The sequence below is a fragment of the Pseudomonas sp. St290 genome (genome assembly GCF_018325805.1).
Lineage (GTDB): Bacteria > Pseudomonadota > Gammaproteobacteria > Pseudomonadales > Pseudomonadaceae > Aquipseudomonas > Aquipseudomonas bijieensis.
Window position 1 is genome coordinate 4,192,042 of sequence record NZ_AP014703.1, and the last position, 229,503, is coordinate 4,421,544.

Below are 229,503 nucleotides of genomic sequence, written 5' to 3' on the forward strand. Positions count from 1 at the left end.
ACTGCACTTAAACCAACTTTGTGCACAAAACCTATCCCTGCATAAATTCAAAGTCAAGCGGATAATCAGCCTTTGCACTAAACTCTGTTTTGCGCATAAAATCCGTTTGGTGCAAATTTCAGGACGACCCCGACCATGATTCCCTCCCCCAGCATTCCGCTGATCGATGTCGCGTTGACGAAGATGAAAAAAGCGATTGTCTGTTGTGAGCTGGCCCCTGGCGAAAAGCTCAAGGTCGCGGAGCTGTCTAAGACCTACGGACTCAGCAGCTCGCCGATTCGCGAAGCCCTCAATCGACTGACCCAGGATGGCGTGGTCGAAGCCAGCGATAACAAGGGCTTCAGGGTCGCCCCCATTTCCGTCACTGATTTTCGCGACATCACGCGCATGCGCTGTCTGCTGGAGTGCGAGGCGTTGGCCGATGCTATCGAGCATGGCGACGATGCCTGGGAGGCCAATGTGCTGGGGGCCTTTCACCGCCTGAATCTGGTGGAGAAAAAACTCGGAAGCGGTGTGCTGGTGCTCGATGATGAATGGTCGACCCGGCACAAGGCCTTTCACTTCGCCCTGTTCGCGGCGTGCCCATCACCGTTGTTGTTGAAGATGATCGACTCGCTGTTTGATCGGGCCGAACGCTACCGGCGCTTTTCCGCCCAGCAGCGGGTCACCCAGAGGCACAAGGGCAACGAGCATCAGAAGTTGATGGAGGCGGCCCTGACTCGCGACAGCGAGAAAGCCGTGACTTTATTGCGCAATCACATTCAGGAAACCCTGGGCCGGATCGTCGAAGCCATAGAGCGCCGACAAGCCACGCTCCAATAAGCCTTGCGACACATAAAAAGCCCTTCGCCTGGCACTGTTTTCGTGGACCGTGCCAAGCGAAGGACGTGTTGCCTGTCAGGCTTTAAGCCTGTGCGAACCTGATCGTCTTATCGCAAACGCCGCCCTGGGCCGGTGTGGGTTTCTGCGGCGGCTTGCACCACAGCGCAAGCTCCATGCCCTCGAGCAACTCCATCGCCCAAGCCACCGTGACCGCTGCGCCATACACGTAGTGATCAGGCCGCACGATCACCACATTGCACCCTCGTTGTTCCAGCCATTGTGCCAACAGCCCATCGACTTCCTGATACTCATCGCCAGCGCGGGCGCCTGATTGCTCAGGGTTGACCAACCGCACAACATGAATAGGCAGGCCTTTAAGCGACTGACTGCTGCGCAGGCATCTCAACAACGCACTGGCATCGAACCCAGGGGCGATGACCACACGAAATGCCTGGCCGGTAAACTCATCGAGCAAAGCCTGCTTGCCTGCATGGTTGATCACCATTGGTTGGGGAAACAGCTCTCCGGCCGGCGAGACTTGCGCGATAAACCCCTGGGACAGACCGGGTATCAGCGATTGCCGGATGGTTCCGCCCGGGTTCTCCTTCATATGCTCGATCAGCCGTGCGTCCCGCTTCGCGGCTCTTTCGCTGTCGCGCTCGCAGATCACACCGCCGAATTCCTTGGCCGCCAGGGTGGTCTGGCGTACATGAGGGATACGCTCGAGCTGATACGTCTCCAGGAAATCCGGAGCGGCCAACCCTTCTTTCACCAGCGCGATTTTCCAGACCAGGTTCAAGGCATCGCGAATCCCCTGGCACATACCTTGTGCCAGAAATGGCGGCGTCATATGAGCCGCATCCCCGAGGAAGAACACCCGGTCGGCTTTCCATTGCTCCAGGATCAACGCGTGGAATCGGTACGCCGAGGCTCGCCACAACTGGTAATCATCCTCGGGCAACCAGCGGGCAATCAGCTTCTTGATCATTTCAGGCTGAGAGATTTCCGACGGCTGCTCGTCCGGATTGATCATGAACTCCCAGCGACGATGTCGCCCGGGGCCGACGACAAAGGTGCACGGCCTGGCCAATTCGCAGAACTGTACATTGGTCTTCGGCAGATGCTCCCCTGCCCCTTCGTTCAGGATCACGTCGACCACCAGCCACGGCTCGTCGAATGCCAGGTCGTCCATCTTCAACCCCAGGCGGGTGCGGATCGGGCTGGTGCCACCATCGCACGCCAACACATGGGCCGCCGTGACCACGCGTTCGGTCCCGTCCTTCGCCTGGATGCGCACATCCACCTGGGACTCGGCGGAGTCGACCGACAGCACCTCGGAACCCAGCTCAACGGTGACCGACTTGAAGCCGGCAATTTTTTCGCGCAGTGCGCGTTCCACCGGTGGCTGGGAAAACACATAGTTAGGCGCCCAACCCAGTGGAAAAGGCGGCTGGGCCGCGTCAATACGCTTGATCAACTGTGAACCGGTCGTGCGGTATTCCGAGGGGCGGTACGGCATGACATGTTCGGCAATGTTGTCAGCCAGGCCGATATTACCGAAAACGCGCATCACTTCATGGTCAAAGCCCATGGCCCGAGGGTTGGCATAGACCGTTTCGGACTTCTCCACCACCAGGGCATTGAGCCCCCACAGACCGGCGAGATTGGCGCACAAGGCGCCCACCGGTCCCATTCCAACAATGATGACATCGTAGTCCATCGTCTACTCCGCTTCTTGTAGTTGTCGATTGCGAGTGCTGGTTGATGCCGATAGGTACTCCTGCTCATCAACCAGGCTTCATCTGTACCGGGCGGAACGGATTGCTGACCTGCTCCCGGAACGATCAGGCGATTCGGACCCGCTGCTCCTCAATTCTCGCGCGAATGGAATCCATCCATTGCTCGCGCGTCTGGAACCCTGGACGGCGCCTACACATCGCCTCGGTCTGGGCCAGAATGACCTCGGTCGGCAGCTCGAGATCCAGCGGCTCCTTGCACGGCTGAGCGGTATAGAACGGTGTATCGACATACATTTCGACGGGGTTGCCTTCAGGGTCCTTGAAGTAAATCGACCAGGCATTCCCGTGATCCACTTGGCCAATGCCTTCAATGCCGCTTATTTTGGCGAATTGGTAGTAGGCCTTCAGGTCATCCAGCGAATTGAGCAGGAACGACAGTTGATTGATCGGGTTGAATGGCAGGTCAACAGGCTTGCCGTCAAAGAGCACGACCTGATGATGCAGCTCCGGATTCTGCGTCATGAAGAACAGGCGATGCCCGGTCGAGGCCACGCCTTTATCGCTGACGATGAAACCCAGGACGCGGCAGTAAAAGTCGACCATCCGATCCAGGTCTGAGCAGAACACGCCGGAATGGGTGAAATTGATAGTGGGTAACGCGGGCATGTGGAACCTCCAGTTTTTATGATTGTGTAGAGGACAACGCTCAGGCTTCGTCAATGACGCCGTTCGATAGGGTCCCGATTTCAGTAATGACCACTTCGAACACATCGCCGGGTTTCAGGAAAATCGGCGGTTTGCGCTTGAAGCCGATCCCGCTCGGCGTGCCGGTTGCCAGGATGTCGCCCGGGTTCCATGGCAGCGCCTTGGACACGTAGGAGATCAAATGCGGAATGTCGAAAGCCAATTCCGAGAGGCTGCCTTCCTGCAGTTGCTCACCGTTGAGAACGCCCCGCACCACCAGCGTACGGTAATCGGAAATTTCCGATGCTGGAATGATCCAGGGGCCCAGTGCACCCGTTTTCCTGAACGTCTTGCCCATGCCGTACTGGTGCGTATGGAACTGCCAATCCCGCACGCTGGCATCGTTGAAGCAGGTGTAGCCCGCCACATGGTCCATGGCATCGGCCGGATCGATGTGCGCGCCACCTTTACCAATGACTACCGCCAGTTCAGCTTCGAAGTCGAATTGCTCTGACACTTTTGGCCTGACCAGTGGTTCGCCGTGGGGCAATAGCGTTTCGGCAAATCGCTGGAAGATCACCGGAAACTCCCCGACTTTCCTGCCGGCCTCCTCAGCATGAGCCACATAGTTGATACCCACGCAGATCACCTTGCCAGGATTGGGTATGACGGCCTCCAGTTGAACACTGGAAAACGAGTAATCGGGTTGAACGGTCTCGACGATCTTGCGCGCCTCCTGTACCAGCAGTCGATTGGCCAGAAAGGAGGCGAGATCCGGAACCTGCGCAAAACGATGGGTCAGCTCGACCACACCCTCACCTGACACAGCGCCAAAATGGGCCTTCCCTTCTTTGCGGTACGAAATCAGCTTCATGTTTCTCTCCTATTTTTATGCACAAAAACTAATTTCTTGCACCATACATCATTAAATGCATAATGCAAAAGGTCGCGAAAAAAAATAACGAGCCCCGTGAGGCTCCTGGTTCTGGAGGCAAGCATGTCGCTGGTGATGGTTCGTAAGATCAAACTGGACGTCGAAGAAATATTCCACGAGGGAGGCCCGCGTGCTTCAGCCCCGCTGCGCATTGCGGTCGCCACCGCCGTGGTCGCCAACCCCTACGCCGGCAGGTATGAAGAAGACCTGCTGCCGTTCATGCAGGAACTCAGGGGATTAGGCGCGCAACTGTCGGAGCAATTGATCCATGCACTGGGCGGTGCCGCGCAGGTGCAGGCTTATGGCAAGGGCGCGATCGTCGGTGAAGACGGCGAACTGGAACACGGCGCGGTCTGGCACGAAGCCGGTGGCTGGGCCATGCGTGAAGCACTGGGCAACCCCAAGGCGATCGTTCCAGCGAGCAAGACTATCGGTGGCCCTGGTTGCCGGGTGATGATTCCGCTGGGGCATATCCAGGCAGCTTATGTGCGCAGTCATTTTGGTGTCGCGGAGATGACGGTATGGGACGGCCCCCGTCGCAGCGAAATCGCTTTCGGCCTGGCCATGGCTACAGGCGGCAGGATCCATTCGCGACTGGGCGGTCTGGCGGTCGCCGACGTGAGAGGTGAAGACGGGTTACGTTGATGCCGAGGTTTTGAAGTGTCGCTCCACGGATTACGCACTACGACAAAAATAATATGAGTATCGGAGAACATAATGACTGCAAAAACGATGCGCGCCGCACGCCTGTATGAAGGTGGCAAACCCATGGTCATCGAGCAGTTGCCCGTACCGGGAATTCGTCCAACTGAAGTGCTCGTCAAGATCAAGGCATGCGGGATCGTCCCCAATCTCCACAATATCCTGACAAATTGGGTCAAGTGGTTCCCGCAAAATCCCCTGCCAAAACTGCCGGCGACTTTCGGCCTCGACCCCACGGGCGTCGTCGAGGCAGTAGGCGAACAGGTCTACGACTTCAAGGTTGGTGACCGGGTCTACGTCAATCCGGGCCGCCACTGTGGTTCCTGCCGAGCCTGTCGTGCGGGCAATACCATTGCCTGCACGGCCTACACCTTCAATGGCTATTTCGGCTTCACGCCAAAAAGCCCGCGCATGTTCGAAGACTATCCCTACGGTGGCCTTTGCGAGTACATCCCTGCGCCGCAATACAGCCTGGTGAAACTGCCCGAGAACCTCAGTTTCGAGACTGCCGCGCGACTGGGCTACCTGGGTACCGCCTACAAGGCAATGCTCAAGGCCAATGTCGGGCCTGGCACCACCCTGCTGATCAATGGCATCAGCGGCACGCTCGGCGTGGGCGCCGTAGCGCTGGCGCTAGCGATGGGCGTTCGCAAGATCCTCGGCACGGCTCGAAACCAGGAACTCTTCCAGCGGGTAAAAGACCTCGCCGCACCAGGCCGGATTGAAATTCACACGTTGGGCACGATCCCCACCCATGAATGGGTCAATGAAGTTACCCACGGTGAAGGCGTCGATGTGGTTATCGATGCCCTGGGCCCAGGGGCACCACACGAGACCTTGACCCAAGCCCTCAAGTCCATCCACCGCGGCGGGCATCTGGTCAATATCGGCGCTATTGCAGGCGAGGTCCCCATCGATCTGCACTGGATCATGGACAACGACATCCAGATCAGCGGTTCGGCCTGGTTCACCACAGGACAAGGACAAGCCATGGCGGACATGGTGGAGTCCGGGGCGCTGGATCTTTCCTTCTTCGAAAACACGGCCTTTAGCCTGGAAGACGTCAACGGCGCAATCACCGGCATTGAAAATCGTCACGGCGGCTTCAGTAACTACGTCATCTGCCCCTGACATCAACCAGATAGGCTCAACACAAGGGCGGGCACGCTGATGCCCGCCACTGAATTCAGGGAATGCCATGAAAATTAGAAGAGTCGTCACCGGCCTCGATACCATGGGCCAATCCGTATTCATCAGTGATGATACTGCGCCGCGGTCCTGTTCCTTTGACTCCATTCCCGGCCACGCCATGGCGCACTTGTGGTCCACCGCAGCGCAGCCCCAAATCCTGAACGCGCAGCAAGACCCTACGCTTGAGCACCCGTCCTTGGTACCTGGCCCAGGGGAAACCTGCCTGGCGATCTATGACCTCCCTCCAGATACCGTGATGCACAACCCGACCGATGTCGGACAGATGGTAGAAGAACTCGGCAGCGCCCTACCCGGCCTATTCGACTGCTTCGAGCCGGAGCATCCAGGCATGCATACGACGCCTACCATCGACTACGGCATCCTGCTTCAGGGCGAGCTCTGGTTGGAGCTGGACAATGGCGAGCAGAAACGGATCCAGCCTGGTGATGTCGTCATCCAACAAGGAACCCGTCACGCCTGGCGTAACAAAAGCGATCAGGTCGCCCGTGCACTGTTTGTGATGGTCGGTGTGAAACGCGACTAATCAACATTTTTTCCCAAACGCTGAATCTAGGATGTCTACATGACCCTGCGTCACATTGCAGTGATTGGTGCCGGCACGATGGGCAGTGGAATTACCCAAACCTGTGCGGTAGCCGGCCACACGTTATTGCTCATCGATATCAATGAGCAGGCGCTCGATCGAGGCCTGCAAATCTTGCATAAAAACCTGGATCGGCAAGTTGAAAAAGGGACACTTAGTCACGAGCAAGCCACTGAGGCCCTGCAACGTATCCAAACCTCGATTCACTACACCGGCCTGAATGAAATGGACCTGGTGATCGAAGCGGCAACAGAAGACTTGGCACTCAAACGCAAGATTCTGCAGCAGATTGACGTCCATGCTCGCCTGGATTGCCTGATCGCCAGTAACACGTCGTCGCTTTCGATTACAGAACTGGCGGCGAGCATCAAGCACCCGGAACGCTTCATGGGGATTCACTTCTTCAACCCGGTGCCCATCATGGGCCTGGTGGAGTTGATCCGTGGCTTACAGACCAGCGACGCGACCTGCTCCACCGCCCAGGCACTGGTCGAACAGTTGGGCAAGACCGCAATCCACACGCAGAACCGCCCGGGCTTCATCGTCAACCGAATCCTCATTCCAATGATCAATGAAGCGATCTTCGTCCTTCAGGAAAATGGCGATGCCCAAGCAATCGACGCCAGCATGCGCCTGGGCTGCAACCAACCGATCGGGCCGCTCGCATTGGCCGATCTGATTGGCCTGGATACCGTGCTGGGAATCCTGGACAACCTGCAAACAGGTTTTGGCGACCCGAAATACCGACCTGCCCCGCTGCTCAAAGAGATGGTCGCCGCGGGCTTGCTAGGCAAAAAATCAGGACGTGGTTTTCATGTCTACACCTGAAGCTCGCAGCGGGTATGACACGATCCGTGAACGGGCCCTGGAGCTTTTTGTCAGCAAGGGGTTTGGACAGGTCAGCATGCGCGAACTGGCACGTCACGTGGGTATCGCCCCCGGCTCGCTATACAACCATTTCCCCAGCAAACAAGCCCTGCTGTTCGACCTGATCGAAGAGTTCTACGAAGAACTCCACCTGTTGGTTCAGCAACCTGTACAGCGACGACGAACAGCAGCCCCCCGCCCACTGTCGAAGCTGATCGTCGACCACCTGCGCCTGCACCGCGAGCGGCCTCTGCACTTTCGGCTGGCGTTACAGGGTTTTGCCTATCTTGACACCGCTCAGAAGCAACGCATCATCCTCAAACGCGTCAGATATGAGCGCGCGTTTCTGCACGCGGTGTTCAGCGATGCGTTCAGTGCGCATGAAATAGGTACGGCAGCGGGGCATGTCATCACACGGTTTCTCAATTGCCTGCCGGGTTGGCTTGAGGAGCGCCCATTGACTGATGAGGCTTATACCCACTTGGTCGAGCGGTTGATAAGGGGGGCTGTGCAGGAGTGTTCGGCACAATAGCCTGTTCATTGTCAGCATGCGCGAGGTCGACATCTACTGGCAGTGCGGCATTAGGCTCAAGCCGGACTGGAAACAGCCAGTTTGAGCCCAAACGCGACAAAAACACCGCCCGTGAGCCGATCAAGTGCCTTCAGGGCCGCTGGGCGCTTCAGGAAATTGCTCAGCGACACCGTAGCCGCTACCAGGATGCCGAACCAGGCCAGCGTCAACAGTACGTGTAACGCCGCAAGGAAGAATGAATAGCTGGCAACGCTCGAAAATTAGCCACTAGAAGTTTGGTCAAACGTTCTGTGTGGCCCGTCAGCCGAGCAGCGGGCAGCGCTTGAGCCATCTCACCACGGGTTGCACCAGGCTCGACAGCCTCAGCAGGCACGCTCGGATTTGAATTAGTTACGCCCGGCCATGACTCCACCGTCGACGTCCCAGACTGCACCTGTGACCCAACTGGCCTTTTCGGACAACAGGAAGGCGACCACCTCCGCCACCTCCTCAGGGGTACCCACCCGTCCGATTGGGTGAAAACTGTTGAAGCCCTGCAGCGCGGAATGAACCTCGGCTTTAGGAATGAACCCTTCGTAGATAGGGGTCTGCACCACCGCAGGCGAGACGGCATTGACGCGGATATGCTTGGACGCAAGCTCCATCGCCAAGTGCTGAGTCAGCGAATGCAAGCCAGCTTTCGCCATCGAATAGGCGGAAGACGGGGTTGCGGCTATGGCCTGCTTGCCCCACATGGAACCGATATTGACGACGGCGCCGGGGTTCCCCTTGGCGACGAGGTTGGCGGCGACTTTTTGCGTGATGAAGAAGGTGGCCCTGTTCAGTTGCATGTACTGATCGTAGTCGGCGTCTTGATGCTCCAGAAAAGGCTTGGGGAAAAATACCCCCGCCGCGTTCACCAGAAGATCGACGTCAGCGTGATGCTGATCAATTTCCTGCAGCAGCGTCGCCAGGTCTTGGACATCGGTCAGATTGGCTGTCAGCGCGCTCACTTGGCCAAATGCTGCCAGCACCTGACGAGCCTGCTCGGTTTTCTGCGCACGGCTACCCACGATAACGACACTACCGCCTTGCTGTAATACCAATCGAGCGGTTTCCAAGCCCATACCACTGGTGCCACCGACGACCAATAATTTCTTTCCAGCAAATTGATTGCTCATTTGAATACTCCAGATATTGATTGAGACTGGCTAGAAAACCGAGAACCGGCTTTCAGCCTTTAAATGCGATTTTTAACCGTGTAATGCACGATGCGCTGCTTAGGTACGAGCGAATTATTGGCCTCTATCAATAGCGGAACAAACGAGATAAAGTGTCAACACGATAAAGAAAAAGTTTACTGTTATGGCAGCACCCGTTCATCTCAATGCCCTGAAGGCTTTTGAAGCCAGCGCCCGGCACCAAAGCTTTTCTGCGGCGGCTAAGGAGTTGAACGTCACCCCAGCAGCGGTGGGCCAACTGGTCCGCACTCTTGAGCAGTGGTTAGGCACCCCCCTGTTTCATCGAGGCTCCAGCGGAAAGACACGGTTGGTCACCACGCAAGCGGCGGAGCGTGCGCTTCCCGACATTCAGGCCGGTTTCGAGCGCCTTGCGCTGGGGCTGGAACGGATGAGGGAGACATCGCCCAGCGGGGTTCTGACAGTCACGGTCAGCCCCGCCTTTGCTGCCAAATGGTTATTGCCACGCATCGAGCGCTTCCACGCCGCTTGTCCAGATACTGACGTACGACTTGATACACAGCTCAAAGCGGTAGATTTCTTGACCCAAAGAATCGATATCGGCGTGAGGTATGGTGCCGGCCACTGGCCTGGCCTGATCGCAGAAAAACTCATGGACGAGGACATCTATCCTGTTTGCTCGCCTCAGTTGATAGACACACCGGACCGGTTGAAGAACTTGGCCGAACTGGCGAATGAAACCCTGATTCATGATCTTTCAATGGACGGGCAAGCCGGATTTACAACTTGGGCAACCTGGTTGGAATCGGTTGGCATGAAAGACGTGTCGACACAGCGAGGGATGAAGATCAACAACAGCGCAGCGGTGCTTCAAGCGGCAGTCGATGGACAAGGGGTCGCACTCGCGCGCAGCGTCATGGCCCGAGATGATCTGGCAGCCGGCAGGTTGATCCGCTTGTTTGCGGACATTCAATTTGTCTCTCCATTGGCCTACCACGTGGTCTATCGCTCGGAATGTGCAAGCCTGCCGAGATTGAAAGCTTTTCGAGACTGGTTGTTTGAGGAGGCTCGCACCTGATCCAAGGTCGTTGGAGACGCCCCGTCCCAATCGACACTGTTTTTTCATACAGCCTGGGTCGAAAGCTGTCTGTAAAGATGATGCACAAAAAGGCCACTCATCTGAGTGGCCTTTTTTTGAATCTTGGAGCGGGAAACGAGACTCACCTCTGGTTCTGCGCAACATCGATGGGAATATCGAGAATGAACGTCGCGCCCTGCCCGGCCCCGTCGCTACGCACGGTCAAGCTGCCACCCATTTCCTGCGCGGCCAGCGCGCAGCTGTGCAGGCCGAAACCGTGGCCGTCTTTGCGCGTCGTGAAGCCATGGGAAAAGATACGCGCCAGGTGCTCTGGCGCAATCCCATTGCCGTTGTCGGCCACCGTGATACGCAATGCTGGCCCGTCGACGAGAGAGGCACTGAACGTGATGCTGGGGCTGCGATCGATCACGCCGTCCAACGCCTGCTTGGCATTGTTGATCAGGTTCACCAGAATCAGCAGCATCCGATGCCGGTCCAGCGCCAGCAGGGGCAAGTCGGCAATGTCCTTGACCACCGTCACCTCCTGGCGCGCCAGTAATCCAGCACTCATGCGCAAGGCATCGTCGATTAACTCCGGGACCGGCACTGTCTCGACAATACTGACAGCAACGGCATAGGACTGCTGGGCAGCGACAATGGTTTTGATGTGGTCAATGCCCTTGGTGAGTTGCTCGAGTTCTTCGATGATGCTCAGTTGCTCTGCGCTCACCACCTCCGCCAGCTTGAGCAGATAGCCGGGCAGCATCTTTCCTTTGTGGTCTGTGGTGAGAAAATCGGCCAGGTCATGGATGTGTTCGTTCATCAGTTGAGCCACCTTGCCCAACCCCTGGGCTTTGGAGGTGCGCATCTGGCTGCTGACCAGTTCTGCCGATACGTTCACGCTGTTGAGAACGTTGCCGACGTTGTGCAGCACAGTCGTGGCGATTTCGGCCATGCCCGCCTGACGGGATTTTGCATGCAGCTCGGTTTGCACCTGGCTCATGCGTAGCGCCGCGCGAACGCGGGCCTTGAGTTCCAGCGGCGAGAAGGGTTTGGCGATATAGTCATCGGCGCCACTCTCCAGCCCGGAAACACAGGCCTCGCTGCCGCCTCGGGCGGTCAACAAGATCACGGGTAAATGGGCGAAACCGGCGCTGGCTTTGATTCTGGCTGTCAGGCCAAAGCCGTCGAGCCGCGGCATCATCACATCCGAGAGGACGACATCGATGGGGCGACGCTGCAGGAGTGCCCAGGCCTGCTCTCCATCAACTGCGGTGGCGACGATGTAGTCGTTGTGCAAAAGTTCGCGCAGGTAGCTCAGCATTTCCGGGCTGTCGTCTACCACCAGCACTCTGGATTGCGCGGCGTGTTCCGGGGGCTGCCCGTCTGCGCTGTCCATCGAAGCTCGGTCGTTGCCACTGCCATGGCGGCCGTCATCGAAACGCAGGTGGCGCTGCTCGGTCGTGCTCGTTGCGTTCGCAGACGATCGCTCGTGCATAGCGCTGGCTTCGGTCGACACGGTGTCTTGCTCAGCCCCCAGCGGAAGTCGAACAAAGAAGCACGAACCCCGTCCGAGCTCGCTGTTGACGCCGACTTCGCCCCCCATCAGTTTGACCAGATCCTTGACCAGGGCGAGACCGATGCCTGTGCCGCTGTAGTGGCGCGTGGCGGAATTATCGATCTGGGAAAAACGCTGGAACAACAGCGGCAGTTTGTCTGGGGCAATGCCAATCCCGGAGTCTTGCACCGCGAGTTCAAATCGCTCGCCATCAAGCGCAGTGACGGCCAGGTGCACAGTGCCGCCAGCGGGGGTGAACTTGATGGCATTGCTCACCAGGTTGAGGAGAATCTTCTCGAAGTGTCGGGGGTCCAGGAACACCGTGCCAAGCGCGGGATCGATGCTGCAGGTCAAGGTGCAGCCTTTGCCCTCGGCCACCATGGCGGCATCCTCGGCCAGCACACCCACCACCCTGCTCAAGTCCATTGGCGTTGGACACAACTCAAACTTGCCCGCTTCGGCCTTGGAGAAATCGAGGATGTCGTTCACCCGGTTCATCAAGCGCAGTGCGTTGCGTTGGGCGCGGTCGATTTGCACATGCCAGTCTGCCGGTGGTGTGGTCGCCGCCGAGAGCTGCTCCAGGGGTGCAAGAATGAGGGTCAGGGGGGTGCGCAGTTCGTGGCTGACCGTGGCAACGAAATCGCTCTTTGCCTGGTTAGCCGTATCGGCCTGGTTGCGCGCCTGAATAAGCTCGACGGCCTGCGCCTCCAGCACCTCGGTCTGATGGTGCAGCGTGTCGGTCCGTTCGGCGACCATTCTTTCCAAAGAGGCCTGGACTTGCTGTCGCTCGGCTTCGGCCTCGGCTTCCAGCACCCGGATGCGCAGGGCATTCTCCTGGAACACCCGTACCGCACGGGTCATGATCCCAATCTCGTCGCCGCGTCCGGCGCTGGCGACTTCGGCGTTCAGGTCGCCGGCCGCAAGCCGGCGCATAACCGAGGCCAGGGCCACGATGGGCTGCGCGACAAACCGCGACGTGCTCCAGGCGATGGCGCCAGCCAGCAGGATGGCGACGGTACCCGCGATCACCGTCGCAAGCATGCCGCGATCATTGTGAACCAAGGCCTCGGAGCGCGCTTCACCCGCGAAGCGCGCCACCAACAGGCCGGCGCTGCGTGCCTCGTTGCGAACCTGATCGCGCGCGCCACTCAAGGCGTTGCTCGCCTGATGGAACCTGGCGAATGCCGCCCGGTAGCCGGCAATCTGATCGTAGACCGTCAGGGGCGTAGCCTTGGTTTGCAGCCCTACGGACGAAGGGAGAACCCGAGAGAGACGGGAGAGCTCGTCCAGGATGGTGCCGACAGAGCTGGCGACCTCGGCCGACGGTGACAGGCGAAACGACAAGGTCTGCGCCTCCAAAGTGGCAACGCGCTCGGCGAAACGCTTGGACAGCGCGGCTGCATTTTGCAGCAAACCGGTGGCGGCCTGAATGTCGTTTGCGTCATGGGCAACGTGCTCGCCCACTTCATCCAACATCGCCTCGAGGCGCCCGGCCGCATCCCCGACGGCGGCGAGATGCCGCAAAGCCTCACCGCCCCGGAGCTTGGGCGCCTCGCCAAGGTGCTCGACCGCCAGGCTGGCAGCAGCGACCGCCGTCGCCAATTGCTCCAGGGTCTCCACCTCCTGCGGCGCCCCCATCAACTCGCGCAATTGCTCGACCACGGGCGGCAGTGCCGCGCTGGCGTTCCGCGCCGCGGTGGCGGCCGCCCCATCACCGCTCACCAGCATCTTGGCCACATTGGCGGTGATGATCCTTTCGCTGTTGCGCAGGATATCCAGGATGCGGTGGGCGCTTTCGATGTTGCTTACTCGCGCCTTGTGGTCGGCGGCGCGGGAATCAATCTCCTTCAGCCCGTCAGCGATGCCCTGTTCGACGAGGATCGTCGCCTCTCGCATCCGGCCGTAGTGGGCTGTCATGTTCTCCGTTTCGCCATCCATGGTCAGGGTCGCCGCCCGCAAGGCGGCGATCGCCGCGGCGAGCCTCTGCAGACTGCCCTTGAGCGATTGCGCCTCTGCCACTGGAATGGCGGTGAGGCCGACGATAGCCGTCGCCACCATGCCTTCGGCCTGGGACAGGCTTTCCTGGTCGCGGGTGGCGATGAAGTTTTCCACCCGCCCGGTGGCCCCATTGACCGAGGCCAGAATTTCCGCGGAATGGCTGGCGGAATCCACCGCACGTACCATGCCTCGCAGGCCGTAGAGGTTTACGAGCGATACCGCCAGCATCAGGAACACCAGCGCGGCGACCGCCAGACCAATTTTGACGGCAATGGGCCTGTCCCTGACTGGCTTGAATGTCAACATCGCACCTCGCCTCCTCACTCCCCGCCCGCCGCTACTGCTTCGTAACCTCCGGCAAAGGCGCCGGCGGCGCGGTTTTGTTGATGACCGCGTCGATCATCGCCGCCACGGAAGCCTGGCTGTAGAAAGGATTGGCGGCGCCGCCCACCGGCATCGTTGCGAGCCAGGCGTCCAGGTCTTTCCCATCGATACGTACCAGCGGCACCTCGACGAACTTCGGCACTTGCTTGCCCGCCAGGATCTGCTGGGCCACCCAGAAACCCACCTGGGAGACGCTCGGTGAGGCGGAAACCGAGACGGTCTCGTAGCCATTGGCATCGCGCTCCTGTTTCCACAGGGCGAGTTCGTCCTGACGGTTCCCCATCACGATGATCGGTAAAGGGCGTCCCGCCGCCTTGAACGCCATGGCCGCGCCATAACCGTCGCCCCCTTGAGTAGCGACCGCATCGATGGTGGGCAGCGACGGCAGCGCCAGCGCCACCTCCTTGCGTGCCACGGAAGCCGTCCAGTTGCCGTACACGGTCTTGGCGAATTTCAGGCCCGGATAGTCGCTGGCGGCCTTGCGAATGCCGTCGCTGATGTTTTGATCGGTGGCATCGCCGGCAATGCCACGGATTTCCAGCAGCGTTCCCTTGCCCTTGAGGCGCTCGGCGATATAGTCCACTTCCACGCGGCCCATGGCAGACCAGTTGTAGTCCACGGTATAGACACAGCTTTCGGTGACCAGGCTGGCCATGACGACCACCACGATGCCGGCGTTGCAAGCATCGCGGATCACCCCGTTGAGGGCCGTGTCGGACGCGGCCAGGACGACGATGGCGTTCACGCCCTTGACGATCATCTCCTGGATATGGGCCGCTTGTTCCGACGCCGAGTTATTCGCGCTGACCACCGGGGCCTCCCGGATCAAGCCATCCTTTTGCGCCTGGGCCGCAATCTCCTGCCAGTTGCGCACCATCACCTTGCGAAAATCGCTGCCCGCGTAGGAGTTGCTGAAGGCAATGCTATAGCTTGCGGTAGGGCCGCTGGCGATACCGTCGGCAGCTTGGGCTGGATGGGCGGCAACCATCGCCAACCCGGTCACGCAGCCGGCGACGTGCCACAGGATTTTGCGGATCGGTTCAGTGTTCATGCGGTTCTCCATCACGCTTGGGATTGACGCTCGGCTCATCGACGTCTTTGCTCATCGGATAGCCAAGGACATTGTTGATACGGTGGAAACGATCGAGCCCAAGAAACATCACCGCCCATTGTTCGTCGGGGCGACTGGACAGGAAAATCGACGGAGTGAAACGGTCGCCGGGCAAGGCGCCATGAGGCAGTTCGGTCAGTGAGTCGTATTTGATCCGCTGGGAAATTCTCAGTGGCGCCTGCGCGCCTGCCTCATTTCCGAGCTCAATGCAGAGCGTTTGGTGCGTCGCATTCCGTGCCATTTGCCATTTCCAAGTCAAGGCATCGACCATCTGGAGGTTGTCCAGAGCAATGAAGGGCATATTCAGGTTACGGGTCTGCTCATACGGCCATTGCGATAGTAGAACCGGGCATAAAGAAATGAAGACATACGGACTCCTTTCCTTGGTGGCTGACGATTGAAACCAATGCACTACCTGCTGTGGCCATCAGCATAGTCTCAACGTGCCCGCTTCGCGCGCGGCCATGGAGGATTTCAGTCAACTGAACGACCGACAAGGCCATTGCGGCTATGATGCTCTATCATGAGCTAGCGCTCATGTTACGCATTTCTGATGACTCGCCGAGACGCCCTGTACATGAGAGATCTGCCGCCAACCGCCACACTGCGTGCCTTTGAAGTCGCCACCCGGCACGCGACCTTTACCTCTGCCGCGAATGAGCTGCATGTCACTCAAAGCGCGGTCAGTCACCAGCTCAAGCATCTCGAAGAGCTCTGGGGATTGCAGTTGTTCGAACGTGGCAAGTCGTTGAGCCTCACCGCAGCGGGGGCTACGCTGGCGCCCATCGTGCGGGAATTCTTCATGAGCCTGGAGGCGACCCTGGCCGATCTTCGAGAGCAGAAAGGCAGAGTCCGACTCGAAGTCAGCACCACGTACTCCTTCGCGCTGAAATGGCTGCTGCCACGCTTGCCGAGCCTCTCCCGGCAACATCCCGAGCTACTGGTCTCACTGGACACCACGGACAAGATCATCCATTTCTCCAGCGCCCAGGCCGATGTCGCGATCCGGCTCGGCAAGGGCAGTTACCCAGGCCTGTATTCAGAGTTTCTGTTCGGCGAGCAGGTGTTTCCGGTGGCAAGTCCCGATCTGCTGCAGCGATTCGGGACACCGCGCAGCCCTGCCGAACTGCTGCATTACCCACTGCTGACCCGTGATGGCGCCGAGCTGGTGCCGAAATGGGAGGCCTGGTTTGAAAAAGTCGGGCTGGAGTTTTTGCCGCTCAAGGAAAGCGTCCGGTTTGGGGACACCAACATGACGGTCGAGGCTGCCCTGCTCGGCCAGGGTGTCGCCCTGGTACGCAGCGGGCATGTTGAAACCGAAATCAGCGACGGTCGCCTGGTGAGGCTCTTCGATGTGTCGTTCCCCTCCCCCCTTGCCTACTACTTCGTCTGCCCGAAAGGCAGCGAATCGCAGCCGCACATCGTCAGCTTTCGCCAATGGTTGACCAGCGAGGCGCTGAAAGTCCAACGAGCTTACGGATAATGCATGAGGATTCACTCATGAAACGATGAGGAGACTTCGCTGTAGTCCGGGCAGCCGGGCTGCATAAAATGGCGCATGCCTATCCATATCACCTTGCTGGTTCTTTTCGCCGCGCTCCTGCATGCCAGTTGGAATGCGCTACTGCGTGGCGGCACCGATCGACTGTGGTCGATGACGATCATGTGCATCGCCATCGCTATCGCCAGTATTGTCGCCGCGGTGTTCATGGAGCCACCGGCAGTTGCCAGTTGGGGCTATGGGTTGCTTTCGGCGTTGCTGCATGTCGGCTACAACCTGTTCCTGGTGCGCAGCTACCGGGTCGGCGACCTGGGACAGACCTATCCGGTTTCGCGTGGATCGTCACCCGTCTTGATCACCCTGGGCGCCGCGGCCTTTGCCGGGGAAAGCATTGCTCCCGGTGCGCTACTGGGTATCGCGCTGGTATCAGGCGCAATCATTTCGTTGGCCTTCAGGGGACGCAACCTGTCGGTGCCCAGCCTGCCCTATGCCCTGGGAACCGGCTGCTTCATCGCCGCCTACAGCGTCACCGACGGCATTGGCACCAGACTCTCCGGCGCGCCACTGGCCTATACGGTGTGGATGTGCGCCTTGTGGGGCGCGTTGATGCCAGCGGTGTACATCGGCCTGCGCGACGCCCGCAGCTTATTCTCTTTCCGGCCCGGCACATTGACCGCCGTGGTCGGTGGATTGGTCTCCTTGCTGGCCTATGGAATCGTCATCTATGCCATGAACGAAGCCCCCTTGGGCGCGGTATCGGCATTGCGCGAAACCAGCGTGCTGTTCGCCGCGTTGATTGGCTACGCGTTCCTCGGCGAGACACTCACCACTCGCCGAGTCGTGGCGTGCGCAGTGATCGTCAGCGGCACTCTCTTGATTGGCTGATACACCCGCTTTCTCACCGTTACAGGAGGTACCCTCGATGAATAACGTCTCCCAGGCACCGTTGATTCTGATCACTGGTGGCGGTCGCGGAGTGGGCGCCGCCACCGCACGGCTCGCCGCAGCCCAAGGCTATGACGTCGCGATCAGCTACATTGCCCATGAGTCCTCCGCGCTGGCGGTGGCGGCGGATGTGGAGGCGTTGGGCCGTCGGGCGCTGGTCATGCGGGCCGACAGTGCGGACCCCGGACAGGTCGCCGATCTGTTCGCGGCCATCGACCGCTCATTTGGCCGTATCGACGTACTGGTCAATAACGCCGGGGTACTGGCCGTGCAGTCGCGCCTGGAAGACCTCGGCTTCGAACGCATGCAGCGCATCTTCGCGGTCAACTCCATCGGTCCGATGCTCTGTGCCCAACAGGCGGTGAAACGCATGTCCTACCGGCACAACGGTCCGGGCGGGGTGGTGATCAATGTCTCTTCGGCGTCGGCGCGCCTCGGCAGCCCCAACGAATATATCGACTACGCGGCGTCCAAAGGAGCCCTGGAGACGTTCACCATCGGCCTGGCCAAAGAGGTGGCCCGCGAAGGAATACGCGTCAACGGTATTCGCCCCGGTCACATCTACACCGAAATGCATGCCAGCGGCGGTGAACCGGGGCGTGTCGACCGTATCAAGGACACAATCCCCATGGGCCGGGGTGGCCAGCCGGAGGAAGTGGCCCAGGCCATTCTATGGCTGGCCAGCGCGCAGGCATCATTCGTTACCGGGACATTCCTCGACGTGACCGGGGGCAAATGAGTCGGCGGGCTGGATCAGTGTGCTAGCTCCCCCTGCAAAGAAGAGGTTTAAGCTAGGCGCAAGCATCAAACGCCCCAGAGTCACAACCGAGCAACTAAAACAGCCGGTTGTGATGGGAAAAAGCCAATTACCGTAACCTGCACCGCAATCGAATAGTTGATACAAGGACGCTGATCCGTGCACCTGAACCGTTGGAGCTTTACCCTATTGGCATGCCTGCTGTCTCAGTCGGGTATGGCCAACACGCTGCAGATTGATCCTCGTGGTGAAAGCCTTTACCAACAGGCCATTCCATTCCTGCAACAAGCGGATAGCAAGCTTGAGGCGGTCACTGCTGAGACACCGACGACAAGCGCAGAGGAAAAGAAGCGCTCCTTGGCCCTGGCGGAAGAAGGAGGAATGCTACTCAAGCCGGCATTTGCTCTGCTTGAACAAGCCGCAGCCCTTGATCATCCCATAGCCCAGTATCGCCTCGGACTCATCTACGTGATGTTATCTCCGAGCGAAGTGATTACAGAGAAGGCATGTCCCTTGTTCGAACGAAGCCTTGCTCAAGGCTTCGCTCCACCGGCCCTTCAAATTGCATACTGGTGCCTGGCGTTCACTGACACGCCTCAGTACGAAACGACATTGCTGGCCTTGGAGACCAGCATGCCACTGTACGAAAAATACTTTCCGCAGCCTGTTGTCAGGCTTGAGTGCAGACCTGAGGAACCTGTTGGCTTCGCCATGCAGTGGGGCGGCAGCCGTGATTACCAGGCGGAAATCTACCGACTGCTGGGTGAAAAGAATCGCGCGAAACGGTCGGAGTACTACCAGAAGGCGCTGGATATCAATGACTGCTACAGGGTCAAACGGCGCATGGCTCGACCTTTATCGTCGGGGGCTCACCCCCCATCGATAACCAGCACATCACCTTCATGACACTTGGCAACAAGGCCAGGGATCGCAGAAGGCGGAAACAGGCATATAGCGGAGAACAGTCCCATGACCTCGAACCTTGCAACCCTCTATAGCGACTACATTGCCTGCCTGAATGCACAGGACTGGGAAAACCTGGGGCATTTCGTGCACCTGGATGTGGTTCATAACGCGAGACGGTTAGGCCTGCACGGCTATCGAAGCATGTTGGAAGCGAACTACCGGGATATTCCTGACTTGCGCTTTGAAATCGAGTTTGTGCTGATCGAGCCACCAAAATTGGCGGCTCGCCTGGCATTCAATTGCACGCCGACGGGGGAGTTCCTGGGCCTTGCCGTCAATGGGGCACGGATCTCCTTCGCGGAAAACGTCTTCTACGCGTTCGAGGACGGCAGGATCCGCGAGGTCTGGTCGGTCATCGACAAGGACGCGATCGAAGCTCAACTCCAATTTCAAGCAGCGCTCAAAACAGCGCATCCAACACCCGGTAATAGCTGATCCCGGCAGCAATACACACTGACCGAGATCGACGACATCATCGAGCAGATCGAGATCACGCGGCGCAGGGGTTACGCCATAAACAAGGAAGAGCTGTTCCTGGGCGACATGTCCATTGCCGCGCCAATCATAGGCAGCCAGGGTTTGCCGGTGGCGGCAGTGCATGTAGTCGTGCCCAGCAGTCGCTGGACCATGGAGGAAGCCGAACGCAAGCTGGCGCCCGCGGTTATCGAATGCGCGCGGGCGATTCGCTCGTCAATACGAACCCTGTAGCCGATCTACTTTTGCGACAGCCTGAATGCGGGCATGCGGGTCGTGATCGGCATCGTTAAGGGCATCGGCTTTTCGGGGATGCTCATGGGGCACGCCGCGATCACAATTATCGTGGGGCGCTTTGGCCTGGAGTCGCTGATGTACTTCCCGCTCATTCTGCTGGGCCTGCTGGCGGTGTTCGGCCCGATGCTGGTTCGCACGGGTACGCCAAAGACCCAACCGCTGACGCAGAAACTGCCGGCTCTTTGAATCCGCATGTGTGAACTGGCTATTGGCAATGCGGCATTCGGCTCAAGCAGGATTGGAAACAGCGAGTTTGAGCCCAAACGCGACAAAAACACCGACCGAGAGCCGATCAAGTGCCTTCAGGGCCGCCGGCCGCTTCAGGAAACTGCTCAACGGCACCGTAGCCGCTACCAGGATGCCGAACCAGGCCAGTGTCAACAGCACGTGTAACGCCGCGAGGAAGAAGGAGTAGCTGGCAACGCTCGAACCACTCGGGACGAACTGGGGGAGAAAAGTGACGTAGAAGACACCTATTTTGGGGTTCAGCAGGTTAGTCAATAAACCGCGGATAAAGGCGTCACGTGCAGTGACAGCCATGTTCTCGTTCCCCTGCCCTTGCAGAGTTGTCCTAGGTCGCAGCAGCAGTTTGATACCCAACCAAACGAGATAAGCTGCGCCGACAATTTTCAGCACTAGGTAAGCCCACTCCGAAGCTTGCAACAGGGCGCCGAGCCCCAGTGACACCGCCGCTCCCCACACCAGGCACCCGAGCGCAATACCGATAGAGGCCATCAACGCCGAGCGTCGACCACCGGTCGCTGTAGCGCGAAGAACCATGGCAGTGTCCACGCCGGGGGTAACAGTGAGCACTGACGCAGCAGCGATGAAGGCTAGCAGCAGGGGTAAGTCGCTCATTTGGGTTTCCATGGCAGTAGGCCGCTCGTACGGCTACCCACTCTAATTAGCCACTTGAAGTTTGGTCAAACGTTCTGTGTAGCCCGTCGGCCAAGGACCTGTGGCACCGAAACCTGCGAACGCGAACGCCGGCAACAGCCCGAGTCTGGGCAATAAGGCGCTAACGAGTTCGCGTTGACGAGCAAGACTGTTCTCCAAAAATCAAATGCATTTGTGGGCGATGGTGATCACCACCGTCGACGTCCTAGGCAAAAGATCAGGACATGGTTTTCTTGTCTACCCCTGAAGCTCCCAGCGGGTTCAAACTCCACCTGTTTGCGCGGATGTTGAGTGGCCTTGACATGTCCGATCGTGGAAACAGCCGTGGCGCACTCAACAGCAGGTTTCGATCTCGACCTCGCAACCTCCGAGGCCAGGTCTCTTGCGCCTTAAGACTAAAACCTGTGTGGTCTCACACTCTCCACTCCGCTATGAGGCTCAAGCCAATTCGGCTAAAGATGCCGGATTGAAGCCTTTCAGATCTGCGTAATCGCCACTTTCCACTTTGGCGACCCAATCCTTGTCACTCAACAGGACACGCCCTACAGCGATCAGATCAAACTCTTCGCGCTCCATACGCTCGACGAGGCGGTCCAAGCTTGCAGGGGCTGAGCCCTTGCCGGCGAAGGCGTTAGTGACATCGTTATCCAGCCCAACCGAACCGACGCTAATGGTTGTGGCTCCAGTGACTTTTTTCGCCCAGCCCGCGCAGCTCAGCCCGTTCTCACCATCAATTTCGGGAAACTCAGGATCCCAGAAGCGTCGCTGCGAGCAATGCAGAACATCGACACCCGCCTCAACCAATGGCAGCAGCCAGTCTTCCATCAGTGCTGGGGTCTGGGCGAGACGCACACCAAAGTCCTGCTGCTTCCATTGACTGACGCGCATGATGATAGGGAATTCGGGCCCGACCGCATGACGAACTGCAGACACGATCTCGGCGGCGAAGCGGGAGCGCTCTTTGATCGTTGGTCCGCCATAACGATCAGTACGCCGATTGGTGCCGGCCCAGAAGAACTGATCGATCAAATAACCATGAGCCCCATGGATCTCGACCGTATCGAAACCCAGCCGCTTGGCATCCGCCGCTGCCCTGGCAAAAGCAGCGACTGTGTCTGCAATATCCTCTTCGCTCATCGCCACGCCGCGCGGCTCGTTTGGCGAATCGAGGCCAGATGGGCTTTCAACCGGTGCATCAGGCTCCCAGCCGCTGACATCACGCACTGCGCCGGTGTGCCAGAGTTGCGGCCCCATACGGCCCCCAGCATTGTGAACAGAATCGATCACGTTCTTCCATCCAGCTAACGCTGCTTCACCGTGGAAAAAAGGAATGCCAGAACCGTTACGTGAAGCGGGACGATCGATGACGGTCCCTTCTGACAAAATCAACCCGACCCGCCCCTCAGCCCGCCGCCGGTAGTATGCGGCGCTCCCTTCACCGGGGATGCCCTGCGGCGAAAATTGTCTGGTCATCGGCGACATGACAATCCGGTTTTTCAGTTCAAGCGACCGGATCGAAAAAGGACGAAATAGTATGCTGGTATCAGGGTTTGACATGGGGTGGACTCCGTTTGCTTTTGGAAGCCATATAAGTATATTTTGTAAATCAAATGTCAATTAGGCACCTAGAGTCGCCTAGGTATATATGAGGAAACTTCGATGCTGGAATTAAAGCCGCAATGTTTCTCGTCGGAATGCCCAAGCCGGGCGCTGTTCGACCAGATCGCAGATAAGTGGTCAATGATGGTATTGGCGGTGCTTGATGATGGCCCGCACCGCTTTAATGCCATCAAACGCCGCCTGGAGGGCGTCACTCAGAAGGCACTGACACAGTGCCTGCGGCGGCTGGAGCGAAATGGCCTCGTCTCGCGTAAGGTCATCTCATTCTCGCCTGTGGCAGTGCAGTATGAGATCACCCCACTTGGTCAAACTCTGCAGCAGCCATTTCGCGAATTGCATAAATGGACGCTCGACAAATTGCCTGAGGTTGAAGCGGCCCGGTTGAAGTTTGACGAGGCCGCAGAGGTAAACCTGACGGTGTGATTCTCTTGGTTGACTCGCCGATGCTGTCATGCCCGTCTGCAGTTAAAAATTGCAGCAACTAGATATAACTTGGCGAGATCTAGCTCCACGGGGGGACAGCGCTTACCCACGAGCTACAGCTTATAATTCAATGTCATCAGTGCATTACGCGGCGCCCCATAACTGACAGTGTCGAAATCTCCTTTCTGCGTTGCATATTTTTTATCGAACACATTATTAACATTGATTGATACATCCATGTTCCTGGTCAGTTCATAACGCGCCATCAGTGACGTCAACGCATAGGGATCTTGTTCCGCCACCCTTGTGCTGGTACTGCTGCTTAAGAAGCGGCTTTGCCATTTGACGCCTGCGCCCAGCGTTAGCTTATCCAACACTCCAGGTAATTTATACGTAGTGAACATCTGAGCGGTAGTGCGTGGAACCTGTGCATTAAGCCTGGCGCCGCTGCCATCTTTGGCTGTGAAAGCGGCGAAGCCGGCATAGATGTTCCAATTGGAAGAAACTTCACCCTGCATGTCAAACTCGATCCCGCGGGACTTGGTGCCATCAACACCTTTGTAAGCCTGAGCACCGCCTGGCGTAAGAAGATTGCCATCTACTTGTGCAGCATTGTCCAATTCGGTGTCAAACAATGCGACAGACGCATTTAGGCGCCCCTCCAGGTATTCAGCCTTGAGGCCAATCTCTTTCGTCTTACCTTCAGTAGGCGTGAGGACGTTGCCATTGCTATCTCGGAACGATGTTTGCGGGTTATATATGCCGGTATAGCTGATGTATACGGAATACGTGCTATTAATGTCGTATATCAAACCTGCATAAGGCGTAAACTCATTGCTTTTCTTATAATTGAACGGTGCTCCGCCTGCGGTCTCGTCAATCTCGTACCGGCTGAACCGCCCGCCGACAATCAGCTTCAATGGATCGGCCAGAGAGAATCTTGCAGTGCTGTAGAAGCCGCGCTGTTTAACCTCGGTATTCGTCGGCATGGACGTCATTGCATCAAAGTCGGGTTTGGGGAAATGACTATTCCAATCGTAGATATTGCCGGGGGTGAAGCCCAGAATAAAAGGACTGACATCGTCTCTATTCGAGGTATATCGGGAGCTCATGCCGCCCACTACCAGGTCATGTTGGCGCCCCATTAAATCAAACGGACCGCTCGCCATTACATCGAAGGTGTTTTGACGGCTTTTCCCTTCGCCAGCCAATGCACTCGGATAAGTGCCATTGGGGAAGGTGCCCAATCCAGTATCCTGATCGGGTGTACCGAAACCTCCCATTAACTGGGAGTCATACTTAGTACGATACTGGTTTACGACACCCTGGATCTTCCAACCGTTATCAAACCTTTGTTCAAGTTCGGCAAAAACAGTTTGCCGAGTACTGTCCCAACGGTTCCAGTCCGCGGCCATGGATTTGGAACGCGACCATTGTGCCTCTGAGCCATTGCTGAACCATAGAGGAACACCGCCCCAAGTAGGTCGTTTAGGGGAACTGTTCTGATAGTCGTACCCTATATCCAAGGTGGTGTCTTCGGTGAGCTCTGCTTCAATGATCCCGTAGAACGCTTGCTTTTGTGTTTGATAACCATCGATGTAGGAGTGACCATCGTTATTGACTCCCACCATACGTGCTCGGACACGACCGTCTGTTGTCAGCGGCACGGAAATATCCCCCATCTCCCGAAAATTGTCCCATGACCCCGCACTGATAGAGGTTGAGGCCGAAAACTCTGGTGTTGGTCTTTTGCGCACCAGGTTGACCGCAGCAGACGGATTGCCCGTGCCAGTGAGAAGTCCGTTCGCTCCGCGCACAATTTCGACCCGGTCGTAAAATGCGGTTTCCAGGTCACTGATACCACTGCCGTTTATGACGTCGCCGATGACGGCCGGTATGCCGTCATACTGGATGTTGTCGATCAGAAAGCCTCGGGAATAAAAACTCGTGCGCTGGCTATCAGATTGGTAAGACGAGATGCCGGTCGTGTTCTCCAGCACCCCCTGGACTGAATCCAGTTTTTGATCGTCCATGCGCTGACGCGTTACCACGGAAATTGATTGCGGCGTCTCCCGCAGCGTCAACGGTAAGCGAGTTGCGGCCGTGGTCTGGCCGGTGGTGTAAAGCCCAGTCCCTTCCGTCGTGGTGGCATCGGGTGTTCCTGTCGCGCTTATCGTCACCGATGGGAGGATCATCGTGCCCTGAGACGGTGTGCTCTCGTCAGCTTCAGTAATGTCCTGCGCCATCACACAACTCGAACTACCTAAAAACACAAGCAGCGCTGCAGCAACTGGTTTTTTCACCAGACGCTGAGGCACGCAGTGGCGCCTCCCACCGCAGTAAGTCAACGAAATCCACATCAGCCATTCCTTATCAATAAAAAACAGACAGCGGCCGACCGTCGAGAGACGAATTTGAGGGAAGGCCGAGAACTCACCCGGAACCAGACCGGAGAACGGAAGTGACAAATCAATCTCAGATGAAACTGATTAGCATTCGTTGTCGCGCAATCTAGCAACAAGCAGTCATTGCCAGATATCGAGGTATGGCCAGATTATTTTCCAGTTCAGCCAATGTTCGCGATGGGTCGTTTTCTGGCCGGAATTGAGCGTAACCGCCGTCAACTTTGACTTTGATTAGGAATGAGGGAGGTATGTTTGCGGTATCGTTCTACGATGCCTTGGGAGGGGCGGATCGCAATACAGCACCAGAAACGATAGGGCCGATTAGCCGCCATTCACGTCATCAAGGAAACAGGATCGACGCCACGTGCGAGGAGTCACCAGCGATGGGAGCACTGGCTGAGCGGGCGGAAAGATACTGCACAGGCGGTTTGCCTACGGTTTTGCGGAACATCGTGATAAAGCCGCTGGGTCCCTCATAACCGAGCTCCAATGCAACCGTTTGAACGCTCTCTCCTTTGGCCATGCGCTGCAGTGACAGAATCACATGCAACTGCCGACGCCAACGCCCAAAACTCATCCCTATTTCCTGCAGTAACAGCCGACTCATGCTGCGCTCACTCATACCGATGCGAGTGGCCCAATCGTGCACCGAAACCTTAACCGCAGGGTCGGCCAAGAGCATTTCGGCGAGCCTGCGCAGACGCGTGTCGCGAGGCATCGGTAAATGAAGGTCCTGCACGGGGGCCGCCGACAATTCATCCAACAACGTTGCGATCAAGCGTTCTTCGCGCGCGCCAGTGACTGCGTTTCCCGAGAAGCTTGCCGTCTTCAGCAACAACTCACGCAGCAGCGGCGATACGCCAATCGTGCAGCAACCTCGCGGGAGATCCGGGGCGGCATCAGGTTCAACAAACAGGCAATAACATTCCGTTTCTCCGGAGCCACGTGCCGCATGTGACAAACCACCGGGTATCCAGACGGCGCATTGCGGTGGAACGATCCAGACGCCATCTTCTATTTCACAATTGAGGACACCGCGCACGGAGTAAAGCAGTTGCGCCTTACGATGTTGATGACTGGCCTGCTCCCAGTCCTTGCTGACCATCGAAGCGCTGAGTGCAACGACGGGCCGCGAAATGCTGTCGACGTCCCACTGGGTAAACATGTCTTTGTTAGCAGTGTTCGCCATAGCAGGTGTATGCCTTTCGCTAAGCCAAGGAAAAAAAAATCTGGCTGATTCGAACAATATTGTGGCCAGACTGTGCAATTACGCCGACCCGCTTACAGGGTATCCTGAAACTGCGAGACATCACAGAGGTTTGGCAACTCGTCGAAGGACTATAGAAATGCGTATAGATGCCACCCAATTTCCATTCGTTTGGCTGCAAAAGACCACACTGGGCGATAACCAAGAAAAATCACTTGCTGAGTTCGAAGCCCTGATTGCCCGCAATGAACCCTTCGTCCTCCTAAGCAGCGAAGGTCTGGATAAGGAGCAACCGGAACACTCACCAGACGAAATGAAACAAATGGCTCTGTGGATGAAGCGCCATAAAAGTGAGCTCAAGAAGTATGTCAAAGCCTCGATTCATATCGAATCAAATCTCACCAAACGTTTAGTGGGCAAAGCGTTCGCAGTCGTGTATGAAAAGTTTTGGGGCTACCCCATGCTCATCACAGCTACTGAAGATGAGGCCTTGGCGCTGGCCCAGAGATTATTGGAACCAGCGCTCATGAAAACCGGAGAGTTTTAGAACAGTGGCGGCGTACCCGAGCGCCGCCTGCTGATCAAGAAGTGCGATCGAAAAACGCTTTATAGCAGCGAGATGGGGTAATTAATAAAGATTCGGTTCTCATCAAACTCATTGGTACTGAAATCCCTGCGAATACTCGAATTTCGCCATCTAACGCTGAGATTTTTCAGCGCGCCGGACTGCACCACATAGGCCAGTTCCGATTCTCGGCCCCATTCTTTGCCATCGGTAATCGAACCTGTATGGACATTATCACCGCTGATATATCGGTTCATTAATGTCAGGCCCGGCACGCCGACGGCAGCAAAGTTGAAGTCATGGCGCAGTTGCCAGGATTTTTCCTTGGCGTTGTCATAGCTGGAGTTGTAACTGTCGTTGGCCAGGGTGCCGCCACTGGTGCCGTTGACGCGCATCCAGGCGTCATCACCGCCGACTTTCTGCAGGCCGACGTAGAACGTGTTGCCACCGTATTTGGCCGAGAGCATGGCGAACGCGGTCTTGTTGTCCAGGTCGCCGGCCAGCGCGCTGCCGTTTTCCTTGCCGGTGAAGTAGCCGAGGTTGGCACCCAGGGTCCAGTCGCCGATGGGTTGGCTGTGGGTCAGGTTGAAATACTGCTGCTGGTAGATGTCGGACAGTTCCGCATACCAGACGCCAACCTGAGTGCGCTTGTCGTTGAAGGCATATTCGCCGCCGCCGAAGTTGAAGCGGTCGGACGTGAAGGCGCCGCGGCCGTTCATCGACATGTCTTCCATGCTCGCGTCGTTGCGCGGGCTGTTGGCGTGGAATTGACCGCCGTACAGCGTCAGGCCGTTGATCTCGGTGGAGGTCACCTGGCCACCGCGGAAGGTTTGCGGCAGGGAGCGGCCATCGTCGGAGCGCAGGATTGGCAGCACCGGCATCCATTCACCGACCTTCAGCTCGGTCTTCGACACCTTGGCCTTGAGGGCGACGCCGAGGCGACCGAAATCGTCGGCCGGACGACCGTCATCATGCACGGGCAGCAATTGTGTGCCCGCAGTGCCGCGGCCGCCGTCGAGCTTGACCGAGTACGTGCCCAGCACATCCACACCAAAACCGACCACGCCCTGGGTGAAACCGGACTTGGCGTCGAGAATGAAGTTCTGGGTCCATTCCTCGGCTTTACCTTGGGCAGCGTTCGGGTTGGTGAAGTTACGATTGATGTAAGCATTGCGCAAATTGAGGGTGGCCTTGGCGCCATCGACAAAACCGCTATTCTGATCGGCTTGAACAGCCGCTGACGAACCCGCGCAGACCGCAAGAGTTAGACGGATCAGAGAGTGATGTGCAGGCACGCCGCGGGAAATAACAGGGTAGCGCATGATAATTTCTCACAATGAATTATTATTGTTTTTGTTGCGATTTTTAGCTCTTCATTCAACCTATGCACAGGCCGCTCGAAGAACTACTTCCGAGCCACTGCTGGGAACACTATCTGTCTTGTACTAGCCCTTTATTGAGTAACTTGATAATGGGTTGATATTCACCTCAAACAAAATCCGAGCGTGCGCAGACGCGAGCCGAACTCAATGCCTGTAATGACACGCTCGTGGGAAACTGCCTGAGAATTACGACTGAAAGTTAAAACGTACTCGAGCGCTCGGCGATCAACCCGCACTTCCCGGCGTTTTGCAACGTGTGTATTCCAATTGATAAAGCGTGGTTTCCGGCCCCACTGATTGCCCTTCCAACAGCCGTTGCAACTCCGCCACAAAAGACTCGCCGGCGACACGAACATAGTCGGGCGCACAACCTTCGATCATGACGATCCAGGCCGGTATTTGCGTCCCCTCGGCGCGGGCCTTTTTCTCTGCGGTTTCAACCTTGCTCACGGCTTCATCAGCCACACACAAGTGCACGCCGGTAATTCCCTGTTTATCTGCGAGGGGAGGAAGTACGCGTTGGCGCAATGCGTCTGATACCGATTTATGTTGCCCTTCGACAACATCGAAACGGACCGTTAACAAATACGCGCCCTGCCCCACACCGCTGGTGTAAGTGACCTCGCAAATGGATCGCGCGACGTTGCGATAGGACTTCACCGACTGTTGGGTCCACGCCGTCGGACTGTTGAGACGCGATAGATAATCCTGCCCGCCCAGCACCTGCACCGTATCCGCCTCATAGAGGTTGAAGTAGGTAGGCCCTGCATCCAAAGCGATGTATCGACGCCCCCGCAAAAAACCCGGAATCCCGGCCCGCTCAGGCATGTGTTCACGGTTATGCCACTCATAGAACTCGTCCCGCGCTTCGGGCAAAAGATCGTGCCAGATCGCGACTACTCCTGTTCCTGCAAAGCTCATAGCGTTTTCCTCTAGCGATAGTCAGTCAACGTTGGGATGGCGACCGGCGACCCACGCAGCGCCCATTTCAGCAACGTAAGGAACCACGGTCTGAAATTGCTCACCCAGCCCTTGGCCGCCGACACGCATGGTGTCACCCGCCTTGAGAAATACCGGTGGTTTCTGCCCGAGCCCTACACCGGGTGGCGTACCGGTAATGATGACGTCACCCGGCATTAGCGGCATGAAGCGACTGAGGTACGCGACAATATGTGCAACGCTGAAAATCATCGTACGGGTATTGCCGGTCTGGAGACGTTTGCCATTCACATCGAGCCAGAGGTCAAGTGCCTGCGGATCGGCAATTTCGTCACGGGTGACCAACCAAGGTCCCAGAGGTGCGAAAGAAAAGCCGCTTTTCCCCTTGGTCCACTGGCCTTCGTACTCAAGCTGATAAGCCCGCTCGGAAACATCATTGGCCAGGCAATAACCGGCGATGTGTTCCAAAGCCCGCGACTCATCGATCTGCCAGGCGGGCGTACCGATGACGATGGCCAGCTCGACTTCCCAATCAAGCTTCTGGGCACCCGTCGGTAAAATCACCGGGTCGTTGGGTCCGCTGATGGATGCGGTGTGCTTGTTGAATACCACCGGTTGGCTCGGGATAGGCGTATCCGTTTCAGCTGCGTGATCGGAGTAGTTCAGACCGATGCAAATCAGGTTCGGTACGTTGCCTACGCATGGACCAAGACGTGTGCCAGGCGCCACCACCGGCAGCTTTTCAACGTCAACAGCACGCAGTTTTTCAAGCACTGTGGGGCTCAGGGCCGACGCATCGATGTCATCGACAATGCCCGAAAGGTCTCGAACGATCCCTTGCGAATCCAAAACTCCCGGCTGTTCCTGCCCCGGTAAACCAAAACGAACTAAGCGCATTTGTTACTCCTCCAGCGTTGAGAAATGGACAGACAATGAGCCTGCTTCGCCGAACCGAACATGCAGTGGCTGATTGACGGGCACATCGAGAACACCTGCATAGGACCCGGTGATAACCACCTGCCCTGCTTGCAGCCCTATCCCTTGTGTAGACAGAAAATTGGCCAGCCATACGATCGGCAACAGCGGATCCCCGTCCGGATGGCGGCCCTTGATATTCACAAGCTCTGCCGTTGCATCGCTCAGGGTGATATCCAGTTCAGAGGGCATGCTGGCAGCGTTCGACAGCGTGATTGGCGCCCCAAGTACCAGGCCGTGATTGAATAGACCATCGGCGAGCAGTTGCTCGAACGGCAATGAGTGTGGATCGGTGTAACGGCAGTCGATCACTTCCAGTGCCAAGTGCACGTCACTGATCGCAGCAGCAATCTCTCCAGCTGTATAAGGCTCGGCACGAGCCGGCAAATCATGGGCCAGGACGCACGCCAGTTCAGGCTCGATGCGCGCCTTATCGGCGTCGGCGGCCAGTGAGTAGCGTTCGCCTTTTACAATGCTGTCGCTGTAGATCGGGGCCACGATCCACTTGCCAGCCGGGGGTAATGCACACTTCCATCCCCCGACGGTTTTTCCAGCCAATGGCCCTACGTGCTGCTGAATGGCAAAACCTTGTGCCAGGCTGCCTGGCAGGTTCGGGCCTGGCAAGGATGCCAGCCGGACACCCTCCAGCCGTGCACGGACCAAAGCGGCAGCCGCGACTTCCAGCCCTGCCCCCGCCTCGGTCCATGCAGGTGCGAGCTGGCTCATACGCTCTCCGAATGCACGTTGCTCTGGCGCGGCCAAACCGTACCCAGCTTGTTGGCTGCATCTTCCAGCAGAGCATGCAATTCGTCATAACGTTCAGGCTGCATGCGCAAGACCGGGCCGGCGATACTCATCGTACCGACCACAGCGCCAGACGGAACCAGCTTGACCGGTACGGCAATCGCCCAGACACCCGCCTCGGCTTCTTCAATGACCAAGCCATACCCGCGCTTGCGGGTCAGCGCCAGTTCGGCCAACAAGCCTTCGATGCTGTTGATCGCTTTCGGTCCCTGCCCCATCCCGGCGTCAGCTTTCCCCAATCCGCTACGCAACGCATGCTCAATGGCCAGTTCATCGGGCATTGATGCCAACCAGGCTTTGCCATTGGCGGTGGCGTAGAGATTGATCGGTTTATCCATGGCCGGCGAATACATGAGCCCCGGCGCGGCGCCTTGGGCCGAAGACAGCCAGGACAAGGTGCCCTCGTTGACCACCGTCAGCCGCACCAACTCCTGGCACTGAACAGCCACTTGCTCAAGGATCGGCTGGACCAACTCAGGCAAACCAATTCCATGCAAATAGCGCTGCCCCAACAGCGCTAGCTTCAGCGTCAAGCGGTACTGCGAGGTGGCTTCATCCTGCTCTGCCCATCCTTGCTCGACCAACTGAGCAAGCACTCGATGAGCGGGCCCCTTTTCCAAGCCCAACTCAGCGGCGATATCGGACATCCGCATCCAGCGAGCTTCACGTGCCAGCAGCTCGATAGCCTCCAGGCAGCGGTCAACAGCACCTTTAACGACTCTCATATTTTTCTCGACTTATCTTTGACAATGAGGTGAATGTGAGCAACATTGTTCGTACTGGAACGACGTTCCAATAGTATGCAGGCGCCATCCGATAAGTCAAACCCGCTTGTATCTGGCTGGCCTTATCGAGACAGGGTGGGACCCGCAGGCGTCTCCAGGAAGCAGGGACGCCCGACCGATATGAAACGGGTTCGGCTCTTTTCATCAATAGAAGTGGGCCTGCGTATGTCCAATCTTTTGCGGAAGAACACCCAATGCATCTCCCCCTCCCGCCTTACCTACAGCAGTCCGCGGGCAGCAAGATTGTGCATCATTGCTCGCAAGCCGAAAGTCCAGGGCGCAGCCTCATGGCTGTAGGTGACTGCGTTGCGCAATGTACCCAGCAACGGGCTCCCGATGCTGACCTCATCACCCTGCTTATGCGTAAAGCCGCTTCCCGGCGCCTCACGATCCTGGGTAGGCGCAAACAATGTCCCGAGAAACAGCATGAAGCCATCAGGGTATTGGTGATCGCCGCCGATCGTCTGGGCCACGAGATCCAACGGGTCACGGCTGATCAGCGCCATGGAGCTGCTGCCTTTAAGGATGAAGCCGTCGTCGCCCTGAACCCGCAGATCCACGACGCAATTGCGCACGTCATCGAGCGTAAACGCTTCATCGAACAGACGAATAAATGGGCCGATCGCACAGGACGCATTGTTGTCCTTGGCCTTGCTCAACAGCAGTGCACTGCGGCCTTCGAAATCACGCAAGTTGACGTCATTGCCCAAGGTGACGCCATGCACTTGGCCTCGACTGTTCACCGCCAGCACAATTTCCGGTTCCGGGTTGTTCCATTCAGACTTGTGATGAATGCCGATTTCACTGCCGCTGCCCACTGCGGCCAGAACCGGTGCCTTAGTGAAGATCTCCGCGTCCGGGCCGATACCGACCTCCAGGTATTGCGACCACATGCCTTGCTTGATCAGCACCGCCTTGAGGCTCATCGCTTCTGGCGAGCCCGGCTTGATTGCCCGCAAGTTATCGCCGATTACCTCTTGCACCAAGCGGCGAACACTTTCCGCTTTGGCGGCATCGCCTCGGGCCTGCTCCTCGATGACCCGCTCGATCATGCTGGAGGCGAACGTTACCCCGGCCGCCTTGATGACTTGCAGATCTGCTGGGGGCAACAGCGATGCCTTGCCGGGATCGGCATGGCTGCCAGTGTTTCCAAGCAACGCCTCGACAGTCCCGATATACCTGCCAGACGCCTGACGAACCGCCAACAACGGCGAGGTGTGTTCCAGCAGTTCGCTTATTGTCGAAAAGGTTTCAGAAAGATCAAACACACCATCCTCGCGCAGCACTACCGGCGAGGGTCCTGCAATCGCACCCGGGATCCAGGCACGGCCGATCAGTGTTCCGGCCAAGCCATCCACTGGCAGGGTGTTTTCGCGCGTCAGTTTCAAGTTCGCCATAGAGCTTCCAGATCAGTCAGCCATCAGAGCCGCAAAGCTAATGGACCGCCCGTGCGAATCCCAATGAAAGAATCTCACTAATCAATGCTGTTTCGTTATCGACAGACAAGGCCTTATCCAATGGAAAACGATCAAATTACTTTTGGCAGTGTCACCCGATGGCTGAAGATCAAACATTTGGTACTGGTCAATAGCTTGGCCAAGACCCGCAATATGCACACGACCGCAGAACACATGAATGTTACGCAACCGGCCATCAGTAAATTGCTTCGCGATCTGGAAGTACTCTTGGGTTTCCCACTGTTCGAGCGCCAGACGCGCAACCTGGTGCTGACTGAACTAGGGGAGTTCGTGGCTCGTTATGCGCGTATTACCCTGGAAGACACCGAATCGTTCGTCGACCAAGTCAACAAGCTGCGAAGAGGCGGGCATGGTCATTTGAAAATCGGCACCATTTTCGCCGCGACATCAGTGGTGTTGCCTGAAGCCATCGCCAGCATAAAGCGGGAGCGCCCTCTGCTTTCTATCGAGGTGATCGAACAAACCAGCAACCATCTGCTGGAAATGCTCGAACAAAAAAAACTCGATTTGATCATCGCCCGCTTCACGGATGAGGATTGTCAGCCTTTCGAATTTACGCCGCTGGGGCCTGAACCCTTTTGTCTCGTCGCGAACAGCGCACATCCGCTGTGCCAACTTGAAGTGGTGCCCACTGAAGCACTCAGCGAATGGCCATGGGTCATGTATCCCTTCAATACGCCGATCCGACAACGCATGGAGCGTGCTTTCACGAAGTTCAAGATCGTTCCGCCCACCAACACGGTGGAGACAATTTCCATGCAAACCTTCCTGCAGTTGCTGCAGTCTGGACCAATGCTCGCCATGCTCCCCGAGTCCATGGTCCAGTCGCACCTGCAAAATGGCCAACTGCAAATCCTCGACACCCCCTTCAAAGTTGAATCTCAGGATTACGGGGTTATCACTCGCAAGGATGAACCCCTGTCAGAGCCGACGCGGACGTTTATTGCGACCTTATTGGAATTCGCCAGACAGCGGCAGACAGCGACAGAGAAGAAACACCGCAGCCATCCCAGACAAAGCCGATGAGGCAAAGTTATCGAGCAATCGAAAGCTCTCATTAGGCAGCCATTTCCATGAATCCTATAGTGCCGGCACAAAAGTGCGGCGCTACCAGCGACCGCGCACTACCCAGCAGCCCGTGAGGATGCGATGGAACTGATCATGAAAACCGGCGCAGCAGCTGTGCTGCGCTTGAACCCGCTGGACGATGTGCTTATCGCACGCCGACCGCTGCTTGCTGGCGAATTTCTTGAGCAAGAAGGCGTGACTGTCCGGCAAGCGATTGTACCGGGTCATAAAGTAGCCTCCCGGCGTATCGAAGCCGGTCAACCGGTGAGGCGCTATGGGCAAATCATTGGTTTTGCGGTTGTCGACATAGCAGCAGGCGAGCATATCCATGTGCACAATCTGGCCATGGGGGAATTCACTCGAGACTATGCCTTCAGCGTCGATGCGAAACCCAACGCCAAACCGAGTGAAGCCCCGTCGTTCATGGGTATCGTGCGCCCGGATGGACGCGTCGCGACACGCAACTACATCGGCATTCTCACGTCAGTGAATTGCTCTGCCACAGTCGCCCGGGCCATCGCAGACCATTTTCGTCGGGACATCAATCCGGCTGCACTGCAAGCGTATCCAAACGTCGACGGTGTTGTTGCTCTCACGCATTCCGCCGGCTGCGCCGTTGATCCCGCGGGCGACGGTTTGAGCATGTTGCGCCGGACATTGGCCGGGTATGCGACCCACGCCAACTTTGCGGCCGTGCTGGTCATCGGGTTGGGCTGCGAGACGAACCAAATCGACTCATTACTCACGACGCAAGGACTGACCCGTAGTAATACCCTGCGTACGTTCAACATCCAGGACAGTGGCGGTACGTCCAAGGCCATCGCCAGTGGCATTGACCACGTGAAGCAATTGCTTGGCGAGGCCAATCAGATCCAGCGTGAACCGGTCAGCGCTCGCCATCTGACCGTCGGGCTTCAGTGCGGTGGCTCGGATGGCTATTCCGGTATTACCGCCAACCCCGCACTGGGCAATGCGGTGGATCGCCTGGTCGCCTGCGGCGGTACCGCGATTCTTTCCGAAACCCCAGAAATCTACGGGGCCGAACACTTGCTGACGCGGCGGGCTGTCAGCCGTGAAGTCGGCGAAAAACTCATCGCTCGAATTCACTGGTGGGAACGCTACTGCGAGCGCATGGGGGCCGAGTTGAACAATAACCCCTCTGCCGGCAACAAGGCCGGTGGCTTGACCACCATTCTGGAAAAGTCCCTGGGCGCTGTGGCGAAGGCCGGCTCGAGCAACCTGATGGATGTCTACGAATATGCCCAGGCCGTCACTGCCAACGGGCTGGTTTTCATGGACACCCCTGGCTATGACCCGGTCTCGGCAACCGGTCAGGTCGCCGGTGGCGCCAACCTGATTGCGTTTACCACCGGTCGCGGATCGGCCTATGGCTGCGCCCCTGCCCCATCAATCAAGCTGGCGACTAATAGCGCCTTGTGGGCTCGTCAGCGAGAAGACATGGACATCAACTGCGGCGAAATAGCCGAAGACACTCTGACCATCGAAGAGTGCGGTGCCGCGATCTTTGAAACCATGCTGCGCATTGCCTCGGGCGAGCGCAGCATGAGCGAACAGCACGGATACGGACAAAATGAGTTCGTGCCTTGGCAGATCGGCGCCGTCACCTGATTTTCAGTCCTGGGAATGCCTTGCCCAGCTATCTCTTGCCCATTCAACCTGGAGACAACGATGCCCCTCATCACCGGCCAGAATTTTATCGGCGGTCAGCGCAGCGCCGCCGGCAGTATCATCGTCAAGAGTGTCGATGCCAGCACGGGGGAGACCTTGCCCTATGCCTTCCACCAGGCGACCTTGCAAGAAGTCGAGGACGCGGCTCATGCAGCCAACAACGCCTTTTCCAGCTACCGCTGCCTGAGCGCGAGCAAACGGGCTGAATTTCTCGATGCCATTGCCCAAGAGCTGGAGGCTTTGGACGATGAGTTTATTGCCCTGGTTTGCCGTGAAACAGCATTGCCTGTAGCTCGCATCCAGGGCGAACGCGCGCGTACCAGCGGTCAGATGCGCCTGTTTGCAAACGTACTGCGCCGTGGTGACTTCTATGGCGCGCGCATCGACCAGGCGTTACCACTTCGCAAGCCGTTGCCGCGCCCTGACCTTCGCCAGTACCGCACCGCCATCGGTCCGGTTGCGGTGTTTGGCGCCAGTAATTTTCCGTTGGCCTTCTCCACGGCCGGCGGTGATACCGCCTCGGCGCTCGCGGCGGGTTGTCCGGTGGTATTCAAAGCCCACAGCGGCCACATGGCGACTGCAGAACAGGTCGCCAATGCGATTATCCGGGCGGCCGAGCGCAGCGGCATGCCCGCCGGTGTCTTCAACATGATTTATGGCAGTGGCGTAGGTGAAGCCTTGGTCAAACACCCGCTCATCAAGGGTGTTGGTTTTACCGGCTCGCTCAAAGGCGGTCGAGCATTGTGCGACATGGCCGCCGCTCGCCCCGAGCCCATTCCGGTCTTCGCCGAGATGTCGAGCATCAACCCGGTCGTGATCCTGCCTCAGGCGCTCTCGCGTCGAGCCGACAGTATCGCTCACGATCTTGTCGCCTCGGTGGTTCAAGGTTGTGGGCAGTTTTGCACCAATCCCGGGCTGGTGGTTGGCATTCGCTCGGATGCTTTCAGTGCTTTTCAGAATAGAGTGGCAGCGTTGATAAGCGACCAACCGGCACAGACAATGCTCAACGCAGGCACGCTGCGTAGCTATGCGGCTGGCTTGCAGAACCTGCACGCGCACCCCGGCATCGTGCACCTGGCCGGCAGCAATCAACAGGGTCACCAGGCCCAGCCACAGTTGTTCAAGGCCGACGTAGAGTTACTGCTTAACGGCGACAAGGTTCTTCAAGAAGAAGTCTTCGGCCCCACGTCCATCTTCATCGAGGTCACTGACCAGGCGCAACTCAACGCTGCCATCAATGCCCTTCACGGACAATTGACCGCAACCCTGATTGGCGAGCCAGAAGACCTGACGCAATTCGCAGAGTTGACTGCTCTGTTGGAGATGAAGGTTGGCCGCATCCTCATCAACGGCTACCCAACGGGTGTCGAGGTCTGCGATTCAATGGTGCACGGCGGCCCTTACCCTGCGACTTCCGATAGTCGTGGCACCTCGGTTGGCACCTTGTCCATCGACCGCTTTCTGAGACCCGTCTGCTTCCAAAACTACCCGGATGCATTGCTTCCCGATGCGCTCAAGAACGCGAATCCGTTGAACATTTCGAGGCTTGTCGACGGTTATCCCTCGCGAGATAGCTTGTAGGTTGGCAAACGTGCAAGGCGGCGCAGGTGTTCTCCCAAGGCGCACGGGGCTCGTGCGCCTTGGGGTCATCCTGCACCGCTGACACGTCCAATTTTGCAGAGAGCCACGCATCACAACGTTAAAACCTGTCGTTGGAGTCATTGCCCTCGGTAGGAAGCAACAGTGCTGGCAGCTGGCGCTAGGGAGCCTGTTCATCCGCTTACACCCTATTCGCTCAATTGCATGAGCGGGCTTTAGCGTGCGCGCTCGGCTCGGCGACGGTGCCTGGCGTATGCATTCAGCACCTCACGAATACCAGCGTCACGCCTTGATCACCAAGGAAAGACTTCCTTGACAATGCGGCGATTCCAGTAACAGAATTACTAATGGAACGCCGTTACAATAAAAACAATTGAAAAACCGGAGACACGTCATGAATCAGAGCATACCGATCGACGCTCATTCCAAAGGCCAGTCAAAGAAAGCCGCCGCCAGCGGTTGGATCGGCTCGGCATTGGAGTATTACGACTTCTTTATCTATGCGACCGCAGCGGCGTTGCTGTTCCCACAGCTCTTTTTCCCATCTGATAACCCAGCGGTCGGCATCATCGCCTCCCTGGCCAGCTTTGGTGTGGGTTACATCGCCCGGCCGATAGGCGCCGTCGTCCTGGGGCATTTAGGCGATCGTCATGGCCGTAAAACGGTTCTGGTCTACTGCATGTTCCTGATGGGCTTCTCGACGATGTGCATCGGACTTCTGCCAACGTACCAGCAGATCGGGATCTGGGCGCCGCTGCTGCTGGTGACGATGCGTCTGATTCAGGGTTTTGCGGTGGCCGGGGAGATCTCCTGCGCCAGTTCCATGATTCTCGAACACGCTCCGTCCGGTCGCCGTGGTTACTTCGCGAGTTTTACTCTCCAAGGGGTCCAGGCCGGACAGCTCCTCGCGGCAGCCGTTTTCCTGCCTCTGGCTCACTTCATGCCTGCGGATCAGTTCGCTTCCTGGGGCTGGCGGATTCCGTTCCTGCTCAGCGTCGTTGTCGTCATCATGGGCTATATCATTCGCCGCCAGGTCGATGAGACACCCGCATTTGCCGAGCAAAAAAAGCACGGCGAAGAAGCTACTGTTCTGCCAGTCGTCGAAGTCATCCGCCAGAGCTGGGGTGATCTCTTGCGCGTGATCTGCATGGCACTTGCCGCTGTGATCGCCATTGTCGCCTCGGTATTCGGCGCCACCTATGCGGTCCAACCGGCCTATGGAATCGGTTTCCCTGCTGGCGTCTATTTGTGGATTCCTTTGCTGGGTAACATGTGCGCGGTGATCCTGATCCCCTTCGTCGGCAACCTCTCAGACAAGATCGGCCGCAGGCCCCCAGTCATTGTTGGCGTGCTCTGCGCGGGACTGCTTTCGTACGCGTACCTGTACGCGATCAGCATCCACAATCTGTGGCTTTCGCTGATTCTCTCTGTACTCATGTGGGGCGTCGCCTACCAGGGTTTCAACGGCGTCTTCCCAAGCCTCTTTCCCGAACTGTTCCGCACGCGGGTGCGTGTGACCGGCATGGCCATCGGACAGAATATCGGGACCGCGATGACTGCGTTTCTACCGGCAATCTTCGTCACTGTCGCGCCGCCCGGCTCCGAGAATATCCCTCTGAAAATCGGTTCCCTTACATTAGGTATCTGTGTGGTCGCTGCGATCGCGGCGTTCACTACGCGTGAAACGTACCGGATTCGCCTTGAAGATCTCGGCAAGCGCAACGCGGTGCCTATCGCCAAAGGAGAATACGATCGTCTGCGGGCCGAAGCGATGCAGGGCACAGCCCGGACAGCCGTCCCAAACGACCTGGCTAGCCAACTGCGCTCGTAACCACCTTCGAATTACACTGGTGCGACCCTCAGGTTTTCGCGCCCCACACAGGCCCGACGGGCAGAGCAGCATCATGCGGTTGGCATTTGCCTATGCAGAGCCATCCACGCTGTTCATGCCCCCAAAGGCAATCAGGGCGCCTCTTCCCGTCAACATCGAATATCAGGCAACCATGGCCTCACATATCACAGGAACAACTCGGCTTTATGGATTGGTCGGCCATCCGCTGGCGGCCGCCAAGTCTCCACAATTATTCAATCGACTCTTTATAGAACAGCAGGCAGACGCGGTTTGTATTCCGTTGGAGGTCAAGGCCGATGACCTGTCCTCGTTCGTGGCGGGTGCCAGAGCGCTGAACAATCTCGCCGGCATCCTGATCACCATGCCTCACAAACAAAGGATGCTGGCGGTTGTCGACGAACTTCATCCGACTGCGCGGCAAGTCGGTGCAATCAATGTCATTCGTTGCGAGACCGACGGACGCTGGGTCGGCGCCGTATTCGATGGCCTCGGCTGTGTCCTTGGCATGCAATGGGAAGGCTACTATCCCGCGGACAAAAACGTTCTTTTGGTCGGCGCTGGAGGCGCAGGCAGAGCGATCGCATTTGCCGTCGCGTCGGCGGGCGCTCGATCGCTGACTATTTCCGATGTCGACGAACAGCGAGCCGAGGAGCTGGCGAAAGCCGTTGCTGCCGAAACAGGTTGCATCACGCATTCCGGCCCTCCCGACCCACAGGGCCATGAAATCGTGATCAATGCCACGCCGCTTGGCATGAGCAAGAATGATCCTATGCCTGTGGACCCCGACCGGCTCGAGCCCGGCACCCTCGTCGTCGATATCATCAACTCGCCGGACTCGACACCGCTTTGCACTGCTGCGCGTAAACGAGGTTGTCCTACCCAGGACGGTGGCCCCATGCACAAAGGTCAGGCGTTGCTTGCACTGCGCTTCCTTGGGTTCGATTACCACCCCGATAACGTAACAGCACCGCGCCAGGAGTAAGTACATATGAAAGTTGCGTTACTGGAAGTCAGCCATTGGCACGTCCCGCTGTATCTGAATGCGCTTGAGACCCATGGGGTCCAAGTGGTGGCTGTGTCGGATTCGGAGCACGTGAAGGGTGAGGCGATTGCCGAGCGATTCAAATGCGCTTTGTATAGCTCATCCTACGAATTGCTTGAGCGCGAGGAGGTCGATTTTGCTTTCGTGTTCGGCAGGCACTCGCAAATGCCGTCACTGGCAGAGGCCGTGATCGCACGAAACATCCCCTTTGCCCTGGAAAAGCCCTGCGGCATCAACATGGCACAAGTCACACGGCTACGTGAGCTGGCCGAGCAAGCCAATCTCTACTGCGCTGTACCGCTGATCTTCCGCATGAGTGAACTGCTCAGTGCCCTGCAAGATGCCGAGGGACACTTGGCCACGGACTTCAACTACATGTCTTTCCGTTTCATCGTAGGTCCGCCCTCTCGTTATGAAACGGCAGGCTCAGGCTGGGTCATCGATCCTGCTTTTTCAGGAGGCGGATCGACGATCAACGTGGCGACGCATTTCATAGATCTCTTCAGACTGCTGACCGGCAAGGAAGTCTCGCGAGTCTCAGCCGTCATGAACTCACTCACGCATCGGGGTAACGTCGAAGACTATTCGTTATTGACCCTGCAGACCGAAGATGGCGTGATCGGGGTTGTGGAAACGGGATACAGTTTCCCCAGTACCTTTGATGAGCAGCGCGAGTTCTCTTTCACCCTTTCATCCGACCACATGTATGCCAAATCCGGTCCTGACCGAATCGAAATAAGGGATCGGCAGAACCTTGCCGCCGGTACCCGAAGCCGCCGACTGCAATTGGACACTGACGTCTATTACCCTCTGTTCGTCAAGCAAGTGCTTGCCGAATGCCGTAACGGAGCCAAGCCCATCGCCTCATTGCGCGACGCCGAGGCCATCATGCAAGTCATGGACGCGGCATACGCTTCAGCTCGGCAAGGAGGTACGCTTTTGACGCTTACGCCGCCACCTGGATGATTCGAGCCGCCGAGCAGCTCCGAGCACCTACGGAGCTCACAGTCGCGACTTGCCCCGGTCACCAGGCCAGATGAAGGTGATTGGGGCGCATATTTTTCCGTTCTCCACGTCGAGATGATGTCGAAGAACGTTGGACTCCCTCCACATCACCTAGCCAATACCAGGTGAGAGGACCGCATGCCCCCTCGCCTGCCTGGACAGGAATCGGCATCCTGATGGCTGCCTTGATGCTGGTGTAGTGATCGCTACAAAACGCAGCCCCGGAAATGGTTCGCACCACACCTCTACTTCGCGGTAATCACCGACAGCTTGCTGATCCCCGCCCGCTCGATGGACGCCATGGCCCGGGCCACCTCGCCATAATTCACGCCGTTGTCCGCCTGCAGTTGCACCCGTACATCAGGGTTCTTCGCCTTGGCGGCTTGCAGGTTCGACTCCAGCAGATCCGCCTGGATCTCATCCTTGTTGATGAACACCTTGCCCTTGTCGTCGATGCTCACCACCAGCGGGTCCTTCTGCTCCACCGGCGCCACTGACTCGGTCTTTGGCAGGTTGATGGGAATGGCGTTGGTCAGCAGCGGCGCGGTGACGATAAACACCACGAGCAGCACCAACATGACATCCACCAGTGGCGTGACGTTGATCTCACTGAGCACTTCGTCGCTGTCTTGTGTGGAGAAGGCCATGTCAGGACGCCTCCTTCACTTTCTGTCCGGCGACGGTCGCACCAGGCTTGTTCAATACCGGGTGCAGCAACACGCGGAACGCATTCTTCTGGGCCAGGCTGTAGAAGTCATGGGCAAAGTCGTCGAGGTCGGCGGCGGTCAGCTTCAGGCGGCGCAGGAAGTAGTTGTAGACCAGCACCGCCGGCACCGCGACGGCGATACCGACGCCGGTGGCGACCAGCGCGGCACCGATCGGGCCGGCAACGGTTTCAAGGCTGGCCGAGCCCGCGGCACTGATACCTTTGAGAGCCGACATGATGCCCCAGACGGTGCCGAACAAACCGATAAAGGGCGACGTGCTGCCAATGCTCGCCAGGATTGCCAAGCCACTTTCCAATGACCGGCGTTCCCGCACGATCTGCTGGCGCAAGGCGCGCTCGAGCCGGTCCTGGTGATTGATCGACTGGCTCAGGTCGGTGGCTTGCAGGCCTTCCGGCACCTGGATCGCAGCATAGCCGGCCAGTGCCACTCGGGCTGCCGCACCCGGTTGGCTTTGGGCCAACTCGGCGGCGGAATCGAGACTGGAGGCGGCCCAGAAGCGCTTATGGAATTTGCGGTCCTGGGTCTTGAGACGAGTGAATTGCACGCCCTTGAGCAAGGCAAGGCCCCAGGTCGTGACGGAAAAAAGGATCAACAGCCAGATGACGGCGTGTTCGATGGATTCAAAAGGCGATGCAATCAGGTTCATGGTCAGGCTCTCCAACAAGGCGCTAAGTCAGTTGTAGCGGTATCGGTTGTAGCGATGCGCCTTTTGTCAGGTAGCCCGCGGTCTGTCGGTTGCGTTGAGTTACTTGATCTTGAAGTCAATGGGCACGCTGACCCACCCGTCCACGGCGACGTCCCCCTGCTTGGCCGGAACAAAACTCCAGCGCTTGACCGCCGCCAGCGCAGCGTTGTCGAGTTGATCGCGGCCGCTGCTTTTCTGGAGCTGGACCTCACCGGGTTTGCCGCTGGCCAGGACATGCACCCGTAACAGCACCGTGCCTTCCCAGCCGCGACGCATTGCCAGCGACGGATATTCCGGCGCCGGATTTTTCAGGTAACCGGCGCTGGCCGAAGGTGGCGTCACCGGTTTCGGCGCGGGCGGTGCGGGCGGCGCCGGGGCCACGACCGGTTGCGGCGGTGCCGGAGCTACCGGTGGCTGCTCCACCGGTTTGGCCACGGGTTTTGGCACCGGCTTGACCACCGGTTTGGGTTTGGGAATCGGTTTAGGCGGCGGTGGCTTGATGGCCAATTCATCCTCGACCGGCGGCGGTGGCTCGACCACAGGTTGCGGAATCGGTGCGGGTGGTGGAGGCTCCACCACCGGCGGCGCGGGCTGGGAAAATTCGATGGTCATCGGCGGAATCTCCGGCGGTACCACGGGCAATACCGGCGCAGGCGCCTGGTTGACCCAGACAATCACCGCGCCATGCAGCACCAGGACGAATACCCCCAGCAAGAGCCCTTCGCGACGACTCGATACGCGTTTGGGCGTGGTGTGCAACCGCGACAGCGCCAAAGGTTCACGGAACACCCGACCAAGATCCAACAGCTCGCCACTCGGCAGCGGGCGTCGGAATACCTCCAGGGCACGGGTGGCGCTCTGAACATTGCCCATTGATTGACTCCTGTAGATGTCCAAATTGAACACGCGCCAGATCTGGGCTAACGCGCCGATTCCGATTGCGACAGCGTCAAAGGCGTCGGGGAAAACACCTGCTGATCCGTCAGCGCCTTAACGTCGACTCGATGGGGAAAAATTTTCTTTGCCACGAACAAATCGTCGACCTGTTGCAGGGCCTGGACGTCTTGCGCCTCGACCGGAACCAGCGACTCGTCGCCCCAACTGCGCAAGGTCTGCGAGACTTCAAGGGGAATGTCGTTAACCTTGGCAAAGACCCGGGCGTACTCGTCGCGATTGCCCTGCGCCCATTCGAAAGCCTTGGCAAAACGTCCGAGGACATCACTCAACGCCTTGCGCTTGAGCGGGTCATTCAGGACTTCATCTGAGGCCGTGATAAACGTCAGCCCCGAGTTGATGCCCTCGCCGCTGAGCAATACCCGGGCGCCCTTCTGCTCGGCGAAAGCCTGGTACACACCAAACGTCGCCCAGGCTTCGATTTTTCCGGCGTTGAACGCTGGCAACGCATCGGTCGGCAGGACAAACCCCACATTGACGTCTTTCTCATCGACCCCGGCGTTGGCCAGTGCGCGGATCAGCAGGTACTGGGAAATGCTGCCTCGGGCCGACGAAACCACGACGTTGCGGCCTTTCAGATCGGCGACGCTGCGGATCGTTGAATCCGGCGGGACCAGAATCGCAATGCCTCGTGACTGGCCGCGCCGCACCGCGACAATCCGTAACGGCGTGCCTCCCGTTGCCGCCGCAAGCACCGGCGTGTCACCCGCTGGCGCCAGGTCGACAGCGCCGGCCCGCAGGGCTTCGAACAACGGCGCGGCGCCCTGGAAGTTCGCCCACTGCACCTTGTACTCGATCCCTTCCAATGCGTTCGACGCTTCCACCACCGTGCGCAAATCCTTGGCCTGATCGCCCAGCACCAGCGTCACGCTGGACAAGTCGGGAGCCTTGGCCGTAGGTGATTGGCTGTCGCTGTTATCTTTGCACCCTGCAAGCACGAATGCGGCACCGACCAACAGCACGGCCGTGGTCTTCCAGGTGCGCCTGGGCATGGCGAACGCCTTCATCGACAGATCATCCATGGGCAAAACGCCGGACGCTGCTGGCCGTAGCCTGACGTGCAGCGCCATTTGCCTGGGCCGCGGGTTCCAGCGTTTCAACACCCAACAGTTTCAGCAAGCGCGCACGGATATTCTGGAAGCCTTCCTGGCCGGTGTCCCGTGCCCTGGGCAGATCGATCGTCAATTGTTCAGCGATCTTGCCGTTGGCCAGCACGATGACCCGATCGGCCAGCAGGATCGCTTCGTCCACATCGTGGGTCACCAGCAACACAGCAGGTGTGTGTTTGCGCCATAAGTCGATGATCAGCCGATGCATGCGGATCCGGGTCAGCGCATCGAGCGCGGCGAACGGCTCGTCGAGCAGCAACAACTTTGGCTCGCGCACCAGGCCGCGGGCCAGCGCCACCCGTTGGGCTTCGCCGCCAGACAGCGTCGCCGGATAGGCCTCCAGCCGATGAGCCAGGCCCACCTCGGTCAGGGCTTCTACCGCACGAGCCTTGGCATTGGGAACGCGCAGGCCAAGAATCACGTTCTTCCAGGCCCGTTTCCAGGGCATCAGCCGGGGTTCCTGGAACACTGCCGCCCGCGCCCTGGGCACTCGCAGTTGACCGCTGTCGATGCTGTCGAGTCCTGCCAGGCTGCGCAGCAAGGTGGTCTTGCCCGAACCGCTGGCGCCGAGCAGCGCGACGAACTCCCCCGGGGCGATGTCCAGGTCCAGGCCATCGATGACCCGTTGCGGGCCAAATTGACGCACCACATTGCGCAGTTGCACAGGCGCTACGGCATCCGTGGGTTTGGATGCCTCCACGAGATCAATGCTCGACATATCAGTTCCTCACAAAAGTTGGGCGCCAGGCCAGGGCAAATCGCTCCAGCGTGCGGATCAATCCGTCGATCAACAGGCCGAGGACGCTGTAGATCAGCAGGCAAATCACGATCACGTCGGTGCGCATGAAATCTCGCGCATCACTGGCCAGGTAGCCGATGCCGGCGGTGGTGTTGATTTGCTCGACGAAAACCAGGGCCAGCCAGGAAATTCCCAGGGAGTAGCGCAGGCCGACGAAAAACGAGGGCAAGGAACCGGGCAGGATCACGTGCCAGATCAGCTCTCGACGACTCAGGCCCAAGGTGTTGGCGGCCTCGATCAGCTTGGGGTCGATATTGCGAATGCCGGCAAACAGATTCAGGTACACCGGGAAAGTGGTGCCGATGACGATCAGGGCGATCTTGGTGAACTCGCCAATGCCGAACCAGAGGATGAACAGCGGCACGAGGGCCAGCGAAGGGATGGTGCGCAGCATCTGCATCGGCGAATCGAGGACCACCTCGCCGCGTTTCGACAGGCCGCTGATCAGCGCCGCGATCACACCGATCGTTACGCCGATGCTCAGCCCCACGAGCGCCCGTTGCAGCGAAACCAGCAGATGCCTGCCAAGCTCACCCGAGACGATCATGGCCCATAGCGTTCCGCCGATCTGCGACGGCGCGGCAATGACCCGCGGCGAGATCAGGCCCCAGCGCGACGCCAGCTCCCACAGCAGCAGGAGCACAAGCGGACTGATCAAGCGCAACAACGCCTCTGGCGTGCGCCAATGACGCAACCAGTCGGGAGCCAGTCTCGACGCACCTTGCCGCGCTGCGTTGAGACGCACGGTCTTCTCGACGAAAAAAGAGCTGCTGGTGCCCCGTGTCTCGAAAATCTTGTCGCTCATCAGGCTTCCTTCCTCATATAGAACATGGCCAGAGGCGCCATGCATCAGCTTCGGACTCATGCTATTCGCATAAAAAAACCCAGTGAAATTCTTTTTAGGAATAACCTAATATGTTTAAAAATCAGATGTAGCAAACTCCAAATGAATTATTTGCATAATAATTCGCTACGGGCAGCGTCGATGGAGGGCACACGGACCATTCGCTATAAAATGCAAATAACTGATAACAAGATAAATAATTGATTAAAATATTTGATAATTACCATAGAACAAATCGGCATTTCACAGGCCTGCCCCTCTACGCCTACTTTGCTGTCACGGACCGACCCCTCGCCCGGTGGAGGCTCAATCACGCCAATTCAGTGAAAATGAAAAGGAATCCACCATGAGTGTTGAATTTATCGGTTTCATCGGCGGCCACCACGCCTCGGAGATCCATCCACGCAGTGGCCCAGTCCTGCAACCCGAGTACGTGGAGAAAGTGGCCCGGGCCCACGAGGAGGCCGGTTTCGACCGGGCGCTGGTCGCGTTTCATTCCAATAGCCCGGACAGCACACTGATCGCCTCACACGCCGCCAGCGTGACGAAAAACCTGAAGTTCCTCATCGCCCATCGACCGGGGTTCGTTGCACCGACCCTGGCCGCTCGCCAGTTCAATACGCTGGACGTATTCAATGGCGGGCGCACCGCCGTCCACATCATCACCGGCGGCGATGATCGCGAGCTGCGTGCCGACGGTAGCTACATCGGCAAGGACGAGCGCTATGCCCGCACGGATGAATACCTCGACGTGCTGCGCCAGGAATGGACCCGCGAAAAGCCTTTCGACTATCAAGGCAAGTATTACCAATTCGAAGGCGCACACTCGGACGTGAAATCGCCGCAGCAACCGCATATCCCGCTGTACTTCGGCGGGTCGTCGGCGGCCGCCATCGCGGTGGCGGGCAAGCATGCGGACGTCTATGCATTGTGGGGAGAAACCTACGAGCAAGTGCGCGAGGTGGTACACCAGGTGCGTGCCGAAGCCGCCAGGCATGGTCGTAGCATCCGCTTCAGCCTGTCGTTGCGACCGATTCTGGCAGACACCGAAGAGCAAGCCTGGGAGCGCGCCGAGCGCATCCTGCAACAGGCAAGCGCACTGGCCAAACAGAATGGATTCGTGCGCCGGGAACCACCGAACGAAGGCTCGCGACGCCTGCTGGCAGCGGCAGCCCAAGGCTCGCGCCTGGACAAGCGGCTGTGGACCGGCATTGCCGGCCTGCTCGGCGCACAGGGTAACTCGACATCCCTGGTGGGCACTCCGGAACAAGTGGCAGAAGCGCTGCTCGACTACTACGACCTGGGCATCACCACCTTCCTGATCCGCGGCTTCGACCCACTGGAGGACGCCATCGATTACGGCAAGCGCCTGATCCCCCTGACCCGGCAATTGGTTGCCGAACGCGAGCGCCAGGTGGCGGAAAAGGTGGCCTGAAAGCGCCATACAGGCATTGCGGGGAGCGAGCTTGCTCCCACAATGTTTCCGGCTGCCGCCGGACCTACATTCACACATCGATATTCTGTGGGAGCGAGCCTGCTCGCGATGGCGTCGGATCAGTCGGTATTGATGTTGACTGGTCTGCTGCCATCGCGAGCAGGCTCGCTCCCACAAAAAGCTCCCCACAATAGGAATGTGCCGGTTGCAACTTCCAGCACATTCGCCCATAGGCTCAGTTCTTGTAGTCCAGATCGGTCCTTTCCAACTGCCGGATCAGCGCATTCCAATGCCGCGCAACCCCCGGTCCATCGCCTCTCTTGAGCGCCTCGGCCTGGGTCTCGACCTTGGCTACGACGTCGGCCGGCGGGAAGACCAGCTCGGCGTTGCCAGCGGCCTGCGCCGCGATCTGGATGTTGCAGGCGCGCTCCAGGCCTTGCAGTTGCTGGAACGCATGCTCGACGCTGACGCCCGCGGTCAGTAGCCCATGGTTGCGCAGGATCAGCACGCTCTTGTCCCCCAGGTCCGCCACCAGTCGTTCACGCTCGTCGAGGTCCAGCGCAATGCCTTCATATCCGTGGTAGGCCACCCGCCCGGAAAAGGCGATGGAATGCTGGGAGATCGGCAGTAAACCGTCCCGCTGGGCGGACACCGCGATGCCATCGCGGGTGTGGGTGTGCAGAACGGCTTGCAGATCAGGCCGTGCACCATGGATCGCGCTATGGATCACATAGCCGGCGTGGTTGATGCCAAGTCCTGTCGGGTCGTCGACGAGGGTGCCGTCGACGTCGACCTTGACCAGGTTGGAAGCGGTAATTTCATCGAACAACAACCCGAACGCGTTGATCAGGAAATGCTCTTCAGGCCCGGGCACTCGCGCGGAAAAATGCGTGTAGATGTGATCGGTCCACTTGAACAAGGCCGCCAGCCGGTAGGCTGCGGCCAGCTTCACGCGCACTTCCCACTCTTCGGGAGTGACGCGTTGGCGGACATTTTTCGAGGCGCTGGATAGCGGGCTGACGCTGCTCATGACAAGACTTCCTGGATGGACTAGGGATCTCCAGCAAGCCTAGGGGAAGGTAAAAAATAATAAAAAGCACATTTTAATCTAAGCTAATTATTATTTTTTTTTATTATAGATCATCGTCCGTATTCCTTACGCAGCACTCTTGATCTTCTGCAATGATCCGGCCACCAGCTTGCCGAAGGCATCCACTGGCCCTTGCAGGTTGCCGAGGAAGTGCGGATAGATCAACCACAGGTCCATCACTGGCTTGAAGTCCTTGAGGGGCATCGCGGCCAGCTGATCACGGTGGGCGCTACGCTCCAGCAACGGACGCGGCACCAGGCCAAGGCCCAGGCCATCGGCGACCAGGCCCAACTGCAATTCAGTGCCGAAGGTCTCCAGGTTGACCCGCAGGGCCAAGCCCTGGTCCGACAAGGTCCGCTGCAGCCCGGCGCGAAAACCGCAGCCGTCGGGATTGAGTACCCAGCCATTCTGGTAGACATCAGCCAACTTGCAGGGGCGCTTGGGCAGTTGCGCCTTGGCACAGACCACGACCAACTCCATCTTGCCGATCGACTCGCCAACAATGTTGTCGGGAAAAATCTTGCCAGCGGGAAATAATGCAGCCGCCGCATCCAACTCGCCGCGCTCGATCTTGCCGACCAACTGACTGCCCCAGCCCGTGGCCACCTGGGCGCGCAGTTCGGGATACTCGACGCGCAAATGCTTGAGGGCATCGAGCAACACCACATCACCGATCGTTTGCGGAACGCCCAGGCGCAACAACCCGGTAGGCGGCGCGTCGGTGGCGACCAGTTCGCGCAGCGCATCCATCTCCCGCAGGATCAAACGACATTGCTCATAGACCCGCGTACCGATCAAGGTCGGCTTGAGCGGCTTGGTATTGCGGTCGAACAACTCCACCCCCAAGGCCTGCTCGAAGTTCTGCACGCGCCGCGTGATCGCCGGTTGCGTCAGTTGCAACGTCTCGGCGGCATGGCTGATGGACTGGCAACGAATCACTTCGACAAAGGCGTCAATATCGTCAATTTTCATTTGGCCCGCACATAGAGAACAATCAATAAGATGTTTGAAAAGCATAAAGCCCTGCGAAAAAGCATAGTGCCATTGCGCCAATCTGGATAGCCCGGCCGACCTATCGATAACATCTAACACTAGTCAAACGGATTCTAAATTCTTTTCAGCTATAACCTAATCATAAAAAAATAGCATATTAAGAAAAATCATTATGCTTAAATCCTGATATCGAATTTTCACCACGACGATGGAATCCGCCATGACCCAGGCCCGACACCCGGAGAGACTCAGAGCATTCATAGGCGCCCTGGCAGAGCTGATCGACGGCAATCCCCGCGAGGGTGATCTGCTGCATCGCGGCGGCAAGTTGCTTGCACAACTGGTCAGCCATGACGACTGGCTGCCCGAAGCGTTCGCCAAGCCAGACCCAGAGCGCTATCAGCAATACCTGCTGCACGCCGATTCGCGGCAGCGTTTCAGTGTCGTCAGTTTTGTCTGGGGACCAGGGCAACGCACGCCGATCCATGACCATCGGGTCTGGGGCCTGATCGGCATGTTGCGCGGTGCAGAGCATTCACAAGGCTTTGCTCGCCATCCCGATGGCAGCCTGGCACCCGAGGGTTCGCCGATTCATCTGCTGCCCGGCCAGGTCGAAGCCGTCTCTCCCCGGATCGGCGACATCCATCAGGTCAGCAACGCCTTCGACGACCAGGTTTCCATCAGCATCCATGTCTATGGCGCCAACATCGGCGCCGTACGCCGCGCGGTGTACCAGCCCGACGGCAGCGAGAAATTGTTCATCTCCGGTTATTCCAACGCCTTCCTCCCCAATATCTGGGACCTGTCCAAAGAGAGCCAAGCCCTATGAGCACCGTACGTACCCGCTCCTACTCGCAGATTCGCCAGGCGTTGCTGAACCGTGAAGAGCTGGCCCTCATCGATGTGCGCGAAGAGGCCCCCTTCGCCCAGGGCCATCCATTGTTCGCAGCCAACATTACCCTGTCGAAGCTGGAACTCGAGGTCTACTCGCGCATCCCGAGGCGCGATACCCCGGTGACGGTCTATGACAATGGTGAAGGCCTGGCCGACATTGCGCGCCAACGCCTGCAAGGCCTGGGTTACGTCAATGTGAGCGTGCTCGAAGGCGGCCTGGAAGGCTGGCGCAAGGCCGGCGGCGAACTGTTCATCGACGTCAATGTGCCGAGCAAGGCCTTTGGTGAACTGGTGGAAAGCCAGCGCCATACACCGTCGCTGGCGGCGGAAGAGGTCAAGGCGCTGCTCGACAACGAGGCCGACGTGGTGGTGCTCGATGCCCGGCGCTTCGACGAATACCAGACCATGAGCATTCCCGGCGGCATCAGTGTACCGGGGGCGGAACTGGTGTTGCGTGCCCGGGCGCTGGCTCCGGATCCGTCAACCCGAATCATCGTCAACTGCGCCGGGCGCACCCGCAGCATCATCGGCACCCAGTCACTGATCAATGCGGGCATCGCCAACCCGGTGTCCGCCCTGCGCAACGGCACCATCGGCTGGACCCTGGCCGGCCAAACGCTGGAACACGGCCAGTCGCGTCGATTCGCCGACAGTGGCGAGGAACATCGAGACACTGCCGCCGGCGATGCTCGCCGCGTTGCCGACAAGGCGCTGGTGGGTCGTGCCACCCTTGCCGACTTGCACCGTTGGCAACAGGAGCCGACACGCAGCACCTACCTGTTCGACGTACGCACCCCGGAGGAATTCGAGGCCGGTCACCTGCCCGCTTCCCGCTCCACCCCCGGCGGGCAACTGGTGCAGGAAACCGATCACTTCGCCAGTGTTCGCGGCGCGCGCCTGGTACTGGTCGATGACGACGGCGTACGGGCCAATATGACCGGCTCCTGGCTCGCGCAATTGGGTTGGGACGTGTACGTACTGGATGATTTGCAACCCGCGCACTTCAGTGAACAGGGCTCGTGGAAAGCTCCCGTTCCTGTGCCGCCACAGGCCGAGGAGATCAGCCCTGACACCCTTGCCCAGTGGCTGGCCGAGGGTGACACGGTGGTGCTGGATTTCACCAGCAGCGCCAACTACGTCAAGCGCCACATCCCGGGTGCCTGGTGGGTATTGCGCGCGCAACTGAGCGAAGCCTTGAGCAAGGTTTCGCCCGCTCAACGCTACGTCCTGACCTGCGGCAGTAGCCAGTTGGCACGACTGGCGGTCGCCGAGGTCGAGGCCATTACCGGCAAAGCCGTTTTCCTGCTGCGCGACGGCACCGCTGCCTGGATTGCTGCGCAATTGCCGCTGGAACATGGCGAAACCCGCCTCGCCTCGCCGCGCATCGATCGTTACCGCCGGCCTTACGAGGGCACCGACAACCCACGGGAAGCCATGCAGGCGTACCTGGATTGGGAGTATGGCCTCGTCGACCAACTGGCCCGCGACGGCACTCATGGTTTTTACGTCATCTGAATGCACAGGGGGGGCGCAATGATCGCCCCCTTCTACACCAGCCGACCCCTTCTCCAGGCGGAGGCGACTGAACGCAACACTTTTAGCCTGGAGCCCCGCGATGCGCCTGACCCTGCCCCTGCTGTTAATCACCCTTGCCTTTGGCTCGGTCCACGCCACCGACTTGCAACCGCTGCGAGTTGCCAATCAGAAGTCCACCATCAAGGCCCTGCTGGAAGTGTCCGGCGAGCTCAAGGACGTGCCTTACGATATCCAGTTTTCCGAGTTCCCCGCCGCCGCGCCACTGGGCGAGGCGCTGAATGCCGGTGCCGTGGATATCGGCGCCCTGGGCGATGCTCCCTACGTGTTCGCCCTGGGCGCCGGAGCGTCGCTCAAGGTCGTCAGCATCATCCACGCCGAAGGACGCAACACGACTGCCATTCTTGTTCCCAAGGACTCCCCTATCAAGGCTGTCGCCGATCTCAAGGGCAAGCGCATCGTCACCACACGAGGCTCCATCGGGCACTACTTGGCTATCAAGGCCCTGCGCAGCGCAGGCCTGAGTACCGCAGACGTGGAGTTCGTTTTCCTGCTGCCCAGCGAATCCCGGCTGGTGCTGGATAACGGCACCGCGGACGCCTGGTCGACCTGGGACCCCTTCACCACCGTCGTCACCGCGCAAAGCCAGGCCAAGGTCCTGGTCAGCGGCAGCAACCTGCTGAGCAATCATCTCTATCTCGCCGCCACCAGCCAGGCCATCGCCGATAAACGCCAGCAATTGGACGACTTTGTCGCCCGGGTCGACCGGGCCTATCGCTGGAGCAACGACCACCCCAACGAGTATGCCGCTGCGCAGGCCAAAATCACTGGCTTGCCCCTGGAGGTGCACCTGACGGTAGCCAACGCGACCCACATGCAGCCGGTGGTCATTGACGACGCGGTAGTCAGTGGCCTGCAGACAACCGCTGACATTTATCAGGAGGAAGGCCTGCTGACTCGACACATCGATGTCTCCCAGGGCTTCGACAAGAGCTTCAACACCCTGCGTGCCCCCCTCACCCAGGCTTCGCGCTAAAGGAGCAGAACCATGAGCAAACAACGCCCACTCAAACTCGGAGCAATGGTCCACGGCGTCGGCCACGGCTGGGGCGAATGGCGCCATCCGCAGGCACAACCCAACGCCAGTACCGACTTCGGTTTCTACAAGCAACAGACACTCCTGGCCGAAGGCGCCAAGTTCGATTTCGTGTTCATCGCCGACAGCCTGCACATCCATGAAAAATCCAGTCCGCACTACCTCAACCGCTTCGAGCCGCTGACCATCCTCTCGGCCCTGGCGGCGCTGACATCCAACATCGGCCTGGTGGCCACCGTCACCGTCAGCTACACGGAGCCCTACCAGGTGGCGCGCCAGTTCGCCTCGCTGGACCATATCAGCGGCGGGCGCGCCGGCTGGAACGTGGTGACGTCGTGGCTCAGCGGTACCGCGGATAATTTCGGCAAGAGCGAGCACCCGCCCCATGCCGTGCGCTACCGGATCGCCAAGGAACACGTGGCGGTGGTCAAGGGGCTGTGGGATTCCTGGGAAGACGACGCTTTCACCTACGACAAAAAAACCGGCGAGTTCTTCGCCCCCGGCAAGCTGCACGCGTTGGAGCACAAGGGCGAATTTTTCTCGGTGAAGGGCCCGCTCAACATCGCCCGCTCCCGGCAAGGTCAACCGGTGATTTTCCAGGCTGGTACTTCCGAGGACGGGCGTAACTTCGCCGCCGAGAATTCCGATGCGATTTTCGTCGGAGCCGAAAATTTCGAAGAAGCGCGCGCCTATTACCAGGACCTCAAACGCCGCGCCAACGGCTTTGGTCGCGATGCGGCACAACTGTCGATCCTGCCCGGAATCCGTCCGATCGTGGGTCGCGATGAAGCCGAAGTCGAAGACCGCTACCAGCAAGCGGTGTCACTGGTGAGCATCGAAGACGCAATCGTCGCCCTCGGCCGCCCCTTCAATGACCATGATTTCAGCCAATACCCGTTGGACGCCCCGTTTCCCGACCTGGGCGACCTGGGTGCCAACAGCCAGAAAGGCGGCTCGGAGCGGATCAAACAGCTGGCCCGCGACGAAGGCCTGACCTTGCGCGAAGTCGCCCTGCGCTTCTCCCAGCCACGGCGCGATTTTGTCGGCACCCCCGAACAGGTGGCCGACGTCATTCAAGCCTGGTTCGAGAAGGGCGCAGCCGACGGCTTCATCATCAATTCCCTGCTGCCGGACGGCCTGCAATATTTCACTGAACTGGTCGTGCCGATCCTGCAACAACGTGGTTTGTTTCGCAGCGAATACAGCGGCAATACCCTGCGGGACAACCTGGGCTTACCGGTGCCCACCAATCGCTATGCACCGACGGCCCGAGCGAATGATGCAACCCGCGAGGCCGTGGCATGAAACAGATCAATCGTCGCGACTTCCTCACGGCCAGTTCCTTCGCCCTGGGCGCGCTGGGGCTGTCCTCGCTGGGCCTCGCCCCGCGAGTTTTCGCGCAAGGCAAGAGCCTTGCGGACCTGACCCTGGAGGTCGCCACCTACCGTGGACAGGACTCTTACTTCGTCGAAGACGCCGGCACCGGCAACACACCCTACAAAGTCGCATATTCCGAGTTCGCCGGCGGCAACCTGATCGTCGAAGCGCTGGCCTCCGGTAGTCTGGATGTCGGTGGCATGAGCGAAATCCCGCCCATCTTTTCCATCCAGAGCCATCGCCAACCCCGCCTGATCGCCGTCTTGCAAAGTGACGTGAACAACCAGGTATTCCTCATCCCCAAGGATTCGCCTATCGAATCGATCGGACAGTTGCGCGGCAAGCGGGTCGGCTATGTGCGCTCGACCACCTCCCACTATTTCCTGATCAAGGCCCTGAAGGAACAAGGCCTGACCATGAACGACATCACCGCGGTGGCGCTCACGCCCCAGGACGGTTTCAGCGCATTCCAGAGTGGCCAGCTGGATGCCTGGGTGATCTATGGCGTGTTCATCCAACTGGCGAAGTTCCGCAGTGGCGCCCGGGTACTCAAGACAGCCTTGGGCTACCTGTCCGGCAACTACCTGATCGCCGCACGACCCGCAGCCCTGGAAGACCCGCTACGCAAGCAGGCGATCCAGGACTACATCCAGCGCCAGGCACGCACCTGGGAGTGGATCAACAATAATCCCGAGCCTTGGGCGACCAAGTCGGCGCAATTGCTGGGCGTCGACAAAGCAGTGTTCCTCGACATGTACAACAACCGTAGCCAGCCCACGAAAATCATTGAAGTGAACGACCAGGCCATCGCCTCGCAACAGGAAGTCGCCGATCTGTTCTTCGCTGCCGGCGTGTTGAACGAACGGCTCGACGTGAGTCCGCTGTGGGACCGCAACTTCCGCCTGCTGCCACTGTGAGCCCTCTCGCCACGGGAGTTATAGCTGGCTCTTACCTTTTTGATTGAGTGAACCCGCCATGAGTCTTTCTTCCCTACGTCCACCCTTGTTGCAATCGGTTAATGTCGCCGACTTCGACACAGTGCTCGAACGCCTCAGTCAACAATTGGCCGCGACCGCCCACGTCTATGACGAGAGCGGCGACTTCCCCCAGGACAACTTCAAGCTGCTGCACGAGCACGGCCTGCTGGCCCTGACGGTACCGAAGGCGCTCGGCGGTGGCGGCGCCAGCCTGGTGCAGGCGCGCAAGGTCATCGCTGCGGTCGCCAAGGGCGAACCCTCCACGGCCTTGATCCTGGTGATGCAATACCTCCAGCACTCGCGCCTGCAGGACAGCCGGACCTGGCCCGAAGCATTGCGCTTGCGCGTCGCCCAGGATGCCGTGCGCGACGGTGCGTTGATCAACGCCTTGCGCGTCGAACCTGACCTGGGCACGCCGGCCCGTGGCGGGCTGCCAGCGACTGTCGCCAGGCGCACCTCGGAAGGCTGGCGAATCAGCGGCCGCAAGATCTACTCCACCGGCAGCCATGGCCTGACATGGTTCAACGTCTGGGCCCGCAGCACCGATGAAGATCCACTGGTGGGCGCCTGGCTGGTCCACCGGGATACCCCAGGCATCAGCATCATCGAGGACTGGGACCACTTGGGTATGCGCGCCACCTGCAGTCACGAAGTGCTGTTCGACAACGTGCTGGTGCCGCTGGATCACGCGGTCAGCGTCAGCCCCTGGAGCGCGCCGCAGCCCGAACTCGATAGCGACGGCTTCCTGTGGATGGCGGTGTTGCTCGCGGCGGTCTACGACGGCGTCGCGCAAGCCGCCCGTGACTGGTTCGTGAGCTGGCTGGAACAGCGCAAGCCGTCCAACCTCGGCGCCACGCTGTCGACCCTGCCGCGCTTCCAGGAAACCGTCGGGCACATCGACACCTTGCTGTTCGCCAACCGCAGCCTGCTCGATGCTGCCGCCGAAGGGCGCACCCCCGCCCACCACGCCGCGCAATTGAAGTACCTGGTGACAGGCAACGCGATCCGTGCGGTCGAGCTCGCCATCGAAGCCTCCGGCAACCCGGGTCTGTCGCGGCACAATCCGCTGCAACGGCATTACCGCGACGTACTGTGCAGTCGCATCCACACCCCGCAAAACGATGCCGTGCTGCAGGGCGTCGGCAAAGCGGTGTTCGCTCAACGTCAGAAAAAGGACCTCCCATGAGCACCCTCGTGATCGCCAGCCAATTGGATGAAGACTTCAACCAGGTGATTCGCCAGCGCCTCGCGCTCACACATCCTGGCACCGAGGTCCTCGAGGTACCGGCCGGCGTCCCCAGTGACCTCCCGGCCACCGCCAGCGTGTTGCTGGCACGCCCCATCAATGTGCGCGGCTACCTGGCGCCGGACACGCCGCCTCCGGGTTGGCCTTACGGTTTGAAGTGGGTCCAGGTGGTGTCTTCGGGGATCGACTTCTACCCCAGGTGGCTGTTCGACGGCCCTGTGGTGAGTACGTCCAGGGGCAGCGCCGCCGAAAACATCGCCGAATTCGCCCTGGCGGCGATCTTCGCGGCAGCCAAGCGACTGCCGGACATCTGGGTGCACGATGCGCAATGGAATTTTACCGCCCTGACGCCTCTCAAGGGCAGTACGTTGGGGATCCTGGGTTTTGGTGCGATTGGCCGTAGCCTGGCGACCAAGGCCCGCGCCCTGGGCATCAACGTGCTGGCGCTGCGTCAGAGCCAGACTCCCTTCGAAATCGAGGGAGTCGAGGCCGCGCGGGATATCCATGAGCTGTTTTCCCGAGCCGATCACCTCGTGCTGGCCGCGCCACTGACCGAGGCAACACGACATATCGTCGATAGCACGGTGCTCGCCAGCGCCAAACCGGGCCTGCACCTGATCAACATCGCCCGTGGCGGTTTGCTTGACCAGGAGGCGTTGCTTGCAGCCTTGGACAACGGACTCATTGGCCTGGCTTCTCTGGATGTCACCGAGCCCGAACCACTGCCCGACGGCCACCCGCTCTACACCCATCCCGGGGTACGTCTGTCACCCCACACTTCAGCGATCTCCAGCAACATTCGCTACGAAATCGCTGACAGCTTCCTGGCCAACCTCGAGCGTTTCCTGGCCGGACTGGCGCCAGAGAACCTGGCGAATGTACAGCGCGGGTACTGACCCCGGGCATTCCTGGCGGGAGACGTACATCCCATGTGGGAGCGAGCCTGCTCGCGATAGCGGTCGTTCAGTTTGTATCAATGCTGAATGTGCCAACGCCATCGCGAGCAGGCTCGCTCCCACAGGATTTGGGTACATTCGCATCGGCACAACATCAGAATTACGCATCTTAATAACAATATTGATGTCAATTTTTTATAATTAACTTATAACAAATCGGACTTTTACAGCGCCTTATTATACAAATACTGTTACAACCATCACCGACCCCTGACCAGGTGGAGGCTTTCGGAACTGCACGTTTTTCCGGCCGACACCACTCCACGGTCAATTGCCACACCCAAAACCTGAACCGGCCCAAGCCACCTCCGCCATGACTTTCAAGCCATGACTGCGGCAACGCTTTGCCCAAAAAAAATGAAACACCAACGCCACACCTACGCACCTGGGGCTCACCATGCACGACATCACCAAAAACCGTCTGACGCTGGCCGTATCGCTGACCTTGCTCGGGTTGTCAGCGCACGCCGAAGAAAACACCAAGGATGGTGCCCTCCCCGTTGTCACCGTTACAGCAGAACACCGCAGCGAGGACTTGCAAAAAGCCCCGCTGGCGATCTCCGCGTTCGACGAAAACGCCTTGGAAGACAAGCAGATCAAGAGCATCCGCGATCTCTCCGGGCAAGTGCCCAACCTGACCCTCAGCCGCCAGTCGATCTCCTACAGCGCGCAGACCTACGGGATTCGTGGTATCGGCGAAACCGACCCGATCCAGGAAGCCGCCGTGGCGGTCTACGCCGATGACCTGTACATCCCACGGGCGATTTCCTCGATGCTCGACTTCAACGATGTCGAACGCGTCGAGGTCCTGCGCGGCCCCCAGGGTACGCTTTACGGGCGCAACAGCAGCGCCGGCGCGATCCGCGTGATCACCCGTGACCCGACCCAGGAAACCCGGGGGTTCTTCGAACTCGGCGCCGGCAACTACAACGCCCAGAACGCTCGCCTGCTGATCAGTGGCCCACTGGTGGACAACACCTTGTTCGGCAGCTTCTCGGCGATTCGCCTGAGCCGCGACGGCACCGTGTCCAATCCCACCCGCGGTAAGGATGTGAACAATGTCGACCTGCAGTCCTACCGCGGCAAGCTGCGCTTCAATCCCATTGATTCGCCCTGGGACGTGCAACTGACCCTGGCCGGAACCTTCGACCGTGGCGATACGACCAGCTACACCCCATTCGATGCCGACGGGCACTTCGACAAGTTCAAGAGCTACAGCAGCCTCAATCCGAAAAACCGTCTCGACCAGGGCAGCTCGGTGCTGCGGGCGATCTACGCCATCGACGACCATCTGAACTTCAAATCGGTCACCGCCTATTCCGCGTTCAACCAACCGGTGGACTATGACAACTCGGGCCAGGCCGCCCTGATTCAGAACAGCCTGATCACCTACAAGCAGGACTACGCCACCCAAGAGTTCCAGCTCAACGGCGATTACGACGATTTCAGTTTCAGCACCGGCCTGTACCTGTATCGGGAAAAGTTCGATGCCGAGCGCGACAGCCTGACCTACTCGATCGCGCGCAACCGGGTGATCGGCCAGGGTCAATACAGCACGACCAATACCGAAAGCTATGCGTTGTATGGTCAGGGCAGTTACAAAGTCACGCAGCAACTGTCGCTGATCGCGGGGCTACGCTTCACTCGCGAACACAAGAACTTCGACTACACCAACTACGCCGTCACCACCGACCGCCAGATCACCGGCACCAACTTCACCGCCGACTCGAGCAAATCCTGGCAGTCCACCAGCCCGAAACTCGGCTTCGAATACGCCTGGACACCTCACCTCAACCAGTACGCCTATGTCGCCAAAGGCTTCAAGGCCGGCGGCTACGACAACCGCGCGCCAACCCAGGCTGCCGCCGAGCAGGCGTTCTCCCCTGAAGACGTGACCACTTGGGAAACCGGCTTCAAAGGCGACTTCTTCAACCGCCGCCTGCGCGCCAACCTTGCGCTGTTCTACAACGACTACAAGGACCTGCAGACCAACGCCTACGACCCGGCGCTGGGGGTCAGCCTGCGGACCAACGTCGGCCAGGCGCACACCTACGGCGTCGAACTGGAAACCCTCAGCGCGCTGACCAACGACCTGCAACTGACCTTCAATCTCGGCTACCTGCAAAGCCAGTACGACGATTTCGAAAACGCCAGCGGCGCCGGGGTCGATGCCAATGGCAAGCAACTGGTGTACTCGCCGCGCTGGAACACCAGTGTCGGTCTCAACTACACCATCCCGGCCGGATTGCCCGGCACCTGGCTGGCCGGCACCGATGCGCAGTTCCAGACCAAATCCTACGCCAACGCGTTGAACGACGACGTCCAGGAAATTCCCCAGCAGACCTTCTGGAACGCCAACACCCGCTACATCTCCGGCGACGGCCACTGGACCACCACGCTGTCAGTGAAAAACCTGCTCGACCGCGCATACCCGCAGGCAGTCGGCTACGTGCCCTCCAGTGGCGCCCGCTACTACTCGATCAACGATCCGCGAACCCTCTTGCTGACTGTGCGCTACGACCTCTGACCCCCTGATCGGCAACCATGCCAAGGAGCACTTCATGGCTTTCACTCGCAGGCAAATGATTTCCCGCATTGCCGCCGTCGGTGGTTATTCCGCCGCCCTCGGCGCCCTCGGTGCGCTAGGCCTGAAACCTCAGGCCGTGGCGGCGAGTTTCACCCCGCTACAGCTGGGCAACAGTGGCAAGGGCAAACACGTGGTGGTGGTCGGCGCCGGCATTTCCGGCCTGGTCAGCGCCTACGAACTGCGCAAGGCCGGCTTCACCGTGACGATTCTCGAAGCCCGTGAACGGGTTGGCGGACGCAACTGGACCTTGCGGCGTGGCACCAAGGTCGATTTCGACGACGGCATCAGCCAGACCGTGGAGTTCGATGACGGGCAGTTTTTCAACGCCGGCCCGGCGCGCATCCCCAGCCATCACCAGACGATCCTCGGCTACTGCCGCGAACTGGGCGTCGAACTGCAAGTGCTGGTCAACAGCAGCCGTAATGCGCTGGCCTTGCCGGACGCCCGACAGCCGGCGTTCCAGCTGCGCCAGGCAGTCAACGACACTCGAGGACAATTGTCCGAACTGCTGGCGCGCACCGTCAGCCGCAAGGCCCTGGACCAGGACCTGAGTGCCGACGACCGTCAGGCGCTGCTGAACTTCCTGAAGGTCTATGGCGACCTCAACGCCGACTTCAAATACAAGGGGTCGGTGCGCTCGGGCTATACCCGCATCCCCGGTGCAGGCGATCAAACCGGCCTTACCCGCACACCGCTGGAGTTGCAGACACTGCTCAATCCCAAGCTCTGGGGGGCATTGGTGTTCGATGAAATCCCCGAGTTTTCCTCGACCATGTTCCAGCCGGTCGGCGGTATGGATCGGATCCCTTTCGCGTTTTACGAGAAGCTCAAGGACGCGATTCGGTTCCATGCCGAAGTCAGTGACATCCAGACCGCAGAGCTTGGCAGCCGCATCACCTATCGAGATCGCCAGACCGGCAAGACTCAGACCCTGAGCGCCGACTACGCCATCGTCACCGTGCCCCTGCCGCTGCTGGCCAGGCTACCGAGCAACTTCAGCACGCCCTTCAAGCAAGCGATCCTCAGCGCGCAAAGCGACCAGGCGAACAAAGTGGCCTGGCAGTCGCCGCGATTCTGGGAGACCGACTTCAACATCTTCGGCGGGCTGTCTTACCTGGATCATGAGGTCAAGGGGCTGTGGTATCCCAGCGATCGCCTGAACAGTGACCAGGGCATCCTGGTCGCGGCCTACAACACCAGCGAAGCCGCCCAGTCCTTCGCCAGGAAGTCCCTCGCCGAACAGTTCGCCTCTTCCCGGCAAGCCGTCGAACTGCTGCATCCCGGCCACAGCGCCAAGCTGCAGAAACCGGTGGCCATCAACTGGTCCAAGGTGCCGTTCAGCAAAGGCCCGTGGATCGTCAACGACGAAGTCGGCGAGCAGGCCTACCAGATCCTCAACCAACCCCAAGGCCGCACCTACCTGGCCAGCGACGCCCTCGCCCATGGCGGTGTCGGTATCTGGCAGAACACCGCCGCTGATTCAGCGCGGCGCATCGTCTCTCTGATCGGCCGCCATGCCGAGCGCCAGCAACCGGGCGTTGCCGCCTGATTCATTTCGATAAAGGACTGACCGATGAAAACCATGACCTTGCTCACAGGACTTCTCATGACTGCCACCGCCTTCACCAGCCACGCCGACGAGATCAAACGCATCGCCCTGCCCAACTCCAATTTTCCAATCTCCCTGGCGGTGTCGGTGCCCGCACAAACTGACTTGCTGTTCGTCAGCGGCCTGCTCGCTGACCTGCACGACCCGCAAGCGCCGAAAGACTCTTTTGCCGCCTACGGCGATACCGCGACCCAGACCACCTCGATCCTCAACAAACTCAAGGGCGTACTGCAAAGCCAGGGCCTGGACCTGGGGGATGTGGTGCAACTGCAGGTGTTCCTGGTGGGCGATCCAGCCAAGGGCGGCAAGCTCGATTTCGCCGGGCTGCAGGAAGGCTATACGCCGTTCTTCGGCAGCGTCGAACAGCCGAACAAACCCGCGCGCACCGCCGTCCAGGTGGTCGCCTTGCCGCTGCCCGGCGGCCTGGTGGAAATCGAAGCCGTCGCCGCTCGCAAGAAGTGACACGGACCTCAGCCGACATTCAGGAGCTTCACGCTTATGTTCAACTGCCAAACGCGCCGTGCCACGCCTTATCGTCCGTTACTGCTGCCGCTGTCGATTGCCTGCGGCCTCGCTTCATTCAACCTTGAGGCCGCCGAAAACGGCTCGCCAACCCTCGACACCGTGGTGGTCACCGGTAACCGTGGCGCCACCGAGCGCACGGTAACCACCAGCCCGACGCCCATCGATGTGGTGACGGGTGAACAATTGCGCGCCGTGGGCAAGCCGAGCCTGCTGGAGGCGCTGAGCAAGTTCATCCCGTCCTTCAACCTGCCCGACCGCGCCGGCTGGGATGCCAGCGGCGTGGTGCGCTCGGCCACCCTGCGCGGGCTGACCGCGTCCCATGTGCTGGTGCTGGTCAACGGCAAGCGCCGGCACACCAGCGCCACGTTGAACATCAACGGCATCAATAGCGGCGCGGCGCCCAGCGACCTCGACCTGATCCCGGTGGCGTCCATTGATCACATCGAGGTGTTGCGCGACGGCGCGGCGGCGCAGTACGGCTCGGACGCCATTTCCGGGGTGATCAATATCATCCTCAAGCAGACCACGGGAGGCAGCTCCGACACCACCCTCGGCCAGGGCTACGACGGTAAACGCGGGACTGCCCAGGAGGCGCTCAATTATGGTTTCCAGATCGGTGAAGCCGGGGTGCTCAATGTCTCGTTCGACACCCGCTATCAAGAGCGTGACAACAAGGCCGGCAGCAACGGCTACACCTCCCATTACTACCCGCAGGCCGACGGCTCGCCCGACCCGCGTGAGGCCGATGCCAGCCATCACACGTACAAAGGCTACGGGCTGCCGCGCAGCCAACTGGCCGATGTCGGCTACAACCTCGACCTGCCGCTGAACGACGCCGTCACGCTCTACTCGTTCTCCACATTGGCCACCCGGGAGAACAACGACGGGCAGAATTTCCGCCTGCCCAATGGCCGTAACACCATTACCACCGGACCCAACGGCTACCCTGACGGCTACAGCCCTTATTGGCTGGTCAACGAAACCGACTTCCAGTCAGCGTTCGGCGCCAAGGGCGAGGACTTCGGCGGCTGGGCATGGGACCTGAGCAGCACGTACGGGCGCAACTACGCCAAGCAACGCACCTACAACAACCAGAACCCGTCACTGGGGGAAAACACGCCGAACAAGTTCACCTCCGGCATCTACATCGCCGATCAGTTGACCAGCAACCTCGACCTGAAAAACAGCTACGAAATCGGCCTGGCAAAACCCCTGGACGTGGCCTTCGGTTTCGAGCACCGACGTGAAAGCTACGAAACCCGCGCCGGCTCCGAGGCCTCCTACATCGATGGCGGCTATGTGTTCCCGGTCGGCCATCCACGGGCCGGCGAACGCCCCGATCCCGGAGCCCAGGTCACCAACGGCATTACCCCCGAAGACGCGCAGAAAGTCAGCCGCAACAGCGTTGCCAGCTACATCGACCTGGGCTTTTACCCCGTCGAGCAGTGGTACCTCGGCGTTGCCGCACGCTACGAGCATTACAACGAAGGCGTTGGCGGCACCCGCAGTGGCAAGCTCAGCACCCGCTACGAATTCAACCCGGTGTTCTCGGTACGCGGCACCCTCAGTAATGGCTTTCGCGCACCGTCACTGGCCAACCAGATCTTCACCGCGCGCTCGACCGGATTCGACACCATCAATGGTGTCTATCAGTCATACAACTACGTGATTCTGCCGGTGGATTCGGCCGGCGCCCAGGCGCTCGGAGCTGAGTCGTTGAAACCCGAACGCTCGACCAACTTCAGCCTTGGTTTCGCCCTGACGCCCAGCGAAGACCTGAGCCTGACCGTGGACGGCTACGTCATCAACCTGCGCGACCGTCTGGTGCTCAGCGAACGTTTTCAGGGACCGGGCGTCGCCGCCCTGCTCGACAGCATTGGCGTGCCAGCCACCGCCGGTGCGCAGTACTTCACCAACGGCGCCAACACCCGGACGTCCGGGGTCGATGTGGTGGGTAATTATCGGCAGAACCTGGACCGTTATGGCTCAGTGAGGTGGACCGCGGCCCTGAACTACAACCACACGAAAATCCTCAGCGTCAACGACACCCCTTCGCAATTGAGCGCCCTGGGCGACTTCCAGTTGCTCGACCGCCAGTCCCGAGCACTGATTACCAAGACCTCCCCCAGCAGCAAGATGATTTTCTCTGCCGACTGGGCGATCAACGACTTCGACGTCAACCTGCGCCTGACCCGTTATGGCACCTACACCGAGGTCAACAGCTCGAGCGATCCGAGCCTGGATCGCAAGTATTCGGCCAAATGGATCACCGACCTCGACGTGGCTTATGCAATCGACAAACAACTGACCGTGGCCGTCGGCGCGCAGAACCTGTTCGACAAGTACCCCGACCATATCGGCGTCAGCAACTCTTCGTTCGGCGATAACTGGGGCAGCTATTCGCCCTTCGGCTTCACCGGCGGTTACTACTACACCCGTCTGCAATACGCGTTTTGATACCGGCAAAGCCGCCTAAGCTAATACTCAAAAAGTATTTATAAATTGGTTTTTAGAACAATAAGCTTCATCAAGCGGTTACCCATTCCTTAGCCAATATCGAGCATGCCATGTCAAAACTCATCAAGCATTCCGGGGCGCTATTGCGCCGCCCCGCCCTGGCCAGCCTGGTCGCGGTGCTGGTCTTGTCGACTCTCGCCCTGCCGGCCCAGGCACGAGAAACCCTGCGTATCGGCTATCAGAAATCATCGACCCTGATCACGCTGCTGAAAACCCAAGGCAAGCTGGACAAAGCCCTCGCCGAGGCGAATATCGATGTGAGCTGGCACGAGTTTCCCAGCGGTTTGCCATTGCTGGAAGCGTTGAATGTCGGCAATGTCGATGTCAGTGCCGATGTGGCCGATACCGTGCCGATTTTTGCCCAGGCCGCCCAGGCCAGGCTGACTTACTTTGCCCAAGAAGCCCCCTCACCTTCAGCCCAAGCCATCGTCGTGCGCCAGGATTCGCCGTTGCGACAGTTGGCGGACTTGAAAGGCAAGAAAGTCGCCGTCACCAAGGCGGCCGGCGCCCATTATTTGCTGATCGCGGCACTGGACAAGGCCGGCCTGAAGTTCTCCGACATACAACCGGCGTACCTGTCCCCCGCCGATGGCCGGGCGGCGTTCGAAAATCAGAAGGTTGACGCCTGGGTCACCTGGGAACCCTTCCTCAGCGGCGTGCAGCGTCAACTGCCAACGCGGACCCTGGCCGACGGCAGCGGCCTGGCCAGCTACAAGCGCTACTACCTGACCGGCACTGCTTACGCAAAAGCACATCCTGAGGTGCTCAAACTCGTTTACGAGCAACTGCAGGAAGCCGGGACCTGGGTCAAGAACCATCCTCGAGACGCAGCCCAGGTCCTGGGGCCGTTGTGGGGCAACCTCGACGTGGAGACAGTCGAGGCCGCCAACACCCATCGCAGTTATCAGGTACAGCCGGTGACAGCCGATCAGTTGAGCGACCAGCAGAAAATTGCCAACGCCTTTTTTGCCGCAGGTTTGCTACCCAACGCGGTAAATGCCCAGGATGTCGAAATCTGGAGGCCGTGAGGCCGCCTGCTAAACACGGAACGCATCGACCTTGAGTCCAAACCGATTCATTTTGTTGTACAGCCCGCCACGCGACACATTCAACCGCTGAGCCGCCAGACGGATGTTTCCGCGGGTTTCGGTGAGGGCGGCGATGATTGCATTCATTTCATGGGTGCCGAGGTCGGGGGCCATCCGAGGCTCAGGGGTACTTCCCCACGTCGAGGGTCGCCCTCGCTGCCTGATCTCCAACGCAAGATCGTTCGGTTGGATCAGTTCGCTCATCGCCAGGTTGGTCGCCCGCTCAATGACGTTTTCCAGCTCGCGAACGTTACCCGGCCAGTGATAAGCGCTAAGGATATCCAACGCCGCCGGGGAAAGGTCGTGCATGGTCTTGCGGAGCGACCGGGCACAACGTGCGAGAAAATGCCGCGCCAGCAACGGCACGTCCTCGCGACGCATCCGCAGGGGCGGCACCGTCAGGTTCAGCACGTTGAGCCGGTAGTAAAGATCCTCACGAAAGGCCCCCTCGGCCACCGCCTGACTCAGATTGCGGTGAGTGGCGGCGATGATACGAACGTTGACCCGCAGCGATTTTTTCGCCCCTACTCGCGTCACCTCACCCTCCTGCAGGACGCGCAGCAAGCTGACCTGTGCATCAAAGGACATGTCACCGATTTCGTCGAGGAAGATCGTCCCGCCATCGGCCAATTCGAACTTGCCTGCCGAGCCACCGCGAGCCGATCCGGTGAAAGCGCCTTCGACATGACCGAACAGTTCGCTCTGCACCAGGTCACGGGGAATGGCTCCGCAGTTGACTGCCACAAAAGGACCACCACAACGGTCGCTGGCATTATGGATCGCCTGGGCGAACAGTTCCTTGCCCGTGCCGCTCTCGCCGAGGATCAGCGTGGTCGAATCACTGCGACTGGCAATCCGGGCCAGGTGCATTGCATCCTGAATCGCCTGTGAGCGGCCCTGGATGGTTTCAAAGGTGTAGCTGGCCTGGGTGCCAATGATCCGCCGGGTGATTTCCCGGATGCGGCGGTTCTCGCGCAGCGAAACAATCCGCCCGCCCTGCTCCAGCGGGCAGACCGACACCAGGCACGCCAGATGGCTGCGATCGTGCAGTTCAAAGGTGCAATCCAGGTCCCGCACGCCCTCCCCGCTGGCAAGCAGGACGGCCTCGGTCAATTCGCTCTGCCCCAGGCTCTTGAACGGCTTGCCGAGCAGGTCATGGCCCACGCGGAACAATTGTCGGGCGTAATGGTTGAGCGCCTTGATGCAGCCCTGTTCATCCAATACCACCAAGCCCTCGTTGAGCACCTCGAGGACTGTTTGCTGCTCTTGCAGCAAGGCTTGCAGCGCCATCTGCCTCGAGACCGCCTCGGCCGCGGCCTGGACAGTGCCCAGCGTATGGAAATGAAACCAGCCTGGCTCCGCCGTCAGGGTCAACATACCCAGCGTCCGGCCGTGGGCATCCCGGATTGGCGCGGCGGCGCAATGCATGCGGCGCTGGCGCAGGCCAAGCCCGAAGTTCTCCTCGGCCAGCACATAGACCAAACGGTCTTCGACGATCGCCAGCCCGGTGCAATTGGTGCCTTGGACCGACTCCAGCAGTCGACTGCCTATGGGGGTGAGGTCCAGGCCACAGAAATGCAAAGTCGTGCCTTCGGCATCGGTCAGGTTGATATGGCCCCGGGGGTTATAGGCGAGCAAACCGCGCATGACCTGCGCTGCAGCGGCGATCAGCACCCGGTTGGCGGCCAGTGTCGCGGTCAGGTCGGCGGGCGCGACAAAACGGTACTCGCCATCTTCCGGATCGAGGCCGGCATGGACGCTGCGCAACCAGGACTGCCAAATCACCCGCCTGACTCCGACAGGGCGATCGATAGCTCCCTGCAAGCACGCTCGCCAGGCCTCATCCAGCACGGTGCTTGGCCCTTCGTTCAACGACGCAGGGCCGAGCGTGGTGAGGTAATCGCGGTCTTCTTCGCTCAATGCCGCCGGTTGCTCATTCATTATTGTCCGACCACGTGTTTATATTTTTGACATGCCAGTATAGACATGTAATCAAAATGAACACATATTCGAACCACGCAGAATAAAGCACCTTAAATATCAATAGGTTAATTTTTGGCACAGCGCTTGCTCCCCACCTATCCAGACGAGGACGTTCTTATCGCCGAGTCGTAAAAACAATAAAGGGAGTCATGTTCATGAGCACATCCAAGATCATCCGCCTTGGCCTCATCGGCGCCGGCCGCATGGGCAGTTTTCACGGCCTGAGCGCTGCCCGGCACATCCCTGGCGCATGCCTCGCCGCCATCGCCGACCCTACCCCCGGCCAAGCCGCGCGCCTGGCGGCAGAACTGGACGTGCAGAAGGTCTATACCGATCCACAGCAATTGCTCGATGATCCGGATATCGACGCTGTGCTGATTGCCGCCCCGGCACGCAGCCATGCCGAGCTGGTGATCAGTGCGGCCCGGGCCGGCAAAGGCGTGTTCTGTGAAAAACCGATGGCGATCACCCTGGACGAAGCTGACCGCGCCATCGCCGCGGCTGCCGATGCACGGGTGACCCTCCAGGTCGGCTTCAACCGCCGCTTTGCCAAAAGCTTCCGCACAGCTCATCTGGACGTGGTTGCCGGCCGGATCGGTACGCCACAACTGCTGCGCTCATTGACCCGCGACCCGGCGCTGAACAACCCGGCCGCCTCACCACAATGGGTGATCTTCCTGGAAACCCTGATCCATGACTTCGATACCCTGCGCTACCTGAACCCCGGCGCCGAGGCGATTGAAGTTTTTGTGATGGCCGATGCGCTGATCGCACCGGCCTACAAGGACAAAGGTTTTCTCGACACGGCGGTGGTCACGATCCGTTTCGACAATGGCGCCATCGCCACGGCCGAGGCCAATTTCCAGGCAGTCTATGGCTACGATGTCCGGGGCGAAGTGTTCGGCAGCGCGGGCATGCTGACCATGGGCAACGTCAACGACTCGGACCTGCTGCGCTACCTGGCCAATGGGGTCCAGGCCGACACCCAGCGCATGGACACCGACTTGCTGCGTGATGCTTATGTGGCCGAGCTCAACCATTTTGTCAGTTGCGTGCGCAGCGGCGAAAAACCCCTGGCCAGCGGCGAAGATGCCCGAGCGGCACTGGCCATCGCCCGCGCTTGCATCGAGTCCTTCCAACAGGGCACACCGGTGCGCGTGCAAGGAGCCCGTTCATGAGTTTCATACCGTTCAAACTGGCGGTCAGCGCCGAGATGGTCTTTCTCGACCTGCCCTTTGCCGAGCGGGTCAAACGCATCCACGCGCTGGGCTTCAGCGTCGAGATATGGAACTGGACGACCAAAGACATCCAGGCGCTCGTAGCGACTGGCGCGGATTTCACCTCCATGACCGGCTATATCTCGGGCAACCTGACCGATCCCGAGGGTATCCAGCAACTGCTCGGCAGCGCCCAGGAATCCTTGGCCGTCGCCGCTCGATTGGGTTGCCCAAGCTTGAACCTGCATGGCACAGGCCTGGGGGATCAGGGCTTGCCGGTCAAGCCCGTTGCCCAGACTACCGGCCGCATGTGGCTGAGTGCCTGCAAGACGCTGGAAAAAATCGCTCGCCTGGGCGAAGACGCGGGTCGGGTATTCCTGCTGGAAAACCTCAACACCGAAGTCGATCACCCCGGTACGCCGTTCGCCCGCGCTGAAGATACCCTGGCGCTGATCGAGGCCGTGGGCAGCCCGCACCTGAAGATGAACCTGGACCTCTATCACGCACAGATCGGCGAAGGAAACCTGATCGAACTGATCCAGCGCGCCGCCAGCGCCATCGGCGAAATCCAGGTCGCCGACGTGCCTGGCCGCATGGAACCTGGCACCGGTGAAATCCACTATCGCGCCATTGCCAGGGCTTTGTTCGGCATAGGATACAGCGGTGTCGTCGGCCTCGAAGGCTGGGCCAGCGGTGACGGCGAAGTCGCCCTCGAGCGTTTCAAGCAGGCCTTCACGCTTGATGGATGACGTCAGCGCGTTGCACGGATATCACTCGGAACGCGATGCACATTTTTACCCATTGATGACGTTTCAACTCATAACAACAAAAGGAAAACCATCATGCGTCGTTGCAAACTGCTTTTCGCCACCCTGCTGTTGCTCTTGAGCCAGTGGGCCGTCGCCGACTATCGCATCGGCGTCAGCATCGCCAGGGTCGACGACAATTTCATGACCTACGTGCGTAACGGCCTGGACGCGGCCGCGAAAAAGGAAAACGTGCAGATCCAGTTCGAGGACGCCCAGGGCGATGTGGTGCGCCAACTCAACCAGGTCCAGGGCTTTATCAACCAGAAAGTGGATGCGGTCATTGTCCTGCCGGTGGACACCTCCGCCACGGCCAACATTACCCGCGCGGCGGTCGAAGCGAAGACGCCGCTGGTCTACGTCAACCGTCACCCGGACGAGCGCACCCTGCCCAAAGGCGTCGTCACGGTGGCGTCCAATGACATTGAGGCCGGACAGCTGCAAATGCGCTACCTGGCCGAAAAACTCGGAGGCAAGGGCAACCTGGCGATCATCATGGGCGACTTGGCGCAAAACGCCACCCACGACCGCACCGAAGGCGTCAAACAGGTGCTCAAGGATTATCCCGGGATCAAGATTGTCGAGCAGCAGAGTGCCGAGTGGCAGCGCAACAAAGGGATGGACCTGACCAGTAACTGGCTATTGGCGGGCAGCCGTTTCGATGCCATCGTCGCCAACAACGACGAGATGGCCATCGGTGCGGCCATGGCCTTGCAGCAGGCCGGCAAAGCCAAGGGCGAGATTGCGATCGTCGGCATCGACGGCTTGCCTGACGGCCTGGCGGCAATCAAGCGCGGGATGCTGGTCGCCTCGGTATTCCAGGATCCCAAGGCCCAGGCGAACAGCGCGGTACAAGCAGCGCTCAAGATGATCAAGGGAGAACCGGTAGAAACGGACGTCTGGGTGCCCTTTCAGTTGATCAAGCCTGAGCAGTTGGCGGTGTTCGAACAACATTACAAGTAGCGCCAAAACTAAACATTTCGCCGCGAGCCTGATCAGGGGTCAGCGGCGATTCGCTGCACAAATAAGCGAACAGATCGACCGTCCGGTCCTGGACTAAAGATCCGTATGGAAACTATTGACCCGACTGTCCGCCAGCTTGAATACCACACGTTGGGGGTGGTTGATCGAGACCAGGTATTCCACCGGCTGCCCTTGACGATCAAAGATCACACCCCGGTAGACCAGCGCCGCCGTCCCGGGCTCGACCTCGAGCAAGCGCGCCTCCTGGTCGTTCATCGTAGCGATGCTCAGCGTGCCCTCGTCGCTCTCCATTTCTATCTGGTAGCGCGATAACAACAACGCATACAACGAGGCCCCCTCGACCAGGTCTCCCGCCACCAGTTCCGGTGCACGGGCGGCCGGGATGTAGCTGGTCTCGATACAGAATGGCTTTTGATCCACAGTGCGCAGGCGCCTGATGGTCAGCAACGTGTCGCCTTCCTGGATCTTCAGCAGTTTCGCCACGCGGGCACTGGCCTGGGTTTGTTCGAAGTAGAGCAATTTACTGCCAGGCCTGGCCCCAGCTTGCTCCACCACTTCGGCGATACCTTTGCGGGCCACGGTATTGAGGGGCCGCTCGACGCCTGGCGCGGTCACAAAGGTGCCGCGATTGCCCCGGCGCTCCAGGACTCCACGGTCGATCAACGTTTGCAGAGCCTTTCGCAGTGTCATCCGGCTGATGCCCAAGTGCTCGGCCAGGTCCCGTTCCGCCGGAATTCGCTCAGTCGGTCCGAACTCCGGACGCTCCAGCATTTCCAGCAGCGCCTGGACGGCCTGCCAGGCGACCTGCTTGCGTTCAGGCGCCAGGAGGGCCACATCGGAGGACTTGGAAGGAAGAACTTTCATGGTCTACATCCTGGATTATTTTTTCTGCCGCGGCATTGCAACAATGACCACCGGAAAACCGTCGCAAACCCGCCAGCTTGATCATGAGAACAAAAAAACGGCCCGGTGCATACCTTGAAAACCGCTCAGGCAGCCCATTAGACCATGGAGAAAAAGCCTTGTATTGGTATTTTTCATGGTATAGCTTTTGGTCTAAACGGTGATCATGAACAGTCACATGAGCCACCGCAACAAAGCCTCCAGGAGCTCACATGGCGATCCAGTTCAATCGGGAAGGATTCATCACTTCCTTGCAGCAATCCGTGCAAATCGTCGACGACGCCCAGCAGTTTGGCCAAGAACTGGCCACGCGGATCGACCGCATCTACTTCGTCAGCTGCGGTGCTCCCAACCGCATCATGCTCGGCTTGCAATACTGGCTTGAGCGCTACAGCCATACATTGGAAGTGCGCCGTTACTTCCCGGCCGAGTTCATGGATATCGACCCGCCGCGCCTGGATGAACGCACCTTGGTGGTCCTCGCCTCCAAGTCCGGGACTACCCAGGAGACCATCGCCGCCGCCCATTTCCTGCGAGACAAACCCTGCCTCACCGTAGGCGTGACACAAACCGCCGAGCTGCCGCTGGCCCAGGCTGTTCAACATTGCTTCCTGCTGGGACGTACCGATGAGGCGTACTTCGGCTGCTTCATGATCCTCCAGGCATTGGTCGGCGGGATCCTGGCCAAGCGCGAAGGCTGGCCGTTGCTGGACAAGCTCACTCGCTCGCTCAAGGCACTGCCACAGGCACTCGCCGATGCGGCGATCAATAACGACCGGCGCGCCATCGAAGAGGCAAGCTTGTATAAAGATGATCGCGTGATGTACTTCCTCGCCTCGGGTCCGATGTTCACCACCGCCTACGTATTCGGCGTCTGCGTGGTGATGGAAAGCCAGTGGCTGCATTGCCTGCCAGTGGAGGCTGCCGAGTTTTTCCATGGCCCGTTCGAAGCCATCGACGCGACCACTCCCCTGCTCCTGCTGTTAGGCGAAGACCCCAGTCGCGCACAAATGGAGCGCGTCGTGCGCTTCTGCCAGCGGTACACCGGACGGGTCATGGTCTATGACGCCAAGGACTTCCCGATGGAAGGCATCGATCCAGAGATCCGCGCCATTGTCGCGCCGTACATCGTCGGCATCGCCGTGGAGCGCATTGCCGCGCATCTCGCCGTCTGGCACCAGCAGCCGCTGACAACGCGCCGCTACATGTGGAAAACGGAGTACTGAGCATGGCCAGCCTGATCGCGGTCGGCGACAACACCCTGGATGTGTACCTGGACCGGAACATCGAATACCCCGGTGGCAACGCACTCAACGTCTCGGTATTTGCCGCCCGGCTGGGTGCTCGCAGTGCCTACCTGGGCTGCGTTGGTGATGACCGGCACGGCCAGTACCTGCTCGATTGCCTGCAACAGGAAGGCGTCGATGCATCGCGCTGCAGAACGCTGATGGGGGCCAATGGCTGGGCGTGTGTCGACAGTATCGCGGGCGAACGGGTGTTTCTTGGCAGCGATCCGGGCGTGTGTCGTCAACTGCGACTCGATGCTGACGACCTGACCTATCTCGCGCAATTCCCGCTGGCACACAGCAGTCTCTACAGCGGTCTTGAAAGCCAACTGGCGAAGATTCGCCAGGCCAGTGGCTGCCTGTCATTCGACTTCTCGGACAACTGGGTCGAGTTCGATTGGCAGGCGCTGATCCAGCAAGTGGACATCGCTTTTTTTTCGTCGGCCGATCTGTCGTCAAGCGAAGCGCGTGAACTGGCGGATTCGATGCGGGCGATGGGCCCGGCGACGGTAGTCATCACCCGTGGCGCCCAAGGCGCTCTCGCAGTCGATGCACAGGGTGTGTATGAACAGGCCGCGAGGCCCTGCGCGTTCGTCGACAGCATGGGCGCCGGCGACGGCTTTATCGCCGCGTTCCTGTTGGCATGGCAAGCCCGGCACAGCCTCGCCGGGTGCCTTGCACGGGGCGTCGATCATGCCGGCCAGGTGTGCGGCTGGGACGGTGGCTTTGGCCATGGACGAACCGTAGACACCCAACGCGCCGAAGAACTGAAACACGCCTTGAACAATCAAGGCTGATGCGTGCTGCCCCGCCCCCCTTTCCGGGACGGTTCTACCAACCTATCGTGGATACCCTGTCGATGAAAAAATGTCTGATCGGTTTGTTGCTTGTGGCCAGCCCGCTGATGACCTGGGGCGCCAGCGAAGAGCTGCGTTTCGGGGTCGACCCCACCTACCCGCCCTTTGAGTCCAAGCGACCGGACGGCTCGCTGACAGGTTTCGATATCGAGCTGGGCGAAAGCCTGTGCAGCGAGTTGCAACGCCGTTGCGTCTGGGTCGAAAACGCCTTCGATGGCATGATCTCGGCCCTCAAGGGCAGGAAATTCGACGGGATACTCTCCGCCCTCTCGATCACTGAAGCCCGCAAAGCCGAAATCGCCTTCTCCAACACCCTGTACGACACCCCGGCACGCCTGGTGGCCCCGCAAGGCAGCCAGTTGCAACCCACGGCCGAATCCTTGCGCGGCAAGCGCATCGGCGTGCAACAAGGCAGCGTGTTCGAAACCTATGCCAAGCGGATGTGGGGCCTTAAGGGTGTGGAAGTGGTGCCTTATCAAAGCAGTGACCTGACCTATTCGGACTTGATCAACGGTCGGCTGGATGCGGCGTTCGACGATGCCATCGCCGTCTCCGAAGGCCTACTGAAAAAGCCGATGGGCAAGGGCTTCGGCTATGCCGGCGAGGTGGTCAAGTCACCGGAGATCTTCGGTCCGGGCACCGGCATCGGTTTGCGTAAAAACGATACCGCGCTGGCCGGAGAAATCAATCAGGCGCTCGAACGGCTGCACCGCAACGGCACCTATGAGCGCATCGCCAGAAAGTACTTCGACTTCGACATTTCGCCGAAATAAACCACCCGCGCGGAGCCCGAAAGCATGTTTCTCGAAGGGTACGGCTATCTCATTTTCCAGGGTGCGTGGTTGACCGTCCAAGTGGCCACGTGGGCCGCCTGCGTCGCCATCGTGCTTGGCCTGCTCGGGGCCTTGGCGAAACTCTCGCCAGTGGCGCCGCTACGGCTGGTCGCAACGGTCTACACCACGCTGGTGCGCAGCGTGCCGGACCTGGTCCTGATGCTGCTGATCTATTACAGCGCGCAGATCGGACTCAACCAGGTGGCAGAAGCGTTCGGTCGCGAGTCGTGGCAGTTGAACCCTTACGGCACTGCGATCAGCACCTTAGGCTTCATTTACGGTGCCTATTGCGCCGAAACCTTTCGTGGCGCCTTCCAGGCGATTCCGTTCGGCCAACTGGAAGCGGCCCGGGCTTATGGCATGAGTCATTGGCAGGTACTGCGGCGCATCCGCCTGCCGCAGATGATGCGGTTCGCATTGCCTGGCATCGGCAACATCTGGCAAGTGCTCTTGAAAAGTGCCGGCCTGATATCGCTGCTGGGCCTCAATGACATGGTTCAGGTCGCCAAACAAGCGGGCAACGCGACCTCAAGGCAGATGTTCTTCTACCTGGTGATTGCGACGATCTTCCTGGCCTTTGCAATCCTCTCCAGCCTGGCCCTCAAGCACCTTGAACGGCGCTACAGCATCGAACCGCGGCGGAGCGTGTCATGATCGAGATACTCAAAGAGTTCGGGCCGAACTTCCTCTGGTCCGACGGTTATCGCTGGAGTGGTTTGTCCGTCACCTTGTGGCTGTTAGTGACGTCCGCCGTTATCGGCCTGGCCGCGGCGATCCCCCTGGCGCTGGTTCGCACCTACGGCAATCGTTGGCTGGCGCTGCCTGTACAGCTTTACACCCTGGTGTTTCGCGGCACGCCGCTGTTCGTGCAACTGCTGATCATCTACAGCGGCCTGGCAAGCCTGAGCCTGATCAGGGAGTCGCCGAGTCTGTGGTGGTTTTTTCGTGACGGCATGCATTGCGTGATCCTGGCGCTGGCCTTGAACACCTGCGCCTACACCATCGAGATTCTCGCCGGCGTACTGCGCACCACCCCACGCGGTGAGATCGAGGCGGCGCTGGCCCTGGGCATGACCCGCAGCCAATTGTTCATTCTGGTGTTGATACCGAGCATGCTGCGCCGGGCACTTCCGGCCTACAGCAACGAAGTGATCTTCGTCCTGCACGCCACGGCCATCGCCTTTACCGCGACCGTTCCAGACATCCTTAAAATCGCGGCAGATGTTAACGCCGCCACCTTCAAGACCTTCCAGGCCTATGGCATCGCCGCCCTGCTCTACATGTCGCTGGCGTGCGCGTTGGTGGGTGTATTCCGATTGGCTGAGCGCCGGCTTTTGGCTTATCAGCGTTAAGCTGGTCACTAAATGAAAGGGGCTCGCCGCAGCCCAACGTCCAGCCCCAATGCCTTGGCATACTCGGCAACCATGCGGGTATCAGAAAAAGGGTTTGCCTGCTTCAGGCGCGGACACTCATGGTCGCCAATGCCAAAAGTGTCACCCATGCGGCGTTCGGGGTTGGTTGTGAAAGCACTACGTAATTGAGCCGTAATTACGCACGGGGGTTTGGCTTACCACCAGCAGCGTTCAGAGCAGCAGCTCCAGTTGTGAAAAAGCCTCGCACGGTTACAAACCGAACGTCTGCTCCTGCAGACTCGTTTTGATCAACGCAGCCAGTTGTTTGATGGCGGGTGTCGGCTCTTCTCCGCTGCTGTGAAGCACATAGCCAAGGCTTGGTACGGTCGGCAAGCCGGACATGACGGCGAGATGACTCGGCAGCCCAATGCGGGTTCGCAGCGTCAGGCCCAAGCCTGCCGCGACAGCCGCCCAGAGACCACCAACGCTGGGGCTGGTCAGGGCGATTCGCCAGGGAATTTGCGCGGCATCCAGTGCCTGTGTGGCAGCGCTACGCAACACGCAAGGCGCGTCGAACATGATCAATGGCAGCGGAGAGTCAGCAAGGTGGGTCAGTGACGGTGTGTCACGAAGCCCGATCCAGTACATCTGTGTTTCGCCCAGTCGCGTGGCATAGGGCGAGGTGTGCCCTGTGTCCCATGTCAGGGCTAAGTCCAGGCCGGCACTTTCGACCAACGCAAGCAGTTCGGCGTTACGCGCGATCCTGACTTCGAGAGTTACCATCGGGTAAGTCTGGACAAAGCGTCGGAGGATCTCGCTCAGTAAATGTTCCCCGAAGTCTTCTTGAAGCCCGAAGCGAATTGTCCCAGCGGCTTGGCTTTCATGCAGGGTCTGGAAAATGCCATCGTTCAATTCCAGCAAACGCCGGGCATGGCTGAGCAATGATTCACCTATGGGCGTCAAGACTAACCCTCGACCGGATTTGACCAATACCGGAGTACCGATCTGCTCCTCGAGTTTCTTCAATTGAGCACTCACGGCGGAAGTCGATCGACCGAGACGATCCGCCGCTTTGGCAAAGCTATTGAACTCCACGCCGGTGACGAAAGTGCGCAATACATCAAGATCGAAGGTCGGACGACGCATGGGATAGTCCATTAACTTGGGATGATCCACTCTATTAAATCTAATATTCGGAACCATCGCGACTTGATAGTTTGTCCCTGTCGATTAACCAATCAGAGGAAAAACATCATGCCGTTTTCACGTATTTCATTGCACCGAGGGAAGTCAGCCGAGTATTTACAGGCATTGTCCCAAGGCTTGCATGACGCCTTGGTTGATAGCTTCGAGGTGCCGAAGGCCGATCGTTTCCAAGTCATTCACCAGCATGAAGTGGGCGAGCTGATATTTGATCCAGACTACCTGGGTGGGCCCCGTAGCCATGACTTTGTGCTGATCACGATTACCGCCGGCCGTCCTCGAAGCGTCGAGACGAAACAGCGTTTCTACCGCGATCTGGTGGAGAAACTGAGACATGCGCCAGGTCTCAATGCCGAGGATGTAATGGTAGTGATCACCACTACGGCCAACGATGAATGGTCGTTTGGTGGTGGCCGAGGCAACTAATTTCAGTTTGCGCAGAGCGTGAAAAGTTGTGCAGTCGGCTCTCGCGATTCTGCGACCTCACTGCCCAGACAACCTGTTCATACCGTCACGCAATCCTCTTCTCCCAAAACGTAGTCCAGCCGCAACAAGCTTTATCGTCCGGACAAATCCTGTGATACTTAATGCTAATCATTCTCACAATCATTAGCATATCAGGATCGGTTCATGTCGATTTGTGCCACCCCACCGCGTTACTTCAACCCTGCCCGCGATCTTTTGGCCATGGCTATCTGCATGGCCACCCTGGCTCCGGCCTTTGCCGATGACAGCAGCGGCGCCCCTCCAGCCGTCTTGGAGCTAGGCGCGACCGAGGTCACCGGTAGTGGCCAACTGGGGAGTACCACGGAAGGCACCGAGTCCTACACCACCGGCGCAATGTCGACCGCGACCAAACTCCCGCTGACGATGCGTGAAACTCCGCAGGCCGTCACCGTGATTACGCGTCAGCGCATGGACGACCAGACGATGACCAGCATCAACGACGTGGTCAAGGCGACGCCCGGCTTGTTCCTGGACTTTTCCAGCGGTCCTGGCCGGCAGACTTACAAGGCGCGCGGTTTTGAAATCGACAACTTGATGTATGACGGCATCCCGAGCGGCTACGACGGCGTTAACGTCGGTTCCCAGCCTAACTTGGCGATGTTTGATCGAGTCGAGGTGGTGCGCGGTGCCACCGGCCTGGTGACGGGGGCAGGCAACCCATCGGCTGCCATCAACCTGATACGCAAGCGGCCATTGGCCGAGCAGAAAGTCACCCTGACCGGTGCCGCCGGCAGTTGGGACGATTATCGCGGCGAGGTCGATGCCTCCAGCCCACTCAACGACAGCGGCACGCTGCGCGGCCGGGTCGTGACTTCTTATCGCGATGCCAACAGCTTCATCGACAACGTTGAGGAGGATCACGGGCTGTTCTATGCGGTCACCGAAGCGGATCTGAGCGAAGACACCACCCTGACCCTGGGTTTTTCTCATCAGAAGGACAAGACCAATTACTTCTGGGGCTCTTCGATGATCGGCCAGGACGGCCATCATCTTGACTTGCCGCGCTCCTACAACCCGGGTACGGATTGGGAGAACAAGGATCAGGAGATCAACACGCTGTTCGCCGAAGTCCGTCATCGCCTGGCCAACGACTGGAACCTTCAGGTCAACGCCAACTACTCCGAACAGAACGCGTTGTTCTCCGGCTCCTATCAATCGCGCTGGGTCAACAACACACTGGCCCGCACGGTTTACCAGGCCGACTTCGATGAAAACCAGGCCGGCGTAGACGCCTTTGCCAGTGGGCCCTTCGAGGCGTTCGGGCGTACCCATGAACTGGTGGTGGGCGCCAGCAAGCGCATCTACGACATGACCACCCACAACTACAGCCCGTACGACACCAATTGGCCGATCAATGCGGGTAAACCGGACTTCGTCCACACAGATAACCAGCGTGAGGTGACCACTCAGGACGGCGTCTATCTCACCACACGCCTGAGCCTGGCCGACCCGTTGAAGTTGATCCTCGGCGGACGCCTGGACTGGTACGACTACGATAACCGCGATGGCGAAGGCGACTACAAGGTCACCCGTAACGTCACCCGTTACGCTGGCTTGATCTATGACCTGGACGACCATCACTCGGTCTACGTCAGCTACAGCGACATCTTCACGCCGCAGCGGGAAAAGAATACCTCCGGCAACCCGGTCACGCCGATCATTGGCAAGAACTACGAGATCGGCATCAAGGGCGAATATTTCGACGGCGCACTGAATGCGAGCCTGGCGCTGTTCCGCGTCGACCAGGAAAACCGCGCCGTACAACTGTTTACGGCAAACTGCCCACAGGCAACCTGTTATGAAGCCTCCGGCGAGATTCGCAGCCAGGGTATCGACTTCGAACTGCAAGGCGCGTTGACCGAAAACTGGCAAGTCGGCGGTGGCTATACCTACGCGCGCACACACACCATCAAGGATGCCGCCAACCCACAGAACGTGAACAAGCAGTTCGACACCGACACGCCTGAGCATCTGTTCAAGTTGACCACCAGTTACCACTTTCAGGGCCCGCTGGAAAAACTTCGTGTGGGCGGCAACGTCTCCTGGCAGAGCCGCATGTACAACGACATCTCGTTGGCTGATGGCGGTAAATACCGTCTCGAACAGGGCAGCTACGCCATCACGGACCTGATGGCCGGCTATAGGGTCAGCGAGAACCTGGACTTGCAGGTCAATGCCAACAACATCTTCGACCGCCAGTACTACTCGACCATCGCCAACTCCGTGAGCTATGGCGGTGACTCCTACGGCAACCCACGCAATATGATGCTGACCGCCAAGTACAGTTTCTAAAAAACCAGGCAAAAGGGGGCATGACTCGGAACGCCCCCTTTGCGCCGAACGCATGCACTTACGATCATTCTTATGGTCTACCGGAAGCCGTAAACGCCCCCATCCCCGCTAGAGACACAATCACATGAAAATGGCTGCCATTTTTGTACTGACCTGGATTGGCTTCACCTCAGCGGGTGCATTTGCCAGTGACCGAAACAAGGACTATCAAGAGGCAAACAGGCGCCATTGGGAACGCCAGCAGGAAATGGACAGAGCCGAAGACAGGAAACACCAAAAGCGCCATGAAGAGAGAGCGCGGGAAGCACGCGAGCATCATGAAGAAGTGCAGCGGGAAAATGCCAAGCGTAGAGCCGAGTACTATCAAGAGCGGTAAAAAGCCTGGTACGACTTACGGGAGCAAGCTTCCTATCTCTCCTCACCGCCCAGCCGCCTCCTCATACCGCCGCTGAATCCGCTCCAACTCCCCGGAACGGCGCAACTGCTCCAACGCACGTGACCACGCCGCCACCACTTCATCTTCACTGTCAGGACTGAAGGCGATGTACAGCGATGAGCGGTACAGCTCGATAGGAATCCGCCGCAAAGTGCCCGGCGCGATGTTCAATTGGCGGCTGTAGTAGGCCACTCCCGCATCGGTGTCGCCGATGATGATGCCGGTGCGTCCGGCAAGCAGCATGCGGTAGAGCAACTTGCTCTCGGTTGCACTCTTGTCCAGGTTATTGAAGCCCAGCGACTGCAGCATCTGGGGCACCAGGCCGGCGTGGCGGGTGGTGATCTGCGGGGCGTGCAGCAGTTGTTCCAGGGAGTTCACCGGAGGCGTATTGGCCAGTTGATAGGGGTGGATGGACTCTTCCACGATCGGTCCGACCCATTTGTACAGCGGCTCGCGCTCTGGCGTTCGGAACAGGGAGTACATAATGGTCTTGGGCCGGTGCTTCAGTATCTGCGTGGCCCGCATGCTGGGCTGCAGCAGCACCTCGAAATCACTCCCGGTCAGCGTCATGATGGCCCGGACGATCTCGGTGGTCATGCCGGTGAGCTGATTGTTTTCCTGGTAGTTGTACGGTGCCCACTCTTCGGTGACGACCTGATACTCCTCGGCCCTGGCATCAACCGTGCCGAGCAATAGACAGAGCAACGCTGCAGCCGGTATCGAATGTCTCACTTGTGCTCCCTGCGGATTGTTCGGTGTTCGTACATAGGTGGGCCTGATTCAAAGGACAAGGTAAGCATAGACCCAAACACACACCCGACAGTTGACGCAGTCCACATTCCTCCCCTTAGCAGCCTCCAAGCGTTGGTGTACGATCAGCGCGAACCGGATATCGGCCAGCGTGCGCGGCGCTTTCCTTCCTCCCTGTGACCCAGCCCCTATGAATCCAATCGACCCACTGTCGTTCCAACGCATCATCGCCGCCCATGGCGACTTCGAAGGCGCGTCGTATTTTGATGCAGAGGAAAGCCTCGCCCATGAGGTATTTCCTGACCGCATCGTTTTCCAGACCAACTACCTGGATTACCGCAGCTATGACGTCGATCTCGTCGAGGGCAGCGTACGTGTGCGCAAGACGCGGCTGGACGACTACCTGCGCGGCCATAAGGCCCAGGTGATCGATGACGACATGGACGACGAGGACTGGGACGAGCTGGGCAGTCTGTGGCAGCGCTTGAGCCACGACCTCGACACCCAGGGACAAGGGCCGCAGCCCGATTTGGCCGATACCCTGGCCGATTTGTTCGATTGCCTGTTCGACGAGGACCGCGCGCAGGCGCTCATTCAGGACATCCCCGCGCCTACCGGGCAATGGGATTGGGCTTGGACGCAAGTCGCGGCAGCGCTCACCGAGGCCAATCAATTGGCGGAGTTCGAATGGAAGGAGTGGTCGTCCTACGGAGTCGATGCGGTCAATGCCCTCGCCCCGTTGCGGCAACTGGGCATTGAAATCCCTGCGCCTGAACGTAAAACCATCGACACCATCAATCGCGCCAACGATTGGGAGCGTGCGCTACTGCAGTATTTCAATGTCCAACTGCAGGCCCATGACTTGAAGTTGTTGGCCATTGGCACGCACTTCGACGAATACCAGGCCTTCGCCTGCCTGCCCATGAACGGTCTGGGCCTGGTCAACGCCTTGGAAATCATGGGCAGGCTGGGCATCGTCTACAAATATTAAGCGACCGACGCCACACACTTTCGGTCCGCTTCTACAAGCCCATACAGGGCTACCCCTCCTTTGAGCCTCGAAGTGACGACATGACAAACTGTGATCAATGCGGCTCTCTTCTCCCTTACGACACCGCTGCTTGCCCGCGATGCGCCGGGGAAATTCACTACACGGTAGAGGCACATGCGCCAAGGTCCCAGCCGTCGAAAGGGCGGAAAATCCTGAAATGGGTACTGATCAGCATTGTGGTCGCAGTGCTGGCAGCGGTGGCGGCGGTCATGTGGGTCTTGCACTCGCTGGGGCCGATGCCTTCTTTGGGTTGACGGCTGGTTCACCGCAACCGAAGCGAAACGCAGCTATTCGAATTTTCTGATAGTTGCTATCGATACCCGCGCCGTTCTCGTCCTCGTCCTCTCTCTCTAATCTGCCCACCAACGCGATCGACGACGATCGCCGCAGATCAAACCGACCTTATGGAGAGAGAAACGATGAACACATTCAACCGCACCCTCGCTGTCGCGACCCTGGCATTGGCCACCCTCAGCGCCGAGGCCGCGTCGCCTGTCCAGGCCCCTGCCAGCGCATCTGCTGTCGGCAGCGTGGTCCAGTCCGCCAGCTACATCACCACCAAGGATGGCGTCCAGCTGTACTACAAGGACTGGGGCCCGCGCGATGGCCAGGTCGTGACCTTCAGCCACGGCTGGCCGCTGGACTCCGACAGCTGGGAAGGCCAGATGATGTTCCTCGCCTCGAAGGGTTATCGCGTGGTAGCCCATGACCGTCGCGGTCACGGGCGCTCCAGCCAGCCTTGGGAAGGCAACGACATGGATCACTACGCCGACGACCTGGCGGCGGTGATTGAAGCCCTGGACCTGAAGGACGTCACGCTGGTGGGCTTCTCCACGGGAGGCGGTGAAGTGGCACGTTACATCGGCCGGCACGGTACCGCCCGAGTGAAGAAAGCCGTCCTGGTCTCTTCTGTCCCACCGTTGATGCTCAAGACGCAAAGCAACCCCGGCGGCTTGCCTATCGAGGTGTTCGATGGCCTGCGCAAGGCGTCCCTGGAGAACCGTTCGCAGCTGTACCTGGACATCGCCTCAGGTCCGTTCTACGGCTACAACCGCAAGGGTGCCAAGCCATCCCAAGGGCTGATCCAGTCGTTCTGGGTGCAGGGTATGCAAGGTGGCAGCAAGAATACCTATGACTCGATCGCGGCATTCTCGGCTACCGACTTTCGCGGTGATTTGAAGAAGTTCGACGTGCCAACCCTGGTGATTCATGGCGATGACGACCAGATCGTGCCCATCGATGCTTCGGGTCGGGCCTCGGCTGCGCTGATCAAGGGCGCTCGACTGATCGTCTACCCTGGCGCGCCGCATGGCTTGACCGAGACGCACAAGGACCGTCTCAACCAGGATCTGCTGAAGTTCCTCCAGGAATAAAGCAAGCCCCCGCCACCAGGCATCCCCTGTGGGAGCGAACCTGCTCGCGATAACGGAGTGTCAGCCAGCATCCATGTTTCTGATCCGCCGCCATCGCGAGCAAGCCCGCTCCCACAAGGGTTGGCGGTGGACATAGGGGTTGCGTACACCAGAGATCAAGTGTGGGAGCGAGCCTGCTCGCGATAGCGAAATGTCAGCCAGCATTTATGGCTCTGATCCACCACCGTCGCGAGCAAGCTCGCTCCCACAAGGGTTGGCGGTGGACATAGGGGTTGCGTACACCAGAGATCAAGTGTGGGAGCGAGCCTGCTCGCGATAGCGGAGTGTCAGCCAGCATCCATGTTTCTGATCCGCCGCTATCGCGAGCAGGCTCGCTCCCACAAGGGTTGGCGGTGGACAGGGGTTGCGTACACCAGAGATCAAGTGTGGGAGCGAGCCTGCTCGCGATAGCGGAATGTCAGCCAGCATTTATGGCTCTGATCCACCACCATCGCGAGCAGGCTCGCTCCCACAAGGATTGGCGGTGGACACAGGGGTTGCGTACACCAGAGATCAGGTGTGGGAGCGAACTTGCTCCCACAGTTGTTCCTGGATAGGTCTCGGCTTCAATGCCGCAACAACTTGCGCAACGGAATCTCGTCCTTGCGCACCGGTGACTTGATGACGATGTAGCTGAAATACTTGGAGATGCCGATGTTCTTGTCCAGCAAACTTTCCATCACGTCCTGATAATCCTGGATGCTGCGGGTCATGAACCGCACCAGGTAGTCGTAGCCGCCGCTGATCAGGTGGCATTCGAGTACTTCATCCACCAGGCGGATGTTGGATTCGAACTTGGCGAAGTCCTCGCGCTTGTGGTCGCTCAGGGTGACTTCGGTGAAGACCGTCACCGAGTCGGTGATCTTGGCCAGGTTCAGATGGGCCTTGTAGCTGGAGATGTACCCCAACGACTCCAGCCGTTTGACCCGTTGCAGGCATGGGCTGGCGGACAAGCCCACGGCATCGGCCAGGCTGACGTTGGTCATGCGACCGTCTTTTTGAAGCTCTACCAAAATGCTGATGTCGATCCGGTCCAGTTTCGCTAAACCTTCCATCGCATACCTCTTGCCTGCCGTTCGTAAGACAATCTTCTAACAAAATCAGCGTCGTAAGGACAGCTGATGCTGAGCCACCAGATCAGCCATGCTGTTGATGCAATAGTCCGCCGCACAGGGCGTGGACGGGTTTTCGCTGCTTCGGCAGATCAGGCAAACCGCCCCGACCTCCCGTGGACGGGCGCCAGGACGGGTTATCTGTAGGATAGCTTCGGCATCCAGATCGTTGGCCAGCAACCAATCGCGATCCTGCAACGGGTCGCTCGCCAGGGAAATGAAATCATCCGGCTCGATGCCCAGGCGCTCGCACAGGGCACCCCGGTCCTCGGCATCACGATCCCCCTGCACCAGCAGGCGATAGAACTTGCGCAGGTAGAGCATCGCCCCTGGCGCATCCTCGAACAGCGTCCAGCCGGCGGCCGAGCGAGCAAAGCTCATGCCCTCCTCCCAACTGACCTTGAGCTTCCAGCGTTCAGCCAACTGGCGGTGAGCGAAACACAGCAACCCACTGAAGCCCAGCTCGCCGAAGCGCGGATACAGGGCCCGCAGCACCTCGTCGAACTCGGCCAGAACCCGGGTCTTGTCCGGTGAGTCGGCATGGTTTTCCAATAGCGGCTGCAAGGCCGTCCAGACGCCAGCGTCGCGATCCACCAGAACCTCATCGCAGTCGATCAACAACGCTCGATATTCAGTCAGCCTCATGGGCAAAGCCTCCGATGATGTCCATCACTCGCGCTCCATTAGTGGCATGGGCGCTTGCCTTGGCAAACGCCCATGCCAGGCGTTTCAGCCCACGACCCGGGCCAGTGCGGCGTCGAGAATCTGCAACGCTTCGTCGATCTGTGCTTCGCTGGTGACCAACGGTGCCAGGAAGCGCAAGACGTTGCGGTACACCCCGCACTTGATGACCAGCAAGCCACCGGCGCGGGCTTCGTCGATCAGGCGTTGGTTCAGGTCGGCGTCCGGGGTGCGTGCCTCGTCATGCTTTACCAATTCGATCGCCAACATGAAACCGCTGCCGCGCACATCGCCAATCTGCGGGTAGCGCGCTTGCAGGCGCAACAGGCCCTGGCGCAGACGCTCACCCAGAACTTCGCCACGGGCCAGCAGTTGCTCTTGCTCGTATGCCTCGATCACTGCCAGCGCCGCCGCGCACGACAGCGCGTTACCACCGTAGGTGCCGCCCAGGCCACCGGGCAGCGGTGCGTCCATGATCTCGGCCTTGCCGACCACACCCGACAGCGGCAAGCCACCGGCCAGGCTCTTGGCGACCGTGACCAGGTCCGGCTGAATGCCCGCGTGCTGGAAACCGAACCATTTGCCGGTGCGGCCGAAACCGGTCTGGATTTCATCGAGAATCAACACAATGCCATGCTTTTGCGTCAATGCGCGCAGGCCCTGCAAAAATTCGGCGGGTGCTGCCAGGAAACCGCCATCGCCCTGCACCGGCTCGATGATGATCGCCGCGACCCGCTCGGGCGCCACTTGGGTGGCCAACAGCTCGTCCAGCGCCTGCAACGCCATCGCGCTGGTGACACCGCGATAGGCATTCGGGTACGGGGTGTGGAAGACCTCCGGCGCGAACGGACCGAAATTCTGTTTATACGGTTGGCTCATGCCGGTCAGCGTGGTGCCGAGCAAGGTCCGGCCATGGAAGCCACCGCGAAAGGCGATCACCGCCGAGCGGTTGGTGTGGGCACGGGCGATCTTCACGGCATTTTCCACCGCCTCGGCGCCGGAGGTGAAAAAGGCTGCTTTGTAGTGCTCCTGGCCGCCGATCATCTCGCACAGGCGCTGGGCCAAGTCCAGGTAAGGCTTGTAGGCCACCACCTGGAAGCAGGCATGGGAGACTTTCTGCAATTGGGCCTGCACCGCAGCGACGACCTTGGGATGATTGTGGCCGATGTTCAACACACCGATGCCGCCGACGAAGTCCAGGTAGCGCTTGCCGTCCACATCCCACAACTCCGAGCCCTGGGCCCTGTCGATGACCAACGGGTGAGCGGTGACCAGGCCACGTGGCACGAATCGATCACGCTGACGGAGCAGACTTGGAGTTTCTTCGACTTTACTGTTCATGGCATTTCCCATCGTGAGCCTCGCCCCCAGGAAGCGGTTGCGGTGTGTTCACAGGTTAAGGGTTCGACGCGATTGTCTAAGCCGAACTTGGCCGCTGAGAAATCCGGATCGACTGTTTACACCCCGGCAAACAGCAGAATCCTCCAGAGGCATTCCACTCCCATGGAATCTGCCGCAGGAGGCGCCTTGCAACGCAGCCTGATGCTGCTACGCAAGCCCTTTCGACAGATCCTGCTCTGGCGTTGAGGCATGCTAGGAGCTCCTTGATTTCAGGCGAGAAGTGACCCATGGCCCTGCTCTATAAAGCTGACCCGGTACGCGGCGAACACTGGCGGCGCCTGTTCGCCGAACACGCGCCGGACATCGAATGGCGTGCCTGGCCAGACATTGGCGACCCGCGGGATATCCAGTACCTGGCAGCCTGGCAGGCCCCGGACGAGCTCGAAACGCTGTTGCCGAATCTGCAGGTGCTGTTCGCCCTGTCAGCCGGTGTCGATCAGCTCGACCTCGGTCGCTTGCCAACAACGCTGCCGGTGGTGCGCCTGCTCGACCCGGGCATCAGCCAGGGCATGTGCGAGTACGCCAGTTTCGCCGTGCTCAGCCTGCACCGGGACATGTTGCGCTATCGCCAGCAACAGGCCGAACGCTGCTGGCAGGCACATCGCCTGGTGCCCGCGCACCAGCGCCGGGTGGGCGTCATGGGCCTGGGTTTACAGGCGCGACAGATACTCGCCACCTTGAAGACCTTTGGCTTTGCCTTGTCGGGTTGGGCCCGCAGCGAGCATCGCCTCGATGGGGTCGCGTGCTTTGCCGGCGACGAGCAATTGCCGGCCTTTCTCGGCCAGTGCGACATTGTCCTGTGCGTCCTGCCGTTGACCGAGCAGACCCGAGGGATCCTCGACCGCCAGCTGTTCCAGCAACTGCCCAAGGGTGCGGCGCTGGTCAACATGGGCCGGGGTGGGCATCTGGTGGAAGCGGATCTGCTTGAAGCACTCGCCGACGGCCAACTCAGCGCCGCAGTGCTCGACGTGCTGGAACAGGAACCGGCAGCGCCGGAGCATCCTTTCTGGCATCACCCGCAGATACTGCTGACCCCGCATATCGCAGCGATGACCCAACCCGAGAGTGCATTTGGCGTGTTGCTGGAGAATATTCGCCGGCATCAACGAGGCGAATCGATGCTTGGGTTGGTTGACCGTGAGCGCAGCTATTGAGCCCTCGGTGGCCGTTGGTTTCGATCTGAACGGCGAAAAACCGCGCCGGTATTTACTGCTGGCCAAACGTCTGATTTGAGCAAGAAATGTGGCCGGCAGAGCCGTTGCTTACGGAAGATACCGAATCGATTTGCCACGCTTGCCAGGCCCGGTTGCAGGTGAGATACACAGACTTTCAGCGCACAAATCCACCCGATTTCGTCCCTTATTTTATGGTGATCTGCCATGTCCATTTCGCAACGCCCTACTTACTTCTATCGCGCCATGACCGCCACCGACGTGCCTGCGGCCCATGCCTTGTCCGTGCAGTTGAAATGGCCCCATCGCCTGGAAGACTGGGCGATGTTGCAGCGCGTCGCCCAGGGGTTTGTCGTGGAAGACCAGGGCCGTTTGATCGGAACGGCGTTCACCTGCGCCCAGGGGAACTACGCCACCATTGGCCTGGTGATCGTCGACGACGAGTACCAGGGCCAGGGCATCGGTCGCAAACTGATGGAACTGGCCATCGAGGCCTGCGGATCGCGCACCGCCATTCTCAACGCGACGCTGGCCGGTGCCCCGCTGTATGCCAGCCAGGGATTCGTCGATTTTGGGCATATCCAGCAGCATCAAGGGCACGCGCAAGTGCCGGCCCCGCAGGAACTGGCCGCCGGCGAAAGCTGCCGCGTGCTGGGCGAAGCCGACCGCGCCGAGTTGATCGAACTGGCCAATGCCGGGAGCGGGCTGGAGCGCACTGTCGTACTCAATGACCTGTTCGACGTCGTTGAACATTCAGTGGGTATCGAGCGCGACGGTCACCTGTGCGCCTTCGCCCTGCTGCGCCCCTTCGGCCGTGGCCGCTGCATTGGCCCGGTCATCGCCCAGAACCTGGAACAGGCCCGACACCTGATCGCCGTGCTGCTGGCCGAAGTGCCGGACGCATTCGTTCGCATCGACATCCCCTCGAACAGTGGCCTGGCCCCTTGGCTGGAAGAGGTCGGGCTCAAGCAGGTCGACACCGTAGCCCAAATGGCACGGGGCACGCCCCCGCAGACTACCGGTGCGGTTCGACAATTTGCGCCGGTGACCCAGGCCATTGGCTGAAACGAACCCTATTTCCTTGAACGCGTCCCTGGAGAATCATCTTCATGCTCGAACCCACCCCAGTGCTGTTGGCACACGCCGATGGCAGCCTAGCTTCAACCCCATTCACGCCGGGCTCACTGGCAGCCAAGGATCCATTCGACCGACTCATTGCCTATGCCGGGGCGGATGGCATGGCAGCCGGCGTGGTCCGCGCGAGTGGACGGTTCAGCGTCGATGAATACCCCTTCAGTGAGACAATCGTGGTGCATGCCGGCGCGGTAATCCTGAGCAGTCAGGGGCAGACGCTGCAGCTCACGCCGGGTGAAAGCGCGGTGATCGGTCGAGGGACGGCGCTTAAGGTCGAAGCGCAGCCCGGGTCGCTCTGGGCCTTCTGCGCCGACACCCAACTGGTCGAAGAACCTCATCCCGGGCTCACGGCGCTCCCCGCCCACACCCTGCTCTCACCCTCTGCGCCACCCGACGACGAGATCCTGCTGAGCCCGCCACCGCAATGTCGTTCCCACAATCTGTTTGTCGAAGAGGCTAGCAACCTGCGCATCGGCATCTGGGACTCGACGCCCTACACCCGCCGGTCACGACCGCACAAACTGCACGAATTGATGCACCTGCTCGAAGGCAGCGTCACCCTGCAAGCCGCCGATGGCAGCAACCTGACGGTCAACACTGGCGATACGGTGTTCGTGCCCCTGAATGCGCCGTGTGCCTGGAAGAGCAGCGTCTATGTACGCAAGGTCTACGTCGTCAAATAATCCGGCGTACGACAGTCACACCGCTATCGCGAGCAAGCCCGCTCCCACAGGGGACCTGCGCCAGCCGCAAAATCGAAGAGCGTCCCAGATCAAATGTGGGAGCGAGCCTGCTCGCGATGACGGCGGCACATCCAACATCATCGCAAGCTGATCCACCGCTATCGCGAGCAGGCTCGCTCCCACAGTGGACCTGCGCTAGCCGCAAAGCCGAAGGACACCCCTGATCAAATGTGGGAGCTGGCTTGCTCGCGATGACGGCGGTACATCCAACAGCATCGCAAGCTGACCCACCGCTTTCGCGAGCAAGCCCGCTCCCACAGGGGAGTTGGGGTGGATGGGAAGCTGGCGGCCAAAAAAAGCCCGCAGTGTGAGCGGGCAAAGGGGGTCACAGGTGAGGCAGGCGTCCGTGCCTGGCTAAATCTCAGAGCGCGTCGGCGATGGCCTGGCCAACATCCTGGGTCGAGCCCTGCCCACCCAGGTCGGGGGTGATAGGCCCTTGGGCAATCACCCGCTCGATGGCCTTGAGAATCCCGTCATGGGCCGCGCGATAACGCTCATCGCCGTTACCCAGAAAGTCCAGCATCAACGCACCGGACCAGATCATCGCGATCGGGTTGGCGATGTTCTGCCCATAGATATCCGGGGCCGAACCATGCACCGGTTCGAACAGCGACGGGAAGCGCCGCAACGGATCGAGGTTGGCCGATGGGGCGATGCCGATGGTGCCGGCGCAGGCCGGGCCCAGGTCGGAGAGGATGTCGCCGAACAGGTTCGACGCCACCACCACATCGAAACGATCCGGCTGCAACACGAAGCGCGCGCAGAGGATGTCGATGTGTTGCTTGTCCCACTGCACATCCGGGTACTGCGCGGCCATCAACGCCGTGCGCTCGTCCCAATACGGCATGCTGATGGAGATGCCGTTGGACTTGGTCGCCGCCGTCAGGCGTTTGCGCGGTCGAGTCTGGGCCAGGTCGAAGGCGAACTTGAGGATCCGGTCGACCCCGCGCCGGGTGAACACCGACTCCTGCAGCACGAACTCATGTTCGGTGCCTTCGAACATCTTGCCGCCGACCGACGAATATTCGCCCTCGGTGTTCTCACGGATCACCACGAAGTCGATGTCCCCCGCTTCGCGCCCGGCCAACGGACACGGCACACCCGGGAACAGGCGCACCGGACGAATGTTCACGTATTGGTCGAAGTCACGACGAAACTTGAGCAACGAGCCCCACAGCGAGATGTGATCCGGCACCTTGTCCGGCCAGCCCACGGCACCGAAGTAGATCGCGTCGAAGCCCTTGAGCTGTTCGAACCAGTCGGCGGGCATCATCTGCCCGTGCTCCAGGTAGTAATCACAGTGGGCCCAATCGAGCACTTCGATGTCCAGCGACAACTGCCACTTTTTCGCGGCCTGCTCCAGGACTCGCAGCCCTTCCGGCAGGACTTCCTTGCCGATACCGTCGCCGGCGATGGCGGCGATGCGAAATGGTTTGCTCATCAATCATGGCTCCCTAATGTCTGTTCAAACGCTGGCCGCATCACAACCCACCGATATGGAAGGCTTTGACTTCAAGGTACTCGTCCAGGCCGTATTTGCTGCCCTCGCGTCCCAGGCCCGACTGTTTGATACCGCCGAACGGGGCGACTTCCATGGAGATCAGCCCGGTGTTGAGCCCGACCATGCCGAATTCCAGCGCCTCGCCGAAGCGCCATGAACGACGCAGGTCCTGGGTGAAGTAATAAGCGCCCAGGCCATACGGCGTGGCATTGGCCAGGGCCAGGGCCTGCTCCTCGGTAGTAAAGCGCATCAGCGGCGCGACCGGGCCGAAGGTTTCTTCATTGGCCAGCAACATCCCGGCGTGGGCCTCACCCAGCACCGTGGGCTGGACGAACTGGCTGTCGCCCTCGGGGACACCGCCACAGAGCAGGCGCGCGCCCTGGCTCAACGCATCGTCGATGTGCCGGGCGACTTTGCTGACGGCGGCCGGGTTGATCAGCGGGCCGATCGTCACGTCAGCCTCCAGGCCATTGCCGACCTTGAGCTTGCCCACCTCTTCCACCAGCCGCGCGGCGAAGCGCTCGTAGATGCCGTCCTGCACCAGGATGCGGTTGGCGCAGACGCAGGTCTGGCCGGCGTTGCGGAACTTGCTGAGCATGATTCCGGCCACCGCCTGCTCCAGGTCAGCGTCGTCGAACACGATGAACGGTGCGTTGCCGCCCAGTTCCAGGCTCAGGCGCTTGATGTGTTCGGCGCTCTGGCGCATCAGCAGCCGCCCGACTGCGGTGGAACCGGTAAAGGAAATCTTGCGCACCGTCGGGTTGCCGGTCAGTTCTTCGCCGATGCCGGCCGGCAGGCCGGTGACAACGTTGAACACCCCGGCCGGAATCCCGACCCGCTCAGCCAGAACGGCCAAGGCCAAGGCTGACAAAGGCGTCAGGTCGGAGGGTTTGACAATGACCGGGCAACCCGCCGCCAGGGCGGGTGCGCATTTGCGAGTGATCATTGCATTGGGGAAATTCCACGGGGTGATCGCGGCGCAGACGCCCACCGGTTGCTTGAGCGTGAGCAAGCGACGGTCACCACTGGGCGCCGGAATGGTTTCGCCATAAACCCGGCGGGCTTCTTCGGCAAACCATTTGGCGAAGCCGGCTCCATAGCGGATCTCGCCTTTGGCTTCGCTCAGCGGCTTGCCCTGTTCCCGAGTCATGATCAGCGCCAGGTCGTCGAGGTTGTCGATCATGGCCTGGTACCAACGCTCCAGCAGCACCGCACGCTCAGCCGCCGGACGCGCGCGCCAGGCCGGCCAGGCACGCTCGGCGGCCTCGATGGCGCGGCGGGTTTCCACGCCTTGCATGGCCGGTACCCGGGCCAGCACTTCACCGGTCGCCGGGTCGATGACATCCAGGGTGGCCGCATTGTCGGCGCCGATCCACTGACCGTCGACGTAAGCGAGTTCTGCCAACAGGCTGGGGTCTTTCAATTGATTCTTGAGCATGGTCGCGTCCTGTTCCGAGGTGATTCCAGTCTAAGGAGATGCCACGGGGCAGGATGCTGAAAGCGGGGTTTGGGCAGTGTTGGATGCTGAAGTTTCGAGGTGGGACGGCAGGCTCTACCGAGGCCCCAGGCTAAACACCAAACCCTGTGGGAGCAAAGCTTGCTCGCGATTGCGGTGCATCAGGCGACATTGATCAAGACCGTGTCATCGTTCATCGCGAGCAAGCTTTGCTCCCACAGGCGTACTCCCACATTTTGTTCTGTGTATGGCTTAGATTTTCAAGGAACCCAGCAACCCGTCCAAAAACCGCTCCCCCGCCTCCATCTGGCTGATTTCGATGAACTCGTCAGGCTTGTGCGCCTGTTCGATGGAGCCCGGTCCGCAGACCACCACGGGCACATCCAGGCGCTGCTTGAACAGGCCGCCTTCGGTGCCGAAAGAGACCTTGGCAGTGCCAGTGTCCGGGGCGGCGAAGTTTTTCAGGAAGCGCACCGCCTCGACGCTCGGATGGGTGTCGAGACCCGGGTAGACGTTCAGGGTTTCGATCTCGATGTCCGCGACGCTGGAGAGTTTCTTGGCTTCACGCACGATCGCTTCGGCCTGCTCACGCAGTTGTTCCAGGAACAAGTCCAGGTTATCGGCCGGCAAGTTGCGCACTTCGAAATCCAGGGTGCACAGGTTCGGCACGATGTTCAGTGCCTTGCCGCCGACGATCTGCCCGACATGCACAGTGCTGTAGGGCACGTCGTAATCCGCGTCCTGGGCGCCCTGCGCCTGCAATTGCTGTTGGCTCTGGCGCAGCGCGGCGATGAAATCGCAGGCCACGTGAATCGCATTGACCGAGCGCGGCGCCAATGACGAATGCGCCTCCAGGCCACGACAGTAAGTGCGATAGGACCCCTTGCCCTTGTGGCCAAGCACGAACTGCATGTTGGTCGGCTCGCCGATCACGCACAGAAACGGCCGCACCGGCGCCAGGTGCAGCACGTCGAGCAAGCGACGCACACCGACGCAACCGATCTCCTCGTCGTGGGAGAGCGCCAGTTGCAGTGGCCGGTTCAAGGGATGGTCGGCGGCATCGAGCATGGCGTCGATGGCCAGTGCGATGAAACCCTTCATGTCGCAACTGCCACGCCCATAGACCCGCCCGTCCCGCACGGTCGCCTGGAACGCCGGGATGGTCCAGGCCTGCCCTGCCGCGGGCACCACGTCGGTGTGCCCGGACAGCAGGATCCCAGGCAATTCACGCGGGCCGGTGCTAGCGAACAGGTTGGCCTTCTTGCCGCTTTCATCCTTGACGATCAGCGACTCGATGCCCTTGCCCAGCAACAGCTCGCGCACGTATTCGATCAGGGCCAGGTTCGATTCTGAGGAGACCGTTTCAAACGCCAGCAGGCGTTCGAAAATGGCTAGCACGCGGGGTTTCATGAGGCCTTGCTCCGTTGCTCGGCGGAAAGGGCGAACCGGCGGATGGAGAACGGCTCGATGGAAGTTCGAGTGCTGCCGGTGCTGATCAGTTCAGCCATGACATCGCCGACGCCCGGGCCGAGCTGGAAGCCATGACCACAGAAACCGAAGGCATAGTACAAACCGTCGACGTTGCCACTGGGGCCCATTACCGGCAGGGAATCGGGCAGGTAGCCTTCGATGCCGCTCCACACGCGAATGATGTTGAGATTGCCGACACCCGGCAGCAACCGGCGCATCTGGTCCAGTTGATTGAGGATGCTGCGCGGCTCGACATAGGCCCGGCGGTTGAGCATGTCCGGCTTGCTGCGATAGCCACCGCCGATGACGATATTGCCCCGGGGGATCTGGCGGAAATAGATCACCTCTTCGGGAATCTTGGTGTACACCCCGATCACCGTTGGCAAGGCATAAGGCACCGGTTCGGTGACGGCCATTTGTGGGCCGTTGGTCTCCAGGGGCACCGGCTCGCCGAACTGTGCCGAAAGCTTCTGGCCCCAGGCGCCTGCGGTAATCAACAGTTGGCCGGCGCTGAACTGGCGACCGTCGGTGGTGCTGATGCTGAATCCATCACCGACCTTCTGCACCTGCGCCACCTCAGTCCGTTCCTCGATGCGCGCACCAAGGCGTCGGGCCGCCCGGGCAAACGCCGGGGCCGCCAGGCGCGGGTTGGCGTGACCGTCGTGGGGTGCATAGGAGCCGCCCTTGACGTCCTTGCCGAGAAACGGAAAACGCGCATGCAGCTCGCTGCCGCGATAGATCTGCAAGTCCAGCTGCGCCGCCTCCGGTGCCGCCGCATAAGCTTCGAGCTCGGGGATTTCATCCTCGCGATAGCACACACGCATATGCCCGCTGGCGATGAACTCCAGATCGTCGTCGATCAGCTCCGGCAGGCGTTTCCACAGCGCCCAGGAACGGTTCGCCAGTTCCAGTTGCCCGAGGAACCGCCCCTGGCGCCGCACGTTGCCGAAATTCACGCCGCTGGCGTACTGACCGATCTGGTCACGCTCCAGCAGGATCACCGACTGCCCGCGCTGCCGCAGAAAAAACGCCGCCGCCGAGCCCATCAAGCCACCCCCGACAATTACTACGTCGGCTTTATTCAGCGTCATGGCGCCACCTCCCGAGTGAGCATCGAAAGCGGTTTGACCGGTGCCTGACCGCGCTGGCGTCCCACCTCCTGCACAGGGACACCCGCTGCCGCGGCAATCACTTCGGCACCGGCCTGGGAGCAATAACGGCCCTGGCAACGGCCCATGCCGACCCGGCTGAAAGCCTTGGCCCGATTGACTTCGCAGGCGCCCTTTTCGCTGACCGTGCGACGCAGCTCGCCGGCGCTGATCATTTCGCAACGGCAGACGATGGCCTCGTCCGGCAAGGCCTTGGCTTGCGCGGCGGGCCAGGGAAATGCCTGGGTCAGGCCGAGGCGAAAGTCATCCATGACTTTGAGCGCCTGGCGCTGCTCGGCGACCTGTGCGGCGTCCACCGGCAGTTGCAGATCGCGCAACAACGCCAGGGCAACCAGGCGCCCGGCATGCTCGGCGGCATCGGCGCCACGGATCTTCGAGCCATCGCCGGCGGCGTAGACACCGCTGACCGAGGTCCGGCCCTCTTCGTCCACCTCCAACCACCATTGCCCTGAAGCCTCGTCGAAACGCATGCGACAGCCTGCCAGGTCAGCCAGTTGGGTTTCCGGCCGCAAGTGATAACCCAGCGCCACCGCGTCGCACGCCACCGTCAAGGTTTCCCCGTTCGCGGTGCGTACTCGTACGCCACTGACACCGGTGACCGCCTCACCAAGCACTTGCAGCGGCGAAATGCCCAGGTGCACCGGGATCTTCGCCCGATACAGCTGGGCCAACAGCTTCATGCCGGTAAACAGCAATCCCGGGCGCGCCATGAGTTTGGGCAAGGCTTTGATCCGCAAGCCCAGGGGCGAGGTGTCCAGCACCGCGGCAACAGTGGCCCCGGCTTTTACGTATTGACTGGCAACGAGGTACAGCAACGGCCCGCTGCCCATGAACACCACGCGGTGGCCGATGGAAACCGCCTGGGCCTTGAGTGCAATCTGCGCCCCGCCGAGGCTGTAGGTGCCGCCCAGTTGCCAGCCTTCGATGGGCATGAGGCGGTCGGTGGCACCCGTGCAAAGGATCAGCGCGTCATAGTCCACCGTTGTGTGCAGCCCCTGGCTGACACAGCACAACTGCCCGGGCGTCAGGTTCCACGCCAGGGTGTCGGGACGGTAGTCGATCTGCGGGCGCAGGCGGTCGAAGCTTTCGTGCAGGTCCCGGGCCTTGTCCGCCTCGGTGCCGTACAACGTCGTGTAGCTGCGGGTGAACCCTTCAGGTTGACGCCGGTAGATCTGCCCGCCATCGCGACGATTTTCGTCGATCAGGATCGGTTTGAAGCCCGCCGCCACCAAGGTCTGGGCACACCGGACGCCGGCCGGTCCGGCGCCGACGATGACGACTCGATGGGTGTTCAGCCGCGCAGTGGCCATATCGCCTCCGGTTGTTGAGTGATGATGTCCAGCCCTTCGCGTACTTCATTGGAGCAGGCCCGCAGGCGTTCGCCGCTGCGAGTCCAGACCCAGCAATCCTGGCAGGCGCCCATCAGGCAGAAGCCAGCGCGGCTACCCGGATCGAATTCCGACTGGCGCAACGCCGGGCCATGGGTCAGCAACGCGACCATCAGCGTGTCGCCCTGCAACGCCTCGATGGGAACACCATCGACTGTCAATTTGACGATGGGCCGGCCCTGTTCGGCCAACCTCACGAAACGCGCATTCATGCGTAGGCTCCCACGATCATGCTGTTTGAATCCTGTTGGCTCTTGAGCAGCTCGGCGCTGTCGTGATGACAGAGCACTTCACTACCGCCATCGATGGTTCGCCGAGGCGGCGCGCTGTGGTTGCACAGGCCATCGACCCGCACCGGGCAGCGGTTGAGGAAGGTGCACAAGCCCGGCACATCGGCCCTGGCCCCCAACGCTGGCAGGTTGCCGCAGGTCGTGGCGCCGCAGGTTTCCAACCAGCCCTGGCGCAGCTCCGGCACCGAGTGGATCAGCAGGTCGGTGTAGGGATGGAACGGCGCCTGGGCGAACGATTGCCGGGGCCCCGCCTGGACCTTGTGGCCGCTGTACATCACCACGATGTCGTCGCACAACGCCCGCACCGTGGAGATGTCATGGCTGATGAACAGGTAGGACACCCCCAGTTGCTGGCGCAGGTCGCGCAGCAGTTCAAGGATCGCCGCGCCGACCACGGTATCCAGCGCCGAGGTCACTTCATCGCAGAGAATCAGATCCGGTTTGGCCGCCAGCGCCCGGGCCAGGTTGACCCGTTGCTTCTGTCCGCCGGAGAGCTCGCTCGGGCGGCGCTCGGCCAGCTCCCGTGGCAGACGCACCAGGTCGAGCAACTCGCCGATACGCTCGCGCAGCGCCGCACCCTTGAGGCCGAAATACATCTTCAGCGGCCGGCTCAGGATGGTGCTGATGCTGTGCATCGGGTTCAGCGCGGTGTCGGCGTTCTGGAACACCATCTGGATACGCCGGAACTGTTCGTCCGTGCGTTCGGACAGGCTGCCCCCCAGTGGCTGGCCATCGAAGGTCAGCCCGCCAAGGGCCGGGCTCAACAGCCCCGCCACCACCCGTGCCAGGGTCGATTTGCCTGAACCCGATTCGCCGATCACGCCGATGGCCTGGCCCCTGCGCACGGTCAGGTCGATGCCTTCCAGCACCCGGATCGCCGGCATGCCGTGCTGATCCTTGTTGCCGTAGCCGGCGGTCAAACCCTGGATGGTCAGCAGCGGCGTGTCTTCGGCCACACCGCAGGGCGGGCGAATCGTCGTGTCCGGCCGCGCCGCCGCCAACAGGCTGCGGGTGTAGGCGTGGGCCGGGCCCTTGAGCAGCGGCGCAGTGGCGCTGTGTTCGAAGATCTGCCCGCCGTTGAGTACCACGATCTGGTCGGCCATCTGTGCCACGACGGCCAGGTCGTGGGAGACGTAGACCGCCGTCGCACCCCGCTCGCGCACCACACGCTTGAAGGCCCGCAGCACGTCGATCTGGGTGGTCACATCGAGGGCCGTGGTCGGCTCATCGAGCACCACCAGCAGCGGATCGCTGATCAGCGCCATGGCCGCCATCACCCGCTGCAACTGTCCACCGGAGACTTGATGGGGATAGCGCCGGCCGATGCGCTCGGGGTTTGGCAGCGCCAGGTCGCGAAACAGTTCGATGGCCTTGGCTTCGAGCGTCGCCCGATTGCCCAGGCCGTGGATCAGCGCACCTTCCACCACTTGGTCGATAAGCCTCTTGGCCGGATTGAACGCCGCCGCCGCGCTCTGGGCGATGTACGACACCCGGTTGCCACGCAGGCCTTGCAGCTCGCCTTCGCTCAACGCCAGCATGTCGTGTTCGCCAATCTGCACCACGCCACCGGCCAGGCGACAACCGCGCCGGGCATAACCAAGCAGCGCCAGGGCGATGGTGGTCTTGCCGGAGCCGGACTCGCCAATCAACGCCAGCACTTCACCTTTCTCCAGGGAGAAACTCACGCCCTTGACGATATCCACCTCGCTGCGCTCGCCACAGGCGACCACGCGCAGGTTCTCGACTCGGATCAATTCGCTCATCTCAATGGCCTCCCGTACGTCGACTGCGCCGTGAAGACAGGCGGTCGATAAACAGATTGACGCCGATGGTCAGGGTGCCGATGGCCAGGGCCGGAATCACGATGGCCGGCGCGCCCTGGTTGAGGCCGCCGATGTTTTCCCGCACCAGCGAACCCAGGTCGGCGTCCGGCGGTTGCACACCGAGGCCGAGGAAGCTCATGCCGCTGAGCAGCAATACGATGAAGCCAAAACGCAGGCCCAGGTCAGCCAGCACCGGGTTGAGCATGTTCGGCAAAATTTCCACGCAAGCGATGTACAGCCGCCGTTCGCCCCGGGTGCGGGCCACTTGCACGTATTCCAGGGCCTCGATGTTCACCGCCATGCTGCGCGCGATCCGGAACGCGCCCGGCGTGTAACTCAGCACGGCCGTACACACCAGCAACGTCACCGACGAACCGAACGCCGAGACCATGATCAACGCCAGCATCTTGCTCGGGATCGAAATGAAAGCGTCCATCAGGCGACTGATCAGCTCGTCCAGCCATTTCGGTGAAACCACCGACAGCAATGCGCAACTGGTCCCAAGTCCACTGGACAACACTGCGGCTATCAATGCCAGGCCCACGGTGAACTGCGCGCCGACCAGAATCCGACTGAGCATGTCGCGGCCCAGGTAATCGGTGCCCAGCGGGTAAGCGGCGCTGAAGCTGCCGAAAACCGTGTCGGAGACCACTTCGCCCACCGGGTGCGGTGCCAGCCACGGGCCGAAGATCGCCACTAGCAACCAGGTTGCACACAGTGCGGCGCCGACCAGTCCAAGCCAGGACGAGCCGTGAGCATCTTTGCCCAACGCCAGAGCGACCGCCGCGGTCGGGGGTTTCACAATGGGATTGTTCATTGGTTTCTCAGCCTCGGGTTGGAAAGGATCGCGCACAGATCGGCAATCAGCACCAACGTCAGGTACGCCGTGCAAAACAGCATGGTGCAGGCCTGGACCAGCGCCATGTCGCGGTTCGTCACGGCGTCGACCATCAGGCTGGCGATACCGGGATAGTTGAAAATCGTCTCGACGATCACCACCCCGCCCAGCAGGTAGGAGAGGCTCAAGGCGATGGCGTTGGCGATCGGCCCGATGGCGTTGGGCAAGGCGTGGCGCAGCACCACCCGTACCGGACTCACGCCTTTGAGACGGGCCATTTCCACGTAAGGACTGTCCAGTTGATCGATCACTGCCGCCCGGGTCATGCGCGCCATTTGCGCGACGATCACGCAGCACAGCGTCATGACCGGCAAGGCATAGGTGCGCATGAATTGCAGCGGCGAGGTGATCTCACTGGAATAGGACAGCGCGGAAAGCCAGCCCAGGTTCACCGCGAAGATCAGCACTGCCAGGGTGGCGACCAGAAATTCCGGCACGGCCACCATCATCAGGGTAAAGAAACTCATGAAGCCGTCGATGCGTCCACCTCGCCCCATCGCCGAACCGATGCCCAGGATCAGGGCCAGCGGCACCGATACCAGCGCCGTGGCGGCCGCCAGCATCAGCGTGCTGGGCACCCTGCCCGCCATCAGCTCGGTGACCGGGACAGCATTGGAGACCGACACGCCCAGGTCGCCGCTGAGCAGGCTGGTCAACCAGTGCAGGTAGCGCAACACACCCGGTTGGTCCAGGCCCATCTTCACCCGCAGGGCCGCCACTTGCTCAGGCGTGGCGAACTGTCCAAGGGACTGTTGCGCCGCGTCGCCCGGCAACACCGCCGTGATGGCGAACACCACCATCGAGACGATCAACAGGGTCACGATCGCCGCGCCCAGGCGTCGGCCGATCAACCACAGTGTGTTGCTATTCATCACCCTACCCCTTGTGCCATGTCACGTCGCAAGAGCGCGCTCATCACGCGTCAAGCCAGACTTGCTCAGCGAACATATAGCCCATGAAACCGCCCAGCGGGTTGGTGCCATAACCCTTGACGCGCTGGTCGACGCCATCGATGTTGCTGATGAACACCGGGATGCCGATGCCGCTGTGCTCATGCACCAGGGTCTGCATGTCCGCGTACATCTTGCCGCGCTTGGCCTCGTCGGTTTCACCCCGGGCCTGTATCAGCAACTGGTCGAACTGTTCGTTTTTCCAGCCGGATTCGTTCCATGGCGCCGTGGATTGGAAGAACTGCGAGAACAGCATGTCGGCGTTGGGCCGCGGGTTGATGTTGCCGAAGCTCAGCGGGTGCTTGGCCCAGTGGTTGGACCAGTAGCCATCGCTGGGCAGGCGGTTGACGTTGAGCTTGAGCCCGGCCTCCTTGGCCGATTGCTGCAGCAACACGGCAACGTCGACCGAGCCGGTGGCGGCCGGCGAGCACATCACCGGCATGCTGATGCTTTCCATGCCGGCCTTCTTCAACAGGAAGCGGGCCTTTTCCGGATCGTAGGTCCGCTGCGGCAGATCGGCATTGTAGAAACGTGCACCGGGGGCGATCGGGTGGTCGTTGCCGACCCTGGCGAAACCCCGGAAGATCGCCGACTTGACCTGTTCGCGGTCCAGCAGCAGCTTCATGGCCTCGGTGAACTCCGGGCTCTGGCCGGGCATCTGGTCCTGGCGAATGATCAGGTCGGTGTAGTTGCCCGATGGCGAATCCACCACGCGATGGGTAGTGCTGTCCTTGATGCGCGTGGTCGAGCGCGGGTTGACCTCGTTGATGATCTGCACATCGCCCGACAGCAATGCGTTGACCCGTGACGGCTCGTCACCGATACCGATGAACTCGATCTCGTCCAGGTATGGCAGGCCAGGCTTCCAATAGTTGGTATTGCGCGCGCCAATCGAACGTACCCCGGGCTTGAATTCCTTGACCTTGAACGGACCGGTGCCGATGCCCTGGCTGAAGTCGCTGGTGCCCTCGGGGACGATCAACAGATGAGAAATGGCCAGGATCGAAGGCAACTCGGCATTCGGCCCGCTCAGGCGGATCTGCACCTCATGGGTACCGTTGGCCTTGACCTCGGCAAACTGCTCGGCCAGCGGCAAGACCTTGGAACCGGTGATCGGGTCCTTGTGGCGCAGCAGGGAAAACACCACGTCGGCGGCGGTGAGACCCTTGCCGTTGTGGAAGGTCACTTCCTTGCGCAGGGTAATCACCCAGAGCGTGGCGTCGCTGGTGTCGATGCGCTCGGCCAGTTCCAGTTGCGGCACCATGTGGCTGTCGAAACGCGTCAAGCCGTTATAGAACATGTAGTGGCGCACGTAGTCCGTGGACGATGAGCCTTTGGCCGGGTCCAGGGTATCAGCGGTGGAACTGGAGATACCCGCCACGCGGATACGCCCGCCGGGCTTGCCTTTGCCGGGGACTGCCTGTTCATCGGCCAGCAGCTTGCCGGCAGCGCCGAACAGACTGCCGGCACCGGCTGCGGCCACGCCCGCCAGCCCGAGCATTTGCAAGGCATGCCGACGTGACATGCCGCGATTGAGCCCTTCGAAAACACGCAGACTTTCTGTACCGGTGATCAACTGGTCTTTGATGCCGTTTTTATTGTCACTCATGTCAGTTCTACCTTTCGGAAAATGATAGGGCTCGATTGCGCACGATTGACGCAATGTGTTGAAACGCCAAACAACACCCTGCAACTCAGTGCAGGTAGTCCTGCAGGCGGTAATACGCGCCTACCAGCGGCAGGAACCAGGGCTTGCCGAAATGTCCGGGGATGGCCGGCCAGTCAAGCTCACGCCAAGGGTTGGCCTCGACCTTGCCGGCCATGACCTCGGCCATGACCTGCCCCATGTGCACCGACATCTGCACACCATGACCGCTGTAGCCCATGGAGTGATAAACCCCGCCATGCTGGCCGGCCCGGGGCAGGCGATCGGACGTCATGTCCACCAGGCCGCCCCAGCAATAGTCGATCCGGGTGTTCGCCAACTGCGGGAACATCTGCACCATCGCCGCTTGCAGCACCTTGCCGCTCTTGGCGTCGGAAACGCTGTCGGACATGGCAAACCGCGCGCGGCCGCCAAACAGCAGGCGATTGTCCGGGGTCAGGCGAAAGTAGTTACCGATCATCCGGCTGGTGACATAAGAGCGCCGCGCCGGCAGCAAGCTGTCGATCAGCGCCTGGGGCAACACCTCGGTGGCGACCACGAAACTGCCCACCGGTACGATCCGCCGCCGGTACCAACCCAGGCCGCCCTGCTGACAGGCGCCTGTCGCCAACAGGATCTGCGAGGCCTGCAACGTGCCCTTGCTGGTGTTGACTCGATAACCGCCGGCACTGGCCTTCCAGTCCTGCACCGCCACCCCTTGGAAAATCAACGCACCGTGACGGGCAGCGGCTTCGGCCAGGCCGATGCCGAAACACCCGACGTGCATCTGCACACCGTTGCGCTGTAACAGGCCACCGTGAAACTGCGCCGAATTGACTTCCGCCCGCGTCTCCTGGGCCGACAGTAACTCGACCTCGGCATCGACTTCCTTGCGGATCAATTCGCAGGTGCGCGCCAACCCTTCGTAGTGCATCGGCTTGGCGGCCAGCTTGAGCTTGCCGTTACGCTTGAGGTCGCAGGCAATCCCCTCCTGCTCCACCAGCGAGACCACGCTCTGCACGGCACTTTCATAGGCCTGGTAATACGCCCGTGCCTTGTCGGCGCCGAGGCTGGCGGTGAGCGCCGCGTAATCCTGGGCCACGCCGGTACTGCAATGCCCGCCGTTGCGCCCTGACGCCTCGCCAATCACCCTGCCCGCTTCCAGCACCGCCACGCTGGCCCCCTTCAAGGCCAGAGCCCGCGCCGCGGCCAACCCGGTGAAGCCGCCACCGACGATGGCGACATCGACCTGCCCGGGCAATCCGCCGAGCTGGGCACCGGTGAACGCCGGTGCGGTGTCGAGCCAATAGGACTCACTGCCCATGTCTAACCCCTTTCGCCTTGAAGAGTGCGCTCGACTCAGAGCCCGACCAGCGCGGCCAACCCGCCGATGTCCGGGATCTGGTGGTAGCCATACACGGCATTGGCCGGTTGTTCGTGACCACGGGCCACAAAAGCTTTGTGCTTGATCTTCATGTCGTGGGCCGACATCAGGTCGTAGCGGAAACTCGACGACACATGCAGAACATCCTCCGGCCCGCAGCCGAGGTTATCGAGCATGAATTCAAAGGCGGCCAGGCGCGGCTTGTAGACCTGGGCCTGCTGGGCGGTGAAGACTTTATGGAAAGGCGCACCGAGCTTGTCGACGTTGGACATGATCTGCTCGTCCATCGCGTTGGAAAAAATCACCAGGGGGATCTTGTCGGCGATTTTCGACAGGCCCGCCGGTACATCGGCGTGGGGGCCCCAGGTTGGAACGGCGTCGTAATAGAGCTGGCCTTCGCCGCGATACTCGACGCCCCAACGCTTGCAGACCCGCATCAGAGAGGTCTTGATGATTTCATCATAGGGCCGCCATTCACCCATCACCTGGTCCAGGCGATAAGCGGAGAAATCCTTGACGAACTGGTCCATCTGCCCGGCATCGACACGGTCGGCGAACAGCTCGCGGGTCATGCTGCCCATCTGGAAATTGGTCAACGTGCCGTAGCAGTCGAAGGTGATGTACTTGGGTCGAAGAAAGCTCATGAGTGCGGTCCTGGATTGTTGTTGAAGACATGCCGAGGCAAACATTGATGCTGTTCGTGAAGCTTCGCTGCAACGCTGCATCACGTTTTCATTACAACACCATGAGACCGTGGATAAATCGTTAAAAATACCGGCCGCTTGGTACAAACCACCGTTTTGCAGGGCTCGCTCAGCAGACTTTGCGGGATGCTCCAGGCGTGGGCGCTGCGCCCGTGTTTCCGTGGTCTTGCGGGCAGTTATGGTGCGCCAAACGGGTCTGCAAAGGGTCGTTTGCGGCAGAATCTACGCTTGGCGCAGCAGCTCCAGCATCCCGGGTGAATGGGCTGCCGCCATCGCGAGCAGGCTCGCTCCCACAGGGGATCTTGGGCAGTCGCATGATTGGTGTTCGCCACAGATCCATTGTGGGAGCGAGCCTGCTCGCGATAGCGGTGGGACAGCTTGCAGTGATGTTGAATGTGCTGCTGTATTCGCGAGCAAGCCCGCTCCCACATTAGTCTTGGCTTGGTCCGCAAGACCGGTATCCACCACAAATCCCCTGTGGGAGCGAGCCTGCTCGCGATAGCGGCGGGACAGCTTGCAGTGATGTTGAATGTGCTGCTGTATTCGCGAGCAAGCCCGCTCCCACATTAGTCTTGGGTTGGTCCGCAAGACCGGTATCCACCACAAATCCCCTGTGGGAGCGAGCCTGCTCGCGATAGCGGCGGGACAGCTTGCAGTGATGTTGAATGTGCTGCTGTATTCGCGAGCAAGCCCGCTCCCACATTAGTCTTGGGTTGGTCCGCAAGACCGGTATCCACCACAAATCCCCTGTGGGAGCGAGCCTGCTCGCGATAGCGGCGGGTCTAAGACAAGAGCCCTTTATTCAAGCTTTCAACTCAGCCTCAAGAAAGCTCACCAATGCCTGTACCCGCGCGCTGCGCAGTTTGCGCGAGGGCACGAGCAGGTTGATCGGGGCGCTGTCGAATTGCCAATCGGCAAGCACCCGCACCAGGCGACCGTCGGCGATGGCTTTACTGACGTCCCACTGCGAACGCAGCACCAAACCCAGGCCTTGCTCCGCCCAGCGTCGGGCCACGCTGCCGTCGTTGCTCAATAAAGCCGGTTTGATCCGCAGGGTCTTGCGCCCGTGCTCGTTGCGCAGGTGCCACAGCGTGACATCTTCATCGTTCTCACGAATGCAAATGCAGCGGTGTTCGGCGAGTTGCTCAGGCGATAAAGGCGTGCCGTGCTGCTCCAAGTACGCAGGACTCGCACATAACCACCGATCGTTCTGCGTAAGAGGCCGGGCAACCCAGAGGCTGTCGCTGAGGGTGCCGATGTGAATCACCGCGTCGCTGTCATGACGGTCGGGCCAGGGCGTTTCCCGCAGATCCAGATGCAGGCACAGCTGCGGATGCAACCTGGCAAAACGAGCCAATAGTGGCGCGATGTGTTGTCGTCCATACCCAAACGGCGCCGCCAGCCTGAGGGTGCCGACCAGCCGATCATCCTGCTGTTTGAACGACTCGGGCAGCGCCTCCAATTGATCCAGCAACAGCGCACTCTGCCGGGAAAAGCGCTCACCATCGGCGGTCAGGCTCAGGCGCCGGGCATCGCGATTGGCCAGGGTCAGGCCGAGCAGCGTCTCCAGTTTGCGCAAGCGCATGGACAGCGCGGGCGGCGAGACATTGAGCGCCCTGGCGGCGGCGCTCAGGGATTCAGAACGCGCCAGGGTCACGGCCATACGCAGGTCTTCGAGGCTGATCATTCAGTTCAACTTAATGATTGATGACGCCACATTGAACCACGACTTTACGATGACTGAGTAGAGTCGAGCCTGTCTCCAACCACCGAGTCCTGTTCATGCCAGCCTCAATCGCTTGCCTCGATACCCCGGTCGCGCTCATTGATGTGCCGCGAATGCAGCGCAATATCCAGCGCATGCAACACCGCATGGACGCCTTGGGGGTGCGTTTGCGCCCGCACATCAAGACCAGCAAATGCCTGCCGGTGGTCCAGGCGCAGATCGAGGCAGGCGCCAGCGCAATCACCGTGTCCACACTCAAGGAGGCAGAGCATTGCTTCGCCGCAGGCATCCACGACATCTTTTATGCCGTGTCCATGGCACCCGGCAAACTGGCCCAGGCCCTGACACTCCGGCGCAAGGGCTGTCGATTGAGCATCTTGACCGACAGTCTGGCGGCAACGCAGGCCATCGTCGATTTCGGCAGGCAGCACGACGAACGTTTCGAGGTCTGGATCGAGATCGATTGCGATGGCCATCGCTCCGGCGTGCGCGTCGAAGACGATGCACTTGTCGACATCGCCCGGCGACTCCGTGAAGGCGGCATGCAGCTTTGCGGCGTCATGACCCACGCCGGATCCAGCTACGAACTCAACACGCCACAAGCGCTACAAGCCCTGGCCGAACAAGAGCGCTACATCTGCGTCAGCGCCGCCCAACGCATCCGCGCAGCCGGGCTGGCCTGCCCCCAGGTCAGCATCGGTTCCACACCCACGGCACTTTCGGCGCAGAGCCTGGAGGGCGTCACAGAAGTGCGCGCTGGCGTCTATGTGTTCTTCGACCTGGTGATGCACAACATCGGCGTTTGCCGGGCGGATGAATTGGCGCTGAGCGTGCTGACCACCGTCATCGGTCATCAGCCGGACAAAGGCTGGATCATCACCGATGCCGGCTGGATGGCCATGAGCCGGGACCGGGGTACACAGCGCCAGCAACGGGATTTCGGCTATGGACAAGTGTGCAGCGAAGCCGGCGACTGGATCGAGGGCGCCCTGCTCTCCAGCGCCAACCAGGAACACGGCATCGTCACCCTTTCCAGTCCCGGGGAGGTCGCTATCACCGAGCGTTTCCCCATTGGCAGTCGCCTGCGCATCCTGCCCAATCACGCCTGTGCCACGGGTGCGCAGTTCCCTGAATACAGCGCCTGCGATGCCTCGGGTGCGGTGCACACCTGGAGTCGCCTGCATGGCTGGTGAAATCGAGTTGATCCAGACCACCCAGGCGGCCGCTGCGGGCGGACATTACACCCAGGCGGTCTCGCGCCAAGGCGTTTTGTACGTATCCGGACAACTGCCGGTACGCGCCGATGGCAGCCACAGTGTCGACCAACCGTTCGAGATACAAGTCGCCATCGCCCTGGATAACCTGATGGCGATTCTCCGCGTGGCAGGCCGTCGTCCCAGCGACCTGCTGAAAGTAACGGTCTATGTCGTCGGCATCGAACACTGGCCGGCTTTCGACCGGATCTACGCCCGTTATCTGGGCGAACACCGACCTGCGCGCGCGGTGGTGCCCGTCCCGGCCTTGCACCATGGGTACTTGATTGAAATCGAAGCGCTGGCGGGCAGTGAGAGCACATCATGAAACCGGAAAAAAGCGATGTACTGATTATCGGCGGCGGCATCATGGGGTCGGCTTCGGCGTTTTTCCTGCGCCAGCGCGGGCGCTCGGTGACGTTGCTGGAGCGCGACCTGATCGGCCAATACGCCAGCGGCGTGAATTTTGGCAACGTGCGGCGCCAAGGACGATTCCTCGGCCAACTGGAACTGTCCAATCGCTCGTACGGCTTGTGGAAACGGCTCCCCGAGTTAATTGGCGATGACCTGGAATTCATCCCCAGCGGCCATATGCGCGTCTGTTATCGCGAGGACGAAATCGCCGAGCTTGAAGCCTACGCCGCCGCCCCCGAGGCCCGAGAGCTGGACTTGCAGATCATCACCGGCAAGGCCCTGCATGCACGTTTCCCGTTCCTCGGCCCGGACGTCAAGGGCGGCTCGTACGCACCTCACGACGGCCACGCCAACCCGCGCCTGGCCGCCCCGGCATTTGCCCGCGCAGCGACACGGGCCGGGACAAGTGTGCGCGAGCGAACGGAAGTCGCCGCGGTACAAAAGGTCAATGACGAATTCCACGTGACCACCACCGACGGCCGACTGTTCATTGCCGAGCAACTGCTGATCACCGCCGGGGCCTGGGGGGCGAAGCTGTCAGAACAATTCGACGAAGCCGTGCCGTTGGAAGCCAATGGCCCGCAGATGTCGGTCACGGAACCGGTGCCCTATGCCTTGCCGACGGTGATTGGCGTGTTCACCAAGATAAAGGAAGAGGTGATTTATTTCCGACAGATACCCCGGGGCAACATCATCATCGGCGGTGGCAACCGCTGCAAACCGGACATGCTCAACCGGCGCGCCTACTTCAAGCCCGAAAGCCTGCTCAATCAGATGCGGCAGATGAGCCGCCTGCTGCCCGGGGCCGAGCACCTCAACATCATCCGGGTGTGGAGTGGCATCGAGAGCTATACCCCAGACTCGCTGCCCATCATCGGCCCCAGCGGCAAGATCAAGGGATTGTTCTATGCCTTTGGTTTCTGCGGGCATGGCTTCCAGCTCGGCCCGGGCGTTGGCGACGTCATGGCCGAGCTGATCAGCACCGGCCGTACCGGCACCCTGATCAGCCCTTTCGATATCCGCAGGTTTACCGAACCGACAGGGCTGGTGATGCCTCAGGCGAGCCTTCCCGGCACCGGCAGGCTCGTTTGACCCACGCCATCGTGGACACTTCTGGCCCTGAACCGACGCCGCTGTGTTTTTTGCGAAGTTAGCCCGGCAGATACAGCAGATTCTTCTTTGCCAGGCTTGAGAACGGCATATCCCATCAGGGCCGCTTTGTTAGTTTATCGAGAAGAAAAACGGCATCACGATCTGTTGCCGGCAGCGCTATCACCGCTCTATGGGAGCCCGTTGGATGACCACCCAATTCTCGAACAATCCGCCTACGTCCCGGCAGTTTTATATCAATGGCGGTTGGCAGCCTCCGGCCCATCCGGCCACCCTGGCGGTGGTCAATCCAGCTACCGAGGCCGTCATCACTGAAGTCGCCCAGGGCTCAAGCGAGGACGTTGAGCGGGCCGTGGCGGCGGCTCGCGCAGCGTTTCCCGGCTGGTCGGCAACTTCGGTGGATGCCCGCGTGGCGGTCCTTGGAAAGATCCATGAACTGATCCTTGAGCGCAAAGAAGCATTGGCCCAAGCACTCTCGCTGGAAATGGGCGCGGCCATCAGCTTCGCCCGGGCCATGCAAGTGCCGCTGGCGGCTGAACACGTACGGGTGGCCCGTGACGTGTTGTCCACCTATCGCTTCCAGAACGTCGAGAATGGTACCGCCATTCAACGCGAACCCATTGGCGTCTGCGGCCTCATCACGCCGTGGAACTGGCCGCTGTATCAAATCACCGCCAAAGTCGCCCCGGCGATTGCCGCTGGCTGCACAGTGGTGTTGAAACCCAGCGAATTGTCGCCCCTGAGCGCCTTGCTCTTCGCCCAACTGGTGCATGACGCTGGCCTTCCGGCGGGTGTCTTCAACCTGGTGAACGGCAGCGGTGCCGAAGTCGGCGCGGCCATGGCGGCGCATCCCGATATCGACATGATCTCCATCACCGGCTCGAACCGCGCTGGAGCGCTGGTGGCCCAGGCTGCCGCCCCGACAGTGAAACGCGTGACGCAAGAGTTGGGCGGCAAGTCGCCAAACGTGCTGTTGCCGGACGCCGACTTCGCCAAGGCCGTGCCGCCAGGAGTGATGTCGGCGTTTCGCAACGTCGGCCAATCATGCAGCGCGCCAACCAGAATGATCGTGCCCAGGAACCGCTTGGCGGAAGTCGAGGCGTTGGCGGCCGCTACCGCCAACGCGATCGTCGTGGGCAATCCGCAATCGGAAGAAACCGTGCTCGGGCCCATCGCCAACGAAGCCCAGTTCAATCGCGTGCAGGTTATGATCGAAGTGGGCTTGAACGAGGGTGCCAAGCTTGTTTGCGGTGGCCCAGGGCGCCCGGAGGGTTTTGAACAAGGCTTCTACACCCGCCCCACGGTTTTCTCGCAGGTCGACAGCGCCATGCGCATCGCCCAGGAAGAAATCTTCGGCCCGGTGCTGTGCATCATTCCCTATGACACCGTGGATGAAGCCGTCGCCATCGCCAACGACACCGTCTATGGGCTGGGGGCGCATGTCCAGGGCCAGGACCTTGATCTTGCACGTGCCGTTGCGTCGCGTATCCGCGCAGGGCAAGTGCTGCTGAACTACCCGGCGTGGAACCCGATGGCCCCCTTCGGCGGCTACAAGCGCTCAGGCAATGGTCGTGAGTATGGGGTCCACGGGTTCGAGGAATATCTGGAGATCAAGGCGATAGTCGGCTTCGAGTGAGCGCCCTACTCCTCGAACCGCCCCGTGCCCTCGCGATCATGGGCGTAGTGTCGGCTGAACGGAAACGTCGGCAGCCATGACTCGCGGCGCACGGTCCAGCTTTCGTAGCTGGGCATCAGTTGATCGGGGGCATCCAGCGTACCCAGGTTCACTTCAATTTCGTCGCCGGTACGGGCGAACACCGACGAGCCACAGCGTGGGCAGAAACAGCGCCCGGCGTAATCCCGTGTTTCGCCCTCGATCGTCACCGCATCCTGGGGGAACACCGCTGCGGCGTAGAAGAGCGCGCCGTGATGCTTGCGACAGTCGAGGCAGTGACAGAGACCAACGCGATACGGCCGCCCCGAGGCCTCGATACGCACGTTGCCGCACAGGCAGCCGCCAGTGAATCGGTCCATGGTGTGTCTCCTCTAAAACCGGCCAGTCGGGTTTCACCATACATGTCGATCAATGATAGGCGCGTGCTGCGCCATCAGTTCCACAACCCAATCGATGAACACCCGTAGCTTGGCACTGACGTGGCGGTTCGGGGGATAGGCCAGATAAAGCGGCATTGGCTCGAGCTGCCAGTCTTCGAACAGCGGCACCAACTCACCTTGCCCCTGGTGACGCCGGGACATGTACTCGGGCAACCAGAGCACGCCCAGCCCCGCCAAACCGGCCGCGAGATAGGCGTTGCCGTCATCGATGGCCAACGCGTAGCGCCCTTTGACGTGAAGCAGCTCACCGTCACGGCGCATGGCGTAGGGCAAGGATTTGCCGGTGCGTGCCCACAGGAAACCAACGGTGCGATGGTGCGAATCTTCCAGCTCTCGCGGATGCGTGGGCAGGCCAAACCGTGCCAGGTAACTCGGGGCGGCGAAAACGCCGAGGGCGAGATCGCCGACGCGTCGGGCGACCAGCGACTGATCCCTCAATTCACCACCGCGCACCACGCAATCGACGTTTTCATCGATCAAGTCGACGATACGATCACTGACGCCCATGTCGATCTGGATGTCCGGGTATCGCTCATAGAACGCCGGCAAGGCCGGTATCAGGATCAGAGCGGCCAGCGGGCTCGGCACATCCACCCGCAGCCGGCCCCGGGGCAGTGCTTGCGCACCGGACAGGCTGGTCTCGGCATCGTCCATGTCGGCCAACAGCCGGATCACCCGCTCGTAATAAACCGCGCCGTCGGCGGTGACGTTGACCTTGCGCGTGGTGCGGTTGAGCAACTTGACCCGCAACCGTGCCTCGAGCTGCTGCACCAGTTGGGTCACGGTGGTCTTGCTCATGTGCAGGGTGTCAGCAGCCTTGGTGAAGCTGCCCGCCTCCACCACTCGAACGAACGCTTGCATCGCATCAAAACGATCCATTTCTGCCTCAGGGTCGATCCGATTGTTTGGATTCTACAAACAGTGATCACCAAGGTTGCTCGTTTATCGCGTGGATACAAGCCCCTAGAGTGAATCCATCGTTTGGAACCCACTCTTTGATGGAGGTATTCATGAAACAACGCGATGTGGTTTTCCCGCCTGGACGCCAGGCACTTTATGAGCGCAATCGCTACTCGCCGGCAATTCGGTCCAATGGCTTTCTGTTCGTCTCGGGGCAAGTCGGCAGCAACGAAGATGGCTCGCCAGAGCCCGATCTGGAGGCTCAGGTCCGGCAAGCGTTCACCAACCTGAAGGCGATTCTGGCTGCCGCCGATTGCAGCTTTGACGATGTGGTCGACGTCACGGTCTTCATGGTCGATCCTCAGTCGACCTTCGAGCGGGTCTGGAACGTCGTGCCCGAGTTCTGGGGCAACGCACCGCATCCGACACTGACAGCGGTGGGCGTGACGTGGCTGTATGGTTTTCAGTTCGAGATCAAGGTGATTGCCAGGTTGCCTGAAAACACCCTGTAGGTCAGCTTGCATCAATGTTGGCTGTGCCGCCGCCATCGTGAGCAGGCTCGCTCCCACAGGGAATGGCGGTAAGGCCGAGTCTTCAGCCCACCCTGCAATCAATGTGGGAGCGAGCCTGCTCGCGATAGCGGTGGGTCAGTCTGTATCAATGTTTGGCTGTGCTGTCGTCATCGCGAGCAGGCTCGCTCCCACAAAGGATCTAAGGTGGGTCGCCGGCTAGCCTTTCATCGCTGCTTCAATCGCGGCAATGTCGATCTTGGTCATCGTCATCATGGCCTCGAAGGCACGCTTGGCGGCGGCTTTATCGGCGCTGGCGACGGCTTCGAGCAGCACGCGGGGGCTGATCTGCCACGACAGCCCCCACTTGTCCTTGCACCAGCCGCAAACGCTCGCCTCGCCGCCGTTGTCGATGATCGCACTCCACAAGCGGTCCGTTTCCGCCTGGTCCTCGGTTGCAATCTGGAATGAAAAAGCCTCGCTGTGCTTGAATGCCGGCCCGCCATTGAGGCCGATGCAAGGGATGCCCATCACCGTGAACTCCACCGTGATCACATCGCCCTGCTTGCCCGACGGATAATCGCCCGGAGCATGATGGATGGCGTTCACCGCGCTGTCGGGAAAGATTCTTGCGTAGAATTCTGCCGCTTCCTGGGCGGTGCCGTCGTACCAGAGACAGATCCTGTTTTTATTATTCATTCCGGCTCTCCGAAAGGGACTGGACGATAAAGTCTAGCAGTCCCCCCGAAAGTTACAGATGACTAGCCCTCAGGTGAACAGCTCCACACCCAACTGGAATGCAACCCACAACGCCAGGCCGGTGGCAAACATCAGCGCGATGTTCTCGAACAGGTTGTTGCGGTATTCCTTGCCCAGCAGGGATTTCTGGTTGGACATGATCAGCAGGCCCAGGGAAATCACCGGCAAGCCGACGATGTTCAGCGCGTTGACACCGATGGTCAGCGTGACGAAGTCCGGCATGCCGGGGAGCGACCAGATCAGTGGCGTCACGAGAATGAACAACATGAACCATTTGTGCATCGGGTCACGGTGGAACTCTTTGCCGTAACGCTCCCGGCGCCCGGGCCGCACATGTTGGAAGGCATCGGTGATAAGCATCGGGAACGCCGTGGTCTTGCCGGAGATGCTGGCGAACAGCGTGGCGAACACACCGATAAAGAACACGTACCAACCGATCGAGCCGAAGAACATTTCCAGGGCCTTGCCCAGATCGCCCAGGGTTTTGACCTCGATGCCGTTGGGTCGCAGGATTTCCGCGCCGACGATCCAGATCGCCAGGTTGATGATGATCCCGACAAACACCGCAAACAGCAGGTCGTTACGCTGGATACGCTTGTGTTCAGGCCCTACCCAGCCCTTCTGGCGCATGACATACGGATGGACGAAGTTGGCGATGGAGCCGGCCACTGCACCGATCACCGAGACAGCCACCAGCAGCGCACCGTGCACGCCTTCATCGGGCGGAATGCTGAAGCCGATGGTGCCTTTGACGATGCCGGCGACATCCGGGCCGGACATCACCGCCAGGGCCAGGAACGCCAGGGTCATGATCGCCAGCAAGCCTTTCATCACGCCTTCGATCATCGAGTAGATATTGCGCCCCACGAGCATCCATACCGCCAAGACCACCGCCACCGAACACAGCAGTGGATAGTCGACCTTGAGCAACATGGCCAAGGCTTCGCCAGCACCCTTGATCATGTAGGCATTCATCAAGTGCCCCATGAGCAATGCATACACCAGCAGGAACCAGGCGAAAAGCGGATTGAGCTGGGCATAACCTTGCAGGATGGTCATGCCCTGGTTATTGCAAAGCTGGAAGCGCGCGATGATGTTGACGATCAGGTAGCGCAGCAGAAGAGAGACCGCCAGCACCCACATCATCGCGTAGCCGTAGTTCGCCCCGGCCACCGAAGATGTGATCAGGTCGCCAGCGCCCAGCCAGGAAAGAACAGCAATGATACCGGGGCCCAGTAGCTTGAGCAGACGTACGAAACGGCCCTGTACGGGCGCCGCAGCCTGGCCTTCAGCGGAAGGAATGCTCGTCATGGATGGAATCTCCGTTTATTGTTTTTGTGAGAAACGGCCACAGTCGAACACATTAGATACGACGTCGTACAACCATTATTAATCTGTAATTATGTAGAAATGTTTCATGGCATCCGCTCCCGAGATACCACTGTATTAAGAAGCAAATTGCCACTAAGCCCCCACCGGCTCGCCGTTATCAACCATCCAGCGCACCATCCTCGCCAACGGCACCCGATGCTGCTGGATCGCGCACCAACTGACATGTTCATGGCGATACAACTCGACGTAACGATTGAGCAGCACATGGCGGCCATCCTCGGCCAACTGCAGTTCAACCTCACGGCAATGCAGTAGATCCGCATCGGGCGAGCGCATCCGTCGATGCAGCACCAACACCTGGCTACTCATCAGCGGCAGCTCCATTCTCGCATTGCGGGTTATCCTGCACGACCGCCCCCAACTTGCCCTGTGCGACAAAATCGGCACGCCGCTGCGCCGTTGCATCGCGAAGCGCCACGTAGTAATCCGGTTCGGCCTGCAACTGGTCTGTCAGAGGCAATGCCTCGGCGCGGCCATCGACAACGCCGCCGACGGTGTTGATCGTGCCCAGGGTCTCGACAGTGCTGCTGTTGTCGCCGAACGGGTCGACGGCGAAACTCAGCACTTCGCCCGTGGCGTCCCTCAGGTTGGCGCTGCCCAGCAACGGCAGCTCCACGATCGGCCCGGGCGCGACGTTCCAGACGCCGAAGGTCTGGCCGAAATCGGCCTTGTGGCGCTCGATGCCCAGCTTGCCCGACACGTCGATCAACCCGACGATACCCGCCGTGGTGTTGATGACGAAACGGCCCAGTGTGTTGACCGAGCGTTGGGCGTTGCCTTGTAGCAGGTCGTTGATGAACACCTTGGGCTCGCCGAAGTTCGCCACGAAGTTGTGGACGCCGGCCTGGAACGTCTCCGGCAGCTTGCGATAACCACGGGCAACCGGGGCCAGCGCATAGTCATCCACGGTTCGGTTGAACGCGAAGATGCCGCGGTTGACCGGTTCCGCAGGATCGTGAACGGTGTAATTCGCGCTTTCACACGAGCCTGGTTTTGCAGCCGGCGTGCTGGAGCAACCGCTGGCGAGTGCCGTCAAAACAACTACAACGGTGGATCGAACAAACAATGGGGCGGGTTTGGTGATCGGCATACAGGGTTATCTCGGCGAGGAATGGAGGCGATACCGGTCAACTAAAGAACCGATGCCGGACACAGCTCTTGTGGCGAGGGGATAAATCCCCTCGCCACAGGTTCTGTATAGGACCGACTACTTTTTAACTGACCGACATCAAAGGCCATCCTGCCGCTGTTTTTTTGCCCGCAGATTTCCAGAACATTGCCCGCCGGCAACTTTATTGCCGGATTGAAATATATGACGCAGGCCCCGGATTGACCCTAGTATCCCCTCCTGTATTCATTACTCTGCGTGCCCACCGTGAGCCATTTATTACTGGTGGACGATGACCTCGAAGTCCTCGCCCTCTTGCGCAAGTTCCTCGAACAACATGGCTATAGCGTGGATGTGGCCGCCGACGGCAACGCCTTGTGGCAGGCGGTGGAGCGTCGGGTGCCGGACCTCATCATCCTCGACGTCATGCTGCCGGGCGACAACGGTCTGGTGCTCTGCCAACGACTGCGAACCGAGCACAGGGTCGCCATCATCATGCTCACCGCCATGGGCGAATTGAGTGACCGCGTCGTCGGTCTGGAGCTGGGGGCGGACGATTACCTGACCAAGCCCTTCGACGCCCGGGAGCTATTGGCCCGGGTACGTGCCGTGCTCCGGCGCACCGGAGAAGCCAGGGAGACGTTGAGCGACTCATCCCGGCCCATCCTGGAGTTCGAAAACTGGCAGCTGGACGTCACCCGGCGCGAACTGCGCTCGCCGGACAAGGTCATGATCCCGCTGTCCGCCGGAGAATTCGAACTGCTGCTGGTCTTTGTCGAACACCCGCGCCGGGTGCTGACCCGCCAGCAGTTGCTGGACCTGGCGCGCGGCGAAACCTTCGAGGCGTTCGACCGCAGCATCGATGTCCAGGTCAGCCGCTTGCGACGCAAGTTGGAGACCGACCTCACCGGTGCGTCGATGATCCGCACCGTGCGCAACAGCGGCTACCTGTTCAGCCCCCATGTGGTGAAGCGATGAAATGCACTCGACGGCCATGGGATACGCTGGCGCGCTGGATCGCCCTGACCACCCTGGTTGCCATGCTCACGTTGCTGGCCCTGAACGCGCTGTTCAGTCAACTGACTGATGCCTGGGCCCGCCCTCCCCTGATGGAAACCGGTCTGATTGAAAAGATCGCCGCCATCACCCGCATCATCGACTCGGCAACGCCCGAGCAGCGGCCCACGATTGCCAGGACAGCCAGTGACCCGATCTTCAACACACAATGGCTCCAACGCCATGAAGAAGCCAAGCTGCCAGTGATCGACGACCCCGAATACAGCGATGGCGCACTGCGCTTGCGCCAACAGTTGGGCCGGCCCGACGCGAGGATCGAGGGCTATGAGCCGAGCGACTGGCCCACCGGCCAGCCCGGCGCACGCTACGCCGCGATGATCGAATTGACCGACCACTCGTGGGTCATGTTTTCTCTGCCTGCGCGCAGTTGGGGGCTGGAGGAATGGAAGCGCAACCTGATCATGCTGGCGCTGATCCTGGTGTCGACGATTATCGTCGCGCTGATCGCCACGCGACACCTGGCAGCGCCCTTGCAACGCTTTGCCGAGGGCGCCAGGCGCTTCGGCGTGGATCACAAGGCACCGCCTATTCCCGTCGTCGGCCCCCATGAAATCCGCCAGGCGATCCTCGCCTTCAATGCCATGCAGGCCCAGCTAAAGCACTTCATCGAGGACCGCACCCAGATGCTCGCCGCCATCTCCCACGACCTGCGCACGCCCTTGACCCGCATGCGCCTGCGTGGCGAGTTCATCGAGGATGCCGAGCAGCAATCCCGGCTGTTCAGGGACGTCGACGAAATGCAGGCGATGATCAATTCAGCCCTGGAGTTCTTCCGCGACGATGCCCGGCTTGAACATGCCACCGCGTTCGACCTGGCCGAGCTGCTGCACACCATCGTCGATGACCTCAAGGACGCCGGCACCGAGGTTGGGTTCGAAGGCACCCAGCGCCTGGTTTATGTCGGCCGGCCCATCGGCATCAAGCGTGCATTGGTCAACCTGATCGACAACGCGATCAAATATGGCGGCGAGCCGACGGTTCGCCTCGAAGCCGACGCCCACCGTGTGGACATTCGCATCCTGGACCGCGGGCCCGGCATCGACGCCCAATACCTTGAGCAGGTCTTCGCGCCGTTCTTTCGCATCGAAGGCTCTCGCAACAAGCACACCGGCGGCGTCGGGCTGGGCCTGTCGGCGGCCCGGGCGACGGTGCTGGAGCATGGCGGGACACTGACCTTGAGCAACCGTCGGGATGGCGGGTTGGAGGCCAGGGTCTCGCTACCGCTTGACTGAAGCCCCCCCGATGTATCGATCCGCTCTAAACAATCAGCGCCTTCCTCGGTAGGATGTCCGGCCTTTCCGGCCTCGACGCTGCCCCGGGAAGGCGCTTTTGTTTACATCGCTCGACTCAATACCATCGCTCGCGTTCACGACAGACAAGGATCGGCGGAGCCAAACCAAGGAATTCACCGATGATTCTTATCATTTATGCGCACCCCTACCCCGATAAATCGCGGGTCAACCAGTTGATGCTCAAGCGAGTGTCGAACAACCCGGACGTGGTTATACGTTCGCTCTACGAGCTCTATCCCAATTTCGATATCGACGTCGAGGCGGAACAGCATGCGGTGGAACAAGCCGATCTTGTGGTGCTCCAGCACCCGATGTATTGGTACAGCACCCCGCCCCTGCTGAAACTGTGGATCGATAAAGTCTTCACCCACGGCTGGGCCTACGGCAAAGGCGCCGTCGCCCTCAAAGACAAGCGCCTGCTGTGGGCCGTCACCACCGGTGGCGATCAAGCGCATTTTGCGATCGGCGACTACCCAGGTTTTACCGCGTTGGCCCAACCCCTCCACGCCACGGCCATTTACTGCGGCATGCGCTGGTTGGAACCGGTGGTCGTGCATGGCGCCTATGCCGCCGACCCTGACGCCCAACATGCACAAATCGAACACTATGGCGCTCGCCTGGCCGCCTGGAAGGAAGATTGAAATGGAGACTCACAGCCTGATTGAAATGCTCATCTACCTGGCCTCGGCGACGCTGATCGTCCCGATTGCCGTTCGATTTGGCCTGGGCCCGGTGCTGGGTTATCTACTGGCCGGGTGCATCATCGGCCCGTGGGGGCTGAAGCTGATTACCGACGTCAAGGCGATCCTGGAGTTCGCTGAAATCGGCGTGGTCCTGATGCTGTTCATTATCGGCCTTGAACTCGACCCCAAACGGCTCTGGGCCCTGCGCCGGATGGTGTTTGGTGGCGGTGCCCTGCAGATGCTCGCCTGTGGCGCTGCCATTGGCTTGTTCTGTACGGCCCTGGGCCTGAACTGGACGGCGGCGCTGCTGGTCGGCCTGACCCTGAGCCTGTCCTCCACGGCCATCGCCATGCAGGCCATGAGCGAACGCAACCTGACCGCCACCGCCGTCGGGCGCAGCAGCTTTGCCGTGCTGCTGTTCCAGGACATCGCGGCGATTCCGCTGGTGGCGATGATTCCGCTGTTGTCGGCCCACGGCGACACCCCTTCGGGCACCGCGCTGTTGCTATCGATTGGCAAAATCGTCGCTGCCATCGCCATCGTCGTGCTGTTGGGTCGCTACGTGACGCGACCGCTGCTGCGCTTCGCCGCCCGCTCAGGCCTGCGGGAGATTTTCAGTGCCGTCGCGCTATTCCTGGTGTTCGGCTTCGGCTTCCTGCTGGAGGAAGCTGGGTTGTCGATGGCCATGGGCGCGTTCCTCGCCGGGGTGCTGCTGGCCAGCTCCGAATACCGCCATGCGCTGGAAAGCGACATCGAGCCGTTCAAGGGCCTGCTGTTGGGTCTGTTTTTCATCGGCGTCGGCATGTCGATCGATTTCGGCACGCTGGTCAACGCACCGCTCAAAGTGATCACCCTGACCCTGGGTTTCATCCTGATCAAGCTGCTGGTGATCAAGCTGGCGGGCCGGTTCCTCAACGTCCCCGCCGGCCAGCGCTCCTGGCAGGCGGTGTTGCTGGGCCAGGGCAGCGAGTTCGCCTTCGTCGTGTTTGGCGCGGCGACCGTGGCCGGCATCCTGACCGATCAATGGGGCAAGAGCCTGACCCTGGCGGTGGCCTTGTCCATGTGCCTGACGCCCTTGCTGATTCTGCTGCTGGATCGCTTCGAGTCCGTCACCCGGAAAAACCAGCGCGAATCCGACCTCGTCGACCAGCAGAACCCACGGGTGATCATCGCCGGGTTCGGCCGCTTCGGGCAGATCGCCGGACGCCTGCTGATGTCCTGCGGCGTCGAGGTGGTGGTACTGGATCACGACCCTGACAACATCGAGACGCTGCGCAAGTTCGGCGTGAAAGTCTTTTATGGCGATGCCACGCGCCTCGATCTGTTGCACGCCGCCGGCGCGGCTCAAGCGGTGGTGCTGATCAATGCGATCGACAATCAGGAAGACAACCTGACGCTGACCCGGCTGGCCCAGGAGCACTTCCCCGCATTGCAGTTGATCGTGCGGGCGCGGGACATGGGACACCTCATTACCCTGCGGCAGATGGGCGTGGAAGCGGCCGAACGGGAAACTTTCGAGAGCGCGCTGTCATTGGGTCGCAGTGCCCTGGAGCGCATGGGCGTCGGGGCTTACGAAGCGCGCGAACGGGCGGATCAGTTCCGGCGGCTGAACCTCAAGATGCTGGAGGAAATCGTCGCCCAGCCGGAAGACGACCTCAAGTTCCGCCATGACGCCTACCGCCGCGCCAATGCGCTACTCACGGAGATGTTCAACGAAGACCGTGCCCACCCCGTCGACAGTTGGCCGGAACATCATCGCAACGAAACCGACAAGACGCCGAGTTGACCGGCGTCATACACGCCCGAACTTGCGCCGGTATTGCACCGGCGTCAGCCCGGTCAGCGCCTTGAACATGCGCTGCAAGTTGGAGCTGCTGCTGAAACCCAGCTCGGCGCCGATGCTGGCAAGGGACTGCGCCGTCAACGTCAGGCGTTCGCTGACCTGGTTCAACTTGATGCGCCGGGCATAGGTCGCGACCGCCTGGCCCGTTTCACGGCTGACCTTGCGTGCCAAGGTACGCTCGGACACCGCCAGCTCGCTTGCCAGCGCCTGAACGGTGATCCGCTCGGCCGGCATCTGTTCGATCAAGCCATGCAACTGCCGCAGCCATCCGCTGGGTTGCTCGATCAGCGCACTGCCTTGGAACGCTCCATGGGCAATGGCCGGGCGCGGCAGCACCATGAGCCGGGTAATGTCCCGCAGCACGTCGCTGCTGACGCTGCGTTCGATGAGTTTTTCGGCGATGGGCAGGTAGCCGTTCACTCCGGACGCGGTCGCCGTGTGTTCGTTGAACACGCAGTTTTGCTCGCTTTGCCAAAGGACTTTTCGATACTGCTGCTGCATCGCTTGCGCCAGCCACCAGGTCACCGTCGCGCCCTGCCCGTCCAGGCGACCACTGGCGGCCAGCAGGCAGACGCCGGTGCAATAGGACCAGAGCCGCAGCGTTCGGGCAAGCTTGGACAGCGCGCTCACGAGAGCCGTTTGATCAACCAGCAGCGCATTCACCTGCTCGGCCGATTCGGCCCAGAAGCCGGGAACCAGGACAGCATCCAGCGCAATGCTGCCCAGGGCCGCTTCCGCGTGCAGGGTCACGCCATGGGCACACACCACCGGCCCGGCTTGCAACGCGATGTAGCGTGCCTCGAACAACGTCAGCCCTCTTCTGCGGTTAGCGGCATGCAGCAGATCGGCGAAGGCAAACAGGCCGGCGGGCATGCAGCCGGGAAACAGAAGCAGACCGATTCGGATTTTTCTGGTCATGGCTTGAAACGAATCAAAGATGTCAGATCCGGCCATTATGCACACGGGACCGGAGCGGCACCATGAAGCGCTCGCTCAACAGGAACGTCTCATGAACATCCAGCAGATCCGTAACGCCACGATCATTCTTCAATTCGGCCCGTATCGCGTGCTCGTCGACCCGATGCTGGCTGCCAAGGGCACGCTGCCGCCGCTTCGACTGTTCGGTGCCACGCAGCGCAATCCGCTGGTGGAGCTTCCGGCTTGCACAGCGAAGGACCTTGAGGCTGTCACCTATTGCCTGATCACCCACTGCCAGAAAGGCCATTTCGACCATCTGGACGGCGCGGCCAAGCGATGGCTGAGGGAAAAACAGATCCCGGTCATCTGCACACCCCATGACGCCCCGTACCTCGCCAGGCGGGGCTTGAATGTCCAGGCGCTTGCCCTGGCACATGACCAACCCCACTCATTCCTGGGCGGCACCATCCGCTCCGTCCGCTGCACCCATGGGCTGGGCCTGGTGGGCAAGTTGATGGAGCACGGCGTCGGCTACCTGATCGAGCTGCCCGGGGAGCCAAGCGTCTACCTCAGCGGCGACACTGTACTCACCCCCACCGTGTGCGAATTCGTCCTGCGCCACCAACCGCAGGTCAGCGTGGTCCCGGCAGGCGGGGCCCGCTTCGATGTGGGCGGCGACATCATCATGGGCATCGACGAGACGCTGGAATTCACCCGCCTATCCCACGGGACCGTGGTGGCCAATCACCTGGAAGCGATCAGCCACTGCCCGACGACCCGCAAGGCCCTCGCCGAAGCCGCCGCGAGGGCCGGTGTCGGAGACCGGTTGTTGATACCGGAAGATGGCGAGACATTGATTTTCCAGGCGGCCTAGACCAGTGCGTCCAGCTCGGCGAGCAGCGGCGCAGGGATCTTCAGCTCACTGGCCGTGAGGTTTTCCCGCAGGTGCGCCAGGGACGATGTGCCGGGAATCAGCAGGATGTTCGGCGCCCGTTGCAGCAACCACGCCAGGGCCACACACAGCGGTGACGCCTGCAAGCGCGCCGCCACGCTGGAAAGGGTTTCCGATTGCAGCGGTGTGAAGCCGCCCAGCGGGAAGAACGGCACGTAGGCGATGCCCTGCCGACCGAGGTCAGCGATGAGTTGTTCGTCGTCGCGATGGGTCAGGTTGTAGTGGTTCTGCACGCAGACCACCTTGGCAATGCCCTGGGCCTGCTTGACCTGCGCGGCCGTGACATTGCTCAGGCCCAGGTGGCGGATGAGCCCCTGGCGCTGCAACTCGGCCAGTGTCGTGAACGATTCCTCGATGGAAGCCTCCGAGGGCGAATGCAGATCGCCCCACACCCGCAGGTTGACTACGTCCAGGACCTCCACGCCCAAGTTGCGCAGGTTGTCGTGGACCGCCCGAGTCAGCTCGGCGGGGCTGTGGGCCGGGTTCCAGGACGCATCGGCACCGCGAACGGCACCGACCTTGGTCACGATGACCAGATCCTTGGCGTAAGGGTGCAGCGCTTCGCGGATCAACTGGTTGGTGACATGGGGCCCGTAGAAATCCGCGGTGTCGATGTGGTTGACCCCGTTCGCCACTGCTTCGCGCAGCACGGCGATGGCGGCCGCCGGATCTTTCGGCGGCCCGAAGACCTGGGGCCCCGCCAACTGCATCGCGCCATAGCCCATGCGATTGATCGTGCGATCACCCAGTGAAAAGGTGCCTGCCTTGCCTGCAATGTTCATCTCGTGCCCCTCGGATCAATGTAAGTGGGCCGACTATAGGCGTTGACCACTTCATTGATAATCAGGTGCAATCAGCACGGGCTGTACGACGGAGAGAACAATGGCGACGGATATTCAAGACTTGCTGGCCTTCGTGGCCGTGGTCAATGCGGGGGGCTTTCGTGAAGGCGCGCGGATGAGCGGTAAGTCTGCCTCGAGCCTCAGCGATGCCGTACGCCGGATGGAAAGCCGGCTCGGCGTGCGCCTGCTCAACCGCACCACCCGCAGCGTGGTGCCGACCGAGGCCGGTGCGCGGTTGATGGAACGCATCGTCCCGGCCCTGGGCGAAGTCGAGGCGGCGATGGACGTGGTCAACGATTTTCGCGACCGTCCTTCCGGCACCCTCCGGCTGAACGTGCCGGTCAGCGCCGCCCGCCTGGTGTTGCCGGCGCTCATCACGCCGTTTTTGCAAAGCTATCCCGACATCCGCCTGGAGGTGATCGCCGAAGAGAGCTTCGTCGACATGCTCGCCGCCGGTTGTGACGCCGGTATTCGCTACGACGAGCGTCTGGAGCAGGACATGATCGCCCTCCCCATCGGCCCACGGTTTCAGCGCTTCGCAACCGCCGCATCCCCGGCGTACCTCGACGCCAGGGGGCGCCCCGAACACCCTCGGGATCTGCTCAAGCACGCCTGCCTGCGGGGTAAATTCCCCAGTGGCGCGATGCCGCTCTGGGAGTATGAACGTGACGGCGAAACCATCAGCGTCGACCCGAGCGGTCCGTTGATTGTCAGGATCGGCGGCGCAGTGGACCTGTCGGTGCAAGCTGCAGTGGACGGGTTAGGGATCGTCTACCTGTTCGAGGACTGGCTACGGCCCTACCTGGACAGCGGCGCCCTCGAACCGGTACTCGAACCCTGGTGGCAGCGCTTCACCGGGCCATTCCTCTACTACCCCGGCCGTCGCTACCTGCCCTCGCCGTTGAGGGCTTTCGTGGACTTCATCAATGCACAACGGTATGGGAGCGAGTCTGTCCGCGAGGACGTCGGCACGGCCAACCGCCCCGCAAGCTGATACACCGCTATCGCGAGCAGGCTCGCTCCCACAAGGGTTCGGCGGTGTAGTTGAAAATCCCGCACCGCCACAAATCCATTGTGGGAGCGGGCTTGCTCGCGAAAGCGTCAGCACGGCCAACCTCCCCGCCAGCTGATACACCGCTATCGCGAGCAAGCTCGCTCCCACAAGGGTTCGGCTGTGTAGCTGAAAATCCCGCCCCACCACAATCCATTGTGGGAGCGAGCCCGCTCGCGATGGCGTCGGCACAGCCAACCTCTGCGCAAGCTGACACTCCGCTATCGCGAGCAGGCTCGCTCCCACAAGAGTTCGGCTGTGTAGCTGAAAATCCCGCCCCACCACAAATCCATTGTGGGAGCGAGCCCGCTCGCGATGGCGGTCGTGCATTGACCCCAATGGCCCGCTCGTCTCCCCGCCGCGAGGATTTTCGAACCAAGCGTTTCGCCACGGTTCGGACCTACATGACACCGCTGAAAGCCACCTGATGCGCTTCGACGTCATGCCTTGAACAGCGGGTAGATCAAGGCTTCTTTGCGTTTCACTGCCGGGAGTTTTCGTTATGTGTGACAGTCTTGTTCAACACGTTTCTTCAAAAGACTCCCTGGCGTATTTCGCCCATCGAGATACGCCCGGCAACCGTTTCGCTACCCTCGTGACGCCCTTGGAGCTGTGCGTGACAACGCCGCCCAAGCCTCAGGAGCGGCATGCCCTGATCAAGCCAGGCATGCAGGTCAGCGCCATTCGCCGGCGCGGTGGGCACTTGGAGTGCATCAAGGTTCGCTGGGGCTGGTCGCCGATCTGGTCGGTGGGAACGATGCCGCCGCTCACGCATCTGCCCTTGCATCTGGTCATGCGTTCCAAAGTCTTCGATCCCATCAAGCACGAAGGCCGCGTACTGGTCGCCGTGGAGGGCTGGTATGAGTCGCAGCCCCCCGCCTCACCCTCTCAGGCGCAACAGCTCACCTACACGACCGACCGGCAATCGACCCCGATCTTCCTGGCCGCCCTGGCCCAGGCCAGCGAGACCCCGTTTGGCTGTGACGGCCTGGCCCTGGTGACGTATGGCGACATCGCCAGTCAACAGCAGCGGGTACTGGCTTTCAGTGCCGAAGATGCACTCGACTGGCTGGCGCCCGAGCTGGGCTGGGAGCAGGCACAGCGACTGGCCGCACGCCTGAACGGCGCGCAACCGCCCCTTGAACCGGCAGTGACAGCCCAACGTCCGGCCCAGAGGCTTTAATGCTGGGAACAGCGGGCGGCAAGCGCACGGATAAAGGAATGCAGGAACGGCGCAACAATGGACGGTAAACTGCGGCGCTCCTTTTTCTTTTCCAGCATGAGGCTTTGCATGAGCAACCCAGACATCACGTTCGTTCCAGATCCGGATGCGGATTCCATTTCCTCCGACGTCGCCGGCTTCGGCGGCCTGCTGGTTTCCACGCAAATCCCCACCCACGCCGATGGCAGCCTGGAACTGGGCGATATCGCGCTGCAGAGCGAATGCACACTGCAAGCCCTCAAGACCGCCCTGGAGCGCGCCGGCAGTTCCATGGACCGAGTCCTGCACCTGACCATCTATCTGACCGACATGGCGGATCGCGCCGCTTTCAACGAGGTTTACAAACGCTTCTTCGCCAAGCCTTGGCCGGTTCGTGCAGCGGTGGGCGTGGCCGCGCTGGCGGTCGAGGGGATGAAAGTGGAAGTGACGGCGATGGCGGCGAAGGGCTGAACAGGCACATTGCTCTGTTGGCCTGAGTAAGCGCTTTTGTGGCGAGGGAGCTTGCTCCCGCTGGACTGCGCAGCAGGCCCCGGTTTTTTGTTTCAACGCAGATTTTTTTGGGGCGGCTTCGCCACCCAGCGGGAGCAAGCTCCCTCGCCACGGGTGTTTTGTTAACCCAGGCTCCCAGTCCAGCAGGGGACCTTGTTTATCCCGATGTAGGATCGTTCGGGTTCGGGCTACGTTGTCTTGCGCCATTCCCTACAACTGCGCCAGAATCCGCCGGCTTGTGCGTCTAGGGGGTGGGCTCTATCGTTTCCGGGTCGCTGACGAATCAGCGATCGGGTTTGGTAGCCCGGTTTTCCTGGCGCACATACATCCTGATGCAAGGGACTTCTACGTCCTCTGTTTTATGGTGGTCATGCGCAGGGCGTTCTCGGACGCGCCGGGTTGCCAGGTAACCGGTCTACCAACCTTCGTATGGCCGCCACCCTTCGTTTGGTAGCGAGAGTGATGGCTCCTATTTCTTATCTGGAGTTTCATCTATGTTCAAACCAACACCCAACCCACCAGACACCGATCCCCACTCAAAAGCGTTCGACAAAGCCGCCGACCGCATCCTCGACCACTACCTCAAGCCCAAACCCGGCAAACCCGAGGCCGATCCAGGCCCACTGTTCACCGTCGCAAACGGCGTCGACACCGAAACCCTGCTCGCCAACCTCAGCGAAAACCTGGCCTCGGCCAACGCCATGGTCAGTGACCTGGCCTTCGACCTGGAAGGTCCCAGGCGCCACATCGCCCTGGGCATCCAGCAATTGATTGAACTGAGCGGACTGCTAGCGAACCGCGCGCTGGACAACGTCGAAGCACGCTAGCCGGGCGCATCAACTTTGTGGCGAGGGGATTTATCCCCGCTGGGCTGCGCAGCAGCCCCAAAAAGGCAGGTAGGGATCAACCTGACACACCGAGTTGACAGACATTGGGACTGCTGCGCGTCCAGCGGGGATAAATCCCCTCGCCACAGGGGTTGCCTGGCAGTCCCCTCCCCCAATCCCCGCCTATACTTCTCTGCCAATCCCCCCTGGGGCCTGCACTTCCAACAATAAAAAGCAGAGGTGGAACATGGTCTGGCAACAAGTCTACGATCCCTTCGGTAATGCGGTGCTGTCCACGCTCCTGGCGGCGGTTCCGGTGGTGGTGATGCTGGCCTCCCTGGCGTTCTTTCATGTCAAGGCACACCTGGCGGCGTTGCTGGCCCTGGCCTCGGCCTTGCTGATCGCGATCTTCGCCTTCGGCATGCCCGTCGGCATGGCCGGGTCTGCGGCACTTTATGGCGCGGCCAACGGGCTGCTGCCCATTGGCTGGATTGTCCTCAACATCATTTTCCTGCACCGCCTGACCACCGAGAACGGCTCATTCAAGGTCCTGCAAGATTCCCTCGCACGCATTACCGACGACCGACGCCTGCAATTGCTGCTGATCGCCTTTTGCTTTGGTGCGTTCTTCGAGGGTGCGGCGGGCTTCGGGACGCCGGTGGCGGTGACCGGGGCGATCCTCATCGGGCTGGGCTTTTCGCCCCTGGCCGCCTCAGGCCTGGCACTGATCGCCAACACCGCGCCCGTGGCCTTCGGTGCCCTGGGCACGCCAATCATCACCCTGGCCAAGGTCACCGGGTTGGATGAAATGGAGCTGTCGATGATGGTCGGTCGGCAGTTGCCGTTTTTCTCCGTGCTGGTGCCGTTCTGGTTGATCTGGGCCTTCGCCGGATGGCGCAAGATGCTGGAGGTCTGGCCGGCGATCCTGGTGGCCGGCGTCAGCTTCGCCATCCCGCAATTCCTAGTGTCGAACTACCACGGGCCGATGCTGGTGGACGTCATCGCTGCGCTGATTTCCATGGCTTGCCTCACCGGTTTCCTCAAGGTCTGGAAACCGGCCACGGTGCACACCTCCGCCGCGCTGTCCGGGCGAGTCGACAACTCGAAGATCGACGCCAGCGAGGATGAACAACCCACCGCCAGCGCCGCATTTTCCAGCGACACCCGCCCCGCCGTGCTCCGGGCCTGGATGCCGTGGATCATCCTCACGGTATTCGTGTTCGCCTGGGGCACCCAGGGTTTCAAGAACCTGTTCGATACCCGCCCGGCACTGGACCCGCAGACGCAGTCGGTCAAGCTTGACCCCCAAGGCAAGCCGATGCGCGAGGCCAATCCGATCTTCTCGCCCCTGGTGACCTTCGGCACCATCCACCAGCAGATCGAAAAAGTCCCGCCGGTGGTGCCCCAGCCTAAAACCGAGGAAGCGGTCTACAAGTTCAACTGGTTCACCGCCACCGGCAGCGGTATCTTCCTGGCGGCGATTCTCGGTGGCTTGCTGATGGGCTACTCCATCCCGCAACTGCTGCACCACTACTTGCGAACGCTCTGGGTGGTGCGCTACTCGCTGATCACCATCGTGGCAATGTTGGCCCTGGGGTTCCTCACGCGGTATTCGGGCCTGGACGCGACCATGGGCCTGGCCTTCGCCGCCACGGGCATTTTCTACCCCATGTTCGGCACCTTGCTGGGCTGGCTCGGCGTCGCGCTGACCGGCTCGGACACCGCGTCCAACGTGTTGTTTGGCGGCTTGCAACGGGTCACATCCGAGCAGTTGGGCATCAGCCCGGTGCTGATGGCCGCGGCCAACAGTTCCGGCGGGGTCATGGGCAAGATGGTCGATGCCCAGTCGATCGTGGTCGCCTCCACCGCTACCCGTTGGTACGGCCATGAAGGGGAAATCCTGCGCTACGTGTTTTTCCACTCGGTGGTGCTGGCGATTCTGGTGGGCGGGCTGGTGACGTTGCAGGCGTATGTGGCGCCGTTCACGCATATGGTGGTGGGAGGACGTTAACGGAGATATCGATCATTCCCACGCGGGAGCGTGGGAATGTTCAAGAACAGCAGTGTTACTGAACGCTTTTCAGCTTGACCACATCACCGGACACCGAGGTGGTGTAGCCGGTCAGGACCCAGGCCCAGAACCAGTTTTCCTGGACTTGAGTGTTGATCATGGCATCGCCGCCCTTGGCCTTGATCGCTGCGGTCTGGGCGCGCACGAAACGGTTGTTCTGCTGGATCGGGATCACGCCGAACAGCAGCAGGCCGGTGGCCTTGGCTTCACTGTGGCCGACAACGGTGTATTGGCTGGCATCGTACTGCTGGGTCTTCATCGGGGTGCCGGTGCAACCCGCCAGGGCCAGGCCGAACAGTGCGCAGGCGACAACTTTACTGATGTGGTTCATTGAATACTCCATGAGAAAACGCCCGGGATCCGTCTCTCGGGCGGCGCGTACTCTAACCGATCAGCATCAAATTGACATTATCCCGCGCAATTAGCAGAACTACCTGGGAGGCTCAGCGCAGAGCCATTCGTCAGTTGCCCCTGCAGCCAAACGGGCCCTCGTCGATAACATGGACACTGTGCCACAGAAGGTAATCTTGCCCATTCCGGCTGATGAGTAATGGCCGGTTCTGTTGGAGCATTTGATCATGATTGACCTGACTGTCTGGAACATCACCCTGCCCGTGCAAACACCCGCGCAGGTCGTGGCGACCAAAGCCATGCCGGCCCTGAAAAACAAGTATTTCGACAATAACGGCCAGCGGATCGTCTTCTGGGCGCCGGTCACGGGCTCCCATACCGGCAAAAGCGAATACCCGCGCTCCGAACTGCGGGAAACCAGCAAAGACGGAAAACTGCGCAATTGGCGCTACAACAGCGGCATCAATACCCTCAAGGGCACCCTGGCCGTAAACCAGGTGCCTTCCGAAGGCCGCGTGGTCGTGGCGCAGATCCACGCCAAAGACGCCCCCACGCCGTTGTTGAAGCTGGTGTACCGCTACGCCAAGGGCACCGGCAATATCGACGTGGAGTACCGGGTCAAACCCAAGGACAAGAAGAGCCCGGCGATCTACACCGTGCAAAACGTACCGCTGAACAAAGCCTTCTCCTACTCGCTGCAAATGGACAAGCAAGGCAAGCTCTCGGTGCTGATCAACAACGTTGGCAAACAGGTGAAGCTGGACTCGTCCTGGTACGGCTACGATTTCTATTTCAAGGCCGGCGTCTACACGCTGGATAACAAAGGTTATTCCAACGAAGGCGGGAAAGTGACCTACACCAGACTGGACGTCAGCCACAAATGACTGACGCCCAGCCCTGTCTCAGGCCTTTGACGGCGTAGCGAGCGCCTGCTGGCCGCGGAAGGTAAACAGGAAACAGACGAGCACCAGCAACGCGAACCCGGCCGGGAACAGCCAGATGCTCTGCCAGTCATGCCCGCCAGCCACGACAAAGCGATCGGTCACCTGCCCCGCCACCCAAAATCCAATCAACATCCCCACACCATAGGTCGCCAGGGTGATCAGGCCCTGGGCCGAGCTGCGAAAACGCTCCGGCGCCTTGGCATCGGTGTAGATCTGCCCCGAGACAAAAAAGAAGTCGTAGCAGATACCGTGCAGGGCAATGCCGGTGAACAGCATGAACGCCAGGTCGCCGTTATTGCCGTAGGCGAACAACACGTAGCGCAACGCCCACGCCAACATACCCACCAACAGCGCCAGCTTGATGCCGAAGCGCTGGATGAACAGCGGCAACAGCAGCATGAACAACACTTCCGATACCTGCCCGATGGCCATCTTCGCCGTCGGGTTGGTCATGCCGGTTTCGGCCAGGAATGGGTTGGCGTTCTGGTAATAGAACGCCAAGGGAATGCAGATCAGGATCGAGGCGATGAAGAACACCAGGTAGCTGCGATCCTTCAACAGCCCCAACGCGTCCAGCCCCAGCAATTGCTTGATGCCCCCCGTGCTCGCCTGTTCCTTGAGCGGAGCCGTGGCCGGCAGCGTGAAGCTGTAGAGCCCCAGGACCAGGGACGCGATGGCCGCCATCAGGAAGGTATTGCGCAGGCCGCCTGCCGAGATCGCTTCGCGCGAATCCCAGGCGAACACGAAGCTGATCACCACACCCGCGACGATCCAGCCAATGGTGCCCCACACCCGGATGCGGGAGAACTCCAGCGCCGGGTCGCGCATCTGCCGGAATGCCACGGAATTGACCAGGGCCAGCGTCGGCATGTAGATCACCATGTACACCAGCACGTACGGGTAGAACACGCTGAAATCCGCCGCCGAATACAGCTGATACAGCAACACCGCGCCAAGCAGGTGCAACACCGCCAGGATCCGTTCGGCGTTGAAGTAGCGATCGGCGATCAGGCCGATCACGAACGGCGCGACAATCGCTCCCCACGACTGAGTGGAAAACGCCATGCCGATCTGCCCGCCGCTGGCGCCCAGGGTGCTGGAGAGGAAGGTGCCGAGGGTGACGAACCAGCCACCCCAGATAAAGAATTGCAGGAACATCATCACGCTCAAGCGTGCGTTCATCGTGGTCATGACCATCACCGTTTTATTGTTGTTCTTGTGAAAATGAAAAATCTTGCGCTGCTTTTGTGGCTTGCTTTTGTGGCGAGGGAGCTTGCTCCCGCTCGGCTGCGCAGCAGTCGTAAAACCGGCTGGCAGGGTGTTTCTGGAAAACCGCGCCAGCCTATTTGGGGCCGCTTCGCAGCCCAGCGGGAGCAAGCTCCCTCGCCACAGGTTTTTTTGCTTTGGGCCGGTTATCTCAACCCCAACAGCCGCCGGTTGGAGTCCTCATCCGCGGTGACGCTGGCGAAATCATCGAACGCCTTGCCGGTCTTGCTGATCATGTGCCGCTGGATGAACGCCGCCCCTTCTGCGGCGCCCTGCTGCGAATCTTTCAGGCAACACTCCCATTCCAGGACCGCCCAACCGCTGAAATCGTATTGAGTCAGCTTGCTGAAGATCGCTTTGAAATCGATCTGGCCATCGCCCAACGAACGGAACCGCCCGGGGCGATCGACCCAACCCTGGTAACCGCCGTACACCCCGGCACGGGCATCGGGGCGAAATTCGGCGTCCTTGACGTGGAACATGCGGATGCGTTCGTGGTAACGGTCGATGAAGCCCAGGTAGTCCATCTGTTGCAGCAGCAGATGGCTCGGGTCGTAGAGAATCGCTGCCCGTGGATGATGATCGACCGCGTCGAGGAAGCGCTCGAACGAGGCCCCGTCGTGCAAGTCTTCGCCGGGGTGGATTTCGTAGCACAGGTCCACACCGGCCGCGTCGAAACAGTCGAGAATCGGCAGCCAGCGCCGGGCCAGTTCGGCGAAACCTTGTTCCACCAGGCCCGCCGAACGCTGCGGCCAGGGGTAGAGATACGGCCACAGGAACGCACCGGAAAACGTCGCGTGGGCCTTGAGGCCCAGGCGCTGGCTGGCGCGGGCGGCGAGCTTGAGTTGCTCGATCGCCCATTCGGTCCGCGCCTGGGGCTGGCCGCGCAGATGTGCTGGGGCGAAGTCGTCGAACAGCGTGTCGAACGCCGGGTGCACCGCCACCAATTGACCTTGCAGGTGCGTCGATAACTCGCTGATCTCTACGCCAGCCTGGGCACAGGTCGCCTTGAGCTGATCGCAATAATCCTGGCTCTCGGCGGCCCGGGCCAAGTCGATGTATTGCGTGCCCGACGTCGGCAATTGAATGGCCTTGTAGCCTTGCGACGCCGCCCATTGGGCGATGTTGGCCAGGGTGTCGAACGGGGCTTCGGCGGCCATGAATTGCGCCAGGAAAATACCTGGGCCGCGCAGGCCACTCGGGGTCTTGTCGAGGGTTTTCACAACAGGGAAGCTCCGGTTTGTACGGTGGTCCACTTGGCGTCGCCACGGTGGTTGAGAATGGCGGCCTCGATGAACGCCATGCCACGCAGGCCGGTCTCGATGCCGGGCACGCCGGGGATGTCGGGGCCTTCGACATGGTTGCGAATGGCTTGGGCGAAATCGCCGTAGAGGTTGGCCATGGCCTCCAGATAGCCCTCGGGATGTCCGGCCGGCAGGCGCATGCGACGCTGGGCCGCCTCGCACAGCCACGGCTGGCCGACACCGCTACGCAGGATGCGCAGGGGTTGGTCAAAGGCGCGATGGATCAGGCTCGCCGGTTCTTCCTGGCGCCATTCCAAGGCACCCTTGTCGCCGTAGATGCGAATTTTCAGTGGGTTCTCTTCACCGGTGCAGACCTGGCTTGCGAGCAATACGCCGCTGGCGCCGTCCGCCATCTTGAACAGCATCGCCACGTCGTCATCCAACTGCCGGCCCGGTATATGCGTGCCTAACGCGGCGCATAGCTGTTGGATAGGCTGGTCCGCGACGAACTCGGCCAGGGAAAACGCATGGGTACCAATGTCACCGATGCAACCGCCCAAACCGGACTGCAAGGGGTCGTCGCGCCACTCGGCCTGTTTGTTGCCCTGGGCGGCGACATCCTGGCTGAGCCAGCCTTGGGGATACTCGACCAGCACCTTGCGCACCTGGCCGATCACGCCCGAACGCACCATCTCCCGCGCCTGCCAAACCATGGGATAGCCCAGGTAGGTGTGGGCCAGGCCGTAGAGGCAACGGCTGCCTTGCAGCACCTCCCTGAGGGCCAGCAACTCTTTGAGGTCCAGGGCGGCGGGTTTCTCGCTGAACACATGGAAACCCGCTTCCAATGCCTGGCTGGCAATGGGTGCATGGAGATGATTGGGTGTGACGATCACCAGCAGTTCCATGCGCTGATCCAGCGGCAGGAGCGCTTCGGTGTCGAGCATATGCTGCCAATCGTGATAACAACGGGACGCGGCCAGGCCCAGGGCCGCGCCGGTCTGCCGAGTGTTGTGAGGGTCGCGGCTGAACGCGCCGCACACCAGTTCAAAACCGCCGTCCAGCCCCGCCGCCTGACGATGGGCCTGACCGATGAAAGCGCCCTCGCCACCGCCGACGAAGCCCATTCTTATTTTTCGTACTGCAGGATTCATCGCGATTCTCTTCTTGTCAGCATGATGATGTAACCGGTTACATCATGGCGAAAATCTAGGCTCAGTTTCCTGGTGTGTCAAACCCGATCTGTCCGCACCTGAACATTTGTGGGGCGCTCAACCTGCGGTAAGCTCCCCAACCGTAGCCCCTGCCCCTTGAGGTGATTTTGTCCAACATTCGTGAAGTGGCCCGGCTGGCCGGTGTATCAGTGGCCACGGTGTCCAGAACGCTGAAATCACCCGAGCGGGTGCTCCCCGAAACGCGGGACAAGGTCAACGCCGCGGTGGAACAGGCCGGCTATCGGCCGAACCTGATGGCGGTGCAGTTCCGTTCCCGCCGCACCGGCAACCTGGTGATCCTGGTGCCGACCATCGCCAACACGTTTTTCGCCCGGGTCATCAGCGGCGCACAGCAGGCCGCGCAGGCGGCGGGCTATCGGTTGCTGCTGTGCGACACCCAGGGCCGGGAAGCCATCGAACGGGAGTTCGCTGCGCTGGTCTACGCCCACCAGGCCGACGGAGTGATTCAGTTGCGCGCCAGCAACCCTTTTGAATCGCTGCCCCCTGGCGCTGAATCCCTGCCGCTGGTCAACGCCTGCGAAGTAGTCAAAGGCGCCCCCTACCCCACCATCAGCCTCGACAACCGGGCCGCCGCCCAGGCCATGACCGAGCATCTGATCGGCCTCGGCCATCGGCGCATCGGCATCATCAAGGGGCCACGCAGCAGTCCCCTGACCCTGGACCGCGTATCCGGCTATCAGGACGCCCTGCGCCAGGCCGGTATTGCCATCGACCCCAACCTGATCTGCCATGGCGACTTCACCTTGAAGGCCGGTGACGATGGCGCCGGCGCGATGCTGGAACTGGCCGACCGCCCCAGTGCGCTGTTTTGTGAGAACGACGAGATGGCCATCGGCGCGCTCAGGCGCATCAAGCAAATGGGCCTGCGGGTGCCCGAAGATATTTCACTGGTGGGTTTTGACGACATCCCGTTCGCCGCCTATTGCGACCCGCCACTGACCACCATTTCGCAACCTGCCGAAATCTTTGGCCAAAAAGCGGTAGAGATGCTGATCGCGCTGATCGAGAAGAAGCCGCTTGCCGAACGGCATGTGGTGTTGCCGTTTGAGTTGACGGTGCGTGGCAGTACGGCATCCCTGGCCTAACAAGGAACCTGTGGCGAGGGGATTTATCCCCGTTGGGCCGCGAAGCGGCCCTAAAACCTGACATCTTGGTGTGTCAGGCTCATAAGGTTGACTGAGCTTAGGGCTGCTTCGCAGCCCAACGGGGATAAATCCCCTCGCCACAATGGTCGACAACCTGAAGATCCGTTGCTACATCAGGCAAACGTCGCCCCCCGGGTATTCACGAACAGCGAATACAGCGAGTGGCTGCCGGCCATGAACAGCCGATTGCCTTCCCGCCCGCCAAAGCAGACATTGGGGCAGCGCTCCGGCAGGGAAATGTGCCCGATGGCTTTGCCCTCGGGGTTGAATACCCGCACGCCATCGAGTTTTTCCAGGTCGGCCTTGGGATCGCCGTTGCCACCCCAGCCACACCAGAGATTGCCGCTCTCATCGCATTTGATGCCATCGATAGCCGCGTAATCCAGGCCTTCGATGTGCTTGCGCCGCTCCCCCAGCGTGCCGTCGTCCTTGACGGTGATCGCCCAGATCAAGCGATTGGGTTTGGCCCGGCCTTCGACCACATAGAGGATTTTCTCGTCCGGGGAGAAACACAATCCGTTCGGCCCCGCCAAGTCGTCGATCACCCGGCTGACCTTGCCGGTTTCACCGTCGATGCGGTACACCGCGTGGGGCTGGGCAGGCGTGACTTTGTGTCCTTCGTAATTGTTGCCGGTCTGGAACGGTGGGTCGGTGAACCAGACCGAGCCATCGCGCTTGCACACGATGTCATTGGGCGAATTGAGCGGCTTGCCCTCGAAACTGTCTGCCAACACGGTAATGGTGCCGTTGTGCTCGGTACGGGTGATGCGCCGACCTTCGCTAGAGGTGGTGGAGCCTTCGCACACCAACAAACGTCCCTGGCGATCGCGGCACATGCCGTTGGAGAAATTGGAGTTCTCGCGGTACACCGACAGGCCACCGGTGACTTCATCCCAGCGCACGATGCGGTTGTTGGGAATGTCGCTGACCAGCAGGTAACGACCATCGCCCACCCACACCGGCCCTTCCGCCCAACGCAGGCCGGTGGCGAGTTTTTCCACACTGGCGTTGAAAATGCGCAAGTCCATGAAGCTGGGGTCAAGGATATTGACCAGCGGGTCCGGGTAACGCTGGCTCAGAGGCTCGGCCTGAGCCAGCCCCGGCAAGTTACCGAGGGTCGCGGCGGCCGCCGAGACCACCAGGGATCTTTTCAGGAATACCCGGCGGCCCTGATCGGTTGCAATTGCAGATTGCGAAGCATCCATCGTGCGTCTCCGTTAATTATTATTGGACGGGACGACAGTTTTACTACGTGATAAGACATCGTACAAGTATACGCACCCGTTCGTCCGAACAATCGATCACTCCGGGTGCAGCGGGATACGAACGGTAAAGGTCGTGCCGACTCGCGCCTTCGAATGGACCTCAATGGTGCCCTTATGGGCCGATACGATAGCCGAGGCGATGTGCAGGCCCAGTCCAAGCCCGGCCGTGGAACCGTACTGCATCTCACCGCTGCGCAGATGCCGGATCATCGGGTTGAAAATACTGGCAATGGCACCTTTCTCGATAGGCTTGCCCTGGTTGTTGATCGCAATCACTGCCATATCCTCTTCAGCGCTCAACGAAACGGTAATCGGCGTGCCCTCGGCGCCATGCTGGACGGCATTGCCGATCAGGTTGGAGAACACCTGTTCCATGCGTGCCTGGTCAAACAGCCCTTCCAGGGGACCGCTGGTTTCAAAAAGGATTCTGTTTTCCGGGTGATAGGCCCGCGCCTCCTCCACCATGCCTTCGCAGGCCGCCACCAGATCGCCGTTGAAGCGTTGCACCGGAATGCCCGAGCCCAGTTGCGTACGGGTGAAATCCAGCAGATCACCGACGATTTTGTTGGCTCGCTTGACGCTGGTGTAGATGCGCGACGTGATCTTGGTAGCTTTGGCGGGCAGGTCCCCGGCCCGCAGTAGCACTTCGGAGCTCAGCAGGATCGCGCCCAAGGGGCTGCGCAAGTCATGCCCGAGAATGCCGAGAAAGATATTGCGCGACGCATCCACCGCCCCCGAGTAACTGACGACGGACTCGGCCAAGGCCTGATCCACGGCCTCGTTGAAGCGAATCAGATCATCCATGACCTGTTTGTGATCCAGCTGGGTGTGCGGCATCCAGAGCATGAGCACGCTGGTGCGCAGGGCCCGGTATTCGGAAACCATTTGCTCCACGGTGAAACCCGAGGACTGGCGGATAACCGCATGGGTTTCGGCGGCGGTTTCGGCATCAGCCACCGGCGCCTCCCCGTGGGACTTGGCAATCTGTTCCTTGCGCGTTTGCGAGGTGCGCAAGTCGGCGGCGATGGTACGCAACATCTGCTCGGCATGGTCGCGCAGGGCCACGGAATCCATGCCAATGGACGCGGGGGTGATGGTTTTGGCGAAGTCTTCCCACGCCTGAAGAATCGGCTCGATATTGTCGAGAATGAAATCAGCCAGGCGCATGAGTGGTTCCGCAAGAAGGGTAATGCTGCAAACCACACAGCGGCCAGGTTCGTTGTACAGCAAAGCGCCAGACAATGTGCGCGGTCTTGCAAGGTCGCCACGCCGTTGTAGCCGTTGAACAGGCTACGAACCTTGTCTCTTGCCACCCTATGAGGTAAAAACCCCGATGTTGTACGACAACCTATAACTAAAATAGCTGATCCGGGGTCTTTTGCCCTGGCGGCCGCCTTCGAGACACCTGCCATGAATCGCCCCATCGCCGCACCTGACCTCCCCACGCCATTACCCCGCCACCTCGCGGTACTCGTCCTGCTGTGCATGGGCTGTGCCTTCGCCGGCAACCATGTCGCCGCGCGGGCCGCGTTTGATGACGGGGCCGGCGTGCTGCTGGCAATCCTGTTGCGCTCGGGCGGAACACTGCTGGTGTTGGCGGCGCTGGTGCTCTGGCAGCGACAGAGCCTGCGCCTGCCGTCCGGTGCGTGGCGCTGGCAATTGACCCTGGGGCTGTTGATCGGCGCCCAGAGCCTGTGCCTGTACTCCGCCGTGGCACGGGTGCCCGTGGCGTTGGCATTGTTGGTCGGCAACGTGTTTCCGATCCTGCTGGCCCTGCTGACCTGGGCGCTGGGAGGGCCCCGCCCGACGGCGCGCACCGCCGCGTTGATGGGCATGATCCTGGTGGGCCTGGTGTTCGTGCTGGAAGTGCCGGCACGGTTATCGTCCGGGCAGGACGTCGGCCCGCAATGGCTACTTGGGGTGGGCCTGGCCTTCTGCGCCGCCTGCGTGTTTGCCTGCGCGCTATGGATCACCGATCACAAGCTATCCCAGGTGCGTGGCTCGGTACGCAGCCTGCTGACGATTTTCATCGTCTTCAGCAGCGTCAACCTCGCCGGCCTGACCGGCGCCCTCCCCGGCGGTTTCGACCTGCCGGCCAGCAGTACCGGCTGGTTCGCCCTGGCGACCCTGGTGGTGCTCTACGGCACCGGATTCATTGTGCTGTTCATATCCGTGCCGCGCCTGGACATGCCGCGCAACGCCCCGGTGATGAACATCGAACCGCTGGCAACGTTGCTGATCGGCTGGCTGGTGCTGGACCAGATGCTCAATCCGGGCCAGGTGATGGGTGGCGCGATTGTGGTGACCGGCATCGTGTTACTGACCTATCGCAAGGTTGAGCGGGACAAGGTGGCTGTGGCTGAAGCGACGAATTGAACTGACCGAATGCCTTTGTGGCAAGGGATTTATCCCCTCGCCGCAAGGGTGTTGTGCCACCTCGCAGAGAGTCTCCGGCCTCCTGAAACTTGTTCCCAAACCCACAGTCCTACCCCAGCCGTGAAAACCTCGCCAACCTGCTGCGACGCGTTTTCCAGCTGATCGGCGCCAAGCCTGGCGCTATGGCAACTCCCCCTCTTGAGCCGTTCGTCCCATGCGCCATCCTGTTCGCTCTTGCCGTTTCGTTTCGCTGTGCTTGTTGACCCTGTTTCCTTTACTCACCAGTCCCGCCCATGCTCGCGGCGAAAGACAACTGGTGGACGCCATCAACGACTTCCGTGGCCAGTCGCGCCGTTGTGAATGGCGCACGGTACGTGCCACCCAGCCGCTGGTGCTGCGATCGAGCCTGGGCTTGCCGATCGGTTTTCGTGGAGGCTTGCGGGAAACCTTGAAAGACGCCGGCTATCAAGCCCGGGCCGTGCGTAGCATCCGCCTGACCGATGCACGGGACGCCGAAGAAGCCTTTGACATGCTGGCAGACGAACATTGCGCAGCGCTGCTGGACAACCAGTACGCTGACATCGGCGTCAATCGGGTCGGTGATGAATGGCGCGTGGTGCTGGCGCAGCCCATGGGCGGTACGCGGATGGACGATGCGGGTTCGGCGGACAAGACACTGCTGGCTCAAGTCAACGCCGCCAGGGCCAGGCCGCGGATGTGCGGGAGCCAGCGCTTCGCGGCGGCTCGGCCGCTGAGCTGGAACGCCGCGCTGGGAGCCGCCGCCCAAGGCCACAGCCGGTCGATGGCCCGCGAGAATTTTTTTGCCCACCGCGATCCGGACGGTCGCTCCACCTCCGATCGGGCCAAGAGCGCCGGCTTTCGCGGACGTAAATTGGGCGAGAACATCGCCGCCGGCCAACGCTCACCGAGCCAGGCCCTGCACGACTGGCTCGCCAGCCCGGGGCACTGCGCCAACCTGATGAACCCGATGTTCACCCAGATGGGCGCAGCTTCCGCCAGCGACTCGCGCAGCGATGCGGGGGTGTACTGGACGATGGTGTTAGGCGCTCCTTGAGGAGCCAGAATCGCCCAAACTTGCAAACAGCGAATCTGTGGCGAAGGGGATCCCCACCTGTGGGAGCAAAGCTTGCTCGCGATGAAGATAACGCGGTCTCCCTGGGAACCGAAGCGCATGCATCGCGAGCAAGCTTTGCTCCCACACAACGGGGATAAATCCCCTCGCCACAGGGGTCAGACAACCTTGTCTTTCGGATCAGAGGCGGACTTCAGCAGCCGGCACCACGTCGATCCGCGACACCGCACTGCTCAGCCGCCCCAGCCGGTTGTTGTGGTTGGCGATGATCTGCTCGGCGGACATGCTGCCGTTGGCCACCGTGGAGTGGGCGTCGGCGGCCAGGACCACGTCGAACCCCAAGGCATGGGCCTGGCGCACGGTGGCGTTGATGCAATAGTCGGTTTGCAGCCCGCAGATCACCAGGCGATCAATGCTGCGGGCTTGCAGCAGCGACAGTAGATCGGTCTGGTAGAAGGCGTCCGGCGTGGTCTTGCGCACCCGCAGGTCATCGGCCGCGGTCAACAGGTCGTCGGCCAGTTGCCAGGCGGCAGAGCCATATGTCAACGAGCCTTCCAACTCTTCGTGCTGGACCAGGATCACCGTCAAGCCGAGGGCCCTGGTCTTGGCGGCGAGGTCGTTGATGGTCCGGATGACGCGCTGGATGTCGAAGCATTCCTCTTCGCCGCGGCACAGTGCGTTCTGGACGTCGATGATCAGCAATGCGGTGTTCATGGCTTTCCTCTTGAAAACGCTGCTCGATCCCAACCGCTATCAATAGCCCAGCGATAAGCCGGTGTTGCGACGGGGGTCGTTGGCGCCATAGAAACGGTTCTTGCCGACTGGCTTACCACCCAATGACGGCGCGCCGACCAAAATCGCGGCAATGTGGTTGGGGTCCTGCGGGCCGGCAAACTTGTGCCCCCAGCTTTCCAGCAGTTTCTGGGTATCCGGGCTGGCGGCGAAGGTTTCGAGGTTGGTTTGCTCCGGCATCCATTGCTGGTGAAAACGCGGCGCATCGACAGCCTCCTGGAGGTTCATGCCGTAGTCGATCACGTTGAGGATGGTCAGCAACGTCGCGGTAATGATCCGGCTACCGCCCGGGGTGCCCACCACCATGACCGTCTTGCCGTCCTTGGTGACAATGGTCGGGCTCATGGATGACAGCGGCGCCTTGCCCGGCGCGATGGCGTTGGCCTCGCCCTGCACCAGGCCATACATGTTGGGCACGCCGACCTTCGCGGTGAAGTCGTCCATCTCATCATTGAGAATCACCCCGGTCTTGCTCGCCATGACGCCGGCACCGAACCAATCGTTAAGGGTGTAGGTGACCGAAACGGCGTTGCCCCACTTGTCGACGATGGAGTAATGGGTGGTGTTGCTGCCCTCATGGGGCGCCACGCCGGGCTTGATCTTCTGGGAGTCGCCGGCCTTTTGTGGCTCGATCGCCGCCCGCAGCTTGGCGGCGTAGTTTTTATCCAGTAGATGATCGATGGGGTTCTTCACGAAGTCCGGGTCACCCAGGTAGCTGTTGCGGTCCACGTAGGCGTGACGCATGGCTTCGATCTGATAGTGCATGCCCTGGGCCGAATGGAAGCCCAGGTCCTTCATCGGATAACCATCGAGGATGTTCATGATCTGGCACAGCACCACCCCGCCGGAACTGGGCGGCGGCGCCGAGATGATGTGGTAGCCGCGATAGTCGCATTCCACCGGGGCCAGCTCGCGGGTCTTGTACTTGTCCAGGTCGGCCTGGGTGATGATGCCTTTGTTGGCCTGGCTGGACGTGACCAGGGCATCGGCCACCCAACCTTTATAGAAACCATCGGCGCCCTTGGCGGAGATTTCCCGCAGGGTCTTGGCGAGGTCTTTCTGCACCAGCTTCTGGCCGACCTGCATCGGTTCGCCGTTATGCAGGAAAATCGCACCGGAGTCGCGCATGTCCTTCTTGAACACATCGGTGGCGGTTTCCAGCAGATCGACATCGCCCTGCTCCAGGGTGAAGCCTTCCTCGGCGAACTTGATGGCCGGGGCGATCAGTTCCGCCCGAGGCTTGCTGCCATACTTTTTCAACGCCAGCTCCATGCCGGAGACAGTGCCGGGCACGCCCACGGCCAGGTGCCCACGGGTGCTGAGGTCAGGAACGACGTTGCCGTCCTTGTCCAGGTACATGTTGGCGGTGGCGGCCAGGGGGGCTTTTTCGCGGAAATCCAGGAAGGTCTTGCGGCCGTCGGCCAATTGGAGCGTCATGAACCCACCGCCGCCGAGGTTACCCGCTGCCGGATACACCACCGCCAGGGCGTATCCCACCGCCACCGCCGCATCCACGGCATTGCCGCCATTCTTGAGCACGTCGACACCCACATGGGTCGCCAGGTGCTGAGCGGTGACCACCATGCCGTTCTCGGCGGCCACCGGCGCCTGGGAGGCAGCAAACGTCGATAAACAACCGAGGGTCAATGACGTAGCGATGAGGGTCCGGGCTAAGGATTCGAACTTCATGAGTCGGTCTCTTCTTGTTTTAAGGATAGGGATCGCTTCAAAAGCATTAGGCAGTATGGCCCGGTTTGTGGAATGCGCTTGTCAGCCGTCGGCTGGGTTACGGCGACATCCCCTTTGAGATAGGCTCGTGCGTTGATTTTTTACTGAATAGGGACATCACCGATGACGCTGCGAATCGAACGCACGGACACGCCCACCGACGAAGAACGTCAGGCCATTCTCGCTCCGCTACGGGCCTATAACACGGCCAAGACTGGCGGGACGGTGCCTGAGCTGGTCGCTTGGCTGGTGCGGGACGAACACGACGAAATTGTCGGGGGGCTCTACGGCCGAGTGTTTTTCCGCTGGCTGTATATCGAGTTGCTGGTGGTGCCGGAACAGGCCCGGGGCCAGGGCACGGGCTCGACCCTGATGCAAATGGCCGAAGAGTTGGCCCGGGAGAAAAACTGCGTGGGCATCTGGCTGGAGACCTTCGACTTCCAGGCGCCGGAGTTCTACCGCAGGCACGGCTTTACGACAGTCGGCCAGATCGACGACTACCCGCCGGGCCACCAGCACTTCTTCCTCCAGAAGCGCCTCGCTCCCACCGACTGAAACCCGACCTTGTGGAGGCGAGCCTGCTCGCGATGGCAGGCACCTCAATCTGCCTGCTTAAAGACAAGTCGCCAACGCCGCCAACCGGCGCTTGGCCACGAAGTCGTCATGCTTGGCGTAATAGTTCAACGTCGTACCGTCAGCACCGGTTTGCAAATCGACAAACGCTTCGGCGGAGCGGGTGTAGACCGTCGAGCCCCCCTGCTTGCCCGGTTGCAGGTAGGCACCAGCATCGACACCGAACACCGTTTCGTCCTGCCAGGAGAACTGCACGCACTGGGCCACGACCTGTTCGGGTTTGTCCGAGGTCATGATCTTGTATGGGGCCTGGGTCCGGGCCTCGTTCATCGCCGAACCCGCGCAGCCGGCCAGCAAGGTTGCGGCCAGGGCCACCGTCAACATTCGCATTGCGTTCACTCATCAAGAAAAAAACGGACTGTAGCACTGCGGCCCCCGCCTTCGTGCTGCTTTACTGAAATTTACACGGGACATCGGCCTGCGATTCGCGCAACCTGTCGCGCCATTGCCACCAGCCATCGCGGAACACTCCATGACCCCCAACGCCGAGTTCTACAAACCCACCGCCGAATACGCCGACAAACTCATCAGCCAGATCGGCCAGACTCCTTCCTGGATCGCCAAGCGAATCGGCGTCACCGACAAGCGGATTCGCTACATTCTCGACGGCGAACGCACCGTCAAGGGCGAAACCACGCCGATCCAGATGACCTACACCGAACAGTTCGCCCTCGAATGTCTCGCGGCTGCGGCCAAGGCCAGCAAAAAGCAGTCTTCATCCCCTAAGGAGTGATCATGGCGGCAACCGAACAGCAACACGAACAGGCCTTGGAAAAGTTTCTCGACGAGCGTCCCGAACTGCGCATCGAGTTGGACCACCTCAACCCGCTGCTGGCCCAGGCCAAGGGCGAGACCGCTGCGCAGTACCGCGCTGAGCGGCTGCATGAAGCCTTCGAAGCCGAGGCCGAACGCCTGGGCCTGTTCGCCTGGGAACTGACCCTGCAACTGACCGCCGCCTCCCCCGAGGACTACCAGGCCCAGCGCCTGGAGGTACATAAGGAAGTGGCGGAAATGGCGGGGATGGAGTGGGCGGAGTATTGCGAACTGCATGGCCTCAAAACCCAAGGCTGAACACATCCCTGTGGCGAGGGGATTTATCCCCGCTGGGCTGCGAAGCAGCCCCTCTTCCAGTCACCGCAGTCTGTCTGATGCACCGCGTTGGCAAATCCAGGGGCTGCTTCGCAGCCCGACGGGGATAAATCCCCTCGCCACACAGTGTTCACCCCATGCCCTGGTGAACACCCTTGGCAATCGCCCCTGCGCCCATAAAGCTTTATCATGGCCGCAGTTTTGCTGATCGGGTCTGTCATGAAGTTCGCCATTGCGCTGTTTTCCGCCGCCCATGCGCCCTCCTCGCGCCGAGCGCTGTTGTTTGCCCAGGCTGCGCTGGCAAGTGGGCATGAAATCGTGCGGTTGTTTTTCTATCAGGACGGCGTTTATAACGCCGCCAGCAGCGTCGTCCCCCCCCAGGACGAACAGGACCTGCCCCAGCAGTGGCGCGCGTTCGTCAGCGACAATCGGCTCGATGGCGTGGTCTGCATCGCGGCGGCGTTGCGCCGTGGTGTGTTGAACGACGAGGAAGCCCAGCGCTACCAGCGTTCTGCGGTCAGCGTCGAAGCACCCTGGGCCTTGTCTGGGCTGGGTCAGTTGCACGATGCGATCCAGGACGCCGACCGTCTGATCTGCTTTGGAGGCGCGTGAATGGCCAAGTCGTTATTGCTCATCAGCCGCCAGGCCCCATGGTCCGGCCCCGGCGCCCGTGAAGCGCTGGACATCGTCCTGGCCGGTGGTGCGTTCGACCTGCCCATCGGCCTGCTGTTTCTCGATGACGGCGTGTTCCAGCTCACGTCAGGCCAAAACGCCAAGGCGGTCCAGCAAAAGGATCTGAGCGCCAACTTGCAGGCATTGCCGATGTTCGGCGTCGAAGACCTGTTCCTCTGCGCCGCCAGCGCCGCCGAACGCGGCATCGCCACCGATGCCCTGGCACTGGGCGAGGTAAAAGTACTGACTGCGCCGGACATCGCCGCGCTCATCGACCGCTACGACCAGGTGATCACCCTCTGATGTCGACTTTGCATGTGTTGTCTCATTCGCCCTTCGGCGATAACCGCCTTGCCAGTTGCCTGCGGCTACTGGGCAATCAGGATGCGCTGTTGCTGTGTGGCGACGCGACGTATGCGTTGCAACCGGGCAGCCCACCGTTTGAAGTGCTGCAAGCCGCTGGCGTGAACCTGTTCGTGCTCGCCGAAGACCTCCAGGCCCGTGCCCTGGACACACCAGACTGGGCCGAAGCCATCAACTATTCAGGTTTCGTCGAGCTATCGATCGAGCACGACAAGGTCAACACCTGGCTATGAAGACGCTGAAGGTGGGCGAGCGCACCATCGCGCTGGACAAGGACGGCTACCTGGCCGACCTTGATGACTGGTCGGCCGAGGTGGCCACGGCTCTGGCAACCGCCGAAGACATTGAGCTCGGCCCCGAACACTGGGAGATCCTCGAACTGCTGCGCGGTTTCTACGACGAATTCCAGCTTTCCCCCGCGACCCGGCCGCTGATCAAGTACACGGCACTGAAACTGGGCGCGAACAAAGGCAACAGCCTGCACCTGAACCGATTGTTCAAAGGCACTCCCGCCAAACTCGCCGCCAAGCTGGCGGGCCTGCCCAAACCGACGAATTGCTTATGACCGACTTTCCATCGCTGTCCCTTGAGACCCCGGCCGAACACCCGTTCGCCCAGTTCGTACGCATCCTTGGCAAAGGCAAGCGCGGTGCCCGCAACCTGACCCGCGAAGAAGCCCGCGAGGCCATGGGCATGGTGCTCGACGAAAAGGTCGAGGACACCCAGCTTGGCGCCTTCCTGATGCTGTTGCGGCACAAGGAAGAAAGCGCCGAGGAAATGGCCGGCTTCACCGAAGCCCTGCGCGAACGCCTGGTTGTCCCGGCCTTGGCGGTAGACCTCGACTGGCCGACCTATGCCGGCAAGAAGCGCCATTTGCCGTGGTACCTGCTGGCGGCCAAGTGCCTTGGGCAGAACGGTGTGCGGATTTTCATACACGGCGGCGGTGCTCACACCGCAGGTCGGCTCTACACCGAACAATTGCTCGGCTTGCTGCAGATCCCGCTGTGCCGGGATTGGCAGCAGGTCGGTAGCGCGCTGGACAACGGCGGCCTGGCCTTCATGCCACTGGTGGACTGGGCGCCGCAAATGCAGCGGATGATCGACCTGCGCAACACCTTGGGCTTGCGCTCGCCGATCCACTCCCTGGCACGGATTCTCAACCCGTTGGGCGCCCGTTGCGGGCTGCAAAGCATCTTCCATCCGGGCTATCAGGCGGTGCATCGCGATGCCAGCGGGTTGCTGGGTGATACCGCCATCGTGATCAAGGGCGACGGCGGCGAGATCGAGATCAACCCGGACGCTGACAGTCACTTGTACGGCACCACCGGTGGCACCAGTTGGGATGAAGAATGGCCGCGACTGTCCGAACAACGCCACGTCAAGCCGGAAAGCCTCGACCCCGAGCACCTGAAAGCCGTCTGGCGCGGCGACGTTGAAGACAGCTACCCGCAACTCGCCTTGATCGCCACCATGGCCCTGGCCTTGCGCGGCCTGGGCCTGGCGCGCGAAGAGGCTTTCGAACGGGCCCGGCAATATTGGGATGCCCGGGATCGATCGATTTAGTCGATCATCAACGCCCAACCTTTGCGCTTTTAGTTCGAACCCATCGGCATAGACTGCCCTCCAATGTTTATTGGCCGAGGAGATCGAGATGGGTTTGTTAGTAGAGGGCCGCTGGCGGGATCAGTGGTATGAAAGCAAGGACGGCACGTTCCAGCGCGAACAGGCGCAACGCCGTCACTGGGTGACCACCGACGGCAGCGCCGGCCCCAGCGGCGAAGCCGGGTTTGCCGCCGAGGCCGGGCGCTACCATTTGTACGTGTCCCTGGCCTGCCCCTGGGCCCATCGCACGCTGATCTTTCGCAAGCTCAAGGGCCTGGAAGACCTGATCGACGTCTCGGTGGTCAGCTACCTGATGCTGGAAAACGGCTGGACCTTCGACAAGGCCCACGGCTCCACCGGCGACAAACTCGACAACCTGAGCTTCCTGCACCAGCGCTACACCGCCGATACCGAGGACTACACCGGTCGCGTCACCGTGCCGGTGCTGTGGGACAAACGCCAACAGCGCATCGTCAACAACGAATCGGCGGAAATCATCCGCATGTTCAACAGCGCCTTCGATGGGCTGACCGGCAACAACCTGGATCTTTACCCCGAACCGCTACGCAGTGACATCGATGCGCTGAACGAGCGCATCTACCCGGCGGTGAACAACGGCGTGTATCGCGCCGGGTTCGCCACCACCCAAGCGGCCTACGAAGAGGCATTCGACGGTTTATTCGCCGAACTGGACCGGTTGGAAGCCTTGCTGGCGACCCAACGCTACCTGGCCGGTGAATATCTGACGGAGGCTGATATCCGACTGTTCACCACGATAATCCGTTTCGACGCGGTGTATTTCGGCCACTTCAAGTGCAACCTGCGGCGCATCGCCGATTATCCGAACCTGTCGAACTGGCTGCGGGAGCTGTATCAGTGGCCGGGCATTGCCGAGACCGTGGATTTCACCCATATCCAGGGCCATTACTATGGCAGCCATAAGACCATCAACCCCAATGGGATCGTGCCCAAGGGGCCGAAGCAGGACTTTACGGTCGCCCATGATCGGGGAAGGTTGAGTGGGAAAGGGATTTGGCTTGGTTCTGGGAAGTGATCTGGGGTCTTGATTGCCTCTGAAGGCCCATCGCGAGCAGGCTCGCTCCCACACTTGATCGTCGTTCAACCATGAATCTGCGGTTGTACACGGCCCACTGTGGGAGCGAGCCTGCTCGCGATTGGAGACGACGCGGTCTTCCTAAACCTGCCCCTGGGCCCCTTCAAACCAAGCCAGTTTCTCGCGCAGTTGTACCACTTCCCCAACGATCACCAGCGTCGGCGCATGCACTTCATGCTCGGCCACCAGCCGTGGCAAATCCGCCAGGGTGCCGGTGAAGACTCGCTGATTGGATGTCGTGCCTTGCTGGATCAACGCCGCCGGTGTGTCCGCCGCGCGACCATGCTTGATCAGCTCGTTGCAGATCACCGGCAATCCCACCAACCCCATGTAGAACACCAGCGTCTGGGCCGGGGACACCAGGTCGGCCCATGGCAAGTCGCTGGTACCGTCCTTGAGATGGCCGGTGATGAACCGCACCGACTGGGCGTAGTCACGATGGGTCAGGGGGATCCCGGCGTAGGCCGCACAACCACTGGCGGCGGTGATGCCCGGGACAACCTGGAACGGGATGCCGTGGGCCGCCAGCTCTTCGATCTCCTCGCCGCCACGGCCGAAGATGAACGGATCACCGCCCTTCAACCGCACCACTCGCTTACCTTGTCGGGCCAAGTCCACCAATTGCTGGTTGATCTGGTCCTGGGGCACGGCGTGTTCGGAGCGGCGCTTGCCAACGTAGATGCGCTCGGCGTCGCGCCGACACAGTTCCAGGATTGCCGGCGCCACCAAGCGGTCATACAGCACCACGTCGGCCTGCTGCATCAAGCGCAAGGCACGGAAGGTCAGCAGGTCAGGATCACCCGGCCCAGCCCCCACCAGATAGACTTCGCCCGGCGCGTTCGGCGCCTGGCCGTCGATCTTTTCCTGCAGCAGGCGCTCGGCTTCGGCACCCTGCCCGGCCAGTTGACGGTCGGCGATAGGGCCTTGGAACACTTCTTCCCAGAACGCCCGACGTTGCTGCACATCGGGAAACAAGCCTTTGACCTGGCTGCGAAAACGCGCCGCCAGCCCGGCCAGTTGCCCGTAGGTCGATGGAATCCAGGTTTCCAGCTTGGCCCGGATCAACCGCGCCAGCACTGGCGCGTCGCCGCCGCTGGACACCGCGATCACCAGGGGCGAACGGTCGACGATGGCCGGAAAAATCACACTGCACAAGGCTGGCGCGTCCACCACGTTGACCGGCACGCAACGCTTGTGGGCATCAGCCGACACCTGGGCGTTGAGCGATTCGTCGTCGGTGGCAGCGATGATCAGACCGCAGCCGTCCAGGTCCACTTCCACGTAGCCACGCAGGATGCATTCACCGCCGCTGCCACCGACCAGTTCCCGCAACTGCGGTTCGATATCGGGTGCGACCACCCGCAACAACGCGCCGGCATCGGCCAGCAGGCGAGACTTGCGCAAGGCAATCTCGCCGCCGCCAACCACCAGCACGCGGCTGCCGCGCAGGTTGTGGAACAGTGGCAAATAGTCCATTTAACCGATGACCTCGATGCCGCCCATGTACGGTTTCAACACCTCGGGCACACGGATCGAACCGTCGGCCTGCTGGTAGTTTTCCAGCACCGCCACCAGGGTCCGGCCCACCGCCAGGCCGGAGCCATTGAGGGTGTGGACCAGTTCCGGCTTGCCGGTTTCCGGGTTGCGGAAACGCGCCTGCATACGGCGGGCCTGGAAGTCGCCACAGTTGGAGCACGAGGAAATCTCGCGGTACTTGTCCTGGCTCGGGATCCAGACCTCCAGATCGAAAGTCTTGACCGCGCTGAAGCCCATGTCGCCGGTACACAGCGCCAGGGTGCGATACGGCAGTTCCAGCAGTTGCAGGACCTTCTCGGCATTGGCGGTCAGGCTTTCCAGCGCCTCCATGGACTTCGAAGGCTCGACGATCTGGACCATCTCGACTTTGTCGAACTGGTGCTGGCGGATCATGCCCCGGGTGTCGCGACCCGACGCCCCGGCTTCACTGCGGAAGCACGGCGTGTGGGCGACGAACTTGATCGGCAGTTGCTTGGCGTCGACGATCTCGCCAGCGACGATGTTGGTCAGCGACACTTCGGCGGTCGGGATCAGGTACAGGTCGGCCTCGCCGTCGCGGCTGATCTTGAACAGGTCTTCCTCGAACTTCGGCAACTGGCCGGTGCCCTGCAAGGCCGGGGCCTGGACCAGGTACGGTGTGTAGGCTTCTTCGTAACCGTGTTCGGTGACGTGCAGGTTGATCATGAACTGCGCCAGGGCCCGATGCAGACGGGCAATCGGCCCGCGCAACAGGGCAAAACGCGCGCCGGAAAGCTTGGCGGCGGTTTCGAAATCGAGCCAGCCGAACTTCTCGCCCAGGGCCACATGGTCCTGCACCGGGAAATCGAAGACCTTTGGCGTGCCCCAGCGGCGCACTTCGACGTTGCCCTCTTCGTCTTCACCGACCGGTACCGATTCGTGCGGCAGGTTCGGGATGCCCAGCAGGATCGAATCCAGCTCGGTCTGGATCGCGTCCAGCTCGACCTTGCCAGCGCTCAATTCGCCCGCCATGCGCTCGACATCGGCCATCAGCGGCGCGATGTCTTCACCACGCTGCTTGGCTTGGCCGATGGACTTGGAGCGCGCGTTACGTTCAGCCTGCAGGGCTTCGGTGCGGGTCTGGACGGTCTTGCGCTGTTCTTCCAGCGCTTCGATGCGCGCGACGTCCAGGGCATAGCCACGGGAAGCCAGGCGATCCGCTACGTCCTGAAGGTTGCTACGTAACAGTTTGGAATCGAGCATGTCGGTCTCTCGTTATCAAAGTTTGGTCAGGGACAGGCCGGCCCATGTGGCGAGCAGCCCGCCGAATACGCTGATGGCCGCATAGCCCAGGGCCAGCGGCACCTGCCCGCTTTCCAGCAAGCGCACCGTATCCAGTGAAAAGGATGAAAAAGTCGTCAGGCCGCCAAGAAAGCCGACGATCAGGCCCGCACGTACCTCGATGGGCACTTCCGGGCGCATCAAAAACAGACCGTATAGAACACCGATCAGCAGACAGCCCACGATATTAACGGCCAGCGTCGCGGTATAGAAGTGCCGCGGCCAATTTGCATTGATCCAGTTGCCGGTCGCGAAGCGCACCAACGTACCGGCAACGCCACCTGCGGAAACTGCAAGAATCAGGGGGATCAAGGTTTTCTCCGCTGCCGTGGACTCAAGCGGTCCAATTGCGCCAAGTGGTTGAGCTTCTCGCCGATCTTCAGTTCCAGGCCACGGGGCACCGGCTGATAGAAGCGCTGGGGTTCGAGTTCATCGGGGAAATAGTCTTCGCCGGCGGCATAAGCGTCCGGCTCATCGTGGGCGTAACGGTATTCCTCGCCATAGCCCAACTGCTTCATGAGCTTGGTCGGCGCATTGCGCAGGTGCAGCGGCACTTCAAGGGAGCCATGCTCGGTAGCGCTGCGCATCGCCGCCTTGAAGCCCATGTACACGGCGTTGCTTTTCGGCGCACAGGCCAGGTAGGTGATCGCCTGGGCCACGGCAAGCTCGCCTTCCGGGCTGCCCAGGCGCTCCTGCACATCCCAGGCTGCCAGGCACAGGCTCAGGGCGCGAGGGTCGGCGTTGCCGATGTCTTCGCTGGCCATGCGCACCACGCGCCGCGCCAGGTACAGCGGATCGCAGCCGCCGTCGATCATTCGCGCAAACCAGTACAAGGCGGCATCGGGGTTGGAGCCGCGGATGGATTTGTGCAGCGCCGAGATCTGGTCATAGAACGCTTCGCCGCCCTTGTCGAAGCGCCGCCGGGTATCGCCCAGCAAGCTTTGCAACAGCTCGACGCCAATCTCGCTATCGTCCTCAGCCAGGTCCGAGGCGTTTTCCAGCAGGTTGAGCAAGCGCCGGCCATCACCGTCAGCGGCCGAAAACAGGATCTGGAACCCTTCGTCGCTGAGGCTCAAATGCCGCTTGCCCAGGCCGCGCTCCTCGGTCAATGCCCGATGCACCAGCTTGCGCATCGCCGCTTCGTCGAGGCTCTTGAGCACATAGACCCGCGCCCGGGACAGCAACGCGTTATTGAGTTCGAACGAAGGGTTTTCGGTGGTCGCACCAATGAAGATCAGCGTGCCGTCTTCCACGTAGGGCAGGAACGCGTCCTGTTGGGATTTGTTGAAGCGGTGCACTTCGTCGACGAACAGGATGGTGCGCTTGCCGTACTGGCCGGCCTGCTGCTTGGCCACTTCCACCGCCTGGCGGATTTCCTTGACCCCGGCCAGCACCGCCGAAACCGTTTCGAAATGGGCGTCCGAGACTTCCGCCAGCAGCCGCGCCAAGGTGGTCTTGCCCACGCCCGGCGGGCCCCAGAAGATCATCGAGTGCAGCGCGCCCTGCTCCAGCGCTTCGCGCAGCGGCTTGCCGCGAGCGAGCACATGCTCCTGGCCGACGTACTCATCCAGGTTGGTCGCGCGCAGGCGGGCGGCCAATGGCTGGGCAATCGGGGCGCTTCGAAACAGGTCCATCACTACTTATACAACCTCCACTGGGTCCTGATACCGATTCTCTCTGCAGAAGCAGATCTGTGGGAGCAGACCTGTGGGAGCAAGGCTTGTCCGCGATTGCATCGCCTCGGTCTACCAGATACACCGAGGTGTCTGTATCGCGGGCAAGCCTTGCTCCCACAGACCAATTTCCACAGACCATTCCTACAGGCCATTTCCCACAGGGGCTTTGTGTTTACTCCTGGATCACGTCCGCACCCTTGGGGATGTCGAACTTGAACTTGGATGCCGCGATCGGCTCGTTGGCCTTGACCCCGGTGAACAGGATATTGGTGCGCTGGCCGACACTGTCGATCAGTTGCATGTCGTTGACCAGGCCGTTGCGGAACGACAGGCGCAGGTTGTCGAACAGGCTGTCCTTGGTCTTGGGCTTGAGGGTGAAGTCAATCACGCCGCCGGCCTCCTTGGCACTGATGTCGAAGCTCTGGCTGATCTTGGAGATGTCGCCGGAGAGCAGCAATGCCGGGGTCTGGGTCAGGCGCTGGTCGAGGGTCTTGATGGTGACCTGCTCCAGGTCCGGGTCCCACAGGGAGACTTTCTTGCCGTCGGAGACCATCAATTGCTCGGCCGGCGCGTCGGTGTGCCAGTAGAACAGGCCCGGGCGCTGCAACGCCATTTCGCCAGCGGTTTCCTGCAACTGGGTGCCGCTGCCGTCAAGGGTCAGTTGGGAGAAACGCGCGGTCAGGGTCTGGGAGCGCTCCAGTAACTGGGTCAAGCGGGCCACGTCCTTTTCATCGGCGTGGGCCGACAAGGTGGTCAGGGCCAATACGGGCAACAGCAACATGCGAATCAGGCGCATGGGAGTCCTCATGAAGTCGTGGGGGTCGGGCGGCGTGTCAGCAAGCCGCCCGGGTCGTTAGTCGCGCATCGGGCCCGGCGCCAGTACTTCGCGCGAACCGTTGGTGTTCATGGCCGTCACCACCCCGGCCATTTCCATGGCTTCGATCATGCGAGCGGCGCGGTTGTAGCCAATCTTCAGCTTGCGCTGAACAGCAGAAATCGAGGCCCGACGGCTCTCCAGGACGAACTGCACCGCTTCGTCGTAGAGCGCATCGGTTTCAGCATCGTCGTCACCGCCGCCACTACTGCCTTCGAAACCGCTGCCGGCTTCTTCGACACCGTTGAGGATGTCGTCGTTGTATTCAGGTGCGCCGCGCAGCTTCCAGGCCTCCACCACGCGGTGCACTTCGTCGTCGGAAACGAACGCGCCGTGTACACGGATCGGCAGGCTGGTGCCCGGCGGCATGTAGAGCATGTCACCGTGGCCGAGCAACTGCTCGGCACCGCCCTGGTCGATGATGGTCCGCGAGTCGATCTTGCTCGACACCTGGAATGCCATGCGGGTCGGGATGTTGGCCTTGATCAGGCCGGTGATCACGTCCACCGACGGTCGCTGTGTGGCGAGGATCAGGTGGATACCGGCCGCACGGGCCTTCTGGGCGATACGGGCGATCAGCTCTTCGACCTTCTTGCCGACGATCATCATCATGTCGGCGAATTCGTCCACCACCACCACGATGGTCGGCAGCTTGTGCAGCAGCGGCGCTTCGTCGTGGATATTCTCGCGGTGATACAGCGGGTCGCTCAACGGCGTACCGGCTTCCTCGGCTTCCTTGACCTTGGCATTGAAGCCCGACAGGTTGCGCACGCCCATCTTCGCCATCAGCTTGTAGCGGCGTTCCATCTCGGCAACGCTCCAGCGCAAGGCATTGGCGGCGTCCTTCATGTCGGTGACCACCGGGCACAGCAGGTGCGGGATGCCCTCGTAGATCGACAGCTCGAGCATTTTCGGGTCGATCATGATCAGCTTGGCGTCTTCCGGGCCGGACTTGAACAGGATCGACAGGATCATCGCGTTCACACCCACCGATTTACCGGAACCGGTGGTACCGGCCACCAGCAAGTGGGGCATTTTCGCCAGGTCAGTGATGACTGGCTTGCCACCGATGTCGTGGCCCAGGGCCAGGGTGACCGGCGACTTGTGGTTGTCGTACTCCGGCGTGGACAGTACCTCGGAGAAGCGCACGATCTGCCGGTCTTCGTTGGGGATCTCGATCCCCACGGTGGTCTTGCCGGGAATCACCTCCACCACCCGCACGCTGGTCACGGCCAGGGAACGCGCCAGGTCCTTGGCGAGGTTGGCGATGCGGCTGACCTTCACGCCGGCGGCCGGCTGGATTTCGTAGCGGGTGATGACCGGGCCCGGGTGAATCGAATCCACCGAGACCTCGACGCCGAACTCCTTGAGCTTGATCTCCAGCAAGTGGCCGACAGCCGCCAGGGATTCGGGGGAATAGTTGAGCTGTTTCTTTTCGGCCGGGTCCAGGATCGAGATCGGCGGCAAGGTGCCTTCCACCGCGCTGTCGACGAACAGCGGCGCCTGTTTCTCTTTCTGCACGCGCTTGCTCTGCTCCGGCGGCTTGGCCGGGGCCATGGTAATGACCGGTGGCACCTGTTTCTCGCGCTCGGACATGTGCTTGCTCAAGGCCTGCTCACGCTCTATCAGGCGCTCCTTGACCTTGGCCTGCTCGCGCTTGTCCGGCGTCGTCGGGGCCACCACATCGTGGACCCGGTCGTCGACTTCACGCAGTTGCGCCACCAGTTGCTTGCGCTCGGTGCGCGCCGCCCACCAGCGGTTCACGACACCCTGGATCAGTTCGATCAGGTCGAGGGTGATCTTGCCGGTGACGTCCATGACCTTGAACCAGGACAAGTCGGTGAACACCGTCAGGCCGAACAGGAACAGGGCGATGAACAGCAGCGTGCTGCCCTGGATATTCAGGGCGTTCCTGGCCAGGTCGCCGAGGCTTTCCCCCAGCGCACCGCCCGCCCCGGCCGGCAAGCCGGTGGGCGCATGGAAATGGATATGGGCCAGCGCGGCCCCCGACAACACCAGGAACACCAGGCCGATCAGGCGCCAGGAGAACAGCCAGCCGCTCCACTGCCACGGTTCGTGGCGCTGGCGGAAGATCTGGTAGGCCTTGATCGCCAGCAGCAACGGGAAGATGTAGGCGAAATAGCCCAACACCATGAACAGGATGTCGGCGCTGTAGGAACCGGCCGGGCCGCCGAAATTCTGCACGTCGTCGATCTTGCTGTTATGGCTCCAGCCCGGATCGTCCTTGCCGTAGGTCAGCAGGGCCATCATCAGGAACAGGCACAGGGCACCGATGGCGATCAACGCACCTTCCTTGAGCCGGTAGTGCAATTGCTGGCGCCAGAGCGGAACGACTGGTTTGGGTGCTGCGGTGGATTTCTTCAAAACGCTTCTTTTCCTGCGCCTACGGCGCGTCCATCTGTTGAATGACTATAAAAAACTGCCCATTACGAGCAGGTAAAAAAGTGAATGTGCACAACCGGTACTACTTTTACCACTGTGAGGTGCATCCAGAAAACCACAGGTGTTGCCGAAGATTTTGATCTTTAGCCCATCCAGCGCTCAAAACTCAAGCATTGTACGGGTTTGTCGACGCCAAGGCATTGCCTGACAGCATAGCCGGATTCAGGCTGCACACGCGCTAATTGGACCATGCATTCTCTTTTGTGACAAAGGCTTATGAGGTGTTTTTTATGAGCGAAGTGAAGCATTCACGCCTGATCATTCTCGGGTCCGGCCCTGCGGGGTACAGCGCTGCTGTCTATGCCGCCCGCGCCAACCTCAAACCTGTTGTCATTACCGGCCTGCAGGCCGGCGGCCAGCTCACCACCACCGTGGAAGTCGATAACTGGCCCGGCGATGTCGAAGGCCTGACGGGCCCGGTACTGATGGAGCGCATGCAACGGCACGCCGAGCGCTTCGACACGCAGATCGTCTACGACCATGTCCACACCGCCAAGTTGCAACAGCGCCCGTTCGAATTGATCGGCGACAGCGGCACCTACACCTGTGATGCGCTGATCATTGCCACCGGTGCCTCGGCCCAGTACCTGGGCCTGCCCTCGGAGGAAACCTTCGCTGGCAAAGGGGTTTCCGCGTGTGCGACCTGCGATGGCTTTTTCTACCGCAACCAGGTGGTGGCCGTGGTCGGCGGCGGCAATACCGCAGTCGAGGAGGCCCTGTACCTGTCGAACATCGCCAGGGAAGTGCACCTGATCCACCGCCGCGACAAGCTGCGCTCAGAGAAAATCCTGCAGGACAAACTCTTCGAAAAAGCCGCCAACGGCAATATCAAGCTGCACTGGAACCTGAACCTGGACGAAGTCCTGGGCGACGCCAGCGGCGTGACTGCCGCGCGTTTGCGGCACAGCGAGACCGGCGAAACCAGCACGCTGTCCCTGGCTGGCGTGTTCATAGCCATCGGCCACAAACCCAATACCGAACTGTTCCAGGGCCAGCTGACGATGCGTGACGGTTACCTGATCGTGCGCGGCGGCAGCGAGGGCAACGCCACCGCGACCGCTATCGAAGGCGTGTTCGCCGCCGGCGATGTGGCCGACCACGTCTATCGCCAGGCAATCACCTCCGCCGGCGCCGGCTGCATGGCCGCACTCGATGCCGAGAAGTATCTCGATGACATCCCTGCCGTTTGACGGTTAACCTTCCAGGCGAGTCCTCGCTGATGCGCGAGGCCCGCCGCCTGCCGCCCTCCCCTTCTACTTAAGCCGGATACCAATGCTGACCTGGTTACAACGCAACAGCTTCGAATTCCCGCCACTGGCAAAAGCCATGCGCGACCCCAACGGGTTATTGGCCGCCGGCGGCGATCTCTCCGCCGACCGGCTGATCCAGGCTTATCGCCACGGCTGCTTCCCATGGTTTTCCGAGGGGCAACCGATCCTGTGGTGGTCGCCGGACCCACGTACGGTATTGTTTCCCGACGAACTGCACATATCCCGCAGCCTGGACAAACTGCTGCGCAAGCAGCGCTATCAAGTGACGTTTGACCGAGATTTCGCGGCGGTCATCCAGGCGTGCGCCGCGCCTCGGGACTATGCCGAGGGCACCTGGATCACCGACGCCATGCAAACCGCTTATCGGGAACTACACCGACGCGGTTTTGCCCATTCGGTGGAAGTGTGGGACCAGGGGATGTTGGTGGGTGGCCTGTATGGCCTGGCCATGGGGCAGCTGTTCTTTGGCGAGTCCATGTTCAGCCGGGCCGACAATGCCTCGAAATTCGGCTTCGCCACCCTGGTCCAGCACCTCAAGGCCGCCGGTTTCGTGCTGATCGACTGCCAGATGCCCACCGAGCACCTGCACAGCCTCGGCGCACGGTCGATCCCACGCAATGAATTTGCCGATTATCTAAAGGCGCATCTGGACCAACCCAACCATGCGACATGGGTTTGCTGAGCGACATTCGCGCTCCTGGCTTACAATTAAATTCAAAGCTTATCCCGAGGGTCGATCATGACCGAGTTGGCGCGTTTGAAGTTCTATGCCACTCAGCCCCACTCTTGCAGTTATCTGCCGGAGGAGCAGGCCACGACGCTGTTCCTCGACCCTAGCCAGCCCATGGATGTGCATGTCTACGCAGACCTGTCGGAAATGGGCTTTCGCCGTAGCGGCGACCACCTCTACCGGCCTCATTGCCAACACTGCAACGCCTGTGTCCCGGCGCGCATCCCTGTCGCGCAATTTCTGCCCAACCGCCAACAGAAACGCATTTTCAAGCGCAACGCCGACCTTCAGGTCCGCCCGGTCAAGCCGCAGTTCACCGAGGAATATTTCGACCTGTACCAGCGCTACATCGAACAACGCCATGCCGATGGCGACATGTACCCACCCAGTCGCGATCAGTTCTCGACCTTCCTGGTGCGTGACCTGCCGTTTTCGCGTTTCTATGAGTTCCGCCTGGACGGACGGCTGGTAGCCATCGCCGTCACGGACCTGCTGCCCAATGGCCTTTCGGCGGTATACACCTTCTACGAGCCAGACGAAGAACGGCGCAGCCTGGGCCGGTTTGCCATCCTCTGGCAAATCAACGAAGCCCGGCGCCTGGGACTGGAAGCGGTATACCTGGGCTACTGGATCAAGAACTGCAAGAAAATGAACTACAAGACCCAATATCGCCCCATTGAACTGCTGATAAACCAACGCTGGGTTGTCCTGAGTTAGAACCCTTCGGCTTAAAAGCTAGAACCCCTTGGCTTGAACCCCCTTTTTCGGGCACAATGCACGCCGCTTTTGCCTGGCGCAGTTGCACCGGGCCATTCACTGGATACCGAGGGCTTTACTGCATGTCGAAAGAAGACAGCTTCGAAATGGAAGGCACTGTCGTCGACACCCTGCCCAACACCATGTTTCGTGTGGAGTTGGAAAATGGGCACGTCGTAACCGCGCATATCTCCGGCAAGATGCGCAAGAACTACATTCGTATTCTTACCGGTGACAAAGTGCGCGTCGAGCTGACGCCCTATGACTTGAGCAAAGGGCGCATCACTTACCGCGCTCGCTAACAAGTCAATACAAAACGCCCGGCTGATGCCGGGCGTTTTTGTTTGTCCGCCCCCACGATCACCTCACACCCCTGTGGGAGCGAGCCTGCTCGCGATGAGGCCGGCACATTCGGCATTACTGCCAACTGACCCACCGCTTTCGCGAGCAGGCTCGCTCCCACAGGAGATTTGTGGCGGATGCAAATCCTGCAGTTATCCAGCCCCCCCACAGGGACTAGGTATTGCTGAAATAGCAAAAAAGGCGCCTTTCGGCGCCTTTTGCTTTGTTGCGGGTAGTGATCAGGCCATTTCGGCCGTAGTTTCGAAGTCGAAGGTCAGTTCGCCGTCCTTGATGTCGATGTGAACCACACCGCCATGTTCGGCCAGTTCGCCAAAGAGGATTTCCTCCGCCAGCGGACGCTTGATCTTGTCCTGGATCAGGCGAGCCATTGGTCGTGCCCCCATCGTCACATCGTAACCACCTTCGGCCAGCCAACTGCGAGCCGCATCGGTGACCTCCAGCAACACACGCTTGTCTTCAAGCTGCGCCTGAAGTTCGGTAAGGAACTTGTCCACCACGCTCTTGATGACTTCATGACTGAGGCGACCAAACTGGATAATGGTGTCCAGGCGGTTGCGGAACTCAGGCGTGAAGCTCTTCTTGATCACTTCCATCGCATCGGACGAGTGGTCCTGATGGGTGAAACCGATCGAAGCGCGAGCTGCGGTTTCGGCACCGGCGTTCGTGGTCATGATGATGATCACGTTGCGGAAGTCCGCCTTGCGCCCATTGTTATCGGTCAGCGTACCGTGGTCCATGACCTGCAGCAGCAGGTTGAAGACTTCCGGATGCGCCTTCTCGATTTCATCGAGCAACAGCACGCAGTGTGGCTGCTTGGTAATCGCTTCGGTCAGCAGGCCGCCCTGGTCGAAACCGACATAACCTGGAGGCGCACCAATCAGACGCGACACGGTGTGGCGCTCCATGTACTCGGACATGTCGAAACGAACCAGCTCGATACCCATCGCCTTGGCCAATTGCCGTGCCGCCTCGGTCTTGCCGACACCGGTGGGACCTGCGAACAGGAACGAGCCCACTGGCTTGTCCGGCGACTTGAGGCCGGCGCGAGACAGCTTGATAGCGGTCGACAGCGAGTCGATGGCCGCATCCTGGCCGAACACCGTCAGCTTCAGGTCACGCTCCAGGTTACGCAGCAGCTCCTTGTCGGAACTGGTGACATGCTTGGGCGGAATACGCGCGATTTTCGCCACGATATCCTCGACCTGAGGCACTTCGATGCGCTTGACGCGTTTCTCCACGGGTTGCAGGCGCTGGTAGGCACCCGCCTCGTCGATGACGTCGATGGCCTTGTCCGGCATGTGCCGGTCATTGATGTAGCGCGAGGCCAGTTCCGCCGCGGCGCGCAGGGCTTCATCGCTGTACTCGATGTTGTGGTGCAGCTCGAAGCGCCCTTTCAGGCCGCGCAGGATACCGATGGTGTCCTCCACCGAAGGCTCCGACACATCGACCTTCTGGAAGCGCCGGGCCAAGGCACGGTCTTTCTCGAAGATCCCGCGGAATTCCTGGAACGTCGTCGAGCCGATGCAACGGATATCACCCGAAGACAGCAACGGCTTGAGCAGGTTGGAGGCATCCATGACACCACCGGAAGCAGCCCCGGCACCGATGATGGTGTGGATTTCATCGATGAACAGGATCGCTTGCGGACGTTTTTTCAGCTCGCCGAGCAACGCCTTGAAGCGCTTCTCGAAATCGCCGCGGTACTTGGTACCGGCCAGCAAGGCCCCCAGGTCGAGGGAATACACGACGCTGTTGGCCAGCAGGTCCGGCACCTGGTTGTCGACGATGCGCTTGGCCAGGCCTTCGGCAATCGCGGTCTTGCCCACGCCTGCCTCGCCCACTAACAGCGGGTTGTTCTTGCGGCGCCGGGCCAGGATCTGCGCAACGCGCTCGACCTCGGCCTCGCGTCCGACCAGTGGATCGATGCGCCCCTGGCGTGCCAGTTCGTTCAGGTTGCTGGCATAGGCATCCAATGGGTTGCCTGAAGAAGAAGACTCACCGCCCTCGTCGTCCTGCATATCCTGCTCACCCTCGGAGTGATCGCCATGCCCCGGCACCTTGGAGATGCCATGGGCGATGTAGTTGACGACATCGATACGCGCAACGCTCTGCTGCTTGAGCAGGAACACTGCCTGGCTTTCCTGCTCGCTGAAGATGGCAACCAACACGTTGGCACCGGTGACTTCACGCTTGCCCGAGCTCTGTACATGGAAGACAGCACGCTGCAGGACACGTTGGAAGCCCAGGGTTGGCTGGGTTTCGCGATCCTCGTCATGCACGGGGATCAGTGGCGTGGTGGAGTCGATGAACTCCTGCAGATCATGCTTGAGTTTATCGAGGTTCGCGCCGCAGGCACGCAAAACGGTGGCGGCAGCCTCGTTATCCAATAGGGCCAGCAGCAGGTGTTCGACGGTCATGAATTCATGACGCTTCGAACGAGCCTCCTTGAAGGCAAGATTTAGGGTGACTTCGAGCTCGCGGTTTAACATAGCTTCACCTCATACCCAAGTGGTCGGCGTTAACCGTCCTTCTCGATTTCACAGAGTAGCGGATGCTGGCTTTCCCGGGCGTACTGATTGACCTGCATGGCCTTCGTCTCGGCGATGTCGCGGGTAAACACTCCACATACTGCCCGTCCCTCTGTATGGACGGCCAGCATGACCTTGGTCGCCAGCTCGCGGTTCAGATTAAAAAACAACTCGAGCACTTCGACGACGAAATCCATCGGTGTGTAGTCATCATTGAACAAAACCACCTTGTACATCGGTGGAGCCTGTAATGCAGGCTTTGCCTCCTGAACAGCAATGCCTGCGGAATCGTCGTCGTGTAGATCCGGGCGATCCTGATTGAATGTTAGTCGAATCTGGCTGACTGCATGCATGGAAAGAAAGGTTCGTTTAGTTGGCGAATACAGTGATGGGGGCGCTTGTGGGCGATTTCAACCACGACCACCCGGCCACCTTGACTATCGGCAAAACGGTGTTACAACCAATAGAGCCCATCGTGGGTTAAAAAGGTCCGTGGAATCTATCCTGTTTTCAAGATTAGCCTGCGGATGGACTGGATGATACTCCAGTGATGGAGTGCGTTGCAGAGGGAAATGGGTTATGTCGGTCGTCAAGATGAATGGCAAGGTGAAATGGTTCAACAATGCAAAGGGCTACGGCTTCATTATCGCGGCCGGCAGGGACAATGAAGACCTTTTCGCCCATTACTCGGCTATCAACATGGAAGGCTATAAGACCTTGAAGGCCGGACAGCCTGTGACGTTCGACGTCATCCAGGGACCCAAGGGCTTGCACGCGGTCAACATCAGGATTGTCACCGCCGAAGAGACACCCGCCCCTGTCAATGCCAGGATCACCGAGGCCCATTGACCGGCAGTCGCCACCCCGGACAAATGAAAATGCCCGGCTCGATCACCCGAGCCGGGCATTTGCGCTGAGCGCCGACTCGCTTACATGTGCGAAATCAGGGCATCACCGAAGCCCGAGGACGACACCAGCTTGGCACCCTCCATCAGACGTTCGAAGTCATAGGTCACGGTCTTGGCCGAAATCGCGCCGTTGGTGCCCTTGATGATCAGGTCGGCCGCTTCGGTCCAACCCATGTGGCGCAGCATCATTTCCGCCGACAGGATCAGCGATCCCGGGTTGACCTGGTCCTTGCCGGCATACTTGGGCGCGGTACCGTGGGTGGCTTCGAACATCGCCACGGTGTCGGACAGGTTGGCGCCCGGCGCAATACCGATACCGCCCACTTCCGCCGCCAGGGCGTCGGACAGGTAGTCACCGTTGAGGTTCAGGGTGGCGATCACGTCATATTCGGCCGGACGCAGGAGGATCTGCTGGAGCATCGCGTCGGCGATGGCGTCCTTGACGACCACGTTCTTGCCAGTCTTGGGATTCTTGAACTGCATCCAGGGCCCGCCGTCGAGCAGGGTCGCGCCGAACTCCTCGGCCGCCACTTCGTAGGCCCATTCCTTGAAGGCACCTTCGGTGAACTTCATGATGTTGCCTTTGTGCACGATGGTCAGCGAATCGCGGTCATTGTCGACAACATATTGCAAGGCCTTGCGCGCCAGGCGCTTGGTGCCCTGCTTGGAAACCGGCTTGACGCCGATGCCGCAGTCCTCGTCGAAACGGATCTTGGTCACGCCCATTTCTTCTTTCAGGAACTTGATGACCTTGGTGGCTTCGGCCGAACCTGCCTTCCACTCGATGCCAGCGTAGATGTCCTCGGAGTTCTCACGGAAGATCGTCATGTCCACGTCGCCAGGTTTCTTGACCGGGCTGGGCACGCCTTCGAACCAGCGCACCGGGCGCAGGCACACATACAGGTCGAGCTGCTGGCGCAGGGCGACGTTCAGCGAACGGATACCACCGCCCACCGGCGTGGTCAGCGGGCCCTTGATGGAAACCACGTAATCCTTGACCGCATCCAGGGTTTCCTGGGGCAACCAGGTGTCCTGGTCGTAGACCTGGGTCGCTTTCTCGCCGGCATAGACTTCCATCCAGGAAATCTTGCGCTTGCCGCCATAGGCCTTCTGAACCGCTGCGTCCACCACCTTGATCATGACCGGACTGATGTCGACGCCAATACCGTCGCCTTCGATGAAAGGGATGATCGGGTTGTCCGGAACATTAAGAGAATGGTCTGCATTGACGGTGATTTTGTCACCGACGGCTGGAACCTGAATCTTTTGATACCCCATGCTGAACTCCATTGCTTGGATTGAACATCTGGCTGCGTTCGAGCGTACCCCACTTGAATCGGCGCGCAAACCCTACGTTAGGCTCATCAGGGGCAAAGCGTTGCAGTTCGCCATGTACAACCCTGAAAACCAAGGGAAAAGCGCCAAACATGAGCATAGTCCGCTCCATGGGTAGTGCGACGTTTAGACCAATGGACGTGTACGGAAGTCTATGAACCATCGGCAGATCGCCAGCTACCTATGTATAATGCCGCCGCTGACCACAGGGTCACGACGGCTGACGGCTCTATCACAGGACTTTCCGCCAATTTAAAAGCCGGACCGTTACCGCGGCCCAACCGCTTGACGCTCGACTGATGCACCCAACATCACCGCGAAGAAACCTCGACATTCGGCTCACGGATGACTTTGAACGAACGCGCTTACCCGGCGCCCCTCGAGTTTCTGCGCATGCTTTAGCAAAGAAGAGAGTTAATCCGAATATGCCCACCCGCTCGAAGATCATCTATACCTTCACCGACGAAGCTCCCGCCCTCGCCACCTATTCGCTGCTGCCGATCGTCGAAGCCTTTACCGCTTCGGCCGATATCGCCGTGGAAACCCGCGATATCTCCCTCGCAGGGCGCATCCTGGCCAGCTTCCCCGAGCAACTGGGCGACAAAGCCGTAGCCGACCACCTCGCCGAACTGGGCGACCTGGCCGTTACGCCTGAAGCCAACATCATCAAGCTGCCGAACATCAGCGCCTCGGTGCCGCAACTGCAGGCCGCGATCAAGGAATTGCAGGCCCAGGGCTACGCGCTGCCGGACTACCCGGAAACCGTGTCCAGCGACGCCGAGAAAGACGCGCGCGCCCGCTACGACAAGGTCAAGGGCAGTGCCGTGAACCCGGTCCTGCGCGAAGGCAACTCCGACCGCCGCGCCCCGTTGTCGGTCAAGAACTACGCACGCAAGCACCCGCACAAGATGGGCGCCTGGGCAGCCGACTCCAAGTCCCACGTGGCCCACATGAGCACCGGCGATTTCTACGGCAGCGAAAAAGCCGCCCTGATCGACGCCGCCGGCAGCGTGAAAATCGAGCTGATCGCCCAGGACGGCACTGCCACTGTCCTGAAGGAAAAAACCACCGTACAAGCCGGTGAGATCCTCGACTGCGCCGTGATGAGCAAGAACGCCCTGCGCGACTTCATCGCCGCTGAAATCGAAGACGCCAAGCAAAAAGGCGTCCTGCTGTCGGTTCACCTCAAGGCCACCATGATGAAGGTCTCCGACCCGATCATGTTCGGCCAGATCGTTGCCGAGTTCTATAAAGACGCCCTGGCCAAGCACGCCCAAGTGCTGGAGCAGATCGGCTTCAACCTGAACAACGGCATCGGCGACCTGTACGCCCGCATCAAGGCCCTGCCGGCCGAGCAGCAGGCGCAGATCGAAGCCGACATCCAGGCGGTCTACGCAGCGCGTCCATCCCTGGCGATGGTCAACTCCGACAAAGGCATCACCAACCTGCACGTGCCGAGCGACGTCATCGTCGACGCCTCGATGCCGGCCATGATCCGTGACTCCGGCAAGATGTGGGGCACCGACGGCCAGCTGCACGACACCAAGGCCGTGATCCCGGATCGCTGCTACGCCACCATCTACCAGGCGGTGATCGAAGACTGCAAGCAACACGGCGCCTTCGACCCAACCACCATGGGCAGCGTGCCGAACGTCGGCCTGATGGCCAAGAAAGCCGAAGAGTACGGCTCCCACGACAAGACCTTCCAGATCAAGGCCAACGGCGTGGTACGCGTTTCCGACAGCACCGGTCGCACCCTGCTGGAGCAGAACGTCGAGGCTGGCGACATCTTCCGCATGTGCCAGACCAAGGACGCGCCGATCCAGGATTGGGTCAAGCTGGCCGTCAACCGCGCTCGCGCCAGCAGCACCCCGGCGATCTTCTGGCTGGACCCGATGCGCGCCCATGACGGCGTGGTGATCGAGAAAGTCCAGGCCTACCTGAAGAACCACGACACCGCCGGCCTGGACATCCGCATCATGTCGCCGGTCGACGCGATGAAGTTCACCCTGGCACGCACCCGCGAAGGCAAGGACACCATTTCGGTGACCGGCAACGTACTGCGCGATTACCTGACTGACCTGTTCCCGATCATGGAACTGGGCACCAGCGCCAAGATGCTCTCCATCGTGCCGCTGATGAACGGCGGTGGTCTGTTCGAAACCGGCGCCGGCGGTTCGGCTCCCAAGCACGTTCAGCAACTGCTGGAAGAAAACTTCCTGCGCTGGGATTCCCTGGGCGAGTTCCTGGCCCTGGCCGCCTCTCTCGAACACCTGGGCGTGACCTACGACAACCCGAAAGCGCTGGTGCTGGCCAAGACCCTCGACCAGGCTACCGGTGAGTTCCTGGACCGCAACAAGTCGCCTTCGCGCAAGGTCGGCGGCATCGACAACCGTGGCAGCCACTTCTACCTGACCCTGTTCTGGGCCCAGGCACTGGCCGCCCAAGACGACGACGCAGCCCTCAAGGCTCAGTTCACTGCCCTGGCCAAGACGTTGACCGACAACGAAGAAAAAATCGTTGCCGAGCTCAATGCCGTTCAAGGCAAGCCAGTGGATATCGGCGGTTACTACTTCGCCAACCCTGAGCTGACCAGCAAGGCCATGCGCCCGAGCGCCACCTTCAACGCGGCAATTGCTGCGCTGGTGTAAGGTTGTAAGGGAACATCACGAACCCCGGCCTGGTGCCGGGGTTTGTGTTTCCGGACACACCATACTTTCCCTCCTGACAACATATCCCCCCTGTGGGAGCGAGCCTGCTCGCGATAGCGGTATAACATTCAACCCTGATGCTGACTGACACACCGCTATCGCGAGCAGGCTCGCTCCCACAATGGCCTGTTTTCAAATTGAAATTTCCATGCACATTGATATCTAGGAACCCCCCTGGACTGGAAACCCCACATCACCGTCGCCACCATCGTCGAAGACCACGGCCGTTTCCTGATGGTCGAAGAATCCAAAGGCGGACGAGCAGTGCTCAACCAGCCCGCCGGTCACCTGGACCCGGACGAAACGCTGATCGAAGCCGCGGTGCGCGAAACCCTGGAAGAAACCGGCTGGGACGTCGAACCCACCAGCGTGGTGGGGATCTACCTGTACACCGCCCCCAGCAACGGCGTGACCTACCAGCGGGTCTGTTTCGCCGCCAAGGCCTTGAACCATCGCCCCGGCTATCAACTGGACGACGGCATCCTGGGCGCCAAATGGCTGACTCGCGACGAGTTGCTCGAACAGCGCGGGCACTGGCGCAGCGAGCTGATCATCCGCTGCATCGACGATTATCTGGCCGGCCATCGCCACAGTCTGACGCTGATCCGTCCTTCTCTTTAGCCTTGCGCGCCCGGGCCTGATAGAATCGCGTCCTTTTTCAAGACACTCATTGAAACTCCTATGCGTGATCCAGCTCCTTCTGACACATCCAAGCAGCGCGTCATTGTCGGCATGTCCGGCGGCGTGGACTCTTCCGTTTCCGCCCTTCTGCTGATCGAGCAGGGTTATGAGGTGGAAGGCCTGTTCATGAAGAACTGGGAAGAAGACGACGGAACCGAATACTGCACCGCCATGGACGACCTCGCGGATGCCCAGGCGGTGTGCGACAAGATCGGCATCAAGCTGCACACCGCCAACTTCGCCGCCGAGTACTGGGACAACGTGTTCGAGCACTTCCTGGCCGAATACAAGGCCGGCCGCACGCCGAACCCGGACATCCTGTGCAACCGCGAAATCAAGTTCAAGGCGTTCCTCGACTACGCCATGATGCTCGGCGCAGACCTGATCGCCACCGGCCACTACGTGCGTCGCCGCGACATCGACGGCCGTACTGAATTGCTCAAGGGCCTTGACCCGAACAAGGACCAGAGCTACTTCCTGCATGCCGTCGGCGGCGAACAGATCGCCAAGACCCTGTTCCCGGTTGGCGAACTGGAAAAGCCCGAAGTGCGCGCAATCGCCGAAAAACACCAGCTCGCCACCGCCAAGAAGAAGGATTCCACCGGGATCTGCTTTATCGGTGAGCGCCGCTTCAGCGACTTCCTCAAGCAATACCTGCCGGCCCAGCCAGGCGAGATCAAGACCACCGAAGGCGAAGTCATCGGCCGCCACCATGGCCTGATGTACCACACCATCGGCCAGCGCCAGGGCCTGGGCATCGGCGGCTTGAAAGACGCTGGCGAAGAGCCGTGGTACGTGCTGGTCAAGGACCTGGAGCACAACGAGCTGATCGTCGGCCAGGGCAACGACCATCCCTGGTTGTTTTCCCGCGCCCTGCTCGCTTCCGACATCTATTGGGTCAACCCGATCGACCTCAGCGAACCACGTCGCCTGACGGCCAAGGTTCGCTACCGCCAAAGCGACCAGCCCTGCACCCTGGAAAAAACCGCCACGGGCTACCGTGCCACCTTCGATAACCCGCAGCGGGCGGTCACGCCCGGCCAGTCCGTGGTGTTCTATGACGGCGAAGTCTGCCTGGGCGGCGGCGTGATCGAAGTCGCGGAACCCTGGAGCAGCAAGGCATGACCCCCATCCAGGAACAACTGACAGCATTGGGTGGGGTGTTTCTCGCCGCCGTGCTGGTGGACAGGATTGCCAAGACCGGCCAGGCCACCGAGGCGGGCGTGGCCTGCATGCTCGGCAGCCTGCTGGTTCGCGACCCCAAGGACACCCTGGAGGTCTACGGCGGCGACGATTTGAACCTGCGTGAAGGCTATCGCGCCCTGATCGGCGCCCTGGAACGCGATCCCAGCGCCCTGCAACGCGAACCGCTGCGCTACGCCTTGTCGATGCTGGGGCTTGAGCGCCAGCTGGCCAAGCGCGACGACCTGCTGGAGACCATCGGCAAACGCTTGCCGCAGATCCAGTCCCAGGTCGAGCACTTCGGCCCGTCCCACGAAAACGTCGTCGCGGCCTGCGGCGCGCTGTACCAGGACACCCTGAGCACCTTGCGCCAGCGCATCCAGGTGCACGGCGACATGCGCAACCTGCAGCAACCGAGCAATGCCTCGAAGATCCGCGCCCTGTTGCTGGCCGGGATTCGTTCGGCACGGCTGTGGCGGCAGTTGGGCGGCCATCGCTGGCAACTGGTGATCAGCCGGCGCAAATTGCTTAAAGAGCTTTACCCGTTGATGCGCAACGAATAAGTCGCCTCAACCCGTTTTTGTAGTTCGTTACGCGTAATACGCCGGTCAGTTGGCGACGGACCGGCGATTGTTTTCATGTATGATACGCGCCCCATTTCGTTGCCCGACTGTCCGAGAACACCCCATGCAGCTCTCTTCGCTCACTGCGGTTTCCCCTGTTGACGGCCGCTACGCCGGCAAAACCCAGGCCCTGCGCCCGATTTTCAGCGAGTACGGCTTGATCCGTGCCCGCGTCCTGGTTGAAGTACGCTGGCTCCAGCGCCTGGCCGCCCATCCTGCCATCAGCGAAGTGCCGGCGTTTTCCGCCGAAGCCAACGCGGTGCTGAACGCCCTGGCAGAAAACTTTGTGCTGGAGCACGCCGAGCGCGTCAAAGAGATCGAGCGCACCACCAACCACGACGTCAAGGCCATCGAATACCTGCTCAAGGAGCAGGCGGCCAAACTGCCAGAACTGGCCAACGTCAGCGAGTTCATCCACTTTGCCTGCACCAGCGAGGACATCAACAACCTGTCCCACGCCCTGATGCTGCGCGAAGGCCGTGATGAGGTGATGCTGCCGCTGATGCGCCAGACCGCCCAGGCCATCCGCGAGCTGGCGATCCGCTTCGCCGACGTGCCGATGCTGTCGCGCACCCACGGTCAACCGGCTTCGCCGACCACCCTGGGCAAGGAACTGGCGAACGTGGTGTACCGCCTGGAGCGCCAGATCGCCCAGGTTGCCGCCGTGCCGCTGCTGGGCAAGATCAACGGTGCCGTGGGCAACTACAACGCTCACTTGTCGGCCTACCCGGACATCGACTGGGAAGCCAACGCCCGCGCCTTCATCGAAGACGAGCTGGGCCTGAGCTTCAACCCGTACACCACCCAGATCGAACCGCACGACTACATCGCCGAGCTGTTCGACGCGATCGCCCGTTTCAACACCATCCTGATCGACTTCGACCGTGACATCTGGGGCTACATCTCCCTGGGTTACTTCAAGCAGCGCACCATCGCCGGCGAAATCGGTTCCTCGACCATGCCGCACAAGGTCAACCCGATCGACTTCGAAAACTCCGAAGGCAACCTGGGCATCGCCAACGCGCTGTTCCAGCACCTGGCGAGCAAACTGCCGATCTCCCGCTGGCAGCGCGACCTGACCGATTCCACCGTACTGCGCAACCTGGGCGTGGGCTTTGCCCACAGCGTCATTGCCTACGAAGCCAGCCTCAAGGGCATCAGCAAGCTGGAACTGAACGAGCAGAAGATTGCCGCCGACCTGGACGCATGCTGGGAAGTCCTGGCCGAGCCGATCCAGACCGTGATGCGTCGCTACAACATCGAAAACCCGTATGAAAAGCTGAAAGAACTGACCCGTGGCAAGGGCATCAGCCCTGAAGCGTTGCAGACTTTCATCGATGGCCTGGACATGCCTGCCGACGCTCGCGCCGAGCTGAAAAAGCTGACGCCGGCCAGCTACATCGGCAACGCAGCGGCACAAGCCAAGCGCATCTGATCCACGGCTTTACCTTTGAGACGCCCGGCCGCGCCGGGCGTTTTTATTCGCGGCTGAAAAGTATATTTTTTCAATAGGTTACACATGAATCCTGATATTCCTCTGCAACTCCTGGGCGGCATTACGGCACGGGAGTTCCTGCGCGACTACTGGCAGAAAAAACCGCTGCTGATCCGTCAGGCGATTCCTGACTTCCAAAGCCCCATCGACGCCGACGAACTGGCCGGCCTGGCCCTGGAAGAAGAAGTCGAATCGCGCCTGGTGATCGAGCACGGCGAGCGCCCTTGGGAACTGCGTCGCGGCCCGTTCGCCGAAGACGAATTCAGCAAGTTGCCAGAGCGCGAGTGGACCCTGCTGGTACAGGCTGTCGATCAGTTCGTACCGGAAGTCAGCGAGCTGCTTGAGAACTTCCGCTTCCTGCCGAGCTGGCGCATCGACGATGTGATGATCAGCTTCGCCGCCCCGGGTGGCAGCGTGGGCCCGCACTTCGATAACTATGACGTGTTCCTGCTGCAAGGCCATGGCCAGCGCAACTGGAAAATCGGCCAGATGTGCGACTCCGAGAGCCCGCTGCTGCAACACGCCGACCTGCGCATTCTCGCCGAATTCGAAGCCACCGACGAATGGATCCTGGAACCGGGCGACATGCTCTACCTGCCGCCGCGCCTGGCTCACTGTGGCGTGGCCGTGGACGACTGCATGACCTACTCGGTGGGTTTCCGTGCGCCTAGCGCCGCCGAAGTACTGACCCATTTCACCGACTTCCTCAGCCAGTTCCTGCCGGACGAAGAACGCTACACCGACGCCGACGCACGCCCTGTAGCCGACCCGCACCAGATCCAGCAGGACGCTCTCGACCGCCTCAAGGGCCTGCTGGCCGAACACATGAGCGACGAACGCCTGCTGCTGACCTGGTTCGGCCAGTTCATGACCGAGCCGCGCTACCCGGAACTGGTGGTGGGCCCGGAGCTGGAAGAAGACGACCTGCTGGCCAGCCTGGAACAAGGTGCAGTGATCATTCGCAATCCGAGTGCGCGCCTGGCCTGGTCGGAAGTCGATGATGACCTGCTGCTGTTCGCCAGCGGCCAGAGCCGTTACCTGCCGGGCAAGCTGCGCGAACTGCTGAAAATGATCTGCGCCGCCGACGCCCTGCACATCGAGAACCTTGGCCCGTGGTTGGCCGATGAAGACGGTCGCGGCCTGGTCTGCGAGCTGGTCAAGCAAGGCAGCCTGGGGTTCGCTGATGAATAAAATTCACGTTCGTGTCGCAGACTGGCAAAAGGATAACGCCGAGATCCGGCGCATTCGTGAAACCGTGTTCATTGCCGAGCAGTCCGTTCCGCCTGAGCTGGAATGGGATGCCGATGACCAGGGCGCGGTGCATTTTCTGGCGTTTGAAGGCGACTTCCCCATTGGCACCGCTCGCCTGTTGACTGACGGCCATATCGGTCGCGTCTCGGTCCTCAAGGACTGGCGCGGCCTGAAGGTGGGTGACGCGCTGATGCACGCCGTGATCGCCGAAGCCGAGAAACGCGGGCTCAAGCAACAGATGCTCAGCGCCCAGGTGCATGCCACACCGTTCTATGAGCGCCTGGGTTTTGCCGTGGTCAGTGAGGAGTTCCTGGAAGCCGGAATTCCCCATGTGGACATGGTTCGCCATTCCACCTGAAACCCTGTGGCGAGGGGATTTAGCGAAACGTCGCACCGCCCCGCTGGGCTGCGCTGCAGCCCTCAAGTCAGTCACTGTGGTGTGCCAGGTTGACGCAATTAGCTTGTTGGGGCTGCTTCGCAGCCCAACGGGGATAAATCCCCTCGCCACAAAAGCATCATCAGCACCATAAAACGCCCCGCCACCCTCCGATGCCGGGGCGTTTTGCCGTCTACCATTCAACTTGCCCCATCCCGGGCCGACAAACTGGCAATATCAAGCCTTTGTCTCGCGGAGAAATGGACATGTCCTTACGCACCCTGCTTACCACTCTGCTGCTCGGTTGCAGCCTGTCGGTCATGGCCGACACGCAAGTCGTGCCGCTGAACTACCGCACCAGCGCCGACCTGCTGCCGGTGGCGCAGAATTTCATCGGCAAGGACGGCCAGGTCAGCGCCTACGGCAACCAACTGATCGTCAATGCCGAGCCCGGCAAAATCGAAGAACTCCGGCAATTCCTCGCCCAATTGGATACCGCTCCCAAGCGCCTGCTGATCACCGTCGACACCAACGAAAACAACCTGCAGGACGACCAGGGCTATTCGATCAACGGTGCCGCCCCCAGCCAGACCCGCATCATCAATCGCAGCACCGCCAGCCGTGAAGGCGGCGTGCAGCAGGTACAAGCCAGCGAAGGCCAACCGGCGTTGATCCAGGTGGGCCAGAGCGTGCCGTTCACCAGCACCCAGACCGACACCTATGGGCGCATGCAAAGCCAGACCGAATACCGCAACGTCACCCAGGGTTTTTATGTCACCGCCAGCGTCACCGGTGAGACCGTTCATCTGAGCATCAGTACCAACCGTGACCGCATGAGCCAGGAACGTCCCGATGTAGTGAACGTTCAAAGTACCGACACAACCGTCAGCGGTCGCCTGGGCGAATGGATCACCCTGGCCGGGGTCAATCGCCAGAATCAGGCCGACAAACAGGGTCTGACCCGCAGCTACTCGACCCAGGGCCGCGATGACATGATTTTGCGGGTCAAGGTCGATACCCTGAACTGAAGCACCAAAAACTGACTGATGAGTCGTATTAGACCAAAGATGTAGTGCTACAAAAAAAGCACTACAAAACGTTTGACGAGCCAAAAAACCGAAGGCATGATGGCCTCGCTCCCGCTAATCAGGGGCCCTGGCAAGGGCCTTCGGGTCGACGCTCGCAACTACCCTGCGAGCCGATTCGTGTCTGTACCGCCCACAAGGTGTGTTTGACGAGGTTGCGACTGGAACGAAGTTGTCCCGAGGGACGGAAGCGTAACTAGGTAACCCGGCATCACTCTGAGTTCGTATTAAAGGCCCACGACGCCCGAATGCGCCCGCAGTCCGCCCCTACCTGCTCACTTTCCCCTCGAGCCCATCGTTCATCCCGTCGCCTCCCCGCCTGAACCGACTTGTACGCCAACCCCTGGTCGGCAGGAGCAGGAATTTTCCACCAAGACCTATGCGACGAGGTTTATCTCCATGGCACTGACACGCGAACAGCAAATTGCAGCCCTTGAAAAAGACTGGGCTGAAAACCCGCGCTGGAAAGGCGTGAAGCGCAATTATTCCGCTGCTGACGTCGTCCGTCTGCGTGGCTCGGTTCAACCTGAGCACACCTTTGCGAAAATGGGCGCCGAGAAGCTCTGGAACCTGGTCACCCAGGGCGCCAAGCCAGCCTTCCGTCCCGAGAAAGATTTCGTCAACTGCATGGGCGCCCTGACCGGCGGCCAAGCCGTGCAGCAAGTCAAGGCCGGCATCCAGGCGATCTACCTGTCGGGCTGGCAAGTGGCCGCGGACAACAACTCCGCCGAGTCGATGTACCCTGACCAATCGCTGTACCCGGTGGATTCGGTTCCAACCGTGGTCAAGCGCATCAACAACTCGTTCCGTCGTGCCGACCAGATCCAGTGGAAAGCCGGCAAGAACCCGGGCGACGAAGGCTACATCGACTACTTCGCGCCGATCGTGGCTGACGCCGAAGCCGGTTTCGGCGGCGTCCTGAACGCCTACGAGCTGATGAAGAGCATGATCGAAGCAGGCGCCGCTGGCGTTCACTTCGAAGACCAACTGGCTTCGGTGAAGAAATGCGGCCACATGGGCGGCAAGGTACTGGTTCCTACCCAGGAAGCCGTGCAGAAGCTGACCGCTGCTCGCCTGGCTGCCGACGTCGCTGGCGTGCCGACCATCATCCTGGCCCGTACCGACGCCAACGCCGCTGACCTGCTGACCTCCGACTGCGACCCGTACGACCAACCGTTCGTGACCGGCACCCGTACCCCGGAAGGTTTCTACAAGGTGCGCGCCGGCCTCGACCAGGCTATCGCCCGCGGCCTGGCCTACGCGCCATACGCTGACCTGATCTGGTGCGAAACCGCCAAGCCAGACCTGGACGAAGCCCGTCGCTTTGCCGAAGCGATCAAGAAGGAATACCCGGACCAGATCCTGTCGTACAACTGCTCGCCTTCCTTCAACTGGAAGAAAAACCTGGACGACGCGACCATCGCCAAGTTCCAGCGCGAACTGTCCGCCATGGGCTACAAGCACCAGTTCATCACCCTGGCCGGCATCCACAACATGTGGCACAGCATGTTCAACCTGGCGCACGACTACGCCCGCAACGACATGACCGCCTACGTGAAACTGCAAGAGCAGGAGTTCGCTGACGCCGCCAAGGGCTACACCTTCGTGGCGCACCAGCAGGAAGTGGGCACCGGCTACTTCGACGACATGACCACCGTGATCCAGGGCGGCGCTTCGTCGGTGACCGCACTGACCGGTTCCACCGAAGAAGAACAGTTCCACTGATCCACGCGGTAAACGGCCCTTGCGGACCGAATAAAAGCTAACCGCAAAGCCGACGATCTGACGCCCCGACTGGTTCGGGGCTTTTTTTCGCCTGTTGTTCCCCGGCAACGGTGATCGTCAAGCCCAGCTTTCACACTTTGAAGTGACTGACCAACTGCTGCAACTGGTTACCCAGGCGCGCCAGTTCGATGCTGGAGGCTGCGGTTTCTTCGCTGGCCGAGGCGGTCTGTTCGGATACATCGCGCACGTTCAGGACACTCCGGCTGATTTCCTCGGCCACCGAGCTTTGTTGCACCGCGGCGGCAGCAATCTGCTGGTTCATGGACTGAATGCCAGAAACCGCCTGGGTGATATTGCCCAGGGAGGTGCCGGCCTTGGAGGCCAACTCCACGCTGCTGTCGGTCAGTTCACGGCTGTTTTGCATGATACTCGATACCTGGCGCGTGCCGTTCTGCAAACCCGCCACCAGGCTTTCAATCTCTTCGGTGGAATGCTGGGTACGCTGGGCCAGCCCACGTACTTCGTCGGCGACCACGGCAAAACCGCGCCCCGCGTCACCTGCGCGAGCAGCCTCAATGGCGGCGTTAAGGGCCAGCAAGTTGGTCTGCTCAGCCACCGCCCTGATCACGTCCATGATCTTGCCGATGCGCCCGCTTTCTTGCTCCAGCTCGTTCATGGCTTCGACCGAGCGCCCGACCTCACTGGCCAAGCGCTCGATCTGAACGATGGCCTGCGCAACCACTTGGTCGCCAATACGGGCTTGTGCATCGGCCTCTGATGCAGCTGCGCAAGCCTGTTCGGCATTACGCGCGACTTCATGCACGGTGACCGACATTTCGTGCATGGCGGTCGCCACCTGATCGGTCTCGATTTTCTGGCTATTGACCCCGGCACTGGTCTGCTCGGTGACAGCCGATAGCTCTTCGGCGGCACTGGCGATTTGGGTGACGCCATCGCGGATGCCACCGATCAGGTCACGCAAGGTGGTGCCCATGCGCTCGATACCTTGCTGCAAGACACCCAGCTCATCACGACGAGTCACGATCATGTGTTGCGTGAGGTCCCCTGCGGCAATGCGATCGACCACAGCCAATGTGTCCTGCAACGGCCGCGTAATCTGGCGCGTGATGATCAGGGCGGCAAAAATCCCCAGCAACATCGCCAAGGCGGTGCAGCTCAGTTGCAGGATGCGGGCCTGGGCGCTGTCTTCGTCACGGGAGACCAGTTGGCTGGCATACATTTCATCGGTCAGGCGGGTGATGGTTTCGCCCAAATCGATGGTGTCCTGCACGGCCCTGCCAATGGCCTGATTACTGGCAGTGAAGTCCTGCACCGAACGGCGGTAAGCAATCAACGCGGTTTCCAGTTGCTTGATGGTGTCGGTATAGGTGGGACCAAAAGCGCTCTTGAGTGTTTCGATGCTCTTGAACGCATTTTCGAGCTGGCGGGTGGCGGCTTGTTCGGTGGCGCTGTTGGGGTTGCCGGTATAGCCACGCACTTCATAACGCACCAGCGCCACGTCCTCCTTGGCCTTGAGGATGAGCTTATAAAGGTCAAAGCGCTCATCCGAGGCAGGCATCGCTTCTACGTCAGTGATGACCTGGGCAATCAGCGCGGCGCCCTTGACCGCATTGACGCCCATCTCCTTGCGCATGGCTGCGTCATTGCGATAAGCCTCGCGCATCGTATTCAGTGCCACTTGATACTGCGTGCTGGCCTGCTCGATCAGCGCAAGTTTGTTCAGGTTTTCAGGTTTCTTCAGCTCTTTTGCCAGGATTTTCTGCTGGGTGACGAACTGCTCCAGCGACGCCTGGATCAATGCACCCTTTTGTTCATCACCCCTGTCCAACTGGTACTGCAAGCGCGCCCTGCGCAGGTGATCGAGACGGTTGCCGAGCTCGGTGATGCTAGTCATTCGATCAGTGCGCTCGATCATTTTCCCCAGGCTGAACCAGCCGGTCGCGGCGACAATAGCGGTCAAAAGCAGCACAACAGCAAAGCCCAAAGCCAGCTTGAGCATAACGCTCATATTCGCGATCCGAGAGTTCATGACATTCCTTTGGTATCAGCCGCGAACGATGAAAACTGACGCGGCTATATAAGAAGGGAGCGGAAATCTAACCAATATTGATATAGATGATTAGATGAATGAACCACAAAGATAGCCATTTGATATCACTCGTTCAAGACCTTAAGCCAATCTCGTGCCAATTTTCGCTCGCAAAAACGGTGTCGCTTAATGCGCAAATCCCCTGGCCACAGGCGCGGGCCGACTGAGCAACATTGATCTGAGCACCCGGTTTTTTTCACCCGTTTTTTTTGAAGCGACCTACGCTGTAAGAGCAAGCCTGCAACTGTGGGAGTCAGGCTTGTCCGCGAAGAGCGAACGCAGTCTGCCTCGGGACCGCGTTGCCGGGATCGCGGGCAAGCTTGACTCCCACAGGAGCAGTCCCCATGCAGATCCGACCTGCATGGGCCCTCCCCGACAAGACTTCGGCGCACGGATAGAAAAATTGATCGAACGCAGTATTGGGCAGTCCGAAAAGGAGTAAAACGTCCGACGCTGACAACTGCAGTAGCGGCGATGTAAGACAGCCCCTCAGGCACGGCACTAAGTGCAGCGTAGAAAGGCCGCCACAAACAATAACAATTATCATTTGGAAGTCATTATCATTGTTGCATTCCGCACGAAATATTATTAATGAATAGTCGGCCAACGCCCATGGGGCCTGGGCTGCAGGGTCTTGGGGGCGCGCTATGTCCTTATTCCAATAAATAATTTCGCTATAGGAATTTTACTTGCCCGGTGTTTAGCCATAAAATCACCGCGATTGATTGCTGCGACATATCGTCACTGCGTTATTTCATTCAAGCTCAGAGACCTTTGCTCTCTGTTAAGGATTTCCAGCATGTCCGAAGCGACAGGACTCATGGCCCACAACTGGGGCTTTGCCATTTTCCTTCTGGGCGTCGTTGGCCTGTGTGCTTTCATGCTCGGCGTGTCGAGCCTGCTTGGGTCAAAAGCCTGGGGCCGCAGCAAAAATGAACCGTTCGAGTCCGGCATGCTACCTACCGGTGGCGCCCGCTTGCGGCTCTCAGCCAAATTCTATCTGGTCGCGATGCTGTTCGTGATCTTCGATATCGAAGCCCTCTTTCTCTTTGCATGGTCTGTGTCCGTCCGCGAAAGCGGCTGGACCGGATTCGTCGAAGCTCTCGTTTTCATAGCAATTCTGTTGGCAGGTCTTGTCTACCTTTACCGGGTGGGGGCACTTGATTGGGCTCCGGAAGCTCGGCGCAAGCGGCAAGCGAAGCTGAAACAATGAGGCTTTGGCAATGCAATACAATCTCACCAGGATCGACCCCGATGCTCCTAACGAGCAGTATCCGATTGGCGAGCGGGAAACCGTCGCTGATCCGTTAGAAGATCAAGTCCACAAAAACATCTTCATGGGCAAGCTCGAAGACGTGCTGAACAGCACGGTCAACTGGGGTCGCAAGAACTCCCTGTGGCCGTACAACTTCGGCCTTTCGTGCTGCTACGTGGAAATGACCACCGCCTTCACGGCGCCCCACGACATCGCGCGCTTTGGCGCCGAGGTTATCCGGGCATCGCCACGCCAGGCGGATTTCATGGTTATCGCCGGTACCTGCTTCATCAAGATGGCGCCGATCATCCAGCGCCTCTACGAGCAAATGCTCGAACCCAAGTGGGTCATCTCCATGGGTTCGTGCGCCAACTCCGGTGGCATGTACGACATCTATTCCGTTGTTCAAGGGGTGGACAAGTTCCTGCCCGTGGACGTCTACGTGCCTGGCTGCCCCCCTCGCCCTGAAGCGTTCCTGCAAGGCTTGATGCTGTTGCAGGAGTCGATTGGCCAGGAGCGTCGCCCGCTGTCCTGGGTCGTTGGCGATCAAGGCGTCTATCGCGCCGAGATGCCATCGCAAAAGGAACAGCGCCGCGAACAGCGTATCGCAGTCACCAACCTGCGCAGCCCCGACGAAGTCTGATCCAGCTCTGCTCTGCATAAGAAACGAGAACCTGGCTTCATTCTTTACGTTGACCGAAAGCGATAAATAACCATGACTACAGGCAGTGCTCTGTACATCCCGCCTTACAAGGCAGACGACCAGGATGTGGTCGTCGAACTGAACAACCGTTTTGGCCCCGAGGCGTTCACCGCCCAGCCGACCCGTACCGGCATGCCGGTGCTTTGGGTTGCCCGCGCCAAGCTCGTCGAAGTCCTGACCTTCCTGCGCAACCTGCCCAAGCCGTACGTCATGCTCTATGACCTGCACGGCGTGGACGAGCGCCTGCGCACCAAGCGTCAAGGGCTGCCCGACGGCGTCGATTTCACCGTGTTCTATCACCTGCTGTCGATCGAACGTAATAGTGACGTAATGATCAAGGTCGCCTTGTCCGAGAGCGACCTCAGCGTGCCGACCGTGACCGGCATCTGGCCGAACGCCAACTGGTACGAGCGTGAAGTGTGGGACATGTTCGGGATCGACTTCCCCGGTCACCCGCATCTGTCGCGCATCATGATGCCGCCGACCTGGGAAGGTCACCCGCTGCGCAAGGACTTCCCGGCCCGCGCCACCGAGTTCGACCCGTTCAGCCTGTCCCTGGCCAAGCAACAGCTCGAGGAAGAAGCCGCGCGCTTCAAGCCTGAAGACTGGGGCATGAAGCGTTCGGGTGCCAACGAGGACTACATGTTCCTCAACCTCGGCCCGAACCACCCTTCGGCCCACGGTGCGTTCCGTATCATCCTGCAACTGGACGGCGAAGAGATCGTCGACTGCGTGCCTGACATCGGCTACCACCACCGTGGTGCCGAAAAAATGGCCGAGCGCCAGTCCTGGCACAGCTTCATCCCGTACACCGACCGTATCGACTACCTCGGCGGCGTGATGAACAACCTGCCGTACGTGCTGTCGGTGGAAAAACTGGCCGGGATCAAGGTCCCGGAGAAGGTCGACGTCATCCGCATCATGATGGCCGAGTTCTTCCGCATCACCAGCCACCTGCTGTTCCTGGGTACCTATATCCAGGACGTCGGCGCCATGACCCCGGTGTTCTTCACCTTCACCGACCGCCAGAAAGCCTACACGGTGATCGAAGCCATCACCGGTTTCCGCCTGCACCCGGCCTGGTACCGCATCGGTGGCGTTGCCCACGACCTGCCGCGGGGCTGGGAGAAACTGGTCAAGGACTTCGTCGAGTGGATGCCCAAGCGCCTGGACGAATACACCAAGGCCGCCCTGCAGAACAGCATTCTCAAGGGTCGTACCATCGGCGTCGCTGCCTACAACACCAAGGAAGCCCTGGAATGGGGCGTCACCGGTGCCGGCCTGCGGTCCACCGGTTGCGACTTCGACCTGCGCAAGGCGCGTCCTTACTCCGGCTATGAAAACTTCGAATTCGAAGTACCGCTGGCGGCCAATGGCGATGCCTACGATCGCTGCATGGTTCGCGTCGAGGAAATGCGCCAGAGCATCAAAATCATCGACCAGTGCCTGCGCAACATGCCGGAAGGCCCGTACAAGGCGGACCACCCGCTGACCACGCCGCCGCCCAAAGAGCGCACGCTGCAACACATCGAGACCCTGATCACGCACTTCCTGCAGGTTTCGTGGGGCCCGGTCATGCCGGCCAACGAATCCTTCCAGATGATCGAAGCGACCAAGGGCATCAACAGTTATTACCTGACGAGCGACGGCGGCACCATGAGCTACCGCACCCGGATTCGCACCCCAAGCTACCCGCACCTGCAGCAGATCCCTTCAGTGATCAAAGGCAGCATGGTCGCGGACTTGATCGCGTACCTGGGTAGTATCGATTTCGTTATGGCCGACGTGGACCGCTAAGCATGAACAGCACGCTTATCCAGACAGACCGTTTCGCCTTGAGCGAAACCGAGCGCTCGGCCATCGAGCACGAGCTGCATCACTACGAAGACCCGCGCGCGGCGTCGATCGAAGCCCTGAAGATCGTCCAGAAGGAACGTGGCTGGGTGCCCGATGGCGCGCTCTACGCCATCGGCGAGATCCTCGGCATCCCGGCCAGCGACGTCGAGGGCGTGGCCACCTTCTATAGCCAGATCTTCCGCCAGCCAGTAGGCCGCCACATCATTCGCGTCTGCGACAGCATGGTCTGCTACATCGGCGGCCACGAGTCCGTGGTCAGCGAAATCCAGAGCGAGCTGGGCATCGGCCTGGGCCAGACCACCGCCGACGGCCGCTTCACCCTGCTGCCGGTGTGCTGCCTGGGCAACTGCGACAAGGCGCCAGCGCTGATGATCGACGACGACACCTTCGGTGACGTCCAGCCTGACGGCGTCGCCAAACTGCTGGAGGGCTACGTATGACCCTGACTTCCTTCGGGCCCGCCAACCGCATCCAGCGTTCGGCCGAAACCCATCCCCTGACCTGGCGTCTGCGTGACGACGGCGAAGCGGTGTGGCTGGACGAATACCAGGCCAAGAACGGCTACGCCGCGGCGCGCAAGGCGTTTGCCGACATGGCTGCGGACGACATCGTCCAGACCGTGAAAGACTCCGGCCTCAAGGGCCGTGGCGGCGCGGGCTTCCCCACTGGCGTGAAGTGGGGCCTGATGCCCAAGGACGAATCCATCACCATCCGCTACCTGCTGTGCAATGCGGATGAAATGGAGCCCAACACCTGGAAAGACCGCATGCTGATGGAGCAACTGCCCCATCTGCTGATCGAAGGCATGCTGATCAGCGCCCGCGCGCTGAAGACCTACCGTGGCTATATCTTCCTGCGCGGCGAATACACCACCGCCGCCAAGCACCTGAACCGTGCCGTGGAAGAAGCCAAGGCTGCCGGCCTGCTGGGCAAGAACATCCTGGGCTCGGGTTTTGATTTCGAGCTGTTCGTCCACACCGGCGCCGGGCGTTACATCTGCGGTGAAGAAACCGCGCTGATCAACTCCCTCGAAGGCCGTCGCGCCAACCCGCGCTCCAAGCCGCCCTTCCCTGCCGCCGTCGGCGTGTGGGGCAAGCCGACCTGCGTGAACAACGTCGAGACCCTGTGCAACGTCCCGGCGATCATCGCCGACGGCGTGGACTGGTACAAATCCCTGGCCCGCGACGGCAGCGAAGACATGGGCACCAAGCTCATGGGCTTCTCCGGCAAGGTCAAGAACCCTGGCTTGTGGGAACTGCCATTCGGCGTTACCGGTCGCGAGCTGTTCGAGGACTACGCCGGCGGCATGCGCGACGGCTACAAGCTCAAGTGCTGGCAGCCTGGCGGCGCCGGTACCGGTTTCCTGTTGCCGGAACACCTGGACGCACAAATGTACGCCGGCGGCATCGCCAAGGTGGGCACCCGGATGGGTACCGGCCTGGCCATGGCGGTGGACGACAGCGTCAACATGGTCTCGCTGCTGCGCAACATGGAAGAGTTCTTCTCCCGTGAGTCGTGCGGTTTCTGCACCCCTTGCCGCGATGGCCTGCCGTGGAGCGTCAAGCTGCTGCGGGCCATTGAAAACGGCGAAGGCCAGGCCGGCGACATCGAGACCCTGCTGGGTCTAGTGGGTTTCCTCGGCCCAGGCAAGACCTTCTGTGCTCACGCACCGGGTGCCGTGGAGCCGTTGGGCAGCGCGATCAAATACTTCCGCCCTGAATTCGAGGCCGGCATCGCGCCAACCCGCGCGGGCGATCTCAACCAGGTGGTCACGCCGACCATGGTCGGCGCGTAACGACGCTTTAAAAGGCGAAGGGTCCGTGCCCTTCGCCTTTCGTCCGATGACGCCTTTTACCCAGGCTGTTTGGATTCGGACGAATAACAAGATTCCATTAGCCACGCCCGCTGACACCGGGCCAACGAAGAACTTTGAACCATGGCCACTATCCACGTAGACGGCAAAGAGCTCGAAGTCGATGGCGCAGACAACCTGTTACAGGCATGTCTGTCCCTGGGCCTCGACATCCCTTATTTCTGCTGGCACCCCGCCCTTGGCAGCGTAGGCGCCTGTCGCCAATGCGCGGTCAAGCAGTACACCGACGAAAACGACAAGCGTGGTCGGATCGTCATGTCCTGCATGACCCCCGCCACCGACGGCAGCTGGATCTCCATCGACGACGAAGAAGCGAAAGTGTTTCGCGCCAGCGTCGTCGAATGGCTGATGACCAACCACCCTCACGACTGCCCGGTCTGTGAAGAAGGCGGTCACTGCCACCTGCAAGACATGACGGTGATGACCGGCCACAACGAGCGCCGTTATCGCTTCACCAAGCGCACCCACCAGAACCAGGACCTCGGCCCGTTCATCTCCCACGAGATGAACCGCTGCATCGCCTGCTATCGCTGCGTGCGTTTCTACAAGGACTACGCCGGTGGCACCGACCTGGGCGTGTTCGGTGCCCACGACAACGTGTACTTCGGTCGCGTCGAAGACGGCACCCTGGAAAGCGAATTCTCCGGCAACCTCACCGAGGTCTGCCCGACCGGTGTGTTCACCGACAAGACCCACTCCGAGCGCTACAACCGCAAGTGGGACATGCAATTCTCGCCGAGCATCTGCCATGGCTGCTCCAGCGGTTGCAACATTTCTCCGGGCGAGCGCTACGGTGAACTGCGTCGCATCGAGAACCGCTTCAACGGTTCGGTGAACCAGTACTTCCTGTGCGACCGTGGCCGTTTCGGCTATGGCTACGTCAACCGCAAGGATCGTCCACGCCAGCCACTGCTGGCGGGCGGCGCCAAACTGAGCCTGGACGAAGCGCTGGACAAGGCCGCCGAACTGCTGCGCGGACGCAACATCGTCGGCATCGGCTCGCCACGGGCCAGCCTGGAAAGCAACTACGCCCTGCGTGAACTGGTCGGCGCCGAGCACTTCTACAGTGGCATCGAGGCCGGCGAGCTGGAACGCATCCGCCTGGTCCTGCAAGTGCTCAAGGACAGCCCGCTGCCGGTGCCGACGATGCGCGACATCGAAGACCACGACGCAGTGTTCGTCCTTGGCGAAGACCTGACCCAGACCGCCGCGCGCATGGCCCTGGCCCTGCGCCAGTCGGTCAAGGGCAAGGCTGAAGACATGGCCGACGCCATGCGCGTACAGCCATGGCTCGACGCCGCCGTGAAGAACATCGGCCAGCACGCATTGAACCCGCTGTTCATCGCCAGCCTCGCCGAAACCAAGCTCGACGACGTCGCCGAAGAATGCGTCCACGCCGCCCCTGACGACCTGGCGCGCATCGGTTTCGCCGTGGCCCACGCCCTGGACGCCAGCGCCCCGGCAGTCGACGGCCTGGACAGCGAAGCCGCCGCCCTGGCCCAGCGCATCGCCGATGCTCTTTTGGCAGCCAAGCGCCCACTGATCATCGCCGGCACCTCGCTGGGTTCCAAGGCCTTGATCGAAGCCGCCGCCAACATCGCCAAGGCCTTGAAGCTGCGGGAGAAGAACGGTTCCATCAGCCTGATCGTGCCGGAAGCCAACAGCCTCGGCCTGGCCATGCTCGGTGGCGAATCGGTGGACGCAGCGCTGCAAGCGGTGATCGACGGCAGCGCCGACGCCATCGTGGTACTGGAAAACGACCTGTACACCCGCACCGACAAAGCCCGGGTGGACGCCGCCCTGAACGCCGCGAAAGTGCTGATCGTCGCCGACCATCAGAAAACCGCCACCACCGACCGCGCCCACCTGGTGCTGCCGGCGGCGAGCTTCGCCGAAGGCGACGGTACGCTGGTCAGCCAGGAAGGCCGCGCCCAGCGCTTCTTCCAGGTATTCGACCCGACTTACCTGGACGCCAGCATCCTGGTTCACGAAGGCTGGCGCTGGCTGCATGCCCTGCGCTCGACCCTGCTGAACCAGCCGGTGGACTGGACGCAACTGGACCATGCCACCGCCGCCTGCGCCGAAAGCAACCCGCAACTGGCCCGGATCGTCGATGCCGCACCGTCGGCCTCGTTCCGCATCAAAGGCCTGAAGCTGGCGCGCGAACCGCTGCGCTACAGCGGTCGCACCGCCATGCGCGCGAACATCAGCGTGCATGAGCCGCGTACCTCCCAGGACAAGGACACTGCGTTCTCGTTCTCCATGGAAGGCTACTCGGGTTCGACCGAGCCGCGCTCCCAGGTGCCATTCGCCTGGTCGCCGGGCTGGAACTCGCCACAAGCCTGGAACAAGTTCCAGGACGAAGTCGGCGGTCACCTGCGTGCCGGCGACCCGGGCACACGCCTGATCGAGAGCCAGGGCGATGGCCTGAGCTGGTTCGCCAGCGTGCCGCGCGCCTTCAACCCGGCACCGGGTACCTGGCAGGTCGTGCCGTTCCATCACCTGTTCGGCAGCGAAGAGAACTCTTCCAAGGCCGCGCCGGTGCAGGAACGCATCCCAGCCGCCTATGTATCGCTGGCCAAGTCCGAAGCCGACCGCCTGGGTGTCAACGATGGCGCCCTGCTGAGCCTGAACGTGGCCGGCCAGACCCTGCGCCTGCCGCTGCGCATCAATGAAGAACTGGGCGCCGGCCTGGTGGCCCTGCCAGCTGGCCTGGCGGGTATCCCACCGGCGATATTCGGCAAAACCGTCGACGGTCTGCAGGAGGCAGCGCAATGAGCTGGTTCACCCCTGAAGTGATCGCTGTGATCCTGACGGTCCTCAAGGCCATCGTGATCCTGCTGGCCGTGGTGGTCTGCGGCGCGTTGCTGAGCTTCGTCGAACGTCGCCTGCTGGGCTGGTGGCAGGACCGCTACGGTCCGAACCGCGTCGGCCCGTTCGGCATGTTCCAGATCGCCGCCGACATGATCAAGATGTTCTTCAAGGAAGACTGGACGCCGCCGTTTGCCGACAAGGTGATCTTCACCCTGGCACCGGTCGTGGCCATGAGCGCCTTGCTGATCGCCTTCGCGATCATCCCGATCACCCCGACCTGGGGCGTGGCGGACCTGAACATCGGCCTGCTGTTCTTCTTCGCCATGGCCGGCCTGTCGGTGTATGCGGTGCTGTTCGCCGGCTGGTCGAGCAACAACAAGTTCGCCCTGCTGGGCAGCCTGCGGGCCTCGGCCCAGACCGTGTCCTACGAAGTGTTCATGGGCCTGGCGCTCATGGGCATCGTGATCCAGGCCGGTTCGTTCAACATGCGCGACATCGTCGAGTACCAGGCCCAGAACCTGTGGTTCATCATTCCGCAGTTCTTCGGTTTCTGTACCTTCTTCATCGCTGGCGTGGCCGTGACTCACCGTCACCCCTTCGACCAGCCGGAAGCGGAACAGGAACTGGCCGACGGTTACCACATTGAATATGCCGGCATGAAATGGGGCATGTTCTTCGTCGGTGAGTACATCGGCATCATCCTGATCTCGGCATTGCTGGTGACGTTGTTCTTCGGTGGCTGGCACGGTCCGTTCGGCATCCTGCCGCAACTGTCCTTCGTCTGGTTCGCCCTGAAGACCGCGTTCTTCATCATGCTGTTCGTCCTGCTGCGCGCCTCGATCCCGCGCCCACGCTACGACCAGGTGATGGACTTCAGCTGGAAATTCTGCCTGCCGCTGACCCTGATCAACATGCTGGTGACCGCTGCGATCGTTTTGATGAACGCGCCTGCGGCCGCGGTTCAGTGAGGATTTGACCCATGTTCAAATATATTGGCGACATCGTTAAGGGTACCGGTACCCAACTGCGAAGCCTGGTCATGATCTTCGGCCATGGCTTTCGCAAGCGCGACACCCTGCAATACCCGGAGGAGCCGGTCTACCTGGCGCCGCGTTACCGTGGCCGTATCGTCCTGACCCGCGACCCCGACGGCGAAGAACGCTGCGTAGCCTGCAACCTGTGCGCCGTGGCATGCCCGGTGGGTTGCATCTCGCTGCAGAAAGCTGAAACCGAAGACGGTCGCTGGTACCCGGACTTCTTCCGCATCAACTTCTCGCGCTGCATTTTCTGCGGCCTCTGCGAGGAAGCCTGCCCGACCACCGCGATCCAGCTCACGCCGGATTTCGAAATGGCCGAGTTCAAACGTCAGGACCTGGTGTACGAGAAAGAAGATCTGCTGATTTCCGGTCCCGGTAAAAACCCTGATTACAACTTCTATCGTGTTGCAGGTATGGCCATTGCCGGTAAGCCAAAAGGCGCCGCGCAGAACGAAGCCGAACCGATCAACGTGAAGAGCTTGCTGCCTTAAGGAAGAAAGATGGAATTCGCTTTCTATTTCGCATCGGGTATTGCAGTGGTGTCCACGCTTCGCGTGGTCACCAACACCAACCCCGTGCACGCCCTGCTCTACCTGATCATTTCGCTGATCGCCGTGGCCATGACCTTCTTCGCCCTCGGCGCGCCGTTCGCCGGTGCCCTGGAAGTGATCGCCTACGCCGGCGCCATCATGGTGCTGTTCGTGTTCGTGGTGATGATGCTCAACCTCGGCCCGGCCGCGGTCCAGCAGGAACGCTCCTGGCTCAAGCCCGGCATCTGGGCGGGACCGGTGATCCTGTCCGCCCTGCTGCTGGGTGAACTGCTGTATGTGCTGTTCGCTCACCAGAGCGGCCAGGCCATCGGCCACACCACCGTAGGCGCCAAGGCCGTGGGCATCAGCCTGTTCGGTCCGTACCTGCTGGTGGTCGAACTCGCCTCGATGCTGCTGCTTGCCGCAGCCGTCACGGCGTTCCATTTGGGCCGTAACGAGGCGAAGGAGTAATCACATGCCTGCTATCCCTCTCGAGCATGGTCTGGCGGTTGCCGGCATCCTGTTCTGCCTCGGTCTGGTCGGCCTGATGGTCCGCCGCAACATTCTGTTCGTGCTGATGAGCCTGGAGGTCATGATGAATGCCTCCGCCCTGGCCTTCATCGTCGCGGGCGCTCGCTGGGCGCAGCCGGATGGACAGATCATGTTCATCCTGGTGATCAGCCTGGCAGCCGCCGAGGCCAGTATCGGCCTGGCGATCCTGTTGCAGCTGTATCGCCGCTTCCACACTCTCGATATCGACGCTGCCAGCGAGATGCGCGGATGAACCTACTCTTTCTGACTTTCGTATTCCCCCTCATCGGTTTCCTGCTGCTGTCGTTCTCCCGTGGACGCTGGTCGGAAAACCTTTCGGCGCTGGTTGGCGTGGGTTCCATCGGCCTGTCTGCCATCGTCACGGCCTACGTGATCTGGCAATTCAACGTCGCCCCGCCCGAAGGCGGTGTGTTCGTGCAGGTGCTGTGGCGCTGGATGGCGGTGGAAGGCTTCACGCCGAACTTCGCCCTCTATCTGGACGGCCTGTCCCTCACCATGCTCGGCGTGGTGGTCGGCGTGGGTTTCCTGATCCACCTGTTCGCTTCCTGGTACATGCGCGGTGAAGCCGGTTATTCGCGCTTCTTCGCCTACACCAACCTGTTCATCGCCAGCATGCTGTTCCTGGTGCTCGGCGATAACCTGCTGTTCCTGTACTTCGGCTGGGAAGGCGTGGGCCTGTGCTCGTACCTGTTGATCGGTTTCTACTACAGCAACCGCAACAACGGGAATGCCGCACTCAAGGCGTTCATCGTGACCCGGATCGGCGACGTGTTCATGGCCATCGGCCTGTTCATCCTGTTCCAGCAACTGGGCACGCTTAACATCCAGGAACTGCTGGTCAAGGCGCCGGAACACTTCAAGGTCGGTGACTTCTGGATCGTCCTGGCGACCCTGATGCTGCTGGGCGGTGCCGTCGGTAAATCCGCGCAACTGCCGCTGCAAACCTGGTTGGCAGACGCGATGGCCGGCCCTACCCCGGTCTCGGCACTGATCCACGCCGCGACCATGGTCACCGCCGGTGTCTACCTGATCGCCCGTACCCACGGCCTGTTCGCCCTGGCGCCGGACATCCTGCACCTGGTCGGCATCGTCGGCGGCGTGACCCTGGTATTGGCCGGTTTCGCCGCGCTGGTACAGACCGACATCAAGCGTATCCTCGCCTACTCGACCATGAGCCAGATCGGCTACATGTTCCTGGCCCTGGGTGTCGGTGCCTGGGAAGGCGCGATCTTCCACCTGATGACCCACGCCTTCTTCAAGGCGCTGCTGTTCCTTGCTTCCGGTGCGGTGATCGTGGCCTGCCACCACGAGCAGAACATCTTCAAGATGGGCGGCCTGTGGAAGAAACTGCCGCTGGCCTACGCCAGCTTCATCGTCGGCGGCGCGGCCCTGGCGGCCCTGCCACTGGTCACCGCCGGTTTCTACTCCAAGGACGAGATCCTCTGGGAAGCGTTCGCCAGCGGTAACCAAGGCCTGCTCTATGCCGGCCTGGTGGGTGCGTTCATGACCTCGCTGTACACCTTCCGCCTGATCTTCATCGCGTTCCACGGTGAAGCCAAGACCGAAGCCCACGCTGGCCACGGCATTGCCCACTGGCTGCCGCTGTCGGTGCTGATCGTGCTGTCGACCTTCGTCGGCGCCATGATCACCCCACCGCTGGCCGATGTGCTGCCGCAAAGCGTCGGCCATGCCGGCGGCGAAGCCAAGCACAGCCTGGAGATCGCTTCGGGCGCCATCGCCCTGGCCGGTATCCTGCTGGCCGCCCTGCTGTTCCTGGGCAAGCGCCGTTTCGTCACGGCCATCGCCAACAGCGGCATTGGGCGTTTCCTTTCGGCCTGGTGGTTCGCCGCCTGGGGCTTCGACTGGATCTACGACAAACTGTTCGTCAAGCCATACCTTGCGATCAGCCACATTCTGCGCAAAGACCCGCTCGACCAGACCATTGGCCTGATCCCGCGCATGGCCAAGGGCGGCCACACCGCCCTGAGCCGTACCGAGACTGGTCAACTGCGTTGGTATGCGGCTTCCATGGCGGCTGGCGCCGTGCTGGTTATCGGCGCCATCGTGCTGGTAGCGGTCTGATATGAACCTTGCGAACTTGCGAAAGGAAACGAGCCCGTCATGATTCTGCCCTGGCTAATCCTGATCCCCTTCATCGGCGGCCTGCTGTGCTGGATCGCGGAGCGCTCCAGCTCCACGCTCCCGCGCTGGATTGCGCTGCTGACCATGTCCCTGGAACTCGCGCTCGGCCTCTGGCTGTGGGCGACCGGCGACTATTCATTCGCTCCGGCCCCTGGCGCCGATCCGACCTGGGCGCTTGAATTCAAGCACGCCTGGATCGCGCGCTTCGGCATCAGCGTGCACCTGGCCCTCGACGGCCTGTCGCTGCTGATGATCCTGCTGACCGGCCTGCTGGGTATCCTCTCGGTCCTGTGCTCCTGGAAAGAGATTCAGCGTCACGTCGGCTTCTTCCACCTGAACCTGATGTGGATCCTGGGCGGCGTGATCGGCGTGTTCCTGGCGCTGGACCTGTTCATGTTCTTCTTCTTCTGGGAAATGATGCTGGTGCCGATGTACTTCCTCATCGCGCTCTGGGGTCACAGTTCTTCGGACGGCAAGAAAACCCGGATCTACGCGGCGACCAAGTTCTTCATCTTCACCCAGGCTTCCGGCCTGATCATGTTGGTGGCGATCCTTGGCCTGGTGCTGGTCAACTTCAACAACACCGGTGTGATTACCTTCAACTACGCCGACCTGTTGAAAGTACAGATGTCCAAGACCACCGAGTACGTGCTGATGCTGGGCTTCTTCATCGCCTTCGCGGTGAAGCTGCCAGTGGTGCCGTTCCACTCCTGGCTGCCGGATGCCCACGCCCAGGCACCGACCGCAGGTTCCGTGGACCTGGCGGGTATCTTGCTCAAGACCGCGGCCTACGGCCTGCTGCGCTTTGCCCTGCCGCTGTTCCCCAATGCCTCGGCAGAGTTCGCGCCAATTGCGATGACCCTGGGCCTGATCGGGATTTTCTACGGTGCGTTCCTGGCGTTCGCCCAGACCGACATCAAGCGCCTGATCGCGTTCTCCAGCGTCTCGCACATGGGCTTCGTGCTGATCGGTATCTACTCCGGCAGCCAGCTCGCCCTGCAAGGCGCGGTGATCCAGATGCTCGCCCACGGCCTGTCGGCGGCGGCACTGTTTATCCTCAGCGGCCAGTTGTACGAGCGCCTGCACACCCGGGACATGCGTGAGATGGGCGGCATCTGGTCGCGTATCGCTTACCTGCCGGCCATCAGCCTGTTCTTCGCGGCCGCGTCCCTGGGCCTGCCGGGCACCGGCAACTTCGTCGGCGAGTTCCTGATCCTGATCGGCACCTTCGTCAGTGCGCCATGGATCACCGCCATCGCGACGTCTGGCCTGGTGTTCGGTTCGGTCTACTCGTTGATCATGATCCACCGCGCCTACTTCGGCCCGTCCAAGTCGGACGAAGTGCTGCGCGGCATGGACGGTCGCGAACTGATCATGGTGCTCGGCCTTGCGGTATTGCTGGTTTACCTCGGCGTTTCCCCGCAGCCGTTCCTCGACACCTCTGCCGCCACGATGCATGGCGTGCAGCAGTGGCTCGGCACCGCCTTCTCTCAACTCGCTTCGGCCCGGTAAGAGCGCTATGGAATTCACGATTCAACACTTTATCGCGCTTGCGCCGCTGTTGATCACCAGCGCCACGATCATCGTGGTGATGCTGGCAATCGCCTGGCGCCGCAATCACTCACAGACCTTCCTGCTGTCGGTGGCGGGGCTGAACCTGGCCCTGCTGTCGATCCTGCCGGCCCTGAAAGTCGCACCACTGGCGGTCACGCCGCTGTTGCAGATCGACAGCTTCGCCTGCCTGTACATGGCGCTGATCCTGGTCGCCACCCTGGCCTGTGTCACCCTCGCCCACGCCTACCTCGGCGATGGCGGCTCGGGTTACCCGGGCAACCGCGAAGAACTGTACCTGCTGATCCTGATGGCCGCCGCCGGTGGCCTGGTTCTGGTCAGCGCGCAGCACCTGGCCAGCCTGTTCATCGGCCTGGAACTGCTGTCGGTGCCGGTCTACGGCCTGGTGGCCTACGCCTTCTTCAACAAGCGCTCCCTGGAAGCCGGCATCAAGTACATGGTGCTGTCGGCCGCCGGTTCGGCGTTCCTGTTGTTCGGTATGGCCCTGCTCTACGCCGAAGCCGGCACCTTGAGCTTCGTCGGCATCGGCCAGGCCCTGGCGGCCACCGGCCTGCCTAGCCCGATTGCGCAATTGGGCCTGGGCATGATGTTGATCGGCCTGGCGTTCAAGCTGTCGCTGGTGCCTTTCCACCTCTGGACCCCGGACGTCTACGAAGGCGCCCCGGCGCCGGTGGCGGCGTTCCTGGCCACCGCGTCGAAAGTGGCAGTGTTCGCGGTGATGGTGCGGCTGTTCCAGATCTCGCCAGTGGCCAGCAGCGGTGTGCTGAGCAACGTACTGACCATCATCGCCATCGCGTCGATCCTGTTCGGTAACCTGCTGGCTCTGACCCAGAGCAACCTCAAGCGTCTGCTGGGTTACTCGTCCATCGCTCACTTCGGTTACCTGCTGATCGCTCTGATCGCCAGCAAGGGCCTGGCCGTGGAAGCCATCGGCGTGTACCTGGTCACCTACGTGATCACCAGCCTCGGCGCCTTCGGCGTGATCACCCTGATGTCCTCGCCGTACAACGGCCGCGACGCTGATGCCCTGTACGAATATCGCGGCCTGTTCTGGCGCCGTCCGTACCTGACCGCCGTGCTGACCGTGATGATGCTGTCCCTGGCCGGTATCCCGCTGACCGCCGGCTTCATCGGCAAGTTCTACATCATCGCCACCGGCGTCGAGGCTCACCAATGGTGGCTGGTCGGCTCCCTGGTGCTGGGCAGTGCCATCGGCGTGTTCTACTACCTGCGCGTCATGGTCACCCTGTACCTGATGGAACCGAACCTGCGTCGCCACGATGCCGAGTTGCACTGGGAGCAAAAGGCAGGCGGCGTGATGCTGCTGGCCATCGCCGTGTTGGCGTTCTTCCTCGGTGTGTACCCGCAGCCGTTGCTGACCCTGGTCCAGCAGGCAGGCCTGACGGGCTGATGCCTGGATGCTGTAGCCAATCGAAAAAGCCCGTATCGCGAGATACGGGCTTTTTTTTGGCTGATGAAAACCAAAGCCCTGCGCACCGAGCAACGTGGAATCCATCCAGGCGACATGACGTCCAAATGCTCCAGCAGGGCTATCCTTGAGACCAGCCAACAGGTACGTGTTGAAGGAGAGATGCGGTTGAAAGTCGATTTTGAATGCGTGGTCGTGGGTGCTGGCGTTGTCGGGCTTGCCGTGGCTCGGGAGATGGCCCGGGCTGGTCACGAGGTGCTGCTGATCGAGGCGGGTGAAGCCATCGGCATGGGCATCAGTTCGCGCAACTCCGAAGTCATTCATGCCGGCATCTATTACCCAACGGGTAGCCTCAAGGCGCAGTTGTGCGTCGAAGGTCGGCACAGGTTGTATGACTATTGTGAGCACCACGGTGTCGAGACCCGCCGCCTCGGCAAGTTGATCGTTGCCAAGGACGAGACGCAGAAGGCCGGGCTCAACGCCCTGTTCGAACGAGGCCTGGCCAATAGCGTGGACGACCTGCGCTTGCTCGATCGGCAACAGGCGCTGGAACTGGAGCCCGCCCTGGCGTGCGTCGCCGCGCTGTATTCGCCCTCCACCGGTATCGTCGATTCCCACGCCTTGATGTTGGCCTTGCAGGGTGACGCCGAAGCGGCCGGGGCGACTCTCGCGTTTCATACGCCTCTGTCGAGCGCACGGATCAGTGCCGATGGCTTTCTGCTGGAATTGGGCGGCACGGCGCAGATGAGCCTGTCCTGCCGCCGACTGATCAACGCCGCCGGCCTACAGGCACCCGCCCTCGCCCGCCGCATCGACGGCCTGGCGCCGCAAACGGTGCCCGACGACCACCTGTGCAAGGGCAACTACTTCAGCCTGGCCGGACGGGCGCCGTTCCGACACCTGGTCTACCCCGCGCCGGAAGCCGCCGGCCTGGGCATCCATATGACCCTGGACCTGGCGGGCCAGGCGCGTTTCGGCCCCGATGTCGAATGGGTCGAGCGCGAAGACTACCGAGTCGACCCGGCCCGGGCCGAAGCCTTCTACCCGGCGATCCGCAATTACTGGCCAGACCTGCCGGACCAGAGCCTGCAACCGAGCTATAGCGGCCTGCGTCCGAAAATCTCCGGCCCGGGCGAGCCTGCCCGTGACTTTCTCATCAGCAGCCCAGCCGAACATCAGGTTCCGGGATTGATCAACCTGTTCGGGATTGAATCGCCAGGGCTGACCTCCTGCCTGGCGATTGCCACACGGGTCCGGCAACTGATTGCAAGCGTTTAGCCATAGCGCAAAGTGCAAGGCGTTTTCCCCAGCCTCTTGCAGCTTGCACGAACATAAAACCAGCGACAAATTCAACCAATTGTTTTTAAACAACTTTTTATTAAGGCCCAACTGGCACGGCTGATGCAATTTACCTCTTACACGGCGTTGGCGCTTGAAGCCAACCCGTAACCGTGAATTGCCTGGAGCTACTATGAACGCCATCGACCTGTTGAAAGCCGACCACGAACGCGTCAAAGCCATCCTGACTCAACTGAGCGAGTCGACCGACCGTGCCGTGAAAAAACGCACTGACCTGTTGGCGAAACTGGAAATGGAAATTTCCATCCATACACGCCTGGAAGAAGAAATTCTTTACCCGGCTTTCAAGCAGGCAGGGGGCAAGGACGAGGCCGAAATGTATTACGAGGCCAAGGAAGAACACCGCACCGTCGACTCACTGGTACTACCGGACCTGAAAACCACCGATCCAACCCAACCGGAATTCGCCGGTCGAGTGAAAGTGGTCAAGGAACTGCTTGAGCACCACATCGAGGAAGAAGAAAAAGAAATGTTTCCCCTCGCGAAAAAACTGCTGGGCAAGGCAAAACTCGATGCCCTGGGTGCAGACATGGAAACCATGAAAGCGCAGTACAAGAAAGAACTGAGTAGCGCCAACCTCGCCGCCTGATCGAAGCGCCGTGGATGCTTCAGCCGTCATGGGACGGCTGAATGCGTCGCGGCGCTTTACTGCATTTGTTCACGCAAGAATTCCACCAACGCCTGCACCGGGCGTGCACTTTGTCGGTGCTGGGGATATACCGCCGACAGCGCCAACGGTTCGGTCTCGAAGCCTTTCAAGACCTGGACGAGTCGCCCATCCTTCAAGGCATCGCCCAGGATGAACGTCGGCAGATAGGTGATGCCCATGCCGGCAATGGCCGCGTCCCTGAGCAAATCACCGTTATTGGCGCGCATGCGCCCTGTGACCTCCAAGGTCAGTAGTTTGCCAGCGCCCACGAAACGCCACTGCACCTGGCGGCTGTGACCATAGGGCAAACAGTCGTGGTTGCGCAGGTCTTCGGGCCGCGCGGGTGTGCCTCGTTGTGCCAGGTAGGTCGGGCTGGCGCAATACACCCGTTCGATGGTGGCGATGCGCCGGGCAATCAGCGTCGAATCCTCAAGCACACCGATGCGCAGCGCCAGGTCATAGCCCTCCCCCAACAGGTCCACCGAGCGGTCGCTCAGGTCCACCTCGACGCTGACGCCCGGATAGCGTTGCAGAAACAACGGCAACAAGCTGCCCAGGTGCGCCATGGCGAAGGACAGCGGCGCGCTGAGGCGGATGGTGCCGCGGGGCTCGCTGGTTTGGCCGCTGATGCCCTGCTCCACTTGTTCGACTTCATTGAGCAGGCGCAGTGCCGCTTCGTAGTAGCGCTGGCCCAGGGGCGTCACGTCGAGCCGGCGGGTCGAACGATTGAGCAGGCGCACGCCCAGGCGCTGTTCCAGCTCCATGAGCTTGCGACTGACGAACTGCTTCGACAGCCCCAGCTTGTCCGCCGCAGCGGTGAAACTGCCCGACTCCATGACCTGGGCAAAGATGCGCATTTCTTCGAAGGGGTTCATTGTCATTCCAGGGTGTGGGGCTTTATAGAGACATCCAAGCCGAATACAAAACCTGTGGCGAGGGGATTTATCCCCGCTGGGCTGCGCAGCAGACCCAATAATTGAATCATATGAACATTCTGACACACCCGGTTGGCCGATTTTGGGGCCGCTGCGCAGCCCTGCGGGGATAAATCCCCTCGCCACAAGGGTCATTTGCCAGATAGAAAGATGCCCGCACATCGGCGGGCATCCGTTCAGCCAAGCGCAGCTTACTTGGCCGTCAGCGCCGTGTAGCTGTTCATCAGGTTACGGTAGTTCGGAATGCGCTGGGACAACAGGTTGCCCAGGCCTTCGATGTCGTTGCGCCAGTCGCGGTGCAGCTCACAGGCCACCGAGAACCAGTTCATCATCTGCGCGCCGGCAGCGGTCATGCGCACCCAGGCGGCCTGTTGCACGGTTTCGTTGAATGTGCCCGAGGCGTCGGTGACGACGAATACATCGAAACCTTCGGCCAGTGCCGATAGGGTCGGGAACGCCACGCAGACATCGGTCACCACGCCGGCGATGATCAGTTGCTTGCGGCCGGTGGCCTTGATCGCCTTGACGAAATCTTCGTTGTCCCAGGCATTGATCTGGCCTGGACGCGGGATGTACGGCGCGTCCGGGAACATTTCCTTGAGTTCCGGCACGATCGGGCCGTTGGGACCTTTTTCGAAGCTGGTGGTCAGGATGGTCGGCAGTTCGAAGAACTTCGCCAGGTCGGCCAAAGCCAATACGTTGTTCTTGAACTCGTTCGGCGAGAAGTCCTGGACCAGGGAAATCAGGCCGGTCTGGTGATCGACCAGCAGGACGACCGCGTCGTCTTTGTTCAGACGGTTGTAGGCGGGAACGTTGCTCATGGGATGACTCCTTTGGGATGGATGTTACGAAACCTGTGGGAGCGAGCCTGCTCGCGATAGCGGAGTGTCAGGCTACGGCGATGTTGAATGTTCCACCGCCATCGCGAGCAGGCTCGCTCCCACAAGGGATGTGTTGTGTCAGTCAGAAGGCAAAGCAGGAGCAGCCAAACGCGCCCCAGAAGCCTTGGAAATCGCTGACCGGCACGTTCGACAGCCGCGCCCGTTCATGGCTGTGGGCGTGCACCGTGCACGGACCGCTGCACTGGTGAACCTGCGCCTGCAACGGGGAAGTCGGGCGCCAATGGCCCGGGACCTTGACCACCGGCGACCAGTCCGGCAGCACCGGGACGCTGGCCGGGCCGAGTTTTTCGAAGTCGCCGGCGGCGTACACCACCTTGCCGTCCACCACGGTCAGCACCGACTCGATCCACTTGATGGCTTCTTCCTCGACGCTGAAGAAGTCCGCGCTCAGGGCCGCCAGGTCCGCCAGTTGGCCAACCTTGATCTGGCCTTTCTTGCCCTGCTCCGAGGAGAACCAGGCGCTGCCATGGGTGAACAGCTCCAGCGCGGTCAGGCGCGGCAGGCCTTCTTCGTGCAACGAGAGGCCGCCGACGGTGCGGCCGCTGACCATCCAGTACAGTGAAGTCCAAGGGTTATAGCTCGACACCCGGGTAGCGTCGGTGCCGGCACCCACCGGCACGCCCTCGGCGAGCATGCGCTTGATCGGCGGCGTGGCTTCGGCGGCCTTGGCGCCGTAGCGGTCGACGAAGTATTCACCCTGGAAGGCCATGCGATCCTGGATCGCGATACCACCGCCCAGCGCCCGCACGCGCTCGATGTTCTTCGGCGTGATGGTCTCGGCGTGGTCGAAGAACCACGGCAGGCCATTGAACGGAATGTCGCGGTTGACCTTCTCGAACACGTCGAGCATGCGGCTGATGGATTCGTCATAAGTGGCGTGCAAACGGAATGGCCAGCGCTGCTCCACCAGATGCCGGACCACCGGCTCCAGGTCCTGCTCCATGCCCGGCGGCAGGTCCGGACGCGGCTCGAGGAAGTCCTCGAAATCCGCCGCCGAGAACACCAGCATTTCCCCGGCGCCGTTGTGCCGCAGGAAATCGTCGCCCTGATGCAACTTGACGCTGCCGGTCCAGTTCTTGAAGTCGCTGAGTTCTTCCTTGGGCTTCTGAGTGAACAGGTTGTAGGCGATGCGCACCGTCAACTGCTGCTCGCGGGCCAATTGTTCGATCACCGCGTAGTCGTCCGGGTAGTTCTGGAAACCGCCGCCGGCATCGATGGCACTGGTCAGGCCCAGGCGATTGAGTTCACGCATGAACTGGCGCGTGGAGTTGACCTGATATTCCAACGGCAACTTCGGCCCCTTGGCCAACGTCGAGTAAAGGATCATCGCGTTAGGCCGTGCCACCAGCATGCCGGTGGGCTCACCCTTGCTGTCACGCACGATCTCACCGCCTGGCGGGTTCGGCGTGTCACGGGTGTAGCCGGCCACCCGCAGCGCGGCGCGGTTGAGCAAGGCGCGGTCATACAGATGCAAGACGAACACCGGGGTGTCGGGAGCCGCCTGGTTGAGTTCTTCCAGGGTCGGCATGCGTTTTTCGGCGAACTGGAATTCGTTCCAGCCGCCCACCACGCGCACCCATTGCGGCGTCGGTGTGCGGTCGGCCTGGTCCTTGAGCATGCGCAAGGCATCGGCCAGGGACGGCACGCCTTCCCAGCGCAGTTCGAGGTTGTAGTTCAGGCCACCGCGGATCAGGTGCAGGTGCGAGTCGTTGAGCCCGGGGATGACGGTGCGGCCCTTGAGATCGATGACCTGGGTGCCGCTGCCGCGCAGGGCCATGGCCTCGGCGTCGGTCCCTACCGCGACGAAACGCCCCTGGCTGATGGCGACCGCACTGGCGCGGGGCTTTTCACGGTCGACGGTATGGAACTGGCCATTGAACAGAATCAGATCGGCGTTCATCGGATTTCCTTCTGGATGAGTAGAGGCAAGGGACAGCCGCGGCCAGAAAGCCGCCGCAGCACTGAGCAAGGACCCGGCGGCGAGCAATTGGCGGCGCAGCGGATCAGTTGGGTCGTCCTTATTGGCCATGGCCGGGCTCCAAATGTTCGTGGGCTTTGGAGGCCTCAAGCCAAGGTGCGAACAAACGGGTCGCCAGCGGCATGCACACGTACACCACCGAGAGCACGATGGTCAGGGTGATCAGGAACGTCGCCACCACGTAGTTGGAAAGAAAGGCGTTGAGTTGCAGCAACGGCCCCCAGATCAGCGGCACCAGCAAGGTGTGCGGCAGAATCACCAGCAATGTCACCACGGCCTGCTTCCAGCGCGGCGGCGGTGTGGCCGCATCGGCCAGCGGGGTGAACCAGAATTCCTTGTGCGCCCCGACTTCGGTCTGATCACCGTCAGCCAGCAACGGCGTGGCCTCCTCCACCAGCTCGCGGCGCTCCGGGGAATCCAGCCAGCGTTGCATGGCCTCGGTGGAGCAGAAACGCAGCACGCAAGTGAACAGCGCCAGCCCGCCCTGCTTGCCGCGCACCACATCCACTCCCAAGTGCCCCGGCCACTGGGCGGCGACACGCACCGTGCGACGCAACCAGGCCTCGTAGGCCGCGTCCTGGCCGGCCTTGATCCGGTGCTTGACCACCAGGGTCACGACTTCATCAAAGCCAGGTCTGGCCGGGCTCGCGGTGGATTCAACGGTTTGAGATTCAGACATGGCGAAGCACTCCAACAAAACGCGTGTTCATCGCCAGGCGTCCAGGCCCGGCAATCAATACGCTGGTAAATACGATCAGCAACAACCAGCCGAACTGCCCTTCTTCCAGGCTCCATTGCGGGTGCACCACCAGCAGCGCCACGGCCAGCAGAAACAGGATCGGCAGGCACGCCAGGCGCACCAGCACACCGGCCATGATCAGCAGCGGACACAGCACCTCGGCGAAAATCGCCAGGACCAGGGTCGGCGCCGCGCCAAGGTGAAACGGGTCTTCGATGCGGGTCAGCTCGACGCTGTAATGCAACAGCTTCGGCAGCCCATGGACCCAGAGCAAAAACAGCGCACCACTCAGGCGCAGGAACAACAAGCCCAGATCCTGCAGGGAACGTTCGTCAGAGGTATTCATCGGTGAGCTCCGACCGGGTCCGCCAAGGCGGCCGCCGGCAACGGTTGGGACATGTGACTGGCAATACGCGAGCGCAACCAGCGCTCGGCCGGGTCGTTGTCATGCACGCCGCTCCAGACCATCGACAACTCAGCGGCATTGATCTCGAACGGCGGGTCCTCGGCCCGCAACGCGCAGCCCTCCACCAACGCGCAGGCGGCGTAGTCGGGCACGGTGGCGATCAGTTCGGTACCGGCCAGCAAAGCCCGCAACCCGCTGAACTGCGGCACCGCCAGCACGACTTTGCGGGCCCGGCCGATGCGGGCCAGGTCCAGGTCGATGTTGCCGCTCAGGTCACCCGAGAACGAGACCATGGCGTGGGGCCGCGCGCAGTATTCGTCCAGGGTCAGTGGCCCCGGGCGCTTGTCGCCACGCAAGACCTTGCAAGGGATGTCCCGCAGTTTCTTGCGCTTGGCGTTGGCCGGCAGGTCGGTGGTGTAACTGACCCCGACGCTGATTTCACCGCTGGCCAGCAGCGACGACATCAGCAGGAAATTGGCCCGGCGCACCACCACGATGATCCCCGGCGCTTCTTCGCGCAGTTGGCTCAGCAACGGAGGAAACAGGCCGAACTCAGCATCGTCGGACAGCCCGATGCGAAACACATCGCAGCTGGTGGACGGATCGAACGCCTTGGCCCGGCTGACCGCGCTGGAAATCGTGTCCATGGCCGGTTGCAGTTCTTGCAGGATCGCCAGGGCCCGTGGGGTCGGTTCCATCCCGCGACCATGGCGGATCAGCAACGGATCATCGAACAGATCCCGCAAGCGTCCCAGCGCCGCGCTCACCGCCGGCTGGCCCATGAACAGCTTTTCGGCGACGCGGGTCAGGTTTTTCTCGAACATCAGTGCCTCGAAGATCACCAGCAGGTTCATGTCGAGACGGCGTAAATCGTTGCGGTTCATGGGTGTTATTCCTGTTGAATGCCGATCCTGTGGGAGCGAGGCTGCTCGCTCCCACAGGTCTGCGGCTTGGTCAACCCTGGATGAACGCCAGCAGATCCGCGTTCAATCGGTCCTTGTGGGTGTCGGTCAGGCCGTGGGGCGCGCCGGGGTAGACCAACAGCTGCGAGTTCTTGAGCAACTTGGCGGCGGCAATGCCGGCGGTTTCGATGGGGACCATCTGGTCGTCATCGCCATGGACCACCAGGGTCGGCACGTCGATGTTGCGCAGGTCTTCGGAAAGATCGGTCTCCGAGAACGCCTTGATGCAGTCGTAGGTGTTCTTGTGGCCGGCGAGCATGCCTTGCATCCAGAACCAGTCGATCATGCCTTGGGAGACTTTGGCGCCTGGACGGTTGGCACCGAAAAACGCGCTGGCCACATCTTTGTATAGCTGAGAACGGTCGGCCAGGGAGGCCTGGCGGAAGCCGTCGAACACTTCGATGGGCAGGCCGCCAGGGTTGCCCGGGGTCTTGAGCATCAGCGGCGTTACCGCCGAGATCAGGCCGAGCTTGGCGACACGGGCGGAGCCATGACGACCGATGTAGCGCGCCACTTCACCACCGCCGGTGGAGAAGCCGAGCAGCACCGCATTCTTCAGCTCCAGGCGTTCGATCAGCTCGGCCAGGTCATCGGCGTAGGTGTCCATGTCATTGCCGTCCCAGGGCTGGCTGGAGCGCCCGTGCCCACGGCGGTCATGGGCGATCACCCGGTAGCCGTTGGACGCCAGGAACATCATCTGCGCCTCCCAACTGTCCGAGTTCAACGGCCAGCCGTGGCTGAAGACCACCGGTTGACCACTGCCCCAATCCTTGTAGTAAATCTCGGTGCCGTCGCGGGTGATGAAGGTGCTCATGACATGACTCCTTGAGGTGGGTGGATGGCTTTATGGTCCGACCAGGAGCGGCATGGGCGTGAGTTAAACGTTGTTAATTTTTTTGGAACTGGGAGCTTTTGTGGCGAGGGAGCTTGCTCCCGCTGGGCTGCGCAGCAGCCCCAGGACTGTCACCTCGGTGTGCCAGATTGATGGGAGATGCGGCCTTTTGGGGCCGCTTCGCGACCCAGCGGGAGCAAGCTCCCTCGCCACGAGGTTCGTCGACTGGAAGGCCGGGGGTAGAGCCTGCGCCGTTGCGCTTGAAGCCAAACCTGAGGAATATGCTCGGGTAAAGCCCAGGCATCGGGCCCAGAACATTGAGAGCACCATGAGCCAATACCTCAGCTTGCCCGTCGAACAGACGGTGCATTTCGGCCCTTATCGGGTCCATCCGCGCCAGCGCCTGGTATTGGAGGGTGGGCAACCGTTGCGCCTGGGACGACGGGCCGTGGAGATTCTGCTGGTGTTGCTCGAACACGCTGGCGAGGTGGTGAGCAAGCAGCAATTGATCGCCCGGGTCTGGCCCAGGAGCGTGGTGGAAGACACCAACCTGCGCGTGCACGTCGCGGCACTGCGCAAGGCTCTCGGGGATGGCCAGGCCGGGCAGCGCTACATCGTCACCGTGGCGCAGCGCGGTTATAGCTTTGTCGCGCCGCTGTCATTCGAGCCCCTCGCCCCCTTGGCGCATATCCCCCATCCGTCGTTGGCGCGCAACCTGCCGTTGCAACGCACGCGCATGATCGGACGCCAGGCCCTGGTGGAAAACCTGGTGGCCCAGTTGCCACGAAAGCGTTTCATTACCCTGGTCGGCACCGGCGGCATCGGCAAGACCACCGTCGCCCTGCGGGTCGCTGAGCGGCTGATCGGCCACTATCGTGACGGCACTCATCTGCTGGACCTGGCGTCGCTCAACGATGCGGCCATGATCGCCCCAAACCTGCGTGCATTGCTGGACCTGCCACTGCAGGACGGTGATCCGCTGGACGCCATCGCCCGCCAGCTCAAGGAGCGGCATCTGCTGCTGGTGATCGACAACTGCGAGCACCTGATCGACGCCATCGCCCAGCTCAGCGAAACCTTGCTGCGTGGCGCTCCCCACCTGCACATCCTGGCCACCAGCCGCGAAGGCCTGCGTGCCGAAGGCGAACACGTACAGCGCCTGGACGCCCTGGCGTTCCCCCCCCGGGAAATGCCCATCGAGGGTTATCCCGCCCTGGAGTACCCGGCGCTGCAACTGTTTGCCGAACGTGCGATGGCCAGCCGTGACGACTTCGAACTGACCGACCGCGAGGTGCCGTTGGTGATCGACATCTGCCAGCGACTGGACGGCATTCCCTTGGCCATTGAACTGGCCGCCGGACAACTCGACCGTTTCACCCTGGAGGAACTGCACCGGCAATTGCAAGACAGCGTCGCCCTGCTTCACAACGACACCGACGCCGCACCGCGCCAGCAAACCTTGCGCGCCACGCTGGACTGGAGCTTCGCGCTGCTCACGACGTGCGAGCAAACCTGCCTGCGCCGGCTGGCGGTGTTCATGGGCAGTTTCAACCTGGCCTCCGCCGCCGCGGTGATCATTGGCCAGCATGTCGCGCCCGACCAGGTGCTGGTGTCGATCAGCCAGTTGGTCGCCAAATCGTTGCTCAATGTAGAGATCGGCGATGAAGAGGTGCGCTATCGCCTGCTGGACACCACCCGCAGCTATGCCTTGGAGCGACTGACCGAAGCCGGGGAGCTGGCAGCCAGCCAGGAACGCCACGCCGAGCGCTGCCTGGCGCTCATGGGGCAGGCGGAAAACGATTGGGACAACACGCCCACCCGATTGTGGATCGCCCGCTACGCCGACTATCGCGACGACATCCGTGCGGCACTCGACCGAGGCCTGGGTCCGCAGGGTTCACACGCCGTGGCGATCCGCTTGACCGCCCGCACCCTGCCCCTCTGGCAGGAGCTGTCGCTGCTCAAGGAACATGGCCTCTACGTCAACAAGGCGTTGCAATTATTGCGGGCCAGCCCCGCTCCCTGCCCACGCTTGACCCTGGCCCTGGAACTGGCCCACGCCAGTTTCAACTACCACACCGAGGGCGGCACGCCGGCAACGGTCCGAGCCTTTGCCACCGCCCGGCAGTTGGCCCGGCAATGCCAGGACCTGGCCGGTGAGCTGCGGGCCGTGTCCGGGCAAATGACCGTCGACCTCAGCTGCGGCAACTACCAACAGGCCCTGGCACACAGCCTGGATTTCGACCGATTGGGCTTGCAGGGCGACCCGATCCTGTCCTTGAGCACTCAACGCCTGCGGGTGCTGGCGTTGCATTTCATCGGCGACCAGGGCGCGGCGCGGCGCGATGCCGAACAGGTGATCCAGCGCCTGGCCCAGAGCGGCCACCTCAGCCGTTTCAGCCACGGTTTCGGCGTGCAATACGACCAGAGCGTGGCCGCGCTGACGATTCTGGCACGCATCCTCTGGCTGCAAGGTTTTGCCGAAAAAGCCCGACGCACCGCCAACCTGGCGTTACAGATCGCCTTGCAGATCAACCACGGCATTTCGATCTGCTACACCCTGGCGCTGACCGGTTGCGTGATCGCCCACTACAACGGCGATCATTCGACCGCCCGGGAAAGGCTCGAGCTGTTGAAGCAGCAGGCCAAGAAACATTCGGTGATGCTGTTCCATGACTGGGCTTGCCATTACGCCTGCGCATTCGATGGCCACCCCCTGGCAACGAGCCCGACAAGCGGACTGATCCAGGACATCGCCGTCACCCTGCGCAGCGACTTTGTCGTCCCGGCGCAAATCGAACGGGCGCGCAGTGGCGCCGCGGGTTGGTGTTCGGCGGAGATCCTGCGGGCCGACGCTGAAACCCTGCTGGCGCAGAACGAGCCGTCCCTCGTGAAGCCAGCCGAAGCACAACTGCTGGCTGCCCTGGCCGTGGCCCGTCGCCACAATGCCTTGGCCTGGGAACTGCGCAGCGCCACGTCCCTGGCGCGCTTGTGGCAACGCCAGGGGCAAGCCCACGCCGCGCAGGCGCTGCTTGGGCCCGTCTATCGACGCTTCACCGAAGGTTTCGAGACCCCCGACTTATTGGAAGCCAGCGCGCTGCTCCAGGAGCTGACCCGCCGGTTGGGGCCTTGAAGGCCGGGCGCCCCAAGCACCTTGCAACACATAACGCCGATGAAACACAGGCCACTGACCACTGCGCCGCAATTTGTCCATGGCATAGGTGCGAATAGTGTGGAGCAGATAGAAGCGAACCCCTTCGGCGCGCGGCTCGACCATCAGCAGTGATACGCTCGCCAGCCTCGACAGCAGGCCGGGCAATGGCCCGACACTCAGTTCAGCGCAACTGATCACGGCCAGCGCAGCCTTGAGCGTAAACGGCCCCTCGAACACCGCCAGGCGCTGGAATACGGTTCGCTCGTCAGCGCTCAAACGTTCGAAACTCGAGTCCAGCACCGCTTCCAGGCTTCGGTGTCGAGCCACCGCCGTACGCCGCCCGTGGCTCAAGAGTGACAAACCGTAATCCAATTGCTCCAGGACCCCCGCCACTCCCAAGGCATCGACCTGGGCCGCCGCCAGTTCCAACGCCAGTGGCAACCCGTCCAGGCGCTGGCAAATCTGTGCAAGGATCGGCCAGTCGCGACTACCCGGCTTGAACCCCTGCTGCCGGGCGCCCACCCGCTCGATCAGTAACTGCACCGCCGGGCACGCCTCGATCTGGTGCTCAGGTTCCTGGGGCGACGCCACGGCCAGCCCCGGCAGGGACACCAGCCTTTCATCCGGCAAGTCCAAGGCTTCGCGACTGCTGAGCAACACCGACACCCCAGGCGCCGCTGCAGCCAGTGCCTGGACCAGTTCCCGACAGCCATCGAGCACCTGCTCGCAACCGTCGAGCACCAGCAACATCCGACAGGGTTCGAGGCAGCGGACCAAAGAACCGTGCCCCAGGCCCAGCACGCCGGCCACCTGCGCCATCACTTGCGCGGGATCGCCGGCAGCCACCAGGTCAACGAACCAGGCACCGTCGTCAAAATGCTCGAGCAGCAGCTCCGCCACCCGCAACACCACGGTCGTCTTGCCAACCCCGCCCGGGCCGACCACGGTGGTCAGGGGTTGATGGGGTACTTGCGCCAGTAGCCGCCCCAGGACTTTGTCGCGACCGACCACCGGGCTCAGGCGGGCGGGCAGGTTGTGCCGTTCGACCCGGCAGCTGAAAGGCGACTCGACGCCCTCTTGCGCCGCCAGGGGCAACGCAAGGCAATAGCCTTGCCGAGGATGATTGAGGATATAGCGAGCGCCGTCCCGGCCGTCACCGAAAGCCCGCCGCAGCGCCGCGATGTGCACCCGCAGGTTGATGTCCTCCACGACGCTGTCAGGCCACACCTGTGCAATGAGTGTCTGCTTACTGACATAGCGGCCGGCATGCTCCACCAGCACCTGCAAAACATCCAGGGCGCGGCCGCCCAGCGCGATGGGCTGGCCGTCACGGGTGACCAGCCGCTGCTGCCGGTGGAAGACGAACGGACCGAAGCTCAGCGCCGGCTCGCTGTCGGGTTTGACGAAACTGTTCATGGGCGATCCAGCGCCGGATAACCGGTCCGGGCATCAGTGTGCCGATCAACGAACACGTCTGCCCCGGCTCCCGCGCATCCTTTCCAAAGGGTTCGCCGTTATCTTGGCAGGCACAGGCTTCAGGACAATGCTGGCACAGGGAGCACCACGGACATCACGGTGCCCTGGACGGACACCGATGGCTCAACTGAACTGCTGACGATATTGCACCGGGGTCAGGCCGAGCTTTTCACTGAACAAAAAGCGCATGTGCCGGACACTGCCAAACCCACTGCGAAACGCCACGGTCTTGAGAGGCAGGTCGGTGGTCTCCAGCAACTGACGCGCCCGGTCGATGCGCGCGCCCTGCAGGAACTCCATGGGCGTCATCTTCACTTCACGGGCGAAGACCCGGGCGAAATGCCGCGCGCTCATGGCGGCCAACGCGGCCATGCGCTCGATGGTGAAGGGTTCTTCCAGATGTTCCATCACATGATTCTGCACCCGGGTAATGGCCGACTCCTGCGTCGACACCGCCGCCACCGAGGGACTGAACTGCGCCTGTCCGCCCTGGCGTTTCATCACCACCAGCAACACCTTGGCCACGTCCAACGCCACCTTGCGGCCATGGTCCTGGGCGACGATGGACAGGGCCAGGTCGATCCCGGCGGTAACGCCGCCAGAGGTGATCAGGCGCCTGTCCTGCAGGAATATCTTGTCGGTCTCGACCACAGCCTTGGGGAATCGTTGGATCAGGCGTTCGGTGTAATGCCAGTGGGTGGTGACGCGATAACCGTCGAGCAAGCCCGCTTCACCGAGTACGAAGGCCCCGGTGCAGATGGAGCCGTAGCGCGTAGCCCGCTGCGCCGCGGCCCGCAGCCAGGTGTGCAATCCCGGATGCTGGTCGTTATAGGCCCCCGGCCCGCCCGGCACCAGCAACACGTCATAGGCCGCCCATGCCTGGTCGATATGGATATCGGCCAGCACCGTCACGCCGTTGGACGCCCGCAACGGCCCGCGCTCGGTCCCCAGGGTCAGCAGTTGATAACGCTGTTCCGCTGCCAGGTAGCGATTGGCGATGGAAAACACCTCGAGAGGCCCGGACATGTCGAGCAGCAGAAAATCCGGGAACAGCACCATTGCAACGGTTTTCATCGAGAAAGACGCCAAAAAAATCCAGAAACTGTAAATACCCCCTGTGGGAGCGAGCTTGCTCGCGATAGCGGTAGGTCAGTCGCACTGGTGCTTGGCTGATCCAACGCCATCGCGAGCAGGCTCGCTCCCACAGGTTTTGTGTGGCTCAAAAACCTCAGCATTATGTCGAAGCGAAGCATCTGCCGGTAGGCATTCTCTATTGTCTACTCAAACAGGACAGTCTTTCGTTTTTCACCTTCTTATTGAATATCCTGATAAACATTAACCTTCTTCTGAACTCGGCGAACGGCCCCAGCCGTCGCCCATAAACATCAGGAGAAATCATCATGCTGACCCTTCGCAAAGCTTCGGACCGCGGCATCGCCCGTCACGGCTGGCTGACCTCGTTCCACACTTTCTCTTTTGCCAGCTACCGCGACCTCAACCAACAGGGCTTCTCCGACCTGCTGGTCATCAACGATGACCGGGTCGCCGCGGCCAAGGGCTTCGGCCAGCATCCCCACCGGGACATGGAGATCTTTTCCTATGTGCTCGAAGGGGCGCTGGAACACAAGGACACCCTGGGCACGGGCTCGGTCATTCGCCCCGGTGACGTGCAATTGATGAGCGCCGGCAGCGGCGTGGCCCACAGCGAGTTCAACCACAGTGCGGACGAGCCGGTGCACTTCCTGCAGATCTGGATCGTGCCCAACGTCAGCGGAGCCACGCCACGCTATCAACAGGAGCATTTCAGCCGTGAGCAGAAACAGGGTCGCCTGCAATTGATCATCTCCCCGGATGGCGCCGACGGCTCGCTCCAGGTGCGCCAGGATGCACGGGTCTACGCCGGGTTGTTCGATGGCGAGCAAAGCGCCACCCTGACCCTGACCCCGGATCGCTATGCCTACGTGCATGTCGCCCGAGGCACTGTCGAGCTCAACGGCGTGCCGTTACAGGAAGGTGATGGCGTGCGGGTGCGCGAGGAGCAGGTCCTGACCTTGAATAACGGCCAGGATGCCGAGGTGCTGGTGTTCGATCTGCGGCCGCAGGAACTGCCACAGATGCCATGACAGCCGTGTCTATGCCTGCCCCCACTGTGGGAGCGAGCCTGCTCGCGATAGCGGCCTGTCATTCAATATCAACGCTGAATGACCCTACGCCATCGCGAGCAGGCTCGCTCCCACATTGGACCTCATGACCGCTTCACTCATTCTCCAGCGCAAACACCTCGACAATCTCATCGATTACCGCCCGCACCCGTGCGGTATGGCGCAGGTCCGCGTGGGTGACCAGCCATACCTCGTAAGGCAGCGGGCGCGTGCGTTCCGGCCAGATCCTCAGCAGCCCGTCACGCTCCCCCATATACACCGGGATTTCCCCCACGCCGATGCCCGCGGCAATCGAACGGCGCACCAACAGGCTCGAACTCAGGCTTGCCACGATCCGCCCGCGGTTGATCGGCTCGCAGACCAGGGTAAAGTCCTTGCTGCCCTGCAAGTAGGGCTGGTAGACCACCAGGTCATGGCCTTCGAATTCACTGCCAGGCGACGGTAGGCCATGGGCATCGACATAGGCCCGGGACGCGAACAGCCCCACCGGCCAACGCGCGATCCGCCGGGCGATCAGGTCAGGGTTGTCGGGCCGGGTGTTGCGTACGGCAATGTCCGCCTCCCGCTTGACCAGGCTGAGTATCTGCGTGGAAGCATCCAGCTGCACGCGCACATCAGGGTGCCGTCCATGCAAGCGGGCAATGGCGGGAATCAGGAAATCGATGGCCAATGAGTCGGTAGTGGCAACCCGGACATTGCCAATCAGGCGATCATCCAGGCCCTGGATCCGGCGCTCCAGTTCCAACGCCGAATGCTCCATCTTCTCCACCGCCTCGAGTGCCGCCTCGCCGACGGCTGTCAATGCGTAACCGTCAGGGGTGCGCAGGAACAACGCGGCACTCAGGGATTTCTCCAACGCCGTGATGCGCCGCCCCACAGTCGCCTGATCCACCCCCAATGCCCGCGCGGCACCACGCAAGGTCGACGCCCGGCAAACAGCAAGAAACACCCGCGCATCATCCCAATTCATCTGCCTCTCCAGTGATGCAAATCTGCATCGCATTGCCGCGAAATCGCTGCATAAACGCAGCAACGATAGCCGATATGCTGGGCGCCATAAACCCTTCACAGGATCGCTGTCATGACCACTCCATCCGCTGCGCTCGACTCCGCGCCCACGGGCATCTGGTTACCCATCTTCGCCGGCCTCTGTGCCAGCCTCGTCAGCATCGGCCTGGCGCGTTTCGCCTACACGCCGCTGATCCCTTCGTTGATCGAGGCCCATTGGTTTTCGGCCAATGACGTGGTCTACCTGGGGGCGGCGAATCTGGTCGGATACCTGGTCGGCGCCCTGCTCGGCCGTCCCATGGCCCACCGACTGACCAACAGGAACGCCTTGCGGCTGATGATGCTGGCCGTGACCGGCGCGTTTTTCGCCTGTGCTTTCCCGCTTTCGGTCACCTGGTACTTCGCCTGGCGGCTACTGTCGGGAATCGCCGGCGGCGCCATCATGGTACTGGTGGCGGCGACCGTATTGCCCCATGTGCCGGCGGCGCGCAAAGGGTTGGCCAGTGGTGCGATTTTCCTTGGCATCGGCCTTGGCATCGCCGGTTCGGGAACGATTGTGCCACCGCTCTTGAGCCTCGGCTTGCAAGCCACCTGGCTGGGGCTCGGCGCCCTGTCACTGGTACTGACCGGGCTGAGCTGGTTCGGCTGGCCCCAGGACACGGCGCATGTGGCAGCCAGCGCTGCGCCCGACGCCCCCATGCCTGCGGCTGTCTTCCGATTGTTCGCCCAGTACGCCTTCATGGCCGCCGGGCTCGTGCCTGCGATGGTTTTTTTGGTGGACTACGTGGCCCGCGGCCTCGGGGCCGGTGCACATGTCGGGGCACTGGTCTGGGTCATGTATGGCCTCGGGGCGATTATCGGGCCGGTGAGCTATGGCTTTCTCGCCGATCACCTGGGTGCGCGCAGGAGCATTCGACTGGTGCTACTCGTGCAGGCAATTGCCCTCGGCTTGCTGGCGATTTCACACACCTTCATGGCGTTGGCGCTACTGGCGGTGGTCATCGGTTCGTTCCCACCAGGCATTGTGCCTCTGGCCCTGGCCCGGGTGCATGAACTGGTACCCAACCATCATCGCCAACAACTCGCCTGGAGTCGTGCCACGGTTTCATTCGCGACCTTCCAGGCGGTCGCCGGGTTTGCCTATTCAGCACTGTTCAATGCCAGTGGCGGACATCACGCTTTGCTTTTCCTGATTTCCGCAGGGGCCATTCTTGTTGCACTGACGCTCGACTTCACGCCATGGGGCAATTCGAAAGTGCTGAACTCGTGAGCATTGAAGCCATTCAGACGAAAAACCTCTAAAAAAAGTCGGGTGACTTGGCGAATTCAAGCTTTGATCTATGGAGCGGCGAAGCATCTTGGACTGGCTTCACTCTCAGCCTGAAATGTGCTCGCCTGTTGCCACGAGGCATGGGGGCCTATAAAGTTCCCAAAAGGATTTTGTTTCTGACCGGCGGTCATGATCCTACCCAAAGCAAATTGACCCGATGCACGAGCCCAGGCAATAATTTCATTTTGCCATCAACTCCTGACTTGCTTATTCACGGAAGAAAGCATGAAAACCCTTATATCCCTCGCTTTAATCTCGATTGCGTGCAGTGCGGCTGCGGATGTCCAGAACATCAAATACATTTACGATGATTCGGATGCCGTGTACTCCATCGTCTCGTCTGTCGATAGTGGTTCAGCCATCCAGGCCACCGTGCAGAGAACGGGCACCTACTTCACCAACTACACGAAACTGGAACTCGACTGCGCCAGCCGCAATGTGCGGCATATGGGGATGTACAACAGTCTCGCAGGGTTGGAGAAAGCCGAGTTCGACCAGATGCAAGGGCGAATCATCGACGGCTCGATCGCCGACGAAGTCGGCAAGGTGTTGTGCAAGGAGACGACCTTGACCGCATCGCAAGCCACTCCGCAAACCGAAGACCTGCCCACCGAAACTCAGACAGACGATAACAGCTGATTTTTTGTCCGTAACACCGCAGCCTGCTCCCGCAAAGTTGCACGGCCCCCTTTGCCCATCACAAAGTTCATCTCTGATTTTGCGACGGCTTCATCGCAAGGTTTGTCTGCGCTCCGATTTCGAACGGTAACTGCCAGGCGGCACACCAAAGAAATCCCGGAAACGACGCTGGAAGTGCGGGGAACTGACGAAACCCGTCGCCACGGCGATTTCAGTCACGGACCGATTGGTTTGCTGGATAAGCTGGCGGGCACGTGTCAAGCGCAGCTCCAGGTAATAGCGTGTTGGGGTGGCACCGAGAAAACTGCAGAACCGTCGTTCCAACTGCCGCTTGGAAATCTTGACGCACGCTGCCAGCTCATCGATGGTCAGAGGCTCTTCTACGTTTTGCCACATCAGTTCCAAAGCCAGCTTGAGGCTTTCCGGCAGCGTCGGGTCGGTCTCGACGAAGACCGGAGGCAAGTCCGTCGCATCATCGCCCGACTCATCACAGCGAAGAATTTCCTCGATGGCGCCCACCAGTGCCGCCCCACCCGTCTGGCGAATCAACTGGAGCATCATGCGCAGCGAACTGTTGGCACCTGCGCAACTGACCCGCTCCCGATCAACGACATAGGCCCGGCTGGACACCTTCACATGGGGAAACACCTCCGCCATCATGGCGCGGCTTTCCGGGTGGACAGCGCATTCGAAACCGTCCAGCAGATTGGCATCAGCCACAAAGAAGACACCATTCCACAGCCCTCCCAGTATCGCCCCGGACGCCGCATTGGCGCGCAGCTTGCGCCGCAGCAAGGGGTGGCCTTGCAACTTCACCCGAAAGCCGCCGGCAACGATCAGCACGTCCTGGTTTTCCGGCATCTGTGCCAGCTCGATGTCGGTCGAGATGACAATGCCCAGGTCGCTCGTCACCTGTCCTCCTGAAACCCCCACCGTCAGCACTTCATAGAGGGGCATGTCGCTCATCAGGTTGGCGGTCACCAGCGCGTCCACCGCACCGGTGAAGGACATCATCGAGAAGTTGTCCATCAATACAAACGCGACGCGGATCGGCGACTGGCTGGCGGGTGCCGCTCCGAGTGGTCGATAAGCCATGTTCTTGTTTTTGAGTACGCTCTCGAATGCGCTTGGCATAGGGCCTCGTTAATACCTTAAAGACGATGAGGGTTTGCTGCCGGTGGGTGCCGTTAACCACAAGGCAAAGAGACAGAGCAAACCACGCTATCTTCCAGGCTAGTCAAACCGGGTGCAATCGCACCGACGCCCTCTACTGATCGACCCGCGCCAAAACGGACGGCCTCAAGTGCCTACGACTTTGGTCGATACATTGGCTGTAGGCATGGGCGCTTTTCCCTTCCAGAGACTCGCAACGCCAACCACTGCTGTTTCCGCCGTTCCAACACTTAAAAAATTCCGCGGGAGAAGTCATGAATATCAAACAGAAGCTGACATGGGCGTTCGCGGCCATCGCCTGCCTCCCGGTTATCCTGGTGGCGGTGCTTGTCGTGCTGAACCTGCGCGACGCCGCGAAAGCCAACTTCCTGGACAGTAGCGGTCGTGAAATCCGTCAGATCGACAACGGCATGAAGCAGTTCTTCGATGGCATCAGCCAGAACGTCGAATACATCGCCAAGGATCCACGGATCATCGCGGCCAAGGGTTTGAAAAATTACTCCCTGGCCGATGCTGCACAAACACCGCTCCCCGAAATCAATCAACAGCTTCTGGAAGTATTCGACCGATTCGCCAAAAGCCATCCGACCACCGCCTACCTTTCCGTGGGGATGAGCGACGGTGGCTACGCAAGTTGGCCTGACGACCCCAAGATGACCAACTACGACCCACGCGTGCGCCCCTGGTACAAGGCCGCCCTGGCCAAACCAGGCACCGTGGCGCGTACAGATGCCTATTACTGGGCGCCGGACGATGTGTCGCTGATCGGCACCGTACACACCGTCGCCGACGCCAGCGGCAACGTCGTGGGCGTGGTGGGCCTGGACGTGTCGCTCAAGCAACTGACCGAACTGGTCAAGAACATCAAGTTGGGCGAGAGCGGCTACCTGATGCTGGTGGAAGCCAACGGCAACGTCCTGGTGGACCCTGCCGATGCCAAGCACAACTTCAAGCCGCTGGCCGACCTGGGCCCCAACTATGCCGAGCTGGCCAAAAGCAGCGATGGCGTGACCCAGATCGAGATCGAAGGCGTGCCCTACATGGCCAACGTGGTCAGCTCCAAAGGGTTGGGCTGGCGCTTCATCGGCCTGATCAAGCGCGACGAAGTAATGGCTGAAGCCTCGAGCCTGACTTGGCTGATCGCCGCCATCGCCGCCGCGCTGGCCGTGGTCTTCGCCGTGGTGGGCGCCAGTTTCGCCAGCGTAATCGTGCGGCCGATCCGCGGGGTTGCCAACGGTCTGCAGGAAATCGCTGAAGGTGAAGGCGACCTCACCCGCAAACTCTCGGTACAAGGCAAGGACGAAACCGCCACCCTGGCAGGCTGGTTCAACCAGTTCCTGGGCATGATCGCGCAACTGATGCAGCGCATCGGCAGCGCCTCTTCCGACCTGCAAACCGCCGCAGCCGATACCAGCCACGTGGCCCAGAACATGAACGACGCCGCCGGGCGCCAGCGCCAGGCCGTGGAGCTGGTCAGCACCGCGTTCAATGAAATGGTCGCCACTGCCAACGAAGTTGCCCGCTCGTGCAGCCAGGCGGCCTCCAGCGCGGACGAAGGTTATCGCGACGTGCATGACGGCCAGCATCACATCGGCGAAGCCACCGGCAGCGTGCTGAAACTGAGCGAGGACCTGCAGCAGTCGACCCAGACCATGCAGGCGCTGGAACAGGACAGCAAGAACATCAACACCATCCTCGACACCATTCGTTCCATCGCCGAGCAGACCAACCTGCTGGCCCTCAACGCCGCCATCGAGGCCGCGCGGGCCGGCGACCAAGGTCGCGGGTTCGCCGTGGTAGCCGATGAAGTCCGCGCCCTGGCACGGCGTACCGCCGACTCCACGGGCGAGATCGACAGCCTGCTGGGCAACCTCGCGCGGCGCACCCAGGAAGTCACCCAGCAGATGCAAAGCAGCCTGCAGGTGTCGCAAACCAGCGTGGAACGCATCCAACAGGCCCGCGACAGTTTCGACAAGATCCGCAACTCGGTGGATTCGATTCGCGACCAGAACACTCAGATCGCCACGGCGGCAGAAGAACAGCACCAAGTGGCCGAAGACATCAACCGGCACATCGCGCAGATCCATACCGATGCACAGCTGGTGGAGGAATACGCCCACTCGGCGCAAACCGGCTCGGGACGCTTGACGGATATCTCCGGGCAGCTCAAAGGCTTGGTGGGACGCTTCAAGTTCTAAATTGCTTGAAGTGGCGAGCCAGGGACGGCTCGCCGCTCACGACGCTACAAACGAAAAGCCGCAGTGGGCCGCACTGCGCTCATATTCCAGAAGACACGCATAGTCAGCCTCACTGGCCGGCAGCACTTCCCTGATCGCCAGCGTTCGAGAAACCTCCGGCAGTTGGCTCAAGGCTTCATTCATTGCCTTCCTGATTGAGTCTGCGTCCGCAGGCGTTCGCCGAATCGAGGTTATATAGGGCAGGCAGGGACTGCGCACACTTCGCACCAGGACCCTCAGGCCTTCGATCTCATCACTGTTATCCCTCGCAAGATAGTCGTAGGTGACGCTGTCGACAGAAGCCAAATCACCGTCGCCATCTTTCAGCCTTCGCATGCTCTCTCTGTGCGATCCGGTGAAGGTTAGTCTTGAGAAAAAACCACGGTCGCTGATCCCGGCAAGTGTATGACGCAATAGATTCATTCCTGAATTGGAATCCTGAGCGTTGATCAGTCCATGGCTGCCCTGGAAACCCGCCAGATCAGTCACGGCCGAATCAGCTCTACAGAGCAGCAAACTGCAATGGTCACCGCCCGAGCTATGGGCAAGCTCATAGCTCGGGCGCCCGATCAGCCTCACCCTTCCCCGCAGCGATGTGACTAACGGATAGCCGCAGGTCTGGGACAACAAGAGGTCCGGGGAAAGCCAATGGGCCGCTGGCTCAACAATTTGCTCTTGCTCGCGGTGCTCGCCCAAAATCGCCAGGACACGTCGAAGCCAGGCTTCCTGTGCCTGTAAAACCCTTGCGGGAGCGAGGTACATGGAGAGATCGCTGGTCATATGAAATCCAATTAAAGGACTGTTATCGGCGCTTGGCGCTGATCACAGCAAGAAGCTGTTAGCCGGTTTTTTCAAGCCCAAGCGGTCCCTTAGCGTCCCGGGTTCATATTCCTTGCGGAAAATCCCTTTGGCTTGCAGCAAAGGCACCACGCCACGCGTGAATGCTTCGAAGTCCGTCGGCAAAAACGGGAACATGAGGTTGTAGCCATCGACGGCATTCGACTCGTATAACGCTGAAAGCTTATCGGCTATATGTTCCGCCGTTCCGATCAGTAGCCAGGTACTGGAGCTCTTGACCAAGCGGCGCCCTATTTCGCGGATAGACAAGGAAGGATCGTACTTCTTGAGCAGGGCCAGCTCAGTTCGAATGCCATCAAACTCAGACTCATCTGGCAACGCTGGCAGGGGGCCGTCCGGCGAGAGCCCCGTCAAGTCGAGACGGGTGTAGCTGGAGACCAGGTCAATCGCCACGGCATCGATAATGAGACTGTCCTCCAGTTGCCGACGTCGCTCCTCCTCAGTCTCATCCTCCAGAACCACCGGAAGCACACCGGTAATGATTTTCAGATCACTGGAATGCCTGCCCTTCAACTCGAGCCGGCGATTCAAATCGGCCCTGTACGCCAGTCCTTCTTCAACCGTATTGATGAAACAGAAATGCACGTCCGCGTGGGCCGCGGCCAGGTCCTTGCCCGCTTCAGAAGACCCCGCCTGGGCCAAGACCGGATGCCCTTGAGGTGGACGCGGCACGTTAAGCGGCCCTCGCACGCTGAAATGCGTCCCTTTGTGATGGATCGGATGGATTTTCGATGGATCGGCAAAGTCGCCGGTGCCCTTGTCGAATTCAAGCGCCCCGTCCTCCCATGAGTCCCAAAGCTGTTTGACGACACGAATGAATTCATCGGCCCGCAGATAACGATCACCGTGTTTCGCCACGCCTGACAATCCGAAATTCGAAGCCTCCTCTTCCAGCCAGGAAGTCACGATATTCCAACTGGCTCGCCCTGAACTGAGATAGTCCAGCGATGCAAAATACCGCGAGATGTTGAAGGGCTCGTTATAGGACGTTGAAGCCGTGCCCATCAGACCGATGTGCTCGGTCACAGCGGCCAGTGCGGACAAGAGCGTAATGGGCTCAAGGCGGGCATTGGCATAGTGCCTCAAGCCGCTGGCCACGGAGTCCCAGACCGCCACGTGATCGGCGACAAAAACCGCATCGAACTTCGCCGCCTCGGCCGCCTGCACCAGTTTTACGTAGTAGCCCAGCGTCAATATTTCCTGGGTCGGTGACAACGGGTGGCGCCAGGAAAAACGATGGTCCCCTTGGGGATTAAAGAAGAACAGATTCAGGATCATACTTTTATTGGACATAACGACTCCGCGACCTCACCAACATCGCATTCATGTTCAGTTGGCCGTCTTGACGGTATTTTCGGCGACCCACTGCGCCGCGACTTTTGCCGGATCCTTGTGATCGATATCAACAAGGCGATTGAGTTGCTTGAGATCGTCATCGGTCAGCTTTGCGGAAACTTCGTTGAGCACCTTGGTGACTTCCGGGGTTAGCAGTGCCTTGCGCCCCAGTGGGGTGATGTTTTGCAGGGGTTGTTGATGCTTGTCGTCCTCGAGCACAACCCAGGGTTCTTTCGCCAGGATGCCTTGCGTGGAGACGACGGTGGCGACGTCGATAGCGCCTGAATTCAACGCCAGCCGCGACAAGGGCCCGCCCATGTCCAGGGATTTGACGCTCTTGAAATTGATGCCGTAGACCGCTTTCAGCCCAGGCAGGCCCAAGGCAGAAGTGGCGACTTCCGGTGGTCCGCCCAACGTTAAATCAGCTGAGACAGGCGCCAGGTCGGACAAGGTGTGCAAGTTGTACTTTTCTGCGGTCTTTTTAGTGACGGCCCAAGCGGTAATAGAGCCCGCCGCGGAAGGCTCAAGCAACTGCAGGTTCGCCGGTAACTTCTGCTGCAAGGCGCTGACGATCTCCTTTTGGCTGGTCAGGGCTGTCTTGTCATCATAAAAACTCAGCAGTGATCCTATGTATTCGGGTACAACGTCGACATCCCCATTTTCCAAGGCCTTGGCGATGATCTGGCGATTGCCCAGATTGAGCCGGGTCTTGACTTCTATCCCTTCATTTTTCAAGGCTGACGCATAAATGTTTGCGAGAATCGTCTGCTCGGAAAAATTGGCCCCGCCTATGGTGATGGATTGAGCACTGGCAAACGTGCTGCCCACCAGCAAGCCTAACCCCAGCAACAATGAAACCGATTGCACTGAGCGAGCCTTCGAACGTTGTTTGTTTTTCATTTGGACTTGCACCTCTGCAAAATTAATAGGCACTTTCAAATGCCCTGATCATGTAGCGCTCAGTTCAACATTCGCTGTTCGCCATTTTCGAACCATGAGTGTTTCTATCGTCGAGCAGAGCCACTCGCTGACAATCGCAAGGGCCGACACCACCAATGCACCGCCAATAATTTGCGGTGTATCGTTGCGACCCAGTCCGTCGATGAGAAATCTGCCCAACCCACCGAATCCCGCATAGGCGGCAATAGTTGCCGTTGCAATAAGTTGCACCAGGGCCGATCTGAAACCGGAAAAAATCAGCGGGAAGGCCAAAGGCAGTTCAAGTTGAATAAACGTTTGCCATCTACGCATGCCCATGGAGGTGGCCGCACTTTTCAACGACGAATCCACCTGATCGATACCGACATAGGTGTTGGTTAATATCGGCGGTATGCTCATGACAACCAGCGCGATAATGACCGTGCTGGTTTCATAGCCAATGACCATGATTGCCAGTATCACAATGCCGAGAGAAGGCAATGCGCGGCCAAGATTGAACACCCCTATCGCCAGGTTTGCGCCCTTGCGGTAATTAGCCATGAATACGCCGAGCGGCAACGCTATCGCACAAGCAATAGTGATACTTAAAGATACGTAATAAATATGCTCCGCCAGCCGCGTCAGTATGCCGTTTTCTCCCAACCAATTTTCAGGAAGAGAAAACCAATGGTAGACACTTGCGATCATGTTCATTAGCGCACCCAAGGGACCAGCCATTTATTGATTGAATAAAACAGAAAATCAAAACACAGCGCCAACATCACCGTCAGGACCAAGCTGACCACTACAGGTGTAGTGAAACTTTGCGCCAACCCGGTAATGAACAGCTGGCCCAACCCACCTTGACCAATTAACGCAGTAACAGTCACCAACCCGACCAAGGTAACTGATGTCGTTCGTAGCCCTGCCAATAACGAAGGCAAGGCCAGTGGAAGTTCAACGCCCAGGAATCTCTGCATGCGCGTATACCCTAGCGCGCGGGCTTCTTCCAGGACGTCCGGGGGGTTGCTGGCAAGTCCCGCCAAGGTGTTTTGTAGAATAATCAGCAAGGAATACAGACTCAGGCCAATAACCGATGTGGTCTTGGACAAACCGGTAAAAGGCATTATCAAAATAAACAGTGCCAGGGAAGGAATGGTGAACAGTATTCCGCTGACATAAATCATGGGCCGAGCCAAGACAGGCTTCCACAGTGTCAAGAACACCATTGCGCCCGCCACCAGCATGCCTATACACAGGCCCAGTGTGACCAACTGAATGTGATCCAATAACAACTGAACAATCGCTTGCCAATTATCGACAATCCACGCCCCATCCATCATTGCAGGCTTCCAGGTCGGGATCCGCTCAAGGCGTTATAAAGGGACTCGATCGAGATGCAACCTTCGTAACCTCCTGCCTCATCCACCCGCGCTACAACACCGGTTGGGGCACTGAGGATTTTCACCAATGCGTGATGCAATGAGTCATTTATCGTAACGGTTGCCAGTTCTGGAGCGGGTACAGTGGATTCACCGTCAATTTCCGCCGGAAGATCGGCGACTTTCATCAGCGTAAGTCTTTTCAATAAAGGGTCTTTCCCAATAAACCCACTCACGAAATCGCTAGCAGGATGGGCCAGGATATTGTGAGGAGTGTCGAACTGAACAAGCCTCCCTTCCCCCTCAAATATTGCAATCCGGTCGCCGACCTTGATCGCCTCCTCCATGTCATGCGTTACCAGAATGATGGTCTTGTGCAAACGCCGCTGGAGCGCAACCAGTTCATCCTGCAATCGCTCGCGTATCACCGGATCAAGCGCGGCAAAGGGTTCGTCCATCAATACAACCGGTGGGTCCGAGGCCAAAGCCCTCGCCAGGGCGACACGGCTTTGCTGCCCGCCCGACAGCTGATTCGGGTAGCGGTCAAGAAACTCCGGCTGAAGTCCGACCAGGGAAATGAGCTCGCTCACGCGCTGGCGGATTTTAGACTTACCCCAGCCCAAGAGCCGCGGTACAGCGCCGATATTTTCTGCAACGGTCTGGTGAGGAAATAAAGCCGAGCTTTGCATCATGAAACCAATGCCACGGCGTAACGTAACGACGTCAAGCTCGTCGGTCGCAACCCCATTTACACAGATGCGGCCACTGTCCTGAGTATCGAGCCTATTGATCATTCGCAAAATGGTGGTCTTGCCGCAACCGCTTGGCCCGACAAACACGCAGATCTCACCCTCCCGGACATGAAGCGTCAAATCGCTCACGGCCATTCGCGGGCTGCCCTTATGAGTTTTCTTGACGGCTTCAAAACGTATCATTTTCCAACGCCCAGATTAGCTTTCATTTTTTATTGCTCGGCAGGATGGCGCGGACAATCCACTGGACTGAGCAGATGTCTATGCAATAACTGGAAATAGCCATGAATGACGTAGCCATTGTTTCGAGCTATCCATTGTTCACGCCGGGCCCTATACACCTGTGGCAAGTAAAACCAGGGCAGACCGGGAAGATCGTGATGAACCAGATGAAGGTTGAGGTTCAGAAAAAGCCAACTCAAAAGCCCTGACGATTCATTGATAACCGTGCGGTGTTCTGGAAGTGCTGACGGCCGATGCTCGTAAAACGACCTGATCATTGCAATGGATAACGCTGGAAGCGAAACAAAGAAGATGTACTGGATCGCGCTGATGGCGCTGTATTGCTCAACCAGTCCCAGCAACACGGCAACACTTGATAGATGCGTAGCCCACATCCGCCAATGGCTTCGTCCAGTATGAAACAGCCCCTTTATCTCGGCGCCCACAAGTGAAATGACTGCCAACGGAGCGCCGATGATCAAGCGCCCGCCCAAGGTCTTATTTACCCATAGCAACACCCTCGTATAACCAGGTGAGCGCAACCAAAAGGCACTTGTGACATAACGACTTTCTGGATCTTGACCAGGCACCGTCAGCACCTCGTCTTTGTGATGCGCCAGGTGCGTGTCCCTGTAAATATCGTAGGGATACCATACGGCGAACGGCAGATATCCCAGGGCTTTATTTATGGCGGGCCAGCGCGTTGGATGACCGTGGATAAGCTCATGCTGAATCGACATCCAGAGCACGACCAGCGGAATCAACAAGACGATGGTGAATACTTCACCCAGTGCGTCCCCATAAAAAACAACGAAAGCCCAGGCCAGGTAGAATCCGACCAACAAAAGCCAGGTTGGCCATTCCGTTTGACTGGTGAATGTCGTGTTCAGCTTAACGATTTCAGCTCGATGAGCTTCATCCAAATAATTTGGCATTGTTGTAAATCGCGTAGATATTGCTTTGAACAGGCGCCCATTCGCTCACGCATCAAGTTGCGGCCCGCAGGACCGGCATTACCTGAAGATGGCTGGCTAGACTAATGGTATGGAAGTGCCCAACAGCGACGATTCACATGGCGTAGAGAAGAAATGCCAAGCCTTCGCTGATTGCACTGCAGGCTTCGCTGTTGGCCTGACACGGGAGCGGTTTACCGGTCACGAATGGAACGGTAATGGAGGCAGAACTAAGGCGGATATTGCCGGAGTGAGAAATCGCTCCTTGGGTTCGGTCACAGGACAGAGCCTCAAGGCTGATTTGGAAGATTCGGGCGCCGGACATAGTCGTACCATAAAATGGGATTGAACATATCCGGTTGTCCGGTAGGAACAATCTAGCACGATGGCTAATACGACCAAGGAATATATTCTATTATGCTTATGCCTATAGCGAATAAGAGGCCTAACCTTTCACCTTGATCGCATACAGCCTAGCCCACCGGCAATCACCACATGCCGTTCGCAAGCCGCCTTGATAAACGCTGCAACCGACAGCAAAGGCTGGGAATACCCAATAGCGCACCACGACGAGTACAGCACCCAGGGTCGAGACGCTGGAACAGTTGGGTGGATGCACCGGGTTGTGGCTGGAAGACCAGCACCGCGACTGGAGCCCCGCGCCAGAACCTTGGCGGCGCATCAATATCAACAGCTAGCCTATGCTGATCCACTCGGCGTCAACCGCTTCCGCCAGTGGCTGATGGCGCATCTGGCAGAAACGGTCGACGCATGATGGAGCGGGCGACCTAGCCGACTTTCACGTTCATGGTGATGCGCGCCGTGAAGACCTTCACGCCACCCTCGTCGAAGATATCGACCGGGACAATCTTGTCGCCCGAGGTCGCCCAGTCGATTTCGCTGCCATCAGCAATCGCATGAATGGAAGTCTTGGCCTTGGCCAGGTATTCGACGGTCATGCCTTTGGGAATCCAGCGAGCGCCGCTGGGGATGGACACCTCGGTCATCATGCCGCCTGCGAGCTCTGCCGCGTTGCACAGCGCGATCGCGTGAACGGAAGCCAGGTGATTGGTGATTTCCTTGCGAAACGGCACCTTCACTTCGCCGCGGCCGGGGGTCAATACAGAAATTTCCGGGTTGATGGTGCCGAAGTACGGTGCCATCTGGCAGGCCATATTGCTGAAAGCGGAAGCGCCAACGCTTTGGTACATGCTGAGAGTCTGGCTCATGGGATATCTCTGGTCGGGTGGGCTGGAGTCATGGACAGAACATTACTCGATTACAGAATATCGCTCTGTTACAGAACATTATTCTGTAAATACGCAGCCTGTCAATCTCTCGTCCCGAGCCTTCGTTTCAATTACCATGGCCCCTTTTTGCCTGGGCCGAAAAATGGAACCTGTCGATCTCCTCGAGCGCTGCTACCCAGGGCGTCGTGCCGAGTCCAAGCGGCACATCCTCCGATGCGCCCTGGCACTGTTTAACCAGCAAGGCATCGAAGCGACCACCATCGATATCATCCGTGCCGAAAGCCAGATGAGCGTGGGGGCCATCTATCACCATTTCGATAACAAGGAAGGCTTGGTCGCGGCGTTGTACATGACCGCCCTGGATGATCAGGCGCGGCTCAGGGATAGCTACCTCAGCACCGTCACGTCGACCCAGGAATGGGTCCAGGCCTTGGTGTACAGCTACGTGGACTGGGTGGTCAGCCAACCCGATTGGGCGCGGTTCCAGTACCAGGCACGCTTTGCGGTCGCACAAAGCAGCTTCAAGGAGCGGCTTGCCGAGGCGAATCTGGCCAGGAACGCCGAACTCAAGAAATGGTTCAGCGACCCGGCCCACCAGCAGGATTTGCAGGAACTGCCTTTTGAGCTGATCCCGTCCCTGATCATCGGTTCGGCAGAGAGCTATTGCCGCGCCTGGCTCTCTGGCCGCGTCAAACGCAGCCCTGAACTCTACCGGCAGCAGTTGGCCGAGGCCGCCTGGCGCGCCGTTGGCGCTGACGGCTGAGAAGTTCGTGCCGGTTTTCTCCCGGTTGCTGGCGCTCCCAGTCAACTCTGGCCGTTGCGCTCAAGCATCACCCACGACCGGGACTTAAAGTCGAAGTGCCAGGGGATATTCCCCCGCTCACAATTCCAAGAATAGAGCCACTTCAATGAGCCTGACCAAAACCCTGCCAGCGTGCCTGGCACTCAGCTTCGCGTCATTGGCCGCTTTTGCAGCCGATGGCCCTCCTCCACCTTCGGTGAGCCAACCCAGCGGTATCAACCTGGGTGGCACCAGTTTCTACGACGGCTTTGCCGGGCCACCCGGGCTGACTCATCAGACTTATTTGAAGTTCAGTACCGCCAGCAGCATCAGGACCAACGGCGGCAAGAAGAACGGCGCCTTCGATGACCCGAAGATCAACGTCATCACGATGATCAACCAGCTGAGCTACTACTCACCCGACACCTTCGCAGTCGGGGCGCACCTGGGTTGGAGCCTGCTGGTGCCCGTCGTGTCCCTGGACGGCGACTTCGGTGACAACGGTGCCAAGCTCAAGGACAATGCCACAGGCCTGGGCGACGTCACGGTCGGGCCCCAGGTCCAGTTCGATCCGATCGTCGACGCCAGCGGCAGGCCGGTCTTCGTGCAGCGCATGGCCTTCGACACCATCCTGCCAACGGGCAAGTACGACAAACACAAAGACCTGAACCCAGGCTCCAATTACTTCTCCCTGAACCCCTACTGGGCAGCGACCTGGATGCCCGCGCCTCGCTGGGAAGTGAGCTGGCGGCTGAACTACCTGTACAACTTCAAGAACGATGATCCGGCCAGCAGTTCGGCGCAGTTCTTCGAAGGGCAATCGGTGCGCGACACCCAGTCGGGACAGTCGGCGTGGGCCAACTTCACCGCCTCGTACGAAGTGTTCCCGACGGTCTCGGTCGGCGTCAACGGCTACTACTTCCGGCAGATTTCCGATGACAAGGTCAACGGCAACACCCTGACCGACTCCCGGGAAAAGGTGCTGGGCATTGGCCCGGGCCTGTTCTGGAAAATCACCGAAGACAAGGCCTTCTGGCTCAATACCTATAAAGAAACCGGCGTCGAGAATCGCTCCCGGGCGGATTACCAGGTGCAGGCTCGCTACGTCCACACGTTCTGATTGACGTATGCGCCTGCTCACCCATGAGCGGGCCCATTACCCGAGGTGATGCTTCATGAACGCACTCGATTCCATCGACAGCAAGAAATCACTGGGCGCCATCTGTCTGATGATGGTCATTTCCCTGGGGACGCTGCAGATCCAGCCGATCCTGGGCGGTGCCTTGATCGACCAGCTCGGCCTGCCACTCAATGCAATCGGCGCTATCTTCGCCGCGGAACTCATTGCGATGGCCATCGCCTGCGGCGTCTGCGCCCTGTTCATGGCCAGCGTCGACCGCCGCCGCTTCGCCCTGGTGGCCCTGTTGATCCTGGCCTTGGGCAATCTGCTCAGCACGCAGCTTCACAGCCAGGCCGGGCTGCTGGTTTCCAGAATGATCTGTGGCGCCAGCGGCGGCGCGGTCATGGCGGTCGTCTACGCCACCGCGGCGCTGCGCACGTCCAAGGATGCGACCTTCGCGGTCATCAACATCGGTAACCTGCTGTGGGGAATGTTACTGGTGACGTCCATGCCGCTGATCCTCAAGTCATTCGGTGTTAACGGGGCGTTTCTACTATTGGCGATCACCAGTGTGCTCGCGGCGACGGGTTGCTGGAGGGTGCCTGAACGCTACCCGCAAACTCATCGCGCAACCAGCGGCGCGATCCCGCCATTCGGCCTCACGTCGATCCTGTTGATCATGCTCTTTGCGCTGCTGTTTTTCGGTCACTCTGCCCTATGGGTTTACCAGGAACGTATCGGCAAGAGCATCGGCCTGGAGCCTCAGCAGATTGGCGGCATCCTCGGTGGCAGCATCCTTGCCGGTGCCCTGGGCGCCGGGCTGGCCGGGTTGATCGGACGGCGCCTGGGCCTGCTGTTTCCGCAACTGTTGAGCTTTGGCACGGCGCTGCTGGCGACCTTGATCATGGTCTATGGCACCAGCCCCGTGGCGTTTGTCAGCACGGCTTGCCTGATTCACATGGTCTGGTTTTTCAGCCTGCCGTACCTGCTTTCCATGGCGACGGAACTGGACCCTTCCGGCCGATTGGCGGGCCTGGGTAACGCCGCCATTTTCATCGGCCAGGGGCTGGGACCATTCGGGGCCGCCCTGGTCGTCGGCGAGGGTCACTTCCGGGCGGTTGGATGGCTGGCCGCTTCAGCCTATTTACTAGCCTTGGTGATCTCGTGCCTGGTCGTTGCACGCTTTCGCCGCGGCGTGAAGCCTTCCGGGCCGGCGATGTCCCCGCAATCGGCCTGAACATCAACAAACCCGCACATTGAGAGATTGACTGATGAGTATTCCATTCCCTCCAACCCCTGAATTTTCCGGCGCTCTCTACACGCCCAGCCGGGTGGAAGCAGACGTGTTCGACCTGGAAATTGAAGGCAGCCTTCCCGCTTCGATCCACGGGACGTTTTATCAAGTCGCGCCAGACCCGCAGTATCCCCCAATGCTGGGCACCGATATCTTTTTCAACGGTGACGGCATGGTCAGCTGCTTCCACTTTGCCAACGGCAAGGCATCGCTGCGCCGTCGCTACGTGGAGACCGATCGTTTGCTGGCCCAGCGCCGTGAAGGTCGCTCGCTCAATGGAGTCTATCGCAACGCCTTCACCAATGACCCGCTCGCGGCGAAGAACAACACCACGGCCAACACCACCGTCATTCCACATAACGGCGTGCTGCTGGCCCTCAAGGAAGATGCCCTGCCCTGGGCGATGGACCGCGAGACCTTGGAAACCCTGGGCGAATGGAATTTTGGCGGGCAGATCAAATCCGCGACATTCACCGCCCACCCCAAGCTCGACCCGGTGACGGGCAATCTCATGGCCTTCAGTTATGAAGCCAAAGGCGACGGTACGCCTGACCTGGCCTACTTCGAAATCTCACCGGACGGAAAACTGCTGCACGAGATCTGGTTCCAGGCCCCTTATGCGGCGATGGTGCACGATTTCGCGGTGACCGAACGGTACGTTGTGTTCCCGTTGATTCCGTTGACAGTGGACGTCGAGCGCATGAAAAACGGCGGAGCGCATTTCCAGTGGCAACCCGACCTGCCTCAGTTGTTCGCCGTCGTGCCGCGCAACGGGCATGCGCAAGATGTGCGTTGGTTCAAGGGGCCCAAGGACGGTTTCCAGGGGCATACGCTCAATGCGTTCGATGAGGGCGACAAGGTCTATGTCGACATGCCGGTCACCAGCGGGAACATTTTCTACTTCTTCCCCCAGGCCGACGGTTATGTCCCGTCGCCCGAAACCCTGGCTGCCAGCCTGATGCGCTGGACCTTTGACCTGAACGGCGCCGAGGAGGACGTTCAACCGCAACCACTGACGGACTACCCCTGCGAGTTTCCAAGGTGTGACGACCGCTACATCGGTCGCAAGTACCAGCATGGTTTCCTGCTCGCCTTCGACCCGCAGCGCCCCTACAACCCGGCGAACGGCCCGATACCCTTTCAATTCTTCAACCTGCTGGTCCATTTGAACCTGAAGACAGGCAGCACCGACGCCTGGTTTCCTGGCGACAGCGGCTGCTTCCAGGAGCCCATCTTCATTCCCCGCTCGGCGGATGCAGAGGAAGCCGATGGCTACGTCGTTGCCCTGCTCAACCTCATCGCAGAGGGGCGCAGTGAGCTGGTGGTGCTGGACTCCCGTGACATGGCCAGCGGTCCCATTGCCCGGATCAGGATTCCCTTCCGGATGCGCATGTCGCTGCATGGCTGCTGGGCACCCATCGATTAAACGCAAATCCCCTGTGGGAGCGGGCTTGCTCGCGAAGGTGGTAGTACAGTCGACATCAATGTCGCTTGTGACGCCGTCTTCGCGAGCAAGCCCGCTCCCACAGGTTTAGATCCCTTTTCCGTACCTCTTACGACACCCAGCCATCTGCGGTTGGTTGCCTGCTGCCTCTCCCTCTGCTCCCCAGGTCCGCCAAAGGTACAGCTTCGCCAAAAAAAACATAAATTCCATATTTTAGGATTTTTGTATAAATCCCACTTTACAGGATTTTATAGCAAGACTAGATTGACCCTCATTGCACCCTCCCTCTTCCCAGGAGCCTTCATGAAACTCGCAAGCTTTGTTGTCCAAGGTCGTAGCAGCTACGGTGTGGTCGAAGGTGATCACATCATCGACCTGGAATCGCTCAAGCCAACCCTCGGCCACGACCTCAAACAGGCCATCGCCAACGACCGCCTGGGCGAGCTGACCCGCGAGCCCCTGGCAAGCCTGCCGCGTCTTCCCTTGGCTGATGTGACGTTCCTGCCGGTCATCCCCAACCCGGGCAAAGTGCTGTGCATCGGCATCAACTACGCCACCCACGTGCGCGAAACCGGTCGAGAGATGCCGACCTACCCCATGATCTTTACCCGCTTCGCAGACAGCCAGACCGCCCACCTGCAACCCATCGTTCGCCCAACGGCCTCCCACAAGCTTGATTTCGAGGGCGAGCTGGCGGTGGTGATCGGTAAAGCGGCCCGCCACGTCAAGCACGCCGACGCGCTGGATTACGTCGCCGGTTATGCCTGCTACAACGACGGCAGTGTCCGCGATTGGCAGAAGCACACCATTCAGTTCGTGCCTGGCAAGAACTTCCCGAACACCGGCGGTTTCGGTCCCTGGCTGGTGACCCGCGACGAGATCGGCGACCCACAGGACCTGGAGCTGACCACCCGCCTCAATGGCGAAGTGATGCAACACACCCGCACCAGCGACATGATTTTCGATGTGCGCCAGTTGATCGAATACTGCTCCACCTTCACTGAACTGGCCCCCGGCGACGTGATTGTCACCGGCACCACCGGCGGCGTCGGTGCGTTCCGCGAACCGCCGGTGTGGATGAAGCCGGGCGATCAGGTGGAGGTCGAGATCGCTGGCATCGGCACCCTGCGCAACAGCATCGTGGACGAGCAGTGAAC

The 229,503-nt window shown here is 60.6% G+C and carries 209 protein-coding genes and 6 pseudogenes; 120 read left to right on the forward strand and 95 right to left on the reverse strand.

The window, feature by feature from the left end; translation table 11 throughout:
- Positions 1-135 precede the first annotated feature (135 nt).
- Positions 136-822, forward strand: a complete 687-nt coding sequence (locus PBDP_RS18135; RefSeq protein WP_109753301.1) for a GntR family transcriptional regulator — start codon at positions 136-138, stop codon at positions 820-822.
- An 82-nt stretch (positions 823-904) separates the two neighbouring features.
- Here the strand turns inward: PBDP_RS18135 and PBDP_RS18140 are convergent, their stop codons facing one another.
- The 3 genes from PBDP_RS18140 to PBDP_RS18150 form a co-directional block, all read right to left on the reverse strand.
- The gene (locus PBDP_RS18140; RefSeq protein ID WP_109753302.1) at positions 905-2,542 is read right to left on the reverse strand and encodes a bifunctional 3-(3-hydroxy-phenyl)propionate/3-hydroxycinnamic acid hydroxylase; all 1,638 of its coding nucleotides are present in this window, start codon (positions 2,540-2,542) and stop codon (positions 905-907) included.
- A 124-nt stretch (positions 2,543-2,666) separates the two neighbouring features.
- A complete protein-coding gene (locus PBDP_RS18145) occupies positions 2,667-3,227 on the reverse strand; it encodes a VOC family protein (protein WP_109753303.1) in 561 nt (186 codons plus the stop codon).
- Positions 3,228-3,267: 40 nt separating this feature from the next.
- Positions 3,268-4,119 carry a fumarylacetoacetate hydrolase family protein gene (locus PBDP_RS18150; protein ID WP_109753304.1) on the reverse strand — a complete coding sequence of 284 codons (852 nt, stop codon included), beginning with the start codon at positions 4,117-4,119 and terminating at the stop codon, positions 3,268-3,270.
- 123 nt (positions 4,120-4,242) lie between these two features.
- Here PBDP_RS18150 and PBDP_RS18155 point away from each other — a divergent pair, with 123 nt between their 5' ends.
- From PBDP_RS18155 to PBDP_RS18175, 5 genes are all read left to right on the forward strand, one after another.
- A complete protein-coding gene (locus PBDP_RS18155) occupies positions 4,243-4,824 on the forward strand; it encodes an amino acid synthesis family protein (RefSeq protein WP_109753305.1) in 582 nt (193 codons plus the stop codon).
- A 72-nt stretch (positions 4,825-4,896) separates the two neighbouring features.
- Entirely contained in the window at positions 4,897-6,012 is a 1,116-nt protein-coding gene (locus PBDP_RS18160; protein ID WP_212801104.1) for an alcohol dehydrogenase catalytic domain-containing protein, read from the forward strand.
- A gap of 67 nt (positions 6,013-6,079) precedes the next feature.
- Positions 6,080-6,616: a cupin domain-containing protein gene (locus PBDP_RS18165; RefSeq protein WP_109753307.1), complete on the forward strand. Its 537-nt coding sequence runs from the start codon at positions 6,080-6,082 to the stop codon at positions 6,614-6,616.
- Positions 6,617-6,655: 39 nt separating this feature from the next.
- Positions 6,656-7,504 carry a 3-hydroxybutyryl-CoA dehydrogenase gene (locus tag PBDP_RS18170; RefSeq protein WP_109753308.1) on the forward strand — a complete coding sequence of 283 codons (849 nt, stop codon included), beginning with the start codon at positions 6,656-6,658 and terminating at the stop codon, positions 7,502-7,504.
- Entirely contained in the window at positions 7,491-8,075 is a 585-nt protein-coding gene (locus PBDP_RS18175; RefSeq protein ID WP_109753309.1) for a TetR/AcrR family transcriptional regulator, read from the forward strand. Before PBDP_RS18170 ends, PBDP_RS18175 begins: the two co-directional genes overlap by 14 nt.
- A gap of 56 nt (positions 8,076-8,131) precedes the next feature.
- Here PBDP_RS18175 and PBDP_RS18180 read toward each other — a convergent pair.
- Both PBDP_RS18180 and PBDP_RS18185 read right to left on the reverse strand, forming a co-directional pair.
- A pseudogene (locus PBDP_RS18180) lies at positions 8,132-8,299 on the reverse strand (LysE family translocator); the annotation flags it as partial.
- A gap of 162 nt (positions 8,300-8,461) precedes the next feature.
- Positions 8,462-9,235, reverse strand: coding sequence for an SDR family NAD(P)-dependent oxidoreductase (locus PBDP_RS18185; protein ID WP_109753310.1), 774 nt, complete (start codon positions 9,233-9,235; stop codon positions 8,462-8,464).
- Between the two features lie 184 nt (positions 9,236-9,419).
- On the opposite strand from PBDP_RS18185, the gene gcvA (PBDP_RS18190) reads away from it, so the two are divergent.
- Positions 9,420-10,331 (forward strand): transcriptional regulator GcvA, encoded by a 912-nt coding sequence (gene gcvA, locus PBDP_RS18190; protein WP_109753311.1) that lies wholly within the window; start codon positions 9,420-9,422, stop codon positions 10,329-10,331.
- A 142-nt stretch (positions 10,332-10,473) separates the two neighbouring features.
- On the opposite strand, the gene PBDP_RS30360 is transcribed toward gcvA (PBDP_RS18190), so the two are convergent.
- The 5 genes and pseudogenes from PBDP_RS30360 to PBDP_RS18205 form a co-directional block, all read right to left on the reverse strand.
- Complete coding sequence (locus PBDP_RS30360; protein ID WP_502936878.1) at positions 10,474-11,334, reverse strand: sensor histidine kinase; 861 nt, start codon at positions 11,332-11,334, stop codon at positions 10,474-10,476.
- Positions 11,335-11,829 (reverse strand): annotated as a pseudogene (locus PBDP_RS30365) (response regulator transcription factor); the annotation flags it as partial.
- A 51-nt stretch (positions 11,830-11,880) separates the two neighbouring features.
- Positions 11,881-14,193, reverse strand: a pseudogene (locus PBDP_RS30370) (sensor histidine kinase); the annotation flags it as partial.
- A gap of 31 nt (positions 14,194-14,224) precedes the next feature.
- On the reverse strand, positions 14,225-15,322 hold the full coding sequence (locus PBDP_RS18200) for an ABC transporter substrate-binding protein (RefSeq protein WP_212801106.1): 1,098 nt from the start codon (positions 15,320-15,322) through the stop codon (positions 14,225-14,227).
- The gene (locus PBDP_RS18205; protein ID WP_109753314.1) at positions 15,312-15,683 is read right to left on the reverse strand and encodes a GGDEF domain-containing protein; all 372 of its coding nucleotides are present in this window, start codon (positions 15,681-15,683) and stop codon (positions 15,312-15,314) included. The genes PBDP_RS18200 and PBDP_RS18205 overlap by 11 nt, the downstream gene beginning before the upstream one ends.
- A gap of 276 nt (positions 15,684-15,959) precedes the next feature.
- Here PBDP_RS18205 and gcvA (PBDP_RS18210) point away from each other — a divergent pair, with 276 nt between their 5' ends.
- The 7 genes from gcvA (PBDP_RS18210) to PBDP_RS18240 all read left to right on the forward strand — a co-directional run bounded on the left by gcvA (PBDP_RS18210) (position 15,960) and on the right by PBDP_RS18240 (position 20,508).
- Positions 15,960-16,865, forward strand: a complete 906-nt coding sequence (gcvA, locus tag PBDP_RS18210; protein WP_109753390.1) for a transcriptional regulator GcvA — start codon at positions 15,960-15,962, stop codon at positions 16,863-16,865.
- Positions 16,866-16,940: 75 nt separating this feature from the next.
- Entirely contained in the window at positions 16,941-17,768 is an 828-nt protein-coding gene (locus tag PBDP_RS18215) for an EamA family transporter (RefSeq protein WP_212801107.1), read from the forward strand.
- Between the two features lie 37 nt (positions 17,769-17,805).
- Positions 17,806-18,567 (forward strand): SDR family oxidoreductase, encoded by a 762-nt coding sequence (locus PBDP_RS18220; protein ID WP_109753316.1) that lies wholly within the window; start codon positions 17,806-17,808, stop codon positions 18,565-18,567.
- A gap of 177 nt (positions 18,568-18,744) precedes the next feature.
- Complete coding sequence (locus tag PBDP_RS18225; RefSeq protein ID WP_163858049.1) at positions 18,745-19,491, forward strand: SEL1-like repeat protein; 747 nt, start codon at positions 18,745-18,747, stop codon at positions 19,489-19,491.
- Positions 19,492-19,554: 63 nt separating this feature from the next.
- Positions 19,555-19,986 (forward strand): ester cyclase, encoded by a 432-nt coding sequence (locus tag PBDP_RS18230; protein ID WP_109753318.1) that lies wholly within the window; start codon positions 19,555-19,557, stop codon positions 19,984-19,986.
- 18 nt (positions 19,987-20,004) lie between these two features.
- A complete protein-coding gene (locus PBDP_RS18235; RefSeq protein WP_256594254.1) occupies positions 20,005-20,259 on the forward strand; it encodes an IclR family transcriptional regulator domain-containing protein in 255 nt (84 codons plus the stop codon).
- A 33-nt stretch (positions 20,260-20,292) separates the two neighbouring features.
- Positions 20,293-20,508: a hypothetical protein gene (locus PBDP_RS18240; RefSeq protein WP_249411806.1), complete on the forward strand. Its 216-nt coding sequence runs from the start codon at positions 20,293-20,295 to the stop codon at positions 20,506-20,508.
- Positions 20,509-20,550: 42 nt separating this feature from the next.
- On the opposite strand, the gene PBDP_RS18245 is transcribed toward PBDP_RS18240, so the two are convergent.
- Positions 20,551-21,180, reverse strand: coding sequence for a LysE family translocator (locus PBDP_RS18245; RefSeq protein WP_109753319.1), 630 nt, complete (start codon positions 21,178-21,180; stop codon positions 20,551-20,553).
- Between the two features lie 477 nt (positions 21,181-21,657).
- Positions 21,658-22,776, reverse strand: coding sequence for an NADH:flavin oxidoreductase (locus PBDP_RS18250; protein WP_212801108.1), 1,119 nt, complete (start codon positions 22,774-22,776; stop codon positions 21,658-21,660).
- Positions 22,777-22,878: 102 nt separating this feature from the next.
- Between PBDP_RS18250 and PBDP_RS18255 the strand changes: the two genes are divergently transcribed.
- Entirely contained in the window at positions 22,879-23,262 is a 384-nt protein-coding gene (locus PBDP_RS18255; protein WP_109753321.1) for a winged helix-turn-helix transcriptional regulator, read from the forward strand.
- Between the two features lie 113 nt (positions 23,263-23,375).
- Here PBDP_RS18255 and PBDP_RS18260 read toward each other — a convergent pair whose 3' ends face one another.
- Both PBDP_RS18260 and PBDP_RS18265 read right to left on the reverse strand, forming a co-directional pair.
- A complete protein-coding gene (locus PBDP_RS18260) occupies positions 23,376-25,730 on the reverse strand; it encodes a TonB-dependent siderophore receptor (RefSeq protein WP_249411807.1) in 2,355 nt (784 codons plus the stop codon).
- A gap of 277 nt (positions 25,731-26,007) precedes the next feature.
- The gene (locus PBDP_RS18265) at positions 26,008-26,856 is read right to left on the reverse strand and encodes an AraC family transcriptional regulator (protein ID WP_109753323.1); all 849 of its coding nucleotides are present in this window, start codon (positions 26,854-26,856) and stop codon (positions 26,008-26,010) included.
- A gap of 157 nt (positions 26,857-27,013) precedes the next feature.
- On the opposite strand from PBDP_RS18265, the gene PBDP_RS18270 reads away from it, so the two are divergent.
- On the forward strand, positions 27,014-27,421 hold the full coding sequence (locus PBDP_RS18270; RefSeq protein ID WP_212801109.1) for a hypothetical protein: 408 nt from the start codon (positions 27,014-27,016) through the stop codon (positions 27,419-27,421).
- 59 nt (positions 27,422-27,480) lie between these two features.
- Here PBDP_RS18270 and PBDP_RS18275 read toward each other — a convergent pair whose 3' ends face one another.
- The 6 genes from PBDP_RS18275 to PBDP_RS18300 all read right to left on the reverse strand — a co-directional run bounded on the left by PBDP_RS18275 (position 27,481) and on the right by PBDP_RS18300 (position 33,721).
- Complete coding sequence (locus tag PBDP_RS18275) at positions 27,481-28,761, reverse strand: OprD family porin (protein ID WP_109753325.1); 1,281 nt, start codon at positions 28,759-28,761, stop codon at positions 27,481-27,483.
- Positions 28,762-29,046: 285 nt separating this feature from the next.
- Entirely contained in the window at positions 29,047-29,742 is a 696-nt protein-coding gene (locus tag PBDP_RS18280) for a DUF4286 family protein (protein WP_109753326.1), read from the reverse strand.
- A 21-nt stretch (positions 29,743-29,763) separates the two neighbouring features.
- Positions 29,764-30,657: a fumarylacetoacetate hydrolase family protein gene (locus PBDP_RS18285; RefSeq protein WP_109753327.1), complete on the reverse strand. Its 894-nt coding sequence runs from the start codon at positions 30,655-30,657 to the stop codon at positions 29,764-29,766.
- Positions 30,658-30,660: 3 nt separating this feature from the next.
- Entirely contained in the window at positions 30,661-31,461 is an 801-nt protein-coding gene (locus tag PBDP_RS18290) for a 2-keto-4-pentenoate hydratase (RefSeq protein ID WP_109753328.1), read from the reverse strand.
- On the reverse strand, positions 31,458-32,264 hold the full coding sequence (locus PBDP_RS18295) for an IclR family transcriptional regulator (RefSeq protein ID WP_109753329.1): 807 nt from the start codon (positions 32,262-32,264) through the stop codon (positions 31,458-31,460). Before PBDP_RS18295 ends, PBDP_RS18290 begins: the two co-directional genes overlap by 4 nt.
- 278 nt (positions 32,265-32,542) lie before the next feature.
- Positions 32,543-33,721, reverse strand: coding sequence for a fumarylacetoacetate hydrolase family protein (locus PBDP_RS18300; protein ID WP_109753330.1), 1,179 nt, complete (start codon positions 33,719-33,721; stop codon positions 32,543-32,545).
- A gap of 120 nt (positions 33,722-33,841) precedes the next feature.
- Between PBDP_RS18300 and PBDP_RS18305 the strand changes: the two genes are divergently transcribed.
- From PBDP_RS18305 to PBDP_RS18330, 6 genes are all read left to right on the forward strand, one after another.
- Entirely contained in the window at positions 33,842-34,828 is a 987-nt protein-coding gene (locus tag PBDP_RS18305; protein ID WP_176689514.1) for a LysR family transcriptional regulator, read from the forward strand.
- Between the two features lie 123 nt (positions 34,829-34,951).
- A complete protein-coding gene (locus tag PBDP_RS18310; protein ID WP_109753332.1) occupies positions 34,952-36,499 on the forward strand; it encodes a UxaA family hydrolase in 1,548 nt (515 codons plus the stop codon).
- A gap of 60 nt (positions 36,500-36,559) precedes the next feature.
- The gene (locus PBDP_RS18315; protein ID WP_212801110.1) at positions 36,560-38,140 is read left to right on the forward strand and encodes an aldehyde dehydrogenase (NADP(+)); all 1,581 of its coding nucleotides are present in this window, start codon (positions 36,560-36,562) and stop codon (positions 38,138-38,140) included.
- 412 nt (positions 38,141-38,552) lie between these two features.
- Positions 38,553-39,989, forward strand: a complete 1,437-nt coding sequence (locus PBDP_RS18320; protein WP_109753334.1) for an MFS transporter — start codon at positions 38,553-38,555, stop codon at positions 39,987-39,989.
- A 73-nt stretch (positions 39,990-40,062) separates the two neighbouring features.
- Complete coding sequence (locus PBDP_RS18325; RefSeq protein WP_233459500.1) at positions 40,063-40,992, forward strand: shikimate dehydrogenase family protein; 930 nt, start codon at positions 40,063-40,065, stop codon at positions 40,990-40,992.
- Positions 40,993-40,998: 6 nt separating this feature from the next.
- The gene (locus PBDP_RS18330; RefSeq protein WP_212801111.1) at positions 40,999-42,018 is read left to right on the forward strand and encodes a Gfo/Idh/MocA family protein; all 1,020 of its coding nucleotides are present in this window, start codon (positions 40,999-41,001) and stop codon (positions 42,016-42,018) included.
- A gap of 284 nt (positions 42,019-42,302) precedes the next feature.
- Here the strand turns inward: PBDP_RS18330 and PBDP_RS18335 are convergent, their stop codons facing one another.
- The 6 genes from PBDP_RS18335 to PBDP_RS18360 form a co-directional block, all read right to left on the reverse strand.
- Positions 42,303-42,704 (reverse strand): ExbD/TolR family protein, encoded by a 402-nt coding sequence (locus PBDP_RS18335; protein ID WP_046061820.1) that lies wholly within the window; start codon positions 42,702-42,704, stop codon positions 42,303-42,305.
- A gap of 1 nt (position 42,705) precedes the next feature.
- A complete protein-coding gene (locus PBDP_RS18340; protein ID WP_109753340.1) occupies positions 42,706-43,431 on the reverse strand; it encodes a MotA/TolQ/ExbB proton channel family protein in 726 nt (241 codons plus the stop codon).
- Between the two features lie 99 nt (positions 43,432-43,530).
- The gene (locus PBDP_RS18345) at positions 43,531-44,343 is read right to left on the reverse strand and encodes an energy transducer TonB (RefSeq protein ID WP_212801112.1); all 813 of its coding nucleotides are present in this window, start codon (positions 44,341-44,343) and stop codon (positions 43,531-43,533) included.
- 47 nt (positions 44,344-44,390) lie between these two features.
- Positions 44,391-45,416, reverse strand: coding sequence for an ABC transporter substrate-binding protein (locus PBDP_RS18350; RefSeq protein WP_212802523.1), 1,026 nt, complete (start codon positions 45,414-45,416; stop codon positions 44,391-44,393).
- 22 nt (positions 45,417-45,438) lie between these two features.
- Positions 45,439-46,251 (reverse strand): ABC transporter ATP-binding protein, encoded by an 813-nt coding sequence (locus PBDP_RS18355; protein ID WP_212801113.1) that lies wholly within the window; start codon positions 46,249-46,251, stop codon positions 45,439-45,441.
- A 1-nt stretch (position 46,252) separates the two neighbouring features.
- Entirely contained in the window at positions 46,253-47,137 is an 885-nt protein-coding gene (locus PBDP_RS18360; RefSeq protein ID WP_212801114.1) for an ABC transporter permease, read from the reverse strand.
- Between the two features lie 385 nt (positions 47,138-47,522).
- Between PBDP_RS18360 and PBDP_RS18365 the strand changes: the two genes are divergently transcribed.
- Positions 47,523-48,611, forward strand: a complete 1,089-nt coding sequence (locus PBDP_RS18365) for an LLM class flavin-dependent oxidoreductase (protein WP_212801115.1) — start codon at positions 47,523-47,525, stop codon at positions 48,609-48,611.
- 235 nt (positions 48,612-48,846) lie between these two features.
- Here the strand turns inward: PBDP_RS18365 and PBDP_RS18370 are convergent, their stop codons facing one another.
- Both PBDP_RS18370 and PBDP_RS18375 read right to left on the reverse strand, forming a co-directional pair.
- On the reverse strand, positions 48,847-49,641 hold the full coding sequence (locus PBDP_RS18370) for a class II aldolase/adducin family protein (RefSeq protein WP_109753345.1): 795 nt from the start codon (positions 49,639-49,641) through the stop codon (positions 48,847-48,849).
- Positions 49,642-49,767: 126 nt separating this feature from the next.
- Complete coding sequence (locus tag PBDP_RS18375) at positions 49,768-50,673, reverse strand: LysR family transcriptional regulator (protein ID WP_162893845.1); 906 nt, start codon at positions 50,671-50,673, stop codon at positions 49,768-49,770.
- 241 nt (positions 50,674-50,914) lie between these two features.
- Here PBDP_RS18375 and PBDP_RS18380 point away from each other — a divergent pair, with 241 nt between their 5' ends.
- From PBDP_RS18380 to PBDP_RS18435, 12 genes are all read left to right on the forward strand, one after another.
- Positions 50,915-51,523 (forward strand): cysteine dioxygenase family protein, encoded by a 609-nt coding sequence (locus PBDP_RS18380; protein WP_116832785.1) that lies wholly within the window; start codon positions 50,915-50,917, stop codon positions 51,521-51,523.
- Positions 51,520-53,103 (forward strand): rhodanese-related sulfurtransferase, encoded by a 1,584-nt coding sequence (locus PBDP_RS18385; protein WP_212801116.1) that lies wholly within the window; start codon positions 51,520-51,522, stop codon positions 53,101-53,103. Before PBDP_RS18380 ends, PBDP_RS18385 begins: the two co-directional genes overlap by 4 nt.
- Positions 53,104-53,203: 100 nt before the next feature.
- Entirely contained in the window at positions 53,204-54,157 is a 954-nt protein-coding gene (locus tag PBDP_RS18390; protein WP_109753349.1) for an ABC transporter substrate-binding protein, read from the forward strand.
- 12 nt (positions 54,158-54,169) lie between these two features.
- Positions 54,170-55,522 carry an LLM class flavin-dependent oxidoreductase gene (locus PBDP_RS18395; RefSeq protein WP_212801117.1) on the forward strand — a complete coding sequence of 451 codons (1,353 nt, stop codon included), beginning with the start codon at positions 54,170-54,172 and terminating at the stop codon, positions 55,520-55,522.
- Positions 55,519-56,511 (forward strand): ABC transporter substrate-binding protein, encoded by a 993-nt coding sequence (locus PBDP_RS18400; protein WP_212801118.1) that lies wholly within the window; start codon positions 55,519-55,521, stop codon positions 56,509-56,511. Before PBDP_RS18395 ends, PBDP_RS18400 begins: the two co-directional genes overlap by 4 nt.
- Before the next feature lie 58 nt (positions 56,512-56,569).
- Positions 56,570-57,757, forward strand: coding sequence for an acyl-CoA dehydrogenase family protein (locus PBDP_RS18405; RefSeq protein ID WP_116832790.1), 1,188 nt, complete (start codon positions 56,570-56,572; stop codon positions 57,755-57,757).
- On the forward strand, positions 57,754-58,713 hold the full coding sequence (locus PBDP_RS18410) for a D-isomer specific 2-hydroxyacid dehydrogenase family protein (RefSeq protein ID WP_212801119.1): 960 nt from the start codon (positions 57,754-57,756) through the stop codon (positions 58,711-58,713). The genes PBDP_RS18405 and PBDP_RS18410 overlap by 4 nt, the downstream gene beginning before the upstream one ends.
- A 457-nt stretch (positions 58,714-59,170) precedes the next feature.
- The gene (locus PBDP_RS18415) at positions 59,171-61,300 is read left to right on the forward strand and encodes a TonB-dependent receptor (RefSeq protein ID WP_109753355.1); all 2,130 of its coding nucleotides are present in this window, start codon (positions 59,171-59,173) and stop codon (positions 61,298-61,300) included.
- A gap of 34 nt (positions 61,301-61,334) precedes the next feature.
- Positions 61,335-62,909 (forward strand): flavin monoamine oxidase family protein, encoded by a 1,575-nt coding sequence (locus PBDP_RS18420; RefSeq protein ID WP_212801120.1) that lies wholly within the window; start codon positions 61,335-61,337, stop codon positions 62,907-62,909.
- A 24-nt stretch (positions 62,910-62,933) separates the two neighbouring features.
- Positions 62,934-63,431 (forward strand): RidA family protein, encoded by a 498-nt coding sequence (locus PBDP_RS18425; RefSeq protein ID WP_212801121.1) that lies wholly within the window; start codon positions 62,934-62,936, stop codon positions 63,429-63,431.
- Between the two features lie 36 nt (positions 63,432-63,467).
- A complete protein-coding gene (locus PBDP_RS18430) occupies positions 63,468-65,951 on the forward strand; it encodes a TonB-dependent receptor plug domain-containing protein (RefSeq protein ID WP_212801122.1) in 2,484 nt (827 codons plus the stop codon).
- A gap of 110 nt (positions 65,952-66,061) precedes the next feature.
- Entirely contained in the window at positions 66,062-67,039 is a 978-nt protein-coding gene (locus PBDP_RS18435) for an aliphatic sulfonate ABC transporter substrate-binding protein (protein WP_212801123.1), read from the forward strand.
- A gap of 9 nt (positions 67,040-67,048) precedes the next feature.
- On the opposite strand, the gene PBDP_RS18440 is transcribed toward PBDP_RS18435, so the two are convergent.
- A complete protein-coding gene (locus PBDP_RS18440) occupies positions 67,049-69,040 on the reverse strand; it encodes a sigma-54 interaction domain-containing protein (protein WP_109753360.1) in 1,992 nt (663 codons plus the stop codon).
- 197 nt (positions 69,041-69,237) lie between these two features.
- On the opposite strand from PBDP_RS18440, the gene PBDP_RS18445 reads away from it, so the two are divergent.
- The 3 genes from PBDP_RS18445 (at position 69,238) to PBDP_RS18455 (ending at position 72,068) form a co-directional block, all read left to right on the forward strand.
- Positions 69,238-70,260, forward strand: a complete 1,023-nt coding sequence (locus PBDP_RS18445) for a Gfo/Idh/MocA family oxidoreductase (RefSeq protein WP_109753396.1) — start codon at positions 69,238-69,240, stop codon at positions 70,258-70,260.
- Complete coding sequence (locus PBDP_RS18450) at positions 70,257-71,048, forward strand: TIM barrel protein (protein ID WP_109753361.1); 792 nt, start codon at positions 70,257-70,259, stop codon at positions 71,046-71,048. The genes PBDP_RS18445 and PBDP_RS18450 overlap by 4 nt, the downstream gene beginning before the upstream one ends.
- Positions 71,049-71,141: 93 nt before the next feature.
- The gene (locus PBDP_RS18455; RefSeq protein WP_109753362.1) at positions 71,142-72,068 is read left to right on the forward strand and encodes a sugar ABC transporter substrate-binding protein; all 927 of its coding nucleotides are present in this window, start codon (positions 71,142-71,144) and stop codon (positions 72,066-72,068) included.
- Positions 72,069-72,161: 93 nt separating this feature from the next.
- Here PBDP_RS18455 and PBDP_RS18460 read toward each other — a convergent pair whose 3' ends face one another.
- Complete coding sequence (locus PBDP_RS18460) at positions 72,162-72,953, reverse strand: GntR family transcriptional regulator (RefSeq protein WP_109753363.1); 792 nt, start codon at positions 72,951-72,953, stop codon at positions 72,162-72,164.
- Between the two features lie 251 nt (positions 72,954-73,204).
- Between PBDP_RS18460 and PBDP_RS18465 the strand changes: the two genes are divergently transcribed.
- The 6 genes and pseudogenes from PBDP_RS18465 to PBDP_RS29970 form a co-directional block, all read left to right on the forward strand.
- Positions 73,205-74,218, forward strand: coding sequence for an SIS domain-containing protein (locus PBDP_RS18465; RefSeq protein ID WP_109753364.1), 1,014 nt, complete (start codon positions 73,205-73,207; stop codon positions 74,216-74,218).
- A 2-nt stretch (positions 74,219-74,220) separates the two neighbouring features.
- On the forward strand, positions 74,221-75,075 hold the full coding sequence (locus tag PBDP_RS18470) for a PfkB family carbohydrate kinase (RefSeq protein ID WP_109753365.1): 855 nt from the start codon (positions 74,221-74,223) through the stop codon (positions 75,073-75,075).
- A 62-nt stretch (positions 75,076-75,137) separates the two neighbouring features.
- Positions 75,138-75,908: an ABC transporter substrate-binding protein gene (locus PBDP_RS18475; RefSeq protein ID WP_109753366.1), complete on the forward strand. Its 771-nt coding sequence runs from the start codon at positions 75,138-75,140 to the stop codon at positions 75,906-75,908.
- Between the two features lie 24 nt (positions 75,909-75,932).
- Complete coding sequence (locus PBDP_RS18480) at positions 75,933-76,622, forward strand: ABC transporter permease (protein ID WP_212801124.1); 690 nt, start codon at positions 75,933-75,935, stop codon at positions 76,620-76,622.
- On the forward strand, positions 76,619-77,320 hold the full coding sequence (hisM, locus tag PBDP_RS18485) for a histidine ABC transporter permease HisM (protein WP_109753368.1): 702 nt from the start codon (positions 76,619-76,621) through the stop codon (positions 77,318-77,320). The genes PBDP_RS18480 and hisM overlap by 4 nt, the downstream gene beginning before the upstream one ends.
- An 83-nt stretch (positions 77,321-77,403) precedes the next feature.
- Positions 77,404-77,628, forward strand: a pseudogene (locus PBDP_RS29970) (hypothetical protein); the annotation flags it as partial.
- On the opposite strand, the gene PBDP_RS18490 reads toward PBDP_RS29970, so the two are convergent.
- A complete protein-coding gene (locus PBDP_RS18490) occupies positions 77,591-78,466 on the reverse strand; it encodes a LysR substrate-binding domain-containing protein (RefSeq protein ID WP_176689495.1) in 876 nt (291 codons plus the stop codon). The pseudogene PBDP_RS29970 and the gene PBDP_RS18490 overlap by 38 nt on opposite strands.
- A gap of 108 nt (positions 78,467-78,574) precedes the next feature.
- On the opposite strand from PBDP_RS18490, the gene PBDP_RS18495 reads away from it, so the two are divergent.
- From PBDP_RS18495 to PBDP_RS18505, 3 genes are all read left to right on the forward strand, one after another.
- Positions 78,575-78,949, forward strand: a complete 375-nt coding sequence (locus tag PBDP_RS18495) for a tautomerase family protein (RefSeq protein ID WP_212801125.1) — start codon at positions 78,575-78,577, stop codon at positions 78,947-78,949.
- 204 nt (positions 78,950-79,153) lie between these two features.
- Positions 79,154-81,322: a TonB-dependent siderophore receptor gene (locus tag PBDP_RS18500; RefSeq protein WP_109753370.1), complete on the forward strand. Its 2,169-nt coding sequence runs from the start codon at positions 79,154-79,156 to the stop codon at positions 81,320-81,322.
- Between the two features lie 124 nt (positions 81,323-81,446).
- Positions 81,447-81,698: a hypothetical protein gene (locus PBDP_RS18505; protein WP_109753371.1), complete on the forward strand. Its 252-nt coding sequence runs from the start codon at positions 81,447-81,449 to the stop codon at positions 81,696-81,698.
- Positions 81,699-81,740: 42 nt separating this feature from the next.
- Here PBDP_RS18505 and PBDP_RS18510 read toward each other — a convergent pair whose 3' ends face one another.
- Positions 81,741-82,490 carry a substrate-binding periplasmic protein gene (locus PBDP_RS18510; protein ID WP_116832802.1) on the reverse strand — a complete coding sequence of 250 codons (750 nt, stop codon included), beginning with the start codon at positions 82,488-82,490 and terminating at the stop codon, positions 81,741-81,743.
- Between the two features lie 208 nt (positions 82,491-82,698).
- Here PBDP_RS18510 and PBDP_RS18515 point away from each other — a divergent pair, with 208 nt between their 5' ends.
- Complete coding sequence (locus PBDP_RS18515; RefSeq protein ID WP_212801126.1) at positions 82,699-83,499, forward strand: DUF6630 family protein; 801 nt, start codon at positions 82,699-82,701, stop codon at positions 83,497-83,499.
- A gap of 479 nt (positions 83,500-83,978) precedes the next feature.
- Positions 83,979-84,932, forward strand: coding sequence for an alpha/beta fold hydrolase (locus tag PBDP_RS18520; protein ID WP_109753374.1), 954 nt, complete (start codon positions 83,979-83,981; stop codon positions 84,930-84,932).
- Between the two features lie 605 nt (positions 84,933-85,537).
- Here the strand turns inward: PBDP_RS18520 and PBDP_RS18525 are convergent.
- From PBDP_RS18525 to gabT, 3 genes are all read right to left on the reverse strand, one after another.
- Entirely contained in the window at positions 85,538-86,026 is a 489-nt protein-coding gene (locus PBDP_RS18525; RefSeq protein WP_003203167.1) for an Lrp/AsnC family transcriptional regulator, read from the reverse strand.
- A gap of 45 nt (positions 86,027-86,071) precedes the next feature.
- Complete coding sequence (locus PBDP_RS18530) at positions 86,072-86,728, reverse strand: HAD family hydrolase (RefSeq protein WP_109755477.1); 657 nt, start codon at positions 86,726-86,728, stop codon at positions 86,072-86,074.
- A gap of 84 nt (positions 86,729-86,812) precedes the next feature.
- The gene (gene gabT, locus PBDP_RS18535; RefSeq protein WP_109755478.1) at positions 86,813-88,105 is read right to left on the reverse strand and encodes a 4-aminobutyrate--2-oxoglutarate transaminase; all 1,293 of its coding nucleotides are present in this window, start codon (positions 88,103-88,105) and stop codon (positions 86,813-86,815) included.
- Between the two features lie 287 nt (positions 88,106-88,392).
- On the opposite strand from gabT, the gene PBDP_RS18540 reads away from it, so the two are divergent.
- From PBDP_RS18540 to PBDP_RS18550, 3 genes are all read left to right on the forward strand, one after another.
- Positions 88,393-89,319 carry a 2-hydroxyacid dehydrogenase gene (locus PBDP_RS18540; protein ID WP_109755479.1) on the forward strand — a complete coding sequence of 309 codons (927 nt, stop codon included), beginning with the start codon at positions 88,393-88,395 and terminating at the stop codon, positions 89,317-89,319.
- A 225-nt stretch (positions 89,320-89,544) separates the two neighbouring features.
- Positions 89,545-90,402, forward strand: a complete 858-nt coding sequence (locus PBDP_RS18545; protein ID WP_212801127.1) for a GNAT family N-acetyltransferase — start codon at positions 89,545-89,547, stop codon at positions 90,400-90,402.
- Positions 90,403-90,446: 44 nt separating this feature from the next.
- Positions 90,447-91,154 (forward strand): cupin domain-containing protein, encoded by a 708-nt coding sequence (locus PBDP_RS18550; protein WP_109755481.1) that lies wholly within the window; start codon positions 90,447-90,449, stop codon positions 91,152-91,154.
- Between the two features lie 421 nt (positions 91,155-91,575).
- On the opposite strand, the gene PBDP_RS18555 is transcribed toward PBDP_RS18550, so the two are convergent.
- From PBDP_RS18555 to PBDP_RS18615, 13 genes are all read right to left on the reverse strand, one after another.
- Positions 91,576-92,655, reverse strand: a complete 1,080-nt coding sequence (locus tag PBDP_RS18555) for a tartrate dehydrogenase (RefSeq protein ID WP_212801128.1) — start codon at positions 92,653-92,655, stop codon at positions 91,576-91,578.
- A gap of 40 nt (positions 92,656-92,695) precedes the next feature.
- Entirely contained in the window at positions 92,696-94,153 is a 1,458-nt protein-coding gene (locus tag PBDP_RS18560) for an NAD-dependent succinate-semialdehyde dehydrogenase (protein ID WP_116832807.1), read from the reverse strand.
- Positions 94,154-94,423: 270 nt separating this feature from the next.
- A complete protein-coding gene (gene argE / locus PBDP_RS18565) occupies positions 94,424-95,581 on the reverse strand; it encodes an acetylornithine deacetylase (protein WP_212801129.1) in 1,158 nt (385 codons plus the stop codon).
- Positions 95,578-96,732, reverse strand: a complete 1,155-nt coding sequence (locus PBDP_RS18570; protein ID WP_212801130.1) for an NAD(P)/FAD-dependent oxidoreductase — start codon at positions 96,730-96,732, stop codon at positions 95,578-95,580. The genes argE and PBDP_RS18570 overlap by 4 nt, the downstream gene beginning before the upstream one ends.
- Positions 96,729-98,120: an FAD/NAD(P)-dependent oxidoreductase gene (locus PBDP_RS18575; protein WP_212801131.1), complete on the reverse strand. Its 1,392-nt coding sequence runs from the start codon at positions 98,118-98,120 to the stop codon at positions 96,729-96,731. The genes PBDP_RS18570 and PBDP_RS18575 overlap by 4 nt, the downstream gene beginning before the upstream one ends.
- Positions 98,102-98,410, reverse strand: coding sequence for a (2Fe-2S)-binding protein (locus PBDP_RS18580; protein ID WP_116832811.1), 309 nt, complete (start codon positions 98,408-98,410; stop codon positions 98,102-98,104). Before PBDP_RS18580 ends, PBDP_RS18575 begins: the two co-directional genes overlap by 19 nt.
- Complete coding sequence (locus PBDP_RS18585; RefSeq protein ID WP_116832812.1) at positions 98,407-100,251, reverse strand: ABC transporter ATP-binding protein; 1,845 nt, start codon at positions 100,249-100,251, stop codon at positions 98,407-98,409. Before PBDP_RS18585 ends, PBDP_RS18580 begins: the two co-directional genes overlap by 4 nt.
- A 1-nt stretch (position 100,252) precedes the next feature.
- Positions 100,253-101,128: an ABC transporter permease gene (locus PBDP_RS18590; RefSeq protein WP_109755491.1), complete on the reverse strand. Its 876-nt coding sequence runs from the start codon at positions 101,126-101,128 to the stop codon at positions 100,253-100,255.
- Positions 101,125-102,081 (reverse strand): ABC transporter permease, encoded by a 957-nt coding sequence (locus PBDP_RS18595; protein WP_116832814.1) that lies wholly within the window; start codon positions 102,079-102,081, stop codon positions 101,125-101,127. Before PBDP_RS18595 ends, PBDP_RS18590 begins: the two co-directional genes overlap by 4 nt.
- Before the next feature lie 43 nt (positions 102,082-102,124).
- Positions 102,125-103,768, reverse strand: a complete 1,644-nt coding sequence (locus PBDP_RS18600) for an ABC transporter substrate-binding protein (protein WP_212801132.1) — start codon at positions 103,766-103,768, stop codon at positions 102,125-102,127.
- A gap of 85 nt (positions 103,769-103,853) precedes the next feature.
- Positions 103,854-105,128 (reverse strand): NAD(P)/FAD-dependent oxidoreductase, encoded by a 1,275-nt coding sequence (locus tag PBDP_RS18605; protein ID WP_212801133.1) that lies wholly within the window; start codon positions 105,126-105,128, stop codon positions 103,854-103,856.
- 35 nt (positions 105,129-105,163) lie between these two features.
- Positions 105,164-105,832, reverse strand: a complete 669-nt coding sequence (locus PBDP_RS18610) for a haloacid dehalogenase type II (RefSeq protein ID WP_109755495.1) — start codon at positions 105,830-105,832, stop codon at positions 105,164-105,166.
- A gap of 862 nt (positions 105,833-106,694) precedes the next feature.
- On the reverse strand, positions 106,695-107,579 hold the full coding sequence (locus PBDP_RS18615) for a LysR family transcriptional regulator (RefSeq protein ID WP_109755498.1): 885 nt from the start codon (positions 107,577-107,579) through the stop codon (positions 106,695-106,697).
- 95 nt (positions 107,580-107,674) lie between these two features.
- On the opposite strand from PBDP_RS18615, the gene PBDP_RS18620 reads away from it, so the two are divergent.
- The 4 genes from PBDP_RS18620 to PBDP_RS18635 all read left to right on the forward strand — a co-directional run bounded on the left by PBDP_RS18620 (position 107,675) and on the right by PBDP_RS18635 (position 112,031).
- Positions 107,675-108,811: a DSD1 family PLP-dependent enzyme gene (locus PBDP_RS18620; protein ID WP_163857989.1), complete on the forward strand. Its 1,137-nt coding sequence runs from the start codon at positions 107,675-107,677 to the stop codon at positions 108,809-108,811.
- Positions 108,801-109,199 carry a RidA family protein gene (locus PBDP_RS18625; RefSeq protein ID WP_212801134.1) on the forward strand — a complete coding sequence of 133 codons (399 nt, stop codon included), beginning with the start codon at positions 108,801-108,803 and terminating at the stop codon, positions 109,197-109,199. Before PBDP_RS18620 ends, PBDP_RS18625 begins: the two co-directional genes overlap by 11 nt.
- Positions 109,196-110,377, forward strand: a complete 1,182-nt coding sequence (locus tag PBDP_RS18630) for an NAD(P)/FAD-dependent oxidoreductase (protein WP_109755501.1) — start codon at positions 109,196-109,198, stop codon at positions 110,375-110,377. The genes PBDP_RS18625 and PBDP_RS18630 overlap by 4 nt, the downstream gene beginning before the upstream one ends.
- Before the next feature lie 205 nt (positions 110,378-110,582).
- Positions 110,583-112,031, forward strand: coding sequence for an aldehyde dehydrogenase family protein (locus tag PBDP_RS18635; protein WP_212801135.1), 1,449 nt, complete (start codon positions 110,583-110,585; stop codon positions 112,029-112,031).
- A 5-nt stretch (positions 112,032-112,036) separates the two neighbouring features.
- Here the strand turns inward: PBDP_RS18635 and PBDP_RS18640 are convergent, their stop codons facing one another.
- Together PBDP_RS18640 and PBDP_RS18645 are read right to left on the reverse strand one after the other, a co-directional pair.
- Complete coding sequence (locus PBDP_RS18640) at positions 112,037-112,429, reverse strand: GFA family protein (RefSeq protein WP_109755503.1); 393 nt, start codon at positions 112,427-112,429, stop codon at positions 112,037-112,039.
- A gap of 33 nt (positions 112,430-112,462) precedes the next feature.
- A complete protein-coding gene (locus PBDP_RS18645) occupies positions 112,463-113,389 on the reverse strand; it encodes a LysR family transcriptional regulator (RefSeq protein ID WP_163857980.1) in 927 nt (308 codons plus the stop codon).
- Between the two features lie 131 nt (positions 113,390-113,520).
- Between PBDP_RS18645 and PBDP_RS18650 the strand changes: the two genes are divergently transcribed.
- Positions 113,521-113,922 (forward strand): RidA family protein, encoded by a 402-nt coding sequence (locus tag PBDP_RS18650; RefSeq protein ID WP_212801136.1) that lies wholly within the window; start codon positions 113,521-113,523, stop codon positions 113,920-113,922.
- Positions 113,923-114,138: 216 nt separating this feature from the next.
- Here the strand turns inward: PBDP_RS18650 and PBDP_RS18655 are convergent, their stop codons facing one another.
- From PBDP_RS18655 to PBDP_RS18670, 4 genes are all read right to left on the reverse strand, one after another.
- The gene (locus PBDP_RS18655) at positions 114,139-114,618 is read right to left on the reverse strand and encodes a VOC family protein (RefSeq protein WP_212801137.1); all 480 of its coding nucleotides are present in this window, start codon (positions 114,616-114,618) and stop codon (positions 114,139-114,141) included.
- A gap of 69 nt (positions 114,619-114,687) precedes the next feature.
- Positions 114,688-115,989 (reverse strand): Nramp family divalent metal transporter, encoded by a 1,302-nt coding sequence (locus PBDP_RS18660; RefSeq protein ID WP_109755507.1) that lies wholly within the window; start codon positions 115,987-115,989, stop codon positions 114,688-114,690.
- A gap of 153 nt (positions 115,990-116,142) precedes the next feature.
- Complete coding sequence (locus PBDP_RS18665) at positions 116,143-116,379, reverse strand: hypothetical protein (protein WP_109755636.1); 237 nt, start codon at positions 116,377-116,379, stop codon at positions 116,143-116,145.
- Entirely contained in the window at positions 116,372-117,160 is a 789-nt protein-coding gene (locus tag PBDP_RS18670) for an MlaA family lipoprotein (protein ID WP_109755508.1), read from the reverse strand. The genes PBDP_RS18665 and PBDP_RS18670 overlap by 8 nt, the downstream gene beginning before the upstream one ends.
- A gap of 285 nt (positions 117,161-117,445) precedes the next feature.
- Here PBDP_RS18670 and PBDP_RS18675 point away from each other — a divergent pair, with 285 nt between their 5' ends.
- The 4 genes from PBDP_RS18675 (at position 117,446) to kefC (ending at position 122,016) form a co-directional block, all read left to right on the forward strand.
- Positions 117,446-118,156, forward strand: a complete 711-nt coding sequence (locus PBDP_RS18675) for a response regulator (protein ID WP_109755637.1) — start codon at positions 117,446-117,448, stop codon at positions 118,154-118,156.
- Positions 118,153-119,487 (forward strand): ATP-binding protein, encoded by a 1,335-nt coding sequence (locus tag PBDP_RS18680; RefSeq protein ID WP_116832826.1) that lies wholly within the window; start codon positions 118,153-118,155, stop codon positions 119,485-119,487. Before PBDP_RS18675 ends, PBDP_RS18680 begins: the two co-directional genes overlap by 4 nt.
- Positions 119,488-119,666: 179 nt before the next feature.
- Positions 119,667-120,188, forward strand: coding sequence for a glutathione-regulated potassium-efflux system oxidoreductase KefF (gene kefF / locus PBDP_RS18685; RefSeq protein ID WP_109755510.1), 522 nt, complete (start codon positions 119,667-119,669; stop codon positions 120,186-120,188).
- A 1-nt stretch (position 120,189) separates the two neighbouring features.
- A complete protein-coding gene (gene kefC / locus PBDP_RS18690; protein WP_109755511.1) occupies positions 120,190-122,016 on the forward strand; it encodes a glutathione-regulated potassium-efflux system protein KefC in 1,827 nt (608 codons plus the stop codon).
- Positions 122,017-122,022: 6 nt separating this feature from the next.
- Here the strand turns inward: kefC and PBDP_RS18695 are convergent, their stop codons facing one another.
- Positions 122,023-122,991 (reverse strand): GlxA family transcriptional regulator, encoded by a 969-nt coding sequence (locus PBDP_RS18695; RefSeq protein ID WP_212801138.1) that lies wholly within the window; start codon positions 122,989-122,991, stop codon positions 122,023-122,025.
- A 91-nt stretch (positions 122,992-123,082) separates the two neighbouring features.
- Between PBDP_RS18695 and PBDP_RS18700 the strand changes: the two genes are divergently transcribed.
- A complete protein-coding gene (locus PBDP_RS18700; protein WP_212801139.1) occupies positions 123,083-123,865 on the forward strand; it encodes an MBL fold metallo-hydrolase in 783 nt (260 codons plus the stop codon).
- On the opposite strand, the gene PBDP_RS18705 is transcribed toward PBDP_RS18700, so the two are convergent.
- On the reverse strand, positions 123,862-124,725 hold the full coding sequence (locus PBDP_RS18705) for an aldo/keto reductase family oxidoreductase (RefSeq protein ID WP_212801140.1): 864 nt from the start codon (positions 124,723-124,725) through the stop codon (positions 123,862-123,864). The genes PBDP_RS18700 and PBDP_RS18705 overlap by 4 nt on opposite strands.
- A gap of 100 nt (positions 124,726-124,825) precedes the next feature.
- Here PBDP_RS18705 and PBDP_RS18710 point away from each other — a divergent pair, with 100 nt between their 5' ends.
- From PBDP_RS18710 to PBDP_RS18730, 5 genes are all read left to right on the forward strand, one after another.
- Entirely contained in the window at positions 124,826-125,779 is a 954-nt protein-coding gene (locus PBDP_RS18710; RefSeq protein WP_109755515.1) for a LysR family transcriptional regulator, read from the forward strand.
- Between the two features lie 559 nt (positions 125,780-126,338).
- The gene (locus PBDP_RS18715; RefSeq protein WP_116832831.1) at positions 126,339-127,019 is read left to right on the forward strand and encodes an SOS response-associated peptidase family protein; all 681 of its coding nucleotides are present in this window, start codon (positions 126,339-126,341) and stop codon (positions 127,017-127,019) included.
- 108 nt (positions 127,020-127,127) lie between these two features.
- A complete protein-coding gene (locus PBDP_RS18720; RefSeq protein WP_109755517.1) occupies positions 127,128-127,508 on the forward strand; it encodes a RidA family protein in 381 nt (126 codons plus the stop codon).
- 533 nt (positions 127,509-128,041) lie between these two features.
- Complete coding sequence (locus PBDP_RS18725) at positions 128,042-128,374, forward strand: DUF6124 family protein (protein ID WP_109755518.1); 333 nt, start codon at positions 128,042-128,044, stop codon at positions 128,372-128,374.
- A gap of 247 nt (positions 128,375-128,621) precedes the next feature.
- Complete coding sequence (locus PBDP_RS18730; RefSeq protein ID WP_212801141.1) at positions 128,622-130,385, forward strand: L-lactate permease; 1,764 nt, start codon at positions 128,622-128,624, stop codon at positions 130,383-130,385.
- Between the two features lie 55 nt (positions 130,386-130,440).
- On the opposite strand, the gene PBDP_RS18735 is transcribed toward PBDP_RS18730, so the two are convergent.
- On the reverse strand, positions 130,441-130,776 hold the full coding sequence (locus tag PBDP_RS18735; RefSeq protein ID WP_109755520.1) for a hypothetical protein: 336 nt from the start codon (positions 130,774-130,776) through the stop codon (positions 130,441-130,443).
- A 247-nt stretch (positions 130,777-131,023) separates the two neighbouring features.
- On the opposite strand from PBDP_RS18735, the gene PBDP_RS18740 reads away from it, so the two are divergent.
- Positions 131,024-131,680 (forward strand): polysaccharide lyase family 7 protein, encoded by a 657-nt coding sequence (locus PBDP_RS18740; protein ID WP_212801142.1) that lies wholly within the window; start codon positions 131,024-131,026, stop codon positions 131,678-131,680.
- An 18-nt stretch (positions 131,681-131,698) separates the two neighbouring features.
- Here the strand turns inward: PBDP_RS18740 and PBDP_RS18745 are convergent, their stop codons facing one another.
- The 3 genes from PBDP_RS18745 to PBDP_RS18755 all read right to left on the reverse strand — a co-directional run bounded on the left by PBDP_RS18745 (position 131,699) and on the right by PBDP_RS18755 (position 135,401).
- Positions 131,699-132,931, reverse strand: a complete 1,233-nt coding sequence (locus tag PBDP_RS18745) for a nucleoside permease (RefSeq protein ID WP_109755638.1) — start codon at positions 132,929-132,931, stop codon at positions 131,699-131,701.
- 221 nt (positions 132,932-133,152) lie between these two features.
- The gene (locus PBDP_RS18750) at positions 133,153-134,229 is read right to left on the reverse strand and encodes a sugar phosphate isomerase/epimerase family protein (protein ID WP_212801143.1); all 1,077 of its coding nucleotides are present in this window, start codon (positions 134,227-134,229) and stop codon (positions 133,153-133,155) included.
- Complete coding sequence (locus PBDP_RS18755; RefSeq protein WP_109755523.1) at positions 134,226-135,401, reverse strand: Gfo/Idh/MocA family protein; 1,176 nt, start codon at positions 135,399-135,401, stop codon at positions 134,226-134,228. The genes PBDP_RS18750 and PBDP_RS18755 overlap by 4 nt, the downstream gene beginning before the upstream one ends.
- A 167-nt stretch (positions 135,402-135,568) precedes the next feature.
- Between PBDP_RS18755 and PBDP_RS18760 the strand changes: the two genes are divergently transcribed.
- Complete coding sequence (locus PBDP_RS18760) at positions 135,569-136,567, forward strand: LacI family DNA-binding transcriptional regulator (protein ID WP_163857958.1); 999 nt, start codon at positions 135,569-135,571, stop codon at positions 136,565-136,567.
- Between the two features lie 173 nt (positions 136,568-136,740).
- Here PBDP_RS18760 and PBDP_RS18765 read toward each other — a convergent pair whose 3' ends face one another.
- Positions 136,741-137,832, reverse strand: a complete 1,092-nt coding sequence (locus tag PBDP_RS18765; protein ID WP_116832836.1) for an SMP-30/gluconolactonase/LRE family protein — start codon at positions 137,830-137,832, stop codon at positions 136,741-136,743.
- Between the two features lie 96 nt (positions 137,833-137,928).
- Positions 137,929-139,059, reverse strand: a complete 1,131-nt coding sequence (locus PBDP_RS18770; protein WP_116832837.1) for a sensor histidine kinase — start codon at positions 139,057-139,059, stop codon at positions 137,929-137,931.
- Between the two features lie 243 nt (positions 139,060-139,302).
- On the opposite strand from PBDP_RS18770, the gene PBDP_RS18775 reads away from it, so the two are divergent.
- Together PBDP_RS18775 and PBDP_RS18780 are read left to right on the forward strand one after the other, a co-directional pair.
- Complete coding sequence (locus tag PBDP_RS18775) at positions 139,303-140,268, forward strand: EamA family transporter (protein WP_109755527.1); 966 nt, start codon at positions 139,303-139,305, stop codon at positions 140,266-140,268.
- A 214-nt stretch (positions 140,269-140,482) separates the two neighbouring features.
- Positions 140,483-141,343 carry a CAP domain-containing protein gene (locus tag PBDP_RS18780; RefSeq protein ID WP_116832838.1) on the forward strand — a complete coding sequence of 287 codons (861 nt, stop codon included), beginning with the start codon at positions 140,483-140,485 and terminating at the stop codon, positions 141,341-141,343.
- Between the two features lie 198 nt (positions 141,344-141,541).
- Here PBDP_RS18780 and PBDP_RS18785 read toward each other — a convergent pair whose 3' ends face one another.
- Positions 141,542-142,075: a cysteine hydrolase family protein gene (locus PBDP_RS18785; protein WP_109755529.1), complete on the reverse strand. Its 534-nt coding sequence runs from the start codon at positions 142,073-142,075 to the stop codon at positions 141,542-141,544.
- A gap of 39 nt (positions 142,076-142,114) precedes the next feature.
- Positions 142,115-143,842 carry a gamma-glutamyltransferase gene (ggt, locus tag PBDP_RS18790; RefSeq protein WP_116832839.1) on the reverse strand — a complete coding sequence of 576 codons (1,728 nt, stop codon included), beginning with the start codon at positions 143,840-143,842 and terminating at the stop codon, positions 142,115-142,117.
- 162 nt (positions 143,843-144,004) lie between these two features.
- Between ggt and PBDP_RS18795 the strand changes: the two genes are divergently transcribed.
- Positions 144,005-144,436: a GNAT family N-acetyltransferase gene (locus PBDP_RS18795; RefSeq protein WP_116832840.1), complete on the forward strand. Its 432-nt coding sequence runs from the start codon at positions 144,005-144,007 to the stop codon at positions 144,434-144,436.
- Positions 144,437-144,493: 57 nt separating this feature from the next.
- Here the strand turns inward: PBDP_RS18795 and PBDP_RS18800 are convergent, their stop codons facing one another.
- Positions 144,494-144,844 (reverse strand): hypothetical protein, encoded by a 351-nt coding sequence (locus PBDP_RS18800; RefSeq protein WP_109755532.1) that lies wholly within the window; start codon positions 144,842-144,844, stop codon positions 144,494-144,496.
- Between the two features lie 142 nt (positions 144,845-144,986).
- Between PBDP_RS18800 and PBDP_RS18805 the strand changes: the two genes are divergently transcribed.
- The 8 genes from PBDP_RS18805 to PBDP_RS18840 all read left to right on the forward strand — a co-directional run bounded on the left by PBDP_RS18805 (position 144,987) and on the right by PBDP_RS18840 (position 149,294).
- Entirely contained in the window at positions 144,987-145,247 is a 261-nt protein-coding gene (locus PBDP_RS18805; protein ID WP_109755533.1) for a hypothetical protein, read from the forward strand.
- A 2-nt stretch (positions 145,248-145,249) separates the two neighbouring features.
- A complete protein-coding gene (locus tag PBDP_RS18810) occupies positions 145,250-145,585 on the forward strand; it encodes a DUF6388 family protein (RefSeq protein WP_109755534.1) in 336 nt (111 codons plus the stop codon).
- A 237-nt stretch (positions 145,586-145,822) separates the two neighbouring features.
- Positions 145,823-146,215 carry a sulfurtransferase complex subunit TusD gene (tusD, locus tag PBDP_RS18815; RefSeq protein ID WP_116834246.1) on the forward strand — a complete coding sequence of 131 codons (393 nt, stop codon included), beginning with the start codon at positions 145,823-145,825 and terminating at the stop codon, positions 146,213-146,215.
- Positions 146,216-146,578, forward strand: a complete 363-nt coding sequence (gene tusC, locus PBDP_RS18820; protein ID WP_109755535.1) for a sulfurtransferase complex subunit TusC — start codon at positions 146,216-146,218, stop codon at positions 146,576-146,578.
- Positions 146,578-146,871, forward strand: coding sequence for a sulfurtransferase complex subunit TusB (tusB, locus tag PBDP_RS18825; protein WP_109755536.1), 294 nt, complete (start codon positions 146,578-146,580; stop codon positions 146,869-146,871). The genes tusC and tusB overlap by 1 nt, the downstream gene beginning before the upstream one ends.
- A complete protein-coding gene (locus tag PBDP_RS18830; protein WP_116832841.1) occupies positions 146,868-147,203 on the forward strand; it encodes a TusE/DsrC/DsvC family sulfur relay protein in 336 nt (111 codons plus the stop codon). Before tusB ends, PBDP_RS18830 begins: the two co-directional genes overlap by 4 nt.
- On the forward strand, positions 147,200-148,201 hold the full coding sequence (locus PBDP_RS18835) for a glycosyl transferase family protein (RefSeq protein ID WP_212801144.1): 1,002 nt from the start codon (positions 147,200-147,202) through the stop codon (positions 148,199-148,201). Before PBDP_RS18830 ends, PBDP_RS18835 begins: the two co-directional genes overlap by 4 nt.
- Before the next feature lie 88 nt (positions 148,202-148,289).
- Positions 148,290-149,294, forward strand: a complete 1,005-nt coding sequence (locus PBDP_RS18840) for a glutathione S-transferase family protein (RefSeq protein WP_212801145.1) — start codon at positions 148,290-148,292, stop codon at positions 149,292-149,294.
- A gap of 141 nt (positions 149,295-149,435) precedes the next feature.
- Here PBDP_RS18840 and cysG read toward each other — a convergent pair whose 3' ends face one another.
- From cysG to PBDP_RS18870, 6 genes are all read right to left on the reverse strand, one after another.
- Positions 149,436-150,830, reverse strand: a complete 1,395-nt coding sequence (gene cysG, locus PBDP_RS18845) for a siroheme synthase CysG (protein WP_109755540.1) — start codon at positions 150,828-150,830, stop codon at positions 149,436-149,438.
- A complete protein-coding gene (gene serS / locus PBDP_RS18850; RefSeq protein ID WP_163857948.1) occupies positions 150,831-152,111 on the reverse strand; it encodes a serine--tRNA ligase in 1,281 nt (426 codons plus the stop codon).
- Between the two features lie 15 nt (positions 152,112-152,126).
- Positions 152,127-152,501, reverse strand: coding sequence for a fluoride efflux transporter CrcB (gene crcB, locus PBDP_RS18855; protein ID WP_013693703.1), 375 nt, complete (start codon positions 152,499-152,501; stop codon positions 152,127-152,129).
- A complete protein-coding gene (locus PBDP_RS18860) occupies positions 152,498-153,823 on the reverse strand; it encodes a replication-associated recombination protein A (RefSeq protein ID WP_003203328.1) in 1,326 nt (441 codons plus the stop codon). The genes crcB and PBDP_RS18860 overlap by 4 nt, the downstream gene beginning before the upstream one ends.
- A gap of 214 nt (positions 153,824-154,037) precedes the next feature.
- Positions 154,038-154,661, reverse strand: coding sequence for an outer membrane lipoprotein periplasmic chaperone LolA (gene lolA, locus PBDP_RS18865; RefSeq protein ID WP_134924967.1), 624 nt, complete (start codon positions 154,659-154,661; stop codon positions 154,038-154,040).
- Positions 154,662-154,718: 57 nt separating this feature from the next.
- Positions 154,719-157,124, reverse strand: coding sequence for a DNA translocase FtsK (locus PBDP_RS18870; protein WP_109755544.1), 2,406 nt, complete (start codon positions 157,122-157,124; stop codon positions 154,719-154,721).
- A gap of 308 nt (positions 157,125-157,432) precedes the next feature.
- Between PBDP_RS18870 and trxB the strand changes: the two genes are divergently transcribed.
- From trxB to infA, 4 genes are all read left to right on the forward strand, one after another.
- Positions 157,433-158,392, forward strand: a complete 960-nt coding sequence (gene trxB, locus PBDP_RS18875) for a thioredoxin-disulfide reductase (protein WP_212801146.1) — start codon at positions 157,433-157,435, stop codon at positions 158,390-158,392.
- 82 nt (positions 158,393-158,474) lie between these two features.
- Positions 158,475-159,155, forward strand: coding sequence for a leucyl/phenylalanyl-tRNA--protein transferase (gene aat, locus PBDP_RS18880; protein ID WP_109755546.1), 681 nt, complete (start codon positions 158,475-158,477; stop codon positions 159,153-159,155).
- Positions 159,156-159,212: 57 nt separating this feature from the next.
- Complete coding sequence (locus tag PBDP_RS18885) at positions 159,213-159,920, forward strand: arginyltransferase (protein WP_109755547.1); 708 nt, start codon at positions 159,213-159,215, stop codon at positions 159,918-159,920.
- Positions 159,921-160,042: 122 nt separating this feature from the next.
- Positions 160,043-160,261, forward strand: coding sequence for a translation initiation factor IF-1 (gene infA / locus PBDP_RS18890; RefSeq protein ID WP_002553999.1), 219 nt, complete (start codon positions 160,043-160,045; stop codon positions 160,259-160,261).
- 279 nt (positions 160,262-160,540) lie between these two features.
- On the opposite strand, the gene clpA is transcribed toward infA, so the two are convergent.
- Positions 160,541-162,811, reverse strand: a complete 2,271-nt coding sequence (gene clpA, locus PBDP_RS18895; RefSeq protein WP_003203340.1) for an ATP-dependent Clp protease ATP-binding subunit ClpA — start codon at positions 162,809-162,811, stop codon at positions 160,541-160,543.
- Positions 162,812-162,840: 29 nt separating this feature from the next.
- Positions 162,841-163,203, reverse strand: a complete 363-nt coding sequence (gene clpS / locus PBDP_RS18900) for an ATP-dependent Clp protease adapter ClpS (RefSeq protein WP_109755548.1) — start codon at positions 163,201-163,203, stop codon at positions 162,841-162,843.
- Between the two features lie 226 nt (positions 163,204-163,429).
- Between clpS and PBDP_RS18905 the strand changes: the two genes are divergently transcribed.
- A complete protein-coding gene (locus PBDP_RS18905; protein WP_109755549.1) occupies positions 163,430-163,699 on the forward strand; it encodes a cold shock domain-containing protein in 270 nt (89 codons plus the stop codon).
- A gap of 80 nt (positions 163,700-163,779) precedes the next feature.
- Here the strand turns inward: PBDP_RS18905 and icd are convergent, their stop codons facing one another.
- On the reverse strand, positions 163,780-165,036 hold the full coding sequence (icd, locus tag PBDP_RS18910; protein ID WP_024779303.1) for an NADP-dependent isocitrate dehydrogenase: 1,257 nt from the start codon (positions 165,034-165,036) through the stop codon (positions 163,780-163,782).
- A gap of 482 nt (positions 165,037-165,518) precedes the next feature.
- Between icd and PBDP_RS18915 the strand changes: the two genes are divergently transcribed.
- The 9 genes from PBDP_RS18915 (at position 165,519) to aceA (ending at position 176,222) form a co-directional block, all read left to right on the forward strand.
- On the forward strand, positions 165,519-167,744 hold the full coding sequence (locus tag PBDP_RS18915; RefSeq protein ID WP_109755550.1) for an NADP-dependent isocitrate dehydrogenase: 2,226 nt from the start codon (positions 165,519-165,521) through the stop codon (positions 167,742-167,744).
- A gap of 234 nt (positions 167,745-167,978) precedes the next feature.
- Positions 167,979-168,425 carry an NUDIX hydrolase gene (locus PBDP_RS18920; RefSeq protein ID WP_109755551.1) on the forward strand — a complete coding sequence of 149 codons (447 nt, stop codon included), beginning with the start codon at positions 167,979-167,981 and terminating at the stop codon, positions 168,423-168,425.
- Between the two features lie 60 nt (positions 168,426-168,485).
- Positions 168,486-169,610: a tRNA 2-thiouridine(34) synthase MnmA gene (gene mnmA / locus PBDP_RS18925; protein ID WP_212801147.1), complete on the forward strand. Its 1,125-nt coding sequence runs from the start codon at positions 168,486-168,488 to the stop codon at positions 169,608-169,610.
- Positions 169,607-170,230 (forward strand): high frequency lysogenization protein HflD, encoded by a 624-nt coding sequence (gene hflD, locus PBDP_RS18930; RefSeq protein WP_003203353.1) that lies wholly within the window; start codon positions 169,607-169,609, stop codon positions 170,228-170,230. Before mnmA ends, hflD begins: the two co-directional genes overlap by 4 nt.
- Before the next feature lie 124 nt (positions 170,231-170,354).
- Positions 170,355-171,725, forward strand: a complete 1,371-nt coding sequence (gene purB / locus PBDP_RS18935) for an adenylosuccinate lyase (RefSeq protein ID WP_212801148.1) — start codon at positions 170,355-170,357, stop codon at positions 171,723-171,725.
- Between the two features lie 84 nt (positions 171,726-171,809).
- Positions 171,810-172,976: a ribosomal protein uL16 3-hydroxylase gene (locus PBDP_RS18940; RefSeq protein WP_116832847.1), complete on the forward strand. Its 1,167-nt coding sequence runs from the start codon at positions 171,810-171,812 to the stop codon at positions 172,974-172,976.
- On the forward strand, positions 172,969-173,394 hold the full coding sequence (locus PBDP_RS18945; RefSeq protein ID WP_116832848.1) for a GNAT family N-acetyltransferase: 426 nt from the start codon (positions 172,969-172,971) through the stop codon (positions 173,392-173,394). The genes PBDP_RS18940 and PBDP_RS18945 overlap by 8 nt, the downstream gene beginning before the upstream one ends.
- Positions 173,395-173,678: 284 nt before the next feature.
- The gene (locus tag PBDP_RS18950) at positions 173,679-174,440 is read left to right on the forward strand and encodes a secretin N-terminal domain-containing protein (RefSeq protein WP_212801149.1); all 762 of its coding nucleotides are present in this window, start codon (positions 173,679-173,681) and stop codon (positions 174,438-174,440) included.
- A gap of 456 nt (positions 174,441-174,896) precedes the next feature.
- Positions 174,897-176,222 carry an isocitrate lyase gene (gene aceA / locus PBDP_RS18955; RefSeq protein ID WP_109755556.1) on the forward strand — a complete coding sequence of 442 codons (1,326 nt, stop codon included), beginning with the start codon at positions 174,897-174,899 and terminating at the stop codon, positions 176,220-176,222.
- Positions 176,223-176,352: 130 nt separating this feature from the next.
- Here the strand turns inward: aceA and PBDP_RS30375 are convergent, their stop codons facing one another.
- Positions 176,353-177,270 carry a methyl-accepting chemotaxis protein gene (locus tag PBDP_RS30375; RefSeq protein WP_370873823.1) on the reverse strand — a complete coding sequence of 306 codons (918 nt, stop codon included), beginning with the start codon at positions 177,268-177,270 and terminating at the stop codon, positions 176,353-176,355.
- Positions 177,256-178,272 (reverse strand): annotated as a pseudogene (locus tag PBDP_RS30380) (methyl-accepting chemotaxis protein); the annotation flags it as partial. The gene PBDP_RS30375 and the pseudogene PBDP_RS30380, both read right to left, overlap by 15 nt.
- An 859-nt stretch (positions 178,273-179,131) precedes the next feature.
- Between PBDP_RS30380 and PBDP_RS18965 the strand changes: the two are divergent.
- The 15 genes from PBDP_RS18965 (at position 179,132) to PBDP_RS19035 (ending at position 196,044) form a co-directional block, all read left to right on the forward strand.
- Complete coding sequence (locus tag PBDP_RS18965) at positions 179,132-179,545, forward strand: NADH-quinone oxidoreductase subunit A (RefSeq protein WP_003203367.1); 414 nt, start codon at positions 179,132-179,134, stop codon at positions 179,543-179,545.
- 10 nt (positions 179,546-179,555) lie between these two features.
- Positions 179,556-180,230: a NuoB/complex I 20 kDa subunit family protein gene (locus PBDP_RS18970; RefSeq protein WP_003180065.1), complete on the forward strand. Its 675-nt coding sequence runs from the start codon at positions 179,556-179,558 to the stop codon at positions 180,228-180,230.
- A 72-nt stretch (positions 180,231-180,302) separates the two neighbouring features.
- Positions 180,303-182,087 carry an NADH-quinone oxidoreductase subunit C/D gene (gene nuoC, locus PBDP_RS18975; protein ID WP_063320475.1) on the forward strand — a complete coding sequence of 595 codons (1,785 nt, stop codon included), beginning with the start codon at positions 180,303-180,305 and terminating at the stop codon, positions 182,085-182,087.
- A gap of 2 nt (positions 182,088-182,089) precedes the next feature.
- Positions 182,090-182,587, forward strand: a complete 498-nt coding sequence (gene nuoE, locus PBDP_RS18980) for an NADH-quinone oxidoreductase subunit NuoE (protein ID WP_212801151.1) — start codon at positions 182,090-182,092, stop codon at positions 182,585-182,587.
- Positions 182,584-183,942 (forward strand): NADH-quinone oxidoreductase subunit NuoF, encoded by a 1,359-nt coding sequence (gene nuoF / locus PBDP_RS18985; RefSeq protein WP_109755559.1) that lies wholly within the window; start codon positions 182,584-182,586, stop codon positions 183,940-183,942. The genes nuoE and nuoF overlap by 4 nt, the downstream gene beginning before the upstream one ends.
- Before the next feature lie 141 nt (positions 183,943-184,083).
- Entirely contained in the window at positions 184,084-186,798 is a 2,715-nt protein-coding gene (nuoG, locus tag PBDP_RS18990) for an NADH-quinone oxidoreductase subunit NuoG (RefSeq protein WP_176689465.1), read from the forward strand.
- Complete coding sequence (nuoH, locus tag PBDP_RS18995; RefSeq protein ID WP_025212983.1) at positions 186,795-187,802, forward strand: NADH-quinone oxidoreductase subunit NuoH; 1,008 nt, start codon at positions 186,795-186,797, stop codon at positions 187,800-187,802. Before nuoG ends, nuoH begins: the two co-directional genes overlap by 4 nt.
- Before the next feature lie 11 nt (positions 187,803-187,813).
- Entirely contained in the window at positions 187,814-188,362 is a 549-nt protein-coding gene (nuoI, locus tag PBDP_RS19000; RefSeq protein ID WP_003180051.1) for an NADH-quinone oxidoreductase subunit NuoI, read from the forward strand.
- Between the two features lie 9 nt (positions 188,363-188,371).
- Entirely contained in the window at positions 188,372-188,872 is a 501-nt protein-coding gene (nuoJ, locus tag PBDP_RS19005) for an NADH-quinone oxidoreductase subunit J (RefSeq protein ID WP_003180049.1), read from the forward strand.
- A gap of 4 nt (positions 188,873-188,876) precedes the next feature.
- Entirely contained in the window at positions 188,877-189,185 is a 309-nt protein-coding gene (nuoK, locus tag PBDP_RS19010; protein ID WP_003180046.1) for an NADH-quinone oxidoreductase subunit NuoK, read from the forward strand.
- The gene (gene nuoL, locus PBDP_RS19015; RefSeq protein ID WP_109755561.1) at positions 189,182-191,035 is read left to right on the forward strand and encodes an NADH-quinone oxidoreductase subunit L; all 1,854 of its coding nucleotides are present in this window, start codon (positions 189,182-189,184) and stop codon (positions 191,033-191,035) included. The genes nuoK and nuoL overlap by 4 nt, the downstream gene beginning before the upstream one ends.
- A gap of 39 nt (positions 191,036-191,074) precedes the next feature.
- Positions 191,075-192,607 carry an NADH-quinone oxidoreductase subunit M gene (gene nuoM, locus PBDP_RS19020; RefSeq protein ID WP_210639437.1) on the forward strand — a complete coding sequence of 511 codons (1,533 nt, stop codon included), beginning with the start codon at positions 191,075-191,077 and terminating at the stop codon, positions 192,605-192,607.
- A 7-nt stretch (positions 192,608-192,614) separates the two neighbouring features.
- A complete protein-coding gene (gene nuoN, locus PBDP_RS19025) occupies positions 192,615-194,078 on the forward strand; it encodes an NADH-quinone oxidoreductase subunit NuoN (RefSeq protein ID WP_025212979.1) in 1,464 nt (487 codons plus the stop codon).
- Positions 194,079-194,264: 186 nt separating this feature from the next.
- Positions 194,265-195,374, forward strand: coding sequence for an NAD(P)/FAD-dependent oxidoreductase (locus PBDP_RS19030; protein WP_212801152.1), 1,110 nt, complete (start codon positions 194,265-194,267; stop codon positions 195,372-195,374).
- 193 nt (positions 195,375-195,567) lie between these two features.
- Positions 195,568-196,044 (forward strand): PA2171 family ribosome-binding persister protein, encoded by a 477-nt coding sequence (locus tag PBDP_RS19035; RefSeq protein WP_109755564.1) that lies wholly within the window; start codon positions 195,568-195,570, stop codon positions 196,042-196,044.
- Between the two features lie 56 nt (positions 196,045-196,100).
- Here the strand turns inward: PBDP_RS19035 and PBDP_RS19040 are convergent, their stop codons facing one another.
- From PBDP_RS19040 to PBDP_RS19070, 7 genes are all read right to left on the reverse strand, one after another.
- On the reverse strand, positions 196,101-196,979 hold the full coding sequence (locus tag PBDP_RS19040; protein WP_212801153.1) for a LysR family transcriptional regulator: 879 nt from the start codon (positions 196,977-196,979) through the stop codon (positions 196,101-196,103).
- 251 nt (positions 196,980-197,230) lie between these two features.
- Positions 197,231-197,860, reverse strand: coding sequence for an isochorismate family cysteine hydrolase YcaC (ycaC, locus tag PBDP_RS19045; RefSeq protein ID WP_123341695.1), 630 nt, complete (start codon positions 197,858-197,860; stop codon positions 197,231-197,233).
- Between the two features lie 142 nt (positions 197,861-198,002).
- Positions 198,003-199,841: an amidohydrolase gene (locus tag PBDP_RS19050; RefSeq protein ID WP_024617381.1), complete on the reverse strand. Its 1,839-nt coding sequence runs from the start codon at positions 199,839-199,841 to the stop codon at positions 198,003-198,005.
- Positions 199,842-199,959: 118 nt separating this feature from the next.
- Positions 199,960-200,598 carry an antibiotic biosynthesis monooxygenase gene (locus tag PBDP_RS19055; RefSeq protein ID WP_212801154.1) on the reverse strand — a complete coding sequence of 213 codons (639 nt, stop codon included), beginning with the start codon at positions 200,596-200,598 and terminating at the stop codon, positions 199,960-199,962.
- On the reverse strand, positions 200,591-201,004 hold the full coding sequence (locus PBDP_RS19060) for a DoxX family protein (RefSeq protein WP_109755568.1): 414 nt from the start codon (positions 201,002-201,004) through the stop codon (positions 200,591-200,593). Before PBDP_RS19060 ends, PBDP_RS19055 begins: the two co-directional genes overlap by 8 nt.
- On the reverse strand, positions 201,001-201,948 hold the full coding sequence (locus PBDP_RS19065; RefSeq protein WP_109755569.1) for a LysR family transcriptional regulator: 948 nt from the start codon (positions 201,946-201,948) through the stop codon (positions 201,001-201,003). The genes PBDP_RS19060 and PBDP_RS19065 overlap by 4 nt, the downstream gene beginning before the upstream one ends.
- A 70-nt stretch (positions 201,949-202,018) precedes the next feature.
- A complete protein-coding gene (locus PBDP_RS19070; RefSeq protein ID WP_212801155.1) occupies positions 202,019-202,840 on the reverse strand; it encodes an alpha/beta fold hydrolase in 822 nt (273 codons plus the stop codon).
- Between the two features lie 346 nt (positions 202,841-203,186).
- On the opposite strand from PBDP_RS19070, the gene PBDP_RS19075 reads away from it, so the two are divergent.
- Positions 203,187-205,991 carry an ATP-binding protein gene (locus PBDP_RS19075; RefSeq protein WP_212801156.1) on the forward strand — a complete coding sequence of 935 codons (2,805 nt, stop codon included), beginning with the start codon at positions 203,187-203,189 and terminating at the stop codon, positions 205,989-205,991.
- On the opposite strand, the gene PBDP_RS19080 is transcribed toward PBDP_RS19075, so the two are convergent.
- Both PBDP_RS19080 and PBDP_RS19085 read right to left on the reverse strand, forming a co-directional pair.
- Positions 205,938-207,428 carry an ATP-binding protein gene (locus PBDP_RS19080; protein ID WP_212801157.1) on the reverse strand — a complete coding sequence of 497 codons (1,491 nt, stop codon included), beginning with the start codon at positions 207,426-207,428 and terminating at the stop codon, positions 205,938-205,940. The genes PBDP_RS19075 and PBDP_RS19080 overlap by 54 nt on opposite strands.
- Positions 207,429-207,611: 183 nt before the next feature.
- The gene (locus tag PBDP_RS19085; RefSeq protein ID WP_109755573.1) at positions 207,612-208,562 is read right to left on the reverse strand and encodes a GlxA family transcriptional regulator; all 951 of its coding nucleotides are present in this window, start codon (positions 208,560-208,562) and stop codon (positions 207,612-207,614) included.
- A gap of 326 nt (positions 208,563-208,888) precedes the next feature.
- Between PBDP_RS19085 and PBDP_RS19090 the strand changes: the two genes are divergently transcribed.
- Positions 208,889-209,611, forward strand: a complete 723-nt coding sequence (locus PBDP_RS19090; RefSeq protein WP_212801158.1) for a pirin family protein — start codon at positions 208,889-208,891, stop codon at positions 209,609-209,611.
- A 133-nt stretch (positions 209,612-209,744) separates the two neighbouring features.
- On the opposite strand, the gene PBDP_RS19095 is transcribed toward PBDP_RS19090, so the two are convergent.
- Positions 209,745-210,620: a LysR family transcriptional regulator gene (locus PBDP_RS19095; protein WP_109755576.1), complete on the reverse strand. Its 876-nt coding sequence runs from the start codon at positions 210,618-210,620 to the stop codon at positions 209,745-209,747.
- A 111-nt stretch (positions 210,621-210,731) separates the two neighbouring features.
- Between PBDP_RS19095 and PBDP_RS19100 the strand changes: the two genes are divergently transcribed.
- Together PBDP_RS19100 and PBDP_RS19105 are read left to right on the forward strand one after the other, a co-directional pair.
- A complete protein-coding gene (locus PBDP_RS19100) occupies positions 210,732-211,928 on the forward strand; it encodes a YbfB/YjiJ family MFS transporter (RefSeq protein WP_163857918.1) in 1,197 nt (398 codons plus the stop codon).
- Positions 211,929-212,213: 285 nt separating this feature from the next.
- A complete protein-coding gene (locus PBDP_RS19105) occupies positions 212,214-212,627 on the forward strand; it encodes a hypothetical protein (RefSeq protein ID WP_109755578.1) in 414 nt (137 codons plus the stop codon).
- A gap of 90 nt (positions 212,628-212,717) precedes the next feature.
- On the opposite strand, the gene PBDP_RS19110 is transcribed toward PBDP_RS19105, so the two are convergent.
- Complete coding sequence (locus PBDP_RS19110; RefSeq protein ID WP_109755579.1) at positions 212,718-213,761, reverse strand: GlxA family transcriptional regulator; 1,044 nt, start codon at positions 213,759-213,761, stop codon at positions 212,718-212,720.
- Between the two features lie 293 nt (positions 213,762-214,054).
- Here PBDP_RS19110 and PBDP_RS30385 point away from each other — a divergent pair.
- Both PBDP_RS30385 and PBDP_RS30390 read left to right on the forward strand, forming a co-directional pair.
- Positions 214,055-215,137, forward strand: a pseudogene (locus PBDP_RS30385) (HAMP domain-containing protein); the annotation flags it as partial.
- Between the two features lie 93 nt (positions 215,138-215,230).
- On the forward strand, positions 215,231-215,998 hold the full coding sequence (locus tag PBDP_RS30390; protein WP_371925633.1) for a methyl-accepting chemotaxis protein: 768 nt from the start codon (positions 215,231-215,233) through the stop codon (positions 215,996-215,998).
- 36 nt (positions 215,999-216,034) lie between these two features.
- Here PBDP_RS30390 and PBDP_RS19120 read toward each other — a convergent pair whose 3' ends face one another.
- From PBDP_RS19120 to PBDP_RS19155, 8 genes are all read right to left on the reverse strand, one after another.
- Complete coding sequence (locus tag PBDP_RS19120; protein ID WP_212801159.1) at positions 216,035-216,817, reverse strand: phosphate/phosphite/phosphonate ABC transporter substrate-binding protein; 783 nt, start codon at positions 216,815-216,817, stop codon at positions 216,035-216,037.
- Between the two features lie 42 nt (positions 216,818-216,859).
- Positions 216,860-218,188 carry an LLM class flavin-dependent oxidoreductase gene (locus tag PBDP_RS19125; RefSeq protein WP_116832864.1) on the reverse strand — a complete coding sequence of 443 codons (1,329 nt, stop codon included), beginning with the start codon at positions 218,186-218,188 and terminating at the stop codon, positions 216,860-216,862.
- A gap of 36 nt (positions 218,189-218,224) precedes the next feature.
- Positions 218,225-219,130 carry an ABC transporter substrate-binding protein gene (locus PBDP_RS19130; protein WP_109755583.1) on the reverse strand — a complete coding sequence of 302 codons (906 nt, stop codon included), beginning with the start codon at positions 219,128-219,130 and terminating at the stop codon, positions 218,225-218,227.
- Positions 219,131-219,178: 48 nt separating this feature from the next.
- Positions 219,179-219,862 carry an ABC transporter permease gene (locus tag PBDP_RS19135; RefSeq protein ID WP_109755584.1) on the reverse strand — a complete coding sequence of 228 codons (684 nt, stop codon included), beginning with the start codon at positions 219,860-219,862 and terminating at the stop codon, positions 219,179-219,181.
- Entirely contained in the window at positions 219,862-220,491 is a 630-nt protein-coding gene (locus tag PBDP_RS19140) for an ABC transporter permease (RefSeq protein WP_109755585.1), read from the reverse strand. The genes PBDP_RS19135 and PBDP_RS19140 overlap by 1 nt, the downstream gene beginning before the upstream one ends.
- Positions 220,488-221,465 (reverse strand): ABC transporter ATP-binding protein, encoded by a 978-nt coding sequence (locus PBDP_RS19145; RefSeq protein WP_212801160.1) that lies wholly within the window; start codon positions 221,463-221,465, stop codon positions 220,488-220,490. Before PBDP_RS19145 ends, PBDP_RS19140 begins: the two co-directional genes overlap by 4 nt.
- 29 nt (positions 221,466-221,494) lie before the next feature.
- Positions 221,495-222,439 carry a fatty acid desaturase gene (locus PBDP_RS19150; RefSeq protein WP_212801161.1) on the reverse strand — a complete coding sequence of 315 codons (945 nt, stop codon included), beginning with the start codon at positions 222,437-222,439 and terminating at the stop codon, positions 221,495-221,497.
- Positions 222,440-223,245: 806 nt separating this feature from the next.
- Positions 223,246-223,686: a hotdog fold domain-containing protein gene (locus PBDP_RS19155; protein ID WP_109755616.1), complete on the reverse strand. Its 441-nt coding sequence runs from the start codon at positions 223,684-223,686 to the stop codon at positions 223,246-223,248.
- A gap of 163 nt (positions 223,687-223,849) precedes the next feature.
- Between PBDP_RS19155 and PBDP_RS19160 the strand changes: the two genes are divergently transcribed.
- The 5 genes from PBDP_RS19160 to PBDP_RS19180 all read left to right on the forward strand — a co-directional run bounded on the left by PBDP_RS19160 (position 223,850) and on the right by PBDP_RS19180 (position 229,501).
- The gene (locus PBDP_RS19160) at positions 223,850-224,470 is read left to right on the forward strand and encodes a TetR/AcrR family transcriptional regulator (RefSeq protein ID WP_109755617.1); all 621 of its coding nucleotides are present in this window, start codon (positions 223,850-223,852) and stop codon (positions 224,468-224,470) included.
- Between the two features lie 145 nt (positions 224,471-224,615).
- Positions 224,616-225,608: a SphA family protein gene (locus tag PBDP_RS19165; RefSeq protein WP_212801162.1), complete on the forward strand. Its 993-nt coding sequence runs from the start codon at positions 224,616-224,618 to the stop codon at positions 225,606-225,608.
- A gap of 55 nt (positions 225,609-225,663) precedes the next feature.
- Positions 225,664-226,845 carry an MFS transporter gene (locus PBDP_RS19170; RefSeq protein ID WP_212801163.1) on the forward strand — a complete coding sequence of 394 codons (1,182 nt, stop codon included), beginning with the start codon at positions 225,664-225,666 and terminating at the stop codon, positions 226,843-226,845.
- A gap of 34 nt (positions 226,846-226,879) precedes the next feature.
- Positions 226,880-228,328 (forward strand): carotenoid oxygenase family protein, encoded by a 1,449-nt coding sequence (locus PBDP_RS19175; protein WP_212801164.1) that lies wholly within the window; start codon positions 226,880-226,882, stop codon positions 228,326-228,328.
- Positions 228,329-228,649: 321 nt separating this feature from the next.
- A complete protein-coding gene (locus PBDP_RS19180; RefSeq protein WP_212801165.1) occupies positions 228,650-229,501 on the forward strand; it encodes a fumarylacetoacetate hydrolase family protein in 852 nt (283 codons plus the stop codon).
- The last annotated feature ends 2 nt before the right edge of the window (positions 229,502-229,503 follow it).

Excerpts from the sequence above, each read along its gene's own strand:
- PBDP_RS18135 (WP_109753301.1), top strand. The coding sequence starts at position 136 with ATGATTCCCTCCCCCAGCATTCCGCTGATCGATGTCGCGTTGACGAAG.
- PBDP_RS18140 (WP_109753302.1), bottom strand. The coding sequence starts at position 2,542 with ATGGACTACGATGTCATCATTGTTGGAATGGGACCGGTGGGCGCCTTG.
- PBDP_RS18145 (WP_109753303.1), bottom strand. The coding sequence starts at position 3,227 with ATGCCCGCGTTACCCACTATCAATTTCACCCATTCCGGCGTGTTCTGC.
- PBDP_RS18150 (WP_109753304.1), bottom strand. The coding sequence starts at position 4,119 with ATGAAGCTGATTTCGTACCGCAAAGAAGGGAAGGCCCATTTTGGCGCT.
- PBDP_RS18155 (WP_109753305.1), top strand. The coding sequence starts at position 4,243 with ATGTCGCTGGTGATGGTTCGTAAGATCAAACTGGACGTCGAAGAAATA.
- PBDP_RS18160 (WP_212801104.1), top strand. The coding sequence starts at position 4,897 with ATGACTGCAAAAACGATGCGCGCCGCACGCCTGTATGAAGGTGGCAAA.
- PBDP_RS18165 (WP_109753307.1), top strand. The coding sequence starts at position 6,080 with ATGAAAATTAGAAGAGTCGTCACCGGCCTCGATACCATGGGCCAATCC.
- PBDP_RS18170 (WP_109753308.1), top strand. The coding sequence starts at position 6,656 with ATGACCCTGCGTCACATTGCAGTGATTGGTGCCGGCACGATGGGCAGT.
- PBDP_RS18175 (WP_109753309.1), top strand. The coding sequence starts at position 7,491 with ATGTCTACACCTGAAGCTCGCAGCGGGTATGACACGATCCGTGAACGG.
- PBDP_RS18185 (WP_109753310.1), bottom strand. The coding sequence starts at position 9,235 with ATGAGCAATCAATTTGCTGGAAAGAAATTATTGGTCGTCGGTGGCACC.
- gcvA (WP_109753311.1), top strand. The coding sequence starts at position 9,420 with ATGGCAGCACCCGTTCATCTCAATGCCCTGAAGGCTTTTGAAGCCAGC.
- PBDP_RS30360 (WP_502936878.1), bottom strand. The coding sequence starts at position 11,334 with ATGAGCCAGGTGCAAACCGAGCTGCATGCAAAATCCCGTCAGGCGGGC.
- PBDP_RS18200 (WP_212801106.1), bottom strand. The coding sequence starts at position 15,322 with ATGAACACTGAACCGATCCGCAAAATCCTGTGGCACGTCGCCGGCTGC.
- PBDP_RS18205 (WP_109753314.1), bottom strand. The coding sequence starts at position 15,683 with ATGCCCTTCATTGCTCTGGACAACCTCCAGATGGTCGATGCCTTGACT.
- gcvA (WP_109753390.1), top strand. The coding sequence starts at position 15,960 with ATGAGAGATCTGCCGCCAACCGCCACACTGCGTGCCTTTGAAGTCGCC.
- PBDP_RS18215 (WP_212801107.1), top strand. The coding sequence starts at position 16,941 with ATGCCTATCCATATCACCTTGCTGGTTCTTTTCGCCGCGCTCCTGCAT.
- PBDP_RS18220 (WP_109753316.1), top strand. The coding sequence starts at position 17,806 with ATGAATAACGTCTCCCAGGCACCGTTGATTCTGATCACTGGTGGCGGT.
- PBDP_RS18230 (WP_109753318.1), top strand. The coding sequence starts at position 19,555 with ATGACCTCGAACCTTGCAACCCTCTATAGCGACTACATTGCCTGCCTG.
- PBDP_RS18240 (WP_249411806.1), top strand. The coding sequence starts at position 20,293 with ATGCGGGTCGTGATCGGCATCGTTAAGGGCATCGGCTTTTCGGGGATG.
- PBDP_RS18245 (WP_109753319.1), bottom strand. The coding sequence starts at position 21,180 with ATGAGCGACTTACCCCTGCTGCTAGCCTTCATCGCTGCTGCGTCAGTG.
- PBDP_RS18250 (WP_212801108.1), bottom strand. The coding sequence starts at position 22,776 with ATGTCAAACCCTGATACCAGCATACTATTTCGTCCTTTTTCGATCCGG.
- PBDP_RS18255 (WP_109753321.1), top strand. The coding sequence starts at position 22,879 with ATGCTGGAATTAAAGCCGCAATGTTTCTCGTCGGAATGCCCAAGCCGG.
- PBDP_RS18265 (WP_109753323.1), bottom strand. The coding sequence starts at position 26,856 with ATGGCGAACACTGCTAACAAAGACATGTTTACCCAGTGGGACGTCGAC.
- PBDP_RS18270 (WP_212801109.1), top strand. The coding sequence starts at position 27,014 with ATGCGTATAGATGCCACCCAATTTCCATTCGTTTGGCTGCAAAAGACC.
- PBDP_RS18275 (WP_109753325.1), bottom strand. The coding sequence starts at position 28,761 with ATGCGCTACCCTGTTATTTCCCGCGGCGTGCCTGCACATCACTCTCTG.
- PBDP_RS18280 (WP_109753326.1), bottom strand. The coding sequence starts at position 29,742 with ATGAGCTTTGCAGGAACAGGAGTAGTCGCGATCTGGCACGATCTTTTG.
- PBDP_RS18285 (WP_109753327.1), bottom strand. The coding sequence starts at position 30,657 with ATGCGCTTAGTTCGTTTTGGTTTACCGGGGCAGGAACAGCCGGGAGTT.
- PBDP_RS18290 (WP_109753328.1), bottom strand. The coding sequence starts at position 31,461 with ATGAGCCAGCTCGCACCTGCATGGACCGAGGCGGGGGCAGGGCTGGAA.
- PBDP_RS18295 (WP_109753329.1), bottom strand. The coding sequence starts at position 32,264 with ATGAGAGTCGTTAAAGGTGCTGTTGACCGCTGCCTGGAGGCTATCGAG.
- PBDP_RS18300 (WP_109753330.1), bottom strand. The coding sequence starts at position 33,721 with ATGGCGAACTTGAAACTGACGCGCGAAAACACCCTGCCAGTGGATGGC.
- PBDP_RS18305 (WP_176689514.1), top strand. The coding sequence starts at position 33,842 with ATGGAAAACGATCAAATTACTTTTGGCAGTGTCACCCGATGGCTGAAG.
- PBDP_RS18310 (WP_109753332.1), top strand. The coding sequence starts at position 34,952 with ATGGAACTGATCATGAAAACCGGCGCAGCAGCTGTGCTGCGCTTGAAC.
- PBDP_RS18315 (WP_212801110.1), top strand. The coding sequence starts at position 36,560 with ATGCCCCTCATCACCGGCCAGAATTTTATCGGCGGTCAGCGCAGCGCC.
- PBDP_RS18320 (WP_109753334.1), top strand. The coding sequence starts at position 38,553 with ATGAATCAGAGCATACCGATCGACGCTCATTCCAAAGGCCAGTCAAAG.
- PBDP_RS18325 (WP_233459500.1), top strand. The coding sequence starts at position 40,063 with ATGCGGTTGGCATTTGCCTATGCAGAGCCATCCACGCTGTTCATGCCC.
- PBDP_RS18330 (WP_212801111.1), top strand. The coding sequence starts at position 40,999 with ATGAAAGTTGCGTTACTGGAAGTCAGCCATTGGCACGTCCCGCTGTAT.
- PBDP_RS18335 (WP_046061820.1), bottom strand. The coding sequence starts at position 42,704 with ATGGCCTTCTCCACACAAGACAGCGACGAAGTGCTCAGTGAGATCAAC.
- PBDP_RS18340 (WP_109753340.1), bottom strand. The coding sequence starts at position 43,431 with ATGAACCTGATTGCATCGCCTTTTGAATCCATCGAACACGCCGTCATC.
- PBDP_RS18345 (WP_212801112.1), bottom strand. The coding sequence starts at position 44,343 with ATGGGCAATGTTCAGAGCGCCACCCGTGCCCTGGAGGTATTCCGACGC.
- PBDP_RS18350 (WP_212802523.1), bottom strand. The coding sequence starts at position 45,416 with ATGCCCAGGCGCACCTGGAAGACCACGGCCGTGCTGTTGGTCGGTGCC.
- PBDP_RS18355 (WP_212801113.1), bottom strand. The coding sequence starts at position 46,251 with ATGTCGAGCATTGATCTCGTGGAGGCATCCAAACCCACGGATGCCGTA.
- PBDP_RS18360 (WP_212801114.1), bottom strand. The coding sequence starts at position 47,137 with ATGAGCGACAAGATTTTCGAGACACGGGGCACCAGCAGCTCTTTTTTC.
- PBDP_RS18365 (WP_212801115.1), top strand. The coding sequence starts at position 47,523 with ATGAGTGTTGAATTTATCGGTTTCATCGGCGGCCACCACGCCTCGGAG.
- PBDP_RS18370 (WP_109753345.1), bottom strand. The coding sequence starts at position 49,641 with ATGAGCAGCGTCAGCCCGCTATCCAGCGCCTCGAAAAATGTCCGCCAA.
- PBDP_RS18375 (WP_162893845.1), bottom strand. The coding sequence starts at position 50,673 with ATGAAAATTGACGATATTGACGCCTTTGTCGAAGTGATTCGTTGCCAG.
- PBDP_RS18380 (WP_116832785.1), top strand. The coding sequence starts at position 50,915 with ATGACCCAGGCCCGACACCCGGAGAGACTCAGAGCATTCATAGGCGCC.
- PBDP_RS18385 (WP_212801116.1), top strand. The coding sequence starts at position 51,520 with ATGAGCACCGTACGTACCCGCTCCTACTCGCAGATTCGCCAGGCGTTG.
- PBDP_RS18390 (WP_109753349.1), top strand. The coding sequence starts at position 53,204 with ATGCGCCTGACCCTGCCCCTGCTGTTAATCACCCTTGCCTTTGGCTCG.
- PBDP_RS18395 (WP_212801117.1), top strand. The coding sequence starts at position 54,170 with ATGAGCAAACAACGCCCACTCAAACTCGGAGCAATGGTCCACGGCGTC.
- PBDP_RS18400 (WP_212801118.1), top strand. The coding sequence starts at position 55,519 with ATGAAACAGATCAATCGTCGCGACTTCCTCACGGCCAGTTCCTTCGCC.
- PBDP_RS18405 (WP_116832790.1), top strand. The coding sequence starts at position 56,570 with ATGAGTCTTTCTTCCCTACGTCCACCCTTGTTGCAATCGGTTAATGTC.
- PBDP_RS18410 (WP_212801119.1), top strand. The coding sequence starts at position 57,754 with ATGAGCACCCTCGTGATCGCCAGCCAATTGGATGAAGACTTCAACCAG.
- PBDP_RS18415 (WP_109753355.1), top strand. The coding sequence starts at position 59,171 with ATGCACGACATCACCAAAAACCGTCTGACGCTGGCCGTATCGCTGACC.
- PBDP_RS18420 (WP_212801120.1), top strand. The coding sequence starts at position 61,335 with ATGGCTTTCACTCGCAGGCAAATGATTTCCCGCATTGCCGCCGTCGGT.
- PBDP_RS18425 (WP_212801121.1), top strand. The coding sequence starts at position 62,934 with ATGAAAACCATGACCTTGCTCACAGGACTTCTCATGACTGCCACCGCC.
- PBDP_RS18430 (WP_212801122.1), top strand. The coding sequence starts at position 63,468 with ATGTTCAACTGCCAAACGCGCCGTGCCACGCCTTATCGTCCGTTACTG.
- PBDP_RS18435 (WP_212801123.1), top strand. The coding sequence starts at position 66,062 with ATGTCAAAACTCATCAAGCATTCCGGGGCGCTATTGCGCCGCCCCGCC.
- PBDP_RS18440 (WP_109753360.1), bottom strand. The coding sequence starts at position 69,040 with ATGAATGAGCAACCGGCGGCATTGAGCGAAGAAGACCGCGATTACCTC.
- PBDP_RS18445 (WP_109753396.1), top strand. The coding sequence starts at position 69,238 with ATGAGCACATCCAAGATCATCCGCCTTGGCCTCATCGGCGCCGGCCGC.
- PBDP_RS18450 (WP_109753361.1), top strand. The coding sequence starts at position 70,257 with ATGAGTTTCATACCGTTCAAACTGGCGGTCAGCGCCGAGATGGTCTTT.
- PBDP_RS18455 (WP_109753362.1), top strand. The coding sequence starts at position 71,142 with ATGCGTCGTTGCAAACTGCTTTTCGCCACCCTGCTGTTGCTCTTGAGC.
- PBDP_RS18460 (WP_109753363.1), bottom strand. The coding sequence starts at position 72,953 with ATGAAAGTTCTTCCTTCCAAGTCCTCCGATGTGGCCCTCCTGGCGCCT.
- PBDP_RS18465 (WP_109753364.1), top strand. The coding sequence starts at position 73,205 with ATGGCGATCCAGTTCAATCGGGAAGGATTCATCACTTCCTTGCAGCAA.
- PBDP_RS18470 (WP_109753365.1), top strand. The coding sequence starts at position 74,221 with ATGGCCAGCCTGATCGCGGTCGGCGACAACACCCTGGATGTGTACCTG.
- PBDP_RS18475 (WP_109753366.1), top strand. The coding sequence starts at position 75,138 with ATGAAAAAATGTCTGATCGGTTTGTTGCTTGTGGCCAGCCCGCTGATG.
- PBDP_RS18480 (WP_212801124.1), top strand. The coding sequence starts at position 75,933 with ATGTTTCTCGAAGGGTACGGCTATCTCATTTTCCAGGGTGCGTGGTTG.
- hisM (WP_109753368.1), top strand. The coding sequence starts at position 76,619 with ATGATCGAGATACTCAAAGAGTTCGGGCCGAACTTCCTCTGGTCCGAC.
- PBDP_RS18490 (WP_176689495.1), bottom strand. The coding sequence starts at position 78,466 with ATGCGTCGTCCGACCTTCGATCTTGATGTATTGCGCACTTTCGTCACC.
- PBDP_RS18495 (WP_212801125.1), top strand. The coding sequence starts at position 78,575 with ATGCCGTTTTCACGTATTTCATTGCACCGAGGGAAGTCAGCCGAGTAT.
- PBDP_RS18500 (WP_109753370.1), top strand. The coding sequence starts at position 79,154 with ATGTCGATTTGTGCCACCCCACCGCGTTACTTCAACCCTGCCCGCGAT.
- PBDP_RS18505 (WP_109753371.1), top strand. The coding sequence starts at position 81,447 with ATGAAAATGGCTGCCATTTTTGTACTGACCTGGATTGGCTTCACCTCA.
- PBDP_RS18515 (WP_212801126.1), top strand. The coding sequence starts at position 82,699 with ATGAATCCAATCGACCCACTGTCGTTCCAACGCATCATCGCCGCCCAT.
- PBDP_RS18520 (WP_109753374.1), top strand. The coding sequence starts at position 83,979 with ATGAACACATTCAACCGCACCCTCGCTGTCGCGACCCTGGCATTGGCC.
- PBDP_RS18525 (WP_003203167.1), bottom strand. The coding sequence starts at position 86,026 with ATGGAAGGTTTAGCGAAACTGGACCGGATCGACATCAGCATTTTGGTA.
- PBDP_RS18530 (WP_109755477.1), bottom strand. The coding sequence starts at position 86,728 with ATGAGGCTGACTGAATATCGAGCGTTGTTGATCGACTGCGATGAGGTT.
- gabT (WP_109755478.1), bottom strand. The coding sequence starts at position 88,105 with ATGAACAGTAAAGTCGAAGAAACTCCAAGTCTGCTCCGTCAGCGTGAT.
- PBDP_RS18540 (WP_109755479.1), top strand. The coding sequence starts at position 88,393 with ATGGCCCTGCTCTATAAAGCTGACCCGGTACGCGGCGAACACTGGCGG.
- PBDP_RS18545 (WP_212801127.1), top strand. The coding sequence starts at position 89,545 with ATGTCCATTTCGCAACGCCCTACTTACTTCTATCGCGCCATGACCGCC.
- PBDP_RS18550 (WP_109755481.1), top strand. The coding sequence starts at position 90,447 with ATGCTCGAACCCACCCCAGTGCTGTTGGCACACGCCGATGGCAGCCTA.
- PBDP_RS18555 (WP_212801128.1), bottom strand. The coding sequence starts at position 92,655 with ATGAGCAAACCATTTCGCATCGCCGCCATCGCCGGCGACGGTATCGGC.
- PBDP_RS18560 (WP_116832807.1), bottom strand. The coding sequence starts at position 94,153 with ATGCTCAAGAATCAATTGAAAGACCCCAGCCTGTTGGCAGAACTCGCT.
- argE (WP_212801129.1), bottom strand. The coding sequence starts at position 95,581 with ATGAAACCCCGCGTGCTAGCCATTTTCGAACGCCTGCTGGCGTTTGAA.
- PBDP_RS18570 (WP_212801130.1), bottom strand. The coding sequence starts at position 96,732 with ATGACGCTGAATAAAGCCGACGTAGTAATTGTCGGGGGTGGCTTGATG.
- PBDP_RS18575 (WP_212801131.1), bottom strand. The coding sequence starts at position 98,120 with ATGGCCACTGCGCGGCTGAACACCCATCGAGTCGTCATCGTCGGCGCC.
- PBDP_RS18580 (WP_116832811.1), bottom strand. The coding sequence starts at position 98,410 with ATGAATGCGCGTTTCGTGAGGTTGGCCGAACAGGGCCGGCCCATCGTC.
- PBDP_RS18585 (WP_116832812.1), bottom strand. The coding sequence starts at position 100,251 with ATGAGCGAATTGATCCGAGTCGAGAACCTGCGCGTGGTCGCCTGTGGC.
- PBDP_RS18590 (WP_109755491.1), bottom strand. The coding sequence starts at position 101,128 with ATGAACAATCCCATTGTGAAACCCCCGACCGCGGCGGTCGCTCTGGCG.
- PBDP_RS18595 (WP_116832814.1), bottom strand. The coding sequence starts at position 102,081 with ATGAATAGCAACACACTGTGGTTGATCGGCCGACGCCTGGGCGCGGCG.
- PBDP_RS18600 (WP_212801132.1), bottom strand. The coding sequence starts at position 103,768 with ATGAGTGACAATAAAAACGGCATCAAAGACCAGTTGATCACCGGTACA.
- PBDP_RS18605 (WP_212801133.1), bottom strand. The coding sequence starts at position 105,128 with ATGGGCAGTGAGTCCTATTGGCTCGACACCGCACCGGCGTTCACCGGT.
- PBDP_RS18610 (WP_109755495.1), bottom strand. The coding sequence starts at position 105,832 with ATGAGCTTTCTTCGACCCAAGTACATCACCTTCGACTGCTACGGCACG.
- PBDP_RS18615 (WP_109755498.1), bottom strand. The coding sequence starts at position 107,579 with ATGATCAGCCTCGAAGACCTGCGTATGGCCGTGACCCTGGCGCGTTCT.
- PBDP_RS18620 (WP_163857989.1), top strand. The coding sequence starts at position 107,675 with ATGCCAGCCTCAATCGCTTGCCTCGATACCCCGGTCGCGCTCATTGAT.
- PBDP_RS18625 (WP_212801134.1), top strand. The coding sequence starts at position 108,801 with ATGGCTGGTGAAATCGAGTTGATCCAGACCACCCAGGCGGCCGCTGCG.
- PBDP_RS18630 (WP_109755501.1), top strand. The coding sequence starts at position 109,196 with ATGAAACCGGAAAAAAGCGATGTACTGATTATCGGCGGCGGCATCATG.
- PBDP_RS18635 (WP_212801135.1), top strand. The coding sequence starts at position 110,583 with ATGACCACCCAATTCTCGAACAATCCGCCTACGTCCCGGCAGTTTTAT.
- PBDP_RS18640 (WP_109755503.1), bottom strand. The coding sequence starts at position 112,429 with ATGGACCGATTCACTGGCGGCTGCCTGTGCGGCAACGTGCGTATCGAG.
- PBDP_RS18645 (WP_163857980.1), bottom strand. The coding sequence starts at position 113,389 with ATGGATCGTTTTGATGCGATGCAAGCGTTCGTTCGAGTGGTGGAGGCG.
- PBDP_RS18650 (WP_212801136.1), top strand. The coding sequence starts at position 113,521 with ATGAAACAACGCGATGTGGTTTTCCCGCCTGGACGCCAGGCACTTTAT.
- PBDP_RS18655 (WP_212801137.1), bottom strand. The coding sequence starts at position 114,618 with ATGAATAATAAAAACAGGATCTGTCTCTGGTACGACGGCACCGCCCAG.
- PBDP_RS18660 (WP_109755507.1), bottom strand. The coding sequence starts at position 115,989 with ATGACGAGCATTCCTTCCGCTGAAGGCCAGGCTGCGGCGCCCGTACAG.
- PBDP_RS18665 (WP_109755636.1), bottom strand. The coding sequence starts at position 116,379 with ATGAGTAGCCAGGTGTTGGTGCTGCATCGACGGATGCGCTCGCCCGAT.
- PBDP_RS18670 (WP_109755508.1), bottom strand. The coding sequence starts at position 117,160 with ATGCCGATCACCAAACCCGCCCCATTGTTTGTTCGATCCACCGTTGTA.
- PBDP_RS18680 (WP_116832826.1), top strand. The coding sequence starts at position 118,153 with ATGAAATGCACTCGACGGCCATGGGATACGCTGGCGCGCTGGATCGCC.
- kefF (WP_109755510.1), top strand. The coding sequence starts at position 119,667 with ATGATTCTTATCATTTATGCGCACCCCTACCCCGATAAATCGCGGGTC.
- kefC (WP_109755511.1), top strand. The coding sequence starts at position 120,190 with ATGGAGACTCACAGCCTGATTGAAATGCTCATCTACCTGGCCTCGGCG.
- PBDP_RS18695 (WP_212801138.1), bottom strand. The coding sequence starts at position 122,991 with ATGACCAGAAAAATCCGAATCGGTCTGCTTCTGTTTCCCGGCTGCATG.
- PBDP_RS18700 (WP_212801139.1), top strand. The coding sequence starts at position 123,083 with ATGAACATCCAGCAGATCCGTAACGCCACGATCATTCTTCAATTCGGC.
- PBDP_RS18705 (WP_212801140.1), bottom strand. The coding sequence starts at position 124,725 with ATGAACATTGCAGGCAAGGCAGGCACCTTTTCACTGGGTGATCGCACG.
- PBDP_RS18710 (WP_109755515.1), top strand. The coding sequence starts at position 124,826 with ATGGCGACGGATATTCAAGACTTGCTGGCCTTCGTGGCCGTGGTCAAT.
- PBDP_RS18715 (WP_116832831.1), top strand. The coding sequence starts at position 126,339 with ATGTGTGACAGTCTTGTTCAACACGTTTCTTCAAAAGACTCCCTGGCG.
- PBDP_RS18720 (WP_109755517.1), top strand. The coding sequence starts at position 127,128 with ATGAGCAACCCAGACATCACGTTCGTTCCAGATCCGGATGCGGATTCC.
- PBDP_RS18725 (WP_109755518.1), top strand. The coding sequence starts at position 128,042 with ATGTTCAAACCAACACCCAACCCACCAGACACCGATCCCCACTCAAAA.
- PBDP_RS18730 (WP_212801141.1), top strand. The coding sequence starts at position 128,622 with ATGGTCTGGCAACAAGTCTACGATCCCTTCGGTAATGCGGTGCTGTCC.
- PBDP_RS18735 (WP_109755520.1), bottom strand. The coding sequence starts at position 130,776 with ATGAACCACATCAGTAAAGTTGTCGCCTGCGCACTGTTCGGCCTGGCC.
- PBDP_RS18740 (WP_212801142.1), top strand. The coding sequence starts at position 131,024 with ATGATTGACCTGACTGTCTGGAACATCACCCTGCCCGTGCAAACACCC.
- PBDP_RS18745 (WP_109755638.1), bottom strand. The coding sequence starts at position 132,931 with ATGACCACGATGAACGCACGCTTGAGCGTGATGATGTTCCTGCAATTC.
- PBDP_RS18755 (WP_109755523.1), bottom strand. The coding sequence starts at position 135,401 with ATGAATCCTGCAGTACGAAAAATAAGAATGGGCTTCGTCGGCGGTGGC.
- PBDP_RS18765 (WP_116832836.1), bottom strand. The coding sequence starts at position 137,832 with ATGGATGCTTCGCAATCTGCAATTGCAACCGATCAGGGCCGCCGGGTA.
- PBDP_RS18770 (WP_116832837.1), bottom strand. The coding sequence starts at position 139,059 with ATGCGCCTGGCTGATTTCATTCTCGACAATATCGAGCCGATTCTTCAG.
- PBDP_RS18775 (WP_109755527.1), top strand. The coding sequence starts at position 139,303 with ATGAATCGCCCCATCGCCGCACCTGACCTCCCCACGCCATTACCCCGC.
- PBDP_RS18780 (WP_116832838.1), top strand. The coding sequence starts at position 140,483 with ATGCGCCATCCTGTTCGCTCTTGCCGTTTCGTTTCGCTGTGCTTGTTG.
- PBDP_RS18785 (WP_109755529.1), bottom strand. The coding sequence starts at position 142,075 with ATGAACACCGCATTGCTGATCATCGACGTCCAGAACGCACTGTGCCGC.
- ggt (WP_116832839.1), bottom strand. The coding sequence starts at position 143,842 with ATGAAGTTCGAATCCTTAGCCCGGACCCTCATCGCTACGTCATTGACC.
- PBDP_RS18795 (WP_116832840.1), top strand. The coding sequence starts at position 144,005 with ATGACGCTGCGAATCGAACGCACGGACACGCCCACCGACGAAGAACGT.
- PBDP_RS18800 (WP_109755532.1), bottom strand. The coding sequence starts at position 144,844 with ATGCGAATGTTGACGGTGGCCCTGGCCGCAACCTTGCTGGCCGGCTGC.
- PBDP_RS18805 (WP_109755533.1), top strand. The coding sequence starts at position 144,987 with ATGACCCCCAACGCCGAGTTCTACAAACCCACCGCCGAATACGCCGAC.
- PBDP_RS18810 (WP_109755534.1), top strand. The coding sequence starts at position 145,250 with ATGGCGGCAACCGAACAGCAACACGAACAGGCCTTGGAAAAGTTTCTC.
- tusD (WP_116834246.1), top strand. The coding sequence starts at position 145,823 with ATGAAGTTCGCCATTGCGCTGTTTTCCGCCGCCCATGCGCCCTCCTCG.
- tusC (WP_109755535.1), top strand. The coding sequence starts at position 146,216 with ATGGCCAAGTCGTTATTGCTCATCAGCCGCCAGGCCCCATGGTCCGGC.
- tusB (WP_109755536.1), top strand. The coding sequence starts at position 146,578 with ATGTCGACTTTGCATGTGTTGTCTCATTCGCCCTTCGGCGATAACCGC.
- PBDP_RS18830 (WP_116832841.1), top strand. The coding sequence starts at position 146,868 with ATGAAGACGCTGAAGGTGGGCGAGCGCACCATCGCGCTGGACAAGGAC.
- PBDP_RS18835 (WP_212801144.1), top strand. The coding sequence starts at position 147,200 with ATGACCGACTTTCCATCGCTGTCCCTTGAGACCCCGGCCGAACACCCG.
- PBDP_RS18840 (WP_212801145.1), top strand. The coding sequence starts at position 148,290 with ATGGGTTTGTTAGTAGAGGGCCGCTGGCGGGATCAGTGGTATGAAAGC.
- cysG (WP_109755540.1), bottom strand. The coding sequence starts at position 150,830 with ATGGACTATTTGCCACTGTTCCACAACCTGCGCGGCAGCCGCGTGCTG.
- serS (WP_163857948.1), bottom strand. The coding sequence starts at position 152,111 with ATGCTCGATTCCAAACTGTTACGTAGCAACCTTCAGGACGTAGCGGAT.
- PBDP_RS18860 (WP_003203328.1), bottom strand. The coding sequence starts at position 153,823 with ATGGACCTGTTTCGAAGCGCCCCGATTGCCCAGCCATTGGCCGCCCGC.
- lolA (WP_134924967.1), bottom strand. The coding sequence starts at position 154,661 with ATGCGCCTGATTCGCATGTTGCTGTTGCCCGTATTGGCCCTGACCACC.
- trxB (WP_212801146.1), top strand. The coding sequence starts at position 157,433 with ATGAGCGAAGTGAAGCATTCACGCCTGATCATTCTCGGGTCCGGCCCT.
- aat (WP_109755546.1), top strand. The coding sequence starts at position 158,475 with ATGCTGACCTGGTTACAACGCAACAGCTTCGAATTCCCGCCACTGGCA.
- PBDP_RS18885 (WP_109755547.1), top strand. The coding sequence starts at position 159,213 with ATGACCGAGTTGGCGCGTTTGAAGTTCTATGCCACTCAGCCCCACTCT.
- infA (WP_002553999.1), top strand. The coding sequence starts at position 160,043 with ATGTCGAAAGAAGACAGCTTCGAAATGGAAGGCACTGTCGTCGACACC.
- clpA (WP_003203340.1), bottom strand. The coding sequence starts at position 162,811 with ATGTTAAACCGCGAGCTCGAAGTCACCCTAAATCTTGCCTTCAAGGAG.
- clpS (WP_109755548.1), bottom strand. The coding sequence starts at position 163,203 with ATGCATGCAGTCAGCCAGATTCGACTAACATTCAATCAGGATCGCCCG.
- PBDP_RS18905 (WP_109755549.1), top strand. The coding sequence starts at position 163,430 with ATGTCGGTCGTCAAGATGAATGGCAAGGTGAAATGGTTCAACAATGCA.
- icd (WP_024779303.1), bottom strand. The coding sequence starts at position 165,036 with ATGGGGTATCAAAAGATTCAGGTTCCAGCCGTCGGTGACAAAATCACC.
- PBDP_RS18915 (WP_109755550.1), top strand. The coding sequence starts at position 165,519 with ATGCCCACCCGCTCGAAGATCATCTATACCTTCACCGACGAAGCTCCC.
- mnmA (WP_212801147.1), top strand. The coding sequence starts at position 168,486 with ATGCGTGATCCAGCTCCTTCTGACACATCCAAGCAGCGCGTCATTGTC.
- hflD (WP_003203353.1), top strand. The coding sequence starts at position 169,607 with ATGACCCCCATCCAGGAACAACTGACAGCATTGGGTGGGGTGTTTCTC.
- purB (WP_212801148.1), top strand. The coding sequence starts at position 170,355 with ATGCAGCTCTCTTCGCTCACTGCGGTTTCCCCTGTTGACGGCCGCTAC.
- PBDP_RS18940 (WP_116832847.1), top strand. The coding sequence starts at position 171,810 with ATGAATCCTGATATTCCTCTGCAACTCCTGGGCGGCATTACGGCACGG.
- PBDP_RS18945 (WP_116832848.1), top strand. The coding sequence starts at position 172,969 with ATGAATAAAATTCACGTTCGTGTCGCAGACTGGCAAAAGGATAACGCC.
- PBDP_RS18950 (WP_212801149.1), top strand. The coding sequence starts at position 173,679 with ATGTCCTTACGCACCCTGCTTACCACTCTGCTGCTCGGTTGCAGCCTG.
- aceA (WP_109755556.1), top strand. The coding sequence starts at position 174,897 with ATGGCACTGACACGCGAACAGCAAATTGCAGCCCTTGAAAAAGACTGG.
- PBDP_RS30375 (WP_370873823.1), bottom strand. The coding sequence starts at position 177,270 with ATGATCGTGACTCGTCGTGATGAGCTGGGTGTCTTGCAGCAAGGTATC.
- PBDP_RS18965 (WP_003203367.1), top strand. The coding sequence starts at position 179,132 with ATGTCCGAAGCGACAGGACTCATGGCCCACAACTGGGGCTTTGCCATT.
- PBDP_RS18970 (WP_003180065.1), top strand. The coding sequence starts at position 179,556 with ATGCAATACAATCTCACCAGGATCGACCCCGATGCTCCTAACGAGCAG.
- nuoC (WP_063320475.1), top strand. The coding sequence starts at position 180,303 with ATGACTACAGGCAGTGCTCTGTACATCCCGCCTTACAAGGCAGACGAC.
- nuoE (WP_212801151.1), top strand. The coding sequence starts at position 182,090 with ATGAACAGCACGCTTATCCAGACAGACCGTTTCGCCTTGAGCGAAACC.
- nuoF (WP_109755559.1), top strand. The coding sequence starts at position 182,584 with ATGACCCTGACTTCCTTCGGGCCCGCCAACCGCATCCAGCGTTCGGCC.
- nuoG (WP_176689465.1), top strand. The coding sequence starts at position 184,084 with ATGGCCACTATCCACGTAGACGGCAAAGAGCTCGAAGTCGATGGCGCA.
- nuoH (WP_025212983.1), top strand. The coding sequence starts at position 186,795 with ATGAGCTGGTTCACCCCTGAAGTGATCGCTGTGATCCTGACGGTCCTC.
- nuoI (WP_003180051.1), top strand. The coding sequence starts at position 187,814 with ATGTTCAAATATATTGGCGACATCGTTAAGGGTACCGGTACCCAACTG.
- nuoJ (WP_003180049.1), top strand. The coding sequence starts at position 188,372 with ATGGAATTCGCTTTCTATTTCGCATCGGGTATTGCAGTGGTGTCCACG.
- nuoK (WP_003180046.1), top strand. The coding sequence starts at position 188,877 with ATGCCTGCTATCCCTCTCGAGCATGGTCTGGCGGTTGCCGGCATCCTG.
- nuoL (WP_109755561.1), top strand. The coding sequence starts at position 189,182 with ATGAACCTACTCTTTCTGACTTTCGTATTCCCCCTCATCGGTTTCCTG.
- nuoM (WP_210639437.1), top strand. The coding sequence starts at position 191,075 with ATGATTCTGCCCTGGCTAATCCTGATCCCCTTCATCGGCGGCCTGCTG.
- nuoN (WP_025212979.1), top strand. The coding sequence starts at position 192,615 with ATGGAATTCACGATTCAACACTTTATCGCGCTTGCGCCGCTGTTGATC.
- PBDP_RS19035 (WP_109755564.1), top strand. The coding sequence starts at position 195,568 with ATGAACGCCATCGACCTGTTGAAAGCCGACCACGAACGCGTCAAAGCC.
- PBDP_RS19040 (WP_212801153.1), bottom strand. The coding sequence starts at position 196,979 with ATGAACCCCTTCGAAGAAATGCGCATCTTTGCCCAGGTCATGGAGTCG.
- ycaC (WP_123341695.1), bottom strand. The coding sequence starts at position 197,860 with ATGAGCAACGTTCCCGCCTACAACCGTCTGAACAAAGACGACGCGGTC.
- PBDP_RS19050 (WP_024617381.1), bottom strand. The coding sequence starts at position 199,841 with ATGAACGCCGATCTGATTCTGTTCAATGGCCAGTTCCATACCGTCGAC.
- PBDP_RS19055 (WP_212801154.1), bottom strand. The coding sequence starts at position 200,598 with ATGTCTGAATCTCAAACCGTTGAATCCACCGCGAGCCCGGCCAGACCT.
- PBDP_RS19060 (WP_109755568.1), bottom strand. The coding sequence starts at position 201,004 with ATGAATACCTCTGACGAACGTTCCCTGCAGGATCTGGGCTTGTTGTTC.
- PBDP_RS19065 (WP_109755569.1), bottom strand. The coding sequence starts at position 201,948 with ATGAACCGCAACGATTTACGCCGTCTCGACATGAACCTGCTGGTGATC.
- PBDP_RS19070 (WP_212801155.1), bottom strand. The coding sequence starts at position 202,840 with ATGAGCACCTTCATCACCCGCGACGGCACCGAGATTTACTACAAGGAT.
- PBDP_RS19075 (WP_212801156.1), top strand. The coding sequence starts at position 203,187 with ATGAGCCAATACCTCAGCTTGCCCGTCGAACAGACGGTGCATTTCGGC.
- PBDP_RS19080 (WP_212801157.1), bottom strand. The coding sequence starts at position 207,428 with ATGAACAGTTTCGTCAAACCCGACAGCGAGCCGGCGCTGAGCTTCGGT.
- PBDP_RS19085 (WP_109755573.1), bottom strand. The coding sequence starts at position 208,562 with ATGAAAACCGTTGCAATGGTGCTGTTCCCGGATTTTCTGCTGCTCGAC.
- PBDP_RS19090 (WP_212801158.1), top strand. The coding sequence starts at position 208,889 with ATGCTGACCCTTCGCAAAGCTTCGGACCGCGGCATCGCCCGTCACGGC.
- PBDP_RS19095 (WP_109755576.1), bottom strand. The coding sequence starts at position 210,620 with ATGAATTGGGATGATGCGCGGGTGTTTCTTGCTGTTTGCCGGGCGTCG.
- PBDP_RS19100 (WP_163857918.1), top strand. The coding sequence starts at position 210,732 with ATGACCACTCCATCCGCTGCGCTCGACTCCGCGCCCACGGGCATCTGG.
- PBDP_RS19105 (WP_109755578.1), top strand. The coding sequence starts at position 212,214 with ATGAAAACCCTTATATCCCTCGCTTTAATCTCGATTGCGTGCAGTGCG.
- PBDP_RS19110 (WP_109755579.1), bottom strand. The coding sequence starts at position 213,761 with ATGCCAAGCGCATTCGAGAGCGTACTCAAAAACAAGAACATGGCTTAT.
- PBDP_RS30390 (WP_371925633.1), top strand. The coding sequence starts at position 215,231 with ATGAACGACGCCGCCGGGCGCCAGCGCCAGGCCGTGGAGCTGGTCAGC.
- PBDP_RS19120 (WP_212801159.1), bottom strand. The coding sequence starts at position 216,817 with ATGACCAGCGATCTCTCCATGTACCTCGCTCCCGCAAGGGTTTTACAG.
- PBDP_RS19125 (WP_116832864.1), bottom strand. The coding sequence starts at position 218,188 with ATGTCCAATAAAAGTATGATCCTGAATCTGTTCTTCTTTAATCCCCAA.
- PBDP_RS19130 (WP_109755583.1), bottom strand. The coding sequence starts at position 219,130 with ATGAAAAACAAACAACGTTCGAAGGCTCGCTCAGTGCAATCGGTTTCA.
- PBDP_RS19135 (WP_109755584.1), bottom strand. The coding sequence starts at position 219,862 with ATGAACATGATCGCAAGTGTCTACCATTGGTTTTCTCTTCCTGAAAAT.
- PBDP_RS19140 (WP_109755585.1), bottom strand. The coding sequence starts at position 220,491 with ATGATGGATGGGGCGTGGATTGTCGATAATTGGCAAGCGATTGTTCAG.
- PBDP_RS19145 (WP_212801160.1), bottom strand. The coding sequence starts at position 221,465 with ATGATACGTTTTGAAGCCGTCAAGAAAACTCATAAGGGCAGCCCGCGA.
- PBDP_RS19150 (WP_212801161.1), bottom strand. The coding sequence starts at position 222,439 with ATGCCAAATTATTTGGATGAAGCTCATCGAGCTGAAATCGTTAAGCTG.
- PBDP_RS19155 (WP_109755616.1), bottom strand. The coding sequence starts at position 223,686 with ATGAGCCAGACTCTCAGCATGTACCAAAGCGTTGGCGCTTCCGCTTTC.
- PBDP_RS19160 (WP_109755617.1), top strand. The coding sequence starts at position 223,850 with ATGGAACCTGTCGATCTCCTCGAGCGCTGCTACCCAGGGCGTCGTGCC.
- PBDP_RS19165 (WP_212801162.1), top strand. The coding sequence starts at position 224,616 with ATGAGCCTGACCAAAACCCTGCCAGCGTGCCTGGCACTCAGCTTCGCG.
- PBDP_RS19170 (WP_212801163.1), top strand. The coding sequence starts at position 225,664 with ATGAACGCACTCGATTCCATCGACAGCAAGAAATCACTGGGCGCCATC.
- PBDP_RS19175 (WP_212801164.1), top strand. The coding sequence starts at position 226,880 with ATGAGTATTCCATTCCCTCCAACCCCTGAATTTTCCGGCGCTCTCTAC.
- PBDP_RS19180 (WP_212801165.1), top strand. The coding sequence starts at position 228,650 with ATGAAACTCGCAAGCTTTGTTGTCCAAGGTCGTAGCAGCTACGGTGTG.